We start from the raw sequence: 224,668 nt of genomic DNA on the forward strand, positions 1-224,668 counted from the left end.
ATTGCGAACCAGCACGCGTCCTCCGTCTTCCTGGACCAACGTACGCCAATCCCCGATTTCGGGCACCACTTTCTGGTGGCCGACGTATTGCGAGGATTGCTTGAAAATGAGTTCTTGCTCGCGGGCAAAGAGGGCTTCGTCAAAATACGCGCTGACGGGTAGCTGGGTGCGAGCTGGCACTACATGTGCCATCCGACCGATGTCGGTCATGATTCCCCCCGCTCGGATAAAAAAGCCAGGACGGAGAGGCTTTTGCCTGGCGGCTTTGAAATCCGCAGGATGCGTTCCGTGCTGGCGCGAAGAAAAATCGGTGTCTGGCCGATCAAATAAGCCGTGAATTGTACCCCAAGCCCTTACCCCGCGCCCGTGAAGATCTGCGAAGCTTCGTGAAGTTATGCCGTAGCCGTCGTGCACGCGCTACGCGCGGCATAACCCCTTGAAGATGTAGGCCTTTCAGACGAAGCGCCGGGTCGCCGGATGACGCCTCAGCAGCCAGCTGCTGGCGGCCGACAACATGAACACGGCCACCGCCAGCACGGGCAGCGTCCAGGCCTCGTTGCGCGCGCCCGTCAGGGCGCCGGCGCGATGCGCCACATCGAGGAACAGCGGATGGATCAGGTAGACGCCGAAGGTCAGCGGCGCCAGCGAGGCCAGCCGCGGCAGCCGCGGCGACGAGACGATCCACTGGAACGCGGCCAGCGACATGAACGGCACCGTCAGGCTGAAGTAATCGTAGAAGTAGGTATCCAGCGCGCGGTTGCTCGACATCGAATACACGCCCAGCGCGGTCGCGGCCACGCTGGCCGCCAGCATCAGGCCGGGGCGCGGGATGCGCATCTGGCCGTCGAAGATCAGGCGGCCCGCCACGAAGTAGCCCAGATAGGGCAGGAACCAGGTCAGGAAGAAGCCCGCGGGCGCGCCGAGCGCGCGGCGATACAACGCGTCCAGGATCGCCACGCCCAGGATGCCGACCACCCACAAGGCGCGGGCGCGCGGCGTGCTGCGCGCATACAGGATGCGCACCAGCGGCGCGAACAGGTACAGGCCCACGATCATGTACAGGTACCACAGGTGGTAGTACGGCTCGCCCTGCACCAGCTTGCGCGGCCAGAACGAAAAATCGATGCGGCCGTCGTCCCACCAATCCAGCGCCGTGCGCCAGGCCAGATAGAAAAACGTCCAGAACAAGAGCGGCGCGCAGATCCGCGCCATGCGCCGGCTGTAGAACTGGCGCGCGTCCTGCGGCTTGTCGGGGTCCAGCAACAGGGCGCCGCTGACCATGACGAACACGGGCACGCACCAGCGCGCCGCCGAGTCGTACAGATTGGCGGCCAGCCACGCTCCGCCGCCGTACACCGCGGGGTTGCTTACCACCATGGCTGCGCTGTGCAGCAGCACCACGGCCACCGCCGCCAGCCAGCGGGCGGCATCCAGGCGCGCATATTTCTCTTCGGCGTACGGCATCGGGCTCCCATGGCGGTGTCTACTTTTTCACCATAGCAGCGGGCAGCGTCCTGGTTCTGTATCCAGGGGTTAGAGGGCATATCGACGCGCATGAAAAACCGGCAGGGGCGCTGGAGCCCTCTGCCGGCGGATGCCGCGCGGCGCGGCGCATTCACGGGCGGGCGCGGACCCGCCTACGTTTTGTCACGAAACCAGCCGTGCCATCATTGCAGGACGATATTGGCCTGCTTGATCAGCTGCGCCACGATGGGCTGTTCAGTCTTGATCTGCTTGTCCAGTTCCGCGGCCGTGCCCGAGCGCGGGTCGATGCCCATGTCCAGCATGCGCTTCTTGATGGTCTCGTCCTGCAGGGTCTCGGTCAGGGCCTGCTGCAGCTTTTCCATCACGGGGGCGGGCGTGCCCTTGGGCGCCACGAAGCTGAACCAGGCGGTCATGTCGAACGCGGGATAGCCTTGCTCGGCCAGCGTCGCCAGCTTGGGCTGCGTCGCCAGGCGGCCGGGGCTGGTGATGGCGAAGACCTTGACCTTGCCGGCATCGGCCTGCGGCATGCCGGTGGCCACCATGTCGAAGAAAAGGTCCACGTCGCCGCTGACCAGCGCGGGCAGGGCCTGGGTCGCGCCCTTGAAGGGCACGTGCAGGATGTCGATGCCTGCGCGTTCCTTGAACAGTTCGCCCGCCAGGTGAGAGGACGTGCCAGGGCCGAAGGTGGCGAAGGTCAGCTTGCCCGGATTCTGCTTGGCGTAGGCCACTACATCCTGGGTGCTGTTGAACGGCCGCTTGGGGCTGGACAGCAGGACCAGCGGCCCCACGCCGACCATGCCGATGCGGGCGAAGCCATCGGGATCGTAGGGCAGCTCCTTGTACAGATAGCGGTTGGTGACCAGCGTGGAGTTGGTCGCCATCAGGATGGTGTAGCCGTCCGGCGCTTCGCGCGAAACAAAGGCCGCCCCGATCGAGGTGCCGGCGCCTGCCTTGTTCTCGACGATCATGGGCTGGCCCAGCGTCTTGGCCATGCGCTCGGCCAGGATGCGGGTCAGCACGTCGGTGGCGCCGCCTGCGGGGAAGGGCGAGACCACCTTGATCGGCCGGGCCGGATAGGTTTCGGCCTGGGCGCCCAGCGCTGCGGCGCTGAGCAGCAGGGTGGCCAGCAGTTTGAAGCTAGTGCGAATCATGTTTTCCCCTTGAAATCGCGTGCATGAGTGGAGGTTCGGGCCTGGCTTGGCGCTGCGGACAGCGCTTGCCAAGTCTCCTTGGGTGCATTAAATTCCGTAAAATGGAATTTAATTTTGTTATTCGAAATAAACTATAAAAACGAAGCGAATAGAAATGCAATCTTTTTCTGACGCCAAGCGCATCGCCCATCCCGCCGCCAAGCCGGACGGCAAGGTCGAACTCAGCCTGCCCGCGCGCCGCAAGCGCGCTCCCGGCGCGGGCGAGGGCGCCAATTCGCCCGATTTCATTACCGCCCTGGCGCGCGGGCTGGACGTGCTGCGCTGCTTTCGCCATGGCGTGACGGCCTTGGGCAATCTGGACCTGGCGCGTCTGACCGGTCTGCCCAAGCCCACCATCAGCCGCATCACCTACACCCTTACTGAATTGGGTTATCTGCGCTATCACCCGGACACCGGCAAATATTCGCCGGGCTATGGCGTGCTGGCGCTGGGCTTCGGCCTGCTGGCCGGACTGGAGGTGCGCGAACTGGCCAAGGCCTCGATGACCGAGCTGGCCCGCGCCACGGGTGGCGCGGTGGCCCTGGGCGCCTTCGATGGCGACGCCATGACCTACGTCGAAGCCATCCACGGCTCTTCGGCGCTTTACCTGCGCCTGCCGGTCGGCTATCGCGCCAGCCTGGACAGCGCCATGGGGCGGGCCTACCTGGCCAGCCTGCCGCCCCAGGCCTGCGCCGACGCGCTGGCCCGGCTGGGCGAGACGGCGCCGGACGCGGCCGCCGTCGAGCGCGCGCGCGTCGAACTGCGCGATACGGGCTGCTGCTACGCCATCGGCGAATGGCAGTCGGGGATCAATGCGGTCGCGGTGCCGTTCTCGTCCATCACGGGCGAGGGCGTCTTCGTCATGAGCTGCGGCGGACCCGCCAGCCTCTTGCCGGAGGCGGACCTGCGTACGCGCGTGGCGCCCCTGCTGCAGGCCTCCATAGCGGGGCTGGCGGGCGCCGCGGCCTGAGACGCGCCGCGCGCGGCGGCAAGCCCGACGGCCTTGCGGGTATCTCGTACAATTCACGGATTGATCCACCCCTAGCGCCCTCGGAGACCCGTTTGGCCAAATCTTCACAAGCCGATCCGCAGATCGATGACCGTCCCTTGCCCCAGGATTTCGAAACGGCGCTGGCCGAACTCGAATCGCTGGTAGCGGCCATGGAAGACGGCTCGTTGCCGCTGGAGCAGTCGCTTGCCGCCTACCGGCGCGGCGTGGCGCTCACGCGGGTCTGCCAGGAACGCTTGGCGCAGGCCGAACAGCAGGTCAAGGTCCTGGAGGGCGACCTGCTGCGTCCGCTGGACCCGGCGGCGCTGGATGACGAATAAGAGCCCGATGAAGCAAATTCAACTCGCCTTCCCGGAATGGTTGCAAGGCCGTGTCCAGCACGTCGAAGACGTCCTGGACGATCTGCTCCCCCCGGCTGACGCGTTGCCCGCCCGGCTGCACGAAGCCATGCGCTACGCCGTGCTCGGCGGCGGCAAGCGGGTGCGCGCCGCGCTGGTCTACGCGGCGGGGCAGGCTTGCCCCGTCAGCGGCAGCGTGCTGGCCGTGCAGGCCTCGCTGGACCGCGCCGCCGCGGCGGTGGAACTGATCCACGCCTATTCGCTGGTGCACGACGACCTGCCCTGCATGGACGACGACACGCTGCGCCGCGGCCGTCCCACCACCCATGTGCAGTTCGACGAAGCCACCGCCATGCTGGCGGGCGATGCGCTGCAGCCGCTGGCCTTCGATCTGTTGGCCTCCATGCCGATCGCGCCCGCGCTGATCGTGCAGGCCACCCAGTCGCTGGCGCGCGCTGCCGGCAGCCAGGGCATGGCGGGCGGCCAGGCCATCGATCTGTTCAGCGTCGGCCGCGCGCTGTCGCGCGACGAACTGCAAACCATGCACAGCATGAAGACGGGCGCCATGCTGGCTTGCAGCGTGGCCCTGGGCGGCATCGTGGCGGGCGCCAGCTCGGCTTCGCGCCAGGCGCTGGACGCCTACGCGCAGGCGGTGGGGCTGGCCTTCCAGGTGGTCGACGACATCCTGGACGTGACCGCGGACAGCGCCAGCCTGGGCAAGACGCCGGGCAAGGACGCCGCCGAGAACAAGCCCACCTATGTATCGCTTCTGGGCCTGGACGGCGCGCGCGCGTTTGCCCAGGAACTGCGTGAGGACGCGCTGGCGGCCCTGGCTCCGCTGGGCGAGGCCGGATCGCGCCTGGCTGAACTGGCCGACTTCATCGTCCTACGAGACCGCTGAGCCGGGACCAGCCCGGGCTGGAGGCAGGCCGGGCCAACGAACCACATAAAAGCATGACGACAGATTTACTGGACCGCATTCAATCCCCGGCTGACCTCAAGCGCCTGGATCGCCGCGAGCTGAAGAAGCTGGCCGACGAACTGCGCGGCTTCGTGCTGGAATCGGTGTCCAAAACGGGCGGGCACCTGTCGTCCAACCTGGGCACGGTCGAACTCACCCTGGCCCTGCACCAGGTGTTCGACACGCCGCATGACCGCATCGTCTGGGACGTGGGCCACCAGTCCTACCCGCACAAGATCCTGACCGGGCGCCGCGCCGGCATGGCCAAGCTGCGCCAGCAGGGCGGGATTTCGGGCTTCCCGAAACGCAGCGAATCCGAATACGACGCCTTCGGCACCGCGCATTCGTCCACTTCCATCTCGGCGGCGCTGGGCATGGCGGTGGCCTCGCGCAATGCCGGCGTGCAGCGCCAGCACATCGCCATCATCGGCGACGGCGCGATGTCCGCGGGCATGGCCTTCGAAGCCATGAACAACGCCGGCGTCACGCCCAACATCAACCTGCTGGTGATCCTGAACGACAACGACATGTCGATCTCGCCGCCGGTGGGGGCGCTGAACCGTTACCTGGCGCGCCTGATGTCGGGCCGCTTCTATGCGGCTGCCAAGAACGTCGGCCGAGCGGTGCTGCAGCACGTGCCGCCGGTGCTGGAACTGGCGCGCCGCTTCGAAGAACATGCCAAAGGCATGGTCACCCCGGCCACGCTGTTCGAGGAATTCGGCTTCAACTACGTCGGCCCGATCGACGGGCACGACCTGGACGCGCTGGTGCCCACGCTGCAGAACCTCAAGGCCCTGGAAGGCCTGCAGTTCCTGCACGTGGTCACCAAGAAGGGCCAGGGCTACAAGCTGGCCGAGGCCGACCCGGTGCTGTACCACGGCCCGGGCAAGTTCGATCCGGCCGTCGGCATCCAGCAATCGAAGGCGCCGGGCAAGCGCAGCTTCACGCAGGTGTTCGGCCAGTGGCTGTGCGACATGGCCGAACAGGATTCGCGCCTGGTCGCCATCACGCCCGCCATGCGCGAGGGCAGCGGGCTGGTCGAATTCGAAAAGCGCTTTCCGCAGCGCTACTTCGACGTGGGCATCGCCGAGCAGCACGCCGTGACGTTCGCCGCGGGCATCGCCTGCGAAGGCCAGAAGCCGGTGGTCGCGATCTACTCCACCTTCATGCAGCGCGGCTACGACCAGTTCATCCACGACGTGGCCCTGCAGAACCTGGACGTGACCTTCGCGCTGGACCGCGCCGGCCTGGTGGGCGCGGACGGCGCCACGCATGCGGGCAATTACGACATCGCCTTCCTGCGCTGCGTGCCCAACATGGTCGTGGCCACGCCTTCGGACGAAAACGAAACGCGGCTGCTGCTGTCGACCTGTTATCAGTATCCCGGCCCGGCGTCGGTGCGCTATCCGCGCGGCGCGGGCTGTGGCGCGGCCGAGGCGCCCGGCCTGGACACGGTCGAACTCGGTCGCGGCGTGGTGCGCCGCGAGGGCCGCAAGATCGCCATCCTGGGTTTTGGCATGCTGCTCCAGGCCGCGTTGGGCGCGGCCGAAAAGCTCGACGCCACCGTGGCCGACATGCGCTTCGTCAAGCCTATCGACCGCGAACTGATCCTCGACCTGGCCAGCCGCCACGACGCCCTGGTTACGCTGGAAGACGCGTCCATCATGGGCGGCGCGGGCAGCGCGGTGCTGGAAACGCTGAGCGCGGCCGGCGTTGCGATTCCGGTCCTGCAGCTGGGCCTGCCCGACGAGTTCATCGACCACGGCGAGCAATCGGCGCTGTGGGCCGGCATCGGCCTGGACGCGGCGGGCATCGAAAGCGCGATCCGCGCTCGTTACGCCGACCTGCTGGGCTGAATCCGGCCCGATTCCGCGGACAGGGGCGAGGCCACTGTCCTCGGTAATGAAACACACTGTTCCGGCCCCGCCAACCTACGAATAAAAGGGTTTTCCCTGGCGATCGGCGGACTATGGGCGATAATGGCCCCCTTCTCAAAGATTCCTAGGCCCGTGCGTTTTCACGACTGACTGCCTAGACAGGTAAGCCGAAATGAATTCTCCGATCGACCCCGCCATCGTGATGCCCGACGTCCAGAGTTCGGCGGACACCCGGCACATCCCGATTCAGCGCGTGGGCATCCGTGGCGTGCGCCACCCCATGTTGATTGAAAGCGGCGACGGCTCGCCCCAGGGCACCGTGGCCAACTGGACGCTGACCGTGGCGCTGCCGCCCGAAGAAAAGGGGACGCACATGTCCCGCTTCGTGGCCCTGCTGGAAAAGTACCGCAGCATCCCCATGACGCCGACCCTGTTCCGCGCCATGGCGGCCGACATGCTGCCGCTGCTGCATGCCGAACGCGGCGACATCACCGCCGCCTTCCCGTACTTCATCAACAAGTCCGCCCCGATCTCCGGCGTGCAAAGCCTGCTGGACTACGAAGTGCAGTGGATCGCGCGCGCCCAGGGCGACGAGGTCGAGTTCGAACTGATCGTGCAGGTGCCCGTCACCAGCCTCTGTCCCTGCTCCAAGGCCATCTCCGAGTACGGCGCGCACAACCAGCGCTCGCACGTCACGGTGTCGGCCATCCTGAACGCCGATATCGGCATGGACGGCGTCATCCGCCTGATCGAAGAAGAAGGCTCGTGCGAACTCTGGGGCCTGCTCAAGCGCCCCGACGAGAAGTACGTCACCGAGCGCGCCTACGACAACCCCAAGTTCGTCGAGGACCTGGTGCGCGACGTGGCCGCCCGCCTGAACGCGCATCCCGGCATCGCCCGCTACCGCGTGGAAGCCGAGAACTTCGAATCCATCCACAACCACTCGGCCTACGCCGTCGTGGAAGGCTGAGCTTTCCGTGAGCCATCCGGCGGCCAATGACTGGCCGCTCATCGCGGGGCTGCAGGAGTGGGAATCGCGGCTGGCCAGCAATCTGGCCGGCCGCGGCCGTTTTGGCGTCGCGCTCTACGAGTTTTTCCGCTTCGGCGTGAAGCAGGCCTGGGCCTGCCTTTTCGGCGGCCTGATGTGCGCGCTGCTGCTCGGCACGCATTGGTGGTATCCGAAGGATGCCGCGCTGGCCCGCTACGACTTCCTGACCCTGGCCGCGCTGGGCATCCAGGCGCTGCTGCTGGCGCTGCGCATGGAAACCTGGAGCGAAGCCCGCGTGATCCTGCTGTTCCATGTGGTGGGCACGGGCATGGAAGTCTTCAAGACCGCCGCGGGTTCGTGGATCTATCCCGAGGCCAGCGTGCTGCGCATCGGCGGCGTGCCCCTGTTCACGGGCTTCATGTATGCGGCGGTGGGCAGCTACCTGGCCCGCGTCTGGCGCCTGTTCGACTTCCGCTTCCGCGCGCATCCGCCGCTGGCGGCCTGCGTGGCGTTGTCGGTGCTGATCTACCTGAACTTCTTTGCGCACCACTACATCATGGATATCCGGTGGGCGCTGTTTGCGCTGACCGCCATCCTGTTCGCCCGCACCTGGGTGTATTTCCGTATCTGGCAGGTCTACCGCCGCATGCCGCTATTGCTGGGTTTCGTGCTGGTGGCCCTGTTCATCTGGTTCGCCGAGAACATCGGCACCTTTGCCAACGCCTGGCGCTATCCGAACCAGTCGCAGGGCTGGCAACTCGTGTCCATCGCCAAGCTGGGTTCATGGTTCCTGCTGATGATCATCAGCTACGTGATGGTCAGCGTGGTCAACCGTCCCCAGGAAATCGATGTTGCCGATTTGCCTCGACAGGCGGGGCAGGGCGATGGAAATAGTCCGTCCCTTATTTCCTGATGGGCCTCTAGCTTGCGCCTGAGCGCTCAATCGGTGATAATCGAGAGCTTTCTTGCTCGACCGCCCATGGTTTTTGGGTAGCGGGCTGCCCCTTGCGGGCCACTGTTCAAGATGCATATTGCGATCCGCCCCTGATGGAAAGCGGGGGCGCAGGACGGTCGGCCAGCGAGACATCCTCAAGGAGTTTTACTCATGCGTCACTACGAAGTGGTGTTTATCGTTCACCCCGACCAAAGCGAGCAAGTGCCCGCCATGGTCGAGCGTTACCAAGCGCTGGTCACGGGCCAAGGCGGCTCGGTTCACCGCCTGGAAGACTGGGGTCGCCGTCAACTGGCCTACCCGATCCAGAAGCTCGTCAAGGCTCACTACGTCTGCCTGAACATCGAGTGCGGCCAAGCCACGCTGGATGAGCTGGAACACTCGTTCCGCTACAACGACGCCGTTCTGCGCCACCTGGTCATCAAGACCAAGAAGGCTCAAGCCACGCCCTCGATCATGATGAAGTCGGTCGAACGCGAAGAAGCCCGCAAGGCTTCGGCTGAAGCAGCAGCGCCGGCTCAGGCCGAGTAAGCAGGGCTCACGCAGAGCTCATCCCATGAAGTCCCCTCGGTGCCTGGCAGGATGAACAAGCTGGAACTCAGCGCCCGCGTTCTCGAATGCGAGCCTTTGCGCCACACTCCCGCCGGTTTGCCCGCACTGGAAATGGTGCTGGCGCACGAGTCGGAAGTCATCGAAGCTGGCCACCCGCGCCGCGTCGAACTGACTATCGCGGCCGTGGCACTGGGCGATCTGGCGTTGCTGCTGAAGGACACCGCGCTAGGGTCCGAATTGCTGGTGCAGGGGTTTCTTGCTCCCACCCGCAAGGACTCGGTGAAGGTCAAGCTGCATTTGCAGCAGGCACGCAGGATCAGCGGCAGCGCAGGGCGCGATCCGCTGGTGGCTTGAAGGGAATTGGGCAAGAGGCGCGATGAGCGCCTTCTGATTACGGATAGGTTATGGGGGTTTGGGCCCGTTTTGGGTAGAACCCGGCCCCCTCAAACAAAGAGGCACATATCATGGCTTTCTTCGGAAAACGCAAGGAAAAACGCAAATTCACGCAGCAGAACCCGCTCTTCAAGCGTCGTAAGTTCTGCCGCTTCACCGCTGCCGGCGTGGAAGAGATCGACTACAAGGATCTGGACACCCTGCGCGACTTCGTGCAAGAAAACGGCAAGATCATCCCGGCTCGCCTGACCGGCACCAAGGCAATCTACCAGCGTCAGCTGGACACCGCCATCAAGCGCGCGCGCTTCCTGGCCCTGTTGCCTTACACCGACAACCACAACTAATCCGGGGCACTGAAATGCAAGTTATTCTGCTCGAAAAAGTCGTCAACCTGGGTAACCTCGGCGAAGTCGTCCGCGTGCGTGATGGCTACGCCCGCAACTTCCTGATCCCCCAGCGCAAGGCCCGTCGCGCAACCGACGCCGCCCTGAAGGAATTCGAAGCGCGCCGCGCCGAACTGGAAAAGGCCCAGGCTGAAAAGCTGGCCGCTGCCCAAGCTCTGGGCGAGCGCGTCGCCGGCTTCCAGCTGAAGATCGTCCAGAAGGCTGGCGTCGACGGCCGTCTGTTCGGCTCGGTCACCAACGCCGACATCGCTGAAGGCCTGCGCAAGGCTGGCTTCGAAGCCGTGGAAAAGGCGCAAATCCGCCTGCCCAACGGCCAGCTGAAGTCGATCGGCGAGTTCCCGGCCCAGGTCGCCCTGCACGCCGACGTTCTGGTCGACGTGACGATCCTGGTCGAAGGCGAACTGTCCTAAGCCGGTACCCGCAGTAAAAAAGAAGCCGGCCCGCGCGCCGGCTTTTTTTCTTTTTGCCCATCGCCGTATTGCGTGTAGTCTTCGGACTCCACGATCCAGGCCCCGCGCCGCATTCCTCAGAGGACGTCTTGACTCAGCCCCCCGTGCACCACAACGCGCCCCCAGGCCTGCGAGCCTGGCTGGACAGCGTGGATGCGTCGCGTGAACCTTCGGTGAGGGATGTGACGATAGATGGCGTGCGCTGCATCATCAAGCGCCGCCGTTCCAGCATCGGCCAGGGCGTGAGCTACGCGCTGCGCTATGTGCGCGCCCTGTTCCTGGGCGTGGGGTGCAAGATTTTCCTGGGTGAGTTTCCACGTCCGGGCGTGTTGCTGCGCAACGGCCTGACGCACGAGTCGCAGCGCCTTGCCCAACTTCTGAAGGCCGGTTGCCGCGTGCCCGAGGTCTGGTGGCAGGAGCAGGGTCTGCTGGTGCTGGAATACGTGGGCGAAGACCTGGCCGACCTGATCCGCAACGAGGACACGACGTCCCGCTTGTGGCTGGCGCGCGCCGCCGCGGCCGACCTGGCCGCTTTCCATGCCCGCGGCCTGTGGCATGGCGGCGCCCAGATCCGCAACATCACCTTGCAGGACGGCGAGCTCTGGCGCATCGATTTCGAAGAGAACATCGGTTCGACGCTGTCGCGGCCGCTGGCCCAGGCCTATGACCTGTTCCAGATGCTGGCCTCTCTGGTGTCTTTGCGTAAATTGCCGGACGATGTGGCCCGTACGCTGGGTAAACTGGCGTTCGAGGTCTATTTCGAGAGCAACCCAGACCCTGAGGTCCGATCCCGCCTGACGCGCCTGGCGCGCGTGCTCTGCGGCATTGCCGCGCCCTTGCGCGTGGTGCTGGGCCGATTGCCCTCGCGCGATATCCAGGGATTCTTCCGCGTCGCGGACATCCTGCAGCCGTTACTATTGAAGTCATGAATACACCTGCCGACTCCCAGCTCGAATACCTGCGCGTTCCCCCCCATTCCATCGAGGCGGAGCAGTCGGTGCTGGGCGGCCTGCTGCTGGACAATGCGGCCTGGGACCGCATCGCCGACGTGCTGGTCGAAGAGGATTTCTACCGGCATGACCACCGGCTGATTTGGCACCATATCGCCCGCCTGATCGGGCTGGCGCGCCCGGCCGACGTCATCACCGTCCACGAATCGCTGGTCAGCGCAGGCAAGGCCGAGGATGCCGGCGGCCTGGCCTATCTGAACGCGCTGGCCCACAACACGCCATCGGCCGCCAACATCCGCCGTTACGGCGAGATCGTGCGCGAGCGCGCCATGCTGCGCAAGCTGGTCGCGATCGCCGACGAGATCTCCGCGGCCGCCATGAGCCCGCAGGGCAAGGAAGCGCGCCAGTTGCTGGACGAGGCCGAGTCCAAAGTGTTCCAGATTGCCCAGGAAGGCGCACGCGGCGCCGCGGGCTTCCAGGAAATCCAGCCGCTGCTGACGCAGGTGGTGGAACGCATCGACGAGCTCTATCACCGCGAAAGCACCTCCGACGTGACCGGCGTGCCCACGGGCTTCACCGATCTGGACAAGATGACCTCGGGCATGCAGGGCGGCGACCTGATCATCGTGGCCGGCCGCCCGTCCATGGGCAAGACCTCGTTCTCGATGAACATCGGCGAGCACGTCGCCATCGAGGAAGGGCTGCCGGTGGCGGTGTTCTCCATGGAAATGGGCGCGGTGCAACTGGCCATGCGTATGCTGGGCTCCGTGGGCCTGCTGGACCAGCATCGCATGCGGACCGGCAAGCTGATCGCCGAGGACTGGCCGCGCGTGACCCACGCGGTCCAGCTGATGCAGGACGCGCAGGTCTACATCGATGAATCGCCGGCGCTCAGCCCGATGGAAGTGCGGGCGCGCGCGCGCCGCCTGGCGCGCCAATGCGGCCAGCTTGGCCTGATCATCATCGACTACCTGCAGCTCATGTCGGGCAACGGCTCGGGTGAAAACCGGGCCACCGAAGTGTCGGAAATCAGCCGCTCGCTCAAGGGGCTGGCCAAGGAACTGAACTGCCCGCTGATCGCGCTGTCGCAGCTGAACCGAAGCCTGGAACAGCGCCCCAACAAGCGTCCCGTGATGAGCGACCTGCGCGAATCCGGCGCTATCGAACAGGACGCGGACGTGATCCTGTTCATTTACCGCGACGAGGTCTACAACCCTGATTCGCCGGACAAGGGCACCGCCGAGATCATCATCGGCAAGCAGCGTAACGGTCCCATCGGCTCGGTGCGTCTGACCTTCCAGGGCTCCAGCACGCGCTTCCTGAACTTCTCGGGTGCGCAGCCGCGCGACATGTACTGAGCCTTTTGGCCCCAAGAAAAAACCGCGCTTCGGCGCGGTTTTTCGTTGTGGCTGCGAACTCGCCTCAGGCTTGCGCCTCGGGGCGTTTGCCGAAGCGCGCGGCCAGCACGCCGCACACCATCAGCTGGATTTGGTGGAACAACATCAATGGCAGCACGATTGCGCCCACGGCATGGCCGGCGAACAGCACCTGCGCCATCGGAATGCCGCTGGCCAGGCTTTTCTTCGAACCACAGAACAACAGCGTGATGCGGTCTTCGACATTGAAGCCGAACACGCGGCCGGCCAGGGCCGACAGGCCCAGTGCGAGTGCCAGGATGACGGCGCAAGCCACCACCAGGCCGGCCAGCGCGGGGATCGGGGTCGAACTCCACAGGCCTTCGTTGATGGCTTCAGAGAAAGCCGTGTAGACCACCAGCAGGATGGAGCCCTGGTCGACGAACTTCAGCATGGCCTTGCGCTTGTGCACCCAGGCGCCGATCCAGCGGCGGGCGAACTGGCCCAGCACGAAGGGCAGCAGCAGCTGCAGCATGATCTTGCCGACGGCGTCGAACGAGATCGGCGCGCTGCCCGCGTTGGCGACCACCGTGCCCACCAGCAGCGGAGTGATGAAGATGCCGAGCAGGCTTGAGGCGGAGGCGCTGCACACGGCGGCCGGCACGTTGCCGCGCGCCATCGAGGTGAAGGCGATGGCCGATTGCACCGTGGCGGGCAGGCAGCACAGGAACAGGATGCCCAGATAGAGCTCCGGCGTGACCAGCGGCTCCAGCACCGGCTTGAGCGCCAGGCCCAGCAGCGGGAACATCAGGAAGGTCGCGGAGAAGATCGTGAGGTGCAGCTTCCAGTGCGTCAGGCCGGCGATGATGGCTTCGCGCGACAGGCGCGCGCCGTGCAGGAAGAACAGCAGGCCGACCGCGATGTTGGTGATCCAGCCGAACACGACCACGCCTTGCCCGTGGGCGGGCACGATGCTGGCGATGATGACGGTGCAGATCAGGTAGAGGGTGAAGCGGTCGGGAAGAAGGCGGGCAAGGCGTGACATGAGGGATGGAAGGGGGAGGGCGGACGGAAAGCGCCGCTGGCGCCGTAAACGGGCCGTATTGTAGTCCCGGGGACGCCTTGCTTCCTGACAGCCAGTTGTCAGCGCTGCTGGGCCACGGCAGGGCCGTGGCGCCGCGCTCAGGGCGTCATGGCCAGCGCCAGGTCGAACGCCGCGACCAGCGAGGCATGGTCGGCCAGGCCCTTGCCCGCGATGTCGAAGGCGGTGCCATGGTCCACGCTGGTGCGCACGAAAGGCAGGCCCACGGTCACGTTCACGCCATGGTCCAGGCCCAGGTACTTGACCGGAATGAGTCCCTGGTCGTGGTACTGCGCCACCACGATATCGAACTCGCCGCGCCGGGCGCGCATGAAGATCGTGTCGCCAGGCCAGGGACCGCTCGCGTCTATGCCTTGCGCGCGGGCGGCGGCGATTGCGGGTTCGATGATGTCGATGTCTTCGCGGCCGAACTTGCCGCCTTCACCCGCGTGCGGATTCAGGCCCGCGACCGCGACGCGCGGCTGGGCAATGCCCATCTGGCGGCAGGCCTGGTCGGCCAGGCGCATGGCGGTCAGTTCCGCTTGCGGCGTGATGCGCGCGATCACGTCGGCCAGCGCCACGTGTATGGTCACCAGCAGCACGCGCAGCTCGTCGTTGGCCAGCATCATCGCGAAGTCGCGCGTGTCCGAGCGCTCCGCCAGGATCTCGGTGTGGCCGGGGTAGTCGATGCCGCCGGCATGCATGGATTTCTTGTTCAGCGGGGCGGTGACGATGGCGCGGATGCGGCCGGCCCGCGCATCGTCGATGGCGGCGCAGACGTAATCGTAAGCGCCGCGTCCGGCGGCCGCGCTGATCTGTCCCAAGGGCAGGTCGGCGGGCAGGGCGGGGCTGCAGGCGATGACGTTGATGTGGTCCGCGCCCGGCGCTGCCTGGCTGACATCGGCGACCTCGACGATCTCCAGCCTGGCGCCCAGCTGGGCGGCTGCGCGGCGCAGCGCGCCGGCGTCGCCATAGACCACGCAAGGCGCGTTCAGGCCTTGCGCGTAGGCCTTGACGACGATTTCGGGGCCGATGCCGGCGGCATCGCCCATGGTGATGCCTACGGGCAGGGAGGTGTTCACGATGCGGGGACTGAGGTTGTGTTGCGGATCAGGGCGGGCCGCCGTCTCACTTCGATGAATTCTTGGGCGGCTCGATGACGCCGCATTCGAAGGTCACGGTGGCGCGCTTGGGCCCCAGGCCGGTCGCGTGGTTGGACGTGATCTTGGGCTTGACCAGCTTGCGGTCGATCGACTGGCAATACTGTTCGGCCCGCAGCAGGGCCTGGTTCTTGATTTCCACCCAGGTCATCATCTGCGAGCCGGAGCTGTGGGTGACGCTGTAGGTGTCCTTGCCGACGGGCGTCACCTCGCTCATGCTGGAACAGGCGGTCAGCAGGGCAAGCAATATGGCGGCGGGGGCAAGGCGTGCAAACATGGGGTGTCCTGAAATGGCGGTTGCCCTCATTACACCATCATTTCATGGCGCGGCCACGGCGCTGCGGCGGTCGAGCTTGCGGCTCAGGACGATGGAAGTCTGGGTCTGCTTGACCCCGTCGATCAGGCCGATGCGATCCAGCAGTTCGTCCAGCTGTTCATGGGTTTCGCAGCGCAGGAAGATGAGGTAATCGTAGGGGCCGCTGACCGAGGAGACCTCTTCGACCTCGGGCATCTTCTCCAGTTCGCGGATCACCGCGGCGGGGGTCTTGGGCAGCACGCTGATGAAGCAATAGGCGCGCACCGCCGCTTCTTCCAGCAAGCGCCCCAGGCGTACGCCATAGCCCGCCACGATGTGCTCGCGTTCGAGCCGCGCAATGCGCGCAACCACCGTGGTGCGGGCCAGGCCGAGCTTGCGCGCCAGGATGGCCGCGGGTTCGCGCGCATTGGCTTGCAGCAGGCTGAGCAGTTGCCGGTCGATGGCGTCGAGTCGTTCGTTCATACGGGGATGGGCGGCATGGAGCGAGAGGGCGCGAGTGCCGACGGTACAGGCCCGGGCCTGCCCGCGTCAATGCGCGGCAGCCCGCGCACGCCAGCATGGCGCCGCGCGCTAGCCGTCGGATTCGGGCGGAATGCCGCCCTGATAGATGCGCCCGTCGAACTCGAAACGGGTGATGGTCTTGCGCGCGGCATCGAAGATGCGGTCGCGGCTGGCGTCGTCCAGGCCATCGTGGTCGGCGAAGCTGAAGCGGCACAGATCGATGTCGCTATCGTAGAAGGCCGAATGCACATAGCGGCTGACGTCGGCCTCGTGCGCGAAATGCGCGAACTCGCGCAACTGCTCCATTTCGTGGAAGGAGCCGTTGCGGCTGACCAGCAGCATGCCGAACTTGCGCTCTTCGTCGGCGACGGGTTCCGGCGCGGGCAGGGCGTCGGGATGCCGTGTGTCCTGGTAATCGAAGCGTGCGCCCAGATCGTGCATGGCCGCCAGCACGCGCTGCCATTGCGCTTCGTCCAGCGTGAGACGGGCCGCCACGTAGAACAGGCGCTGGCGGCCCAGCGAGCGCGGCTCGGCGCCGCCGATAAAACTGTGCCAGGGGATGGCTGCGTCCAGTCCGGCCAGCTCCGCCATGCGCGCGTCGCTGTACCCCAGCCGGTCCTGCAGGCGCCGCATGGACTGGGCGTCCGGCGCAACGTAGTTCTGGATCGTCTTCATCGGAAGCCTCCGGTTGCACCGGATGCTCGCGGGCGCGCAGCCCTGGAAACGGAGCCGGTGACGTGCGCCGCCGTGCCTCTGCGGCTACGCTTCATGCTAGCGCGGCGCGCAGGGCTTGCCTAGCATGGGCGGGCGTGGCGCCATGCTAGGATTTGCGCCGACTTCAATGCCAGGAGGCTTACACATGGACATCCAGGAACAAATCGCCGTCATCGTGCACACCATTTCGCATCAGGGCGGCCGCATCGATGCGCTGAACTCGACCGTGCTGTCGATGCTGCATCTGGCCAAGGCCTCGCCCGGCCTGCGCGAGGCCATCGAAGCCCAGCTCGAACAGAACTATTCCAGTCTGCTGGCCCGCTCCGAGAATCCGCAATACGTGGCCGGTTTCGAGAGCGTGCGCGACATGATTCTGGGCGCCCTGAAATAGACTGCCGTGCCGGTCCAGGCTTGCAAGAGTTACCCACAACTTCTGTGGACAAGCCTTGGGATAGTGCGGGCATAGATGTTCATTTTCCTTTAATTACAAAGGCTTGCATGGGGCGGTCAAACCTGGCTCCAATTGCTCGTTGTGGCAGCGCGCAGCAAGCGCTGCCGCAGGTCATGCAAGCCGGGTAATATGCGGCCCCATGCGGAATCAGTATTCATTGGAATGCCGGGGCGGATCGATCGCGATGCGCGTCTCGGAAGCAGCAAAGCTGGCGGCGTTCGACCCCGGCAAACTTTCCCCCGAGGCGCGCCAGAGCTGGGAGCGCATGGGGCATGGCTTCAAGGCCTGGCACGACTTCGACCAGCGCCATCCCATCCTGCGCCGCCTGGCGCGCTTGCCCCTGGTGGGCCGCTGGTACCGCAACGCGCGGCGCCGTTATGTGCTGCGCGCCAGCGGCAAGCTGGTGGTCTGAGCGCCGTTATTTGCGGCGCTTGCCCAGCAGGTGATACGCCAGCCAGATGAGCGCGCCGATCGCGACGGCCACGGCCAGTTTGGTCTCGACGCCGTGCAGGCGTCCCAGCATGGATTCGATCGTCTGGCCGAACAGATAGCCCAGGGCGCTGAAGCACACCGCCCAGATGGCGGCGGCAATGGCGTTGAGCGCCAGGAAGCGCAGCGGCGGCACGCTCGATACGCCCAGGGCCACCGGCCCCACCGTGCGCAGGCCATATAGAAAGCGCAGGCTGAGAATGAAGCCGTGCGGATAGCGGTCCACCGCCGCCAAGGCCTTTTCGAATGCCGGCTTCTGGCGGACCTTCCGGACGTAGCGATGATCGCGATAGCGGCGGCCCAGCAGGAACAAGACCTGGTCCGCAAGGAATGAGCCGGCGAACGCGCACAGCATTACATAGGGCAGGTGCAGCAGGTGCTGGTGCGCCAGGAATCCGGCGAACACGACCACGCTTTCGCCTTCCAGCAGGGTGCCGCCGAACACTGCCCACAGGCCGTAGTCGACGATGAACTGGTGCAGGGCGGGATTCATCTGGGACGCTCGCCCACGATGCGCGCGAGCGTCTGCAGGGCAGCGGTGATCTCGGGCGTGGTGCGCTGCCCGCAGCTGATGCGCAGGAAGTGGTTGTAGCGTATGCCGTTGGAAAACATGGCGCCCGGCGCAACCCGGATGCCCTGGCGCAGCGCGGCTTCGAACACGTCCGTGCCGGAACGTCCATCGGGCATTTCCACCCACAGCAGCATGCCGCCCTGTGGCACGCTCAGGCGGGTGCCGGGAGGGAAGTGCGCGGCGATGGTCTCCGCCGTCTGGTCGCGCTGCATCTTCAGGTGCCGGCGCAGGCGCGACAGATGGCGGTCGTAGGCGCGCGAACCCATGAACTCGGCCACGGCGATCTGCGCCAATGGTTCGTTGGGGCGGCTCTGGGCGAACTTCAGCATGGCGATGCGGGCCTTCCAGCGCCCGCCCAGCAGCCAGCCCAGGCGCATGCCCGGCGCGAGCGTCTTGTGCATGGACGAGCAATAGATGACATTGCCGGTCGCGTCCCAGGACTTGGCGGCGGCCAGCGGGGTGTCGTCGTCGGTCAGCGCGCCGTAGGTGTCGTCTTCGATCAGGGGCACCTGCTGGCGTTCGCACAGGGCGACCAGCCGCGCTTTTTCCGCATCGGGCATGACGCAGCCCAGCGGGTTCTGGAAGTTGGGCACCACCACTACGGCACGGATGTTGCCGTGGGTCTGGAACGCCAGGTCCAGCGCTTCGATCGACAGGCCGTGCTGCGGGCTGGTGGGGATTTCCAGCGCCCGCATGCCCAGGCTTTCCAGAATCTGCAGCAGGCCGAAGTAGGCGGGCGATTCGACCGCGATCGTGTCGCCGGGACGCGCCACCGCGCGCAGCGCCAGGTTCAGCGCCTCGATGCAGCCGTGCGTGACGATGACGTCGTCCGGCGTGGCGTTGATGCCGTTGGCCAGCGCGCGGCGGGCGAGCACGGTGCGCAGGTCCGGATGGCCCTGGGGCGGAACCGGGCTGACCAGCACCTGTGGCGACTGGCGCAGCGCCCGCGTCATGGCCTGCTTCAGTTCTTCCAGCGGATAGGCCTCGGGCACCGCCGCGGCCAGGGCGAAGTTGGCGCTGACCGGGTGCGCTTCGCACTTGGCCACGAAGTCCGAGACCCGGTCGTGGATGCCCACGTATTGCGCGGCGCCCAGCGTTTGGCGGATGTCCGGCTCGTCCACGGGCGGAATCGTGTTGCGCCGCGGCTTGAGCACGAAGTAGCCCGAGCGCGGCCGCGCTTCGATCAGGCCGTCATCTTCCAGCTGGCGGCAGGCCTGCAAGGCCGTGGACAGGCTGACGTGATGGGTGCGCACCAGGGTGCGGACGGAGGGCATGCGCTGGGCGGGCGCCAGCACGCCCGTCTGGATGGCGCGCCGGTAATGGTTGGCCAGGCGTAGATAAAGCGGTTGCGGATCCATGCGCCGATCATGCTCCCCGAGGTTGGTGTGAGACTAGGCACAGATTCAGGCAAAGTACACCATAACAGCGCATAAATCGAGGATCTGCATCGGTACAGAAACCTTGAGAGTGTGACTGTTGCGCATAGCAGGGCGCGCGTAGTCTGTGGTTGTCCGACAGGAGACGACGATGATTGCGACGTACACCCCCGATGCCCAGGCCCGCCGCCTGGAACTTGCCGCCGGCGCCAGCCGGAAACTGGTCCTGCGCGCCGGCGCCACCCTGGTATGCGTCAGCGGCAGCGTGCGGATCGAGGAACCGGTGAACGGCCCGGAAGCCGCGGGCGGACTGCCTCGCGCGGTTTCGGTGCGCATCAACGCGGGGGAGGGGCATGGCCTGGGCTACGGCGGCGTGGCGCAGGTCACGGCCATCGGCCCGGCCGAGGTGATATGCATGGACATGCCGGGCTATGCACAGCGTTTTTTTCAGGCGGCTGCCGCATTTTTTCAGCTGAATTTGGCCAAAAACCGAAAAAATTCCCTCGGTGCGCTGCACAAGATTTCAAAATGATGTATGATTCACACATCAGACGCGGGGTGGAGCAGTCTGGCAGCTCGTCGGGCTCATAACCCGAAGGTCGTAGGTTCAAATCCTGCCCCCGCAACCAGTTTCAAGCAGAAGAAAGCCGCGATATTCATCGCGGCTTTTTTTTCGCCTCGCGGCTGGATTTTTGGCGCTGCTTGCTCTGCGTCAAACCTTTGTTCCAGTCCGGACTTTCCCTGGTATGCGCGGCCGCACAGGTCCGCAGCCCTGCGCTACCATGGGTCACGCGCGCTACGTTGCCGCACTCGAGGAGGGTCCATGGGAACAGCAAAATACGATCATCCCGGCTATGTCGCCGATACGGGCGCTGACGGCAAGTACCACGTGGGCATCTGGTGCCCCCACGGCTATCCCGCCCATATTCATATCGGCAGGCCCGCCGAACGCGGCGATCCCCAGGCGCTGCTGCGCCTGCGCATACCGGACGGGGTGTTCCAGTCCTTGCCCGACGATCCTGAAACCCTGTGCCGCCGCGCGCTGGGCCAGGCCCTGGGTGCGGGCCTGCTGCCTTCCGTCTCGGTGGACGGGGAATACCAGGAATTGCGCTTCCAGATCGACGCCGAACCCTGGTCCGGCCCGATGCAGTCTGCCGCCCACGCCTGAATCCCGGCGCAAAAAGCCGACTGAATTACCCACAGCAACTGTGGACAAGCCTTGGGATAGCCTCTGCGCATTTCGGGTTTTCCCTGTGATAACAATGACTTGCTAACGCCGGTCAATAAACGCCCCACTGGGGCGTTTATTGCTTCCGTCCTGCCCGACGGTCCGGCTATGCGACAATCTTTTCCCTTCCTGGCGTTCCCGCGCCTGTCTTGCCATTCCCACCCGGTTCGTTCCCCATGCTTAGTGCTACGCGTATCCATTCCTGCGGCCTGAAGGCGCCGTCGCCATGAGTCCGGCTGTCGCGCGCGTCGCCGTCATCGGCGGCGGTCCTGCCGGCCTGATGGCCGCCGAGCGCCTGAGCGCGCAAGGCGTGCAGGTGGATGTGTTCGATGCGATGCCATCGGTCGGCCGCAAGTTCCTGATGGCGGGGCGGGGCGGCTTGAACCTGACCCACAGCGAGCCGGCCGAACCGTTTCTGGCACGCTACGGCGACCGCGCGTCCCATGTCGCGCCCTGGCTGCAGGCGCTGGACGCGGGCGGTTTGCGCGAATGGACCCATGGCCTGGGCATCCAGACCTTCGTGGGCTCGTCCGGCCGGGTGTTTCCCCAGGAGATGAAGGCGGCACCCCTGTTGCGGGCCTGGCTGGCCAGGCTGCGCGCCAGCGGCGTGCGCTTGCATATGCGGCACCGCTGGCTGGGATGGCCAGCGGGTTCCCGGCCTGGCGCGGGCGCGCTGCGCTTCGACTCGCCCGAGGGGGAGCAGCGCTATGCGGCAGACGCCGTGGTGCTGGCGCTGGGCGGAGGCAGCTGGGCCAAATTGGGGTCGGACGGCGCCTGGGTCGACGGCCTGCAATTGCACGGCGTTGCCGTCGCGCCGCTGCGGCCGGCCAATTGCGGATTCGATGTGGCGTGGTCGGACCATTTCCGCGAACGCTATGCGGGACAGCCCGTGAAATCCGTGGCCATGGCCTGCGAAACCGCAGCCGGCGTGACGCCCGCCCGTCAGGGAGAGTTCGTCGTGTCGGAAACCGGCATAGAAGGCAGCCTGGTCTACGCCCTGTCCGCGCCGCTGCGCGACCGGATCGACGCCCAGGGCCATGCCATCGCCATGCTGGACCTGGCTCCGGACTGGTCGCAGGAAAAGGTGATGGCCGCGGTGACGCACCCGCGCGGCTCGCGGTCGATGTCCAGCCATCTGCAGAGCCGGCTGGGGCTGACCGGGGTCAAGGCGGGATTGCTGCGCGAATGCGCCTCGGCGGAAGACTTCCGCGACCCCGAGCGCCTGGGCCTGCGCATCAAGGCCTTGCCGCTGCGTCTGCTGCGGGCGCGGCCCACGGACGAAGCGATCAGCACCGCAGGCGGCGTGTCGTTCGCCGCGCTGGATTCCGGCCTGATGCTGCGCGAAATCCCTGGCGTGTTCTGCGCAGGGGAAATGCTGGATTGGGAGGCGCCGACAGGCGGCTATCTGCTGACGGCCTGCATGGCGAGCGGCGTGGTCGCCGCGGCCGGCGTCATGGCGTTTCTGCGGTCTGGCGGGCAGGCGTTGCCAGGGGCCTGAGGCCGCAAGGGCTCAGGAGCCCGAGGAGTAGGGCGCCAGGCCCAGCGGCGCGCGCGGCGCCAGATCGCCGACGACGTGGCCCACCACGGGCTCGCCGCCTTCCGGTTGCGTGACGATGCCGATGACGCGGGTAATCGCGCTGGCAGGAATGTCCGTGCCGTGCGCGGGATCCTGCACCAGCTGCCAGATGGTGGCTTCTTCGGGGATGGCGTTCTGCTCGGTCAGGTCGGAGCTGTCCAGGCAGCTGCGGGCAAAGGCCGACCAGTCCGAGGCATTGCAAGGCAAGCCGTGAGCGGTGGCCAGGCGGGCCAGGGCCAGCGGCGCGTCCGCCTGGCTGGCTGCATGCTGGGCGGCGGCTCCCAGGGAGACATCCAGCGACAGCAGGCGCAGGAACTCTACGACGTTGTCGGTATTCTTCATTGTGCGGTCTCCTGCGGTGACTGTTCTGGTTATGGCCCTGAGCCTGCTGGCAAGCCGGGCGGCGTTTCAGGCCGGGCCTTGGCCCAGCATCGATACCAATGACTGTTTCAGGCGCGCCGAAAAAATCGGTACCGTATGGGATACCCCATCGCGGTCGACGCCCTCTTTGAGTTCGACCGATTGGCCGAGGAAAATATCCGGTGCGGCGCCAATTTCGTTGTAGCGAGCCAGCAATTCGTTCACGTTCTGCTGCGCGTCGGCCAGCGTGCTGCTTTCAGCCAGCTTGCCGGCGGCATGCGCCTGCAAAATGCGATGGAGGTCGTCGATGAAGAGCGCCAAAGCCGCCTGCCCGCGGCATTGCGGCTGTTCCCAGCCCCAGCTCTGGTGAGCCGAACCGGCGCTTTGCGATGTGTGTTTCTTGGTCATGTCCGCATCCTAATCGATTGGCGCTAATTGCGCGACAGGCGAACGCAAGCCTTTCCAACGGCGTTTGGTCCTGGGTCTGGCGCTCATGGCGGCAGCCGCGGCGTCCGGTCTGGCCGGTGCGCAAATGAGGGTCTTTGGGGTATGCTGACTTCACTTTCCAAGCCCAGACAGGAGATGTCCATGAAGAACAAAGTCTTTCTCGTCATGTTGCTTTCGATCGCCGCGCTCTCGGCCGGTTGCAACACCGTAGCGGGGGCAGGCAAGGACATCCAGCGGGGCGGCGAGAAGATAGAGGGCGCTGCCACCAAGTAGGCCTTCGCTCCCTGCGCCGCAATCCGGCCCGCAAGCCGCGAGACATGCCTTGGCATCCCTCTCGCGGCTTTTTTGTTGACGCCCGGCTTCGGGGGAAGGGCAGCAGGCGGGGGCGTCGCGAGGACTCTTCCCCCTGGCATAATTCGAGGAGTTGAATTCGATCGTGGGAAGTGTCATGCGCAAGTCTTTGTGGTTGGGAATGGCGTTTGCGGCCTTGTTGGCCGGCTGCGCGAGCAAAGGGGTCTACGAATCCGATGCCGTGCTGACGGAGACCTTCACTGTCAATACCAACTACGAAGCGGCTTTCCGCCGGGCCGGCGAGTACGTGCGCACCTGCCACGTGCAAGTGCAGCATGCGTATAACGTCGCCTATGCCTGGCGCCACGTGAAGGGTGAAAAGGGGGCGCCGGACGAGGTGCAGCTCTATAAGGTGACGGAGCCCGCCAAGGTGCTGGAACTGATCGCCGCCGAAACCGCCACGCCGTCGACGTCCAAGGTGACCATCACGGTGCTGGGCGAGGGGCGTTGGGACGCTGCTGAAATCGCCGCTGCCCGCGCCTCGATCCAGAGCGCCACGCCGGTCTGCCGCAAGGGCGGGGAAGGCTGATCCGTGGACGCCCGCGCCCAGCAGATACGCGCCAGCGGCCTGTCATTCTCGCTACTGGCGGGGGCGTTTCGCTTCCTGGGCTGGCTCAATGGCGGCGCGGCGCTGATCCTGACGGGCTTTTCGCTGGGTGTAGTGGGCGGCGACATCGCCGCGCCGGATCTGCAGCTGCCGCTGGCGCTGTTGCTGGGCGGCCTGCTGGCCGCCTGCCTGGGAATCCTGTTTGCTTACCTGGCGCAGGTCAGCCTGTTGCGCCAGGGCTACACGGGACATCTGACGCGCGCCCACTGGCCCGCGCAGCTTCTGGCCATGGTTTGCTATCTGATCAGCGCGCTCGCCTTCTGCGCCGCCTGCTGGCTGGCGGCGGGACAAGCGATCACGGATGCGCCCCAGACGACTACCGCCTACGTGAGACGTTAGTTGCGGGTAAACCCGTGTGCGCAAAAGTGTTGGACTTGAATTTGTGTTGAGAATAATATGCGCAGTGCGTATATAAATCTCCTGTTCGGGGCCCGTCATGACCATTTCCCAGCAAGCCTTCCTGCGCGACGCTATGCGACGCCTGAATCTCACCCGCGACGTGTTCGCAACCCGCATCGGCGTCAAACGCCGCGCGTTGGATACCTGGCTGTTGCCCGAGGGCTCGCAGGAATTCCGCGCCATGCCGGAAGTGGTGCAGCGCTTCGTCAGCGAAATCGTCCAGAACGGTGTCTTGCTGGAAAAATATACGCAAAGCGTACAAGAAGGCCCGCTGCGTGACCGCATCGCGGTGGAAGGCAAGCACCAGCTGCTGTCGGTGGACCAGTTCACCCGCGAATCGGTCGAGGACCTGTTCCGCGTGGCCGACATGATGCAGCCCATCGCCCGCCGCCAGAAGGTGTCCCGCGTGCTGGAAGGCGCGGTGCTGGGCAACCTGTTCTTCGAGGCCAGCACCCGTACCCGCGTGAGCTTCGGTTCCGCGTTCTGCCGCCTGGGCGGCTCGGTCTGCGACACCACCGGCTTCACGTTCTCGTCCATGGCCAAGGGCGAGTCGATCTACGACACCAGCCGCGTCATGAGCGGCTACGTCGACGCCATGGTCATCCGCCATCCGGACCAGGGTTCGGTTGCCGAATTCGCGCGCGCCACCAACATTCCCGTGGTCAACGGCGGCGACGGCCCCGGCGAGCATCCCAGCCAGGCCCTGCTGGACCTGTACACGATCCTGACCGAGTTCTCGCGCCTGGGCAAACTGCTGGACGGCGCCCACATCGCCATGGTCGGCGACCTGAAGTACGGCCGCACCGTGCACTCGCTCATCAAGTTGATGGCGCTGTACAAGAATGTGAAGTTTTCGCTGGTGTCGCCCAAGGGCCTGGAAATGCCGGCCTACATCATCGAGCAGGCCAGCCGCAACGGCAACATCATCGAGCAGAAGAGCACGCTGGCCGAAGGCCTGGCCGGCGCCGACGTGATCTACGCGACGCGCGTGCAGAAAGAGCGCTTCGCCAACGAGGAGAACGAAGGCTACACGCCGGACTTCCAGATCAGCCGCGCCATCATCGACGCCTACTGCGGCCCCGATACCATCGTGATGCACCCGCTGCCGCGCGACAGCCGTCCCGGCGCCAATGACCTGAGCGTGGACCTGAACCACGATCCGCGCCTGGCCATCTTCCGCCAGACCGACAACGGCATCCCCATCCGCATGGCGATCTTCGCGGTGCTGCTGGGCGTGGAAGGCTTGGTGCAGCATTCCTTGCGCGACGTGACCTGGCAGCATCCCTCCCACGTCGGTCCGGACGATTCCGCCTTTCACGGACTCGAATAAGCGCGCGGCTCCGGGCCGAATTCCCCTCTGAACCAGGCCCCTGCGCGGCCTGGTCGCGGGGTTTTCAAGCATAATCCGCGCTGGCTTTTTTTCTGTCGCGTGTCGTTTCCGGACACGCCGTGGGGCCTGCGGACGGATTATCTATGTCTACAAGCAGTATTGGCGTTCCGCCAACTTCCGATCGTCACGCCGGCTCATCCGGCCAGGCGTGCTACCTGAGCGCGTCCGACGAGCAGGCCTGGATAGCGGTCTACCAGTCGGTTGACGCCTATACGCGCGGGCAGGTCGCCGCGGTGGTGGGCGACAGCCTGTCCGCCCTGGTCGACGCCTTCTATTCCACGTTGCTGGCCGATGCCGAGGCCGGCCCCCGCCTGTCCCACGACATCGTGTCCAGCCGCCTGCATGCCGGCATGACCCGCTGGCTCAAGGGGTTGCTGTGCGTGCGCGACCAGGGCGATATCGCCGCCCTGATGGCCACGCAGAAAAAAGTGGGCGAGGTGCACGCCCGCGTCCACATCCCGATCCATCTGGTGATGGCTGGCGCCCGCATCCTCAAGAACGAGATCGCGTTGCGCCTGCGCGCCAGCGACCTGGACGGCATGGCCGCGTCGGTCGCCACCCAGTACGTGTGCAACTTGTTCGACCTGGCGGTCGAGCAGATGAGCCGCGCCTTCATGCGCGACATCAGCCGCGGCGCCCGCAACGACGAGGCCTACCGTCTCTTCGCCCTGGGGCAGAACATTTCCACGGAACGCGAACGCCAGCGCGCCGCCTTGCTGGAGTGGAGCCAGTCGGTGCTGATCGGCTTGCATTACCGCGCGCCGGGGCAAAGCCTGCCGCGGCTGGCGGCCTCGGAATTCGGATTGTGGCTGCAGCACAAGGGCGGGGCGATGTTCGAAAGCGCCCCGGGCCTGCAGCAGATCACGGACGCCGTCGCGCAGCTGGACGGGGTAGTGCTGCCGCAATTGATGCGCGGCGAAGAACAGGGTCTCGCCGCTTCGATGCCGGACCACGTGCGCGAGTTGCAGGAGCTGGTGGCGCGCATCAAGCACCTGCTCAACGGCCTGTTCGACATGGTGGCCGAGATCGAGAGCGGCAGCGATCCGCTGACCAATGTGCTGAATCGGCGCTTCCTGCCCTCGGTGGTCGGGCGCGAAATCTCGATCGCGCGGCGCCAGCGCAGCTCGTTCTCCGTTCTGCTGCTGGACATCGATCATTTCAAGGCCATCAACGACCAGCACGGCCATTCCGGCGGCGACCAGGTGTTGCGCCAGTTTGCGGAAGTGCTGCATCAATCGTGCCGCTCCAGCGATTTCGTGTTCCGCTACGGCGGCGAGGAATTCCTCGTGGTGCTGGTGGATGCGCAACAGGAGGCCGCGCTGGCGACGGCCGAGAAGCTCGGCGCGGAGATCCGCCGCCATGTCTTCACCATTCCCGAGGCAGCGCCGCTGCACATCACGGCCAGCATCGGCGTGGCGACCTTCGACGGCCATCCGGACTATGCCTATCTGATCGACCGCGCGGACCAGGCGCTGTACCAGGCCAAGCAGGCCGGCCGCGACCGGGCCGTGGCGGCCTGAGGCCCAGCTCGCGCGCATGAAAAAGGCCGCCCGGTCAAGGGCGGCCCGCGGTTTGCCTGGCGCCAGGGCGCCTGAGGCTTACACCTTCTTTTCGCCGCCCAGCGCGTCGACCAGCTCGGCCATCATCTTGGCCAGTTCGCCCGTCATCAGCATCATGTCGGAATCGAACTTCTCGTCGTCGTTGGCGGCCACGCCTTCGTTGCCTTCCTTCAGCACGTCCAGGGGCGCGACGCGCTTGACGTCCAGGCCTTCGGTGAGCACGAACGAAATGCGGTCGGCCCAGGTCATGGCCAGGCGGGTGCACTGCTTGCCCGACTGGATATGGCGGCGCACGTCATCGGCGTCGATCGAGTGCTTGACGTAGCGGATCGCCGCGCCGCTTTCGCCCGACGAACGCAGCTCGGTGTCCTGGTCGATCGAGAAGTTGGCCGGAGCCTCGTCCTCGGCCAGCCAGCCGGTCATGGCCGAGGCCGGCGACTGCGCCACGTACAGGTTTTCGAGCGGGAAGGGATCCACGCACTTGGCCAGGAGGCCGATGACTTCGTCGGCCTTGGCCGAAGCGGCCGCATCGATCACCAGCCAATGGTTCTGCGGATCGATCCAGACGCGGGTGTCGCGGTACACGCTGAAGGCGCGCGGCAGCAGCTCGTCGGTGACGCGCTCCTTGATTTCCTTCATCTGCTTGCGGCCCGGCTTGTAGCCTTGCTGCTCTTCGATTTCCTGGGCGCGGGCCTTGGCGACCTGGTTCACCACGGTGCCCGGCAGCAGCTTCTTTTCGGCGCGCAGGCTCAGCAGGATCTGGCCGTTGACCACATGCGCCAGGCCGCCGTTCTCGCGCGGAGGAACCCAGCCCAGGCTTTGCATTTCGAGGTTGTTGCCGCTTTGGTAGGCATGCCGCGCGAGCGTTTCTTCAAGCTGGTCGCCGACCAGCGTCCACGGCGAGGAGAGGCGATAAATCTTGAGATTCTTGAACCACATGAGCGTCGGCCAAAAGGGTTGATTCTATACGACGCGGCCGCTTTGCCGAAGTGCGGCAATACCGCAGCGTGATGCGACACCTTCTGTCACTGACAGCGGCGAGCCGATGCGCTACTGTCCGCGCAGCAAGTCGAACTGGAGATAAAAAATGAAGATCATCGGCGCCATTCTGATCGTCCTGGGCATCGCCGCCCTGGCCTACAAGGGCTTCAACTACAAGTCCGAGGAGACCGTGCTGCAGATCGGTTCGGTGAAGGCCACCGCCGAGACCGAGAAGTCGGTGGCGATTCCGGCCTGGGCCGGCATTGCGGCCATCGTGGCCGGCGTGGTGGCAATCGGCGTGGGCATGCGCCGCTGATTGCGGGCGGCCGCGACCGCTGTCGGCAGGATCCGATCATGGCGACCGAGAGGTCGCCATTTTCACGTGCGCGGCATAAAAAAAAGCGGCCCGGCTCATTGAGGGCCGGGCCGGTACGGGAGCACGCAATACCGCGTCATAAAAGGCTCGCGGGGAACGCGGTATCGGTGTCAGAACACTGGCCCTGCAATCGTCCGACAGGGGGATCAATCGTCGGTCGATCTGGCGCAAGGCCGTAATCTGAGCAGCCAGTCTAATGGGGCGGGTCTGACATGGTCCTGAAAGTGCGGGCCTCTTTTTAGCCAGCTCGCTCCCTGGGGGGCCGATCCTGCCTGATTGCGCGCAAAAAAAAAAAGCTCCATAAGGAGCTTTTGAAAGGCCGGGCGGGCGCAGCAGTTCCGTCCGGCGGGGGATGGCCTTTTAAGCGTTGATGTCGTTGTCCTTGGATTCGCGCACGAACAGCGTGCCGATGACCAGGGTCATGACTGCAATGATGATCGGGTACCACAGGCCGTCGTAGATGTTGCCGGTGGCCGCGACCACGGCGAAGGCGACCGGGGGCAGGAAGCCGCCGAACCAGCCGTTGCCGATGTGATACGGCAAGCTCATCGACGTGTAGCGGATGCGCGTCGGGAACATTTCCACCAGCATGGCTGCGATCGGGCCGTACACCATGGTCACGTAGATCACCAGGATGGTCAGCAGCACCACGACCATGACGTTGTTGCTCTGGGCCGGATCAGCCTTGGCGGGGTAGCCGTGGCTGCGGATCGCGGTGGTCAGGGCCTTGTCCAGTTCGGCGGCCTTGGCCTTGAAGTCGGCGGGGGCCATGGTCTTGCCGTCGAACGAGGCGAACTCGTCGTTGCCGATCTTGACCTTGGCGACCGAGCCGGCCGGCGCCGCTTCGTTCTTGTAGTTCACCGAGTTGCGGGCCATGAACGACTTGACCACGTCGCAAGAACTGGTGAAGGACGAAGTGCCTACCGGGTTGAACTGGAACGAGCAGGTGGCGGGGTCCGCGATCACGGTGACCGGGGCCGTGGCCTGGGCCTTTTCCAGCGCCGGGTTGGCGAAGTGCGTGATGCCCTGGAAGATCGGGAAGTACGTCGCCGCGGCGATCAGGCAGCCGGCCATGATGATGGGCTTGCGGCCGATCTTGTCCGAAAGCGCGCCGAAGATCACGAAGAAAGGCGTGCCGATCAGGAGCGCGATCGCGATCATGATGTTGGCGGTGTTGGCGTCGACCTTCAGCGTCTGCGTCAGGAAGAACAGGGCGTAGAACTGGCCCGTGTACCAGACCACGGCCTGGCCGGCGGTCAGGCCCAGCAGCGCCAGGATCACGACCTTCAGGTTCTTCCACTGGCCGAACGATTCGGCGATCGGCGCCTTGGAACCCTTGCCTTCTTCCTTCATGCGCTGGAAGGTCGGCGATTCGCTCAGTTGCAGGCGGATCCACACCGAGATGCCCAGCAGGACGACCGAGATCAGGAACGGAATGCGCCAGCCCCAGGCTTTGAAGTCGTCTTCGCCCATGAACGTGCGGATGCCGAGGATGACCAGCAGCGACAGGAACAGGCCCAGGGTCGCGGTGGTCTGGATCCAGGACGTGTAGAAGCCGCGGCGGCCATGCGGCGCGTGCTCGGCCACATAGGTCGCGGCGCCGCCGTACTCGCCGCCCAGCGCCAGGCCTTGCAGCAGGCGCAGGACGATCAGGATGGCGGGAGCGGCCAGGCCGATGCTGGCGTAGCTGGGCAGCACGCCGACCAGGAACGTGGACAGGCCCATGATCACGATCGTGACCAGGAAGGTGTATTTACGTCCGACCAGGTCGCCCAGGCGGCCGAAAACCAGGGCGCCGAACGGGCGCACGGCGAAACCGGCCGCAAACGCCAGCAGGGCGAAAATGAAGCCCGCGGTGGGGTTCACACCCGAGAAGAAGTGTTGCGCGATGATGGCGGCTAGCGAGCCGTACAGATAGAAGTCGTACCACTCGAAAACCGTGCCCAGCGACGACGCAAAGATGACGCGGCGTTCATCCTTGGTCATCGGGCGCGGATCCGCGGATGGACCGCGGCCTGCCATGGTTGTTGTGCTCATGATGTCTCCTCGGTTTTATGGCCGGCGGTGGTCCGCCGTGCTGCGCCCGCCGCCGGCGAGCCGACATTGAGCTATATGCAACATTGGGGGGTGAGGCTGACGAGGTTCTGACGGGATACTTACTTGAGTCTTAAAATTGAAACTGAAAGTAACGTCTCCCTGGGAGGCTAGGGATAGTCCTAGGAGACGTCGGAGAGGTCTGACAACTCAGCGTAGAGCGGAAAGATCACGCGGATCCGCATGCCGGGCAGGTTCGAATACGTCGTGGGGTGATCGCTGATTTCGACGCTGGCCTGGTGCTTCTGGGCGATCTCGCGCACGATGGCCAGCCCCAGGCCGCTGCCGTCGGACTGGGTGCCCAGCACGCGGTAGAAGCGGTCGAACACGCGTTCGCGTTCCTCGGGCGGAATGCCTGGCCCGGAATCCTCCACCTCCAGCACCGCGTGTCCGTCCTGGACCTGCGCACGGACCGTGATGTGGCCGCCGCGCGGCGTGTAGCGCAGCGCGTTGTCCACCAGGTTGTTGAGCAGTTCGGCCAGCAGCAGGGGGTTGCCGTTGATCTCCACCGGCTGGTCCGAGCCTTCGAAGCCCAGGTCGGTACTCAGCGAGAGCGCCTGCGGCACCCAGTGCATGGCCTGTTCGTAGGCGATGGCGTTGATGTCCGTGCGCGTCATGCCGATGGCGCTGGGGTTCTCGGCCCGGGCCAGCAGCAGCAGCTGGTTCACCAGGCGCGTGGCGCGTTCGGAGCCGGTCACGAGCTGGCGCAGGCTGGACTGCATTTCCTCGGGGCTGGCGTCGCGCAGGGCCAGTTCGGCCTGCGTGCGCAGGCCGGCCAGCGGGGTCTTCAATTGGTGCGCGGCGTCCGCGACGAAGCGGCGCTGCGCCTGCACGTTGGACGAAAGCCGATCCAGCAGGTCGTTCATTGCGGCCACCAGGGGCGCGATCTCGGTGGGGGCGGCGCGCTCGTCGATGGGCGACAGGTCGTCGGGCCGGCGGGCCCGCAGGCGCTGTTGCAGCGCATTCAAAGGCGCCACTCCGCGCGACAGCCCGAACCACACCAGCAGCACGGCGACAGGCAGCACCACGAACTGCGGAATGATCACGCCCTTGATGATGTCGTTGGCCAGTTGCGTGCGCTTTTCGACGGTTTCGGCGGCGATCAGCAGCGCCGGCTGGGTATCGGGCAGATGCAGGTCCACCCAGGTGAATGCCAGCCGGACCCCGAAGCCGCGCAAGGTCGCGTCTTCGTACTGGACTTCGCCGGGGCGGGGCTGGCCCACGGTGGAAGGCAGGGGCAGGGCGCGGTCGCCGCCCAGGTATTCGCCGCGGCTGCCCAGCGCCAGCCAGAACACGCTATCGGTCTCGTCGGCGTGCAGCACCTCGCGCGCGGTGTTGGTCATCTTCAGCACGGCCCGGCCGTCCTGCGCGTGCACCTGCAAGGTCAGTACATGGAGGTTGTTGGCCAGCGCGCGGTCGTAGGGCACGTTGGCGATGTTCTGGGCCACCACATAGGTGATGGCCACGCTCATCGGCCACAGGAGGAACAGCGGCGCCAGCATCCAGTCGAGGATTTCGCCCAGCAGGGAGCGCTGCGGCGGCGCGAAGCTCGGGCCCTTGGCCCCCGCCCGCATGACATCCAGTGCTTCCTGGTTCAGCGCTTCCGGCGGCGCCGCTTCAGCTTGCGAGGTACGCCGCACCCTGGTCCCGCTCAAGACAGTAGCCCAGGCCGCGCACGGTCACGATCTTCACGCCGCTGGGTTCCAGCTTCTTGCGCAGGCGATGGACGTAGACCTCGATGGCGTTGGTGCTGACCTCTTCGCCCCATTCGCACAGGTGGTCGACCAGCTGCGTCTTGCTGACCATGCGGCCGCTGCGGGTCAGGAGGATCTCGAGCAGGCTGACTTCGCGCGCCGACAGGTCCAGGGTCTGGTCGTCGACCATGGCGACGCGGCCGGTCTGGTCGAACAGCAGGCGGCCGTGCTTGATCATGGTGGCGCCGCCGCCCGCGCCGCGCCGGGTCAGGGCCCGTACGCGGGCCTCGAGCTCGGACAGCGCGAAAGGCTTGGCCATGTAGTCGTCGGCGCCCAGGTCCAGGCCTTTGACGCGCTGTTCGATGCTGTCGGCCGCCGTCAGGATGAGTACCGGCAGGGCGGAATTGCGGGCGCGCAGGCGGCGCAGCACTTCCAGCCCGGCCAGTTGCGGCAGGCCGAGGTCGAGGATGAGCAGGTCGAATGCCTGGGCCGCCAGCGCCGAATCGGCCGCCAGTCCGTCGCGCACCGCATCCACGGCATAGCCGTTGTGGCGCAACGAGCGGGACAGGCCGTCGGCCAGGATGCTGTCGTCTTCGGCGATCAGGATACGCATGGGCTACAGTGAGAAAAGGCCCCGCGGCGCAAAGGGGACAAAACGCCGGGTTCGTCTGGCATTCTGGCATAGGGCGCCAAGCTTGCCACTCAGGGTATACGTGCAAAACACTGGCACACTGGTTTTATGTACAGTATAATCCGATGCCATAATCTGACCCGTTGCTCAAAGCACCCGCCTAACCCTGCGGCACTTCCCTAGACACCAGATACGTTACAGACAGGACTCTACATGGACGACAAAACCACCAAGGCCGCCGCATCGGAAAAGGCCAAGGCGCTTGCCGCCGCGCTTTCGCAGATCGAAAAGCAGTTCGGCAAGGGCTCGATCATGCGCTACGGCGACAACGATGTTTCGCATGACATCCAGGTGGTTTCCACGGGCTCGCTCGGTCTGGACATCGCGCTGGGCGTCGGCGGCCTGCCGCGAGGCCGCGTGGTTGAAATCTACGGTCCGGAATCCTCGGGCAAGACCACGCTGACGCTGCAAGTGGTCGCTGAAATGCAAAAGCTGGGCGGCACCTGCGCCTTCGTCGACGCCGAACACGCGCTCGACGTGCAATACGCCTCCAAGCTGGGCGTGAACCTGGCCGACCTGCTGATCTCGCAGCCGGACACGGGCGAGCAGGCCCTGGAAATCACCGATGCGCTGGTGCGCTCCGGTTCGGTCGACCTGATCGTCATCGACTCGGTGGCCGCGCTGGTGCCCAAGGCCGAAATCGAAGGCGAAATGGGTGATTCCCTGCCCGGCCTGCAAGCCCGCCTGATGAGCCAGGCGCTGCGCAAGCTCACCGCCACCATCAAGAAGACCAATTGCATGGTCATCTTCATCAACCAGATCCGCATGAAGATCGGCGTGATGTTCGGCAACCCCGAAACCACCACCGGCGGCAACGCGCTCAAGTTCTACGCCTCCGTGCGCCTGGACATCCGCCGCATCGGTTCCATCAAGAAGGGCGACGAAGTCGTCGGCAACGAAACCCGCGTCAAGGTCGTGAAGAACAAGGTCGCGCCGCCGTTCAAGCAGGCCGAATTCGACATCATGTACGGCGCCGGCATCTCGCGCGAAGGCGAAATCATCGACCTGGGCGTGGCCGCCAATGTGGTGGACAAGTCCGGCGCCTGGTACAGCTACAACGGCAATCGCATCGGCCAGGGCAAGGACAATGTCCGCGAGTACCTGAAAGAACACAAGGAACTGGCCATCGAAATCGAGAACCGCGTTCGCGAGAACCAAGGCATCGTCAGCCGCGCGGCAGAATTCGTGCCGACCGCGGAAGATGCCTCCGAAGAGTAATCGGATCGGTGGCGGGCCTGGCGCGGCGCAATTCAGCTTCGCCGCAAACGGCCGGCCTATCGCGTCGGGGCAGCCCGAACAGTTGCGGCAGGCGCCAGGACGGGCCTGCCGTTATGCATAGCAAGCAGGAAACGCATGAGCTGGAAACCGCCGCCCGCTTCAGCCGAACGCCTACGCGCCAAGCTGGACGATGAATTCGAAACCGTGGCCAAGCCCCAGGGCTTGCGCCGCACTTCGGATGCGCGCCGCGATCAGGAAGCGGAATCCAGCGATGCGCCAGATCAGTGGAGCCGCAGCTCGGAAGCCGGCAATGCGCGCCGCGGCCGCCGTGCCGCCGCTGGGGCCGAGGACGGCCCGGATGCGGACGGCCAATCCGCCCGCAAGGGGCCGTCGCTGAAGATGCGGGCCGTGGGCTATCTGTCGCGGCGCGAGCATGCGCGCGAAGAGTTGGCGCGCAAGCTTGCCGCCTACGCCGAGGACCCGGGCGAGGTCGAGGCCGTGCTGGATGCCCTGGAAAAAGAAGGCTGGCTGTCCACCGAACGTTTTGCGCAAAGCCTGGTGCACCGCCGCGCATCGCGCCAGGGGGCGGCGCGCATCGTGCAGGAATTGCGCCAGCATGGGGTGGACGACAACCAGGTCGCCGAATTGCGCGAACAGCTGCGGGCCACCGAGTACGACCGCGCGCTGGAGGTCTGGAAGAAGCGCTTCAGCGCCAAGCCGGAAGACCGCGCGGCCTACGCCAAGCAGGCGCGCTTTCTGGCCAGCCGCGGCTTTGCGCATGACGTGATCCGCCGGATACTGGGCGAGGGCGACGAGGATTGAGCAGCCCTGTGCGGGGCTTGTCCGTACGCTCATGAAAATCCGCCGTGGCGGATTTCCCAAAAAGCGAGGCGACGGGCCTTATTCCTGGATGGCAGACAGGAAATCCGGGTCCTTGGCCAAAGCTTCGGTGCTGAGCCGTATCGAATCGTTTAGCGAAGTGAAGAAATTGGCGAACTTGTTCGTGCGTCGCTTGGTTTCCTTGGTTTGCGTGTACACGGGCTTCTGCGTGGCCTTGTCGGTCACGACATAGGCGATACGCAATGTCCAATCCACCGAATACCCCAGGTCGTCCGCCAGGAATTCCTCGACTTCGGCGGTCAATAGACGGCGCTGTTGGTTGCCATTGACCTTGACGCCGATGAAGCGCAGTTCGGCAAAGGTGGCATCCCGGACAAAGTCCTTGACGTCCTTTTCGAGCAATATGCTGCCGATTGCGGTGTTGCGGATCTGATTCGGAGCGATTTGCGGGGCGCGGTAGCTGCCAGTGGAGTTCGGTGAGCTGGCCTGCTGCGAGGTCGACAGGCCGGCGTTGGCGTAGCGCTGGGGTTTGGGCTGTTCTGCCGCCTCTTTCTTGTTGGGTTCGTAGGTGAAATCGCCGACTTCGACAGCCCCTTCAGCGCTGATTACCGAGGAAGGCGAGTACTGCACCGGGAGCGTGTTCGGAACGTTGCCGCAACCCGCCAGCAAGGCGATGGAAGCAAGAATGGCCGAACGGCCGATAACGCGCGCTGAGAACAACGATGGCAAGAGCATATTTTTGCTGCTGGCTCGAAGGTTTGAGGGAGCAGCATTCTAAGCCTTATGTACTAAATTGAATCTTATTATTTTTTAATGTATCGCGAGTCGGCGACATACGGCAGGGGCGCTATTTTGCCGACTTGATCCCCGACAAGGTCTTGAAGCACACATCCCGGGTGATGGTCAGGAACTCATCGATGTACGAGGCCTCCGTGTCCTCGCTGCGCACCGTCGCATACAGCGTGCGCCACACGCCTTGCGGGCCCAGCCGGCACAGCCGCAGCCAACCCTGATTCATGTATTCCGTCAGCGCCCAGTTGGGCAGCGCGGCCACGCCGCGGTTGCTGGCCACCAGTTGCGCAATGATGGGGGTGAGTTCCGCGCGGCGGATGGCGGCCGGCTCCACGTCGGCGGGGTCGAGGAAGGCCGTGAAAATGTCCAGGCGCTGCTTGTCCACCGGATAGGTGATGAGCGTCTGGTCGGCCAATTGGTCCGGCATGACGAACTTGCTGCCGGCCAGCGGATTGGATTCCGACACGGCCAGCACCAGCTCGTACTTGAACAGCGGCAGGTATTCCACTGCGTCCAGCGGCTGGGGATCGGAGGTGATAACCAGGTCCAGGTCGCCCCGCACCAGGGCGGGCAGGGGAGCGAAGGAAAACGCCGCCGACAGATCCAGCGCCACGTCCGGCCATTGCACGCGGAAGGCATCCAGGGCCGGCATCAGCCACTGGAAGCAGGAATGGCAGTCGATGGCCAGGTGCAGCCGGCCGGTGCGGCCCGCGGCCAGCCGCTGCAGGTCCCGTTCCGTGGCGCGGATGCGCGGCAGCACTTCATCCGCCAGCGCCAGCACCCGCAGTCCCGCCGTCGTCAGCCGTGCCGGTCGCGTGCGGCGGTTCAATAACGGCGTGCCCAGCCGGGTTTCCAGGTCGCGCAACTGGTGCGACAGGGCCGATTGGGTCAGATGCAGGCGCTCGGCGGCTTCCTGCAGGCTGCCGCCGTCGCGGATGGCGGTAAGCGTTTCGAGATGGCGGACTTCAAGCATGGGTGCCTGCAGGGATGGGAAATAAGCTCATATTCTATGAGATTTTCTCATTCTATAAATGTATACATTGATTTTGATTCATTTTGATTTGGCCTCAGAATGGCTGTCACTTGAACAAATTTTGTCTAACGGTGGTGATCCATGACTACGATTCATAATTTGGGGTTCCCCCGCATCGGCGCGCAGCGTGAACTGAAGCGCGCGGTCGAAGCCTATTGGGCCGGCCGGCAGACCGCCGGGGATCTTGAGCAGACGGGCCGCGAGCTGCGCGCCAGGCACTGGAAGCTGCAGGCCGCCGCCGGCCTGAAGTTCGTGCCGGTGGGCGACTTCGCCTGGTACGACCAGATCCTGGAATGGACCACGCTGCTGGGCGCCGTGCCTGCCCGCTTCGGCCAGAAAGACAGCGAACCCGTCACGCTGGACACGCTGTTCCGCATGGGCCGCGGCCGCGCGCCGTCGGGCAAGCCCGCCGCCGCCTGCGAAATGACCAAGTGGTTCGACACCAACTACCACTACATCGTGCCGGAACTGGCGCCGGGCCAGACCTTCCGCATCGCCCGCGAATCGCTGTTCGAACAGGTCCGGGAAGCGCAGGCCCAGGGTTGCGCGGTGAAGCCCGTGATCCCCGGGCCGTTGACCTGGCTGTATCTGGGCAAGGGCGACGCCTTTGCCGCCGGCGCCGCCGATGAGGGCAAGCTGCAACTGCTGGCCGCGCTGCTGCCGGTCTACCAGGAAGTGCTGGCGCGCTTCGCCAAGCTGGGCGTGCAGTGGGTGCAGATCGACGAGCCCATTCTGGCGCTGGACCTGCCGCAAGCCTGGCGCGGCGCGTTCAAGCAGACCTATGAGCAGCTCTCTGCCAGTCCGGTCAAGCTGCTGGTGGCCACGTACTTCGACGGCCTGAAGGACAATCTGCCGACCGCTCTGGGCCTGCCCGTGGCCGGCTTGCATGTGGACCTGGTCCGTGCGCCCGAGCAACTGGCGGAAGTGGCCGCCGGCCTGGGCGCCGAGCAGGTGCTGTCCGCTGGCATCATCAACGGGCGCAACATCTGGCGCACCGACCTGGACGCGGCCATCGCCACGTTGACCCCCATCAAGCAGCAATTGGGCGACCGCCTGTGGCTGGCGCCGTCGTGCTCGCTGCTGCACGTGCCGGTGGACCTGACGCATGAAACCGAGCTGGACACGGAACTCAAGAGCTGGCTCTCCTTTGCCGCGCAGAAGCTGGAAGAACTGAGCCTGCTGGGCCGCGCCCTGGACCGCGCCACGCAAGCCGCCGCGCAGGACGGCCTGGCCAAGCAGCGCGCCGCGCTCGCCGTCCGCCGCGCTTCGACGCGCATCCACAATCCGGCCGTCGCCCAGCGCATGGCTGGCGCTGCCGCGGTGTCGCGCGACCGCGCGCCGTTCGCCGGCCGCATCGCCCGCCAGCAGGAACAGCTGGGCCTGCCCGCCTACCCGACCACGACGATTGGTTCTTTCCCGCAGACCGCGGAAATCCGCGCCTTGCGCCGCGACTGGAAGTCGGGCGCATTGACGGACTCGGGCTACGAGGCCGCCATCCGCAAGGAGATCGAGGAAGTCATCCGCTTCCAGGAAAAGGTGGGCCTGGACGTGCTGGTGCACGGCGAACCCGAGCGCAACGACATGGTGGAGTACTTCGGCGAGCTGCTGGCCGGCTTCGCCTTCACTAAGAACGGCTGGGTTCAGAGCTATGGCTCGCGCTGCGTCAAGCCGCCTGTCATTTTTGGCGACGTTGCGCGTCCGGCGCCGATGACGGTGGGCTGGTCGTCGTACGCGCAGTCGCTGACCGACAAGCCGGTCAAGGGCATGCTGACCGGCCCGGTCACCATCCTGCAGTGGTCGTTCGTGCGCGACGACCAGCCGCGCGAGAAGACTTGCCGCCAACTGGCGCTGGCGCTGCGCGACGAAGTGGTGGACCTGGAAGCCGCCGGCATCAGCGTCATCCAGATCGACGAGCCCGCCATCCGCGAAGGCCTGCCGCTGCGCCGCGCCGATTGGCAGGCCTACCTGGATTGGGCCGTGGATTGCTTCCGCCTGTCGACCGCCGGCGTGCGCGACGAAACGCAGATCCACACCCATATGTGCTATTCGGAGTTCAACGACATCATCGAGTCCATCGCCGCCATGGACGCGGACGTGATCACGATCGAAACCTCGCGCTCCAATATGGAGCTGCTCAAGGCGTTCGAGGACTTCCGGTATCCGAACGATATCGGTCCCGGCGTGTACGACATCCATACGCCGAACGTGCCTGAAGTGGATTGGATGGTCGGCCTGATGCAGAAGGCCTCGGCCCGTCTGCCCAAGGAGCGTCTGTGGGTGAATCCTGACTGCGGACTGAAGACGCGCGCCTGGCCTGAAACGGAAGCCGCGCTGATCGGCATGGTGCAGGCGGCCCGAGCCTTGCGCCAGGCGGCCTGAGCAGACAGCTTGCCGCAACGCCGCCGGATCCCCTGGGGCCGGCGCCAGCCCTGATCCGCGCATGCCGCGCGCGGATCAGGGCTTTTTCTTTGCGGCCGCAAGATCCCGGTGATGGCTGCAAGCCACAGCTGGGGCGTGGCGCCGATTTTTTTTTCAATCTTGCTTGAACGAATTTCCGCGGCGTGGGTCAATACGCAAAAATCCCATTGCTGGATCCTTGCCGTTCCTATGATTCTCCAAGGCCCCTGTCGGCCCGACCTGCTGCTCGCAGAGACGCTGCCCGACATTCTGGAAGCCACGATCCGCCGGCATCCCGCCGCCGTCGCCATTCATTGGCTGGATCACACTCTCACCTACGACATACTCGGCCAACGCGCCGATCTGGCCGCGCATCATCTGATCGAGGCTGGCGTGCGGCCCGGCGATATCGTGGGCCTGTGCCTGCCGCGCGGCGCCGACCTGCTGGTGATGCAGGCGGCCATCGCCAAGGCGGGCGCGGCCTGGCTGCCGTTTGAATCCGACACGCCGGCGGACCGCATGTTGGTCTGCCTGCAGGACGCGGGCGCTCGCGGACTGGTCGCGGGCGCCGAGGTCCGGCTGGACGGCATGGTCACCTGGACCATCTGGGCGCTGTCGGAGCCGGTCGAGGGCGCTTTGCGCAGGCGGGAAGGGCTGCTGCCCGAGCATCCCGCCTACGTCATCTACACCTCGGGCTCCACCGGCAAGCCCAAGGGCGTGCCCATCAATCACGCCAGTATCTGCCACTTCCTGCGCAGCGAAAACGCGGTGCTGGGCGTGCGCCACGAAGACAAGGTCTACCAGGGTTTCTCGGTCGCCTTCGACATGTCGTTCGAAGAGATCTGGATCAGCTATCTGGTCGGCGCGTCGCTGTGGGTGGCCCCCAAGATGCTGACCACGGACCCGGAAGGCCTGCCGGACGCGCTGGTACGGGAAGGCATTACCGTGCTGCACGCGGTGCCGACCTTGCTGGCGCTGTTCGCGCGCGACGTACCCGGTTTGCGCATCGTCAACCTGGGCGGCGAGGTCTGCCCGGACTTCCTGGTGCCGCGCTGGGCCACGCCCGGGCGGCGCCTGTTCAATACCTACGGCCCCACCGAGACCACGGTGTCCGCCAGCCTGGCCGAACTCCTGCCGGGGGAGCCCGTGACCATAGGCACGCCGCTGCCCAACTACGGCATGCTGGTGCGCGGCGAGGACGGCGCGGTGCTGCCGCAAGGGCAGGTGGGCGAGCTGTGCATCACCGGTCCCGGCGTGGCCGGCGGCTATCTGGGCCGGCCCGAGCTGACGGCCGAGAAGTTCCTGGCCAATCCGCGCCCGGCTGGCGATTACGACACCCGCATGTACCGCAGCGGCGACCTGGCGCGCATCGATGAACACGGGCAGATCCACTGCCTGGGCCGCAGCGACGATCAGGTCAAGGTGCGGGGTTTCCGGGTCGAACTCGGGGAAATCGAAGCCGCGCTTTACCGCCTGCCGGGCGTGGGCGCCGCCGCCGTGGTGCTGCGCGATCTCGCGGGCATCGAGCAACTGGTGGCCTTCCTCAAGCCCGAGGGCGAGGAGCGGCTGGACCCGCACGCGATGCGCGCCGCGCTGGGCGCGGACCTGCCCGCTTACATGATTCCGGCGCGCTTCGAGCTGGTGGCCGACGTTCCCCGCCTGACCTCGGGCAAGATCGACCGCAAGGCGCTGAAGGCGCGCGAACTGGAGGCCGTGTCCGAGCCCAGCGGCGAAGACGACGTGCCCGTCACGGCGGGCGAGCAGGCCTTGTTCGACGCCTTGCGTCCACTGTTCCCAGGGCAGCCGCTGCGGCTGGCCAGCGACTTCTTCCGCGATCTGGGCGGCCACTCGCTGCTGGCCGCGCGTCTGGTGTCGTCGCTGCGCAAGCATCCGCATTTTTCCGCGCTGACCATGCACGAGCTTTACCAGCACCCTGTGCTGGGGACGCTTGCGGCCCGGCTGGACGCGCTGGCCTTGGCCGAAAATGCCGCGGCCCAACCGGCGGGCGTCACTGGGACTGGCGCCGATCCGGCGCCCGCGCCTGAGTGGCGCCGCTGGACTTGCGGCCTGGCGCAGTTGGCGGCCTTACCGCTGCTGATCGGCGTACGCATGCTGATCTGGCTGACGCCGTTCTTCACTTACCACTACTTTACGGGTGACGAGGGCGACTCCGTGTTGCGCGCGGTGGCCCTGTCCATCGCCAGCTACCTGGCCTGCAATCTGTTGAGCTTCGGCGTGGCCGTGGCCTGCAAGTGGGGAATTCTAGGGCGGCTCAAACCCGGCAGTTATCCGATGTACGGCTGGCTGTTCTACCGCTGGTGGCTGGTGGACCGGGTGATGGACATTCCGCCCGCGCATCTGCTTGCCGGATCTCCGCTGCAGGTCTGGTATCTGCGGGCGCTGGGAGCGCGCGTCGGCCGCGATGCGGCCATCAGCCGCATCTCCGTGCGCGCGCCCGACCTGCTGTCGGTGGGCAACGGCGTGAGCATCGGCGCGGCGGTCAACCTGGAGAATTTCTCGGTGCGCGGCGGCGAGTGGACGGTTGCGCCGATCACGCTGGCGGATAACGCCTACATCGGTTCCTATTCGGTGCTGCAAGGCGACGTGGCGATGGGCGAGGGCGCGCGGCTGGACGGGCTGTCTTCGCTGGCGCAGGGGGACCGCGTGCCTGCGGGCCAGATCTGGAGCGGGGCGCCTGCGCGCCACGATCCGCAGGCCCGCGCTCCCGAATTGCCGCCGCGGCCGCAGCGCCAGGGCATCTGGAGCCGGCTCGACTGCATGGCCTATGCGGCCGGCGGCACGCTGATCGCCGCGCTGTTCTTCATGCCGGTGTTCCCGAGCTTCGTGCTGATCGACTGGATCGACGCGCGCTGGCTGGACCTGATGGGCGCGCGCGTACCCTGGCCGCAAGCCTTCCTGAGCTATCTGCTGCTGGCTTTGCCTGCCAGCGCCTTGCTGCTGATGCTGACGGTGCTGGTATCGGCGCTGCTGCGTTGGACGCTGTTGCCCCGTCTGGCCGGCGGCCGCTGGCCGGTGTATGGCCAGATCTACCTGCGGCGCTGGTTGACCAACCAGATCCAGGAATCGAGCCTCAGCGTGCTGCACGGCCTGTACGCTTCGATCTACGCGGGCAACTGGTACCGCCTGCTGGGCGCGAAGGTCGGGCGCGGCACGGAGATTTCCACCGCCATGGGCGTGGTGCCCGACATGCTGACCCTGGGCCGCGACAGCTTCATCGCCGACGGCGTCATGCTGGGCGACGAGGAAATCGACGGCGGCTGGATGACCATGCGGCCCACCGTCATCGGCAACCGCAGTTTCGTTGGCAACGGCGCCTACGTGCCGGACGGCTCGGTGCTGCCCGATGACGTGCTGATCGGCGTGCAGAGCCGTGCGCCGGCCAACGCCCGCATGGCCAGCGGCCAGACCTGGCTGGGCAATCCGCCGCTGGCGCTGCCGGCGCGCGAGCAGATGGCGGGCTTTCCCGCGCACCTGACGTTCCGGCCCAGCCTGGGCCGCAAAGTGCTGCGGGGCGGTGTCGAGGGCATGCGGATGATCCTGCCGCTGGCCGTGGTGATCGCGGTGGGCTATCTGACCGTGATGAAGGTCATCCCCATGGCCGCGCGCGAAGGCTTCGTCGCCGCGTTCGACGAGCTGATGCTGGCCGGCGTGCTGTATGGCGTGGGCGCCTTCCTGTTCCTGGTGGCGCTGAAATGGGCGCTGATCGGCCGCTACAAACCGCGCGCCGAGCCCATGTGGACGCCGTTCGTCTGGAAGAGCGAAGCGGTCACCAGCCTGTATGAGTCCATCGCCGTCCCGAACTTCTTCAACTTCCTGCGGGCCACGCCCTGGCTGCCGTTGGCCTTGCGCTGCATGGGCGCCCGCATCGGCAAGCGCGTCTTCATGGATACCACCGACATCACCGAATACGACTGCGTGTCGATCGGCGACGACGCGGTGCTGCACGCCTGGTCCGGGCCGCAGACCCATCTGTTCGAAGACCGCGTGATGAAGATCGGCATGGTCCGCATCGGCGATGCCGTCAACGTCGGGCCCCGCAGCACCATCCTGTACGACACCCGGGTCGAAGCGGCGGCGCGCCTGGGGCCGCTGACGCTGGTGCTCAAGGGCGAGGCCATTCCGGCGGGCCAGGCCTGGATCGGCAGTCCCGCCACGCCTTGGACGCAGCGGTGACCGGACCGCTGAGGCTGACCGGGGAGGGCGCCCCGGTGGAATTGTGGCTGCTGCACCTGCCAGCGTCCCGGCCAAGGCAGCGCCAGGCCGCCCGGGATTGGCTGGCCGCGGAACTGGCGCGGCGCGACCCGCTAGCCGCGCCCGGTTGGACCGAAACGCCCAAGGGGCCGAGGATGCCCGCGGGCGCGCGCTGGAACAGTTCCTTCTCTTACTATGGCCCCTATATCCTCTGCGGCCTGTCCCGGCTGGGCCTGCCGGGCGTGGATCTGACCGGCGCGCAGTCGTGGACGGGCGATGCGGACGTTATCAGCCTCTATTGCGGTCCGCGGGCTGCCGCCGAGCTGGCCGCCAGTCGGCCGGCGGCGCGGGCGGACGCCTTCGCGCGCGCCTGGAGCGCGCTGGAGGCGCGCCTGAAAGCCTGCCGGCGGGGACTGGAGGAATACTCCCCGGAGCGAGAGCGCCATCTGGCCGCCGCCCGCATCACCTGCCAGCTGCAGCACCAGGGCCTGTGGGTGGCCGCCGCGCTCTGCGGCGGTGCGTCAGGCGCCAGTCAGGGGGCTTGATCGCAGGCCGCCTGCGCTATACTTTGAAGGTTTTGTTGCCGCGCACCATGCGCAGGCATCTCGCCCCGCAGGCCCCCAGCATGCCCTTGCCACCGCCGGACTATCCTCGCCAACCATTGCACACGCGTTCCATACGCGTGCAGTCGTATGCGCGCGAAGACGGGCTCTGGGACCTGGAAGCCGAGCTGATCGACGTCAAGGCGTACGATTTCCCCAAGCGCGACGGCGAGATGTTCAAGGCCGGACAACCCATCCACCATATGCATCTGCGCATCACCATCGACGAGAATTTCGCGATCGTAGCGGCGCAGGCCGTCTATGACGCCGCTCCCTACGGCGAGCATTGCATGGCCATCGAACCGGCTTACACTGATCTGATCGGCATGAACCTGCTCAAAGGGTTCCGCCGGCAGGTCAAGGAGCGGTTCGGGCACGTGGAGGGCTGTACGCACATGACCGAGCTGTCGCAGGTGCTACCCACCGCGGCAGTTCAGACCATGGCCAACCGCCGGCGGCAGGAAAACAACCCGAACCGGCGTCCATTCCAACTGGACGGCTGCCACGCGCTAAGCACCCGCGGCCCGGTGGTGGCTGAGCACTATCCCAAGTGGTACACCGGGGGTAGCGCTGAGGCATCGGCCGATTCGTCCTCCGATTCACCTTCTTTTTCTCATACGTCCTGACAGGTAACACATGAAAATCCACGAGTATCAAGGCAAGGAACTGCTGAAGCAATTTGGCGTCCCCGTGCCGCGCGGGATTCCCGCTCTTTCCGTCGACGAGGCCGTGGCTGCCGCTGAAAAGCTGGGTGGACCGGTGTGGGTCGTCAAGGCACAAATTCACGCGGGCGGCCGCGGCAAGGGCGGCGGCGTGAAGCTGGCGCGCTCGCTGGACGACGTCCGCAAGCTGGCCTCGGAAATCCTGGGCATGCAGCTGGTCACGCACCAGACCGGCCCGGAAGGCCAGAAGGTCCGCCGCCTGTACATCGAAGACGGCGCCGACATCCAGAAGGAATACTACGTGTCGCTGGTCACCGACCGCGCCACCCAGAAGGTCGCCTTCATCGCTTCCAGCGAAGGCGGCATGGACATCGAGGAAGTGGCCCACTCCACTCCCGAGAAGATCATCACCGAATACATCGACCCGCTGACCGGCCTGTCGGCCGAGCAAGCCACCAAGATCGCCAACGCGATCGGCCTGCCCGCTGACTCCACCGCCCAGGCCGTGGACGTGTTCCAGAAGCTCTACAAGTGCTACATGGACACCGACGCCTCCCTGGTCGAAATCAACCCGCTGAACCGCGACAGCAAGGGCAACATCATCGCCCTGGACGCCAAGTTCAACTTCGATCCCAACGCCCTGTTCCGCCACCCGGAAATCGTCGCCTACCGCGACCTGGACGAAGAAGATCCGGCTGAAATCGAAGCCAGCAAGTTCGACCTGGCCTACATCCAGCTCGACGGCAACATCGGCTGCCTGGTGAACGGCGCCGGCCTGGCCATGGCCACCATGGACACCATCAAGCTGTTCGGCGGCGAGCCGGCCAACTTCCTGGACGTCGGCGGCGGCGCCACGGCCGAGAAGGTCACGGAAGCCTTCAAGATCATGCTCAAGAACAAGAGCGTGAAGGCCATCCTGGTCAACATCTTCGGCGGCATCATGCGCTGCGACGTCATCGCCGAAGGCGTGATCGCTGCTTGCAAGGCCGTCAACCTGAACGTGCCGCTGGTCGTCCGCATGAAGGGCACCAACGAAGAACTCGGCAAGAAGATGCTGGCCGACTCCGGTCTGCCGATCATCAGCGCCGACACGATGGCTGAAGCCGCCACCCGCGTCGTAGCCGCCGTCAAGTAAAGAAAAATCCAAGGATTCACAAATGTCGATTCTGATCAACAAGGACACCAAGGTCATCACCCAGGGCATCACGGGCAAGACGGGCCAGTTCCACACCCGCATGTGCCGTGAGTACGCCAATGGCAAGGCCGCTTTCGTGGCCGGCGTGAACCCCAAGAAGGCGGGTGAAGACTTCGAAGGCGTGCCGATCTTCGCTTCGGTGAAGGACGCCAAGGCTGACACCGGCGCCACCGTGTCCGTCATCTACGTGCCGCCCGCGGGCGCCGCTGCCGCCATCTGGGAAGCCGTCGAGGCCGAACTGGATCTGGTGATCTGCATCACCGAAGGCATCCCGGTCCGCGACATGCTGGAAGTCAAGAACCGCATGAAGGCCAAGGGCAGCAAGACCCTGCTGCTGGGCCCGAACTGCCCGGGTCTGATCACCCCCGACGAAATCAAGATCGGCATCATGCCCGGTCACATCCACCGCAAGGGCCGCATCGGCATCGTCAGCCGTTCGGGCACCCTGACGTACGAAGCCGTGGCGCAAGTCACCGAGCTGGGCCTGGGTCAATCCAGCGCCGTCGGCATCGGTGGCGATCCCATCAACGGCCTGAAGCACGTCGACGTGCTGAAGATGTTCAATGACGATCCCGACACCGACGCCGTCATCATGATCGGCGAAATCGGCGGCCCGGACGAAGTCAACGCTGCCGAGTGGGCCAAGGACAACATGAAGAAGCCGGTCGTCGGCTTCATCGCTGGTGTCACCGCTCCTCCCGGAAAGCGCATGGGCCACGCCGGCGCGCTGATCTCCGGCGGCGCCGACACTGCCGACGCCAAGCTGGAAGTCATGGAAGCCTGCGGCATCCGCACCACGCGCAACCCGTCCGAAATGGGCAAGCTGCTCAAGTCGGTGCTGTAAAGAGCGCCTGGCCGCTCGTCTGGACGCTGCTTGCGTCCGGCGTGCGGCCTGCTGGCGGAAGTCCCGCTCCCGGCGTCAAACCCCTGGCTCCCGGCGGCTGGCATCCGCCAACCCAAGCCCGCTATGGCGGGCTTTTTTTCGTTTTTTTTCCGCAATCCTAGGGAAATCCCGCGTCCATGGCGCGGCCTGGCAAACATACGGAAAGCTGAACGAAACTATAATGAAAGAAATTCCACGCGTACCAAGCAAGAATGCCGCCGGGCTCGCACCAAGGCGGTCAGTACGATTTTTTTATCTTTTTTCACCCATTCATTTGGTTCGTCCTAGGGGGATCACACCTAGGAAAGAGAGGCATGGAACTCAGTTCAGCGGCATTCTGGATAGCGTTGCTCCAGATCATTTGGGTCAACATTCTGCTATCGGGCGACAACGCCGTGGTTATTGCGCTGGCGGCGCGTTCGCTGCCTCCGGCCCAACAGAAAAAAGCGATCGTGGTCGGCTCCGCCGCGGCGATCATCATGCGTATCGTGCTGACGCTGGTAGCGGCCAAGCTGCTCCTGCTGCCGTGGCTCAAGCTGATCGGCGCGCTGCTCCTGGTCTACATCGGCGTGACGCTGCTGTTGCCCGAAGGCGAGGAAGATGGCGGCGGCAAGACGCAAGGCAATCTGCTGACCGCAATCCGCACTATCATGATTGCCGACCTGGTCATGAGCCTGGACAACGTGGTGGCCGTTGCCGCCGCCGCCATGGGCGACACGACCTTGCTGGTGTTGGGCCTGGCCATCAGTATTCCGCTGGTCATCTTCGGCAGCACGCTGCTCCTGAAGGTCATCGAGCGCTTCCCGGTCATCGTCTGGGTGGGCGCGGCGCTCCTGGGTTTCATTGCTGGCGAACTGCTGGTGGGCGATCCGGCCCTGGAAGAACCCGTGGCGCGCATCGATGCGGCCCTGGGAATCACGCAGCATAGCTTTGCGTTGATGACGGGCGTGCTGGGCGCGGTGCTGGTGCTGGCTATCGGTAAAGTTTTGCTGATGCGCCAGAAAGCTGACTGAAAGCTGAATTATACTAATAAGTTGTACTGAATAAGCTCGCCGCGCCATGCGCGGCGAGCCTTGCCGGACCGGGACCGGCCACTCTTTTCATAATGCCTTCGGGGGTTCATAGTGCTTGAGTTTTTCCAGACGCTGAGTTGGACAGCGGTATTCCAGATCATCCTCATCGACATCCTGCTCGGCGGCGACAACGCCGTCGTGATCGCGCTGGCTTGCCGCAATCTGGCGCCCAAGCAGCGCATGCAAGGCATTCTGTGGGGTACCGCGGGCGCCATCATCCTGCGCGTGGTCCTGATCGCCTTCGCCCTGACGCTGTTGTCGATTCCCTTCCTGAAGGTCGTGGGCGGCCTGCTGCTGGTCTGGATCGGCGTCAAGCTGCTGATTCCCGAGGATGATGCCCATGGCAACATCAAGGGCGGCACATCCATCGCCGCCGCGATCAAGACCATCATCATCGCCGACTTCGTGATGAGCCTGGACAACGTGATCGCCATCGCCGGCGCCGCCCAGAACGCCCACGCCGACCATCAGATCGGCCTGGTCGCCTTCGGCCTGATCGTCAGCGTGCCCATCATCATCTGGGGCAGCACCCTGGTGCTCAAGCTCATCGACCGCTATCCGCTGGTGGTTACGCTGGGCGCGGCACTGCTGGGCTGGATCGCCGGCGGCATGCTGATCACCGACGTGGTTGTCGAACGTCAATTCGGCGTACAGCCCACTGCGGTTAAAATCGGCGCAGAAATCATTGGCGCCTTGCTCGTTGTTGTCCTTGGACGGTGGCTGGCAAGCCGCAAAACCGCTTCCAAGGAATCAGCACATGAGTCTGCGTAGATCCACCGATCCCCAGCAATCCGAATCGGGCCTGAGCCTCCTTCAGGGCCTTTTCGTGCTGGCCATCCTCGGGGTGGTCGCGACGGTCATCGTCTCCAATTTTGTTTGATGCCGTCTCGTGTCTCTACCGCAACGCCTGGTCATCGCGACCCGCGCCAGCCGGCTTGCCCTGTGGCAAGCCGAGCATGTGCGCGACCGGCTGCGCACGCTGTACCCGGCGTGCGCGGTTGAGCTGCTCACCCTGACGACCCGAGGCGATCAGATCCTCGACCGCACGCTCTCCAAGGTGGGCGGCAAGGGTCTCTTCGTCAAGGAACTCGAAAACGCGCTGCTCGACGGGCGCGCCGATCTGGCCGTGCACTCCTTGAAGGACGTGCCGGTCGATCTGCAAGCCCCGTTCGAGCTTTGCGCCGTCCTCGATCGCGCGGATCCGCGCGATGCCTTCGTCTCCAATACCCATGACTCGCTGGCCGACTTGCCGGCGGGCGCCGTCGTAGGCACGTCCAGCCTGCGCCGCGAATCGCAGATCCGCGCGCGCTATCCCGAGCTGGTGGTCAAGCCTTTGCGCGGCAATCTCGACACCCGCCTGGGCAAGCTCGACAAAGGCGAATACGACGCCATCGTGCTGGCTGCGGCTGGCCTGGAGCGTCTGGGTCTGGGATCGCGCATCCGCAGCCTGCTCGAACCGGAAGACAGCCTGCCTGCCGCCGGGCAGGGGGCCCTGGGCATCGAGATCCGCGACGACCGCGACGACATGCGTGCCTGGCTGGCCCCCTTGATCAGCGCCGGCACCACCTCCTGTGTGGTGGCTGAGCGCGCGGTGTCCCGCAAGTTGGGCGGATCTTGCCAGGTACCCCTGGCGGCGTATGCCGAGATCGCCGGCGGCACTTTGTCGCTGCGCGCGCTGGTGGCGTCGCCCGACGGCGTGCGCATGGTCCATGCGGCCCGCAGCGGCCCGGTGGCCGAGGCCCAGGCGATCGGCGAGGCCGCGGCGCAGGCGCTGCTGGACGCGGGCGCGCAGGACATCCTGCGCGAACTGCTGCAAGACCCGCCCAAAGCCGACTGATGGCCATGGCGTCCGCTGCCGCCGAACCGCCGCGGGTCGCCATCCTGACGCGGCCCGAAGGTCGCAACGAGGCGCTGGCCGACCGCCTGGCCGGCGCCGGCTGGACGTCCTGCATTCTTCCCGCCCTGGAAATCCAGGCCTTGCCCGCCGCCGCAGGCGGGCCGCCGCGCCCTGCCGACTTCGACATGGTCGTGTTCGTCAGCGGCAACGCGGCCAAGTTGTACTTGGAACAGTGGGCACAGGCCGACGGGGCGGCTCCCTGGCCGGCTGGCGTCATCGCCGCAACGGTCGGGCCGGCCAGTGCCCAGGCCTTGCGCCTATCCCCCTGTTTTGGCGTGAATACAACAGTTTTGCATCCCCCCGAAAGTGCGCCCAGTCACGACTCCGAGGCGCTCTGGGAGGTTTTGCAGGGGCTGCCGCAAATGCCCGCCCGCGTGCTGCTGGTGCGCGGCACGCAGGGCAGGGACTGGCTGGGCGACAAGCTCGAGGCGCACGGCGCTGCCGTGACGCGCCATGCGGCCTACCTGCGGCGCCCCGCGAGCTGGGGCGCGGACCAGGTCGCCAGCCTGCGGCGCTGGGCTGACGCGGGCATTCCAGCCACCTGGCTGATCACCAGCGGCGAGGGCGCTGAGGCGCTGCGGGCCGGCCTGGACGCGGCCGGGCTGGCGGACTGGTGGGCGCGGTGCCGCTTCGTACTGACGCATCCCTCCTTGGAACGCCGTCTGCCACAGGCCTGTCATGAAGGCGGGGCGCGGCCGATGGTAAAAATCTGCTTGCCCAACGACGAGTCGATATTCCAGGCTTTTGTTGCTGCTTGATTCGTTGCATCGGACTGACACCGAATACAATCGCGTCATGACAGACAAGACTCCCGCTACCGATCCGGTCGTTCCGACGGCCGCCCCGGGTGCAAGCGCGCCCGCATCGGCCCCGGCCGATTCCGTCAAGGCCCGTCCGGCCAAGCGCGGCAGTGGCCCGTTGGTCCCCGCCCTCATCATCCTCATCCTGCTGGCAGCCGGCCTGGGTTACGCCCTCTGGATGCAGCGCACCCAGTTCGTGTCCGCCGGCCGCGAAGTCGCCACGCGCCTCGAAACGCTGACCGCCGACCTGGCGCAGGCCCGCAAGGACACCCGCGAGGCCCTGGCCCTGGCGCAAGCCCAGGCCGGCCGTGTCGGTGAACTCGAAGACACCGTGCGCGAAACGCAAAGCCAGTACAGCGCCCTGCAACTGGCCTGGCAGAACTTCAACGACAGCGCCAGCGACGAACTGCTCGCCAACGACGTCGAACGCCTGCTGACCATCGCCAACCAGCAACTGCGCCTGGCGGGCAATGTCTCCAATGCGATCGTGGCGCTGGAAACGGCGCAATCGCGCCTGGCGCGCGCCGACCGCCCGCGTTTCTCCAGTCTGCAGCAATCCATCAACGGCGACCTGGACCGCCTGCGCGCCGTGTCCACCGTGGATATCCCCGCCCTGTCGGCCCGCATCGACCGCCTGGTGGCGCTGATTGGCAAGGCGCCCCTGCTGGTGCCGGACGCCGCGGCCCCGGGCGTGGCGCCCGCCGGCGAAAGCGCTCCGGCTGCCGCGCCGGCCCCCGCGGTCGATCCGCTGGCCGGCCTGCCGGCCGACGCGCCCTGGTGGCAGCGCTGGCGCGCCGAAATGGCCTCCTGGCCCGGCCGCGCCGGCTCCGCGCTGGCGCATGAACTGGGCGGCCTGATCACGATCCAGCGCGTGGACGAGCCCGCTGCCTTGCTGCTGTCGCCCGAACAGGCCGACCAGGTGCGCGGCACGCTGCGCCAGCGCCTGCTGACCGCGCAACTGGCCATGCTGATGCGCCAGCCCGCCGTCTGGAAGAGCGAACTCGACAACGTTGGCGTCACGCTCGCCAAGTATTTCGACGGCCGATCCCCCGACACCGTCGCGGCCCAGACCCTGGCGCGCGAACTGGCGCAGACCGACATTGCCGTGCGCATGCCGGAAGTGGCCGACAGCCTCAACGCCGTGGCCGCGCTGCGCGCCGCAGGCTTCAAGACCAGCGGACAGGACTGAGGCTTATGCGTACCTGGTTCTGGACTCTGCTGCTCGCCGTCATCGCCGTCGCCTTGGCGGTGGTGCTGCGTTCGCACTCCGGCAACGTGCTGTTGCTGGTCTGGCCGTGGCGCATCAGCATGTCGCTGACGCTGGCGGTCCTGCTGATCGTCGCGGCCTTCATCGTGTTGTACGTGGGCCTGCGCCTGCTGGCATGGCTGCTGGCCATTCCCGACCGCGTGCGGGCCTGGCGCGGCAAGCGCGCCCAGGCGCGCGACCACGAACTGCTGGAACGCGGCTGGATCGGCCTGCTGGAAGGGCGCTACACCACCGCCGAAAAAGATCTGACCAAGCTGCTGGACCAGACCAAGGTCCAGACGCGCCGTGTGCTGGCGGCCTTGTCCGCCGCCCGCGCCACGCATGGCCTGGGCGAGTTCGACCGCCGCGACCGCCTGCTGGCGATCGCGCAGGAACAAGCCGGCACGGACGCCGGCCTGATCGAAGCCACTGCCACCGTGTCGGCCGACATGCTGCTGGACCAGGGCCGCGCCGAGCGCGCGCTGGCCGTGCTGGAGCCGCTGGCCGACGGCGGCGCGCGCCATCTGCACACCATGCGCCTGCTGCTGCGTGCGCACACCGCCTTGCATCACGACGAACATGTCTTCACGCTGGCGCGCGGCCTGGTACGTCGCAATGCGCTGGCCCGTTCCGAAGCCGATCAGTTGATCGACGCCTCGGGCGCGGCGCGTTTGCGCGCCGCCGCCGCGGGCGGCAGCGATGCCTGGCGCGCCATCTGGAAGGATCTGAAGGCCGAGGAGCGCCTCCTGCCGGAAATCGCGCTGGCGGGCGCGGCGGCGTTCGAGGCCGCCGGCGAAGCCAGCGAGGCCGCGCGCGTGCTGGAAGCCGCGGTCGCCGTGAAGTTCAATCCGGCCCTGGTGGCCGCCTACGCGCGCTGCGAAGCCGAACAAGTCTCGCGCCGGCTGGCCCGCGCCGAGACCTGGCTGCAACAGCGTCCCACCGATCCGGACCTGCTCACCGCGCTGGGCATGCTGTGCCTGAACGGCCAGCTCTGGGGCCAGGCCGAACGCTATCTGCTGCGCAGCCTCAGCCGCCGCAGCGATGCGCAGACGCATGCGCTGCTGGGCAGCCTGTATGACCGCCTGGATCGTCCCGCCGACGCGGTGCGCCACTGGCGTCTGGCAACGGCGGCCAGCATGGCGCTGCCGGTGCTGGCGGCGGATGCCGCCTTGCCGGCCGCGGATACCGGTTCGGATCCTTATCGCGTGGACGCCGAAGGCGGCTATGCGGTGGGCCTGTCCGACGTCGACAGCGACGACACCGAACTCGGCGGCGATTACCCCGCGTTGCCGCCGGCCGTGGCGGCCTCGGCCTCCGACTACGTGCTGGATCCGGACGCCCGCGTGAACAAAGAACAGCGCGAGCGCGCGCTGGCTCCCGAGGACGCTCCGCTGGCCGGCGGCAGTACCTCCGACATCGACGAGTACTTCGACAGCGCCCCCATCCCGGCGGCGGCTTTCGATGATCCCGTGCCCACGTACGCGCCGGCTACGCCCGCAGGGTCCAAGCCCGCGCCGGCCGCCGCGCCCGTGCCGGCTACCAAGCCGCCGTTCAAGGACGACGGCTCGATTTGAACAATCCTTCAGACACACAACAAGGTTGAATCATGAGTCTTGATCGCGTCTCCCCTGGCAAGAAGCTGCCGGAAGACTTCAACGTCATCATCGAAATCCCCATGAACGCCGACCCGGTGAAGTACGAGGTCGACAAGGACACGGGCGCGATTTTCGTTGACCGCTTCATGCTGACCGCCATGCACTACCCGTGCAACTACGGCTACATCCCGCAAACCCTGTCCGAAGACGGCGACCCCGCCGACGTGCTGGTGCTGACCCCGTTCCCGATCCAGATCGGCGCGGTGGTGCGCTGCCGCGCCATCGGCGTGCTGGAAATGGACGACGAGTCGGGCGGCGACGCCAAGCTGTTGGCCGTGCCGATCGAAAAGCTGTACCCCCCGTACCGCAACATCAAGTCCTACGAAGATCTGCCGGCGGAAGACATCTCCCGCATCCAGCATTTCTTCGAGCACTACAAGGACCTGGAAAAGGGCAAGTGGGTCAAGGTCAAGGGCTGGAAGGGCCTGGACGCCGCGCACGAGGAAATCGTTCGCAGCGCCGAGCGCTACAACAAGGCCTGATCTCAGGTCTGGACCTGGCCGGCTTTTTTTTTGCCGCCGGGCCGTCCCAAGGCAAAAACGCCCCCTCGGGGGGCGGCAAGCCGAAGGCGCGGCGTGGGGTTATTTTGACCTGGCTGGGGTCTTGATGCGGCGCGGCCGCGACGGCATGATGCCGATCGCCGCCGCGCCGTTGCTTTGCGGGGCCTGCAGATTGCGCGATACCTGCGCGGCCGCGATCTGGATGCGCGCCTGCAGTACCTCCAGCCGCTCGGCCGAGGTGCGCGCTTCCGCGGCGATGAATACCAGGCTGCCCACGACCTTCTGTTCGGCGCTGAAGATGGCCGAGCCTATGCCTATCAACCCCGGGTCTACCTCGCCGTGCGACACGTACACACCGGCCGCGCGCAGGCGCTTGAGGTTGGCGCGGAACTCGTCCCAGTCCTCTCCCAGCCCGGCCTCGCGGATTTCCGCGGCGTGCCACAGCATCAGGTTGCGCAGCTGATACGGCGGCAGGTTGGCCAGGATGGGCTTGGCGGTGGCGCCATGGAACATGGTGTAGGGACGGCCGCGCGCATAGCTCGATTCGATGGAATCGTCGGTCCAGTAGCGGTCCACGCACATGACCTTGTCGCCGTAGTAGTTGCACAGCATCAGGTTGGCGTGCAGCTCGTCGCCGGTGGCGCGCATGACGTCACGCGCTGCGCGCATCAGCGGATCGTGCTGGCGCAGGTGGCGGTCCAGCTCGATGATGCGCGAACCCAGCACATAGGCGCCGCCCGAGGTCGGCGCCAGCAGCCCGCTTTCGGTCAGCGACTTGAGGTAGCGGTAAGCCGTGGCGCGCGAGCAGTCCAGATGCGCCATGACGTCTTCCTGGAACGCGGCGGTGGTGTCGTCGCGAAAGAGGTCGAGGATGGACAACATGCGGTCTGGAGTGCTCATTGCGGGAGGGCGCGCCTAGTGAATGTGGAAGCCGCCATTGACGTCGACCACGATGCCGGTTGAGTAGGAGGACAGGTCCGAAGCCAGGAAAAGTATGGCCTGGGCGACTTCGGCGGGCGAGCCGAAGCGCTGCAGCGGAATGCCCTGTTTGAGTTCTTGTTCCCAATTTTCGCCGAATTTTCCCAGCGTCATGTCCGTTTCGATGATGCCGGGCGCCACGCAATTGGCACGCACCCCGCGCGGCCCCAGCTCGCGGGCCAGCGCCTTGGTGAAACTGATGACGCCGCCTTTGGACGCCGCATAGTGCGCACCGCCCAGGAGACCGCCGCCGCGCAGGGCGGCGGTGGAACCCAGGTTGACGATGGCCGGGCGCCGCGGGCTTTGCAGCAATTCGGGCAGCGCCGCATGCGTGACGTTGTAGGTGCCGGTCAGGTTCACTTCCACCATGCGGCGGAACTCGTCCTCGGGCAAATCCCAGATGCGCGTGGCCGCGACGATGCCGGCGTTGTTGACCAGCACGTCGATGCCGCCGAGCGCTTCCCGGGCGCGCGCGACCGCCGCCTCGCAGGAGGCCGAGCGGGACACGTCGCAGTGCAGGTCGATGCGGCCCGCGGCCAGTGCCGCGTTGGCCCCCTCCGGATAAGCCTGGTCCAGCACCGCGACCGTGGCGCCCTGGGCGATGAAGAGCTCGACGATGGCGGCGCCTATGCCACGGGGGTTGGCGCCCCCCGTGACAATGGCGCGCTTGCCGGCCAGCAGTCCAAGCGCGCCGTCCATCACGATTTCACCAGCGGGCAGGCGCCGTCCTTGAGCGGACGGAAGGCCTGTTCGGCCGGAATCTTGCGCACCAGGTTGTAGTAGTCCCAGTCGCGCTTGGATTCCGAGGGCTTCTTGACCTGGAACAGGTAGAGGTCGCGCATGATGCGGCCGTCCTCGCGGATGCGGCCGTTCTCGGTCATGAAGTCGTTGATGGGCGTCTCATGCATCTTCTTCAGCACCGGTTCGGAAGCGTCCGTGCCTGCGGCCTTGACGGCATTCAGATAGTGCATGGTGGCGCTGTAGTTGCTGGCCTGGACCATGGACGGCATGCGGCCGGTGCGCTTGAAGTAGCGCTCGGACCATTGCCGCGACTTGTCGTCCAGGTCCCAGTAGAAGGGTTCCACCAGGTTCAGGCCCTGCGCGTATTCCAGTCCCACGCTGCGCACGTCCACGATGCTCATGAAGAGGGCGGCCACGCGCTGCTTGCTGCCCATGATGCCGAATTCGAACGCCTGCTTGATGCTGTTGATGGTGTCGCCGCTGCCGTTGGCCAGGCCGATCACCTGGGCCTTCGACGCCTGCGCCTGCAACAGGAACGAGGAGAAGTCCGCGCTGGCGATGGGGTGGCGCACGCTGCCCACGACTTGGCCGCCCTTGGCCTTGACCACTGCCATGGCATCGCGTTCCAGCGAATGTCCGAAGGCGTAGTCGGACGTGATGAAGTACCAGCTCTTGCCGCCGTCTTCCATGACGCCGTTGGCCACGCCGGTGGCGTAGGCGTAGGTGTCGTAGGTCCAGTGCATGCCGTTGGGCGAGCAGGCCTTGCCGGTCAGGTCGGCGGAGCCTGCGCTGGTGAAGATGACCACGCGCTTCATCTGGCGGGTCAGGTCCTGCACCGCCAGCGCGATGGCGGAGTTGGGCACGTCCAGGATCAGGTCCACCTTGTCGTTCTCGTACCAGCGGCGCGCGGTCGCCACGCCGATGTCGACCTTGTTCTGGTGGTCGGCCGAGATCACTTCGATGGGCTTGCCCAGCACGGTGCCGCCGAAATCCTCGACGGCCATCTTCACGGCTTCCACGCCGAACTTGCCGGACAGGTCGGCCATCATGCCGGACTGGTCGCCCAGCACGCCGATCTTCACGACGTCATCGGACACCTGGGCCTGGGCGGATACGGACAGGGCGCCCAGCACGCAGGCGGCCAGGCTGTTCTTCAAACGGGTCTTCATGGGTATGTCTCCTCGGGGGCTAGTTTCTGTGCGCGCCATCCTGTGCCGGACGGTCGCGCCGGGGCCGCTTACTCCAGCGTCTGGCCGGCGTAGGCGTCGATGAACATATTGGGTTTCAGGAAGAAGCTCAGCACCAGGGCGCCGTTGGGCGCGCGCGCCACGTGCCGGTTGCCGCGAGGGCGCCACACGTAGTCGCCGGCGCAGACCTCGCCTTCGGCGTCGACGATCGAGCCTTCCAGCACGAAGGTCTGTTCGACTTCCACGTGCTCATGCAGCGGCAGTTCGGTGCCGGGCTGCCAGCGGAACAGGGCGGTCAGCAAGCCGGTCTCCTTGTCCTGCATCAGCACCTTCATGTCTATGCCTTCCACTTGCGTCGGTTTCCATGGCAGATCGGCAACCTTGAGGAAGCGTGAAGCCAGGGGCGGCAAGGCGTTGGCTGCGGGGCAGCCGGGAGTTTCCAGGGCCATGATGTCTCCTACCAGAACTCTTTATGAGAGATAAAGAAAAAATCTTGTTATTGAGTGTTTAAAAATAGTCGCGTATATTGAGATTTATGTCAATCATGTTTTCGCCGGACGGAAGCATGCAGCGACACAGCCGGGCCAAGAAATCCGGCATATATAAAACCAAGGAGACAAGCTTGAAACACGACTATCTGGACCGCACGTTCGGTCTGGCGGGGCGCGTCGCGCTGGTGACGGGCGCGGCAAGGGGACTGGGCTACGCCATCGCGCGGGCATTGGGGCAGGCAGGCGCCCAGGTGGTAATCAACGATCTGTCCGGCGAAGCCTGCGCCGCCGCCTGCGAGCGCCTGGCGGCCGAAGGCATCAAGGCCCATGGGGCGCCTTTCGACGTCGCCGACGAACAAGCCGTGGCCGATGCCGTTGCGCAACTGGAGAGCGCCGGGCTGGAAATTGATGTGCTGGTCAGCAATGCCGGCAACCAGAACCGCAAGCCCGTGGTGGAGATGAGCTCCGCCGAATGGCAGGCCTTGCAGAACGTGCACGTCAACGGCGCCTTCCATTGCGCGCGGGCCGTGCTGCCCGGCATGGGCAAGCGCGGCTTCGGCCGCATCGTGCTGATGTCGTCCGTGGCGGGGCAGGCCACCATGCCCAATATCGCCGCCTACGCCACCGCCAAGGGCGCCATCGCTGCCTTCACCCGCGCGCTGGCGGTCGAATACGGCGCCAGCGGCATCACCTGCAATGCGCTGGCGCCCGGCTTCGTGCGCACCGATTTCACGCAGGGGCTGCAGGACAATCCGCAGTTCCAGTCCTTCCTGGCCACGGCGGTGCCGACTGGCCGCTGGGCCGCGCCGGAAGATATCGCGCCTGCCGTGGTCTACCTGGCCTCGCCGGGCGCTTCGTTCGTCAACGGACACGTCCTGGCGATCGACGGCGGCCTGCTGGCCCGCATGTAGGAGCGCGCCCATGAACACCCCAGCGGTCCTGTCCGCGCAGGGATTGGTCAAGCGGTTCGGCGGCTTCAATGCCGTCGACGGCGTGTCCTTGTCCCTGCGCGAAGGCTCCATCCATGCCTTGATCGGCCCCAATGGCGCAGGCAAAACCACCTGCTTCAACCTGCTGACCAAGTTCCTCACGCCCGACGCGGGCGTCATCCATTACCGCGGCCGCGACATCACGGCGCTGGCGCCCGAGCAGATCGCGCGCCTGGGCATCGTCCGCTCGTTCCAGATATCCGCCGTGTTCCTGGGCCTGACGGCGCTGCAGAACATGCGCGTGGCGCTGATGCGCCAGCACGGCGACGGCTGGCGCTTCTGGCGCAGCCGCAGCAGCATCGACCGCCTGAACGGCCGCGCCATGGAACTGCTGGACGCGGTTGGCCTCTCCGGCCTGGCGCACACCACGGCGGCGCTGCTGCCTTACGGCCGCAAGCGCGCGCTGGAAATCGCGATGACCCTGGCGCTGGAACCGGAAATCATGCTGCTGGACGAGCCCATGGCGGGCCTGGGCCAGGAGGACGTGACCCGCATCGCCGCGCTGATCCGGCGCGCGTCCGCCAACCGCAGCATCCTGATGGTCGAACACAACCTGTCGGTGGTGGCGGATCTGTCCGACACCATCACGGTGCTGGCGCGCGGCGCGGTGCTGGCCGAGGGCGACTACGCCACCGTGTCCAGCGACGAGCGCGTCATCACGGCCTACATGGGCTCCGACGAGGAGGCGCACTGAGATGCTGGTTATCAAGGACCTCAACGCCTGGTACGGCGAATCCCACGTGCTGCACGGCGTGGACATGGAAGTCAGGCGCGGCGAGCTTGTCACCATCCTGGGCCGCAACGGCGCGGGCAAGACCACCACGCTGCGCGCCATCATGGGCATCATGGACAAGCGCCGCGGCTCCATCCGCCTGAACGGCCAGGAGACCGTGGGCATGGCGGCACACCGCATTCCGCGGTTGGGCGTGGTGTATTGCCCCGAAGAACGGGCCGTGTTCCGCAGCCTGGACGTGACCGAAAACCTGATGCTGCCGCCGCGCCTGGCCGATGGCGGCATGTCGCTGGACGAGATCTACACGCTGTTTCCCAACTTGCGTGAACGCAGCGCCAGTTCCGGCGGCAACCTGTCCGGCGGCGAACAGCAGATGCTGGCGATCGCGCGCATCCTGCGCACCGGCGCCCAGCTCATCCTGCTGGACGAGCCCACCGAAGGCCTGGCGCCCGTCATCGTGCAGCAGATCGGGCATGCCATCCGCACCTTGAAGGAGCGGGGCTTCACCATCGTGCTGGTCGAGCAGAACTTCCGTTTCGCGACCAAGGTGGCCGACCGCCACTACGTCATGGAGCACGGTTGCGTCGTCGACCAGCTGTCGGCAGAAGAAGCGCGCAACGATCCCGAGCGGATCAAGCGCCGCCTGGGCGTCTGAGGGGAGAATCCACGTGTTCGAAATATTCGGCGTGCCGTCCACGGCACTATTCGGCCAATTGCTGCTCGGCCTGATCAACGGTTCGTTCTACGCGCTGCTGTCGATCGGGCTGGCGGTGATCTTCGGCCTGTTGAACATCATCAACTTCGCCCACGGCGCGCAATACACGGCGGGCGCGTTCCTGGCCTGGATGCTGCTGAACTACCTGGGCGTGAACTACTGGGCCGCCCTGGTGCTGGTGCCGCTCATCATGGCCGTGTTCGCCATCGTGGTCGAGCGCCTGCTGATCTCGCGCACCTACCGCATGGACCATCTGTACGGCCTGCTGCTGACCTTCGGCATCGCGCTGCTGATCGAAGGCGGCCTGCGCCAGGCCTATGGCGTATCGGGGCTGCCTTACACGATACCCAAGGCGCTGTCCGGCGGCGTCAACCTGGGCTTCATGTTCCTGCCCTGGTACCGCGGCTGGGCGGTGGCGGTATCGCTGGTGCTGTGTCTGGCCGTCTGGGTGCTGATCGAGAAGACCCGCGTGGGCGCCATGCTGCGCGCGGCCACCGAGAATCCGACGGTGGTGCGTTCCTTCGGCATCAACGTGCCGCTGCTCATCACGCTGACCTACGCGCTGGGTGTGGCGTTGGCGTCGGTGGCGGGCGTGATCGCCGCGCCGATATACCAGGTCAGTCCGATGATGGGCTCCAACCTGGTGGTGGTGGTGTTCGCGGTGGTGGTGATCGGCGGCATGGGTTCCATCATGGGCGCCATCATCAGCGGCTTCGGCCTGGGCATCATCGAAGGCCTGACCAAGGTGTTCTATCCCGAGGCCGCCAACCTGGCGATCTTCATCATCATGGTGCTGGTGCTGCTGTGCAAGCCCGCGGGCCTGTTCGGCAAGCCCCTGCAGGTGCAGAACGTGCTGGCAGCCGAAGCGACGCGCGAGCCGGTGCAGCTGAGTCGCCGCGGCATGCGCGTGGCAATGGCGGCGCTGGCCGTGGCCGCCCTGGCCGCGCCCTGGTTCATCTATCCGACCTTTCTGATGAAGGTGCTGTGCTTCGCGCTGTTTGCCGCGGCCTTCAACCTGCTGGTGGGCTACGTGGGCCTGCTGTCGTTCGGCCATGCCGCGTTCTTCGGCGCGGCTGCCTACGCGACCGGCATCGTGATGAAGCTGCTGAGCGCCACGCCCGAGCTCGGCCTGCTGGCGGGGGTGCTGACGGGCGGCCTGCTGGGCCTGACCTTTGGCGCAGTCGCGATCCGGCGCCAGGGCATCTACTTCGCGATGATCACGCTGGCGTTGTCGCAACTGGTCTACTTCATCGCGGTCCAGGCGGGCTTCACCGGCGGCGAGGACGGCCTGCAAAGCGTGCCGCGCGGCAAGCTGTTCGGCATCTTCGATCTTGAAGGCGTGATGCCCATGTATTACTTCACGCTGGCCGTGTTCGCGCTGGGCTACGCCTTCGTGCTGCGCGTGTTGAACTCACCCTTCGGCGAGGTAATCCGCTCGGTGCGCGACAACGAGCAGCGCGCCCGCTCGCTGGGCTACTCCACTTCGCGCTACAAGCTGATGGCGTTCACGCTGTCGGCCTCGGTGGCGGGGCTGGCCGGCGGCCTGAAGGTGCTGGTGTTCGGTGTCGCTTCGCTGACGGACGTGCACTGGCATGCCAACGGCGAAGTAGTGCTGATGGCGCTCCTGGGCGGCATCGGCACGGTGTTCGGGCCGCTGGCCGGCGCCTTCACCTTCGTGTCGCTGCAAAACTACCTGGCGCCGCTGGGCTCCTGGGTGCTCATCGTCCAGGGCGCGATCTTCGTCCTCTGCGTCCTCCTGTTCCGCGACGGCATCATGGGACTGGTCTCGCGGGCCTGGCTGGCGCTTACCCGCAAGAAAAAGGAATCCTGATGTACTTGCATGTCGTAATGCTGCAGCTGTCGGAGGCCGCCGACGGCCGTTTCCATGACCGCGTCCAGGGCTATTGCCAGCGCATCCTGGCCGAGTGCGATGGCGTGGCGGGCTACTCTTTCCGGCCCAACGAGGCCAGCCGCTCTGATGGCCTGACCCATGCCGTGGTGGCGGCTTTCGCGGACAGCCCCGCGCATGACCGCTACCAGGTCTCGCCCGCGCACCAGGAGATGAAGGCCTACATGGCCGGCTTCATCGAGCGCCTGGTGGTGTATGACGGGGAAATTCCTACGTTCAGCTGAATAGCCCGAACCGCGCCCAGCCCCCCGGAAAGGGATAAACTCGCGGATGACTTTTCATCGTCTGGCCGCCCGCAGGGAAGGCCGCCCGCGGTAGCGGGCGCCTCGCGGGGCTGGCTGTTTTCTATTGCCGGATTCCGGCCACGTATTCTTCATAGGTCGAGTGAACATGGACTACGTATTGCCCCCTCAGCCGCCCGTCGCGGTTCCCGTTGCCGGCAGCGCCGCGCTGTTTCCGGTGCGCCGCGTCTATTGCGTCGGCCGCAATTACGCCGAACACGCCAAGGAAATGGGCTTCACCGGCCGCGAGGATCCGTTCTTCTTCTGCAAGCCGGCCGACGCCGTGCTGAGCGTGGCCGACGGCGAAACCGGCAAGATGCCGTATCCGCCCAAGACCTCCAACCTGCACTACGAAATGGAACTGGTCGTGGTGCTGGGCAAGGGCGGCCGCGACATCCCGGTCGAACAGGCCAATGATTGCGTGTGGGGCTATGCGCTGGGCCTGGACATGACCCGCCGCGACCTGCAGGGCGAAATGAAGAAGCAGGGCCGTCCCTGGGAAATCGGCAAGGCCTTCGATCTGTCCGCGCCGCTGGGCCCGATCCATCCGCGCAGCGTCGTCGGCACCCTGGAAAAGGGCGCCATCTGGCTGGACGTGAACGGCCAGCGCAAGCAGTCCAGCGACATCTCGCAGATGCTCTGGAACATTCCGGAAAGCATTTCCTACCTGTCCGGCCTGTTCGAGCTGCAACCCGGCGACATCATCTTCACCGGCACGCCTGAAGGCGTCGGCGCCGTGCTGCAAGGCGACGTGATCACCGGCGGCGTCGAAGGCCTGGGTGAACTGCGCGTCCAGATCGTTTAAAGTACGCCCCGGATCCGTTTTCACCACTTCAGGAGCGCCAGCATGCGCAGCAAGATCGTGCTGACCGCCTTTGTCGTGTTCGGCTTCGTGCTCGCCGGTTGCAACACCGTCGCGGGCATGGGCAAGGACATGTCGAAGGCAGGCAACGCCATTACCAACGCCGCCGACAAGTAATTGCCGGGGGCGGGTTCGAGAAGGCCTGAGCCGGGGATCGCGCCCCGCTCAGGCCTTTGTACGTTCAGGCGCTAAGAAGCAAGGTGTGCTTCGGCGCCCGCTATAAAAACCCTGAGTGAGAAATCGAGTTGCTCAGGCCCGTAGGTGTCGATTCCCAGCGCGACGGCCTGGCGTAGCCGTGAATAAGACTTTCCATCGACCGAGTCCAGCCATTTCTGCAACTGGCGAGGTCTGGTGCGCTCAACCGCCGACCTGGCTTGCCAAATATCCTTCACATGGCCAACGCAGAGGGCGGCAAGCAGCACGGCCAAGCGCACCGAGGCGGCTTCGCTGAAGCCCGCCCGATTCAGCTGTTCGAGCAATTCCTCGGTCGGCAGCAGGTTCCAGCTCATCAACTCGGAATCGTCAAAGCGTAGGTGTTCCGCCAAGCTTCCCATGGCGACGGCTGCGTCGACCAGGTGGGTCGCGTAGGTCCTGCATGCGTCTTGCCATGTGGGCGCGCGCGCGATGTCGGCGCTGCTGAAGCTCGCAGTCAGTGTGTCCTTCGCGACGAGCGCCAGCAGAGTCTGGCGATCTTTCACATGGTAGTTGAGCGCCTTCCGGTCCACATTGAGCGCGTCCGCAAGCGCCTGCATCGACAATTTGTCGTGACCGATGCGCCTTGCCGCCTGCAAGATCCGGGCCAGATCAAGGCCGGCACGTTCTCCTCTTCCGCGCTCAACTTCCCCTAAAACATCTTTTTTCATCGTCTTTTCGGCGTGATGTTTGGTCAACAAGCAGGCCGCCTCAAGCCCCGCTTGTGCGCGGAAAACATGACGCGTCCTGAGGAAAACCCTGCTTGACTGGGGTTCATCGTAACACTAACTTCAACGCCATATTCCCGGCCGGGAATATGGCGTTGAAGAGGCGAGACACCGATCAGCAGGGTGCATCGAACGCTGCCAACAACGTCGTGACCAGCAGAGACTGCACGGAATGGAGGTGGTTCGCCCAGTGATCAACTTTCGAAACCGGTCGGCATGAAATATCTCAATTGGCCCCGGGCTATTGAGACGGCTGCGGACGCTCTATCGGGATGCCTCCTCTCCCCGAATTCTTGCATCGACCATGACCAATTCGTACATGCCCGATTGTTATGTCTAAACAATCCGGATTTTGCGGAGTACGAGCGAGAAATCCAGGATTGAAGGAGGCCGCATGCCAAACCAGATCATCAGTTCGCGCCAGGTCAAAGTGCCGGCGCACTCGCTTGTGTCGATCTTTACCGCCATGGGGGCGATTGCATGGGACTGCAATGCCGCTGAATCTCGAACGGGGCTCGAGCGCGGAACGGTCGCTCAGCTACGGCCATCATCCGAGTCCTCTGCGGTGGACGCCGCGCCGCAGCCTGCGTCTGATTTTGCGTCTCTTGAGCGCCTGATGGAGCAGGGCGCGCTGGTTCGGATTCCATCGATTCGGGACACGGTGCTGCGTGACGCCGGCGGATTCCGTTCCGATCTGGCGCGGCACGGGATCGGCTTTCAGATCGTCAGCTTGAACTCCGCGGCTTACGACCTCAGGGGCGAAAACCCGAGGACGCATCGCAAGCAGTCGTACAACGGCCAGGTTCCCACGTTCGCGGAGACCCAGCAGCTAGTCCTGACTTATGACCTGGGGCAGCACGGAAACGATCAAAGCCAATTGATTTTCAGCGCCGTGACGGGTCACGCGAGCTGGGCGCCGAAGGGGCCTTCGGCGGACATCGCGCTGAGCCGGCTGGCGTACTTCACCACCTTCAACAACCGTCAATGGGAGTTGAAGGCAGGCTATCTCAGCAATGCCCTGGAGTTCGTGGGCTTGTACGTTGGCGGTTCCTTGGCGGTCGGGGCGCAAGGGATGAATTCCATCATTCCCTTTCAGGTCGGCCTGTCACGCCTGCCTTTTGCCACCCCGGGCGTGAATCTGACCTACAATGGATCTGGCGGCTTCTACAACAAGACCGGAATTCAGCGCAGCACCAGCCCCTACGGCGCGGAGGCGGAAGAGTCAGAACACCAGCATGGGCTGAAGTGGAAAACCCCAGGTAGCGGATGGCTGGCCATCAACGAAATCGGAGTAAAGCAACAAGCGAGTCCCGATAATCCCTCGAGATGGTTCCGGATTGGGGGAATATTCAATACGTCCGACTATGCCAGGTTCGATTCCCGCGAGCGTAGTTCGAACAACTACGCGCTTTATGTCGCGGGAGACCAGCAGATTTCGCGGCTGACGCCCAACTCATCTTCCGCGCAGGGGTGGTACGCCGGCCTTTCCTTGCACCTGGCTCCCCCGGATCAGAATCTGTACACCAAATTCGTGGAAGCCAGGCTATATACGATAGGCACGTTTCCATCGCGACCCTATGACATGTTGTCGGCCACGGTCACCTGGTCGGATTTCAGCGATACCGCGAAGGACGCCTACGGGAAAAGGGGCGTGGATACGGCGAATTCGAGCAGTGCGGCCATGCTGTCCTACATGGCGCGTCTCTATCCCGGCGTCTATCTGAGCACGGGGCTCAGCTTCATTCGATCCCCGTCATTCGTGCCCGTGGACAAGAACGCCTTGAATTTTCTGGTGGGGCTCAACATGTTCATGTAGGGGCATTCGCGCTTCCTGTGCGAACGCAATCGTGAACAACTCATGAGCCTCTGCAAAAAAAACGCCCGATGAAGGTTCATCGGGCGTTCGTTCATGGGCAAAGCCTATGCTGGCATGGAGTGTAGGGGCTGGGCCTACAGCACATCTCCGGCATAGTCGGCCAGGCGCGAACGTTCGCCCCGCTGCAGCGTGACGTGCCCGGAATGCGGCCAGCCCTTGAAGCGGTCGACCACGAAGGTCAGGCCGGAACTGCCTTCGGTCAGGTAGGGCGTATCGATCTGGGCGATGTTGCCCAGGCAGATCACCTTGGTGCCGGGACCCGCGCGCGTGACCAGCGTCTTCATCTGCTTGGGCGTCAGGTTCTGCGCCTCGTCGATGATCAGGTACTTGTTCAGGAAGGTGCGGCCGCGCATGAAGTTCAGCGACTTGACCTTGATGCGCGAACGGATCAGGTCCATGGTGGCGGCGCGGCCCCAGTCCCCGTTGCCTTCGCCTTCACCCATGTTAAGGACGTCCAGGTTGTCTTCCAGGGCGCCCATCCAGGGCAGCATCTTCTCTTCTTCCGTACCCGGCAGGAAACCGATGTCTTCGCCGACCGGCACCGTGACGCGGGTCATGATGATTTCGGTGTAGCGCTTGGTTTCCAGTACCTGGGTGATGCCCGCGGCCAGCGCCAGCAGCGTCTTGCCGGTGCCCGCCTGGCCCAGCAGCGACACGAAGTCGCATTCCGGATTCATCAGCAGGTTCATGGCGAAGTTCTGCTCGCGGTTGCGCGCGGTGATGCCCCAGACGTTGTTCTTGCCGTGGGTGTAGTCGCGCAGCGTGGCCAGCACCGCCATCTTGCCGCTGACCTCGCGCACCTGCGCATACAGCGGCATCTGGCCTTCGAAGTAGACGAACTGGTTGACCACGAACTGCGAGCACAGCGGGCCATGGATGCGGTAGAAGGTGGTGCCGCCCTGTTGCCAGGATTCGACATCCTTGCCGTGCTTGTTCCAGAAGTCCTCGGGCAGCTGCATCACGCCCGAATACATCAGGTCCGAGTCCTCCATGACCTGGTCGTTGTAGTAGTCTTCCGCGGCCATGCCCAGCGCGCGCGCCTTCAGGCGCATGTTGATGTCCTTGGACACCAGCACGACTTCGCGTTGCGGGTACTTTTCCTGCAGGGCGCGGACCACGCCCAGGATCTGGTTGTCGGCCTTGCCCATGGGCAGGTCGGAGGGCAGCGTGCTGTGGATCGCGGTCGTCTGGAACATCAGCCGGCCGGTGGCGTCCTTGTTGCCCAGCTTGGTCAGCTCAAGTCCTTCGTCCAGCTGGGTCGCGTCCTGCACCAGCGCGTCCAGCGAACGGCTGACCTGGCGCGCGTTGCGCGCCACTTCGGACATGCCCTTTTTCTGGTGATCCAGCTCTTCGAGCGTCATCATCGGCAAGAAGATGTCGTGCTCTTCGAAGCGGAACAGCGAACTGGGGTCGTGCAGCAGCACGTTGGTGTCCAGCACGAACAGCTTGCGCGGCTCGTTCTGGGCGCGCGCCTTGGCGCGTTTGGTTGGAGCCGGAGCGGTCTTGGCGCGGCGCGTCTCGGCGCGCGGGGCGGGGGCCGCGGGCGCCGGCGGCGGCACCTGGCGGGCGGGCGCCGGGATCTGCGCCTTGCGGGCCGGGGCTGCCAGGCCCTCGAGTTCGGGCTGGACGAGCAACTCGTTGTCGTCGTCCCCTGCGAGGACTGCCTGGGTACTGGACCGCGCAGCGGCGGTCTTGGTGCTGCGGGCCTGCGCCCGGGCGGATTCGCCCGAGGGGAAGGTCAGGATGGCTGCGGGACGGGTGGGCAACTTCGGAAGCGGCATATTTGTCACTCTCCAGTGTGGGCCGGCTATAGCGCCTGACGGGTAAAACCTGTGCTGACGGCTAACCGATGCTCTTCGCTGCTTGCAGGACTTCCTTGGCGTGGCCCGGGACCTTCACCCCGCGCCACTCCTGCACCAGCACGCCATAGGCATCGATCAGGAAGGTGCTGCGCTCGATGCCGCGCACCTGCTTGCCGTACATGTTCTTCTGCTTGATGACGCCGAACAGATTGCAGACGGTTTCGTCGGCGTCGGAAATGAGGGGGAAGGGAAGCTCGTACTTGGCCTTGAAGTTCTCGTGCGACTTCAACGAATCGCGCGAGATGCCGATGACCACCGCGCTGGCCGCCAGGAATTCGGCGTGCAGATCGCGGAAATCCTGGCTTTCGGTGGTGCAGCCAGGCGTGTTGTCCTTGGGATAGAAATACAGGATCACGGCGCGGCCCTGGCATTGCTCCAGGCTGATCGGACCTATGGTGCTTTCGGCGGTGAACAGCGGGGCGGGTTTGCCTATGGTCGGCGTCATTTCTGGGATTCTCCGTTGGGGGGGATGAGGGCCACGACCACGCGCCGGCCCTCCGCCATCAGGATGTTGTAGGTGCGCGAGGCGGCGTGCGTGTCCATGATCTCGACGCCGATGCCGATCGCCAGCAGCGGACGCAGCACGTCGGGACGCAGGAACTGCTGGCGCGCGCCCGTGCCCACCAGCAGCACTTCCGGCGCATTCGCGGGGCGGCTGGGGCTGGCTTCCGGTTCGTCCAGAAAGGCCATGGGGTCGCGGACGGGCTCGGACAATCCGGCCGCCTGGCGCAAGAGGGTGGGGGTGATGTCGGCCGGCGACTCAACGGGCCAGTGGGTCACTTCGCCTTCGGGGCCGAACGCGACCGAGGAGGAAAAACGTACCTGGTTGACCTCGATATAGCCATCACCATAGGCGGTGACGGTATTCAGAGCGGCCGTCGCAGGATCGGTATGCAGCTTCAATAAAAACTCCGGCTATATGGCCCGATAATAGCGCATCGGGATGACGCCATGTTGCAGGGTATCCACGAGAGGAGCCCCCACGCCGCACTCGCTGCGCTCGCTTGCTGCCCCCCGAGGGGGCGCGTTTTGCCTTGGGGCGGCCCAGCGGAAAAACGGACCCCCACGCCGCACTCGCTGCGCTCGCTTGCTGCCCCCGCGGGGGCGCGTTTTGCCTTGGGGCGGCCCAGCGGCAAAACGGGGCTTCCTTGTCACGCGATTTCCCTCGAGAGGCCGTGAAATCGGCCCCTTTTTTTCGCCATTTGCCGCACGGGCGTCCTTGCGCTAGATTACAGGGTTTTGCTGCACTGCAATCGCATGCCGGTGCGGCGTTTCGGACCCTTTTCCCCTTCGCGCATTCGCGCCCTGGTTTTTTCGCCCTTTTTATCGCCCCTAAGGATTCCCATCATGAGGAAGTTCTCTCGCATCGAGCGTCTGCCCCCGTACGTTTTCAACATTACCGGCGAGCTCAAGATGGCGGCGCGTAGGCGTGGCGAAGACATCATCGACATGTCGATGGGCAATCCGGACGGCGCGACTCCCAAGCACATCGTCGACAAGATGGTGGAAGCGACGACGCGTCCGACCACGCACGGCTATTCCGTGTCCAAGGGCATCCCGCGCCTGCGCAAGGCGATCTGTGACTGGTACCAGCGCCGCTACGCGGTCGAGTTCGATCCGGATTCCGAAGCCATCGTCACCATTGGTTCCAAGGAAGGCCTGGCGCACCTGATGCTGGCCACGCTGGACCGCGGCGACACCGTGCTGGTGCCGAACCCCAGCTATCCGATCCATATCTACGGCGCGGTCATCGCCGGCGCCAACATCCGTTCCGTGCGCATGACGCCGGGCGTGGACTTCTTCGAGGAACTGGAACGCGCCGTGCGCGAGTCCATTCCCAAACCCAAGATGATGGTGCTGGGCTTTCCCAGCAACCCGACCGCGCAATGCGTGGACCTGTCGTTCTTCGAACGCGTGGTGGCGCTGGCCAAGGAACACGACATCCTGGTGGTGCACGACCTGGCCTATGCCGACATCACCTTCGACGGCTATGTGGCGCCGTCCATCATGCAGGTGCCTGGCGCGCGCGATGTCGCCGTCGAGTTCTTCACGATGAGCAAGAGCTACAACATGGCCGGCTGGCGCATCGGCTACATGGTCGGCAACCGCGAGCTGGTCAACGCGCTGGCGCGCATCAAGAGCTATCACGACTACGGCACGTTCACGCCGATCCAGGTGGCGTCCATCGCCGCCCTGGACGGTCCGCAAGACTGCGTGAACGAAATCGTGGCGCAGTACCAAAGCCGCCGCGACGTGCTCGTGCGCGGCTTGCATGAAGCAGGTTGGAATGTGGAAATTCCCAAGGCGTCCATGTACATCTGGGCGCAGATCCCCGAACCCTACAGGGCGATGGGCTCTTTGGAATTTGCCAAGCGTGTCCTGTCGGATGCGAAGGTGGCCGTGTCCCCCGGGATCGGCTTCGGCGAGTATGGCGACGAATACGTGCGCTTCGCCCTGATCGAAAACGAGCAGCGCACCCGGCAAGCGGTGCGAGGCATTAAAGACATGTTCCGCAAGGACGGATTGCTGCGGTAGGACCACCCCCGAAGCGCTGCGCGCTTCCCCCTCAAGGGGGCGCCGCAGCGGACCGGCAAAGCCGGCTCCGCGCGGCCCCGCGTGGCGCTGCCAAGTGTGGAGTCGCTCGTACAGCAGTTATGGAGAACTGAAATGAATTCCCCCCAACGGCCGCCCGCAGAAGGCGCCGCGATGAAACCCATGAAAGTCGGCCTGCTTGGCCTGGGCGTGGTTGGCGGAGGCACCTGGGCGGTGCTGTCGCGCAACGCCGAAGAGATTGCACGCCGCGCCGGCCGCCGCATCGAAGTGACCCGCGCCGCGGTGCGCGACGTGGCCAAGGCGCGTGCGCGCGTGGGCGACGCGATCCAGGTCGACACCGATGTGCGCGCGCTGGTGCGCGATCCTGAAATCGACATCGTGGTCGAACTGATCGGCGGCGACACGCTGGCGCGCGAGCTGGTGCTGGAAGCCATCGCCAACGGCAAGCACGTCGTGACCGCCAACAAGGCGCTGCTGGCCAAGCACGGCAACGAGATCTTCGCCGCGGCCCATGAGCGCGGCGTGATGGTGACCTTCGAAGCGGCCGTCGCCGGCGGCATCCCCATCATCAAGGCGATCCGCGAAGGCCTGACCGCCAACCGCATCCAGTGGGTGGCCGGCATCATCAACGGCACCACCAACTTCATCCTGTCGGAAATGCGTACGCGCGGCCTGCCGTTCGCCGACGTGCTGGCCGAGGCGCAGCGCCTGGGCTACGCCGAAGCCGATCCCACGTTCGACGTGGAAGGCGTGGACGCGGCCCACAAGCTGACCCTGCTGGCCTCGCTGGCTTTCGGCGTGCCGGTCCAGTTCGACCGCGCCTACATCGAAGGCATTTCGCAACTGGCCGCCGAGGACATCGAGCATGCCGAACGCCTGGGCTATCGCATCAAGCTGCTGGGCGTCACCAAGCGCCGCCCGGACGGCATCGAGCTGCGCGTGCATCCGGCGCTGGTGCCGGCCGAACGCCTGCTGGCCAACGTCGAAGGCGCGATGAACGCCGTGCTGGTCAAGGGCGACGCCGTCGGTCCCACGCTGTACTACGGCCAGGGCGCGGGCGAAGAGCCCACCGCCTCGGCCGTGGTGGCCGACCTGGTCGACGTGACCCGCCTGCACACCGCGGATCCGGGCAACCGCGTGCCGCACCTGGCCTTCCAGCCGGACGCCATGTCCGACACGCCGATCCTGCCTATCGAAGAGGTCAGCACCTCGTACTACCTGCGCCTGCGCGTGGACGACCAGCCGGGCGTGCTGGCCGACATCGCCCGCATCCTGGCCGACCGCTCCATCTCCATCGGTTCGATGATCCAGCAGCCGTCGCACATCGGCGGCGCCGACATCATCTTCCTGACGCATGAGGCAGTCGAAGGCAACGTCAATCAGGCGATCGAGCGCATCGAAGCCCTGCCGTTCGTGCGCTCGAAAGTGACGCGCCTGCGCGTGGAAAATTTGCTATGAAATACATCTCCACCCGCGGCGGCATGACGCCGCTGCAATTCTCGGACATCCTGCTGGAAGGCCTGGCGCCGGACGGCGGCCTGGCCGTGCCGGAGCAACTGCCCCAGGTTTCTGCGGAAACGCTGGAGTCCTGGCGCGGCCTGCCGTATGCCGACCTGGCGTTCGAAGTGCTGTCGCTGTTCGCCACCGACATTCCGGCTGATGATCTGCGCCGCCTGACGCGCGCGGCCTACAACCAGCAGACCTTCAACAGCGAGGACATCGTCCCGCTGCGTCCGCTGGACGGCGGCCTGTCGCTGCTGGGCCTGTCCGAAGGGCCGACGCTGGCCTTCAAGGACATGGCCATGCAGTTCCTGGGCCAGGTCTTCGAATACGTGCTGGCCAAGCGCGGCACCACCCTGAACATCGTGGGCGCCACCTCCGGCGACACGGGGTCGGCGGCGGAGTACGCCTTGCGCGGCAAGAAGGGCGTGGCGGTGTTCATGCTGTCGCCCCATGGCCGCATGAGCGCCTTCCAGCGCGCGCAGATGTATTCGCTGCAGGACGAGAACATCCACAACGTCGCCGTGCGCGGCGTGTTCGACGAGGCCCAGGACATCGTCAAGGCCCTGGCCGGCGATCTGGAGTTCAAGAGCAAGTACCGTCTGGGCGCGGTCAACTCCATCAACTGGGCGCGCATCGCCGCCCAGGTGGTGTACTACTTCCATGGCTGGCTGCGCGCCACCAGCAAGGCTGGCGAGCAGGTGTCGTTCGCGGTGCCTTCGGGCAATTTCGGCAACATCCTGTCCGGCCACATCGCGCGCAGCATGGGCCTGCCCATTCGCCGCCTGGTGCTGGCCACGAACGAGAACAACGTGCTGGAAGAGTTCTTCCGCACGGGCGTCTATCGTCCGCGTCCCGCCGAGCAGACCTACGCCACCTCCAGCCCGTCCATGGACATTTCGCGCGCTTCGAACTTCGAGCGCTTCGTGTTCGACCTGGTCGGCCGCGACGCGGCCCGCGTCAAGGAACTGTGGGCCGGCATGGCGCGCGACGGCTCTTTCGACCTGTCCGCCCTGAAGCCGCAGTTCGAGGAGCGCTATGGCTTCGTGTCGGGCGCAAGCACGCACGAAGACCGCCTGGCGACGATCCGTTCGGTCTACGATGAAACCGGCGTGCTGATCGATCCGCACACCGCCGATGGCGTCAAGGTCGCGCGCGAGTTCGTCGAGCCCGGCGTGCCCATGCTGGTCCTGGAAACCGCCTTGCCGGCGAAGTTCTCGGAAACCATCGAAGAGGCCCTGGGCCGTCCGGCCACGCCCCCGGGCAATCTGGCGGACCTGGAATCCCTGCCGCAACGCGTCGAAATCATGGATTGCGACGCGGCCGCCGTGCGCCGCTTCATCGAGGCGAACGCCAAGGTGTAAAGGCCGCTTGCGTCTTGTATGCGTGTGCAACCCCTCGCAGGCTTGGCCTGCGAGGGGTTTTTTTCATTTTGGCGGGTCAGCAGCTTTACCTTCGCATGCATTTTGACCACAACCCGTCACGAATGCGGGGACAGTGTCAGATACAGTGAATTCACGATTCACTTTCGGAGAACACGCCCATGAAACTGAAGACCATGACGCTCGCCCTGGCCGTGACCGGATTCGGAGTACTGGCGGGATGCTCGTCTCCGTCGGTCATTCAGCAGCGGGACGGCAGCTCGACCGTGACGCCGGATAAGCCCCAGTACGACAAGGATTCGGGCATGTACGAATACGACAAGGACGGCAAGAAGGTCCAGATCAACAAGGACGACGTGAAGTCCATCGAACAGGTGAAGTGATCGCCGTTCCGATATGGCTTGCCCATGAAAAAAGCCCCGGCCGCTCAAGGCGCCGGGGCTTTTTCGTTGGCGCGGGGCGCCTGCAGCGTTACTGTTTGGCTGCTTCTTCGGCGTGGTAGCGGCCGACGCGGTCGACTTCGTTCTTCGAGCCCAGGATCACGCTGACGCGCTGATGCAGCTTGTCGGGCTGGATCTCCATGATGCGCTGCGTGCCGTTGATCGCGGCGCCGCCGGCCTGTTCGACCAGGAAGCTCATGGGATTGGCTTCGTACATCAGGCGCAGTTTGCCGGCCTTGCCGGGTTCGCGGGCGTCCCAGGGATACATGAAGATGCCGCCGCGGGTCAGGATGCGATGCACATCGGCCACCATGGAGGCGATCCAGCGCATGTTGTAGTCCTTGCCCAGCGGGCCGGTCGTGCCGGCCAGGCAGTCGTCGACGTAGCGCTTGACCGGGGCAGCCCAGTGGCGCATGTTCGACATGTTGATGGCGAACTCCTTGGTGTTTTCCGGCACGCGGATGTTCTCGTGCGTCAGCACCCACGAGCCCATTTCGCGGTCCAGCGTGAAGCCCACCACGCCATTGCCGATGGTCAGCACCAGCATGGTCTGCGGACCGTAGACGGCATAGCCGGCCACGACCTGCTTGTCGCCCGGCTGCAGGAAGTCCTGCTCGCACACGGGCGCGCCCGACACGTCATGCGGCGCGTGCAGCACGGAGAAGATGGTGCCGATGGAGACGTTGACGTCGATGTTCGAGGAGCCATCGAGCGGATCGAACAGCAGCAGGTATTCGCCCTTGGGGTAGCGGTTCGGGATCAGATGGATGGTCTCCATTTCTTCCGAGGCCATGGCCGCCAGGTGGCCGCCCCATTCATTGGCTTCGAGCAGGATTTCGTTGGACAGCACGTCCAGCTTCTTCTGCACTTCGCCCTGGACGTTCTCGCTTTCCAGGCTACCGAGAACGCCGCCGAGCGCGCCCTTGCTTACCGCATGGCTGATGGCCTTGCAGGCGCGCGCGACCACCTCGATGAGCAGCCGCACTTCCGGTGCGAGGGCTTGGGCGGAGCGCTGCTGCTCCACCAGGTATTGGGTCAGTGTTTTACGTTTCAAAGGAACCTCCTATGCTGCGAATTCTAAAGCCTTGGATACGATTTCCTGCACATTGCGCGACAGGCCTTCCTGGGCGCGCACCCGCTGCAGGGCGGCCTGCATGGGCGTGCGCAGGGCGGGCACGAAGCGTGCCCAGTTGTCCAGCGCGCGCGCCAGGCGGGCGGCGATCTCGGGGTTGAGGGCGTCCAGCGCCAGCACCTGCTCGGCCCAGAAGGCGTAGCCGGTGCCGTCGGGGTGATGCATGCCGCGGGCGTTGTTCAGGCAGAACTGGAAGATCAGCGAGCGCGCGCGGTTCGGGTTGCGCAGGGTGAATGCGGGGTGCTGCATCAGCTCGCGCGCGGTCTGCACGGTGGTCGAGCGGGCCGCGGCCTGCAGGGCGAACCACTTGTCCACCACCAGGGCGTTGTCGCGCCATTTGTCGTAGAAAGCGGCAAGCGCCTTATGCGGGAAGTCGCCCTGGCCGAAATTGATCAGCGCGGATAGCGCCGCCATGCTGTCGGTCATGTTGCCGGCCTTCTCGTACTGCTGCTCGGCCAGGCGCTGGGCATCGAGTTCGCCCGCCGCCATCAGGTGGCTGAGCGCCAGGTTCTTCAAGGCGCGCTTGCCGGCCGGAACCGGCGCCGGGCTGTATTCGCCCGGCGTCTGGTTGTCGTCGAATGCCAGGCGGAACTCGGCGGCCAACTGGCGTCCCAGTTCGGCACGCAGGAAGTCGCGTGCGACCGCCAGGGCAGGCGGGTCCACCTGCTGCATGCGTTCGGCCAGGGTCTTTTCGGACGGCAGGGCCAGGGCGCGGGCGCGGTAGGCGGCGTCCAGAGCCGGATCGGTCAGCAGCGCGCGCCAGGTCTCGATGAAGGCGGCGTCGGCATGCAGGGTCTTGCCGGCCTGGCGGGCCTCGGCCAGCGCCAGGATCTGGCGGGTGGCGAATTCCTGGCCGGCTTCCCAACGGGCGAAGGGATTGCCGTCGTGCGCCGACAGCAGGGCCAGTTCTTCGTTGGTCCAGCCGTAGTCGACGATGACCGGGGCCGAGAAGTCGCGCAATAGCGACGGCACAGGACGCTCGTCGATATCCTCGAATATCCATTGCTGGCTTTGCTGCGTCAGTTCCAGCAGCGCGGTGTCCAGGACCGCGCCGGCTTGGCGCAGCGGCAGTGCGCGGCCGTCGCGGTCCAGCAAGCCGATGGCGAACGGGATGTGGAAGGGGGCCTTCACGTAATCGGCGCCGGCCTTCTTTTCCACGCCGACCGGCGGGCATTCCTGGGTGAGCGTCACGGTGCAACGGCGCGTTGCGGCGTCGTGGTCGAGCTTGACGGTCACGCGCGGCGTGCCGGCCTGGCGGTACCAGCGGCGGAACACGGACAGGTCGCGGTCCGGATGCTGGCGCACGTAGACGGATTCCATGGCGGCCACGAAGTCGTCGCAGGTCACGGCCTGGCCGTCATGGCGGCGGAAGTACTCGTCCATGCCGGCGCGAAAGCCCGCCTCGCCCAGCAGGGTGTGCTGCATGCGGATGACTTCGGCGCCTTTCTCGTACACGGTCGCCGTGTAGAAGTTGCCGATCTCCTGGTAGCTTTCAGGCCGGATCGGATGGGCCATGGGGCCGGCGTCTTCCGGAAACTGGGCGGCGCGCAGCGCCACTACGTCGTCGATGCGCTTGACCGCGCGCGCGCTCGCGGCCTCGGCGGCATCCATGCCGTGGGCCATCATGTCGGCGCTGAATTCCTGGTCGCGGAAGACGGTCAGGCCTTCCTTCAGGCTCAGCTGGAACCAGTCGCGGCAGGTGACGCGGTTGCCGGTCCAGTTGTGGAAGTACTCGTGTCCGATGACGGATTCGATGCCTTCATAGTTGGCGTCCGTGGCCGTATCCGCATCCGCCAGCACGTAGGCGGCGTTGAAGATGTTCAAGCCCTTGTTTTCCATCGCGCCCATGTTGAAGTCATGGACAGCCACGATCATGAAGCGGTCCAGGTCCAACTCCAGGCCGAAGCGGCTTTCGTCCCAGCGCAGCGCGCGCACCAGCGAATCCAGCGCCCATTCGGTCTTGGATTCCGAACCTGGATCGCTGTAGACCTGCAGCAGCACGTCGCGGCCGCTGGACGTCTTGACGGTGGTTTCGCGGTGCGTGAGCTTGCCGGCCACCAGCGCGAACAGGTAGCAGGGCTTGGGGAAGGGATCTTCCCATTCGACCTCGTTGCGGCCGTCGGGCAGTTGGCGCGTGGCCAGCAGGTTGCCGTTGGAAAGCAGCACCGGATACTCCGGCTGGGCGCGCAGGGTCACGCGGTAGCGCGACATCACGTCGGGCCGGTCCGCGAACCACGTGATGCGGCGAAAGCCCTCGGCCTCGCATTGGGTGAAGAAGTTGCCGCCCGAGACGTACAGGCCCATCAGCGTGGAATTGGCCGACGGTTTGCAGCGGCTGACGATTTCCACCGTGGCGCTGGGCGGCAGGCCGTAAAGGGCCAGGCTGTGTTCGGACAGGCGATAGCGGTCGGCGGGCAGGGGCGCGCCATTCACGCCTACCGAGACGAGCTCCAGGTCTTCGCCGTCCAGGATCAGGGCGGCGTCGGCGCTGGCCCCGGCCTTGCGCTGCACTTGCATCGTGCAGCGCACTTCGGTCGCGTCCGGCGCGAGATCGAAGGCGAGGGCGACTTCGGGAATGTCGTAGGGGTAGGGCTGGTAATCCTTGCGATATACGGTTACGGGCATGTCTGTGCGCATGGGATTGCAGTCCTGTATGAACGAAGGCTCTATTGTAGTGGCTGGGCATGACGCACCGCCCTGGGCCGTTTGGCGTACCGTAAACTTTTTGTAGCGGTCTGAGTCAAAGTCAGTATCATGGCGCCGTCGCGCGCCGCAGAGGTGTCAAATGTCGAGGTTGTCCATGTTCAATATGCGCCGCTGGGCCGGTCTGCTGGCCGTGGCGGGGGCGTTTGCCCTGACGGGTTGTGCCGCTCCCACGGTTTCCGCGAGGGTCACTTCCTTTCAGCAATGGCCCGCGGGCGTGGAGGGGCAGACCTACCAGTTCATCGCTGCCGATGCTTCGCAAAACAACAATCTTGAATATCAGTCCTATCAGGACATGGTGCGGGCCGGCATAGGCGCGACCGGCCTGGTCGAGGCCAAGTCCGGCGCAAAGGGTCGTTTCGACGTGTCGTTCAACTACAGCACCACGCAGACCCAGATAATGGTGCAGCGTCCATACGATCCATATTTCTATGGCGGCTACGGCTATGGCGGTTTCTACGGCCCGCGGCCGTGGGGAGCGGGGTATGGCTACTGGGGGCCGGAATGGGTCGACGTACCCATGGCCGTGCAACGCAATACCCTCACCCTGCATATCTATGACACGCAGCGCGGCGGCGCCGAGGTATACCGTTCCAGCGCTTTCATACTGAGCGAGCGCGACGATTTCCTGCGCACCATGCCGTACCTGGTACGCGCAATATTTGATAATTTTCCCGGGAATAATGGCGCGGAGCGCGAAATCCGCTTCCCCGTGCAATGAAATCGGGCGGCCTTTTGGGGCCTGTCTTTAAATAAAATCGGCGCACCAATATGGTGCGCCGATTTTTTTCTTACTGGCGGATAGGTTTTTATTCTTTGATAAGAAAACTGTCGCGGGTTGCGCCTGCGGCTTCTTCCGCGGCGAGCCAGCGGGGGGCCTTGCCACGGCCGCTCCACGTTTCCCCTGTTTGAGGATGGCGGTACTTGGGCGCAACGGCGCGTTTGGCGGCGTTGGCCGGACGGGCAGCGGGGCCAGCCTTGCGGCGGCCACCGGCGGCGGCGCGGGCGGGCTTGCCGGCGCCATAGGCTGCGACGATCTCTTCAGGCGTGATGTCGTACTCGCGCATCGACGTGATGATCTGCGTGATCACGGGCTTGCGACGCTTGGTTTGCAGGACTTCAGCCTTCTTTTGTAGCTTGTTGATTTCCTTTTCGATCTTTGCTTGCAGTGCTGCGTAGGATTCTCGGGCCATGGTTTATTCCTGATTATGGAACTGCTGTAATCGCCGGCGAAGTTATTGTGTAATTGTTGTGCTTCGCATAATACAGAAGTTACGGCTTGACTTCCTGGTTTCTGATGCAATTACTTTGTATCAAAAGAGTCCGATACCGTTTTTCGGTCTGGGAGTGCCTGCAACGAGCCAAGTATTGGGAAGGATATTCTCGAATTTGGGACAACTTGAAACAATAGGGGTATTGGTTCACGAGGCGGACGAATAGCCGCGCATGCCCTTGCATCTGTCCGGTTTGTCTCGCAAAGCGCGCAAATACGGGGCTCCAGGCCTGACGTCCCGCATCGGACCTGCCGCGGGTGCGGCGTTTGCGGAAGTCTGATGACGCAACGGCGGGAACAAATGAATAGTCTTGCGGTCTGATATTCGCCAGGCATGGTCCGACAGGATTCTGTGCTATGCGCCCAGCGGTCTCATTGGCGTATTTCCTTTTCATGTCAAGTTGTATGACGAGTTTGGTGCGCGCCTCGGGAATACCTTTGCCTGTATGCCTGCTGGTCGAAAAAGTCCTATGAGCACCCGAAAAAAGGGGCGCATCGAACATTGTTTGAGCTTGTCGGTGCAGCCCGGTATGTAATATTCCGACCCCGCCCGCACGCGTAAATAATGCCCGTGGTATTTTTCGCTCCAGCGTGTTTCCCGGCGGGGCGCGCGGCCCGACGGCCAGGCCGCGCCAGCGTTACGATATGATCTCGAGTATCACCGCGAGCGCGCGCCAGCGCGCCGCCGCCTCCTGTACAGAGCCCCATGAAAATCATCGATCCCGCCATTGCTTCCCTCGCCACCGCCAAATCCCTGCTGCTAGACCCCTGGGGCCTGACCGAGGCGGACATGGCGCGCGCGCTGGGTGAGATCTTCACTCACAAGGTCGACTACGCCGACCTGTATTTCCAGTACACGCGCAGCGAGGGCTGGAGCCTGGAAGAGGGCATCGTCAAGACCGGCAGTTTCTCGATCAGCCAGGGCGTCGGGGTACGTGCCGTGAGCGGCGAGAAAACCGCCTTTGCCTATTCGGATTCGCTGTCGCCCGAAGCGCTGTTGTCGTCTGCGCACGCGGTGCGCGGCATCGCGCGCCGCGGCGCCGGCAAGGTAAAGGTGGCGGCGCAGGTCGAAGCCGAGATCGGCCGCAGCCTGTATGCCGATATCGATCCGGTTGCCACCTTGAGCGCTCCCGAGAAGGTCGCGCTGCTGGAACGCGTGGAGCGCATGGCGCGCGCCCGCGATCCGCATGTGATTCAGGTCATGGCGGGCCTGGGCGCCGAATATGACGTGGTGTTGGTGGCCGGCAGCGACGGCCGCCTGGCCGCCGACGTGCGCCCGCTGGTGCGCTTGTCGCTGACCGTCATCGCCGAGCGCAATGGCCGCCGCGAAATGGGTCACGCGGGCGGCGGCGGCCGCCTGGGCCTGGCCTATTTCACGGACGAAATGCTGCAGGGCTACGTCGAGCGCGCGGTGCACGAGGCCATGGTGAACCTGGAAGCGCGCCCCGCGCCGGCCGGTGAAATGACTGTCGTGCTGGGTTCGGGCTGGCCCGGCATCCTGTTGCACGAGGCTGTCGGCCACGGGCTGGAAGGCGACTTCAACCGCAAGGGGTCCAGCGTGTTCTCGGGCCGCATCGGCGAGCGCGTCGCCTCCAAGGGCGTGACGGTGGTCGACGACGGCACCATCCCCGATCGCCGCGGCTCGCTCAACATCGACGACGAAGGCAATGCCACCCAGCGCAACGTGCTGATCGAGGACGGCATCCTGCGCGGCTATATGCAGGACACGCTGAACGCGCGCCTCATGAAGACCGCCGCCACCGGCAACGGCCGCCGTGAATCGTTCGCGCACCTGCCGATGCCGCGCATGACCAACACCTACATGCTGGCGGGCGACAAGCCGGCCGAGGAAATCGTGTCGTCCGTCAAGCGTGGGCTGTACGCGGTCAATTTCGGCGGTGGCCAGGTCGACATCACCAACGGCAAGTTCGTGTTTTCGGCGTCCGAAGCCTACATGATCGAAAACGGCAAGGTGACCTATCCGGTCAAGGGCGCCACCCTGATCGGCAACGGTCCGGACGCCATGAACCGCGTCACCATGATAGGCAACGACCTGCAGCTGGATTCCGGCGTGGGCACGTGCGGCAAGGATGGCCAGAGCGTCCCCGTGGGCGTGGGCATGCCCACGGTCCGCATGGAAGGCCTGACCGTCGGCGGCACCGCCTGATTCAAAAACACGGATGACGGCTCGAAAAAATTGTGCTAGAGTCAATCCCCATGAAATTCGCGTCCCCCGCCTTTTATTTTTATTTTTATGGTTTTCTGAAGCCGCTGGCGGAGGAAGGGACGCGCTCAATCTGAAGTTTGGAAAGAATCCCCCCAAAAAAGCCGCCAGCGAACTGGCGGCTTTTTTTGCGCCGCCAGTTGAGGAAACCATCTCGGGAACATCCCCGCGGCGGGCAACCCAGGAGCAGTACCGTGTCACACAATACCGACGACCTTCGCATTCGAGAAATCAAAGAGCTGAACCCGCCCGCGCACGTCATGCGCGAGTTCGCCTGCACCAAGGAGGCGTCCGACACCGTGTTCGCCGCCCGCCAGGGGATGCACCGCATCCTGCACGGCATGGATGACCGGATGATCGTCGTGATCGGTCCTTGCTCCATCCACGACACCCGCGCGGCCATCGAATATGCGAAGCGTCTGAAGCCTGTGCGCGACCGGCTGAGCGCCGACCTGGAAATCGTGATGCGCGTGTACTTCGAGAAGCCGCGCACCACCGTGGGCTGGAAGGGTTTGATCAACGATCCGGATCTGGACGGCAGCTTCGACATCAACAAGGGCGTGCGCGTCGCCCGCGAGCTGCTGCTGGACATCAACAGCATGGGACTGCCGGCGGGTTGCGAGTTCCTGGACATGATTACGCCGCAGTACATCGCGGATCTGGTCTCCTGGGGGGCGATCGGGGCTCGGACGACGGAAAGCCAGGTGCATCGCGAGCTGGCATCGGGACTGTCGTGTCCGGTGGGGTTCAAGAACGGCACCGACGGCAATGTGAAGATCGCGGTCGATGCGATCAAGGCGGCCTCCCAGCCGCACCATTTCCTGTCGGTGACCAAGGGCGGGCATTCCGCAATTGTGTCGACGGCCGGCAACGAGGACTGTCACGTCATCCTGCGCGGCGGCAAGACGCCGAACTACGACGCGGCCAGCATCGAAGCGGCCTGCCAGGACATGTCCAAGGCTGGTCTGGCGCAGCGCATCATGATCGACGCCAGCCACGCCAACAGCAGCAAGAAGCCCGAGAACCAGCCCTTGGTCATCGAAGACGTGGCGCGCCAGATGGAAGCGGGCGACAGCCGCCTGGTGGGCGTCATGGTTGAAAGCCACCTGCTGGGCGGCCGCCAGGACATGGTGCCTGGCACGCCGCTGGTCTACGGCCAGAGCATCACCGACGGCTGCATCGACTGGGACGCCTCGGTCGCCGTGCTCGAGCGTTTGGCTCATGCGGTGCGCGAACGCCGCCGGGTCGCCCTTACGACCGGCAAGTAAGTCCCTGGTAAAACTGAGGGCCGCTAGCGCCTGGCGGTTTGCGGCGCGGCGCGCGCGGCGGCGTAGAATAATCGGATCAACCAATCTAACCCAGGATCACGCTGATCATGAATGCCCCCATGCATGCCGAAACGCTGCGCCGTCCGGTGCCGGCCGCTTGTCTGGATGCTTTGCGCGCGCGCTTTGGCGACCGCCTGTCCGAATCTGCCGCGATGCGCGACCATCATGGCCGCGATGAATCTCCCTATCCCGCCATGCCGCCGGACGCCGTGGTCTTCGCGCACACGACCGAGGAAGTGGCCGAGATCGCCAAGCTGTGCAACGAGCATCGCGTTCCTTTGATCCCTTATGGCGCGGGTTCTTCGCTCGAAGGCCACATCCTCGCGATCCAGGGCGGCATCAGTCTCGACCTGTCGCAGATGAACAAGATTCTTGCGATCAACGCCGAGGACCTGACCGCCACCGTGCAGGCTGGCGTGCTGCGCAAGCAGCTCAACGACGAAATCCGCGATACCGGCCTGTTCTTTCCGATAGATCCGGGCGCCGACGCCAGCCTGGGGGGCATGGCGGCCACGCGCGCTTCCGGCACCAATGCCGTGCGCTACGGCACCATGCGCGAGAACGTCATGTCGCTGACCGTGGTGACTGCGGATGGACGCATCGTCCGCACCGCGGGCCGCGCCCGCAAGTCCTCGGCCGGCTACGACCTGACGCGCATCTTCGTCGGCAGCGAAGGCACCCTGGGCATCATCACCGAAGTGACGGTGCGCCTGTATCCCCAGCCTGAAGCCGTGTCGGCCGCGGTCTGCAACTTCCCGACGCTGGATTCGGCGGTGCAGAGCGTGATCGAAATCATCCAGATGGGCGTGCAGATCGCCCGCGTTGAATTCATGGACGCCGCCAGCGTGCGCGCGGTGAACCTGCACAGCAAGCTGACGCTGCGCGAAACGCCGCTGCTGGTGTTCGAGTTCCACGGCAGCCCGGCCGGCGTGCAGGAGCAGGCCGAGATCGTACAGGCGATCACGGCCGATCACGGCGGCATGGATTTCGAATGGGCCGAACGTCCCGAAGACCGCAGCCGCCTGTGGACCGCCCGCCACAATGCCTATTTCGCGGGCCTGCAACTGCGCCCCGGCTGCCGCGCCAGCACCACCGACGTCTGCGTGCCGATCTCGCGCCTGGCCGATTGCGTGAGCGAGACGGTCGAGGAACTGGACCGCGCCAGCTTCCCCTACACGATCGTGGGCCACGTGGGCGACGGCAACTTCCATGTGCTGATGCTGCTCGATCCGGACAGCGCCAAGGAATGGGAAGAATCCGAAACCATCAACCACAATCTGGTGCGCCGCGCGATCGCCGCCGACGGCACCTGCACGGGCGAGCACGGCGTGGGCCTGCACAAGATGCAGTTCATGGCTGAAGAGCATGGCGAGGACGCCCTGGATCTGATGCGCAGCCTGAAGCACGCGTTTGATCCGAACAACATCCTCAATCCTGGCAAGATCGTGTCCTGGTAAGCCTGCTTCGGCAGCGCAGCCGACTTCCGAAGCCGACGGCGCGCCGTCGGCTTTTTTCTTGCCATCCTCAGGCGTGAACGAGCGGGGCGGCCACGCTGCGCGGCGAGAGATTACGGCTGGTTACTTATCTGGCATGCCATAGGTGCACGGATGCGGGTAAATCCCGGTCTGCTAGTGGCGGGCGCTCGCGCTATTGTTGCGCTCATGAATTCATTGGTCGAAACCGGCCTGGCACAAGTGCAGGCGCCTTATTCTTTGCAGCAGCTCATCGAGGCGTTGTCGGCCGTGTTGCCCGCGCACTGCGTGTTGTTCCGCGAAGAAGATACGCGCCCCTACGAGTGCGATGGCCTATCCCTATATCGCGCGCTGCCTGCGGTCGTCGCCCTGCCCGAAACGGAAGAGCAGGTACAGGCTGTCATGCGCGTCTGCAAACGCCTGAATGCGCCGATCGTCGCGCGCGGCGCCGGCACCGGCTTGTCCGGTGGCGCCATGCCGCACAGCCGCGGCGTGTTGCTCGGCTTGTCCAAATTCAATCGCATCAAGCACATCGACCTGGCCAGCGCCACGGCCATCGTGCAGCCCGGCGTGCGCAACCTGGCGATCTCGGAGGCGGCCGCGCCCTACGGGCTGTATTACGCGCCTGATCCTTCCAGCCAGATCGCCTGTTCCATCGGCGGCAACGTGGCGGAGAACTCCGGCGGCGTGCATTGCCTGAAGTACGGGCTGACCGTGCACAACGTGCTGCGCGTGCGGGTCGTGACGATCGATGGCGATGTGGTTGAACTGGGCTCCGAAGCGCCCGATGCGCCGGGCCTGGATTTGCTGTCCGTCTTCATCGGTTCGGAAGGCATGCTGGGCGTGGTCACGGAGGTGACGGTCAAGCTCATTCCCAAGCCGGCCTGCGCGCAGGTCGTCATGGCCAGCTTTTCCAGCGTGGAAGCGGCGGGCAATGCGGTCACTCAGGTGATCGCGGCCGGCATGATACCCGCGGGTCTGGAGATGATGGACCGTCGTGCGACGCACATGGTCGAACCCTTTGTGCGCGCCGGCTACGACATGGACGCGCAAGCCATCCTGCTGTGCGAATCCGACGGCACGCCCGAAGAGGTCGAGCACGAGATTGCGCGCATGGAGGCCGTGTTCCACGAGGCCGGAGCCACGCGCTGCCAGGTCTCGTCGTCAGAGGCCGAGCGCCTGAAGTTCTGGGCCGGCCGCAAGAATGCCTTCCCGGCCGCGGGGCGCGTATCGCCCGATTACTATTGCATGGACGGCACGATACCGCGCCGCCATCTGGCGCGCGTGCTGGGCGCCATCGAGCAGATGGAAGACGAATTCAGCCTGCGCTGCGCCAACGTCTTTCACGCAGGCGACGGCAACCTGCATCCGTTGATCCTGTTCGATTCAAACAAGCCGGACGAGGTGGAGCGCGCCGAGAAATTCGGTGCCGCCATACTCGAGCTGTGCGTGCAGGTAGGAGGGACCGTGACTGGAGAGCACGGTGTGGGTATGGAGAAAATAAATCAAATGTGCGTGCAATTCTCTCGCGAAGAACTCGACGCGTTCCTGGCGGTCAAGCGGGCCTTCGATCCGCCCTGCCTGCTCAATCCTGAAAAAGTCATCCCTACGCTGGCCCGCTGCGCCGAATACGGCAAGATGCACGTCCACGCGGGAGAGTTGCGCTTCCCCGATCTCGCCCGTTTCTAGGACCTGTCCTTATGGATTTCGTCCTGTCGGAATTGTGCGACCAGGTCATGACGGCCCGTGCCGGCCACAAACCCCTGTTCGTGATGGGCGGGGGCAGCAAGGCGTTCTATGGCAATTACCGCCCGGTGACGCCGCAGGACGGCCACTGCCTGCTGGACATGACACCCTATCGCGGCATCGTCAGCTACCACCCGTCGGAGCTGGTGGTGACGGTGCGCGCGGGTACGCCGCTGGCCGAACTCGAAGCCGCGCTGGCCGAGAACGGGCAGATGCTGGCCTTCGAGCCACCGCATTTCTCGGCGTCCGCCACGGTCGGCGGATGCGTCGCGACGGGGCTGTCAGGCCCGCGCCGCATGAGTGCCGGCGCGCTCAAGGATTTTGTCCTGGGCGCGCAACTGCTGGATTCGGAAGGCCGCATCCTCTCGTTCGGCGGCGAGGTCATGAAGAACGTGGCGGGCTATGACGTGTCGCGCCTGTTGGCCGGTTCGCACGGCATCTTCGGCGCCATACTCGAAGTGTCCTTGAAGGTCGTGCCGCGGCCGATGGAAGAGATCACCCTGGCGCTGCCGGCGACGCAGGCTCAGGCCTTGGCCAGCTTCGCCCTGTGGCGCGGCAAGCCCCTGCCGATCTCGGCCACCAGCTGGAGCGGCGGCGATGAGGGCGCCGAAGGCCAGATGGCCGTGCGCCTGTCGGGCGCGCCGCCCGCGATCGCCAGCGCCCGCCAGCTAATAGGCGGCGCGCCAATGGCGCCCGAGGCTGCGCAGGCCTGGTGGCGGTCGCTGCGCGAGCAGACGCATTCCTTCTTCACGCCGGGCCGGCCCTTGTGGCGCCTGGCGTTGCCGCCCACCGCCGCCGCGTTGGGACTGGGGCCGACCTTATTGGAATGGGGGGGAGGCCAGCGCTGGCTGTCGGGTGAGCAAGACGCCGCCACGCTGCGCGAGACCGCCGAGCGGCTGGGCGGCCACGCCACGCTGTTCCGCGCCGGGCAGGGCAAGCCGCCTGCCGACGGCGTATTCCATCCTCTGGCGCCCGGGATCGCTTCGATCACGCGCCGCCTCAAACAAGAGCTCGATCCGGCCGGCCTGTTCAACCCCGGCCGCCTGGTCCTGGATCTATAGGGCATCATGCAAACCAATCTGGCATCCTGGGCACGCGATACCGATCTGGGCAAGGAGGCCGACGCCATCCTGCGGCGTTGCGTGCACTGCGGCTTCTGCACCGCGACCTGTCCGACGTATCAGGTGCTGGGCGACGAGCTGGACAGCCCGCGCGGACGCATCTATCTGATCAAGCAGGTGCTGGAGGGCGCCGAGCCCACGCAGTCCACGCAGCAGCACCTGGACCGGTGCCTGACTTGCCGCAATTGCGAGACCACTTGCCCGTCCGGCGTCCAGTACGGCCATCTGGTGGATATCGGCCGCAAGATCGTCGAAGAGCGCGTGCCGCGCAGTTGGGCCGACAAGACCAAACGCACCTTGTTGCGCAAGACCATGCTGTCGCCGCTGTTCGCGCCCGCGATGCGGCTGGGGCAGGCGGTGCGCGGCATGCTGCCGGAGGCGCTCAAGCGCAAGGTGCCGGAGCGCCGCGCGGCGGGGCCGCTGCCGCAGGTGGCGGGCCATGCGCGCCAGGTGCTGATGCTGGCGGGCTGCGTGCAGCCCGCCATGATGCCGACCATCGATGCGGCCACCATCCGCGTGCTGGACGCGGTGGGCATAGGCGCGCGCATCGCACCCGGCGCCGGCTGCTGCGGCGCGGCCAGTTTCCACCTGGACGCGCAGGACGATGCGCTGGCGCAGATGCGCGCCAACGTCGATGCCTGGTGGCCGCTGCTGCAGGATGGCAAGGTCGAGGCTATTGTGATGAACGCGTCCGGCTGCGGTGCCATGGTCAAGGAGTATGCGCATCACCTGCGGCACGATCCGGCCTACGCGCAAAAGGCTGCGGACATCGTGGCGCTGGTGAAGGACGTGGCCGAGATCGTCGCGCCGCATGCGGCGCAACTGCGTTCGCGGCTGCCGGCGGGCACGCGCGCGGCCTTCCATCCGCCATGCACGCTGCAGCATTGGCAAGGCCTGCGGCCGCTGTCGGAACAATTGCTGGCGGATCTGGGTTTTGCATTGCAGCCATTTGCCGACAAGCACTTGTGCTGCGGTTCGGCGGGCGCCTATTCGGTGTTGAATCCGGAGATCGCGCTGGAACTGCGCGACCGCAAGCTGGGCGCGATCGCCGCGGGCGGACCGGACGTGATCCTGTCCGCCAACATCGGCTGCATCGGCCACCTGCAAAGCGGCACCGACACGCCGGTGCGGCATTGGATCGAAGTGGTTGACGAACAGTTGCGCCAGCCTGCGGGCCAGCGCGGCGCGTAGGCGCCGGACGCCAGGCGGCATCCGGCGCCGGGCGTTTTACTCCACGGCCTTGACCATGTCTTCAAGCACCTTCTTGGCGTCGCCGAAAACCATCATCGTGCGGTCCATGTAGAAGAGCTCGTTGTCCAGGCCCGCGTAGCCCGAAGCCATGGACCGCTTGTTCACGATCACGGTGCGGGCCTTGTAGGCTTCCAGGATGGGCATGCCGGCAATGGGCGACTTCGGGTCGTTCTTGGCGGCCGGATTCACCACGTCGTTCGCGCCCAGCACCAGCACCACGTCGGTCTGGCCGAACTCGCTGTTGATGTCTTCCATTTCGAAGACCTGGTCGTAAGGCACTTCGGCCTCGGCCAGCAGCACGTTCATGTGGCCGGGCATGCGTCCCGCCACCGGGTGGATGGCGTACTTGACGGTCACGCCGCGCTCGGTGAGCTTTTCCGCCAGTTCCTTCAGCGCGTGCTGCGCGCGCGCCACCGCCAGGCCGTAGCCGGGAACGATGGTCACGCTTTCCGCGTTGGTCATCAGGAAGGCGGCGTCGTCGGGGCTGCCCGACTTGACGCTGCGCTGCTGCGCATCGCCCGCCGCGGCGCCCGCGCCGGCCTGGCCGCCGAAGCCGCCCAGGATGACGTTGAAGAACGAGCGGTTCATCGCCTTGCACATGATGTAGGACAGGATCGCGCCCGAAGAACCCACCAGCGAACCGGCGATGATCAGCATGGGGTTGTTCAGCGAGAAGCCGATGCCGGCTGCCGCCCAGCCCGAGTAGCTGTTCAGCATGGACACCACCACCGGCATGTCGGCGCCGCCGATCGGGATGATGATCAGGACGCCCAGCACGAAGGCGATGAGCGTCATGATGACGAACGGCGTCCATTCCTGTGTGAGCATGAACCAGATGCCGCATGCCAGCATCAGCAGCGCGAGCGCCAGGTTCAGCATGTGCTGGCCCGAGAACACCACCGGCGCGCCCTGGAACAGGCGGAACTTGTACTTGCCCGACAGCTTGCCGAAGGCGATGACCGAACCCGAGAACGTGATGGCGCCGACGAAGGTGCCGATGAACAGCTCGAAGCGGTTGCCGGTGGGAATCGGCACGCCGACGGGCACGATGCCGAAGGCATGCGGTTCGGCCACCACGGCCACCGCAATCGCGACCGCCGCCAGGCCGATCATGCTGTGCATGAAGGCGACCAGCTCGGGCATCTTGGTCATCTCGACGCGCTTGGCCATCAGCGTGCCGATGGAGCCGCCCACCAAGAGGCCCAACACGACCCAGCCCAGGCCGATGGTGGCGGCGCCGTCGCGCGCCAGCCCGACGATGAGCGCGGCCGTGGTCAGCACGGCGATCGCCATGCCGGCCATGCCGAACGCATTGCCCAGCCGCGACGTGGTCGGATGCGACAGGCCCTTGAGCGCCTGGATGAAGCAGACCGAGGCGATCAGGTACAGCAGGGTGACGAGGTTCAGCGAGATCATTTCGCTTCCTCCTTGCCTGCCTTGCGGTCCTTCTTCTTGAACATTTCCAGCATGCGCCGGGTCACGAGAAAACCGCCGAACACGTTGACCGCGGCCAGCGCCACGGCGAACACGCCCATGCCGCGCGCCAGCCCGCCTTCGGTCAGCGCGGCCGCCAGCATGGCGCCCACGATGATGATGGCGGAAATGGCGTTGGTGACGGCCATCAAGGGCGTGTGCAGGGCGGGGGTGACGTTCCACACGACGTGGTAGCCGACATAGATGGCCAGCACGAAGATGATGAGATTCATCAGGGTGGGGTTGATCGCTTCCATGCTGTTAGTTCCTCCGCGCCACGTTGCCGCCTTCGCACACCAGGCAGGCCGCGACGATTTCATCGTCGCGCTGGATCGCCAGCGCGCCGTCCGCATTGATGATGAGCTTCAGGAAATCCTGGATGTTGCGCGCATACAGCGCCGAAGCGTCGGTAGCGACCAGGCCGGGCAGGTTGGTCAGCCCGATGATCGTCACGCCGTGCTTTTCCACCACCAGGCCTTTCTCGGACAGCGGGCAATTGCCGCCGCGTTCGACCGCCAGGTCCACCAGCACCGAACCCGGCTTCATGGCCGCGACGGTTTCCGCGGACACTAGCGTGGGGGCGGGGCGGCCGGGAATCAGCGCCGTGGTGATGACGATGTCGGCCTGCTTGCAGCGCTCGGACACGAGCGCGGCCTGCCGCGCCATCCAGGCGGGCGGCATGGGCCGGGCGTAGCCGCCCGTGCCTTGCGCGATCTCGCGTTCTTCGTCCGTCTCGAAAGGCACGTCGATGAACTTGGCGCCCAGCGATTCCACCTGTTCGCGCGCGGCGGGGCGCACGTCCGAGGCTTCGACCACCGCGCCCAGCCGCTTGGCGGTGGCGATGGCCTGCAGCCCGGCCACGCCAGTGCCTAGCACGACGGCGCGGGCGGCCTTCAGCGTGCCCGCGGCAGTCATCATCATGGGTATGAGGCGGCCGTAGTGGTGCGCCGCCAGCAGCACGGCCTTGTAGCCGGCCAGGTTGGCCTGGGAGGACAGCACGTCCAGGCTCTGGGCCCGCGTGATGCGGGGCGCGGCTTCCAGCGCGAATCCGGTGAGTCCGGCGGCGGCGATCTGCTGGATGCCTTCGGCGTCGAAGGGATCCAGCATGCCGACCACGACGGCCCCGGATTTCATCTGGGGCAGTTCCGCGGCAGAAGGCGCGCGCACCTTCATGACGAGTTCTGCCCCCAGCGCATCCTGGGCGGTGCCGAGCGTGGCGCCCGCTGCCTCATAGGCTTCGTCGAGATAGCGGGCGGCAGTGCCTGCCCCGCGCTCTACTATGACGGTGTGTTTCCCGCCTACGTACTTCTTGACGGTCTCCGGTGTTGCTGCGACACGAGTTTCCCCGTCTCGGGTTTCTTTTGGTATCCCGATGTGCATCTACGCCTCTCCTCATTAGTTGGCATCAGTTATACACGGGAAAGTGCAAGGAAAGGTGTCTCGCCCCTGGGAAGCGAGGGGGAAGAGTACGGGGGGGAGCAGGACCGTCAATGCCCGGCGGCAAGCCAAAAAAAACCCCATGGCGAACCATGGGGCTGGGGTCTTGCAACCCAATTGCTCCGGCCGGTCTAACGTTGATGCCGGCCGGCACCTGCGCGCAAACGTCCGGCGTCAAGCCGTTTGCGCGCGAGTCCAGGTGATCAGCGCGGCGGTGAGTTCGCGCAGATCGGCCTTCAGGCGGCCGTAGTTTTCGGAAGGACGCAGCGAGACTTCGTCCATGTAGAGCTTGCGGTTGATCTCGATCTGCAGGCTGTGGCGGCCTTCTTCGGGGCGGCCGAAGGCGCGCACCAGTTCCACGCCCTTGTAGGGATCGTTGACGGTGACGTTGTAGCCGCGTTCGCGCAGCCAGGCGGCGATGAATTCGCGGAAGGCCGGGTCGCTGGTGCTGCCGTCGCGGTCGCCCAGCACGAAGTCGGGGTGCACCAGGCCCGGGCGGTCGGTGGCGTAGGCGCCGGCGATGCTGGGCATGGAGTGGCAGTTGATGTGCCAGACCTTGCCGAACTTCTTGTGGGCGGCGTCCAGCACCTGGCCCAGCGCGGCGTGGTAGGGCTTCCAGCAGGCGTCGATGCGGTGGCGCACTTCCGCGACCGTCAGCTTGCGGTTGTAGAGCGGCGTGCCGTCGTCCAGCATGCGCCAGATCAGGCCCTTGCCCAGCTTGACCTTGGGCGAGGCGTTGATGGCGTCGGGCCAGGCGGCGTCCAGCAGCAATTCGTCGATTTCGTCGGGCGAGCGGTTGGCGTCGATGTAGGCGCGCGGGAACGCGGCGGCAATCATCGGTACGCCCATTTCGATGGCGTCGCCCCACAGGTCGTCAACCCAGGTGTCCTCGGCGGTGCGCAATGCGCCAAAGTCCACCGCAGCCGCGAAATCGGGGGGGTAGGCGGTGCCGCTGTGCGGGGAGTCCAGCACGAGGGGAGCCGAGGAGTCCGAATCAGGATATTGCTGCGGGAGGTCGAGCCGGTAAGACAGGGGTTGGGTAATTCGCATAAGGGGGTGTTGCGTTCGTTAATCGGAGGTCCTCGCGCACCGGGCGGCGCGCGAGGACCGAAGACCGCTTAGTCGATCTTCACGTTGGCTTCTTTGGCGATGCGCTTGTTCTTGGCGATTTCAGCCGAGATCTGCGCCGCGAATTCGGCCGGAGTGTTGGCGGCCGGCGCCGCGCCCAGGGCTTCCAGGCGGCTCTTGACGTCGGCTTCGGCGCTGACCTTCTGCACGGCGGCGTTCAGCTTGTCCAGCACGGGCTGGGGCAGCTTGGCGGGAGCCACCAGGCCGAACCAGGACGCGTCGTTCACGGCCGGCAGGCCGGCTTCGGCGAACGTGGGCACGTCGGGCAGGGCGGCCACGCGCTTGGGCGAGGCCACGGCCATGGCGATCAGGCGGCCGGACTGCACGTGCGGCAGCGAGGAGGGCAGGTTGTCATACATGACGTCGACCTGGCCGGCCAGCGCGTCGTTCAGCGCCGGACCCACGCCGCGGTACGGCACGTGCATCAGGTTGGTGCCCGAAGCCATCTTGAACAGCTCGCCCATCATGTGCGAAACCGAACCGTTGCCGGCCGACGCGTAGGTCAGCTTGCCCGGCTCGCTTTTGGCCAGCTTGATGAAGTCGGCGATGTTCTTGGCCTGGACCTTCGGGTTGATGGTCATGATGTTGGGCACGGCCGCCAGGTTCGAGACGGGCGTGAAGTCCTTCTCGCCATCGAACGGCAGGTTCGGGTAGATGGCCGGGTTGATGCCGTGGGTGCTCACGGTGGCGATGCCCAAGGTGTAGCCGTCCGGCGCGCTGCTGGCGACGAAGGCGCTGCCGATCGAACCGCCGGCGCCGCCGCGGTTTTCCACCACGACGGTCTGGCCCAGTTCCTTGCCGAGCTTGTCGGCGAACAGGCGGCCGACGATATCGGTGGTGCCACCGGGCGGGAAGGGAACGATCAGGCGGATGGGCTTGGTCGGATACGCGTCTTCAGCGTGCGCGATACCCGAGGTCAGCGGCGCGGCGAGGGTCGCGGCGGCGACGCACAGGCCCAGTACTACTTTACGGCGTTGCATGGATTCCCCTAATGAATTGGAAAGCGGATGCGCAAAGGCAGACGCAAACGCAACGATTCTTTCCTGGCGGTCCGGTTTGCGCAAACGAAAGTTTCTCCGTAAGCTATGACTTTTTTTCATGCCTCTTTCTGCGGCGGCCCGGAGCCGGGCTGTTTTTGCTGCGCGGCCTGAAATAATTTGCGTACCTCATCCATGCGGCGATTCTGTCCCTCACTCACGGATCTCCAGGCGTTCGAAGTCGCCGCGAGACATAGCAGCTTCACGCGCGCGGCCCAGGAATTGTGTGTCACGCAGGGCGCGGTCAGTAAGCAGGTGAAACATCTGGAGGAGTTCGTCGGCATCGAACTATTCCTGCGGATCAGGCAAGGCCTGGTCCTGACCGAGGCCGGACGCAGCTACCTGACCAAGATCCAGGCCGGGCTGGGGCAGATCGAAGCCGCCACCGTGGAACTGATCGCGCACCAGGGGCAGGGCGGCACGCTCAACCTGACCTGTATGCCGACCTTCGGCGCGCGCTGGCTGATCCCGCGCCTGACCGCCTTCATGCGCCTGCGGCCGGACATCCACGTCGAATTCCTGCCTCACCGCCAGGGCTATGACTTCTCCACCCCTGAACTGGACGCCGCCGTGCGCTTCGGCGAAGGCATCTGGCCGGGCAGCGGGGCGGACTACATCGTCGGCCGCGAAATTCTGCCGGTCTGCAGCCCGCGCCTGATCCCGGGCGGCTGTGCGGCGCCCGCGGACCTGCTGGCCTATCCGCTGCTGCACCACACCTCGGCGCTGGAAGGCTGGCGCGACTGGTTCGAGCAGGCCGGCTGCGATACCCGGCGCAGCCTGGAAGGCGCGCGCTTTGACCAGTATGCGCTGCTGTCGCAGGCCGCCGCGGCTGGCTTCGGCGTGGCGCTGATTCCGCGCTGCCTGATCGAAGACGAGCTGCGCGACGGCAAGCTGGCCGTCGCCATCCAGCTGCCGATCCGGGCGCGCATGGGGTACTACCTGTGCTACCCGGAGCAGAAGGCCAATCTTCCGACCCTGCAGGCTTTCCGCACCTGGTTGATGGAAGTGTCGCGGGCCGCCGAGCCGCAGCCGCGGGAAGATGCGCGGACCGATCTAAAATAGTCCCATCATGAGTCAAAAACTTACCAAGAAAGGCCGCGTTGTCGTCGGCATGTCCGGCGGGGTCGATTCTTCGGTCACCGCCTGGCTGCTCAAGCAGCAAGGCTACGAGGTCGTCGGCCTGTTCATGAAGAACTGGGAAGACGACGACGATTCCGAATACTGCTCCACCCGCCAAGACCTGCTGGACGCCGCCAGCGTCGCGGATCTGGTCGGGGTCGAGTTCGAGTTCGTCAATTTCGCCGCCGAATACAAGGACCGCGTGTTCGCGGAGTTCCTGCGCGAGTACTCCGCGGGCCGCACGCCGAACCCGGACGTGCTGTGCAATGCCGAGATCAAGTTCAAGGCCTTTCTGGACCACGCCATGGCGCTGGGCGCCGAGCACATCGCCACCGGCCACTACGCCCGAGTGCGCGAGGTGCCGGCCGAGGGGGGCGGCACGCAGTTTCAACTGCTCAAGGCGCTGGACGCGTCCAAGGACCAGAGCTACTTCCTGCACCGGCTGAACCAGGCGCAGTTGTCGCGCACCATGTTCCCGCTGGGTGAGATCCACAAGACCGAGGTGCGGCGCATTGCGCACGAGATCGGCCTGCATAACGCCGCCAAGAAGGATTCCACTGGCATCTGCTTCATCGGCGAGCGGCCGTTCCGCGAGTTCCTGAACCGCTATCTGCCGACCGAGCCTGGCCCGATCATGACGCCGGAAGGGCAGAAGGTCGGCCGCCACGAAGGGCTGTCGTTCTATACGCTGGGCCAGCGCAAGGGCCTGGGCGTGGGCGGGGTGAAGGGGCGCCAGCGCGAGGACGGTACGGCCGAAGCCTGGTACGTGGCGCGCAAGGATCTGGAGCGCAATGTGCTCTACGTGGTGCAGGGGCATGACCACCCCTGGCTGTTGTCGGGCGAGCTGCGGGCGCAGGACGCGAGCTGGGTCGCCGGCCACGCGCCGGCCGCGGGCGCCTATGGCGCCAAGACGCGCTACCGCCAGGCCGATGCCGCGTGCAGCCTGGAAGGCGCTGCCGGCGGCACCTTCAGCCTGAGCTTTATCGAACCGCAGTGGGCGGTCACGCCCGGACAGTCCGCCGTGCTTTACGATGGCGAGGTTTGCCTGGGCGGCGGCATCATCCTGTAGGTGTAGGCGCCGCGCCGGCATCCGCCGCGCGGCGTGCGTGGATTTCAATCAAAGCCCCTGGGGCGCGGCCCCTGGGGCTTTGTTCATTACCAAGAAGAAAGAGGAGAGAGTTGTGGATGTAACGATGGTGATTTGCCTGCTGGTGCTGGGGGGCGTGGTGGGTTTCGCCGCGGGCCTGCTGGGCATAGGCGGGGGCATGTTGCTGGTGCCTTTCCTGACGATGCTGTTCGCGTGGAAGGGCATGCCTGCCGACCTGGTGGTGCACGCCGCCATCGCTACGTCGATGACCTCGATCCTGTTCACCTCCATTTCCAGCGTGCGGGCGCACCAGCAGCGCGGCACGATCAAATGGAACATCGTCTGGGCGATGGCCCCGGGCATCATCATCGGCGGTCTGCTTTCGGGCGGCGCGGTCTTCGCCGCGCTGAGCACGCTGTGGCTGTCGCTGTTCTTTGCGCTGTTCGTCGGCTATTCCGGCTGGAGCATGCTGCAGAACAAGAAGCCCAAGCCCAGCCGCCAGATGCCGGGCGTGGTGGGCACCAGCGCGGCCGGGGCGGGCATCGGCTTTTTGTCCGGCCTGGTGGGCGCGGGCGGCGGCTTCCTGTCGGTGCCTTTCATGGTCTGGTGCAACGTGGCCCTGCACAACGCGGTGTCGACCTCGGCCGCGCTGGGCTTTCCCATTGCGCTGGCCAATAGCGTCGGTTATGTGGTGTCGGGCCTGAACTCGGGCGAAACGCGTCCGGGCATGCTGGGCTACATCTACTGGCCGGCCCTGATCGCGCTGGTGTGCACCAGCGTGCTGACGGCGCCCTTGGGCGCGCGCATGGCGCACCGCCTGCCGGTGCAGACGCTCAAGCGCGTGTTCGCCTGCCTGCTGTTCGCGCTGGCCGCGTACATGCTGTTCAAGGCCTGGCAGACGTTCAACGCCTGAGCCGGACAGGGCTGCGCCGATGGAAAAGCGCAGCCCACGTAGAAGCGCCGCCGATGCGGAAGCAAAGGCAAAACAGAAGCGCAGGCGAAGCAGCAGCGCAGGCGAAGCAGAAGCCGGGCCGCACGGATCCGGCTCCGCCGGTCCGTAGCGGCGCCCCCTGGGGGGAGGCGCGCAGCGCCTCGGGGGGGGGGCTACACCACCGGAACGGTATCGATGAAGGACTGCCGCTGCGACAGCTTGTCGTACAGGCGGGCCAGGTTCTGGTGGTCGGCGCGCCAGTCGAGCGCGGCGAAGCGCAGGTCCAGGTAGCCCAGCGCGCAGCCGACGGCGATGTCGGCCAGGCTGTAGTTGATGCCCATGCAGTGGGCGTTGTCGCCCAGGCTCTTGTTCATCGCGTCCAGGCTGGCGTGGATCTTGGAATACTGGCGCTCGATCCATTCGGGGCTGCGCTGAGCCTCGGGGCGCTGGTTTTCCTTGACGATGGTCACGCAGGCGTCCAGGAGGCCATCGGCGATGGCTTCCCAGCACTTGACCGCCGCGCGATCACGCCCCGGCTGAGGAATCAGGCGGGCAACAGGGGACAGGGTGTCGACGTATTCGACGATGACGCGCGAATCGAAGAGGGCGCCGCCATCTTCCATGACCAGGCAAGGCACCTTGCCCAGCGGGTTGTACGTTTGGATCTGCGTGTCGGCGGACCAGACGTTTTCGAGTTCAAGCCGGTAGTCCAGCTTTTTCTCGGCCATGACGATACGCACTTTGCGCACGTAAGGACTGGTAAGCGAGCCGATCAGTTTCATGGAGTCACAAGCGGAGTCGGAAAGCGGCCGAAGTATAGCAGGCCGCATGACGGCAAGACGGCCAAGAGGCCGGAATCTTCGTCAGTTTGCCACAATGTTGCATGCTTCCGGATGATAAAATCGCCCGATTCGCTCATTCCCCGCTTTTTCTCTTCCAGACCATGCAAATCGCCGAACAGCTCAGCCAACTCAACGCCCTTTCGCCATTGGATGGCCGGTACGCTTCCCGGGGCGACGCGCTGCGCGGCCTGCTCTCCGAAGCTGGTTTCATGGCGCACCGCGTCGAGGTCGAAGTGGCCTGGCTGGTCGCGCTGTCCGACGCCGGCCTGCCGGAGCTGCCCGCCTTCTCCGAAGCCGCCCGCGCCCGCCTGCAACAATTGGTGCGCGACTTCTCGGAAGCGGATGCCGCCCGCATCAAGGACATCGAACGCGTCACCAACCATGACGTCAAGGCCGTCGAGTACTGGCTGAAGGAAAAAGTGGCCGATGACGCCGAGCTGGCCCGCGCCGCCGAGTTCATCCACTTCGCCTGCACCTCCGAGGACATCAACAACACCTCGCACGCGCTGATGCTGACGCGCGCCCGCAACGAGGTCGTGGTGCCGCGCCTGCGCGAACTGGCCGCCAAGCTGAACGACATGGCCGTGGCCCAGGCCGACCAACCCATGCTGTCGCGCACCCACGGCCAGCCCGCCAGCCCGACGACCCTGGGCAAGGAATTCGCCAACGTGGCCGCGCGCCTGAATCGCGCCATCGCCGCGGTCGAGGCCGTCGAGCCGCTGGCCAAGCTGAACGGCGCCACCGGCAACTACAACGCCCACCTGTCGGCCTATCCTGAAATCGACTGGCCCGCCTTCAGCCAGCGCGTGCTGGCCGGGCTGGGCCTGACCCAGAACCGCCACACCATCCAGATCGAGCCGCATGACTGGATGTCGGCCTTGTTCGACGCCATCACGCGCGCCAACATCATCGTGCTGGACCTGGACCGCGACATCTGGGGCTACGTGGCGCTGGGCTACTTCAAGCAACGCCTGAAGGAAGGCGAGGTCGGTTCCTCCACCATGCCGCACAAGGTCAACCCGATCGACTTCGAAAACTCCGAAGGCAACCTGGGCCTGGCCAACGCCGTGCTGCGCCACCTCTCGGACAAGCTGCCGATCTCCCGCTGGCAGCGCGACCTGACCGACTCCACCGTGCTGCGCAATCTGGGCGTGGGCCTGGGCTACTGCCTGGTGGCTTGGGATGCCTGCATGCGCGGCCTGGGCAAGCTTGAGGTCAACACTGCCGCCATCGACGCCGACATCGACGCTTGCTGGGAAGTGCTGGCCGAGCCGGTGCAGACCGTCATGCGCCGCTATGGCCTGCCGCAGCCGTACGAGCAACTCAAGGCTTTGACGCGCGGCAAGGGCATCACCGAGGAAGGCTTGCGAGAATTCATCCAGGGCCTGGCCCTGCCCGAAGAGCCCAAGGCGCGCCTGTTGGCGATGACCCCGCGCTCCTACATCGGGCTGGCCGCAGACTTGGCCCGGGCGGTATAGTCGCCTTGCCGCGCGCCCGGGGCGCGCGGCCTCTGTTGACCTTACGGGAGATTGCAATGAAGAAGTTGTCCACGCTTGCCGCGTTGGCCTGTATGACGGTTGGGCCCCTGCTGGCGACGAGCGCGTCCGCGCAGTTCGCCAAGCCGGAGGACGCGGTCAAGTACCGCCAATCGGCGCTGACGCTGATGGCTTCCCACTTTGGCCGCATGGCGCCAGTGGTCAAGGGCCAGCAGCCCTATGACGCCGCGCAGATCAAGGCCAACGTGGAAGTGCTGAAGACCTTGTCGGCCTTGCCGTGGACGGCTTTTGGCGCGGGCACCGAAGGCGGTGATGCGCGTCCGGAAATCTGGAGTGACGCTGCGGGCTTCAAGCAGAAGCAACAGGCCTTCCAGGACAATATCGTCAAGCTGTCGGCCGCTGCCGATGCCGGCGACCTGGACAAGCTGCGCGCTGCGTTTGGCGACGTCGGCGCAAGCTGCAAGGCCTGCCACGACTCGTACCGCAAGAAGAAATAAGGCGCCTGCCGTCCGCGGGCGGCATGTGGGCAAAGAGGCGCCAGCGTAACGGTTGGCGCTTTTTTTATGGCTTTGCCGGGCGTGACCTCGCGGGACTGCGCGTCGGTCTTGCACAGGAGGGAAGCGATGAAATCCTTTGATGAGCTGGTGGCAGAGGCCGAAGCCGCCGATGTCGGCGGGTGGGGCTTCGGCTGGCTGGCGGGGCGCGCTTCCGAGCAGCGTCCGCCGTGGGGCTATGCCAGGCTGCTTGCGCAGCGCCTGGCCAGTGTGCAGTCGGCGCTGGACCTGGATACGGGCGGCGGCGAAGTGTTGGGCGAGGCGCCCCGCTTTCCGCCGGTGATGTGCGCGACCGAAGCCTGGCCGCCCAATGCCAGGAAAGCGCATGAACGCCTGGCCGCTCGTGGCTTGCGGCTAGTGCAGACAGCGCCGGGCGCGGGCTTGCCGTTTGCCGATGCGGCGTTTGAACTCGTGACGTCCAGGCACCCTGTGAACGCGGACTGGGCGGAAATCCACCGCGTCCTCAAGCCGGGCGGGCATTACTTCGCCCAGCATGTGGGGCCGGCTTCGGCCTTTGAACTGATCGAGCATTTCCTGGGGCCTTTGCCAGCGCAGCGGCGCCTGCGGGATCCGCAGGATGAGGCGGCCGCCGCGGCGGCTGCTGGACTTGCCGTGACGGACTTGCGCGCGGCCCGTTGCCAGATGGTGTTCCATGACGTGGGCGCCGTGGTCTGGATCCTGCGCAAGTGCGTGTGGTGGGTGCCCGATTTTTCGGTGGCGAGGTATCGCGATGCCCTGCTGGCGCTGGATGAGCGGATGCGTCGGGGAGAGCCGTTCGTGGCTCATTCGACGCGGCACTTGATCGAGGCGCGGCGTTGAGCGGGCCGCAGCGCTGTCTTCGCGCTGCGTGAACCGTCAGGAAAAAGACATGTCGGCCGCGACTTCCAGCGACCGGATCCACAGTACCAGGACCGTGACGCCGGCGCCCAGCACCAGCGCACGCAGCCAGACGGCGAAACCGTCCTGCGTGGGGGCCGTGCCGGCGGGCACGTCCTTGGCATCGACCTTGCCGGTGATGATGGCGCGCACCAGGCGCTTGCGGCGCACCAGCGCGTACCAGAGCACCGCTGCAATATGAAGGGCGACCAGGGCCAGGATGACCCATTCATTGAGCTTGTGCCAGGACGTCATGGCGGCGGAAACGGTTTCGCTGACGTGGCCGAACAAGGGGCCCTGCGTCATGATGTCGTCGGTGGTGAACAGGCCGCTGAGCGCCTGGAATCCGATGACCAGCAGCAGCGCCAGCACCGATAGCGCGCCCAGCGGGTTGTGGCCTGCGGGCGCCGCGGCGCCTTTCAGATAGCGGGCCACGGCCGCCGGGCCGCGCACGAAGTGCGTGAAGCGGGCGTAGCGCGGGCCGATGAATCCCCAGAGCAGGCGGAAGAGGATCAGACCCAACGCCGTACAGCCGAAGCGCACGTGCCAATCCATGTACAGGCCGCCCAGCTTCACGCTGACGAACGCGCCGACGATGCAGACGACGAGCGCCCAATGGAAGAGGCGGGTGGGAAGGTCCCAAATGTGGACCGCGAGACGGTTGTTCTGCATGGTGGGATCGCCAGGGCTGTATTGCCGGGGACTTTATCACGCACAAATTGCCCCGTTGCTTGCGCAAACGGGGCGGGATACCGCTTTAGTGAGTGGTGCTGCGCACCGGTTCGATGCGATGCACGTGCTCATGGCGGAAGCGGATGCGCTGGCCCGGGGCCTTTTGCGCGGGTGCGCCGCAGGGCACGACTTCGGTCGTGTAGGTGGTCGTGCCATCGATGGGCGCGTTGTAGATGACCGTGGCGCGGATTTCCGGGCCATTCGCGGGCTTCAGGTAAACGATGTCGCCGATATGGATCGGCATGTTGTCCAGCGTGGTGTGCGCCGGGCGTCGGATCAGGTCCGAGGTCGTGAAACGAGTATTCATGGTGTTTGTTCTCTTGGTTTCTAGTTATGGGAAAAGCCGCGTCTGGCCACGTGGCGCGCAGCGTTCCTGCCGCATGCCGCTGCCAGCCGTACTGAATCGGGCAGGCGTGTGTCGTGACACTAACGCATATATGCCGCCGTCCTTTTGCGCATTCTCATGTTTTGCGCGCTCGGCCTGGCGGCGCGACGCTGTCCATCAGTCCGGGACAGCGTCGTTTCGGGTTGCGCGATGCGCGAACAAGCGCAAAGCATGCATGCGGACATGCGCGGCCCGAGAAGTCATGCAGGACGGACAGGCCCTGCTGGTTGCGGCGCGGTTATCGGTATTCGTCGCTTGCGCGTGTTGTAGGCGCCGCTGATTGTCTTGTTGCTTCTTGCCAAGCCGGACTGGCGGTTGGGTGAAGGCGTTTTGTTCCAGGCCGCAATCCGGATTTGCGGTTTTCGCAAATGGGACGGGATGCTTGGGCTTGGGTATTTTCGAGGATCTGCTTCGGCGTCTGGGGAGGGGCTGATGTACAGGCCTCAGTGCCAGCGCCGTCGTTTATCACCGCGTTTTTTCGTATGGAATTTGGCGAAAACGGCAGAACTCAACTAGCAATAGTACAGGCAGTTGATGTTTTTGGCAAGCGTTTTGTGGTGGGGGGAGACTCCTCCCCCGTTCCAGGCCTTTAATGGGTCGCTGGGCGAGCCTGGCGCTGGGCCTCGATGATGAGGCCTTCCAGGCGTGGCGACATGCGTAGCGCCACTTGCGCGCTGGTCTGGCCGTCAGGCTGGTTGTCGGTTTCCAGGGCGAGTTCGATGCGCTCGTTGTCGAAGGCTTCGGGGGCGGCCTGAATGTCCACGTAGCGGGCCAGCAAGGCATCGACCGCCTTTTGCGCATCGGCCAGCGCTTCGTTGGACAGCTGTCCCGGGCTCAGGTATTGGTTGACCACCCGCGCCAGGTCGTTCATGAAGAACAGCAGGGCGGCCGCGCCGCGGCAATCGGGATGGGCAAAGCCCCAGGTATCGGAGGTGGCGTTTTGAGTCATGTCTTGGGGCTGGGCCTGTATTGCGGGGCCGTGATGGCCGAAAACGCCATTTTATGGGATCGGACGCCGGGCCCGCATCAGGCATACTGCCATGCCTATGATCAGACTCGCACGACCTACAGACCTGGCCAGCCTGGCCGATATCGAACGCTCCGCCGCGCGGCGCTTCCTGGGCACGCATATGGCGTGGGCCGCTGGCGACGATACGGCGCCGCAGGCCGAGCTGGCGCAGGCGCAGGCGGCCGGCCTGCTGTGGGTCGCGGAAGGCGAGGGCCAGTGCGCGGGCTTTGCGCTGACGCGGCCCATGGACGGCGATCTCTACCTGGCCGAAATGGCGGTAGCGTTGCCGTGGCAGGGGCGCGGCCTGGGGCGGGCGCTCCTGGCCGCCGTATGCACGCATGCCCGCAGTGCCGGTCGCTACCGGTTCGTGCTGCTGACCACCGACCGCGAACTGCCTTGGAACAGGCCGTTTTACCTGCGGCAAGGTTTCGTCGATATCGCGGCAGGGGAGCTCCCGCCCGGGTTGCGCGAGCGCTTGAGCCATGAGGCGGCCATGGGTTTTGACCCCGCGCGCCGTTGCGCCATGGCGTACCCCCTGGAGCCATGATGCGGGCGGCGCACCCTGTGTCAACACGCTTCGATAGCAACAAAATCCGCCCGCCGGCAGCGTCGGAAAGCGCCTTCGGGATAATCTGCCGGAGGGCGGCCGCCCAGTTCGCGGGCGGCGCCGGTTTTGCGAACCCGCATGCAAGGAGGATGCGCATGGCATTGCTGCGAGCTTGCCTGCTGGGCCTGGCGATGGCGTCGATGTTGTTTCTGTCGGCCTGCGTCAACAAAGAGCCCCAGGAGCGGGCCGCGTTCATCCAGCTGCTGCAAAGCCGGATGAACAGCGCGTCGCTGCTGCCCATAGGCGTCCTGAGCGAGCAGGAAAAGGAGGCCGTCGGCGGCTATGCCGATGCCTACGAGGTCATCGCCGATTTTCAGGAAATCCTGACGCAGGCGGCGGCGTCCATGCGTGACGCGTCGGAAGTCGAGACCCTGCGTTCGGTGGCCGAGATCGTGGAGCGGCGGGACCGCCTCGAGGCCGCGCGCAAGACGCTGGCCGAGCAGGCTGCCGAGGTCCAGCGGGCTCAGGTCAGGGCGGACAAGGCGCGTGCGGCGCTGACGCTGCCGGCCGATCTGGCGCCCGTCTACGACGGTGTCTATGACGAGGCAGTGACGGCGCCCGCGGCCGAGGTGCTCGATGCCGCGGCCGCCATGGACGCGGTGGCGCGCGATGCGCTGGGCGTGGCGGATTTCGTCGCCGCCCATGCGCAGGACATCCTGCTAGCGGATGGGCAGGCGCGCGTCGCCACGCCCACGCTGCAGCAGGAGTTGAACCTGCGCCTGCAGCGGTTGAACGCGCAGTCGGAGGTTCTGGAGCATGCGCGCGCCGCATTGCGTCAGGCCGCCGGACAGCCGCAGGACGCCCGCTGAACGGCGCTTTGTACAATGCGGGTCTCGCGGCGCAAGCCGAGCCTGGGACGTAATATGAGCCAATCTTCCAGCGTGCACTACAGAACCTTTCTGCTCCTGCTGGTGGTGGTCACCATCGCATTCGGCTGGTTGTTGTGGCCGTTCTACGGCGCTGTTTTCTGGGGCGCCGTCCTTGCCATCATCTTTGCGCCGCTGCAGCGCCGGCTGGTGGCGCGCATCGGCGGACGGCGCAACCTGGCCGCGCTGATCACTTTGCTGCTGGTGCTGCTGCTGGTGATCCTGCCGCTCATCGTCATCAGCGGATCGCTGGTGCGCGAAGGCGCGAACCTCTATCAGAGCGTCAAGTCGGGGCAGATCAACTTCGGCGACTATTTCCAGCAGGCCATGGCGGCGCTGCCGCCGTCGGTGCATGATCTGCTGGCGCGCTTCGACCTGGCCGACATACCGAGCCTGCAGGAAAAGCTCAGCGCGGGCGCCATGCAGGCCAGCCAGTTCTTGGCGACGCAGGCCTTGAACATCGGGCAGGACACGTTCCAGTTCGTGATCAGCTTCGGCATCATGCTGTACCTGCTGTTCTTCCTGTTGCGCGACGGCCCGCAGCTATCGGCGCGGCTCAAGCGCGCCATGCCGCTGAGCGACACGCACAAGCAGCATCTGCTGCGCAAGTTCACCACCGTGGTGCGCGCCACCGTCAAGGGCAACGTCGCGGTGGCCGCGGCGCAGGGCGCGCTGGGCGGCATCATCTTCTCGATCCTGTCTATCCAGGGCGCGCTGCTGTGGGGCGTGATCATGGGCTTTCTGTCCTTGCTGCCCGCGATCGGCGCGGGGTTGATCTGGGCGCCGGTCGCGATCTACTTCCTGTTGACCGGCGCCACGATCAAGGGCGTCGTGCTGATCGCTTTCGGCGTGCTGGTCATCGGCATGGTGGACAACGTGCTGCGCCCCATTCTGGTCGGCAAGGACACCAAGATGCCGGACTATGTGGTGCTGATCTCCACGCTGGGGGGCATGGCTTTGTTCGGCCTGAACGGCTTCGTGATCGGCCCGCTGATCGCCGCGCTGTTCATGGCCAGCTGGGACTTGTTTGCGCCGCCGGTGGAGGGATACGCGGACGCCGCCGCAGACAAGCCGAGCGCCCGAAAGTAGGCGCGGCGGATCGGCCGTCAGTCCGTCCGTCCCAAGACGGGTGTATGGTGTAGCAGGCCGGCTTCCATCGGGGCCGGCCTGTCGTATCAACCTCGACTATTCGGGAGCGCGTCGGATATGGAATGGAAACTGCATCGATCGGGCTGGATCGAAGAACGCAACTTCGACATCGAATTCGCCGAGACGCCCGACGGCTATCACGCCCGGGTGCGGGTCTTCGGATTCCCGGTGCTGGAAGACACCAAGCATGTGTTTCCCAATGAGGCGCTGGCCGAAAAAGGGGCGCTGACGCTGCTCAAGACCCAGTTCACCGGCACCCCGGACCTGGAAGACCAGTAGACGAACCAGGCGCCGCGTCTCCGGAATAAATTGGGGACGCGCCCTTTAAGCCACATCCGTCTCGACGCGGCGAGGGGATTCCCATGGCGCGGATTGTGCGATTGCGAACTTCTGCAATAATTTCTGGCGTTCGTTCGTCCTCTGCTCGTGGGCCGGGCGGAGCGTATCGGGAGGCGCATGGGTCCAGAGGTGTGGTTTCGGTCGGCAGGGCGACGTTTGCGGACGTCGCAAGGCGAGGTTCCCGTGGCTGACGGCGAGAGCCTGGCCGTCGCGCGGGCGCGTCGGCCGCGCCGTTATTCCATGCGCACGGGCCTGCTCACGCTTGTGTTCGCCTGTATTACGCCCGCGCTGGTCATGGCGTCCGTGGCGGTCTACGAAAGCTACGTCATCCAGAAAGAGCGGATCTTCCGCGACACGATATTCCTGGCGCGCAATCTCACCGCGATTCTCGACCGCGAACTCACCGGCGTCGAGGCTGGCTTGCAGATGCTGGCGTCGTCGCCGGATCTCGTCGCCGGCGACCTGGCCGGTTTTCATAGGCGGGCGCGCGAGTCCGTGCGCTTCCAGATCATCGACAGCTATGTCCTGACCGACAAGGATGGCCGTCAATTGATCAACACGTCCGTTCCGTTCGGCAACGCCTTGCCGCCGACGGGTGCGTCCGCCGAGCTGGCCCACGTTTTCCAGACACGGACTGCGGTGTTGACGGGGCTGTTCACCAGCAGGGTCAATCAAGCTCCGCTGATTGCGCTGGGCGTGCCGGTGCTGCGCAACGGCGAGGTCGCCTACAGCCTGAACGTCGGCATCTTGCCTGAGCGCATCGGCAATCTGCTGGGCAGGCGCGCCTTGCCGGACGGCTGGGTGGCCGCCGTGCTGGACGACAGCGGCACGATACTGGCGCGCACGCGCGACACCTCGAAATTCGTGGGCCAGAAGGCCGTTCCCGAACTGGCGCGGGCGGTGCAGCAGGAAAGCGAGGGCTCGCTGGAAACCATTACCAAGGAAGGCACGCCGGTCTACACCGCCTTCAGCCGCTCGTCGTTATCTGGCTGGACGGTCGCCGCCGGCGCGCCGATGAGCCTGCTGACCACGGACCTCTATCGCTCCATCGCCTGGATCGCCCTGGGCACCTTGCTGGCCTTCGGGCTGGGCTTGCTGCTGGCCTTGCGGCTGGCCCAGCGCCTGACCTCGTCCGTGCAGAGCCTGGTCGCGCCGGCGCTGGCGCTGGGCAAAGGGCATGCGGTGATGGTGCCGGGCACGCGCGTCAAGGAGGTTGCGGAAGTGGGCGGCGCCCTGGTGCAGGCCTCGCGCATGCTGACGCATGCCCAGCACCTGGCGCACTACGATCCGCTTACCGGGCTGTGCAACCGCGTGCTGTTCAACGAATTGGTGCTGCGCGAGGTGGCGGTGGCGCAGCGCAGCGGCGAATCCTTCGCCATCCTGGCGATCGATCTGGACGGCTTCAAGGCGGTCAACGACCTGCATGGCCATGCGGCCGGCGATGCGGTGCTGCAGGAAGCGGCGGAGCGCATGGCCGATGCGATCCGCGTGTCCGACGTGGCGGCGCGGCTTGGAGGCGACGAATTCGCGGTGTTGCTGCTGGGCGCGGACAAGGAAAACGCCGGGCATGTCGCGCAGGCGCTGGTCGAAAACCTGTCCCTGCCGTATCCCGACGTCAGTGTCGCCGTATCCGCCAGCGTGGGCATAGCCGTGTATCCGCAATCCGGCGTCACCGTGCGCGAATTGCTGGAGCGCGCGGACAGGGCGCTCTACAAGGCCAAGGGCCAGGGCAAGCGGCGGGTGGAGGCGGATCAGTAGCTCCGCCAGCCTCAGAGGTCGGAGAGCGGCGGCGCCAGGGCGGTCAGGACTTCGCCCGATTTCAGCCTGTACCGGTTCCGGTCCAGCGGCAACACCAACTCCCCCTCGGTGGTGCGGTGTATGTAGCGGGCCGCGTTAGGCCGGGCCGCGTCAGGCCGGGCCGCGTCAGCCTGCAACGCAGCCGCTCCCGGCTCTTCCGCCCGCAAGAACACCTCAATCCGGTAGAGCCGGCCCGATTCCGTGCTGGCCAGCACGTCGCTCAATCTGCGTGTGGATATGGTCATGCGACGCTTGCTCCTTCTTCTGCATTGTTCTGGCGGTCATTCCGGGCTCGGGAGGCCGGCTCCGCCGTAAGGCGGGGGCCGCCCGCGGAGCGTTTGGGTTTTCGCTAAACTGCCCGGCTTGACGCCCCAAGACGGGCAATCGGAATCGGTAATGCAACTCTCCCTGAGCCGGAACACGGCGACTTCACTGGGCTTGCTGGCGGTGCTGCTGTGGGGCACCGTGGTTGGCCTGATCCGCAGTGTCAGCGAAAGCTTTGGGCCGGTCGGCGGCGCCGCGCTCATTTACACGGCGGGTTCGGCGTTCCTCGTGCTGCTGCTGGGCTTTCCGAAGCTGCGGACCTTTCCGCGTTCCTATCTCATCGTCGGCAGCCTGCTGTTCGTTGCCTACGAGATCTGCCTGTCGCTTTCCCTGGGATTCGCTGCCAACCGTGGCCAGGCGATCGAGCTGGGCATCGTCAACTATCTCTGGCCTTGCTTTACCGTGATTCTGGCCATGCTCATCAATGGCCAGCGCGCCAACGCGTGGGTGGTGCCCGGCATACTGCTGTCGCTTGCCGGCATCGTCTGGGTCCTGGGCGGATCCGGCGGGCTTTCCTGGGAGCGCACCCTCGCCAACGTGTCCAGCAATCCCCTCAGTTATGGGCTGGCCTTCAGCGGCGCCGTGATCTGGGCCGTCTATTGCAACGTCACGACGCGATTCGCCGATGGCAAGAATGGCGTTGCCTTGTTCTTCATGCTGACCGCGCTTGCCCTGTGGATCAAGTACCTGTCGGGCGCCGAGCCTGCGCTGGCCTTCTCCTGGCCCGCCACGCTGGAGCTGCTGGTGACCGGCGGCGCCATGGCGGCGGGCTACGCGCTGTGGAACGTAGGGATACTCAAAGGCAACCTGACCTTGCTGGCCACGGCGTCCTACTTCACGCCGGTGTTTTCGACGTTCTTTGCTGCCGTGTGGCTGTCGACCCGTCTGAACGCATCATTCTGGCAGGGCGTGGCCATGGTGACCGCCGGGTCGCTGCTGTGCTGGGCCGCAACGCGCGGCAAAGCCGCCCGGGGCGCGTAGCCCCAGGCGCATGCGTTGCAATGATGGAATTATTCGATCAGCACGGTCTGCGCGACCGCGTATCCGAGCGGAATCAACAAGAGTGAAGCGAACAAGGAACTGGTGATCGCCGCCGAGATTCTCAGCCAGGGTTCGGACCCTGCGCTTTGAACCGTTTGAATCACCAACGCGACGATACCCACAACCATCAAACAGCTGATAACCACTGCTACATAAGTCATGTTGTCTCCGTCCTCGCCTGATTAAAGGGATGCGGCTGCCGCTGAGCGGTCTAGATGTTTGTATTGATTGTGCGCCTGTATTGGCGCAACAGGCCCTAGGGTTTTCCTGACGCGACGCGCGGTTTGTGGCGTTTTTGCTGCGGGGTCTGCAGCATGAATTCATGTGCGGTCGCAGCATTCATGGCCGTGTCGCCAGCACCGGGGTTGCGCCGGCGCGTCTTGCGCTACGATGGCGGCGTCGAGTCACGTTAAAGGCCGTCCCATGCCGCAACTGCGCCCAGGCACGCGCGCCACGTTGCAAGTCAGGCAACTGATGCCGGGAGAATTCGCCTGGATCATCACCTTGTTCGATCCCGAAACCGGCAATGTGCGCAGCACCAATTATTCGCCGAGGCGTTATGCCAGCCAGGACGAAGCCTCCGCCGCGGGCAAGGCTGCTGTCGTCGAATTTCTTGGCGGCGGCGGCCAGAAAGCCGCCGAACCGGCCAGGGACGGCAAGAGCAAATCCTGACCCTGCTGGCTGCGCATGCATGAAAGCCCTCGCGAAGAGGGCTTTTTTCGTTCAGGGGCCACAAGCCGGGAATGCGGTTTGCTGATGGGGCTGGGCGGCGCGCCAGGCGCCGCTTCAGGAGAACGCCATGTCCCAATCCATGCATCGCGAACCCGGTGGGGGCGACCCGCCCGCGCCCGACGATCCCGCCTTTCCCAATAATCCGCCGCCGGACGACCCGCCGCTCGATCCGACGCGGCCACGCAGCGATCCCGACGTCATCGATCCCGTGCAGCCGCCGCCGAATCCGCGCGCGCCCGGCACCATCGACCTGGCCTGAGCGTTGCGAGCAACGCGCAGGACATCATCCAAGGAGGCTTTATGCGTTCCATCTTGCTTTGGCTATTGGGCGTGCCCATTCCCATCATCATCCTGCTGGCGCTTTTCTGGCATTGACCCGCGAGGCTTTCCGCCGCGGCAGCGCGTATCCGCGCCGCCGCGATGAACCGTGAACAAGGAACAGATCCATGGAAAACGCAACTTCATTGAGCCAGCCCTATCCCGGAGGCGTGCCGCCGAGGGAATCTGCCATCTCCGCCGTCTCCTGGGCCGCGGTGATCGCGGGGGCGGTCATCGCCGCGGCCCTTTCGCTGGCGTTGTTCGCTGGCGGCACCGGGCTGGGCTTTCTTTCGGTTTCGCCCTGGAGCGGCGAGGGCGCGACCGCGCCCGCGATAGGCATCGGCCTCATCGTGTGGATGTTGGCCACGCAGATCGTCGCCTATGGCATCGGCGGCTACGTCGCGGGGCGGCTGCGCACCAAATGGGTCGACGTGCACTCGGACGAGGTTTACTTCCGCGACACGGCGCACGGCTTTCTGGTGTGGGCGTTGAGCGCGGTCGTAAGCGCGGTGTTGCTGGGCGCTTCCATCGCGGCCTTGGCTTCAGGCGTGGCGAAGGCGGGCGCTTCTGTCGCGGCAGGGGCCGGCACGGCTGCGACGGCCGCGGCAGCCGCCGCGGGCGGCAGTGACGGAATGGCGCAGATGCAGGGCTACTTCTCGGACGCCTTGCTGCGCTCGGAGCGGCCCGATGCCGGCGCCGACCGTAACGGCGCGAGAGTGGAGGTGGGCCGCATCATGGCGATGAGCGCGGCGCGCGGCTCGATGACGGGCGAGGACCGCGACTATGTCGTGAAGGTCGTGGCGGCGCAGACCGGCATGGAGCCGGCGGCGGCGCAGCGCCGCGTCGAGCAGGCCGTGCAGAACATGAAGCAAGCCGCCGACGACGCCCGGCAAAAGGCCAAGGAGGCCGCAGACCAGGCGCGCAAGGCCGCGGCCGCATTCGCGCTGTGGGGCTTCGCCTCGATGCTGATCGGCGCCTTCGTGGCCAGTCTGGCGGCGACCTGGGGCGGCCGGCGGCGCGACGCGGTGCGGCTGCCTTGACTGGAAGGCAGGCGCCGGGCTGCTCCCGTCAGGCAGCGGCCCGCGCCGGATCCGGACGCTTCTCGCCGAAGATGAACACGTGCGCGTAGCTGTCGTTCATGGCATGGCGCGCCTGTGTGACTCCCGGGATGGCCGGCGTCATGGGGGCAAACAGATCCCGCCATGCGATGTCCACCTCGAAGGGGGCGTGTTCGGGCGTATCGTTGTAGCCCAGGATCAAAAGCCCGCCAGGCTTGAGCACGCGATGGCATTGCTCCATCAGGCGTTCGAAATCGGCTCGCTCGTTGAGGCCCCAGCCGATCAAGCCATTGGCCACCACGACGTCGAACGAGGCTTCGGGGTAGAACGCCGACATGTTGGTTGCGCTTCCGATGGTGTGCCTGCCGGCTGGGCCGTAGATGGCTTGTTCGGGATCCATGTCCAGCGAATGGAAATCCATCTTCAGCAAGCGAGGGTAGTGCCAGGTGTATTCATGCATGCCGACGAACAGGCACTGCATGGGGCTGCTGGCCTGGGCAGCCGATTGGTTCAGGTAGCCGAATATCTGCTGTTCCAGGAAACTGCGATTCGGCGCCTTCAGCCGGAAATCAAAACCGCAACGTGCGGCCAGTTCTGGCGACCAATGAAATAGCCTCTTTTTTGCTCTACGGATAAGTCGGCGCAAGGGAATTTGATCGCTCCTGGGAGGTTGCTCGGGGTGGCGGCTGTGCGATGGCAAGTGAGGCTGTATGGTCCCCATGCCGGCGGCGATACCGCGTCGTGAGACAGGCTTCCTGCGACTAGAGTTCCGATGCGAAAACAAAAAGGGCGCCCACTTGTGTGGGCGCCCTTTGAATTCCTGGTGGCGCATCCCTGATTCGAACAGGGGACCTGCGGATTATGATTCCGTCGCTCTAACCGGCTGAGCTAATGCGCCATTTCGATCAACCTCTGGGTTTGCGTCACATCCGTGTCGCAATCAGTGATCAACGAAGAACGAAATTCTAGCACGAAATTTTTGACGCGTGCAAGCGATCCTCGGTCAAATTTCAAAGAAAGGCTTCAGGTGTCCCGCGCCAGCCGGATGCCAGAGAACTGCCAGCGGGCCTCGGGCGGGAAAAAATTGCGGTAACTGGGGCGGATGTGGTCCCTGGGGGTGGCGCAGGAGCCGCCTCGCAAGACGTACTGGTTGCACATGAACTTGCCGTTGTATTCGCCCACCGCGCCGCTGTCGGGCTTGAAGCCGGGGTAGGCATCGTAGGCGCTGGAGGTCCATTCCCAGGCGTCGCCGAATAGTTGCACGGGGCCGCCCGTGCCGCTGCGCGCGGGCGCCGGTCGCGTGTCCAGGTGGCCGTTCTCCAGCATGTTGGCGCGCCCGGCCAGCGCGCCTTCGGGCTGTTGGCGGGCGGCATGTTCCCATTCGGCTTCGCGCGGCAGCCGTACGCGCGCCCAGCGGGCGTAGGCGTCGGCCTCGAAATAGCTGACGTGCGTGACCGGCGCCTGCAGTTCGAGTTCCTGCATGCCGCGCAGCGTGAAGATGCGCCAATCGTCGCGCTGTCCTTCCCAGTAAAGCGGCGCGCGCCAGCCTTCGGCGCAGGCTATGTCCCAGCCCAGCGACAGCCAGAGTTCGGGCCGCTTGTAGCCGCCGTCCCGGATGAAGGCCAGGTATTCGTGCTGGGTCACCAACCGGTCGGCCAGGTGGAACGGGGCCAGCAGCAAGTCATGGGCTGGCCCCTCGTTGTCGAAACCGAAGCCATTGCCGTCATGGCCGATGCGGGTGATGCCGCCGCCATAGCGGGTCCAGCCGGCCGGTGTGGAAGGTGGCAGCGCGGGCGGGCCGGGCGCGACGTAGGCGGGTTTGAGCGGATTGGCCGACAGCATGTGCTTCAGGTCGGTCAGGATCAGCTCCTGGTGTTGTTGTTCGTGATTCAGGCCCAGTTCCAGCAAAGCGTCGAAGGCGGGGTCGTTGCCGCCCAGGCGCGAGATCAGCTCGTGCATGGCGCCGTCCACATGCCGGCGGTAGTGCTGTACTTCCGCCAGCGCGGGACGCGACAGCAGGCCGCGGCGCGGACGCGGATGCTTGGCGCCGACGGCGTTGTAGTAGGAGTTGAACAGCATGCGGTACTGCGGATGGAACACCGCATAGGACGGGTGAAAGCGCGTCAGCAAAAAGGTCTCGAAGAACCAGGTGGTGTGGGCCAGATGCCATTTGACCGGGCTGCAGTCCGGCATGGATTGCACCTGGCAATCCTCGGGACTCAGCGGGGCGGCCAGGGCCGTGCTGGTGGAGCGCACCGCGTCGTAGCGGTCGTGCTGGCCCGCCTGGCCGGCAGCGTAAGGTCCGGTGGCAGGGTGAGTCAGCAGGCACGCAGGTTCCATGGCGATCCTCCAGTGGCGTTGAGGGCAGGCCCGCTTTACGCGCGGGCGCTGAAAATCGAGAACCAGCCGCGGGAATCCGACCAGTGCGCGACGTCGCGGTAGCCGGCGCTTTGCAGCAGGTCGGCGAAGGCTTGGGGAGTGAACTTGTAGGAGTTTTCAGTGTGGATGCGTTCGCCGGCGCTGAACGCGCGCGCGCCGCCCGGCCACGCCACGCGCACCGCGCGCAGCGCTTCCAGATGCATTTCGATGCGCGAGTCGGCGCTGTTGAACAGCGCCACGTGGCGCCAGTCGTCCACGTCGAAATCGGCGTCCAGCACGCTGTTCACGTGCCGCAGCAGGTTCAGGTTGAAGGCTGCGGTCAGGTGCAGCGCGTCGTCGTAGGCGGGCTCCAGTACTTGTTTGGGCTTGACGCGGTCCACCCCGACCAGCAAGCCGCCGCCCGCGCATTGCTCGCGGATGCGCCGCAGCATGGCGTGCGCGTCCGCGGGGCTGAGATTGCCGATGCTGGAACCGGGATAGAAGAACAGCCGCTGTTCGGCCGGAATGCTGGCGGGCAGGGCCAACGCGTGCGTAAAGTCCTGGCCGATAGCGGTGATCTGCAGGTCGGGGTAGGACAGCTGCAGGCGGCGCACCGCGGCTTGCAGGTAGTCGGCCGAAATGTCGATGGGCACGTAATGGCGCGGGCGCAGGCTGGGGAACAGGCGTTCGGCCTTGACGCAATCGCCCGCGCCCAGGTCGATCATGGAGAGCACCGGTCCGACGCGGCGCGCAATGTCGGCGCCGTGGCGCTGGAAGATCTCCGACTCGCAGCGCGTCGGGTAATACTCCGGGAGCTGTGTGATCGCGGTAAAGAGCGCCGAGCCCAGCGCGTCATAGAGGAACTTGGGATCGATGTGCGCGTGGCGCGCCAGCAAGCCTTCGTGCAGTTCAAGCTGCTCGGCGCTGGGAGGCTGCGGCGCTTGCGCGATGAATTTCGGCGCGGCGGGGGCAAACAGTGCGGAAGGCGAAACCATGCGTCCTGTTCCTTTTCTGTCGCCGGGACTGCCCGCCGTGGGTGCGCCCAGGATGGGGCGGCGGGCGGTCGGGAGGCGCGGCGTTGGGAGGCTCAGACCAGGCGGTTCTGGCGCATTGCAAAAGTCTATTGTGGCGGTCAGGGCGGGGCCGGTGTCAAGCGCCAAGCCGCTGAATGCAATGGATTTTTACGAATTTGAAAGACGGCATGCAAGCTCCGGCTCCGGCCTGCGGGGCGCGCGCTTCCGATACCTTTGCTTGCGTTGAAATATCGGTTTACGGCTGGTTGCCAAAGCTCTGGCGGCCGCGGCCGTTGATGGTCACAATGGGACTCTTCAATGCGCGGCGCGCTTCGGGTACCGAGCGTGCTGCATTGCGTCAGGCGGCCCGACTCCGCGAGGCCCAACAACTACAAAGGAGCGACCATGAACCGAAAGCACCAACGCGCCGAAATGGCCCTGCATCGTGAGCGCGTCAGCGACAGCTTCCACGAGCTGCTCGCCGGCACGGAAGACCTGTTGCGCTCGACGGCGTCGTACACCGGCTCCGAGATCGAGGCGGCGCGCGCCCGCCTGAGGCGCCAATTGGCCGACGCGCGCGAGTCCGCCGGCGATTGGGAGGGCGCGGCGCGGGAACGCGCGCGCCGCGCAACCGCCTATGCTGACGAGTACGTGCATGAACATGCCTGGAAGTCGGTGGGCGTGGCGGCGCTGGTGGGCGCCTTGCTAGGCTGCCTCCTGGCGTCGGGCGGCCGCCGCTAAGCCCTGACGCCATGAAGCCGCCCGGGGCTGCGCGCCGGTCGGGACTGCGGCGGGATTGGCGGGCGTGGATGGCCCGCGCACACCGGTTGCTGCTGCCGCTGGCGTGTGCGGTCTGGCTTGCGGCCTGCGCCAGCGTTCCTGATTCGCAGGAGCGCCGCGCGCGCGCATCGCAGGCCAGCCTGTCTTCCGACGCGGCCTCGGACAGCTATCGCCGCGGGCAGGGCATCGCCGCGGACCCGCGGACTCCCAAGGGCGACTTTCTCGCGCGTCACCTTGCCGTCGAGCGAGCAGTCAGCGGCGCGCCCCTGGTTGCCGGCAACCGTGTCCGGCTGCTGGCGGACGGCCCCAGCACCTACCGCGCCATGCTGCATTCCATCGCGCAGGCTCGCCGGTACGTGCACATGGAAACCTATATCTTCGATGACGATGCCGAAGGTTCGCGCTTTGCCGAAGCTCTGATCGCGGCGCGCAATCGCGGCGCCGAAGTGTCCTTGATGGTCGACGCGGTCGGCACGATCAAGACGCCCGATGCCTTGTTCCAGCGCCTGCGCGATGCGGGCGTACAGGTGGCGATCTTCAATCCGGTCAACCCGGCGAGCGGCCGCGCGGGCTGGTCGCCGAACCAGCGCAACCATCGCAAGGTGCTGGTCGTGGACGGCAAGGTCGGCTACCTGGGCGGCATCAACGTCAGCAGCGTCTACGAGTCTTCCCCGAGTTCGGGATCGGGTAGCGGAGGCAGTGCAGGCAAGGCGGACGCGCCAGCGGCCGCCGACGCCCGGGCGGCGCCCTGGCGCGACACGCATCTGCGCATCGAAGGGCCTGCCGTGGCCCAACTGGAGCAGGTCATCCGCGCGGGTTGGGAGTCCCAGTCCGAGGAGCCGATCAAGGGGGGCGATTCGCAGGTGGCGCCGCCCGTGGGTGCAACGACGGTGCGGATACTGGCCAATCAGCCGGACCGCAGCGATGGCTACACCGTCTACCTGACGCTGATGTCGGCGTTTGAAAGCGCACAGGAATACATCCATATCACCATGGCGTACTTCGTGCCGGATCCCGCCTTCATCGAAGTCCTGACGGACGCGGCCCGGCGTGGCGTCGACGTGGCGCTGGTGCTGCCCGGCTTCAGCGACTCGTCGCTAGTGTTCCATGCGGGACGTTCGCACTATACGGACCTGCTCAAGGCCGGCGTGAAAATCTACGAGCGGCGCGATGCGCTCTTGCATGCCAAGACCGCGGTGGTGGACGGCGTGTGGTCCACGGTGGGGTCCAGCAACCTGGATTGGCGCAGCTTTGCGCTGAACTACGAAATCAATGCCGTGGTGCTGGGGCCTGAATTCGCGGCCGAAATGGAGGCGCTGTTCCAGCGCGACGTCGCCGATTCGGTGCGGATCACGCCCGAGGCCTGGCAAGCCAGGGGCGTGGGTGACCGTTCGATGGAGTTCTTCTCGCGCATGTTCGAGCGCTGGCTGTAGCGCCCGGCGGCAGCCGGATCAGACTTGCGCGGCGGCCGGCGCAGCATGGGCGGCATGCTCTTGCGCCAATGCGGTGGTGATGTCGTGGGTCGGCTGGAACGAACTGGCCTGGGCCATGGCCCAGCCCGCGCGGAACACCTGATGGCGGAATTCGCCGCGCAGCAGTTCGCCCGGCGCGAGTTCCGGGAACAGCGCCGACAGCAGCCGGATTTCACTGGAGGAGATGCGGCGTGCGATATGGTGCGGGCGCAGTTGGCCGGGGTGGGTCAGGCCGGCCGCGGCCAGCAGTTCCGCCAGCGCATGCAGCGTATTGCGGTGGAAGTTGGCGACGCGCTGCGCCTTGTCCGGTACCACCAGCGCGCGCTGGCGCAGCGGGTCCTGCGTGGTGACGCCGGTGGGGCATTTGCCGGTGTGGCAGGCTTGCGCCTGGATGCAGCCGATGGCGAACATGAAGCCGCGCGCGGCGTTGCACCAGTCCGCGCCCATGGCCATGACACGGGCCATATCGAAAGCGGTGATGATCTTGCCGGATGCGCCCAGCTTGATGCGGTCGCGCAGGTTCACGCCGATCAGCGTGTTGTGGACCAGGCGCAGCGCTTCGCGCAGCGGCGTGCCGACGTGGTCGACGAACTCCACGGGCGCGGCGCCGGTGCCGCCTTCGGCCCCGTCCACCACGATGAAATCCGGCGTGATGCCGGTTTCCAGCATGGCCTTGACGATGGCGAACCACTCCCACGGGTGGCCCACGCAGAACTTGAAGCCCACCGGCTTGCCGCCGGACAGTTCGCGCAGGCGCGCCACGAACTTCATCAGGCCGATGGGCGTATCGAAGGCGGAATGGGTGGCCGGCGAATTGCAGTCCTGCCAGGCCACGACGCCGCGCGCTTCGGCGATCTCCGGCGTCACCTTGCCGGCGGGCAGGATGCCGCCATGGCCGGGCTTTGCGCCCTGCGACAGCTTGATCTCGATCATCTTGACCTGCGGCGTACAGGCATTCTTGACGAAAGCCTCTTCGGAGAACGCGCCGTGTTCGTCGCGGCAACCGAAGTAGCCCGAGCCGATGTTCCAGACCAGGCTGCCGCCCGGTTGGCGGTGGTAGCGGCTGATGCCGCCTTCACCGGTGTCGTGCGCGAAGTCGCCCTGGCGCGCGCCTTCGTTCAGGGCCAGGATGGCATTGGCCGACAAGGCGCCAAAGCTCATGGCCGACACGTTGAACGCGGACATGGAGTAGGGCTGCTTGCACTCGGGGCCGCCCACCGTGACGCGGAAGTCGGTGTCGGGGATTTGCGAGGGCGACATGGAATGGTTGATCCATTCGTAGCGGTCGCCGTAGACGTCTTCCTGGGTGCCAAAGGGACGCTTGTCGATCTCGCGCTTGGCGCGCTGGTAGACGATGGAGCGCTGCGCGCGCGAGAACGGCGCGGCCTGCGTGTCGTCTTCCAGGAAGTACTGGCGGATCTCGGGCCGGATGAATTCGAACAGGAAGCGCAGATTGCCCAGGACCGGATAGTTGCGGCGGATGGCGTGGCGCGTTTGCGCCAGGTCATAGACGCCCAGCGCGGCCAGCAGTGTCAGCGGCACGGCCAGCCAAAGCCACCCGGGCGAGCTGGCCGCGGCCAGGGCGGCGGTAACTGCGGCGCCGATCAGGGTCAGTAAAAAAGCCGTGTAGCGGCCGAAAATCCAGCTCATGTCCATCTCCGTATTTCGGGATGGAGCAACCATACACCAGGAGCTGTCCCGCCGTGCCAGCGGACAGCCCTGGAATACTGTTTCTCAGCAGCTGGACGCCGCCGGGGTCTTCTCGACGGCGAGGCCGAAGGCGGGGCGCAGGCGCACACCCAGGGCGCTGCCGGCGAAGGCGGCCGGCAGCCACAGCCAGGCATGCAGGCTGCCCGACAGGATGCCGCTGAAGTAGGCGCCGATATTGCAGCCGAAGGCCAGGCGCGAACCATAGCCCAGCAGCAGGCCGCCGATGACGGCGCCGGCCAGCGAGCGGGCCGGCACCTTCCAGATGGGCGCGAACTTGCCGGCGGCGCTGGCCGCGGCCAGCGCGCCCAGCATCAGGCCGATGTCCATGACGGTGGTGACGTCCTGGCGCAGCGGCGCGGCCAGCGAGGGCTGCTTGGCCCAGTAGGCCCAGGTGGCCACGTCGCCGCCCAAGGCGTCGAGGGTCTTGGCGCCCCACAGCGCGAAGGCGGACGTGATGCCCCAGGGGCGGCCAGCCAGCGCCAGCGTGGCGAAGTTCAGCACAACCAGCGCCACGCCGCCCCAGATCAGCGGCCAGGGGCCTTGCAGCAGGGAGGCCGGGCGCGCGGTGCGCGAGGCGAACGAGATCACATGGCCGTGGCGGCGCTTCTCCAGCGCCGTGGCCGCCCACGCGATCAGCGCGAACACGGCCAGGTTGATGGCCAGCGCGGGCGCCAGGCCCCAGGTCTTGATCAGCGAGGTCGGCGCCAGCGCCGGCAGGCTCGACCACCAGCCGAAGTTGGCGGTCGCAATGACCGAGCCGATGATGAAGAACAGCAGCGTGACCACCATGCGGGTGTTGCCGCCGCCGACCGCGAACAGCGTACCCGAGGCGCAGCCGCCGCCCAGCTGCATGCCGATGCCGAACAGGAAGGCGCCCAGCAGGACAGAGACTCCCGGGGGCGACACGAAGCCGCTGACGGGTTGGCCAAACAGCGTGCCGGCCGCCAGGAAGGGGAAGAACAGCAGCACGCCCGCGGCCAGCATCAGCATCTGCGCGCGCAGCCCCGCGCCGCGGCGGTCGGACACGAACACGCGCCAGGCCTGCGTGAAGCCGAAGGAGGCGTGGTACAGGGTCACGCCCAGCAGGGCGCCGACGATCCACAGCGCGCCCTGGCGCCAGCTGACGGTCTCGTGCAGGTACAGGGCGCCCGCCAGCACCAGCAGCAGGGCGATCCAGAGCGGCTTGCGGTTGATCTGGATGGGCGGCAGGGCCGAGGAAGGCAGGGGGAGAGTCGAGGCGTTGGTGCTCATGGGCGAGTCCCGGAACTTGATACGTAAGAAAGCAAAACGGGCGCGCGCAGGCACCCGTGTGATGGTTGGAAGTCTAAAGCGGTGGACGGCTGGATCAAAACACCAATTAATGCCTTTTATATAACTAAAAGCTATATGGAGTTTACTGCAGGCGCCAAGCCAGCGCGGCCAGCGTCAGCAGCAGCACTGGCAACGTCAGCACGATGCCGACCTTGAAGTAGTAGCCCCAGGTGATGCGCAGACCCTTGCGCGCCAGCACGTGCAGCCACAGCAGCGTGGCCAGGCTGCCGATAGGCGTGATCTTGGGCCCCAGATCGCTGCCGATGATGTTGGCGTAGATCATTGCGTCCTTCACGGCTCCCGTGGCGCTGGTGTCCGCGATCGACAGCGCGCCCACCAGCACGGTAGGCAGGTTGTTCATGATGGACGACAGGAAGGCGGTGATGAGGCCCGTGCCCATCGCCGCGCCCCAGACGCCGTATTCCGCGCAGCGGTCCAGCACTTGCGCCAGGTGCGCAGTCAGGCCGGCGTTGCGCAGGCCATACACCACCAGGTACATGCCCAGCGAGAACACCACGATGTGCCAGGGCGCCTCGCGCATGATGCGGCGCGTGCCGACGATGTGCTGCCGTCCCGCGATCAGCAGCAGGCCCAGCGCGCCGACGGCGGCGATGGCGCTGACCGGGATGCCCATGGGTTCCAGGATGAAAAAGCCCGCCAGCAGCAGGGTCAGCACGACCCAGCCGGCGCGGAAGGTGGTCAGGTCGCGGATGGCGGACGCGGGCGCGGGCAACTGGCTCACGTCGTAGCGCGGCGGAATGCTGCGGTGGAAAAACAGCAGCAGCACCCCCAGCGTGGACGCCACGGCCATCAGGTTCACCGGCAGCATTACCGATGCGTACTCGCCGAAGCCGATATTGAAGAAGTCGGCCGACACGATGTTGACCAGGTTGGATACGATCAGCGCGATGCTGCCCGTGTCCGCGATGAAGCCCGCGGCCATCACGAAGGCCAGCGATGCGCCGGGGCCGAAGCCCAGCGCCACCAGCATTTCCATGACGATGGGCGTAAGGATCAGCGCCGCGCCGTCGTTGGCGAACAGCGCGGACACGGCGGCGCCCAGCAGCACGATCAATACGAACAGCAGCCGGCCGCGGCCGCCGCCCCAGCGCGCCACGTGCAGCGCGGACCATTCGAAAAAGCCGGCCTCGTCCAGGATCAGGCTGGTGACGATGATGGCGATGAAGGTGGCGGTCGCGTTCCAGACAATGCGCCAGACATCCGCGATGTCGGCCAGATGGACCACGCCCGTGGCCAGGGCAAGCGCCGCGCCCAGCACGGCGCTCCAGCCGATCGACAGGCCCCTGGGCTGCCAGATGACCAGCGTGATGGTGAGTACGAAGATGGCGACGGCGAGCAACATGATGAAGAGCAATCAGGAGATCGGGTGTGCGCTGATCCAGGCGACCAGCAGGCTGACGGTCAGCACCGATGCGACGGTGGAAACCAGGATGGCGCGCGAGGTCACGCGGGCGTCGCGGCCGTACATCTGGGCCAGCATGAAAGGGCCGGTGCCGATGGGCAGCGCGCTCATCAGCACGGCGGTCCAGGCCCACACTGGCGGCATGGCGAAGACGTAGAACGCCAGCACTGCCGTGACGGCGGGCTGCAGCAGCAGCTTGCCGGCGACCAGGCGCATGACGCCGGGTCCCGAGCTGGACGTCTCCGTCTGCGCCAGGAACAGGCCGATCGTGACCAGGGCGCAGGGACTGGCGGACGCGCCCAGCAAGGCTACGTAGCGGTCCACGCCCTCCGGCAGCGCGAGGCCGGTGAAAGCCCAGGCCAGGCCCAGCAGCGGCGCCGCCAGCAGCGGGTTGCGTAGCAGCGCGCGGCCGACCTTGAACAGGGTCAAGGACAGGTTGGGCGTCTGCTGGCGGTCGAACTCGATCAAGGCGATGGCGAAGCCGAACAGCACGCTGGCGGTGAGCAGGGTGGTGAATGTGGCGGGCGCCATGCTGTCAGGGCCCAACAGCGCCAGGCACAGCGGAATGCCCATGTAGCCGGCGTTGGCATAGGACGCGGCCAGGCCCTGGATGCCACGGTCGGTCAGCGCGCGCTGCGTGCGGCGCGCGCCGAGAAACGAGGCCAGGAACGTGACGGCGATGCCACCCGCGAAGGCGCCCACGAAACCCCAGTGCGCCATGTGCGTCAGGTCCACCTGCGTCATGGCGCGGAACAGCAGCGCGGGCAGCGACAAATAGACGACATAGCGGTTCAGCGCGTCGGTGGCGCCGGCGCCCAGGATGCGCCAACGGGCGGCTAGCCAGCCGGTCAGGATCAGCGCGAAGACCGGCAGGGCGGAGGTAACGACAGCGTTCATGGGCAGGGATCTGGTGGGGCGCTCATTCTACTTGGCGGCGGTGCGTGCCGTGCGCGTCACCAGCAGGATGCCGAGCGCCGCCAACGCCATGCCCGGCCAGGCCAGCGCGGGAATGGCTTCGCCCAGGATGATCAGCGCAATGATGGCGGTGCAAGGCGGCACCAGGAAGAACAGCGCCGACACGCGCGAGGCCTCGCCGTAGCGGATCATGGTCAGCAGCAAGGTGATCGCGACCAGCGAATTGCCCACGACCAGGTAAGCCAGCGAACCCAGCAGGGGCCCGGTCCATTCGATGTGCATCGGCTCCAGCCAGAACGCCAGCGGCGCGGTGGCGATCAGGCCGACCGCGTACTGCACCATGTTCGAGGTGACGGGATGCGTCTGCACGCCAAAGCGCTTTTCATACAGCGTGCCGCCGGTGATGCAGAGCAGGGCGCTGATGGCGAACGCCAGGCCCAGCGGAGAGATCACGTCGATCGAGGCCTTGGCGATGATCACGAGCGCCGCGCCCGATACCCCCAGCCCCAAGCCTGCCCAACGGCGGGCATCGACCTTCTCGTGCGCAATCACCGGCGCCAGCAGGCCGATCAGGATGGGTTGCAGCGACGTGATCAGCGCCAGGGCGCCGGCCGACATCCCCTGTTTGAGCGAAAGGTAGGTAAAGCAGAAGTAGCCTGCCTGCAACAGCAGCCCGACCATCGCCAGGTGGCCCCAGGCACTGGTGCCGCGCGGCAGCGGCGGGCGCAGGAACAGCATGAAGGGCGCAAGTATCAGCACCACGCAGGCGTAGCGCAGCGCCAGGAACGTCATGGGGTCGGCATAGGCCAGGCCCACTTTGAGCACAACGAAACCGCTGGACCAGAGAAGCAGGAAGAGCGCGGGCGCGGCTTTCAACCAGGCGGGGGGAGCGGCAGGCGGCATGTGGGGGAACATGGACGACGTGGGCAAGCCGCGATCGTACCCCCTTTTGGCCATTGTTCATCCCTGCCAAAATGGGGTTTAGGATTCTTTTATTCATTTGCTGCACGCGAGGGATGGACATGTCGACCAACAAACAAGCAACGGTGCGTATCGCCCTGGGAACCTGGGACCGTTTGCGCGACGACGCGTATTCGGTGCGCCACGAAGTGTTCGTCGTCGAACAGAAAGTGCCGCCCGAGGTCGAGCTGGACGACGATGACGCCGTGTCGGTACACGCCGTGGCATACGGCCCGGACGGCACGCCGATGGGCACGGGCCGGCTTCTGCCCGATGGCCATATCGGCCGCATGGCGGTCCACAAGAAGGCCCGTGGCATGGGCGTCGGCAGTCAGTTGCTGGACGCGTTGATCGAACAGGGGCATGGCGACGGCCATCGCATGCTGGTGCTGCACGCGCAGACGCACGCGGCGGGCTTCTACCAAGCCCATGGCTTCAATGTGGAAGGCGAGGAATTCGTCGAGGCCGGTATTCCGCACGTGGTCATGACCCGCGTGCTGAAGTAAGGCGGGCCGCCCGGCTCAAAGCGTCTGCCTGTGAGCCGGGCCGGGCAATCAAACAGGCTGGATAAAGAAAAGGGCCGGACAAAGAAAAAACCCCGGACGCTTACGCGTTCGGGGTTTTTTTGGCGCATCACGCAGGTACCTCGTGATGTAATAATTGGTGCCCAGGAGAGGACTCGAACCTCCACACCTTGCGGCACATGGACCTGAACCATGCGCGTCTACCAATTCCGCCACCTGGGCGCTGATGCTTTACTTGTCGCTTCGCTTTCGCGTTGTTTCTTGTTCAGCAGCAGAGGAATGAGATTATGCACACTTTTTTTGAAGTGTGCAAGTCGTGTGGCTTTTTTTTCATATTTTTTTGCTGCCGGGCCGCTTTCGAACTTTCGATATAGTGTCGCCCCATGTCCCGTACCCTCTGCACGCGTTGTCTGCGTCCTCTATCGCACTGCCTGTGCGCGCTGATTCCCTCGCTTTCCTGCCGCACCCAAGTGGTGGTGCTGCAGCATCCGAGCGAGGCGCGCCACGCCTTGAACACCGCGAGGCTGGCTGTGCTGGGTCTGGATGGCGCGCGCCGCGTCGTTGGCGAATATTTTTCGGAAGACGATTGGGCGTTGCCGGGCTATCTGCCGCGCCTGCTGTTTCCGGGCGAAGGCGCTGAGGTACTGACGCCGGGCTATGGGCAGGAGCTTGGCGCGCCGATCAGATTGATCGTGCCCGACGGCACCTGGGGGCATGCGCGCAAGCTGCTGCATATCAATCCCGGGCTTGCCGCCTTGCCGCGCGTGATGCTGCCTGCGGGACTTTCCACGCGCTACCGGGTTCGCCACGCCGACGTGCCAGGTGCGCTGTCGACGATAGAGGCTGTGACGCATGCCTTGAATGCGCTTGAGGCGCCGATGAATTTCGATGCGTTGTTAAAGCCTTTCGAGGCCTTGATCGACGGTCAGATCGACGGCATGGGCGCCGACCTGTATGCGCGGCATCATTTGAATCGCAAGGTGCCGTGGCGTTGAAGCGACGAGGGTAGGGCGATGCAAAGCAAAAGCCCCGGAAATCTTGCGATTTCCGGGGCTTTTTAGCTTTTGCCATCAAGACCGGCTTGCATGGTCTTGATTGAAATTCCGTGGTGCCCAGGAGAGGACTCGAACCTCCACACCTTGCGGCACATGGACCTGAACCATGCGCGTCTACCAATTCCGCCACCTGGGCACTGAGAGATACTGTCAGAAGTATGTGATACGCTGCCGCTCTAGTTGCATCGCTTCAGTTAAAACACATTAACTAAAACATGCGTCCAAAGTGCAGTTGGTTCTACAATAAGGTTTTTAAGCAACTTGCTTTTCAAACCCCGGCTGGGTTTTAAACTTCCCGGCCCTTCTGACCATTTTCTGCTTCAGTGTTCAGCCTTGGGCGAACCACAGAAGCTGCGCATTATATACGGAAATTTTAGCTTTGGCAAAACGATCGAATAACGAATCGAATAACAACAGATCAACACCCTTGCCCGAAGCGCCGCCGGACTTCGATCCTGATGTCCCGTCCCGTGAAGCCATCCTGAAAGCGCTGCGCGCCGCAGGCTCGCCGCTGTCTCCGGTGGAACTGGCCGAACGCATGGGCGTCGAGCGCGCCGCGACGATGGTGGGATTTGAGCGCCGCCTGGGCGCCATGGAGCGCGACGGCCAATTGATGCCCAACCGCAAGGGCGTGTTGCTGCTGGCCACCAAACTGGACTTCGTTGCCGGCAAGGTGCTGGGGCATCGCGACGGCTTCGGCTTCCTGCTGCGTGATGACGGCGGCCCGGACCTGTTCCTGTCGCCGCGCGAAATGCTCAAGGTGCTGCATGGCGACCGCGTACTGGTAAAGCCCACTGGCGAATACCGCGGCAAGCCGGAAGGCACCATCGTCGAAGTCATTGAGCGCCGTACCAACAAGCTGGTGGGGCGCTTCCTGCACGAGCATGGCCTGTCCATCGTCGTGCCCGAGGACCAGCGCATCAAGCATGACATCCTGATTCCGCCCAGCGACACCAACGGCGCCCAACATGGGCAGGTGGTCGCGGTTGAAATCATGGAGCAGCCCACGCGCCATACGCAGCCGCTGGGCCGTGTGGCCGAGGTGCTGGGTGAGATCGACGATCCTGGCATGGAGATCGAGATCGCGGTGCGCAAGTTCGACGTGCCGGTCGATTTCTCCGAGGCCGCGCTCAAGCAGGCCGCCCGCCTGCCGGACGTGGTCAGGAAGACCGATCTCAAGGACCGCGTCGACCTGCGCGACGTGCCGCTCATCACCATCGACGGCGAGGACGCGCGCGACTTCGACGACGCGGTGTACTGTGAACCCGTGGAGCTGGGCACGGGTCAGCGCAAGCGTCCGGGCTGGCGCCTGCTGGTGGCCATCGCCGACGTCAGCCACTATGTGCGTCCGGGTGACGCCCTGGACGACGACGCGATCGAACGCGGCACCAGCGTGTACTTCCCGCGCCGGGTCATCCCGATGCTGCCGGAGTCCCTGTCCAACGGCTTGTGTTCGCTGAACCCGGACGTCGACCGCCTGGTGCTGGTTTGCGACATGGTCATTCCGGCCAGCGGCGCCAAGGCCGGCACCGTCACCGCCTACCAGTTCTATAACGCGGTCATGCACTCGCATGCGCGCACCACCTATACGAACATCTGGGCCGCCCTGCAGCAGCCCGGCGGTCCGGCCGCGCACGCCATGCGCAGCGTCATGCCCCAGGTCCAGCACCTGTACGAACTCTTTCAACTGCTGGCGCAAGGGCGCAAGAAGCGCGGCGCCATCGACTTCGACACGGTCGAAACCAAGATCGTCTGCAACGAGCTCGGCCGCATCGAACAGATCGTGCCGTCGGTGCGCAACGATGCCCACAAGCTGATTGAAGAATGCATGCTGGCCGCCAATACCTGCGCGGCCGACTTCATGGCCCGCAGCAAGCATCCCGGCCTGTACCGCATCCACGAAGGCCCCACGCCCGAGCGCCTGCAATCGCTGCGCGAGTTCCTGCGCACCATGGGCCTGTCGCTGGGCGGCGGCGAGACGCCCACGGCCAAGGATTACGGCGATTTCCTGGATTCGGTGCGCGGACGCCCCGACTACCAGCTATTGCAGACGATGTGCCTGCGCTCCATGCAGCAGGCGGTCTACAGCCCCGACAACATGGGCCACTTCGGCCTGTCCTATCCCGGCTACAGCCACTTCACCTCGCCCATCCGCCGCTATCCCGACCTGCTGACGCATCGTGTCATCAAGGCGTTGCTGGCTGGTCAGCGCTACGTGCCCAGCCTGGAAGACCAGCCCGTGGTGATCGGCCGCACGCAGCGCGAGCACGAACATGCCATCTGGGAAAAGATGGGCCTGGTGCTGTCTGCCAGCGAGCGCCGCGCCGACGAGGCGTCGCGCGACGTCGAGGCCTGGCTCAAGTGCTGGTTCGTCAAGGAACGCGTGGGCGAGGACTTCAGCGGCACCGTTACCGGCGTCGCCAGCTTCGGCATCTTCGTCACGCTGGATACCCTGCACGTCGAAGGGCTGGTGCATGTTTCCGAGCTGGGCGGCGAGTACTTCCAGTTCAACGACGCCCTGCACGAGTTGCGCGGCGAGCGTACCGGCATGCGTTACCGCCTGACCGACAAGGTGCAGGTGCAGGTGTCGCGCGTGGACCTCGAAGCCCGCCGCATCGAGTTCCGCCTGGTGCAGGGCACCAGCTTCGACGCCTTGCGCAAGGCCTCGGCCCGCAGTCCGGACGAGTCTTCCCGCCGCGTCAAGAAGGCAGCGTCGCCCAAGCCCGCCGCCCTGAAGGGCCAAACCGCCAAGGAGCGGCGCGCCGAGGCCAAGAAGGCCAGCAAGCCGCCGCGGGCGCCCAAGGCATCCAAGCGCGCCGCGCCGGCCAAGAAGGCCGCGCACAAGCGCCACTGACACTTCCTTATGGCGCGGCCGTCGTAGGGCGGCCGCGCCATAAGGGGTAACATTGCATCTATGGCCGGCTTGGTCCGGTGGCCCGCCCCGCTCTGGGGCGGGTATTCGTTTATCTAAAGGTATTGCATTTATGGCGTCGACCCAAGTCCTGGCCGGGTTTCACGCGGTTGTTGCGCGGCTGCGCCACGCGCCCGACTCGATCAAGGAAATCTATGTAGAGGCGTCGCGCCGCGACAAGCGGATGCAGACGTTCATCGAGCAAGCCGAAAAAGCGGGCTGCCGCCTGCATCCGGTCCCCATGGAGCGTCTGGACGGGCTATCCCGCGGCACCCGCCATCAGGGCGTGGTGGCGCTGGCCGAAGAGCGCCAGCTGGCGGTGGACGTCGATGAGGTGCTCGACGTCATCGACGGTCCGCCGCTGCTGTTGATCCTGGATGGCGTGACCGATCCCCACAACCTGGGCGCCTGCCTGCGCACCGCGGATGCCGCCGGCGTGCACGCCGTCATCGCGCCGCGCGACCGGGCCGTCGGCCTGAACGCGACCGTGCAGCGCGTGGCGTGCGGCGCGGCCGATACGGTGCCCTATCTGATGGTGACCAACCTGGCGCGCACCATGCGCAGCCTGAAGGACCGCGGCGTGTGGCTGGTGGGCACGGACGACCAGGCCACCGACAGCATGCACCAGATCGATGCGCGCCAGCCCATGGCCTGGGTCATGGGGGCGGAAGGCGAGGGCATGCGCCGCCTGACGCGGGAAACCTGCGATCAACTGGTGAACATTCCCATGCTGGGTTCGGTGGAAAGCCTGAACGTCAGCGTGGCCAGCGCCGTCTGCCTCTATGAAACCGTGCGCCAGCGCCGTTCCTGATTCATCCGTCTTGCCTATCTTGTAGACCACACCCTCTTCGCGTCAGCCCATCATGCACCAGAACGGCTTTACCACCACGATCCTCCATTCCGACCGCAAGCAATCCGTCGAGCACGGAGCGGTGCACAAGCCCATGCATCCGTCCTCGGAGTTCGCCTACGAAGACGCGCGCGAGCTGGCCGCGGTTTTCCAGGGCAAGGCCGGCTTCACCTACGCCCGCCAAGGCACGCCCACCACCACCGCGCTGGAGGCCAAGGTCAACCAGATGGAGGGCGGCAAGGGCACGGTCAGCTTCGCGACCGGCATGGCCGCGCTGGCTGCCATCTTCACCACGCTGCTGCGCCGCGGCGATCACCTGGTGTCCAGCCAGTTCGTGTTCGGCAACACCAACAGCCTGCTGGGCACGCTGCTGGAGCTGGGCGTGGAGATCACCTTCGTGGACGCAACCGATTCGGCGCAGGTGCGCGCGGCGATCCAGCCCAACACCCGCATGGTTTTCACCGAAACCATCGCCAACCCGGGCACGCAAGTTGCTGACCTGGCCGTGATCGGGGAAATCTGCCGCGAGAAGGGTCTGGTCTATGTCGTCGACAACACCTTGACCTCGCCCTGGATGTTCCGGCCGGTCTCGGTCGGGGCGTCCCTGGTGATGAACTCGCTGTCCAAATACATTGGCGGTCATGGCAATGCATTGGGTGGCGCCGTCACGGACACGGGGCTGTATGACTGGTCGAACTACTCGAACATCTACGAGGCCTATCGCAAGGGGCCGTCCACCAGTTGGGGGCTTACGCAGGTCAAGAAGAAGGGTCTGCGCGACATGGGAGGCACCTTGGCGGCCGAACCCGCGCACCGCATCGCGGTGGGTGCCGAGACCCTGGCCCTGCGCATGGCCAAGCACTGCGCCAACGCGCTGGCGCTGGCGCGCTTCCTGGAGGATCATCCGGGCGTGGCCAAGGTGCATTACCCCGGGCTTGCCAGCCACCCGCAGCATGCGCGCGCGGCGGCGCTGTTCGGCTCGCGCTTCGGCGGCCTGCTGGGCGTCGAGCTGGCGGACGGGGTGGACTGCTTCGATTTCCTGAACCGCCTGCGCATCGTGCTGATGGCGACCCACCTGGGCGATACGCGTAGCCTGGCGCTGCCTGCCGCCCACACCATCTATTACGAAATGGGCGCCGAGCGCCGTAAGCAAATGGGCATCGCGGACAGTCTCATCCGCGTGTCCGTGGGCATCGAAGACGAGGCCGATCTGCTGTTTGATTTCGATCAGGCGCTCAACGGTTGCCTGCAGGGATAATGCGGCACGCGCGCGGCCGGTGGCCGGGCGCGCTTGCAACGCAATCGGGATAGCGCCCATGCTCATACAGATCGCAGAAGTTTTCACGCCAGAAGAGGCGGCCGAGATCCGGCGCCGCCTGGATGCCGCCGATTGGGTCGACGGCAAAGTCACGGCCGGCTATCAGTCGGCCGAAGTCAAGCGCAACCGCCAACTGCCGGAGCAGCATCCTCTGGCGCAGGAGCTGGGCAATCTGATCCTGCAGCGCCTGGCGGCCAACAACCTGTTCATGTCGGCCGCGCTGCCGCGCAAGATCTTTCCGCCCTTGTTCAATCGCTACGAGGGCGGGGAAGCGTTCGGCTATCACGTGGACAACGCGGTGCGCGGCATCGCCGGCACGGCTGAGCGCGTGCGCACCGACCTGTCGGCAACGCTGTTCTTCTCCGACCCCGACTCCTACGACGGCGGCGAGCTGGTCATCGATGACACCTATGGTCCGCGCGCGGTGAAGCTGCCGGCAGGGCACATGGTGCTGTACCCAGGCACCAGCCTGCACAAGGTCAATCCGGTGACGCGCGGCGCGCGCGTGTCGTCGTTTTTCTGGATGCAAAGCCTGGTGCGCGAAGACAGTCAGCGCGCGCTGCTGCTGGACATGGACGTGGCCATACAGCGCTTGAATCAGGATGCCGCGGGGCATCTCTCGATCGTGCAACTCACCGGCATTTATCACAATTTGCTGCGTCGATGGGCCGATGTCTGACGCAAGTTAACGATCGTTTTCGAGGGTGTCGCGCAAACACCGAAATGCGTGTTTCTGTTTATTGCGAAACGGTCTAAAAGCTAGTATTGACGCGGGTTGTGGTGAGGTTTTCGCTTGACAGCCGCGCCACGCCAAGGCCTAATACACGTCTGCGTCGCTGGTGATTTGAAGGCAATTTGCCATTGAATCCAGGCGGCGCAGCAGTTTAAAAGTTGTGCTTCGCAGCGCAAGAAAAAAGTTTATCCACTGTCTGTTCGTCGTTTGTCGGTTTTGCGTCTTCAGCGGCGTCCATCATGACGGCCATGAACTGCACTCCGGCAGACTCAATACCTTGTGAGGGGTACACCTGAATGAACAAAACCGAACTCATCGATCACATCGCCAGCAAGGCCGACATCTCCAAGGCCGCCGCTGGTCGTTCGCTCGACGCCCTGATCGGTGCCGTCAAGACCACCCTGAAGAAGGGCGGTACGGTTACGTTGGTTGGCTTTGGCACGTTCGCTGTGTCGGCTCGCGCCGCTCGCACCGGCCGTAATCCGCGCACTGGCGAAACCATCAAGATCAAGAAGGCCAAGGTGCCGAAGTTCCGTCCGGGCAAGGCCCTGAAGGACGCCGTCAACTAATGGACGGCGGGCGGGTCGCAGGCATTCAGCCCTGGCGATTTGCCCACAATTGCGCGGTCCGGTATACTCCGGCCCGCGTATTGCTTTTGAGTGCCCCGGTTGGCAGTTGCTTGTACGGATTTTTCGCGAATTTCGTCTTGAGGCTGCATCAAAATGGGTGCTTAGCTCAGTTGGTAGAGCGGCGCCCTTACAAGGCGTAGGTCACAGGTTCGACCCCTGTAGCACCCACCAAAAGCTCCGATATGCGCTCCGCACAAAACCCGCACACGTCATGGTGGCGGGTTTTTTGTTTTGCGCGCGCCGTAACGCTCATGCCTGTTGATCCCGCCCGGAAATGTAAGACGGGGTCAGATGAAATAGGACTTGCGAATCATTCGCATTTAAGATATTGTTGTGGGCTTGTACCGGTCAGCCGGCGTCGCCATCGCGTGTGCGTCTTTCCTGGCTGGCCGGATAAGTCAATGCACCCTGGCTGATTCATGCCTAGTTTTCAACGCGGTTGGAATTCTTCTTCGCGCTCTTCATTCGGTATACGCGCAGGCGCTGGCCTGACGGTCCTGGCGCTGCATGCGGCAGTGATCGGCGCCATCTTCATGGCACCCGAGAATCGTCCTGAACTCGAGGAACCCGAAGCCATCATGGTGAGTGTGGTGGATGCGCCCATACCCCAGATCGCCAAGGCCGAACCCACTCCCGAGGAGCCGCAGCCGGTGACGGAAACTCCACCCGAGCCGCCGCAGCCCGAAGTCGAACCCGAGCCTGAACCCGAGCTCAAGCCCGAGCCGGAGCCTGAACCCGAACCGGAGCCAGTGGTCGAAAAGCCGCCGATGCCGGCGCCCAAACCCAAGCCCAAGCCGCCTCCCAAGCCTAAACCCAAGCCCGAGCCCAAGCAGGACGTCAAGGTCGAGCCCAAGCCGGAAGCGCCGAAGACGCCGCCCAGCGGCGCGCCCGAAGGCACGCAGGCGCCGCAAGGGCCGCAGCAGGGGCCGCCGCCGGATCAGCCGGTGCTGGTGTCCAGCATTGAATTCCAAGGCGCGCGCCCGATGCCCAACTATCCGATGGCGTCGCGCCGCATGCGGGAAGAGGGCCGGGTGGTGGTGCTGGTCGAGATCAACACCCAGGGGCTGGTAGAGCGGGCAACCATCGATGCGTCCTCGGGCTTTCCGCGCCTGGACGAATCGGCGCTGGCAGCCGCCCGCAAGGGCCGATTCAAACCGTATACCCGTAACGGCGTGGCCTATCCCGCCAAAGCCAAAATTCCGTTCGATTTCGTAATGAGGAACTGAGATGTCCAACGCACTGCATAGCGCCACCCTGGTGGCGCAGGCGACCACCAGCCCGGCAGCACCGGCTGCCGCCGCCGCTGCGCCCGCCGCGGCTGCGGCCGCGCCCGCAGCTCAACAAGCCGCCTCGACCGTCGGCGCCGTGGCTCAGCAATCGGCCGATGCGCTGCAAGGCGCTGCTGCCGCGCTGCCCTCGGCGCTGCCTGCCGCGCCGGCGCCCGCCGCGGTTCCCGACATGGGCTTCCTGCACTTCGTTGCGCAGAGCGACTTCGTCGGCAAGAGCCTCTTCATCATCCTGATCCTGATGTCGCTGGTGACCTGGTATCTGATCCTGGTCAAGGTCGCCAGCAACGTCAGCATGCGCAAGCGCTCGGCGGACTTTCTGAACAAGTTCTGGAACGCCAGCTCGCTCGAGCAGGTCGAAAACGAAATCGTCACGCACGGCGCGCGCGACCCGTTCTCGCACCTGGCCAGCCACGCCATGCATGCGCAGGCGCATCACAACAAGTTCGGCGCGACCAAGCTTGAAGAGTCGGGCAGCAACTCCGATTTCGTCACGCGCACCATGCGCAAGGTCATCGACGAAGAAACCGCCAAGCTGGAAAACGGCCTGACCGTGTTGGCCTCGGTGGGTTCGACGGCGCCGTTCGTGGGCCTGTTCGGCACGGTCTGGGGCGTGTACCATGCCCTGGTCGGCATCGGCCTGTCCGACGGCGTGACCATCAACCGCATCGCCGGTCCGGTGGGCGAAGCGCTGATCATGACGGGCCTGGGCCTGGCGGTCGCCATTCCCGCGGTGCTGGCCTACAACACCTTCGTGCGCAACAACCGCGTGTTCCTGTCGCGCCTGGATGCCTTTGCGCATGATTTGTTCGCGTTCCTGACCACCGGCCAGCAGGTCGCTCTGTCCGATGGCAAGGTGCGCGCCCTGCGCCGCCAGAACGGTAACGGCGCTGCGGCTCAACGCGGGAGCGAATAATGGCCTTTGGCAGCTTCGAGGGCAAAGGATCCGGAAGCAGTACGGTTTCCGAGATCAACATGGTGCCCCTGATCGACGTGATGCTGGTGCTGCTGGTGATCTTCATCATCACCGCGCCGCTGCTGGCGCATTCGATCAAGATCAACATGCCCCAGGTGGCGGCCGAGCAGATCGAGGAAGAACCCAAGACCGTCGACCTGGCCATCGATGCCAGCGGGGCGCTGTTCTGGGACGAGAAGCCGGTCAATATCGATGACCTGCCCAACCGCTTCAAGTCGATTGCCGGCACCAAGCCGCAACCCGAGATCCGCATCCGTGCGGACCAGAATACCCGCTACGAGACCCTGGCCAAGGTCATGGCTTCGGCGCGCCGTTCGGGCATGACGCGCATCGGGTTCGTCACCACGCCTCCTTCGGGCGGCGTCGCCGGCTCCGCCGCGCCCGCGGCAGCCGTGGCCGCCCCGGCTCCGTCCGCACCTTGAACGCTTCCCGGCCCCGGGGCGCATTTCGCGCCCCGTTCCGGCCGGGATCGCGCTAGAATCGCCGCATGCGAGTTCTGGTAATCGAAGACGACACCACCCTGGGCCACGCGCTCCAGGAATTTCTGGCCGACCAAGGCTATGCGGTCGACTGGCTGACCGAGGGCGACCGGGTTCTGGGCGCCTTGGCGGGGCAGCCTTACGACCTCATGCTGCTCGACCTCAACCTTCCTGGCATGAGCGGGCTGGACGTGCTGCGGCAATTGCGGCAGGACGGCAACCAGGTCCCTGTGTTGATCCTCACCGCCCGCGATGGCATCGAGGACCGCGTCGCCGGCCTGGACGCCGGGGCGGACGATTACGTCACCAAGCCTTTTGAACTGCCCGAGCTGGCGGCGCGCGTGCGCGCCTTCGGCCGGCGCCGCGCCGGTCAGGCGCAGCCCTTGATTGAAGTCGGCCCGCTGGTGTTCGACACCGTCGGCCGCGAAGTCCGCGCCAATGGCCAACGCCTGTCGCTGTCGGTGCGCGAGCTCTCCGTGCTGGAAATGCTGATGGCCCGCGTCGGCCGCGTCGTGACCAAGCGCCAGATCGTGAACTCGCTGTCGGCCTGGGATGCCGATTTCAGCGAAAACGCCGTCGAAGTCTATGTGTACCGCCTGCGCAAGCGCCTGGAAGGCACGGGCGCCAGCATTCAAACGGTGCGCGGCTTTGGCTACATGCTGGATGTGGAAACGGCCTGACGGGCCGGCTGCGGCCGCGTCGCGCCGGCCGCGCGCATCCATACGCCTAGGCGAGGGCATTGCGTCATGATGCAGGAACGCACTCCTACCGCTACTCCGGTTTCCCGTCCCTTGCTTCCCTCCCGTTCGCTGGCGCGGCATCTGGTCATTCGCCTGATGCCGCCGATCCTGCTGCTGGTCCTCTTGGACTTGGCGGCCACCTGGGTCATCACGCACAAGATCGACATGTCGCTCTGGATGCTGGAAGATTTCTTCTGGCTGATGGTGGTGGGGCAGGTCGCGCTGATCGCGCTGTTCACGTGGGTGGTGGTGCAGGGCGTGCGCTCGGGGCTGCGCTCGGTCAATCATCTGTCCGAAGAGATCCGGCAACGCTCCATCGACGACATGCAGCCGCTGGAAGTGGCAGGCGTGCCGGTCGAAATCGAGCCCTTGGTCACGCACACCAATGATTTGCTGCTGCGCCTGGATGCCTCGCTGGCGGCGCAGCGCCGCTTTATCGGCCATGCCGCGCACCAGCTGCGCACGCCCTTGTCGGGCCTGCGCCTGGAGTCGGAGCTGATGCTGGCGCGCCCCTTGCCCGACGACGTGCGCGCGCGGGCCGAGCGCATCAAGGCAGTGAGCGACCGCATGATCCGTCTGGGGCAGCAGCTGCTGGTCCTGGCGCGGGCCGATCCCAACGCCCGGCCGCAGGACAGCTTCGTGCGCATCGACCTCTGCGAATGGGTGCGGGCGAACGGCGCCGAATGGTTTCCGCGGGTGCGCGAGGCGCACTACGAGCTGGATCTGGTGGCGCCGGACGCGCCCATCTGGATCGACGCCGACCCCTTGCTGCTGGCCGAGCTGCTGGGCAACCTCATCGACAACGCGCTGCGCTACGGCAACAAGACCGGCCGCATCACGCTGATCGTCGGCGCCAATCCGCCTTCGCTGACCGTGGAGGACGATGGGCCGGGGATTTCCCCCGATGAGCGCGAACGCGTGTTCGAGGCCTTCTACCGTTCTCCCACCGCGACCGCGGGCGGGTCGGGCCTGGGGCTGGCCATCGTGCGTGAAATCGCGCACGCGCACGGCGCCTGGTGGAAGCTCACCAGCCGTCCGGACTTTTCAGGAACACGGCTGTCCGTCGTGTTTCCCGGCCCTCGCAAGGGGGCCCAACTTACTCGTCAAGAACCTACATCATGAGCCAAGGTTCGGTCAGCGTTCCTTCATCGTCCAACGGGCAGGCACTCGGCGGGCACGCGCCATCGTCGCGGGCCGCCCTCATCATGGGGGCGCTGGGCGTGGTGTACGGCGACATCGGCACCAGCCCCCTGTATACCCTGCGCGCCTGTCTGACGGGCCTGAGCGTGCACACCGACCTGGAGCCTGCCCACCTGCTGGGCGTACTGTCCATCCTGTTCTGGATGCTGATGGTGGTGGTGTCGTTCAAGTATGTGACGCTGGTGCTGCGCGCCGACAACCGTGGCGAGGGCGGCACGCTGGCCTTGCTGGAGCTGGCGGTGCGCGGGCGGGAAGGCAAGCTGCGCTGGGTGCTGATCGTGCTGGGCATTTTCGGCGCGGCGCTGTTCTATGGCGATAGCATGATCACGCCGGCCATTTCAGTGCTGTCGGCGCTGGAGGGGATAGGCATCGTGTCGCATCAGCTGGACGCCTGGGTCGTGCCACTGTCGCTGGTGGTGCTGATCGCGCTGTTTGCGATCCAGTCGCACGGCACGGGGGCCATGGGCAAGCTGTTCGGTCCGGTGATGCTGTTGTGGTTCGGCACGCTGGCCGCGCTGGGCGGCTGGCAGATCTGGCAGACGCCGGAAGTGCTGCGGGCCTTGAATCCGATGTGGGGCCTGCGTTTCATCGTCGAGTTTCCGTGGATCAGTTTCGTGCTGCTGGGGGCGGTGGTGCTGGCCCTGACTGGCGCCGAAGCGTTGTATGCCGACATGGGCCACTTCGGCCGTCCGGCGATCCGCCGCGCCTGGTTCAGCATGGTGCTGCCGGCCCTGACGCTGTGCTATTTCGGCCAGGGCGCGCTGCTGTTGCGCGATCCGACCGCGATCCGTAATCCGTTCTTCATGATGGCGCCGGAATGGGGGCTGGCCCCGCTGGTGGCGCTGGCCACCATTGCGACCATCGTGGCGTCGCAGGCGGTGATTTCCGGCGCCTACTCGGTCACGCGCCAGGCGGTGCAGCTGGGTTTCTGGCCGCGCATGCAGATCCTGCACACCTCGGCCATCGAGAAGGGCCAGATCTATCTGCCGCAGGTCAATGCGCTGCTGTTGTGCGCGGTGCTGGTCCTGGTGCTGCTGTTCCGCAATTCGGACAACCTGGCTGCCGCCTATGGGTTCGCGGTCACGGGAACGATGTTGACGACGTCGGTGCTGGCGTTCGCGGTGCTGCCGCGCGGTTCGACCGGCATCAAGCGCGTGCTGTGGCTGGTGGCGCTGGGCCTGTTGCTGCTGTTCGATGTGCTGCTGTTCTCGGCCAACGTGTTCAAGATCCACGAGGGCGGCTGGTTGCCGCTGCTGGTGGCGATCGTGGTGTTCACGCTGATGATGACGTGGCGTCGCGGCCGCAGGCTGCTGTCGGAGATGCAGAAGCGGGACCGCCAGCCGCTCAAGGAATTCATGGCGCAGCTCGAAGAGTACCCGCCGTCGCGGGTGCCGGGCACGGCCATCTTCATGACGATGAACTCGGGCAATGTGCCGCCGGCGTTGCTGCATAACCTGAAGCACAACAAGGTGCTGCACGACCATGTGCTGTTCCTGACGATTCTGGTGGCGGACGTGCCCTATGTCTCGCCCGAGGAGCGCTTCTCCGTGACCAAGCTGTCGGCGTCGAGCTGGCAGGCGACGATCAATTACGGCTTCAAGGAAGATCCGGACGTGCCGGAGGCGCTGCGGCTGGTGGCGGAGGCGTATCCGGAGATCGATCTGGAACCGATGCGGACTTCCTACTTCCTGTCGCGGCAGACCGTGGTGGCGGCGAAGAAGCCGGCGTTGTGGCGCTGGCGGCGGGCGGTGTTTTCGTTCATGGCGCGGAACTCTACGCGGAGTACGAAGTTCTTCAAGATTCCGGCTAATCGGGTGGTGGAGATGGGGATGCAGGTGGAGCTTTAGGCTCTGGGGTTCTTGCGCCGGGGTGATGAGTTCTTATGACGCCTGTGGCGAGGGGGCCTGGGACGCGCGGGGCAACGATTGCGGCCCGGAGCCTTCGCTCCGGGCTTCCCCGTCGTCATCGTCGTCCTCGCCTTCGGCGACTCCTACCGATTCCCTCGGGCTTATCGACGCCCCGCGCGTCCCAGGCCCCCTCGCCACAGGCTGCGTCAGCTGAATTTGTCCGGTCGCAGGGGAGGGCGGTGTGCTTGGCGTTCTCGCCTAGGGTGGGGGTATGGCGATGGATCTTGCGGGGCTCGCCCCCGGCCGGCCGCGCGGGCGGCCTTTGGGGGCTTACGCGGTGTCTTGCGATTGATGATGGCGCTGCGCGGCGGTGGTGACTGCTTCTGGTGGTGACGCGCCTCTTTGACTTTGGCGCCCGATTCATGCGCTCCAAACAAAAAGCCCTTCGGCATGCCGAAGGGCTTTTTGGTTTTTGGCTTTGAAGAATTACTTCTTCTTGCCTTCGTCGCTCAGCTGCGGCAGCGAGCTGCCGGAGGAGGCGAGCAGGCCGGTCTTCACGTAGGTGAAGAGCTTGCCGCGGGTGTCGACGATGTCGAGGTTGCGCATGGTGAGCTGGCCGATGCGGTCCGCGGGCGTGAACGGGGCGTTTTCGACCTTTTCCATGGACAGGCGCTCGGGTGCGTAGGTCAGGTTGGGCGATTCGGTGTTCAGCAGCGAGTAGTCGTTGCCGCGGCGCAGTTCGATGGTGACTTCGCCGGTGACGGCGCGGGCGACCCAGCGTTGGGCGGCTTCGCGCAGCATGATGGCTTGCGGGTCGAACCAGCGGCCCTGGTACAGCAGGCGGCCCAGCTTGCGGCCGCTTTCGCGGTACTGCTCGATGGTGTCTTCGTTGTGGATGCCGGTGACCAGGCGCTCGTAGGCGATGAACAGCAGGGCCAGGCCCGGGGCTTCGTAGATGCCGCGGCTCTTGGCTTCGATGATGCGGTTTTCGATCTGGTCGCTCATGCCCAGGCCGTGGCGGCCGCCGATGCGGTTGGCTTCGAGCATCAGCTCGACCGGGTCGCTGTATTCCACGCCGTTCAGGGCGACCGGATGGCCTTCCTCGAAGCGGACGGTGACTTCCTCGGCCTTGACGGCGACGTCGTCGCGCCAGAAGGCGACGCCCATGATGGGCTTGACGATGCGGATGCCGGAGTTCAGGTGCTCCAGGTCCTTGGCTTCGTGGGTGGCGCCCAGCAGGTTGGAGTCGGTGGAGTAGGCCTTTTCAGCCGACATCTTGTAGTCGAAGCCGGCCTGGCGCATGTACTCGGACATTTCCGAACGGCCGCCGAGTTCGTCGATGAAGCGCTGGTCCAGCCAGGGCTTGTAGATCTTCAGGTCCGGATTGGTCAGCAGACCGTAGCGGTAGAAGCGCTCGATGTCGTTGCCCTTGAAGGTGCTGCCGTCGCCCCAGATGTTGACGTCGTCTTCCTTCATGGCCGCCACCAGCATCGTGCCGGTCACTGCGCGGCCGATGGGGGTGGTGTTGAAGTAGGTGATGCCGGCGGTCGAGATGTGGAACGCGCCCGATTGCAGGGCGGCGATGCCTTCGGCCACCATCTGCGCGCGGCAGTCGATCAGGCGGGCCTTTTCAGCGCCGTAGGCCATGGCCTTGCGCGGGATCTCGTCGTAGTCGGACTCGTCGGGCTGGCCCAGGTTCGCGGTGTAGGCGTAGGGGATGGCGCCGTTGTTGCGCATCCACAGGAGCGCTGCGCTGGTGTCGAGGCCGCCGGAGAAGGCGATGCCGACCTTCTGGCCGGTGGGAAGGTTCGGGAGGATAGTGGTCATTGTTTGAAGTGAGACGCCAACAGGACTTGGACAGCAGACTTTGACAGCTGCTAGCCGCCAAACAAGAGAAACGGACGCTATTTTAACTCTTTTGCCGCGGTCGGGCCGGCGGGGCGAACAGGGCCGGCAGCTCCAGCCGGCGGATCAGGAGCGCGGTGGCGGCAGCCAGCCGGGTGGCCGGGCGGTGGCGGGCGCTGGCCAGCACCAGATCATTGGTGATGGTCGGGTCGACGATGTCGCACAGCGACAGCTCATGCTCGGCGGCGGGGCCGCGCGCGGCCGAGCGCGGCAGGATGGCGTAGGCGTCGCCCTGGGCGGCCAGTTCGACGATGGTCTGGACCGCGTCGACCTCGACGGCGATGGTCAGGCGCACGCCCTGGGCGCGGCACACGCTTTCGACCAGGGTGCGGATGGCGTTGGGCAGGCTGGGCACCACCAGCGGGTAGTCGCCCAGTTGCGCCACGGCGATGCGCGGGGGCAGGGCGGGCCGGTGGCCGGCCGCGGCCACCAGCACCAGGTCTTCGCGGAACAGCGATTCGTAGGCCAGCTGGGGCGAGGGCGCGGGATCGTAGAGCAGGGCCAGGTCGACGCGGCCGGCCAGCAGCCATTCGCGCACCTGGGCGCTGAGGCCCTCGGCCACGGCGATGGAAGCCTCGGGGAAACTGCGGCGGAAGGCCTGGACCAGCGGCGGCGTGAGTACACGCGCGATGCGGGGCGGCAGGCCCACCACGACCTTGCCGGTGGGCGTCTCGCGCAGGCTTTGCAGGTCTTCCTTGGCGCGTTCGGCCAGGGTCAGCAGGGCGCGGGCGTGCTCCAGGAAGCGCAACCCGGCTTCGGTGGGTTCGGCGCCGCGCCCGTTGCGGTAGAGCAGATGCTGGCCAAGCTCCAGTTCCAGCAGGCGGACCTGGCGGCTGAGCGTGGGCTGCGCCACGTCCAGCATTTCGGCCGCGCGCGAGAAGCTGCGCCGCTCCGCCACGCGCAGGAAGTATTCGATCTGCTTGAGGTCCATCGGATATTCGAAAAATCTATATCTGAAATCAAAGATATAGCATTGTTGGGCGGCGGGCAATCCGGGACCATGGCGTTTTCAACGCAGGAACTCGCCCGTGCCCGATTGCCGTCCTCCACTAGCCGCGCCGTCCCGTCCCCGCCACGCCTTGCCGCCGGGCGCCTGCGATGCGCATTGCCACGTGTTCGGGCCGGCCGACGTGTTTCCGTACGCCGAGGGCCGCTCGTACACGCCGCCGGATGCGCCTTACCAGGCCATGGCGGCGCTGCACAACCGCCTGGGCGTGGAGCGCGCGGTGGTGGTGCAGGCCAATTGCCATGGCTCGGATCATCGCGCCCTGCTGGATGCGCTGGCCCAAAGCGGCGGCCGCTATCGCGGCGTCGCTCTGCTGGGAGCGGACGCGACCGAGGCCGGCGTCAAGCAACTGCATGAGGGCGGCGTGCGCGCCGCCCGTTTCAACTTCGTGCCGCATTTGGGCGGCGCGCCCGATCCGGCGGTCTTTGACCGCGTCGTGGCGCTGATCGCGCCGCTGGGCTGGCACCTGTGCCTGCACCTGGACGGCGCGATGCTGCCGGAGCTGCTGCCGCGCCTGGCCGCGCTGCCGCTGCCCTTCGTGGTCGACCACATGGGACGGCTGAAGGCGAGCGATGGCTTGGCGTCGCCGGCGATGCGGGCGCTGCTGGGCCTGGCGCAGGTGCCGCAGGCCTGGGTCAAGGTATCGGGCATCGACCGCATCGCGTCGGGCAAGCGTCCATACGCCGAGGGCCTGCCCTTCGTGCGCGCGCTGGCCGAGGCCTTGCCCGAACGCTGCCTGTGGGGCACGGACTGGCCGCATCCGAACGTGGCGGGCGACATGCCGGATGACGGCGAGCTGGTCGACCTGTTTTTCGAAGCTTGCCCCGATGCGGCCCTGCGCCAGCGCATCCTGGTGGACAACCCGGCGCGGCTGTACGGATTCGAGTAGGCGCGGCAAACGCCGCCGCCATCTGGCGGCGTGCGAACGACAAGAAAATTCCATTCAATCAGGAGACACCATGTTCAAGAAAATACTGTCCGCCGGCCTGCTGAGCCTGGCCGCCCTGGGATCCGCCCATGCCGATGGGCCGGTGCGCCTCATCATCGCCTTCCCGCCTGGCGGGCCGGTGGATCTGGTCGGCCGGGTCTTGGCCGAGCAATTGGGCAAGGAGCTCAAGCAGCAGGTCATCGTGGAGAACAAGGCCGGCGCCAACGGCAACATCGCCGCAGCCTACGTTGCCAAGGCGCCCGCTGACGGCTCGGTGCTGTTCCTGACCAGCGTGGGCGCGGTCGCGATCAGCCCGGCGCTGTACAAGGACTTGCCGTATGACCCCGTGCGCGATTTCGCGCCGGTGTCCAAGGTGGTCAACAACGCCACGGTGTTCGTGGTCAATCCGTCCAATCCGGCGGCCGACGCGGCTGACTTCGTCAAGAAGTCCCAGGCTGCCTCGCAGTCGGTGGCGATCGGCTCGTCGGGCATCGGCAGCATTCCCCACCTGACTCTGGAAATGTTCGCCGATTCCAGCAAGGCGAACGTGATGCACGTGCCTTACAAGGGCGCGGCGCCGGTCATCAATGACGTGATGGGCAACCAGGTGTCGGGCTTCTTCGGCGACGTGCCGGGCCTGATCGGCCATATCCAGGGCGGCAAGCTGAAGCCCCTGGGCATCGCCGCGCCTACCCGCCATCCGCTGCTGCCCGAGGTCAAGACCCTGGCCGAGCAGGGCATTGCCGGCGTGGAGTCCAACAATTGGTACGGCATCGTGGCGCCGGCCGCCACGCCGCCTGCCACGATCGACAAGCTCAACCAGGCCGTGCGCGCCGCGCTGAACACGGAGAGCGTGCGCGCCCGGCTGGAGAAGTTCGGGGCGCAGGCCGCGCCCGGCAGCCCGCAGGAACTGGCTGCCCTGATCGCATCCGACCGCGAGAAGTGGACCTCGCTGATCCAGCGCAAGAACATCCGTCCGGAGTGAAGATGAACGCATGCAGAGTAGGGCTGGTGACGCCGGGCAGCCGCCCGGAACTGGCCGCGATCGAGGCGCGGATATCGGCTGCACGGGGGCGCATCTCGCCGCTGTACCAGGTGTTGCTGAACAGCCCGGCCGTGGTTCAGGGCTGGGAGGCCATGCTGACCGCGATCCGCCTGAACACGGCGGTGCCGCCGCGCCTGCGCGAACTGATCATCCTGCGCGTGGCGACCTTGAACAATGCGCCGTACGAGTTCGAGGCGCATGTGCCGCACGCGCTGGCCGCTGGCATGCCGCAGGCGCTGGTGGACGCATTGCGCGGCGGTCCGGCGCCGTCGGCGCTGCAGGGCCTGGAAGCCGGCGAGGCCGAAGTGCTGGCGCTGACGGACGCCATGACGCGCGACATCGAGGTGCCGGACGCCGTGTTCGCGCCGCTGCGCGCGCGCTACGATGACACGCAGCTGGTGGAACTGGCGGCGACCGTGGGCGCGTACAACATGGTGTCGCGCTTCCTGGTGGCCTTGCGCGTCGGACATTGAAGGAGACTGGAGTGCAGGAAACCGTATTGCTGGTATCGCTGGGCGAGCGCTTCGACACGCCGCGCGCACTTGAACTTGAACAGACCCTGACCCAAGGATTGGCAGGCTTGCGCGCCGCCGCTTATGCCGCCCTGGAAGAGGACGAAACCTACGTCTATCTGCGCGGATCGGCAGCGGCCTTGCCGGAAGCGCAGGCCCGCCTGGCCGAGAGCTTCCCGGGCGCGCGCAGCCGCGTGCTGCATCAGACGCTGGACCTGGCGGGCGCCTCGGCGGGGCAGGACGCGCCGTGGCATTACATCGTCGAGACCGACGTGTTGCCCGAGGCGGAAGCCGACCTGAACGCCTGGTACGACCAGGAGCATCTGCCGGGCCTGGCCTCGGTGCCTGGCACGGTGCGCGCCATGCGCTATGAATGCCGCGACGAGTCGCCGCGCTATCTGGCCTGCTACGACCTGCACACGCGCGAAACCTTCGGCAGCCCGCCCTGGCTGGCCGTGCGCGCCAGCGACTGGAGCAGCCGCGTGCGGCCATCCTTCCGCAATACGCGCCGGACCATGTTCAAACGGATTCTGTAATTGCGCGGCGTCCGCCGCATCGGATTTGAATTCGGGTTTGTCGTGCCCATGAAAAAAGCCTGCGCATCGCGAGATGCACAGGCTTTTCCATATGGGGGTGGTCTTACTTGATCTGGCCCAGCAGCAGGAACTCCATCAGCGCCTTCTGCACGTGCAGGCGGTTTTCGGCTTCGTCCCAGACCACGCTTTGCGGGCCGTCGATGACTTCGCCGGTGACTTCCTCGCCGCGATGGGCGGGCAGGCAGTGCATGAACACGGCCTGGGAATCGGCGGCGGCCATCATTTCGGCGTCCACGCACCAGTCGGCGAAAGCGGCGCGGCGCTCTTCGTTTTCGGCTTCATAGCCCATGCTGGTCCAGACGTCGGTGGTGACCAGGTGCGCGCCCTTGCAGGCTTCCATGGGGTCCTTGAATTGGCGCAGCACCGTGGCCGGCGGCGTGCCGATGCGCGAGGCTTCGAGTTCGTAGCCGGCCGGGGTCGACACGTGCAGCGTGAAACCCAGCATTTCCGCGGCTTGCAGCCAGGTATAGGCCATGTTGTTGGCATCGCCCACCCAGGCCACCGTCTTGCCGGCGATGGGGCCGCGGTGCTCGATGTAGGTGAAGATGTCCGCCAGGATCTGGCAGGGGTGGAATTCGTTGGTCAGGCCGTTGATCACCGGCACGCGCGAGTGCGAGGCGAAGCGCTCGATGCGGGTCTGCTCGAACGTGCGGATCATGACGATGTCGACCATGCGCGAGATGACGCGCGCGGTGTCTTCGATGGGCTCGGAGCGACCCAGCTGCGAATCGTTGGAGGTCAGGTTGATGACCGAACCGCCCATCTGGTACATGCCGGCCTCGAACGACACTCGGGTGCGCGTGCTGGCCTTTTCGAACACCATCGCCAGCGTGCGGTCATGCAGCGGCATGTGGGGTTCGTAGCGTTTGAACTTGTCCTTGATCAGGCGCGCGCGGTCCAGCACGTAGGCGATCTCGGCGGACGAGAAGTCCTTGAACTGCAGGAAGTGCCGCAGCGGGCCGTTTTGAGTCGTGGGAGGTGTCATGGTGATGTCGCAGGTCATGGGGCCCGGCCAGGCTCATGGCCCGGGCGGGACGTTGATTTTATGGTGTTTCGGCCAGGAATTCCTGGATGAGCGGAACCAGGATGGCGACGATGCGGTCGGCTTCGTCGCGGTTGAGGATGAGCGGCGGCAACATGCGGATCACGCGGTCGCGCGTGACGTTGATAAGCAGGCCGGCCTGCATGGCGCGCAGGGCCAGCACGCCGCAGGGGCGGGCCAGCTCGATGCCCAGCATCAGGCCGCGGCCGCGGATGTCGGTGACGCCCGCGACGCCGGTCAGCGCATCGGCCAGGGCGGTTTTCAGGTGATTGCCCACGTCGTGGGCGTTGGCGAGCAGGTTTTCGGATTCCAGCGCATCCAGCACGGCCAGCCCGGCCGCACAGACCAGCGGGCCGCCGCCGAACGTGGTGCCGTGGCTGCCGGGGGTTAATACGCCCGCGGCGGGGCCGGCGGCCAGCATGGCGCCGATGGGCACGCCGCCCGCCAGGCCCTTGGCCAGGGTCATGACGTCGGGCACGATGTCGGCCCACTGGTGGGCGAACCACTTGCCGGTGCGGCCGATGCCGGACTGGACTTCGTCGATCATGAGCAGCCAGCCGCGCTCGGTGCACAGCCGCCGCACTTCCTGCAGATAGGCGATGTCGGAGGGGCGGATGCCGCCTTCGCCCTGCAGCACTTCCAGCAGCACCGCAGCCACGCGCGGCTCGGCGTCGCCGGCGGCGCGCACCGCGTCCACGCTGTTGTAAGGCACCTGAATGAAGCCCGAGGGCAGGGGCTCGAAGCCCTTGCGCGCCTTTTCGCTGCCCGTGGCCGCCAGCGTGGCCAGCGTGCGGCCATGCCAGGACGAATCCATGGTGATGATGTGGGCGTGCTTGTTGCCGCGCTGGTAGGCGTAGTAGCGCGCCAGCTTGATCGCGGCTTCGTTGGCCTCGGAGCCGCTGTTGTTGAACGCGACTTCCCGCATGCCGGACAGCTGCGTCAGGCGAGCGGCCAGCGCGGTCTGCTGCGGCACTTCGTAGATGTTCGAGGTATGGATGACGCGGGCGGCCTGCTCGCTGATGGCGGCCACCAGTTTCGGATGGGCGTGGCCCAGGCAGGACACCCCGATGCCGGCCAGCGCGTCCAGGTACTTGCGGCCTTCGGCGTCCCACAGCCAGACGCCCTGGCCGTGCGTGAACGATACCGGCAGCCGGGCGTAGATATTGGCCAGAGGCGAAGTCATCGAGGATCCTCCTGTGGATGAAGCGGATTGCGCCGGGACTCAGCCGGAGTTCCCGTGGGATGCCGCCGGGGTTGGCAGTCCGGACAGCTCGTTTTCCCAGGCGAATCGCTTTTTGAAAGAGGGCAAAGGATCAATCATATACAATTCGCGGCGCAGGGCGCATGTTTGATCACGCCGAAGATCCGGCTTTCGTGAAGGGCGCGCTGTAGTGAAGAACTCATGGCAACTCGCGTCAGACAATTCGTAATTCATGGCGTTACCGAAAGCGGTAGCCGCTTTCGCCCCAGCGATTGGGCGGAACGGCTCGCCGGCGTAATGGCACAATTCCGGCCCGCCGGCTGTGCCGGTAACCACCTCACCTATTCGCCCTATGTGCTGCCCGTCGTGATCGACGGCGTGCGCGGGATCGTGGTCGATCTGCGTTTGCGCGATCTGGAACCGCTGGCGTACAAGTTCGTGGTGGATTTCGCTCGCGACAACAACCTCAAGACGGAAGAGCGCGAAATCTAGGCTCTCCAACCAAAAAAGCGCCCTCACCGGGCGCTTTTTCGTTGGGGGGCTTCGTGCGTCCCTACGTGCCGTAGCGGTCCAGGATCTTGCGGATATCGCGCACGCCCTGGCCGTCCGCGGTCAGCAGCGCGCGCGCGGTCACCGATTCCAGGTGATGCTCCAGCAGGTGCAGCACGTGCTTCTCGTCGCGCGCGCGCAGGCCCGCCACGATCTCCATGTGTTCACTGACGGCGCATTCGCTCGAATGCGGCCGGCCATAGAGGGCCAGGATCAGCGAGCAGCGCGACACGATCTCGTTCACGTAGCGCGCATACACCGCATTGCCCGACAGCTCCGCCATCAGGATATGGAATTCGCCTGACAGCCGGATGGATTCGTTGGTGCTGCTGCGCTTGCGGGCTTCCTCTTCCTGCGCCACGTGCTGTTCCAGCCTGGTCAGTCCGGCTTCGGTGATGTGCTGCAGCAGCCGGCGCGTGACGTCGCGCTCCAGGCAGCGGCGCGCCTCGAAGATGTCGTGCGCCTCTTCCAGGCTGGGGCGGGCCACCGCGGCGCCGCGGTTCGGCCGCAAATCCACCAGCCCTTCGCTGAACAAGCGTGTCAGCACGCTGCGGACGATGGTCCGGCTGACGCCAAAACGCTCGCCGATGATGTCCTCGGGCAGCTTGTCGCCGGGCAACAGGGCCTGCTCGATGATGGCTCTGCGCAAATTTTTGTATACGATTTCGTTGCGACTGATGTCTTTCTTGGCGGGCTCGTCGGCCGGCGGCGCGAGGGACTTCATCTTCTTGTTGGCTCCTATGCCTGCGCGCTTTTTAGGGTGTTGGAATGGTCCGGCAGGCGCTGCCGGCGCGCGTTTTTCTCTGTGCTGGGAAGCATACTACACCCGGGCCTAAGGGTTAGCGATAGCTTGCCGTCGAGATTCTGCGGAGTACATTGGCGACATAAATCGTATACAAATTTTTATACAAAACAAGCGTGATCGTTCTTTAATGATCATATTGTTTGTATACAAGTTCACAAAGGCTGATCCATGTCCGCTGTACCCCAGGCCGTCGCACCCGAGCTGTCCCTTTCCTCGCCTTACCGCCTGCTGGTGGTCAACGGCAACACCACCTCCGAGCTGACGGCCAGCCTCGCCAGCCAGGCCGAGGCCTTTTACGGGGACAGGGTCCGCATCCATGCGGTTACCGCCGGGTTCGGCCCCGCCTACATCGCCAGCCGCGCGGAGGCGGCTGTTGCCGCCCACGCCGTGCTGGACATCGTGGAGCGGGCGGCGGGCGAGGGGCCGGACGGCGGATTCGACGCCTGCCTGCTGGCCTGCTTTGGCGAACCCGGCATCGGCGCCGTGCGCGAACGCCTGGACGTACCCGTGGTGGGCATGGCCGAGGCCTCCATCCTGAGCGCCCTGCAGCGCGGCGACCGCTACGCCATCGTGACGGTGGGACAGCGCTGGCCCGGCATGCTGCGCGAGCAGATCCGGCAGCTGGGACTGGAGTCCCGCTGCGCCGGCATCCTGGCCCTGCCGGGCAATGCCCTGGACTACGTGTCGCGTTCGGCCGAGTCGGCCTTGCAGGTCAGTCGGGCGCTGGACGCCGCGGTGGCGCAGGGTGCGGACGTGGTGATCGTGGCGGGCGCGGCGCTGGCCGGCTACCTGCCCAGCCTGCCGCGCCTGCCGGCCGTGCCCATCATCGATTCCTACCGCGCCGCCCTGGCCCAGGTGCTGGCGCTGGCGTCCCTGGAGCGCGCGCAGCGGCTGTCGCTCGTCCGCCCGGGCGCGCATTCCTAGCCATTTCGTCTTACCCACCGCGCCGGGCTCGACCCCGGCGAGTTCAGACCGATACACAAGGGAGAGTTGCAGCCATGAAGACTTTGCTCAAGTGGACCGCGGGCGCCGTGATCGCGCTGTCGGCCATCACGGGGGCCAACGCCGCCAACACGCTGAAGTGGGGCGCGGCCCGGGACCTGGATTCGCTGGATCCGTATTCCTACGGCAGCACCTTCAACCTGGCGTTCCTGAACCATGTGTACGAAGCGCTGATCCGCTATGACGACAAGTTCAACATCACGCCCGCGCTGGCGGAGTCCTGGGAGACGCCGTCGCCCACGGTGCTGCGCTTTCATTTGCGCAAAGGGGTGAAGTTCCACAATGGCGCGCCGTTCTCGGCGGACGACGTGGTGGCGTCGATGACGCGGGTCTCGGACGAAGCTTCTCCCCTGAAGGGCAATCTGCCGGCCTTCAAGGCGGTGCGCAAGGTCGATGACTACACGGTCGACATCGAAATGACGCATCCGTATCCGTTGATGCTCAACGACCTGACCAACATCTTCATCTTCAACCGCCAGTGGCTGGTGGACAACAACAGCCTGAAGCCGACGGACGCCGCCAAGAAGATCGAAGGCTATGCCACGCATAACGCCAACGGCACCGGCCCCTTCAAGGTGGAGTCGTACCGTCCGGATACGCGCACCGTGCTGGTGGTCAACCCCGGCTGGTGGGACAAGCCGCGCCACAACCTGGACCGCATCGAATTCACGCCCATCGCTTCCGCGCCCACGCGGGTGGCGGCGTTGCTGTCGGGCGATATCAATTTCACCGAGAACGCGCCGCTGCAGGACCTGGACCGGCTGCGCGCGGCGTCCAACGTCAAGGTGCTGGCCTCGACCGAGCTGCGCACGCTCTATTTCGGTTTCAACCTGGGCGACAAGCTGGTCGGCTCCAACATCACCGACAAGAATCCGCTGAAGGATCTGAAGGTGCGCCAGGCGCTGTACATGGCGCTGTCGCCGGAGCTGATCCAGAAGCGCGTGATGCGCGGCCTGTCGCGCACCACGGGCGCGCTGGTGGCGCCGTCCATCCCGGGCTACGAGGCCAGGCAGGAAGAGCGCCTGCCGTTCGACGCCGCGCGTGCCAAGAAGCTGCTGGCCGAGGCGGGCTATCCGGATGGCTTCACGGTGTCGCTGCTCTGCTCGAACGACATGTTCGTCAACGAGGAGGAAATCTGCCAGGCCGCCGCCTCCATGTGGGCGCGCATTGGCGTGAAGGCCTCGCTGGCCAGCGGTCCGCGTTCGCTGCAGAACCCCAAGCGTTCGCGCGGCGAGTTCGACATCACCATCCACGGCTGGGCCAACGAGCCGCAGATCGACGCGCTGTCCATCCTGCTGCAGGTGATGCACAGCCGCAGCGGCCCGGCTGGGGTCTTCAACTGGGGCCAATGGGGCGATCCGGCGCTGGACGCCAGGATCGACGCCGCCGCGGCTGAAATGGACCGTCCCAAGCGGGTGCAGATGATGGCCGACGTGCTGCAGACGCTGCATGACGACGTGCGCTTCCTGCCGCTGCATCAGCAGCCGATGGCCTGGGCCGTGGGCAAGAGCGTGGGCGAGGTGCTGCAGATGCCGGACAACAAGGCGCGCCTGTGGACCGTACGCATGCAGTGACACCGCGGACCGCCGTCTGCCGGCGGTCCTGCGTATGACTAGGGTCTGAAGGGGAGCCGCACATGCTGGCATTCATAGTGAGACGGGTCTTCAACGCGGTCGGCGTCATGCTGGCGGTGGCGCTGATGGCCTTCGTGATTTTCCGGTTCGTCGGCGACCCCGTCGACATGATGCTCAACGAGCAGGCCTCGCAAACGCAGCGCGATGAACTGCGCGAACGCCTGGGGCTGAACGCGTCGGTGGGCATGCAGTTCGTGCACTTCGTGACCAACGCGGCGCAGGGCGAGTTCGGCATTTCCTACCGCAACCAGCAGGACGTGTTCGCGCTGGTGGCCGAACGTTTTCCGGCCACGTTTGAACTGGTGCTGATGGCGACGCTGCTGTCGCTGGTCATCGGCGTGCCGCTGGGCGTGCTGACCGCCATCTACCGCAAGTCGCGCCTGGCGCAGGCGCTGCAGTTCGTGTCCATCCTGGGCATATCGCTGCCCAGCTTCGTGGTCGGGATCATGCTGATCCTGATCTTTTCGGTGCAGCTGGGCTGGCTGCCGGGCTTCGGGCGCGGCGACACGGTGAAGATTGGCTGGTGGACCACCGGCCTGCTCACGCCCTCGGGCCGCGCCGCGCTGGTGCTGCCGTCCATCACGCTGGCGCTGTTCCAGATCACGCTCATCATGCGCCTGGTGCGGGCCGAAATGCTGGAGACGCTGCGCACCGAGTTCATCAAGTTCGCCCGCGCGCGCGGCCTGCCGGATCGCATCGTGCATTTCCGGCTGGCCCTGCGCAACTGCCTGATGCCGGTGATTACCGTGACTGGCATGCAGATCGGCAACCTGATTGCCTTCGCGCTGATTACTGAAACAGTCTTCCAGTGGCCCGGCATGGGGCTGCTGTTCATCCAATCGGTCATGTTCGTGGACATCCCCGTCATGGCCGCTTATCTGGTGATCGTGTCCTTCATCTTCGTGGCGCTGAACACGCTGGTGGACATGATGTACGGCGTGGTCGACCCGCGCCTGCGCAGCCAGCACGTCAAGGGAGGCGCCAATGCTCACTAAGCCATTTTCCGCAACGGGGCAGGGCCGGCTTGCCCGCTTCCTGCGCAGCGATCTCTGGTGGAACCTGAGGCAGGACTACGTAGCCATGGGCGCGGGCATCGTGCTGCTGGCGGTGGTGCTGCTGGCCGTATTCGCGCCCTGGATCGCGCCGCAGAACCCGTACGACCTGGCGCAGCTGGACCTGTTGAACGCGGAGCTGCCGCCCGTCTGGGAGGCAGGCTCGGATCCGCAGTTCCTGTTGGGCACGGACACGCAGGGCCGCGACGTCTGGTCCGCCATCCTGTACGGCTCGCGCATGTCGCTGGTGATCGGACTGGCCACGGTGGTGCTGTCGCTGGCCATCGGCCTGCTGGTGGGGCTGGCGGCGGGCTATTTCGGCGGCTGGGTCGACAACGCGCTGATGCGCCTGGGCGATACGTTGCTGAGCATCCCGACGATCCTGGTCGCGATCCTGGTGACGGCGGTGTTCCGCCAGCTGTTGCCGCCCGGCATGCGCGAAACCCTGTCGGCCGTGATCCTGATCCTGGCCATCTCCATGACCAACTGGGTGCAGTACGCCCGCACGGTGCGGGCTTCGGCCCTGGTGGAGCGCGGCAAGGAGTACGTGCAGGCGGCGCGCCTGATCCGCGTGAGTTCGCTGCGCATCATGCTGACCCACATCCTGCCCAACACGCTGACGCCGGTCATGGTGACGGCCACCTTGAACCTGGGCCTGGCGATCCTGATCGAGGCCACGCTCAGCTTCCTGGGCGTGGGCATGCCGCCCACCGAACCGTCGCTGGGCACGCTGATCCGCCTGGGCAACCAGTTCCTGTTTTCGGGGCAGTGGTGGGTGGTGGTGTTTCCCGCGCTGTACCTGAGCCTGATCGTGCTGGTGGTGAACCTGCTGGGCGACTGGCTGCGCGACGCCCTGAACCCCCGCCTGCGCTGAACGCAAACCGACAAGAGTAGAACGATGGAAAACGCAACGCTGTATACCCAAGTCCGCCCGGCAGGCGGCGAGATGACTTCGGTGCTGGTGCGCGACGGCCGCATCCAGGCGCTGGGCGGACCGGCTCCCGCCGGCGTGCCGGTGGTGGAGGGGGGCGGCGCGCTGATGCTGCCGGGCCTGATCGACGCCCACGCGCACCTGGACAAGACCATGTACGGCATGCCCTGGTATCGCAATGAAGTCGGCCCGCGCCTGATCGACAAGATCGAGAACGAGCGCGCCGAGAAGAGGCGCCTGGGCATCGATCCGTACCGCCAGTCGGCGCGCCAGCTGGTGATGTCGATCGGCGACGGCACCAGCCATATCCGCAGCCATGTGGACGTGGACACGGACATCGGTCTGGCAGCGATCGAAGGCGTGATGCGCGCGCGCGAGCAGTACCGCGACCAGATCGACGTGGAGATCGTCGCCTTCCCGCAGAGCGGGCTGCTGATCCGCCCCGGCACGCTGGAACTGATGGACGAGGCCCTGCGCATGGGCGCGGAAGTCGTGGGCGGGCTGGATCCGGCCGGCATGGACCGTGATCCCAAGGGCCATCTGGACGCCATCTTCGGGCTGGCCCAACGGCACGGCAAGCCCATCGACATCCATCTGCACGAAGCGGGCGAACTCGGCGCGTTCTCGATGCAGATGACCATAGACCGGGTGCTGGCGCTGGGCATGCAGGGCAAGGTCACCTTGTCGCATTCATTCTGCCTGGGGATGCCCGACACTTACGCAGTGCAGGCATTGACCGAAGGCTTGCTGAAGGCCGGCGTGCACATCATGACCACGGGCTCGGCCTCGCGGCCGGTGCCCAACGTGGCGAAGCTGCACGCGGCCGGCGTCACGGTCTGTACCGGCAACGACGGCATGCGCGACACCTGGGGCCCCTACGGCAAGCCCGACATGCTGGAGCGGACCATGCTGGTGGGCCTGCGCAACAACTTCCGCCGCGACGACGAACTGGATCTGGCGCTGCACGTGGCCACCTACGGCAATGCGCAGGTCATGGGCTTGTCCGACTACGGTCTGGCGCCAGGCTGCCACGCCGACTTCGTGCTGGTGGACGCCGAGACGGTGGCCGAAGCCATCGTCTCGCGCCCGCCGCGCAAGCTGGTCGTCAAGGGCGGGCGCGTGGTCGCGCGCGACGGCCGGGCGCTGGCGGAGGCGCCGTGATGAGCGCGCCGCAAGGTCCCGTCCTGCTGACCGCCCGTTGGGTGGTGGGCCACGAGAACGGCCGCCATTGCCTGTACGAGAACGGCGAGGTGGTGTTCGAGGGCGACCGCATCGTCTACGTCGGCCACCGCTATCCGGGGCAGGTCGCGCAGCGCCGCGATTACGGCCGGGCGTTGATCGGCCCGGGCTTCGTGGACCTGGACGCGCTGTCCGACCTGGACACGACCATCCTGGGCTTCGACAATTCGCCCGCCTGGAAAAAGGGCCGCATCTGGCCCGAGAGCTGCATGAAGCGCGGGCCGTACGAGATGTACACGGCCTCCGAGCTGGCGTTCCAGAAGCGCTATGCCTTCGCCCAGCTGATACGCAACGGCATCACGACGGCGCTGCCGATCGCGTCGCTGTTTTACCGGGTGTGGGGCGAGACCCGCGACGAATTCCTGTCGGCGGCCAACGCGGCCGGCGAACTGGGTCTGCGCGTCTACCTGGGGCCGGCCTATCGAAGCGGCCACACCTATGTGGACGCTGCGGGCAAGATCCGCTGCCACTACGACGAGGCGCGCGGCATGGCGGGGCTGGCCGAGGCCCTGGCTTTCTGCGACGAGATCGAAGGCCGCCACAACGGCCGGGTGCGCGCCATGCTGTCGCCCGACCGCATCGAAACCTGCACGCCTGCGCTGTTGCGCGCTTCGGCCGCCGCGGCGCGCGAGCGGAACATTCCGATCCGGCTGCATTGCTGCCAATCGCGCCTGGAGTACGACCTGGTGCTGGAGCAGCACGGCATGAGTCCGCCGGAATGGCTGCAAAGCCTGGACTTCCTGTCCGAGCGCGCCTTGCTGCCGCATGGCACCTACGTGTCGGGTTCGCGCCATATCGAGCGGCCCGGGCGCGACCTGGAAATCATCCGCGACGCCGGCGCCAGCATCGTGCATTGCCCGTTGGTATCGGGACGCCACGGCGCCACGCTTGAATCGTTCGCGCGCTACCGCAAGCTGGGCGTGAACATCGGCATGGGCACGGACACCTGGCCGCCCGACATGGTGCTGAACATGCAGGTGGGCATGATGCTGTGCCGAGTGGCCGATGGCTCGACCGAGGCGGTCCGCTCCGAGGACTACTACGACGCGGCCACGGTGGGCGGGGCTGACGCGCTGGGCCGCCCGGACCTGGGCCGGCTGGCCGTGGGCGCCAAGGCCGACATCGTGGTGTTCGATTTTTCGCACGACCGCAACGGCCAACTGATCGATCCCGTCCAGACGCTGATGGTGAGCGGCAGCGGGCGCGACGTGTCGCAGGTGGTGATCGACGGCCGCTTCGTGATGGTGGACGGGCGCATCCCCGGTTTCGATGCGCGCCTGGCGCAAGAGCAGGCGCAGACGCAGTTCGACGGGCTGGTGGCCCGCTACCCCGACCGCACCTGGGGCCATCCGCCGGCCGAGCAGATTTTCTCCTCCAGCTATCCGCGTCCCGCAAGGAGTCCGTCATGATGGCCATCGTTCCCAACACCACGCAGCCGCCGGCCGCGGCCAACGTCGCGCCGACCCTGTCCGTGCGCGGCCTGTCGGTCGAATTCCCCACGCGCCACGGCGTCCTGGTCGCCACGCGCGACATCAGCTTCGATATCCAGCCCGGCGAGATCCTGGGCATGGTCGGCGAATCCGGCGCCGGCAAGTCGCTGACCGGCATGGCGGTGATCGGCTTGCTGGAGCCGCCCGGACGGCTGGGCGGCGGCGAGATCCATCTGGCGGGCAGGCGCATCGACACCCTGCCGCCCAAGGCGCGCCAACGCTTGCGCGGCAAGGAAATCGGCGCGATCTTCCAGGATCCGCTGACCAGCCTGCATCCGCTGTTCACGGTGGGCGACCAGCTGGTCGAGACAATCCGCCATCATGACAAGGTGAGCGCTCAGGCGGCGCGCCAGCGGGCGCTGGAGCTGCTGCTGGCCGTGGGCATTCCGGCGGCGGACAAGCGCATTGACCACTATCCGCACCAGTTCTCCGGCGGCATGCGCCAGCGCGTGGTGATCGCGCTGGCCCTGGCGGCGCGGCCGGCGCTCATCATCGCCGATGAACCCACCACGGCGCTGGACGTATCGGTGCAGGCGCAGATCACGGCGCTGTTGCGCCGCCTGTGCCGCGAGCAGGGCACCTCGGTGCTGCTGGTGACGCACGACATGGGCGTGATCGCCGAGACCACCGACCGCGTGGCGGTGATGTACGCGGGCCGCATCGTCGAGATCGGACCGGTGCTGGACGTGCTGCGCCGGCCAGGCCACCCCTACACGCAAGGCCTGATGAATGCGATTCCCGGCCTGCGCCAGCGCGCGGCCCGGCTGAACCAGATTGACGGCGCCATGCCGCGCCTGCACGCCATGCCCGACGGCTGTGCTTTCCACCCGCGCTGTGCGATGGCGGGGCCGCGCTGCAGTCAGCAGCGCCCGCCGCTGGGGGCGTCCCCGGCCGGCGCCACCGTCAGCGCCTGCTGGCTGCATCAAGGAGGAGTCGCCCATGCCGCATAACGATGATGTGTTGTTGCGGGCCGAAGACCTGGCCTGCTGGTTCGACGTGTCGCCGCCCTGGCTGGAACGCACGTTGTCGCGCCAGCCCGAGCAGACCTTGAAGGCGGTGGACGGGGTGTCGTTATCCGTGCCGCGGGGAACGACGTTGAGCATCGTGGGCGAATCGGGCTGCGGCAAGTCCACGCTGGCGAAGTTGCTGGTGGGGCTGGTGGCGCCGACGCGCGGAACGCTGCGCTACGGGCGCAACCGCAAGGGCGGCGTGCTGCATCCGCAGATGATCTTCCAGGATCCGTATGCCAGCCTGAATCCGCGCTGGCGGGTGGGCAATATCGTGGCCGAACCAATCACGACGCTGGGCTTGCGGGCCACGCCGGCCGAGACGCGGCGCAGGGTCGACGAGCTGCTGGAGCTGGTGGGCCTGTCCGCCAGCGACGCCGGCCGTTTCCCGCACGAGTTCTCCGGTGGCCAACGGCAGCGCATCTCGATCGCGCGGGCGCTGGCGACGGAGGCGGAATTCCTGGTGTGCGACGAGCCGACCTCGGCGCTGGACGTGTCGGTGCAGGCGCAGATCCTGAACCTGATGGGCGATCTGCAGAAGGAGTTCGGGCTGACGTACGTGTTCATCAGCCACAACCTGTCGGTGGTGCGGCATGTGTCCGACAGCGTGGCGGTGATGTACCTGGGCCGCATCGTGGAGCAGGCGCCTGCGGATCAGCTGTTTGATTCGCCACAGCATCCGTATACGCGGATGCTGCTGGATACGATTCCGGATCTGGATGATCCGCGGCGGGATCGGGAGCCGATGGGGGGCGAGGTGCCGAATCCTATATTGCCGCCGTCAGGGTGTACGTTTCATCCACGGTGTCCGATGGCGCGGGAGCAGTGCAAGGTGGAGGCGCCGGCGGTTGTCGGGGTCGGCGGGCGGCAGTTGCGGTGTCACGCGGTGGCTTGGGATGCAGTGCGCGCCGCGTGATCTTGTCGAGGATCGGCTCCTAGGGCGCCAACCGCGCCGTGGATGAGCCGGTTTCAGTCGGATCTGAGCGCTTCAATCGGACTCAATTTCGAGGCTACAAAGGCGGGATAGATACCGAAGAACAATCCGGTCAAAAGCGACATGCCGAACCCGAGTAGTGCCGCCAGAGCCGATAGCGTCGGCTCCCAGCCCGTGAACCACGCGTAGAGCACGGAGGCGAGCATGCCGAGCAGGGTGCCTGCTCCGCCTCCCACGAACGAGAGGCTGACCGCCTCCGTGACGATCATTGTCATGATGCCCCACTGGTCGGCGCCGATGGCCATGCGCAGCCCGATCTCGCGGCGTCGTTCGGCGATACCGGCCAGCATGACGTTCATGATGCCAATGCCGCCAACAAGCAGCGAGATGGAGGCCACTCCACCCAACATCCATTTGAACATCTGCCCTTGCTGCCGCATGCCGTCGAGCAGCAGCAGCGCTCCCTGCGCCTGGGCGTTGCTGCCCTTGCGCTGAAGAAACGAGGAGACCTCGGTGAGCGCATGCAGAGGGTCGTGGCCCTCGGCAACGCGAAGCAGGATGTTGGATAGCGCTCCGGTCGCGGAGTTCGCGCGGCGATCCGCCTTGATCGGCAGAATCAGGGCGTTGTCGAGATCGAACGGCAGTAGTGGGTTGCGTGGCGCACTACGCAGGACTCCCACGACCGTATAGCGGTAGTTGTCCATGCGGATCTCATCGCCCAGCGCCAGCTCTGTGCCGCCGCCGACGAGTTGTGTAGCCAGATTCCCTCCGACCACCACCACGGTGTTCAATCCATCCCGGTGGGAAATGAATCGGCCGCGGGCGAGTTCCAGCCGAGCTGCGGTCATCAGGTGTTCCGTGGTGCCAATGGCCGTCGCGTCGAGCAACTTTCCTCCTGTGCCGGTCTTGACTGGCGTCGTCGATAGCGGAGCGGCCAGGGAAACCCCAGCGATACTGTTTGCCATTTCTTGCGCGTCTTCGCTCCTGAGTGGGGGGGCTTTGCGCTGTCCGCCGAGGGCGGGGCTGTCCTGAACGATGATGAGGTCCGTCCCCATCGACTTAAATTGGCGCGCAGCCTCGTCCGAGGTGTTCTCTCCGATGTTCAAGAGCGCCACGACGGCCGCAGCGCCGATGGCTATGCCGACCAGGGACAGAAGGGTGCGCTGCCGAACCGCGACCATATTGTCGATGGCATCCTCGACAATGGCGCGCAAGGAGCCGGTCGCGCGCGGGAGATTCATCCACGCCATGGCGCACTCTCGCGAACGAAGGCCCGCCCGTGACTGACGGCGATTTCCCGCTGACACTTGACGCTGATGGCTGGGTCGTGGGTCACGATGACGACGGCGACGCCGGATTCCCGGCTCAGTTCGCCGAGTAGGCTGAGAATGTCCTGCGCCGCCTTCGGATCAAGGTTGCCGGTGGGTTCATCGGCGAGCACGAGCTGTGGCGCTCCGACTAGGGCCCGCGCGATGGCGACTCGCTGCTTCTGTCCGCCGGATAGCGAGTCCGGCAGGTACTCTGCGCGATCGGCCAACCCGACGCGCTCCAGCCAGCGCTGCGCCCGTCGGCGGCGCTCGGACTTGCCGATGCCGCGGTAGAGCAGGGGAAGGCCGACGTTGTCGAGTGCGCTCATGCGCGGCAGCAGATTGAAGGCTTGGAATACGAATCCGATGTGGCGATTGCGCAGGTCAGCTCGCGTCTTCAAGTCCGCATCATGCACGGGCTTGCCCCGGTAGAGCACGGCGCCGCTATCCGGCGCGTCGAGCAACCCCATGATGTTGAGCAACGTGCTCTTGCCCGACCCCGATGCTCCGACGATGGCGCACATTTCGCCAGCGCCGACCTCGAGGCATACGTCTTGCAGCACAGGCACTGCACCGCTGCCATTGTGGTAGGCCTTGCTGATCCGGTCCAGTTTCAGCATTTCAGTTTCTTGTCTGCACAGGCGACCTGCCGATACGCGCTGGGCCGCCTGGCTCGGGATTCGCGGCGCCTCGGGTTTTTATGCGAAGGTTGCAGGACATTCCGACGCGCAGCCTCCTGCGCTGCTCCTTGCTCAATGCCGGCAGATCGACGCTCACGTCGAACAGGGCGCTGCGGACGCCGTTGCCGCTTTGGATGGCCTGTGCCGAGATACTGGCAAGGTTTCCTAGGAGGGGGGCGATCTCCTGTGAATCGATCCACACTTCCACAGGCATGCCTGTGGCGAGGCCGACGACGTCCGCTTCGTCGACCCGGGCCGACACGCGCAGCTTGCCGGTAAGCGCGACGTTGAACAGCAGCTGACCCTTCGTGATCCGGCTTCCCGCATCAAGTGTTGCCGGCGCTTGTCCAGAGGATGCTGGCGCCTTCGACAGAATGCCGGCACGCGGCGCGGCGATGCGTGCCAGCAGCGCGCTCCTGGCCAAGTCCTCGTGCTTCGCCCTGGCCTGCTCATACTCGATTTTGGCGATCTCCAGGTTGCTCTTGTCGGCTTTGTCCTGGGTGGCTTTCAGGTCATCCGCTGCCGCCGCCAACTGGGCCTTGAAACCGTTGAGCTGTTCCGCCACGATGTCGTACTCGTTCCGGGCGAGAATGCCCTTCTTGACCAGCCCGTCGGTTTCCCGCACTTTGCGCTCAGTTTGCTCGACCTGCTGGCGGGCCACCACGAACGTGCGTCTCGCCCGCGAGACTTCGGCGCCTCTGTCCCAGCGCTCAAGTTCCTGCATGGTCTTGGCGGCCTTGAGCATCGCCACCCTGGCTTCTTGGACGCGTTGGTTCAAGTCGTTTGGGTCCAGTATCAGCAGCAACTGATCTTGCTTGACTTCCGTGTCGAACGAGAAGTGCCTTTCTTTGATGACGCCATCGAAAGGGGCCGAAACGCCGAGCGTTTCGTTGGCCTCGATGGTGCCGATGACGGAAATGTAGGCCGGGGTGGTGGGTGCCATGATTGGCGTCATCGAAGCCGACGCGGCTGCACTCGCTCCAGATGAGGCCGTCGGCGGAGCCGCGCCGGGGCCAAACGTTTTCCCAAGCAGCACAGCGACCAAGAGGGCCGCCGAGCTACCGGCGGCCAGCCTGGGAATTTTGGTGCGCCCCGCGCGCCGCGCTGCGGCTGCGGGTGCGACCGAGGGGAGTGGGGTATCGAGCAGAATCAACCAACGGCCATCAGCTTCGGGGCCGGGAAGCCGTTCGCATTGCACGTACAGCCGTGTGGCGTGATGGTGTCTTTCTCGAGCACTGCCGCCGCGCGGCGGTGTGCCGAACCGTGAGATCAACGTGCTCGCGGACGTTTCGTCAGCGATATCGAGCAATGCCGTAACGGCCGGCTGGCCGATGAGCGATACACTCGGTAGCCGCAGAAGCACCTCCGCCTCGGTGTTGAGTGATTCGATGATGCCGACGGCGCTCACGACTACGAGGCCGACTTGCCGGGCTGACGGCATGGACTCTTCAGTTCTCATAACCATTGGTCTGGATGATGGGGATGCTCCAGACGTCGAGGGTCTTGCCCATGCGTTCGTCCAGTTCGGTGAGCGTGTTCAGGTACGTGATCTGCGCATTGAGGCGGGCGCTCTCGGCATTGCGCAGGTCGTTCTCGAAGGACAGCACCTGGAAGTTCGACGATTGGCCGACCTGTAGCTTTTCCTTCTCCGCCTCAAGCTTCTGCCGGGACAAGTTGCGGGCCTTGATCGAGAGTTCCAGCTGGCGCCATCGGGTTTGGACATTGCGCGTGGCATCGCGGATGCGGTGCTCCACCGTTTGACGCGTTTCAAGCAACTTGAGTTCTTGGGTGTGCAGATCCACGGAGGCGCGCACCTCGGATTGCTTGATGGAGCGGTCCCCTAAGGGGATGGTGAGCTGCAGGCCCGCGTAGCTGCCGTCGGTCCGGGCGCCGGACGCCTGAATGTCCATGGCTCCCAACGACGCGCCGCTGCTCCGGGCCTGGGTTCTGGTGGCCACCAGCGACAAATCCCACAGCTGCTGGTTCTTGGCATAGTCCAGACTGATCTTGGCCCGTTCGACCAGGATTTTCATGGAGAGGTAGTCGGGCTGAAGCGTGAGCGCCGTTTCCAGGGCGCGCGTCGGGTCGGTAGGACGCCAGTCCACGCTGGTTGGAGCGGTCGCGTATAGAGGTGTGCGCGGCTCCAGAGCAAGCAACGCTACAAGGGCCAGCCGGGCCGTGTCGATCTGGTTCTCCGCTTCTTCCAGCGCTACTTCTCGATTCGCGACTTCGGCCTGCGTTTGCAGGATCTCCACCTTGGCCATGCGTCCTGCCGCAATCAGCGCGCGGTTGACCTCGTACAGGTCTTTGTTGCGTGCCAGGGCTGCTTCGGCGATCACCTTCTGTTCCTGGGCGCGCAGGAGCTCGCGGTAGGCGTAGATCACCTGCGCGACGGTTTGGGAGAGCGTTGCCTTGAGTGCTAGTCGGCTGATTTCATCATCGAGGCGCGCGATGCGGACTGATGCCGTGTTCGCATCGATTCCTGCGTTTTTCAGCAGGGGCTGGCTCAGCGTGACCGATGTAGACGAAGGTGTGCCCGCGGTGCTCCTGCCCTGGACATTGGCGATAGATACGGTCGCCCCGGTCGGCAAGGTGAGCGATGCGTTGGTGTTCAGGTCTTTCGCGTTGCTGGAGGTACCGTTGACTTTGCTCGTCAATGCGGACGTGGTGAGCAGCAGTTTTGGGTAGAACTTCCCTTCGCTGACGTAGAGGTCGAATTTCTGGCTGATGCGCTGGACGTAGGCGCTTTTCACCAACCTGTTGTCCCTCACCGCCAGCGCGATGGCTTCTTCCAGCGGAAACGCGAACGCACTTTGCCGCTGTTTGGCTTGGTACTCGGAATAAAGAACATCCGCACCGAACGCGGCGTCGCACGTCAAAAGAAGCAATCCGGTCAGCGCGGCCGTGAGGTAACGCCGAGGGTTCAGTGGCTTGCTCTGAGAACGCGTGTGCGTAGGATGGAAAAAGTCAGAAAAGTCCCATTTTTCGCTCACTTTTTGGACTAAAGGCTCGCGATCCTTCAATCTAGCATCAGGCGATAAGTTAAGACGCTGTTCTATCAACGTAGCTTTCCGTGGCGTAGGCGCCAAGAAGATTAGGAAAAAATACTTCAAGGCTCGCCACTTTCTGTATTGATTGGAGATGTGAATGAATATTCAGTCTGGCTTTAGCGTTCTTTCGTTCCAAGGCGCAGATCGAGTGGGCTTTTCGAAGCTGAGTTCCACTACGACGAAATCAACGCCGGTGGACGTGGCGGGGTTTCAGGGACTCTTTCAGGGATTCAATTCTTCGACCACACAAGTGGGCATTTCCGATGCGGCTCGAAAGCGCTCGAGCCAGGAGGGAGCCGCGACGCAGGGCCGCACGGCGATTCAGGAAAAGTGGTTGAATTCCGCAGCTTCCGACCCGCAATACGCTGAACAGTTCGCGTATGACATGGTGAACATACCCAGCACGATCTGGTACGACATACGCGACCAGCTTGCACCGGGAAGAGGGGGGGAGCCGCTGAATAAGCTCTCTTCCGGGCGCATCATTGACGAAACCTTCAAGGAGAATTTTTCCAAGGAGGCTGCCGTGATCGACGCGCAGCGCAAGGCGATATACGACTCCGAGAAGGCAAAGGGTACTCCTGCGGCTCAGATTCTTGCCAAGCTCTTTGACCATACGAACTCGCAATCCGAAGACTACCTTGAGGCTAGTGGCTGGCTCACACCGGCGGGCCGAAAGGCCGCGTAGTTGCAGATTCATCATTCACGGCGAGCCGGGGTGAGACCCATTGCCCGCTCGCCGATTACCGGATCAGTCGTCGTACATCACCGACACGTTGGCGGTGCCATCACCCATCAGGGGTGACATCGTGCCATTGCCACCGACGCGTGCATGGAAGCGGACCGGCGTGTTGGCCTTGACGCCTTTGCCTTTGAAGCTGACCGAGCCCGAGCCCCTGGAGGTCACGTCAGTGCAGTTGGTGCCGTTGTTGTCGCACAGCAGCACTTGAAAGCCGGTCGGGCGCGGAAAGCGATAGCCGTAGCTGTAGTACACCGTGGTGATGGTTGCAGTGCTCGGAGGGCTCCCGACCACGGGCGGTGCCACGGTGTACCAGTGGTTCTTGCTGTAGATGGTCGGCATGACCGCGGAACTCGAGTAGGCGCCCGCGGCCATGGCGTTCTGGGCGAGCGCCGCGAGTGTCAGGGAGGCGACAGCCAGCAGTGCTGGCGCAGCACGTTTCTTGAATCTCATAAGACGACTCCAGTGCTTGATACTGAGTTGATGGAACAGGTGTGAGCAGATCTGGACGAATCTCTCCCGCAACCCGGCCATGTCAATTCGTGAACTCTTTCTCGTGCGAAAGATGACTTGGCGAATGCAGGCTATCTGATAGACATCAGCTGCACATCTCCAAAAAAGACTAGGTGCATGACCGGCGACGCCGTGAGTCGGGGTTTCAGAGCGGCTAACACGGGCTTCGTCAGAGCTTTCTGCAGAACAGTTTTGCTTACTGCCCAATGGCACGACGACCCGCCAGTTAGCAAAGAGCTTTGGTGACAGCTACGCGAGCTGACGACTGAGAGCGCAAGCTCCGGCCGGAATGCACTTTGTCGCGTTGGTCCGAGCAGACCTGGAAGGCGTTGGACGGGGCGTCGCTCTCAGTGCCACGCGGGCAATATCGTCGCCGAATCGATCACGAGGCTGGGTCTGAGGGCCACTCCGGCCAAGGCGCGGCGCTGAGTCGACGAGCTGCTGGAACTGGTGAGCCTGTCCACCAACGACGGCGCATCTCGGTCTTCAAGCGCCAAGACGGAGTTGGCCAAGAATCGTCATTTCAACTTCGCCGCCGGATGGGTGGCGCGCGCGAACGGATCTTGATGCGTAAACGGCTGCTCGCCGCGCGCCACCCATCACCGCCCACCCACCAGATGCCGGTGCCATTAGCAAACAGCTCTCCGCATTCGCGCAAGCGCAGACAGCCCCGACGCCCACCAACACGTGTGCTGCTTGCGGCCGCCCGCGCGGCCGCAAGCAGCGGGCGACGCAAGACTCGCCACCAACCACAGCTCTAGCAGCGCAACAGGCCAAGAATCCGGTAGCTCGCCGGCGCGGGCGCCATGGGGGTGAGCAACCTCGATGCGCCCGAGGGAATCTGAAGGGAAGGCCGAAGGCCTGGACGAAGATGACGACGGGGCAGTCCGGAGCGAAGGCTCCGGACCGCAATCGTGGGCGCTCGCCCCCATGGCGCCCGCGCCGGCGAGCGGCCTACGAAGAGCCTCTGACGCCCGCCACCACTACAGAACCTGCAAACAGACTTACTTCGCGTAGACCAGATCCCGCAATCCCAGCGACAACCCCGGCCAATAAGTAATGATCATCAGGCAAACAATCACCACCCCCACAAACGGAATCAACGGCTTGATCAACCTCTCCAACGGCAACTTCGCCACCGCGCAAGCCGCGAAGAGATTCACCCCGAATGGCGGCGTAATCATCCCGAGCGCCAGGTTCACCACCATGATGATCCCGAAGTGCACCGGCTCCACGCCGAACTTCAGCGCCACCGGCAGCAGCAAGGGCGCCAGTACCACGATGGAGGCCGAGGTTTCGATGAACATGCCGATTATGAACAGCGCCGCGTTCACGCCCATCAGGAAGGTGAACTTGGTGTCGAAGATCTGCGCCAGCCACACGCCCAGCGCGTCCGGAATGCCCGCGCGATTGAGCAGGAAGCTGAAGATGCCGGCGTTGGCGATCACGAACATGATCACCGCCGTCGATACCACCGACTTGTGCAGCGTGGCGGACAGCTGCTTGAAGCTCAGGCGGCGGTAGATGAACTTGCCCACCACCACGGCGTACATTACGGCCACCACCGACGCTTCGGTCGGCGTGAAGATGCCGCCGTAGATGCCGCCCAGGATGATGACCGGCATCATCAGCGCCAGCCAGGCGTTCTTGAACGCGGGCCACAGCGGCAGGCGGCCTTCGCCGTCGCGCTTGCCCAGGTTGTTGCGCTTGGCGTAGAACCAGACGTAGAACATCAGCGCCACGCCGATCAGGATGCCAGGCATGACGCCGGCGATGAACAGTTCGCCGGTCGAGGTGTCGGTGGACACCGCGAACAGGATCATCGGGATGGACGGCGGGATGATCACGCCCAGTTCCGCCGCGCTGGCCTGCAATGAGGCGGCGAAGGGCGCCGGGTAACCGTGCCGGATCATGGCGGGAATCAGGATCGCGCCCACCGCGAAGGTGGTGGCCACGCTGGAGCCGGCCACGGCGGCGAAGATCATGCAGGTCAACACGCAGGTGCAGGCCAGGCCGCCCTGGATGCCGCCCACCACGCTCTTGGCGAACTCCACCATGCGTTCGGAGATGCCGCCCGCTTCCATCAGGTTGCCGGCCAGGATGAAGAAGGGAATGGCGACCAGCGGGTACTTGTCCAGCGCGGCGAAGAGTTGCTGCGCCACCACCACCCAGGGCAGGCCGGCAGCGCCGACTCCCGCCAGGCTGGCCAGGCCGATCGACACGGCGACCGGCACGGACAGCCCGAAGAAAATCAGCATCGAGACAATCATTAATTGGGACATGGCGATATCTGCTGCGTATGTTCGATGGGGGGGCTCAGCCTTGCGCGTCGTTGCGCACCGGCACCTCGTCTTCCTCGCCGGCGCACCAGCGGGCCAGCACGGCGATGGCGGCGAGGGTGGCGCCCACGGGGATGGCCAGGTAGATCCAGGAAATCGAAATGTCCAGGCTCGGCACGGTCTGGAAGCGCACGCGGTAGGTCATGTTGCCGCCGATCCAGGCCAGAAAGCCGAGGAATCCGGCGCAGATCAGGCCGATCACCGCTTCGAGCACGCGGCGGCGCGTGCCGCCCAGCAGGTTGCGCAGCAGCTCCACGCTGATCATGGCGCCGTGACGGAAGGCCAGGGCCACGCCCAGCAGCACGGTCCAGATCAGGAGGGCGCGGGTCAGCACCTCGCTCCAGTCGGCGGGGGAGTGCAGCACGAAGCGTGCGATGACTTGGTAGAAGGCGGCGGCTGCGGCGGCCACCAGCAGCAATTGGGCAAGGACCGAGACCAGTTTGAACAGGCCGCGGTCGAAGGCGCAGAGCAAACGCATGATGAATCCCGTTGGCGTTGTACGCAAAGGATGGGAACGAAAGCGGCGGGACCGGGATCCCGCCGCCAGGGGCGATTCGCCCCGGATCGGGGCGGGGGCCCGCTTACTTGGTGTCGCGGATCGCGTCGATCAGCTTCTTGTCGAACTTCTTGTAGTACTCGGGGTAGGCGGGCTCGACGGCGGCGGCGAAGGCAGCGCGGTCCACTTCGGACACCTGCATGCCTTCCTTCTTCAGCTGTTCGACACCCGTCTTCTCGATGTTGTCCACGTAGGCGCGCATGGCCTGGGCGGATTCCTTGCCGGCCTTGTCGAAGTTGGCCTTGTCCGCGGCCGACAGGCCCTCGTACACGTTGGCCGACATCAGCACCAGGGCCGGGCCATAGACGTGGCCGGTCAAGGACAGGTACTTCTGCATCTGCGACAGCTTGGCGGAGGTGATCACCGACAGCGGGTTTTCCTGGCCGTCGATGGTGCCTTGCTGCAGGGCGGTGGCGACTTCAGGCCAGGCCATGGGGGTCGGCAGGATGCCGATCTGGCGGAAGGCGGTGATGTGGATCGGGTTTTCCGTGGTGCGGATCTTCAGGCCCTTGGCGTCGGCCGGAGTCTTGACCGGGCGGACGTTGTTGGTCAGGTGGCGAAAGCCCTGTTCGCCCCAGGCCAGGGCGATGATGCCGCGGCTGGGGAACTTTGCCAGCATATCTTGTCCGATCTTGCTGTCGAGCACGTTGCGGGCGTGCGGCAAGTCGCGCAGCAGGAAGGGGATGTCGAAGACACCCGTTTCAGGCACGAAGTTCAGCGTGGCGCCGGTGGACACGATGGCCAGGTCGATGGTGCCGATCTGCAGGCCTTCGATCACTTCGCGTTCGCCGCCCAGCGCGCTGTTGGCGAATTGCTGTACTTTGTATTTCCCGCCGGTGGACGCTTCGATGGACTTGGCCAGCGCGTCGGCGCCAGCGCCGTAGTGCGAGGACGTGGACAGCGCGTAGGCCATCTTCAGAGTGTTCTGCGCCACGGCGGGCAGGGCGGTTGCGGCCGTGCAGGCGGCCAGAATCGTGGCGGCAAGCCAGGATTTACGCATCGTCTTCTCCAGGTTTTGAGTATCTTTATGGGTGGCTTCGCCTCCCGCCCCGGGATGATATCGGGATTCGGCCCCGATCTAGGCCGTTGGTTAACATTGTGGAATGATGGATTTCCCTGATACGTCACGGGCCAGGCGCCCAGGTTTTTGGTCCACCTTGCGCCAGGGCGCCAGGATGATGATGCGCGACGCCCGCGCCGGGGAACTGCGGCTGCTGGTGCTGGCGCTGGTCGTGGCGGTGGCCGCGGTGACCAGCGTCGGCTTCCTGGCGGACCGGGTCGGCCGGGCGCTGGAGCGCGACGCCGGGCAGATGCTGGGCGCCGACCTGGTGCTGGACGCCGACGAGCCGGTGCCTGCCGCCTTCATGGACCAGGCCCGCGAACGCGGGCTGGCCGTGTCCAGCACCTGGCAGTTCCCGTCCATGGTCGGGGCCGGCGACGGCGCCCAGCTGGCCGCGCTGAAAGCGGTGGAGCCGGGCTATCCGCTGCGCGGCGCCCTGCGCGTGGCGGGCGCGCCGTTCGAACCCGACGCCCCGACGCGCGACATTCCGCCCGAAGGGGCGGTCTGGGTGGACGCCCAATTGCTGTCCCTGCTGAACCTGAAGGTGGGCGGTACGCTCAACGTGGGCGACGCCCATCTGCGGGTGGACCGCGTCATCACCTATGAGCCGGACCGCGGCATGCAATTCGTCAACGTGGCGCCGCGGGTGCTGCTGCGCGCCAGCGATCTGCCCGCCACCGGCCTGATCGCGCCGGGCAGCCGCATCGGCTACGCCATGCTCGTTGCGGGCCAGCCCGACGCCGTGGCCGGCTACGCGACGTGGCTCAAGCAGAACCTGAAGCGCGGCCAGAAGGTTGCCACCCTGGAGTCCGGCCGGCCCGAAGTGCGCCGCACGCTGGACCGGGCGCAGCGCTTCCTGTCCCTGGTCGCGCTGCTGGCGGTGCTGATATCGGCCGTGGCAGTGGCCCTGGCCGCCGGCCGCTACATGACGCGCCACCGTGACGGCATCGCCGTCATGCGCTGCCTGGGGGCGGTGCAGTCGCAAGTGTCGCGCATGCTGACGCTGGAATTCACCCTGGTCGGCCTGTTCTCGTCGGCCGCGGGCTGCCTGCTGGGTTATGCGGTGCACCAGGTGCTGGTGATGCTGCTGGGTTCGCTGATCGATACCAGCCTGCCCGCGCCTTCGGCCATCCCGGCCTTGCAGGGGCTGCTGACCGGCCTCTTGCTGTTGCTGGGTTTCGCCCTGCCGGCGCTGGCCCAGCTGCGCCATGTGCCGCCGGCCCGGGTGCTGCGCCGCGACGCCGACGCGCTCAGCGCGCGCAGCGCCCTGGGCTATGTGCTGGGGGCCGCGGGCTTCGCGCTGCTGATCTGGTGGTTTGCCGGCGACGCCAAGCTGGGCGGCGTGGTGGCGGGCGGCTTTTTAGGAGCCTTCGCCGTATTCGCGCTGGTGGCCTGGCTCTGCATCCTGGGCCTGGCGAGGGTGCGCCGGCTGGCTGCCGGCCTGCCGGCGCTGCGTTTCGCGCTGGCTGGCGTGGTGCGCCGGCGCGCCGCCACCATCACCCAGGTGTGCGCCCTGGCGGTGGGCCTGATGGCGCTGCTGTTGCTGACCATGACGCGCACCGATCTGATCCAGGGTTGGCAGCGGACCCTGCCGCCGGATGCGCCCAACCGTTTCCTCATCAACGTGCAGCCGGACCAGCGCCAGGCCGTGACCGACGCGCTTACCCGCGAAGGCCTGGGCCGCGTCACGCTGGCGCCGATGGTGCGCGGGCGGCTGATTGCCATCAACGGCAAGCCCGTGGGGCCGGACGACTACGAGGAGCCCCGCGCCAAGCGACTGGTGGACCGCGAGTTCAACCTGTCCTATGGCGATGAATTGCCGTCCTCCAACCGCATCGAGCAGGGCCGCTGGCTGGAACCCGACGCGGCCGAGGTGTCGCTGGAGTCGGGCCTGGCCAAGACGCTGGGCCTGGCGCTGGGCGACAAGATGACCTTCGACGTGGCGGGCCAGCAGGTCGAAGTGGCCGTCACCAGCACCCGCCGGGTCGATTGGGATACGATGCGCGTCAATTTTTTCGCCATCCTGACGCCCGCCGCGTTGGCCGACATGCCCCAGAGCTGGATCACTTCGTTCTATCTGCCGCCCGAAAAGGCCTCGGTCCTGCCCGCGCTGGTGCGCGAGTTCCCGAACCTGACGGTGTTCGACGTGGGCGCCATCCTGCAGCAGCTGCAGTCCGTGCTGAACGAGGTGGGCAAGGCCGTGCAGCTACTGTTCCTGTTCACCCTGGCCGCCGGCGTGCTGGTGCTGTCCGCGGCGCTGACGGCCACACGCGACGAGCGCATGCGCGAAGCCGCGGTGCTGCGTGCGCTGGGCGCAACCCGCAGCCAGCTTGCGCGCTCCCAGCGCATCGAGCTGTGGGCCGTGGGCGGCCTGGCGGGCTTGCTGGCGGCGGCGGGCGCCACCGCGATCGCTTGGGCTTTGTCAACGCAGGTATTTGATTTCACGATTACTCTCAGCCTCTGGCCCTGGCTGGCGGGCATCGCCGCGGGCATGCTGGGCGCATGGGCCGGCGGCGCCCTGGCCCTGCGCGGCGTGTTGCGCACCCCGCCCCTGGTCACCCTACGAGAAACCTGATGCCGACGCGCGTCCATACGATTACCGAACCCGTGGAAAACTCCAGCAGCATTTTTGACCTACTTGGCGGCGAGCCGGGCGTGCGCGCCCTGGTGGACCGCTTTTATGACCTCATGGACATGGAGCCCGACCTGAAGGAGCTGCGGGCCGCCCATGGCCCCAGCCTGGACCAGGCGCGCGACAAGCTGTTCTGGTTTCTTTGCGGCTACTTCGGCGGTCCGGACCACTATATAGAACGTTTCGGCCATCCGCGGCTGCGCGCCAGGCACCTGCCGTTCTCGATCGGCGAGGTCGAGCGCGACCAGTGGGTCATCTGCATCGGCCGGGCCATGGAAGACCAGGGGATCGAACCGGCCCTGGTCGAACGCCTGCTGCAGTCCTTCTACGGCGTGGCCGACTGGATGCGCAACCGTGAAGGCTGAAGGCGATTCCCGATCCGGCGAACGGCGCCTGGCCTGGTCCGGCCCCCTGGGCGGCGCCATGCTGAGCGATCCCTCGCGGCTGGCCGAGGCCGGCCCGGACCTGTTCAACCCGGCGCACTACGGCGACCGGGCGCGGCCGGTGGATGCCGGCGGGCGCCAGGCGGCGTGGTTCGTGCAGGGGGCGGGCTGGCAGGGCGTGCTGCGCCGCTACCGCCGCGGCGGAATGATCGCGCGCATCAGCCGCGACGCCTATCTCTGGAATGGCGAGGCCCGCACCCGCAGCTTCCGCGAATACCGCCTGCTGGCCGCCATGCGCGCCCAAGGCCTGGCGGTGCCTGCACCGCTGGCCGCCGCCTACTGGCGGCAAGGCCCGATCTACCGCGCCGCCATCGTGGTCGAGCGCATCCCCGGCGTGCGGCCGCTGGCCCACATGCTGGCCGAGCCGGTCTGGCAGGCGGCGGCCGAGGCCATCGTGCGCATGCACCGGGCCGGCGTCTGGCATGCCGACCTCAATGCCTTCAACATCCTGGTGGGGGGCGACGGCCGCGTCTGGCTGATCGATTTCGATCGCGGCACGCAAGGTTCCCTGTCGGACCGCCAGCGCGAGGCCAACCTGGAACGCCTGCGCCGTTCGCTGCGCAAGGTGGCTGGGGAAGAGGGCGAGCGCTTCTGGCTGCGCCTGCGCGACAGCTACTGGACGGCCTGGGGCGTGGGAATCCAGCCCTGATCCGGGCGGCGGCGGCCAATTGCCTCCATCGGGCCCAAATCGCGCCAATTACCCGGCAAAGTTGGGCAGGTGATCGCTAAAAAGCTTTATCATTTCGCCTTTTGGTACTCCTGTCACATACGGCATAACGCAAGGGGGCTGGTGATGAAACTACGGGCGGGTATGCGCTTGGCGCTTGGAACGATGCTGGTCATGGCGGCCTCGTCGGCGGCGGTGGCGCAGAACAAGGTCGTCAACGTCTACAACTGGGCTGAATACACGGCTCCGGACACGATTCCCGGTTTTGAAAAGGAAACCGGCATCAAGGTCCGCTATGACGTCTACGACAGCAACGACACCCTGCAGGCCAAGCTGTTGGCCGGCAAGTCGGGTTACGACGTCGTTGTCCCGTCCACGCATTACGCCTCGCGCCAGATCGAAGCCGGCCTGTTCCAGAAGCTGGACAAGTCCAAGATCCCGAACTGGAAGTACCTGGATCCCGAAATCATGGCGCTGGTCGCCACCGTCGATCCCGGCAACGAATACGCCATTCCCTGGGGCTACGGCACCAACGGCCTGGGCTACAACGTCACCAAGGTCAAGCAGATCATGGGCGACGGCGTGGATCTGGCCAACTGGGACATGATCTTCAAGCCCGAGAACGCCGCCAAGCTGAAAGAGTGCGGCATCTCCATGCTGGACGAAGCCGCCCAGGTGTTCCCTGCCGTGCTCAAGTACCTGGGCAAGGACCCCAACAGCACCAACGCGGACGACTACAAGGCCGCGCTGGACGTGCTGATGAAGATCCGCCCGTACATCCGCCAGTTCAGCTCGTCGGGCTATATCGACGAGCTGGCCGTGGGCGACCTGTGCATGGTCTACGGCTTTTCCGGCGACGTGATGATCGCCCGCAAGCGCGCCCAGGACGCCAAGAAGTCCTATGAAGTGAACTACTTCATTCCGAAGGGCGGCGCGCCCGCGTGGTTCGACCTGATGGTCATCCCCAAGGATGCGCCGCATCCCGAAGAGGCGCTGGCCTTCATCAACTACATCGAAACGCCCAAGGTGCACGCGGCCATCACCAACACCATGTTCTACCCCAACGCCAACAAAGAGGCGCGGCAGTACGTGGTCAAGGACGTGGCCGACAACCCCATGATCTACCCGCCGGCGGACGTCTCCAAGACCCTGTATGTGATCAAGGCGCTGCCCTTGAACATCCAACGCCTGCAAAACCGGATGTGGTCCGAGCTGAAGTCTGGAAGATAAGTCATCATGAGCGATAGCCGTTACTCGGCGCAGCATTCGGCCGATCCGGACGAGTTCGTCCGGATCTCCGATGTCGTAAAGATCTTCGGCGATGTGGTCGCCGTCCGTTCCGTCAATCTCTCGGTCAAGCGCAACGAGATCTTCGCCCTGCTCGGCAGTTCGGGCAGCGGCAAGTCCACCTTGCTGCGCATGCTGGCGGGCTTCGAGGAAGCCACCTCGGGCCAGATCTTCCTGGATGGCGAGGACATCACGCACGTGCCGCCGTACCGCCGGCCCGTGAACATGATGTTCCAGTCCTACGCGCTGTTCCCGCACATGACGGTCGAGGCCAACGTGGCCTTCGGCCTGAAGCAGGAAGGCGTGGATCGGGCCGAGATCCACGACCGCGTGTTCGAAGCCCTGGACCTGGTCCAGATGGCCGGCTATTCGCGCCGCAAGCCCAACCAGCTGTCGGGCGGCCAGCAGCAGCGCGTGGCGCTGGCGCGCAGCCTGGTCAAGCGGCCCAAGCTGCTGCTGCTGGACGAGCCCATGTCCGCGTTGGACAAGCAGATCCGCCAGAAGACCCAGATCGAACTCGTGAAGATCCTGGAGCAGGTCGGCGTGACCTGCATCATGGTCACGCACGACCAGGAAGAAGCCATGACCATGGCCCATCGCCTGGCCGTCATGACCGAAGGCCAGATCGTCCAATGCGGCACGCCGCAGGACGTCTACGCCTTCCCGAATTCCCGCTTCGTCGCCAGCTTCATCGGTTCGACCAACATGTTCACCGGCACCATCGTGGTCGATGAACCCGACCATGTCGCCATCGAGTGCGGCGAGCTGACCCGTCCGCTCTTCGTCAACCACGGCGTGAGCGAACCGCTCGGCATGGAAGTGCACGTCTCCATCCGCCCTGAACGGTTGGTGGTGTCGCGCGAGCAGCCCGAAGCCGAGTACAACTGGGCCCACGGCATGGTCAGCCACATGGCCTGGATGGGCAGCTACGCGCTCTATCAGATCCGCCTGGATTCCGGCAAGACGGTCGAGGCCAGCGTGCCCAGCCAGCTGCTGGCCGCGATGGACGCGCCCGGCATCGACGAAGAGATCTTCGTCAGCTGGGACGCCGACAGCGCCACGGTGCTGGCGTCATGATCCGCTTTTCGCCCCGCGACTGGTTGCCGTCGGGCCGGGCGTTGGCGGTGGTGCCGCCGTTCGCCTGGCTGGTGCTGTTCCTGCTGGTGCCGTTCCTGCTGGTCCTGAAGATCAGTTTCGCCGAGCTGAAGTTCGGCATTCCGCCGTATACGTCGCTGGCGGAATTCAAGGACGAGGCGGTGCAGTTCAGCCTGCATCTGCGCGGCTACATCCTGCTGTTCACGGACAGCCTGTACTTCGCCACGTATCTGAATTCGGTGAAGATTGCCGCCATCACCACGCTCTTCTGCGTGCTGATCGGCTATCCCATCGCCTACTACATCGCGCGTTCGTCGCCGGCGGTGCGCAACCTGCTGCTCCTGGGCGTGATCCTGCCGTTCTGGACCTCGCTGCTGCTGCGCGTATACGCCTGGGTCGGCATCCTGCGCAACGACGGGTTGCTCAACAACCTGCTGCAGAGCCTGGGCATCATTTCCAGTCCGCTGGAAATCTACCGCACCGACGTCGCCGTCTACATCGGCATGGTTTACGCCTACCTGCCGTTCTTCATCCTGCCGCTGTATGCCACGCTGGTGAAGATGGACCTGCGCCTGCTCGAAGCCGCCTACGACCTGGGCGCCAAGCCCTGGCAGGCGTTCTGGCAGATCACCGTGCCGCTGTCGCGCCAGGGCGTGATCGCGGGCGCCATGCTGGTGTTCATCCCGGCGGTGGGCGAGTACGTGATCCCCGAAATGCTGGGCGGCGCCAACACGCTCATGATGGGCCGCGTGATGTGGAATGAATTCTTCAACAACGCCGACTGGCCCATGGCCTCGGCCGTGACCTGCGTGATGGTGCTGTTGCTGCTGGTGCCCCTGGTGTATTTCCAATACAACCAGGTCAAGCAGCAGGAACAGGCGAGCGGAGGCCGCAAATGAACGGGCCCAACAAGACTTTGCGCGCCGTCGTGCTGGGGCTGGGGTACTTCTTCCTGTACGTGCCCATCATCAGCCTGATGGTGTTCTCGTTCAACGAGTCGCCCACCGTCACGTCCTGGACCGGCTTCTCGTTCCGCTGGTATCACTCGCTGTTCAACGACGACGCGCTGCTGCGCGCGGCCTGGCTGTCGTTCCGCATCGCCGCCATGACCGCCACCGCCGCCGTCATCATCGGCACCTGGGCCGGCTATGTGCTGGGCCGCATGGGGCGCTTCCGCGGCTTCGCCCTGTATGTGGGCATGCTGAGCGCGCCGCTGGTCATCCCCGAAGTGGTGCTGGGCATCTCGCTCCTGCTGATGTTCGTGGAACTGCGCGGCAGCCTGGGCTGGCCCGCCGAAAACGGCATCTTCACGATCTGGGTCGGCCACGTGACCCTGTGCATGGCCTTCGTCGCGGTCGTCATCCAGACCCGCATCCGCGACCTGGACCGCTCGCTGGAAGAGGCCGCACTGGACCTGGGCGCCACGCCCATGACCGTGTTCTTCAAGATCACGCTGCCGCTGATCGCGCCGGCGCTGGCCTCGGCCTGGCTGCTGTCCTTCACCCTGTCGCTGGACGACGTGGTGCTGGCTTCGTTCCTGTCCGGCCCCAGCTCCAGCACGCTGCCCATGGAAGTTTTCTCGCGCGTGCGCCTGGGCTTGAAACCCGAAATCAATGCGCTGGCGACGCTCTTCATCCTGGCGGTCGGCACTTGCGTGATCCTGGCCAACCGCATGCAATGGCGCAAGGAGTCCGAACCCAAATGAAGCAAACCACCCTGTACGGCCTGACGAAGTGCAGCACCTGCGTCAAGGCGCGCGACTGGCTGACCGCGCATGGCGTTGCCCATGCGTTCGTGGACTACCGCGACAATCCGGTGCCGGCCGCCACGCTGAAGTCCTGGGCTGACCAGGTCGGCGGCTGGGAAAAGCTGGTCAACCGCACGTCCATGACCTGGCGCAACCTGCCGGAAGAGCGCAAGACGGCGCACACCGATGCGCAGTGGAGCCAGTTGATCGCCGAGTATCCGGCGCTGGTGCGCCGCCCGGTTACGGTCACGCCCGATGGCGAGGTGAGCGTTGGCTTCAGCGAAAAGCGCTACGGCGAACGTTTCGCCTGAGGTCCAGGCCGGCCTGGCGCCGGGCGCGCCCGGCCGGGCCTTGCCCGACGCCTTCTTCGACCGCGACGCCGCGCAGCTGGCGCGCGAGTTGCCGGGCAAGGTGATCCGCCACCGCGTGGGCGACCTGTGGCTGTCGGCCCGCATCATCGAGACCGAGGCCTATTACCTGGAAGAGAAGGGCAGCCATGCGTCGCTGGGCTACACCCACAAGCGGCGCGCCCTGTTCATGGACGGCGGCACGGTCTACATGTATTACGCCCGCGGCGGGGATTCGCTGAACTTCAGCGCCGGCGGGCCGGGCAACGCCGTGCTGATCAAATCCGCCTATCCCTGGACGGACGCGCTGTCCGGTCCGCAGGCGCTGGCCCGCATGCTGCAGTTGAACCCGGATGCACAGGGGCGGCCGCGGCCGGTCTCGGGCCTGTGCGCCGGCCAGACGCTGCTGTGCCGGGCGTTGGGCCTGAAGGTGCCGGACTGGGATGCACGCGGTTTCGACCCGCAGGCGCTGTACGTGGAGGATGTGGGCGAGTCGCCCGAGGCCCTGATCTGCACCACGCGCCTGGGCATTCCGCTAGGGCGGGACGAACACCTGCACTACCGTTTTGTGGATCCTGCTTATGCGGCCTTCTGCACGCGCAATCCCTTGCGCCGCGGACAGCGCGCCGGCCACGACTACGTATGGGTAGACCGCCAGGGCGTGGTGTTGCCGCAGGCGCCGCAGGCGTAGCCGACCAGCCCGCGCCCCGGCCGCGCTTGCGTAAGGCGCCTCAGAACCCGCCAATGGCGATGCGTTCGGCCAGGGCCGCGCGCATGCGCGTGTACTTGCGGTGGATGCGCCGGCTGTTCAGGCGCTTGCTCCAGGCATAGATCGGAATCAGGGGCAGCCCGCCGAAGCCGTCGATCAGGTACAGGCCTTGCTTGCCGTCGGCATTCAGGCCACAGGCGATGTTGCTGGCGGAGATGTCGTGCAGGACCACGTGGGCATCGGCCAAGTCCTGGAAGAATTCGTCCAGCTGCGCGCTGAGGGCGTCGTCCAGCTTGCCCTGCTTGGCCAGATCCGTCACGGTGGGAGCAATATTGCCGTTGGTATCGCAGATTTTCTCGACGACCAGCCCCAAGCCCAGCGTGGTTTGGGCCACGCCGAGTATGCGCGCCATGGGTACCTGCCAGACGCCCGAGGGGCGGGTGGTGGTGGTGACGTACTCGGAAATTTCGGCCAGGTAGACGCGGTACGCGCTTTCACGCTGGTACTGCTTGTACCAGCGCTTGAACGGGCGCGATTCCAGGTACACCGCGCGGGCGCGCATATCCATGACCTTGACGAGCAAGGACGGCATGTTGGGGTGCTGGAATATGTGCCTGTCGTGCCCCGAGGCGAGCGGCGTGGCGGCGTTCAGGTCCAGCGGGCCGAAGACGGACTGGAATGAAGCCGCGGCGAGACAGGGGATGGGATCTGGGGGGGTCAAGGGGGAGCAAACCTGTTTGAATGCCCCAAAGTTTAATCCCTTGTTTCCGTTTTACTTGCCCGGCAGCGGTCGATCCTAGCGGGATTCACCCTGAACGACGGGGGCCGCATCCTACAATCCCGGCTTTGGAGATGCATCTTTTGAACGACATACATCTGCTTTGGATCGCCGCAGGCGGCGCCGTTCTGGCCTTTCTGGCGGCGTTGCTGGCCTGGCTGCGCCCGCCCGCGCAGGACGCCCGGCTCGATGCGCTGCTGGAAAGCCTGGAACGCACCGAGCGCGCGCTGCGCTCCGACATCGCTGAAGGCCAGCGCGGCCTGCGCAGCGAATTCGCGGACTCCACGCGCGCCCTGCGGGTGGAGCTGTCGCAGTCGCATGGCGACCTGCGCGCCGGCTTGTCGCGCGATGCCCAGGCCGCGCGCGCCGAGTCGGCGGAATCCCTGACGCGCTTTGCAGCGGGCTTCTCCGAGCAACTGCAAGGCCTCATCCAGATCAACGAGCGGCGCCTGATGGAAGTGCGCGCCACGGTGGATCAGCGGCTGCAATCGTTGCAAACCGACAACAGCGCCAAGCTCGACGAAATGCGCCGCACCGTGGATGAAAAACTCCACGCCACGCTGGAGCAGCGCCTGGGCGAGTCCTTCAAGCTGGTGTCGGACCGCCTGGAGGCCGTGCACAAGGGCCTGGGGGAAATGCAGGCGCTGGCGGCGGGCGTGGGCGACCTGAAGCGGGTGCTGACCAACGTGAAGTCGCGCGGCACCTGGGGCGAGGTGCAGCTGGCCAGGCTGATCGAGGACAACATGACGCCGGACCAGTACGCCAGCAACATCAAGCCCGTGCCGGGCAGCGATGCGGTGGTGGAGTTCGCCATCCGCCTGCCGGGGCGCGGCGATGGCGGCGAACCCGTCTGGCTGCCGATCGACGCCAAGTTCCCCAAGGAAGAGTACGAGCGCCTCATGGACGCGCAGGAAGCCGCCGACATCGAAGGCGTGAAGAACGCCGGTGCCGCGCTGGGCCGGGCCGTCGAGCTGCAGGCGCGCCTGATCGCAGGCAAGTACGTCGCGCCGCCGCACACCACCGACTTCGCCATCATGTTCCTGCCCACCGAAAGCCTGTACGCCGAGGTGCTGCGCCGCCCGGGCCTGCTGGACAAGCTGCATGACCTGCGCGTCAACGTGGCCGGTCCCAGCAACCTGGCGGCGCTGCTGAACAGCCTGCAGATGGGGTTCCGCACGCTGGCGATCGAACAGCGCTCGTCCGAGGTCTGGCAGGTGCTGCGCGCGGTCAAGACGGAGTTCGGCAAGTTCGGCGAATCCCTGGCCAGCGTCAAGAGGACGCTGGACACCGCCAGCAACAAGATCGGGCAGACGGAAGTGCGCACCCGCGCCATGCTCAAGAACCTGAAGGCCGTCGAGGCGCTCCCCGAAGCCGACGCCCGGCTGCTGCTGGGCGCGGCGGACGAGGGCGGCCCCGGGGATGACGACGAAGACCAGGCTGCGGGCCAGAACTGATCCGGCCGCGGCGGCATCGCAGGGGCGTGAGCTTGTTGCCCGCTGCGACTGCCGATATCCTGGCGCTAGCGGCAATCCGCCGTCAGATACCTGGAGCATTGCAAGCATGAGCACCGCTGAACGCCATGATTCCTCCACCCCGGACGCGACGGCGCAGGGCGCCGATATCGCACAAGGGGCCACCACTGCGCTTGCTGCGATGCAGCAGGCGGTGGATCGGGTGGCGGCCCGCAATCCCTCGATCAACGCGGCCTGCGGCATGCAGGCGGAAATCGGCCTGCGCCTGGCGCAGTCGCTGGACGAGGAACTGGGCGGCCTGTCGCAGGAACAGCGCTTGGCGCAATTGCAGAAGCGGCCGTTCCTGGGCGTGCCCACCTTGCTCAAGGATCTGGGCACCGCGGCGTTGGGCCTGCCCAGCGCCATGGGGTCGGTGCTGTATGGCCAGGTGGAATGGAACGTCGACGCCGAGATCGTCAAGCGCTACCGTCGTGCCGGCCTGATTCCGTTCGGCCGCACGACCAGCGCGGAACTGGGCCTGAGCCCCACCACCGAATCGCCGGTCTACGGACCGGCCACGCAGAATCCCTGGAAGGCGGGCCATAGCGCGGGCGGGTCCAGCGGCGGAGCGGGCGCCGCGCTGGCCAGCGGCATGGTGCGCATCGCCCATGGCAGCGACGGCGGCGGGTCCATCCGCATTCCCTCGTCCTGCTGCGGCGTGCTGGGCCTGAAACCTTCGCGCGGCCTGATGCCGCTGGGTCCGCTGAAGGGCGAAGGCTGGGGCGGCCTGGCCACCGAACACATGATGACCCTGTCGGTGCGCGACTGCGCCGCGTCGCTGGACATCAGCGCCGGCGCCGACGTGGGCGCGCCATATGCCGCACCGGCGCTGCCGACGGATTCCTATCGCGCCGTGGTGGCGCGCGTGGCCGCCGATCCGCAATCGGCTGCGCGGCGCCGCATCGCCTTCGTCAACACCACCTACGAGGGCGAGGCCATCCATCCTGAAGTGGCGGCCGTCGTGGACGAGGCCGCGCGCCTCTTCGCCTCGCTGGGCCATGAATTGGCGCCTGCCGCGCCGCCGGTGGGATCCGAGGAGGTGCTGTCGCCCATGCTGCCGCTGATCGCGAGCGCGGCGGCCAACGCCATCGATGCCTTCGTGGCCGCGCGCGGCCGCCGCCTGGCCGCCGACGAACTGCAGCCGACCACGCTGGGCGCGCGCGAGTACGCCCGCGCCATCTCCGGCGCGCAGTACGTGGCCTGCGTCGATACCTGCCACGAGATCACGCGCCGGGTCGGCCGCTTCCTGGAACGCGACGGCACGCAAGGCTACGACCTGTTCCTCAGCCCTGTGCTGGCGCAGCCGCCGGCGGCCATTGGCCGCTACGCCATGGACAACGCCGACTACCTGGCCTACCGTTTGGGCAAGAAGGGCGTCATCGGTTATTCGCCTTTCGCGCCTTTGGCCAATCTGACGGGCATGCCCGCCATCTCCATCCCCTTCGGCATGTCGTCCGATGGCCTGCCCATCGGCATCCAGCTGATGGGGCCGCTGGGCAGCGAGGCGCTGTTGCTGGAACTGGCAGCGCAGGTCGAAGCGCTGCGGCCCTGGGCCCTGGTGGCGCCAATGGCCAGATAGGGCGGAAGGGGCAGACCGCGCCGCGGGCGGGCGGCGCATCAGTGGACCGATCCAGGGAGCAGCCATGTCATCGTTCGCGACGCATACCGTATCCAACCAGGTGCCGCCCCTGGAGGACTACTCCTTGTACGAGACCGATCCGGCCTTGCGCGAGGCGGTGCGGCGCGAAGGCGCGCAAGCCTGGGAGCCGGAACTGGCGGCGCACGGCGCCTGGCTGGGCCGCGCGCAGACGCTGGACGCCGGCGCGCAGGCCAACCGCTGCACGCCGCGCCTGGTCAGCTACGACCGCGGCGGCCATCGCATCGACCGCGTCGAGTTCCATCCGTCCTGGAATCTGCTGATGGGCGGCATCATGGCGCGCGGCCTGCACAGCCGCGCCTGGGCCCAACCCGAGCCGGGTGCGCAGGTGGCGCGGGCCGCGGCCTATGTCATGCAGGGGCAGGTCGAGGCGGGCAGCTTGTGTCCCACCACCATGACTTTTGCCGCCGTGCCGCTGTTGCAGCGCGAGCCTGCGGGCGTCGTGGACTTTGGCGGGCAGTGGCTGAACGCCTTGTATTCCCGCGAGTTCGACGGCGCCGACGCGCCGCTGGCCGCCAAGCGCTCGGCCCTGATAGGCATGGGCCTGACCGAAAAACAAGGTGGTTCTGACCTGCGCGCCGTCACCACGCGCGCCACGCCGCTGGGCGCGCCCGGCCGCGGCCGCGCCTATTTACTGGTCGGCCATAAATGGTTTTTCTCGGTGCCGCAGGCCGACGCGCATCTGGTGCTGGCGCAGACCGACGAAGGGCTCAGCTGCTTTTTCGTGCCGCGCTGGATACCGGACGGGCCGCGCAATGCCGTGCGCGTGCGCCGGCTGAAGGACAAGCTCGGCAATCGCAGCAACGCCAGCGCCGAGGTCGAATTCGAGGATGCCTGGGGCGTCATGGTGGGCGAACCGGGCCGCGGCCTGGCCGTGTTGCTGGAGATGGCCGCCACCACCCGGCTGGATTGCGTGCTGGGCAGCGCGGCGCTGCTGCGGCAGGCGCTGGTGCAGTCGGCGCATCATGCGCGCCATCGCCACGCCTTCGGCAAGCCCCTGATCGGGCAGCCGCTGATGCGCAACGTGCTGGCCGACCTGGCGCTTGAAAGCGAGGCGGCCATGATGCTGGGGCTGCGGCTGGCGCGCGCCGTGGACGAGCGCGCCGACGCCGAGGCGCGCGCCCTGGTCCGCGTGGGTACTCCCGCCGCCAAGCTTTGGGTCTGCAAGCGCGCCATCGCCGCGGTGGCCGAATGCATGGAGGTCTGGGGCGGCAACGGCTACGTGGACGACGGCCCCATGCCCCGGCTTTACCGCGAAACGCCGGTCAACTCCATCTGGGAGGGATCCGGCAACGTCATGGCGCTGGACGTGTTGCGCGCCTTGCAGCGCGAGGCCGGGGCGCTGCCCGCGCTGGAGCGCGAGTTCGCGCAGGCGGCGGGCCAGTACCAGGATTTCGACGACGCGCTGGCGCGCTGGCGGACCTTGTTGGCCGACGGCGCCCAGGCCGAGTTCCAGGCGCGCCGCATCGCCGCCGGCCTGGCGCGGCTGTGGCAGGCTGCCTTGCTGATCCAGCATGCGCCCGCGCCGGTGGCGCAGGCTTTCGTCGCCAGCCGCCTGATCGCGGGTGGCGGCGTGTTCGGCGAACTGGCCGCGGGCGCGGATGCGCAGGCCATCCTGGCGCGGGCGTGGCCCGCCGCCGCGTGCTAAATTTCCTGGCTCGACAAACCTTCCCGCATTTTTCGCCATGCTTTCCCAGCAAGAACTCAAGCAGCAAGCCGCAGACGCGGCCCTGGAATTCGTTGAACAGGTCGCAGGACCCGACGCCATCATCGGCGTAGGCACGGGCTCCACGGCTGATCTTTTCATCGACGGCCTGGCCCGTTTCAAGGGCCGGATCGGCGGCACGGTGGCCAGTTCCGAGCGCAGCGCCGCCCGGCTTGCCGGACACGGGCTGAAGGTGCTGGACCTGAACGACATCACCAGCATGCCGATCTATGTGGACGGCGCCGACGAGATCGACGCCAACCTGCACATGATCAAGGGCGGCGGCGGCGCGCTGACGCGCGAGAAGATCGTGGCCTCGGTGGCCGAGCGCTTCATCTGCATCGCCGACGAGTCCAAGCTGGTGCAGACCATGGGCAAGTTCCCGCTGCCTGTCGAAGTCATCCCGATGGCGCGCGCATCCGTGGCGCGCGCCCTGGCGGCGCTGGGCGGCCAGCCCAAGCTGCGCGAGGGATTCGTCACCGATAACGGTAACGTCATCCTGGACGTGTCCGGCCTGTCCATCACCGACGCGCCGGGCCTGGAAGCCCGGGTCAACAATCTGGCGGGCGTGGTGACCTGCGGCCTGTTCGCGATCGCGGGCGCCGACGTGGCCCTGCTGGCCACGCAAAACGGCATCCGCCGCCTGGACCGCCGCGCCTGAGTCCGCTGCCGACGCTTCCCGGCGTCGCCCCGGCCGGCCCGCCTTGTGGCGGCCGGGGTCCGTGTTCATAATCCTGTCACACTTGGGTCATAACCTTGCGGGTTGTGCAGGCCCAACTCGTAATATCCTTTTTTCAGGGCAGTGCAATGAGACCAAACACGCAGGGAGCCCGGATGTCGGAGCATACAAACAAGCAGTTCGATGCGGACCTGGAAAGTGTCCGTTCGCAGTTCCTGCAAATGGGCGGCCTGGTGGAAGCCATGATCCAGGAGGCCATCGACGCGCTCGCCAGCGGCGACATTTCGCTGGTCGAGAAAGTCCGTGAGCGGGAAAAGGAAGTCAACCGCCACGAAGTCGAAATCGACGAGAGCATCAGCCGCATCCTGGCGCGCCACCAGCCTACCGCCATCGACCTGCGCATGCTGATGGCCGTGTCCAAGATGCTGACCGACATGGAGCGTTCGGGCGATGAGGCCGAGAAGGTCGCCACCGTCGCGCGTCGCATCCACGAAGCCGAACTGCGCCATATCCCGGTGATCGAACTGCGCCACATGGCCGCCAATGTGCGCACCATGCTGCATCAGGCGCTGGACGCGTTCGCCCGCCTTGACCCCATCCAGGCCGCCGCCGTGGTGCGCAGCGACAAGGAAGTGGACAAGGAATGGAAGGGCGCGCTGCGCCACCTGATCACTTACATGATCGAAGATCCGCGCACCATTTCGCGCGCCATCGACATGATCTTCATCGCCCGCGCGCTGGAGCGCATCGGCGACCATGCCAAGAACATGTCCGAGCGCGTGATCTACATGGTCAAGGGCGCCGACGTGCGCCACACCGGCGTGAAGAACACCGAGCGCCTGGCGCGCGGCGAAGAAGAAGACACGGAAGAGTAACTACCGGATGCCCGGCGGCCCCTCGGTCGCCAGGCATCATTCCAGGGGCAGCGACGCCCCTGCTTCCAGCCGCGGGTCCGGCAGGCCGGCTTTGCCGGCGTCGATGCGGCCCGCCAGCCTGCGGCTGAAGGCCGGCATGGCGGGCGCGCTGATCTCCAGGTCGTACCATCCCTGGCAACCGCCATAGGCAAGCTCCAGCGAGCCGTCCGCCTGCACGTGCGCCATGGCGCACCAGCCGTCGCCCATGCGCGACTCCACTTTCACTGGCTGCGGTATTTCCGCGCGATTGACGAGGCGCAGGCTCAGGCCCGTCGCCGTCGCCGCCACTTGCGCTTCCAGCGTTCCGGCATCGCGCGCATCGCCGCGGAACTGCCGGTGCAGACCGTCGGGGCCCAACAGCCACAAGTCATAGGCGCCGCCTGCGTGCAGGCGCCAGCCGTCGTCCAGCCGCGCGCCCGCGCTCACGGTGTAGCGGCGCGGCGCGTGTTCCAGCGCGTGGCGGTCGTAGACATGCAGCACCGCGGCCGCGGCGCCGGGGTTGCGCAGGGTAAGCCGGTAATGCCCGCCGTCGGCGGCCATGCGCCCCTGCACGTCCAGCGCATAGGGCAGGGCGCAAGCCTGGCGCCGGCCTTCGGCGTGCGCACCGCGGGCGGCAGTGAAGTCGAAGGCCGAAGTCAGGTCGCCGGCGATCTCGCGCCGCCATGCGCTGATGTTGGGTTCAAGCACGCCGAAGCGCGCTTCCAGGAAGCGGATCACCGAAGTGTGGTCGAACACCTGGGAATTGACCCAGCCGCCGCGGCTCCAGGGCGATACCACCAACATCGGCACGCGCGGCCCCAAGCCGAACCCGCGGCCGTGCAGGCCGGCAGGGTCGTCAGGCGTGGCGGCGCTGGGGCCGTGGCGGGTATCGTGGTATTCGCCGTCCAGCTCGACCGTGGACAGGCCGCCCGACTGGCCGTCGGGCGCGCGGGCGGGCGGCGCGGGCGGCGGCATGTGGTCGAAAAAGCAGTCGTTCTCGTCGTACGTGACGAAGAACACGCAGCGGCTCCATACCTCCGGATTGCGCGTCAGGATCTCCAGCACGCGTTCCGTGTAGGCGCCGCCCCGCACGGGGGAGGAGACCTCGGGATGCTCGGAGTCGGCCGTGGGCGCGATGATCCACGACACCTGCGGTAGCGTGCCGCGGGCGACGTCGCGCGCCAGCTCGTCCAGCGTGCAGGTCGACAGGCCGCGGTCGCGCAAGGGCGCGTCGCCGGCGGCGTCGGCATGCTGCCGGCGGTATTGCTGGAAGCCGGCCAGCGGATTGTCGTGGTAGTTGTCCGCCATGTCCTGGTAGATGCGCCAGTCCACGCCGGCATCCTGCAGGCGTTCGGGGTAGGTGGTCCAGGCGTAGCCTTCGCCGGCCGGTCCCAGGCGGTCGTAGGTGTTGACCAGGGCCGGGCCGCCGGCCTGGCCTTGCGGATCATTGGTGCCGGTCCACAGGAACAGGCGGTTGGGATTGGTGCCTGCGTGGATCGAGCAGTGATACGCGTCGCACAGGGTGAAGGCGTTTGCCAGCGCGGTCTGGAACGGTATTTCCGCGCCGCGATAGGCGCCCATGCCGAGCCGGCTCTTGGCGGACAGCCATTGATCCATGCGGCCGTCGTTCCAGGCGCGCTGCGCGTCGTCCCAGGTATGCGGCGTGATGTAGCCCACCCGCGCATCGCTGGCGTATTCCGCTTGCAGCGCATAGGGACGGACCCGGGCCGCGCCGTCGGCCTGAGTCAGCACGTCGCCCGCCAGCGTGGGCGCGGGATGCGGATCGGCGAACCCGCGCACGCCCGGCAAGGTGCCGAAATAATGGTCGAAGGACCGGTTTTCCTGCATCAGGATCACCACGTGCTGCACGTCCTGCAGCGTACCCGTGCGGCGGTCGGGCGCGATGCCGAGCGCGCGTTCGATGGGCGAGGAGGGGGACAGGCGCGATTCTTCTTTCATGACAGCGATGATACGGCCAGCAATACTTGAATCTTAAGGCCGGCGCCAAGGCGGACGCTGGCGCCGGAAATGAACAGCCCCTCGCGGGCGAGGGGCTGTATCGGGTCGGCCGCCATCTGGTGGCGGCCGGAAAGGGCGCGACCGGATCAGGCCGAGGGCGGAACGTAACCCTGGGCTTCGACGGCGCCGTCTTCGAACAGGAAGCGCTCCATCTGTTCTTTCAGGTACTTGCGCGCACGGGCGTCCGCCAGGTTCAGGCGGTTTTCATTGACCAGGCGCGTTTGGATGCCCTTCCATTCTTCCCAAGCTTCCTTGGAAATGCTCTGCCAGATCTTGGTGCCGAGTTCGCCGGGGTAGGGGGGGAAATCCAGCCCTTCGGCTTCACGCTTCAGTTTTACACAGTTGACGATACGGGCCATGGTTCGCTGCCGGAAGAAATGAGTAATCCCGCATTTTAACGGGCTTGGCGCCGTGACGGCGACTAAGCCCTGCGGACCCTGCGGGTAGCCCGGTTGTTACAGCTTCTTGATGAAGACCAGGCTGTTGCGTGAACGGTTGTAATTGTGCTGCTTTTCGCGCGGCAGGTCGGCGATGCCGCCCTGCACGAAACCGCGCTTCATGAACCAGTGCGAGGTCCGCGTCGTCAGCACGAACAGGCGCTTGGCGCCGACGGCGCGTGCGCGCGATTCCATGTGGCGCAGCAGGATCTCGCCTTCGCCCGAACCTTGCCATTCCGGATGCACGATCAGGCAGGCCATTTCGGCCATCTGTTCTTCGGGGAAACTGTGCAGGGCCGCGCAGCCGTAGATGACGCCGTCGTGCTCCAGCACGGTGAAGTTTTCCACGTCGCGCTCGACCACGCTGCGCGGGCGCGGCACCAGGGTGCCGTCCGCTTCCAGCGGTTCGATCAGGCTGAGGATGGCGCCCACGTCGTCGATGGTGGCGGCGCGCAGATCGTCCAGCGTGTCTTCCACCACCATGGTGCCCACGCCGTCGTGGGTGAAGATTTCCAGCAGCACGCTGCCGTCCAGGGCGAACGGCAGCAGGTGGGCGCGGGCCACGCCGCGTTTGACCGCCAGCGAGGCGTACTGCAGGAAGGCGTGGGTCTCTTCGTCGAGTTCGCCGCCGGCCAGCAGCGCGTCGGCATCCACGCGGGCCAGTTCGGTGTCCAGCGTGCCGTCGTCGTTCAGCACGCCCTGCGAGCTGGACAGGAAGATCAGTTTTTCAGCGCGCAGCGCCACGGCGACGCTGGTGGCCAGGTCTTCCATGGCCAGGTTGAAGGCGTCGCCGGTGGGCGAGAAGCCGAGCGGCGACAGCAGCACCACGGACGAGCCCTTCTCGATGGCGAACTTGAGCGCGTCGATGTCGATCTTGCGCACCTGGCCGGTGTGCTTGTAGTCCACCCCGTCCAGCACGCCGGTCGGGCGGGCGGTGACGAAGTTGCCGGAGATCACGCGGATATGGGCGTGCGACATGGGCGTGTTGGGCAGCCCCTGGCTGAAGGCGGCCTCGATGTCCAGGCGGATCTCGCCGGCGGCTTCCTTGGCGCATTCCAGCGCGGCGGCGTCGGTGGGCGACAGGCCGCGGTCGAATTGCTGGGTAAAGCCCTTCAGGCGCAGCTGCTCATTGACCTGCGGACGCGAGCCGTGCACCAGCACCAGGCGGATGCCCAGCGAGGACAGCAGCGACAGGTCTTGCACCAGCGCGTTCAGCGCGCCGGCCTGCACCAGTTCACCGCCGAACGCCACCACGAACGTCTTGCCTCGGAACGCATGCACATAAGGCGCCACTTCTCGGAACCATCGGACGAACTGGGCGGGTGCGAATTCTGGGGCTTCGAGGGCGGAGACGGTGTCTGGTTCCAGGTCGGGCATGATGGGTGGAAGGATTCCTGAGAGTAAGCAAAAACGCGGCGCAGTGCCGCGCCATAGCGCCGTCGGGCGACGGCGTGGCGAAATTATATGACCGTCGCGCCCCGGCGCAGGCGGAAAAGAGTGCCAATTTGGTGCCGGATTTTCCGGTTTGCGCCCGCGGCGCCAGCAGGAGAGCCGCGGAAATTTATAATGCCGGGCTAACCGGACTAATCGTACATGCCTGAATCCTCCAGCCCGCGTGCGCCCAAGGCCGCGGACGCGGCGGCTCCAGCGGCAGCGGCGGACGCGCAGAACGCGCGCCGCGCGCCGCGTCCCGAGCGGCCCATACCCGTGGTCACCTACCCCGAAGACCTGCCCGTCAGTGCGCGGCGCCAGGAGATCGCGCGCGCCATCGCCAGCCACCAGGTGGTGATCGTCAGCGGCGAAACCGGCTCGGGCAAGACCACCCAGCTGCCCAAGATCTGCCTGGAACTGGGCCGCGGCCGCCAGAAGATGATCGGCCACACCCAGCCGCGCCGCCTGGCCGCGACCTCGGTGGCCAAGCGCATCGCGGAAGAGCTGAACACGCCCATGGGCGAGGTGGTGGGCTACCAGGTGCGCTTCAACGACCGCACCGGCCCCAACGCGTCCATCAAGCTGATGACGGACGGCATCCTGCTGGCCGAGTCGCAGCGCGATCCGCTCTTGCGCCGCTACGACACCATCATCATCGACGAGGCGCACGAGCGCAGCCTGAACATCGATTTCCTGCTGGGCTACCTGAAGCAGCTGCTGCCGCGCCGCCCGGATCTGAAAATCATCATCACCTCGGCCACCATCGACGCCGAGCGCTTCGCCCGGCACTTTGCCGCGTCCGAGGACAAGCTGGCGCCCGTCATCGAGGTGTCCGGCCGGCTGTATCCCGTCGAGGTCCGCTACCGCCCCGTGCGCGAGGAACTGGCGGAAGACGAAGCCGCGCCGGCCAAGCCCGGCCGCGACCGCGAACGCATGTCCGGCGACGAAGAGCGCGACCTGATCGACGCCATCGTGGACGCCGTGGACGAATGCGCGCGGCACGGCCCCGGTGATGTGCTGGTGTTCCTGCCCGGCGAGCGCGAGATCCGCGAATCCGCCGAGGCGCTGCGCAAGCGCCATCCGGCCGGCACCGAGGTCTTGCCGCTGTACGCGCGCCTGTCGCAGGCCGAGCAGGAGCAGATCTTTCATCCGCGCACCAATGCGCGGCGCATCGTGCTGGCCACCAACGTGGCGGAAACCTCGCTGACCGTGCCGGGCATCCGCTTCGTGGTCGACAGCGGGCTGGCGCGCATCAAGCGCTATTCCTGGCGCAACAAGGTCGAGCAGCTGCGCATCGAGCCGATCAGCCGCGCCTCGGCCAACCAGCGCGCCGGCCGTTGCGGCCGGGTGGGGCCGGGCGTCTGCATCCGGCTCTACGACGAGCTGGACTTCAACAACCGCGCGCCGTTCACGGATCCGGAAGTGCTGCGCTCGTCGCTGGCCTCGGTCATCCTGCGGATGAAGTCGCTGAAGCTGGACGACATCGAGCAGTTCCCCTTCGTCGAGGCGCCGCCGGGCCGCGCGGTGGCCGACGGCTACCACCTGCTGCAGGAGCTGGGCGCGATCGAACTGGCGTCGGCCTCGGACGACGACACGGATGCTTCGCGCACCGGCTCGTCCTTCGTGCTGACGCGCACGGGCCACGAACTGGCCAAGCTGCCGGTGGACCCGCGCATCGGCCGCATGATCCTGGCCGCGCGTGAACACCAGTGCCTGGCCGAGATGCTGATCATTGCCTCGGCCCTGTCGGTGCAGGACGCGCGCGACCGGCCCATGCAGGAGCGCGAGGCCGCCGAGGCGGCGCACGCCAAGTTCGCCGACGACAAGTCCGAGTTCATCTCCTTCCTGAAGCTGTGGCGCTGGTATGGCGAGCAGGTGCAGCACAAGGCCTCGCAGCGCAAGCTGGTGGCCCTGCTGCGCCAGAATTTCCTGTCGCCGATCCGGCTGCGCGAATGGCACGACGTGCACACCCAGCTGGCCGCGCTGGTCGGTGAGCAGGGCTGGCGCCTGAACCAGACCGAGGCCACCTACGAGCAGCTGCACATGGCGCTGCTGTCGGGCCTGTTGGGCAATATCGGCTTCAAGAGCGACGAAGGCGGCCACTACCAGGGCGCGCGCGAGATCCGTTTCCATATCCACCCGGGTTCGCGGCTGGTGAAAAAGGCGGGGCGCTGGATCATGGCGGCCGAACTGGTCGAGACCACCCGCCTGTACGCGCGCTGCGTGGCGCGCATCGATCCGGTGTGGCTGGAAAAGGTCGGCGCGCATCTGATCCGCAAGAACTGGTCCGATCCGCGATGGGAAAAGAAGGCCGGGCAAGTGGTGGCCAATGAACGGGCCACGCTGTACGGGCTGACCATTTACACCGGCCGGCGCATTCAGTACGGCCGGGTCAATCCGACCCAGGCGCGCGAGCTGTTCATCCGCCAGGCTTTGGTGCCGGGCGAGATCGACACGCGGCTGGCTTTCGTGGCGCACAACCGCAAGCTGATCGCGGGCATCGAAAAGCTGGAACATCAGACCCGCCGCCCGGACATCCTGGTCGACGACGAGCTGATCCACGCCTTCTACGACCGCCAGCTGCCGGCCGACATTTCGCAGACGGCGACGCTGGAAAAGTGGGTGTCGGGGCTGGACAAGGCGGCCGCCGCCAAGCTGCTGCTGACGCGCGACGAGCTGATGCGCCACGAAGCCGCGGGCGTCACGACCGACGTCTTCCCCAAGAAGGTGGAATGGCAGGGCGTGTCGATGGCGCTGGATTACCACTTCGAACCGGGTTCGCCGCGCGACGGCGTGACCCTGTCGGTGCCGCTGTTCGCGCTCAATCAGATCGATCCGGCGCGCTGCGAATGGCTGGTGCCTGGCATGCTCAAGGAAAAGGTGCACCTGCTCTTGAAGTCGCTGCCGCAGAAGCTGCGCCGCCATTGCGTGCCGCTGCCGGATTACGCCGCGGGCTTCTACGACCGCTGGTTCGAACGCCAGGCCGATCCCCAGCAGGGGCTGGTGGAGGCGATCATCGCCGACATGTGGGACCAGGTGCAGATCCGCCCCGCCGCGGCGGACTTCAAGCTGGAGACCCTGCCAGCCCACCTGTTCATGAATTTCCGGGTGGTGGACGAACACGGCCGCATGCTGGCGGCGGGACGCAACCTGGCGCAGCTGCGCGCCGAATTCGGCAAGCAGGCGCAGGCCACGTTCCAGCAGTTGGCGGCCAGCGACACCCAGGTGGCCCAGGCGCTGGCGCACGAGAACCTGACTGCCTGGTCTTTCGGCCCCTTGCCGGAGATCATGGAGATCAAGCGGCGCGGGCAGTCGGTGATCGGCTATCCGGCGCTGGTGGACCGCGGCGCGCATTGCGACCTGGACGTGTTCGACGATCCGGACGAAGCGCGCAAGCACCATCGCGCGGGCTTGCTCAGGCTGTTCCGGCTGGGGCTGCGCGAACAGGTGAAATTCCTGGAAAAGAACCTGGTGGACCTGACCAAGATCAGCATGCTCTACATGACGCTGGGGACGCAGGAAGAGCTGCGCGACCAGATCATCGATTGCGCGCTGGGGCAGGCCTGCCTGGCCGACCCCTGGCCGGTCAACGAGCAGCAGTTCGAAGCCCGGCGGGCCGAGGGCAAGGGCCGGCTGGGCCTCCTGGCGCAGGAAGTGGCGCGCTTGGCGGGGGCGGTGCTGACGGAGTGGGCCGCGGTGCAGCGCAAGCTGCCGCAGGCCAAGCCGCACGCTTCGGCCTATGCGGACCTGCAGGCCCAGTTGGGGGCGCTGATGCCGAAGTGGTTCATCCGCGACACCCCGTACGCCCAGCTGGCGCATTTCCCGCGCTATCTGAAGGCGGTGCTGGCGCGCATCGACAAGCTGCGCGCCGATCCGGCGCGCGACGCCAAGCTGGTGGCAGAGATGGCACCGCTGCTGACGCAGTACCAGCGGGCCAGATCCGCGCTGAAGGGGGCGCCCGACCCCCGCCTGGACGAGTTCCGCTGGCTGCTGGAGGAACTGCGCGTGGCGCTGTTCGCGCAGGAGCTGCGCACGCCCATGCCGGTCTCGGTGAAGCGGCTGATGAAAAGCTGGGAATCCCTGAAGCGTTGACTGCGGCGGGACGGCGCGAGCCGTCCCGTATTACTGCAGGATTTCAGGTCGTTTTCCGTTCAGAGACGCGTCATCTGGTTATGCTTCAATGCGCGGGCCTTCCCTCGCCGCTCCCAGGAGCATAGCCGCCATGTTCGAGCTCTTCAGCACGCGTACCCGCCCGGGCGCGTCGTCCCGGTCGACCCCGAACCGCTGGGACTGGGCTTTGCTGCCCCTGGTACTGGCCGTGCTGGCGCTGATGGCCTATGGCGCCTCCCAGATGAGCCGCCCCTTCGCCGTCGGGGAAGATCTCCCGATCTCGCTGGACCCGGTCTACCTGCCGTATTACCTGTTGCGCACCATCCTGCGGATGTTCACGGCGCTGGCCTTCTCGCTGCTGTTCAGCTTCGTCTTCGCCGCCATCGCCGCCAAGTACCGGGCGGCGGAGAAGGCGATGATTCCGATGCTGGACATACTGCAATCCGTCCCCATCCTGGGCTTCCAGGCCATCGCGATCGCCCCGTTCATCGCCCTGTTCCCGGGCAATCTGCTTGGGGTGGAATGCGCGGCCATCTTTGCCATCTTCACCTCCCAGGCCTGGAACATGGCGTTCAGCCTGTACCAATCCATGCGCACGGTGCCCTCCGAGCTGAGCGAGGCGGCGCGCATTTTCCGCTTGTCCGGCTGGCAGCGGTTCTGGCGGCTGGAGCTGCCATACGCCACGCCCGGCCTGCTTTGGAACATGATGATGTCGATGTCCGGCGGCTGGTTCTTCCTGGTTGCCGCCGAGGCCATTTCGGTGGCGGGGCAGGACATCAAGCTGCCCGGTATCGGCTCCTATATCGCGGTGGCGATCGACGCGGAAAACGGCCGCGCCATCGCCTGGGCCATCGGCGCCATGATGGCGGGCATCCTGCTGTACGACCAGCTGTTCTTCCGGCCGCTGCTGGCCTGGGCCGACAAGTTCCGCTTCGAGGAGTCGCAGGGCGATGCCGCCCAGCAGTCCTGGCTGCTGGACTGGACCCGCCGCAGCCGCTGGATGAAGGCGCTGTCCAACGCCTTCTGGGCGCGCATGCGGCGCGCGCTGGGCTGGTTCAGCGTGCCGTACGACGGCACCTCGATCCGCGCCCGCGCCAAGACGCCCGATCCGCGCTGGACGCGGGCCTGGGATGCGCTGCTGGCGGCCGGCGCGCTGCTGGCCACCTACAAATTGGTGCGCTTCGTCCACGAGGACGTGGGTTGGGGCGAAGTGCTGCACGTGCTCGGGCTGGGAGGCATCACCCTGGTGCGCGTCATGCTGCTGATCACGCTGGCCTCGGCGGTCTGGGTGCCGATCGCCGTCTGGATCGGGCTGCGGCCCAAATACTCGCAGCGGGTCCAGGCGGTGGCGCAGTTCCTGGCCGCCTTTCCGGTGAACCTGCTGTTTCCGGCGGTGGTGTTCGTGATGGTGGCGTTGAAGCTCAACCCCAACATCTGGCTGAGTCCGCTGATCATCTTCGGCACCCAGTGGTACATCCTGTTCAATGTGGTGGCGGGGGCCTCGACCATCCCCAACGAACTGCGGTTGGCGGCGGGCAACCTGGGGCTCAAGGGCTGGCTGCTGTGGCGCCGGGTCTACCTGCCCGCGGTCTTTCCCAGCTTCATCACGGGAGCCATCACCGCCAGCGGCGGCTCCTGGAACGCCAGCATCGTGGCCGAGTACGTGACCTGGGGCAATACCTCGCTGGTCGCGGATGGCCTGGGCAGCTACATCAAACAGATGACGGAGCTGGGCGATTTCCACCGCATCGCGCTGGGCATCGGCGTCATGAGCATTTTCGTGATGCTGTTGAACCGCTTTTTCTGGCGCAAACTGTATTTGCTGGCCGAAGACCGCGGCCGCTAGGAGTCTCTCGTCATGGATCCCATTTCCCTGATCGATCTGCATGACGTCGGCAAGTCCTTCCGGGCCGCCGACGGCACCCAGCGGCATGTGCTGGAACACGTGGACTTCACGCTGAAAGAGGGCGAAATCGTCGCCCTGCTGGGCAAGTCCGGTTCGGGCAAGTCCACCCTGCTGCGCATCATGGCGGGCCTGGTCAACGCCGACCAGGGCACGGTCACCTACCGCGGCCAGCCGGTGTACGGCCCGGCCTCGGGCATCGCCATGGTGTTCCAGTCGTTCGCGCTGTTTCCCTGGCTGACCGCGCAGCAGAACGTCGAGCTGGGCCTGGAGGCGCAGGGCGTGGCGCCGGCCGAGCGCGCCAGGCGCGCGGACGCGGTACTGGACCTGATGGGCCTGGGCGGTTTCGGCGGCGCCCTGCCGCGCGAGCTTTCCGGCGGCATGCGGCAGCGGGTCGGCATCGCCCGCGCCCTGGTCATGAATCCCGACGTGCTGCTGATGGACGAGGCATTCTCGGCGCTGGACGTCCTGACCGGCGAGACGCTGCGCGACGACATGCTGGAGTTGTGGGAGGAAAGCCGCATTTCCACCAAGGGCATCCTGATCGTGTCGCACAACATCGAGGAAGCCGTGATGATGGCCGACCGCATCATCGTGTTTTCCAGCGACCCGGGACGTATCCGCAGCCAGGTCATGGTGGGCCTGCCGCGGCCGCGCGACGTGGATTCGGCGCCGGTGCGCGCGCTGATCGACGAGGTCTATGCGCTGATGACCATGCGGCCCGCGCACGACGTGCCGACGCCCTTGCAGCAAGGTCTGGGCTACCGTTTCCCGCAAACCGAAGTCGAGCGCATGGAAGGCGTGCTGGACGTGTTGGCGGAAGCGCCGTTCAACGGCCGGGCCGACCTGCCCAAGCTGGCCGAGGAGGCCGAGATCTCGGACGACGACCTGCTGCCGGCCTGCGAAGCGCTGGGCCTGTTCGGTTTAGCCCGGATCGACCGCGGCGACATCTTCCTGACGCCGCTGGGCCAGCGCTACGTGCTGGCCGAGCAGGCCCAGAAGCAAGCGATTTTCGGGCGCCAGCTGCTGGCGCACGTGCCGTTGGCCGCGCATATCCGCCACAGCCTGGAACAGGAGCCCACCGGCGCGCTGCCCGAAAAAGACTTCCTGGACTCGCTGGAAGAATTCCTCAAGCCCGACGAGGCGGAACGGGTGCTGAAGATCGCGGTGGAGTGGGGGCGCTACGGCGAGATCTATGGCTATGACTACCATACCGGGCTGCTGACGCTGCCCGCGCCCGACCCCGTCTGAGGGGCCGCCGCGCAAGAAAGCAGGGCGCCCGGGCCTGCCGGGCGCCGTTGGCTACAGGGCCAGGAATCCCGCGACGACCAGAATGATCAGGCCGTACTTGGTGGCCTTGTAGACCTTGCGGTTCCAGGCCTTGAAGGCCTTGCGCTTCTGGTCGATGACCCAGTGGGCGTGGGTCAGCTTGTTGATCGCGCCGGTCTGGTCGCCGCCGTCGTTGGGCGAACTGGCGGCGGACATCACGACGCGGCCGAACCAGCGGTTGAAGGCTTCGGCCCAGCGCCACTTCAGCGGGCGCTCCACGTCGCAGAACAGGATGATGCGGTTCTGGTCGGTGTGGTTGTAGGCTTCGTGCACGTAGGTTTCGTCGAACACCACGCTTTCGCCGTCGCGCCAGCTGTAGTGTTCGCCGTCGACGATGATGTGGCAGCCGTCATCGTTGGGGGTGACCAGGCCCAGGTGGTAGCGCAGCGACCCGGCGAACGGGTCGCGGTGGGGGTTCAGCTGGCCGCCGGGCGGGAGTTCGGCGAACATCGCGGCCTTGACCTTGGGCAGGGTCTTCAGGATGGCGACGGTCTTGGGGCAGAGTTCCTCGGCGGACGGGTGGCGCGCGTCATACCACTTCAGGTAGAAACGCTTCCAGCCGTACTTGAAGAAGGAATTGAAGCCGATGTCGTTATGGGTGTCGGCGGCCTTGATGCGGCGCAGCTCGGCCATCTGCATCGCCTCTTCGCGGATCGTCTCCCAGTTGTCGTCCAGCACCTTGAGTTCGGCGATTTCGCTGGTCGTCAGGTAGGGCGTGGTCGGAACCCGCGAGGTCAGCACCATGAAGGCGTTGACGGGGGCGAGCAGCACTGAATGGTCCAGCAATTGGCGGCCCAGCGGCAGCTTGACGCGGCCGCGGAAGTGCGCAAACAGGATGGCGCTCAGCCAGATCCCGGGAATTAGCCATTTCATAGGTGAATCTCGTGCGTAAATCTCATGTCAACAATGGAGGATGACGTGCAACGTGTATTGTTACACAGGCGCCCGCGTAGTCCTTTGCGCAACCGCATGGGCCTCGGCTTGGACCGCGTTGACTAGGTACAATTCCCTTTATGTCCGAAGAAGCCGTAACAACCCCGTCCCCATTTGTTCACCTGCGCGTACACTCCGAATTTTCGGTCGTGGACGGCATCGTGCGCATCCCTGACCTCATCAAGCGCGTGGCCAAGCTGGGCCAGCCCGCCGTCGCCTTGACGGATCTGTCGAACCTGTTCGGCCTGATCAAGTTCTACAAGGGCGCGCGCGGCGCCGGCATCAAGCCGATTGCCGGCTGCGATGTCTGGCTGTCCAACGACGACGACCCCGCCAAGCCTTTCCGCCTGCTGCTGCTGGTGCGCAACCACCAGGGCTACCTCAATCTCTGCGAACTGCTGACCAAAGCCTTCCTGACGAACCAGGGCAAGGGCCGCGCCGAGATCCGCCGCGAATGGCTGCAGGGGCAGGAGGGCCTGATCGCCCTGTCGGGCGGGCGCGGCGGCGATGTGGGCCAGGCGCTGGACGCGGGCAACGCCGTGTCGGCGCTGGCGCTGGCGCGCCAGTGGGCGCACCTGTTCCCGGGCAGCTACTACATCGAGTTGCAGCGCGCCGGCATGGACGGCGACGAAGCCTACACCCAGGCCGCCATGCGCCTGGCCAGCGAGGCCGGCTTGCCGGTGGTGGCGACGCATCCGGTGCAGTTCCTGGACGAGTTCGAATTCCAGGCGCACGAGGCCCGCGTCTGCATCGCCGAAGGCGAAATCCTGGCCAACCCGCGCCGCGTGCGCCGGTTCAGCAAGGAGCAATACCTGCTCAGCTCCGAGGAAATGGCCCGGCGCTTCGCCGACGTGCCCTCGGCGCTGGCCAACACGGTGGAAATCGCCAAGCGCTGCAACCTCAGCCTGGTGCTGGGCAAGCCGCGCCTGCCCAACTTCCCCACGCCGGACGGCGTGAGCCTGGACGACTACCTGGTCCAGCTGTCGGAAGAGGGCCTGGAAAAGCGCATGGAGTTCCTGTTCCCGGACGAGGCCGAACGCGCCTCCAAGCGCGAGCAGTACTACGAACGCCTGCGCTGGGAATGCAAGACCATCATCCAGATGGGCTTCCCCGGCTACTTCCTGATCGTGCAGGACTTCATCAACTGGGGCAAGAACAACGGCGTGCCGGTGGGGCCGGGCCGGGGTTCCGGCGCGGGCTCGCTGGTGGCCTATGCCCTGGGCATTACCGACCTGGATCCGATCCGCTACGACTTGCTGTTCGAGCGCTTCCTGAATCCCGAGCGGGTTTCCATGCCCGACTTCGATATCGACTTCTGCCAGGACAACCGCGAACGGGTCATCGACTACGTCAAGGAAAAGTACGGCCGCGCCGCCGTGAGCCAGATCGCCACCTTCGGCACGCTGGGCGCCAAGGCCGTGGTGCGCGACGCCGGCCGCGTGCTGGACATGCCCTATATGTTCTGCGACGGCCTGTCCAAGCTGATCCCGTTCAATCCGATGGATCCCTGGTCGCTCGAACGCACCCTGAAGGACGAGCCTGCCTTCAAGGACCGCTACGAACAGGAAGAGGAAGTGCGCGCGCTGGTGGACCTGGCGCAGCCGCTGGAAGGCCTGACCCGCAACATCGGCATGCACGCCGGCGGCGTGCTGATTGCGCCTGGCAAGCTGACGGACTTCTGCCCGCTGTATTGCCAACCCGGCCAGGAAAACAGCGCGGTCTCGCAGTTCGACAAGGACGACGTCGAGGCCGCCGGCCTGGTGAAGTTCGACTTCCTGGGCCTGCGCAACCTGACGATCCTGGACTGGGCCGTGCGCTACGTGCGCCAGTTCAACGAGGACAAGCGCGACTTCGACGTCATGGCCCTGGCGCTGGACGATCCGGCCGCCTACAAGATCCTGTGCGACGCCAACACGACCGCCGTGTTCCAGCTGGAATCGCGCGGCATGAAGGAACTGCTGAAGAAGCTGCGGCCCAACACCTTCGAAGACATCATCGCCATGCTGGCCCTGTACCGTCCGGGGCCGCTGGAATCGGGCATGGTGGACGACTTCGTCAACCGCAAGCACGGCCGCGCCGCGGTGGATTATTTCCACGACGACCTGGAGAACACCCTCAAGAGCACCTACGGGGTCATCGTCTACCAGGAACAGGTGATGCTGATCTCGCAGATCATCGGCGGCTATTCGCTGGGCGGCGCCGACCTGCTGCGGCGCGCCATGGGCAAGAAAAAGCCCGAGGAAATGGCCAAGCACCGGGAACTGTTCGAGCAGGGCGCCAAGGAAAAGGGCCACGATCCGGACCTGGCGGTCAAGCTGTTCGACCTGATGGAGAAGTTCGCGGGCTACGGCTTCAACAAGTCGCACTCGGCCGCGTACGCGCTGATCTCTTACCAGACGGCATGGCTCAAGGCCTACCATCCGACCGAGTTCCTGGCCGCGACCATGTCCTCGGACATGGACGACACCGATAAGGTCCAGATCTTCTGCCGCGACGCCCAGGATAACGGCGTCGAGGTGCTGCCGCCCGACGTCAATTTCTCGGGCTACCGCTTCGAGCCGGTCGCCGACAAGCACACCAAGAACGGCAAGCCGCCGCGCACCATGCGCTACGGCCTGGGGGCGGTCAAGGGCACGGGGCAGGGCGCGGTCGAGGACATCCTGCGCGCGCGCAAGGAAGGCGGCCCGTTCCAGAACCTGTTCGACTTCTGCCGCCGCGTCAGCAAGCAGGCGGTCAACCGCCGCACCATCGAAGCCCTGATCAAGGCCGGCGCCTTCGACACCATCGAGCCCAACCGGGCGGCGATGCTGGCTTCGGTGCCCACCGCCATGGAAGCCGCCGAGCAGGCGGCCCGCAGCGCCAACCAGGCCTCGCTGTTCGGCGACGACAGCGGTGACGTGGTGGCCGGCGAACTGGCCAAGGTCGCACCCTGGGATCTGCACAAGAAGCTGACCGAAGAAAAGTCCGCGCTGGGCTATTACTACAGCGGTCACCTGTTCGACGCCTGGCGCGACGAAGTGCGCCGTATCGTGCCCATGCAGCTGGTGCGGGTCGAACCGCAGCGCGACCTGCAATGGATGTGCGGCGTGCTGGCCAGCGTGCGCGTCATGATGACCCGCCGCGGCAAGATGGTCTTCGCGGTGCTGGACGACGGCACCGCGCAGGTCGAAATCTCGGTCTTCAACGAGCTCTACGAAAAGCACCGCAACCGCCTGCGCGAAGACCAGCTGGTGATCGTCCAGGGCAAGGTCAGCAATGACGACTACTCCGGCGGCATGCGCATCGTGGCCGAGCAGCTCTACGACCTGCAGCTGGCGCGCGAAGCCCGCGCCAAGTCCCTGCGCGTCAAGCTCAACGGCAGCGCCGACGCGGCGCGCCTGCGGCAGATGCTGAATCCGTTCCGGGCCGAGCCCGAGAACGGCATTCCAGGAGTGCCGGTCGATATCGTATATACCAAGAACAATTTCCTGTGCACCGTCCGCCTGGGCGAAGAGTGGCGCGTCCGCATGGCCGACACGCTGCTCGCCAACTTGAATGAATGGACCAAACCCGATGGCGTGGAGGTCACGTATTGATGCCTAGCCTGCGTATCGTTCACTCGGAAGCCGCAACCAGCTTCGGCGGCCAGGAAGGCCGGATCTTCAAAGAGATGACCGCCATGCGCGCGCGCGGCCATCACATGGAAGCCATCTGCCAACCCAAGGCGCAATTGGCCGAACGTCTGTCGGACGCCGGTTTTCCCGTGCACACCCTGGAAATGGATGGCGCGGTGAATTACCTGAAGGGCATCGCCACCATCCGCGGCATCCTGCGCGAAGGCCGCTTCGACGTGCTCAATACCCACAGCCGGCGCGATACGGTCATTGCCGCCGCCGCCGGCCGGCTGGCGGGGACGCCGCTCATCGTGCGGACCCGGCACCTGTCGAACAAGGTGGGATCGCTATGGTCCTACACCTGTCTGCCGCACAGGGTCACGACGGTCAGTGATCATGTGCGACAACACCTCATCGACCGTGGCGTGCCTGCTGGCAAGGTAGCCACCGTCTATTCCCCCATCGTGCTGCCGCCGCCCGTGGAACGCTCCACGCTGCGGGCAGAACTCGGCCTGGCCGATGACGACATCGTGGTCGGCTGCGTGGCCGTCATGCGCGCCACCAAGGGCCACAAGGACCTGATCGACGCGATCGCGCCGCTGATGGCCAGCCGGCCCAAGCTGCATCTGGTGTTCGTCGGCGGCGGTTCGCCGGTGTTCGAGCAGACCCAGGCCTATGTGGCCGAACTGGGGCTGCAGGACCGCATCCACCTGATGGGCATGCGGCGCGACGTGCCCAATCTGCTGGCGGGTTTCGATCTGTTCGCCCTGGCCACGCAGCAGGAAGCGTCCGGCACCGTCTACGTCGAGGCGCAGGCCAGCGGCCTGCCCGTGGTTGGCACGGACGTCGGCGGCGTGTCCGAAATGTTCCGCGACGGCGAAACCGGCATCCTGGTGCCGCCCAAGGACCCCGAGGCGCTCACCGCCGCGCTGGTGCGCTTGATCGACGACGCCGATCTGCGGCGGCGCATGGGCGAGGCCGGCCGCAAGATGGTCTGGGACGAGGGCGTGTTCTCGCCCGCCCGCCTGGCGGAAACCACCGAAGCCGTCTATGCCAAATGGCTGGCGGAGCGCGCGGGATGAACGCGCCCAACGTTCCGGTGCTGATGTATCACCACGTTACGCCGGCTGGCGGCATGATCGCCGCCACGCCCGACGTGTTCGAGGCGCAGATCTCGCGCCTGGCCCGCGCCGGCTACCAGTCCTTGTCCGCCGATCAGTTCGCGGCCTACCTGGCCGGCGGCGCCGCGCCCGAGCGCTCGGTGCTGATCACCTTCGACGATGGCTACCTGAACAACTGGGTGCATGCGCACCCGGTGCTGGCGCGCCACGGCATGCGCGCGGTGCTGTTCACCATCACCGGCTGGATCGGCGACGGGCCGGTGCGCCCGCATGCGGGCCAGGCCGGTCCCTTGCCCGCCACGCCCGACCACGACGCCTGCAAGCAGCTGGTGGCCGCGGGCCGGACCGACGAGGCCATGCTGCGCTGGAGCGAGATCGAGGCGATGCAGGCGGCGGGCACCTTTGAGTTCCATTCCCACACGCACTCCCATACCCGCTGGGACAAGGTCTGCGGCGCCGATGTCGACGCCAAGCGCGGCCATATTGCCCAGGAATTGCAGGAGTCCCGCGACACGCTGACGCGCCGCCTCGGCTCCGTCAGCGACCACCTCTGCTGGCCGCAAGGCTATTTCGACGCGGACTACGTGGCCGCGGCGCGGGCCGCCGGATTCCGGCACTTGTACACTACCGACCCTTTCGGCCAGAACACCCCCGGCGCGGATCCCGAACACATCTATCGTTTCGCGGTGCGCAACCAGGGCGGATCCTGGCTGAACCGGCGCATCTGGCTGTCGCGCGATCCCTTCTGGGGGCCGCGCTTTCATGCCTGGAAGGCCTGGAAAAAGCGTCTCAGGAATCGCGGATGAAGCTATCTGTCATCATCATTACCAAGAACGAGGTGGAGAACATCGCCGCCTGCATCAAGTCCGTGGCCTTCGCCGATGAATTCATCGTGGTGGACTCGGGCAGCACCGACGGCACCGTCGAAGTCGCGCGCGCCCTGGGCGCCCGGGTGGAAGTGACCCCGGACTGGCCCGGCTTCGGACCGCAAAAGAACCGCGCGCTGGACCTGGCGACGGGCGACTGGGTGCTGTCGATCGATGCCGACGAGCGCGTCACGCCGGAACTGGCCCAGGAAATCCAGGAAGCGCTGCGCGCGCCGCGCGCCGACGCCTACGAAATCGCGCGCCTGTCGAATTTCTGCGGCCGCGACATTCGCCACAGCGGCTGGTGGCCCGATTACGTGCTGCGCCTGTTCAAGCGCGGCACGGCGCGGTTCAACGACGTGGCCGTGCATGAGCGCGTGGTGCCGGCCAATGGCAAGCCGCTGCAGATGCGCGGCTACTTCCACCACTATCCCTACGACAACCTGGACGCGCTGATCACCAAGGTCAACCGCTACTCGTCCGACGCGGCCGCCATGATGTACGCCAAGGGCCGGCGCACCTCGATCTTCGGCGCGCTGGGCCACGGCTTCTGGACCTTTGTGCGGATCTACCTGATCCGGCGCGGCTTCCTGGACGGCAAGCACGGCCTGGTGCTGGCCGTGGTCGCCTCGGCCGGCAGCTTCTTCCGCTATTCGAAGCTGATGTTCCTGGCCGAGAAGAAGAAGTGAAGATCCTCTACACCAACTTCCACGCCGGCAACGGCGGCGGGCACGTCACCTACATCATCAATCTGGCCAAGGCCCTGTCCAAGGACCACCAGATCACGATCGCGGCGCCGGCCACCAGCCGCCTGTACCGTTACGCCAAGGCGATTCCGGGCGTGGCGGTGGAGGACATGCAGTACACGACGCGGCCCTCGTCCTGGTTCAAGGACCGTGCGCAACTGCGCCGCCTGATCAAGGCCGGCGGCTTCGACATCATCCACGCCAACGGCTCGGCCGACCACAAGCAGGTCATGCTGGCGACGCTGGGCATGCGCCACCGCCCGCGCATCGTTTTCACCAAGCACAACGACCATCCGCTGGCGAGCTTCGGCCACAAGTTGCGGGTGGCGCTGGCCACCGACCATGCCATCGCGGTCAGCGACTACGTCCATGGCCTGATGCAGCAGTCGCCCTACGGCAAGCGTCCCATCACCACCATCCGTCACGGCATCGACACCAATTTCTTCGCGCCGCCGCCGCCGGAAAGCCTGGACAAGCTGCGCGCCATCTTCTTCGGACCCGACTGGCACGGCAAGCTGCTGCTGGGCAGCGCCGGCGGCACAGACTACGACAAGGGCTGGCTGGACCTGGTGGCCGCGGTCGCCGCGTTGCCGCCGGAAGACCGCAAGCGCGTGCTGCTGATGGTGGCGGGCGACCCGCCCAACGAGGCCAAGCTCGCCCGGGTGCGCGAGTTGGGCATGATCGACCAGGTCCGCTTCCCAGGCTTGCTCGATGACGTGCGGGCGGCGCTGGCGTCCTGCCATGCGGGTTTCGTGCTGTCCTACCGCGAAGCCCTGTCGTTCGCCTGCCGCGAGATCATGGGGTTGGGGCTGCCCGCCTTGGTCAGCGACGCGGGCGGGCTGCCGGAGAATGTCACCGATGGGGTCGATGGCTGGATCGTGCCCGCGCGCGACGTGCCCGCCATCACGGCCAAGCTGCGTTTCATGCTGGACCATCCCGACGCCGTGCGCGCCATGGGCGTCCAGGCACGGGCAACCAGCCTGCGGGACTTCAATCTGGAACGTTTCGCCGCCGCCACACTGGACGTATACCGACGCACGCTGGGATAGGGCCGGGCTTTATAATCTGTCCCTATGTCTATCCCCATACTCATGTACCACCAGATCGGCGAGCCCAATCCCAAGGGCACGCCGTTCCGCGGGCTGACGGTGCACCCCGACAGCTTTGCCCGGCAGATGCGCTGGATGCGCAGGCTGGGCTATCGCGGCTTGTCCATGCGCGACGTCATGCCCTATGTGCGCGGAGAGCGCCAGGGCAAGGTGTTCGGTCTCACGTTCGACGACGGCTACCGCAATGTGCACCATAACGCCATGCCGGTGCTGAGCGAACTGGGCTTCACCGCCACCAACTATTTCGTGGCGCACCAGTTCGATGGCGGCAATGTGTGGGACCTGGAAAAAGGCATACCCTTCTCGGCCCTGATGACCGTGAACGAGATGCGGGAATGGGCGCAGGCTGGCAACGAGGTCGGCTCGCACACGCTGGACCACGTTCATCTGCCGGAAATGACGCCCGACGAAGCCCGCCGCCAGATCGTCCAATCCAAGGACGAACTGGAGCAGGCGCTGGGCGCGCCGGTCACGGCCTTCTGCTATCCCTATGGCGACCACGGCCCGGAGCATCGGGTCATGGCGCGCGAGGCTGGCTACGACAACGCCACGCTGACCCAGCGCGGCTTGGCGGCGGCCTCCGACGATCCCTTCGGACTGCCGCGGGTGACGGTGTCGCGTTCCACCAACATCATCCGTTTCCTGCAGAAGTGCCTGACCCGGTATGAAGACTCCCGCCGGCGCGCTTGAGCGGCGCCTGCGCATCGCGCTGCTGGTCGATCGCTTCGGCAATCGTTTCGGCGGCGCTGAAGCTTATGGCGTGGAGTTGATGCGGGTGCTGGGGCAGCGCCACGACGTCTCCGTGGTGGCGCGCGATTTCGACAGCGACCTGCCGTTCCCCTTCTTGCCCGTGCGCTTTCCAGGCTGGCTGCCCAGCTGGATGCGCGTGCTGTATTTCGCCTGGCGCGCCGACCGCCTGACCCGCGGCCGCTACGACATCGTGCATTCGCACATGAACGGCTGGGCGGGCGAGATCCAGGTCATGCACGTGACGCCGGTGCGCTACAACCGGCTGACCCGCGTCAAGCCGCTGCAACGCCTGACGGCCTGGCTCAGCCCGCGCCTGGTCACGTATCTGCTGCTGGAAAAGCTGCGCGTGCGCCCGGCGCCCGCGCGACGCGTGGTGGCGGTGTCCGGCCTCATCATGGACCAGTTGCACCGCAGCTACGGTCCGCAACTGCCGGTGGACATCATCGCGCCCGGGGTCAAGCTGCCGACCGCGGCGCAAATGGAAGGCCGCGAGGCCACGCGCGCCAGCCTGGGGTGGGACGCCGACACCATCGGCTGCCTGCTGGTCGCTCGCAATCCCTTGCGCAAGGGATTGCCGGCGCTATTGGATGCGCTGGCGCAATTGCCGCCGCAATACCGGCTGTTGGTCGTGGGCGCGGACGAGCCGACTCGTGAACGCGTGCGCGCGGCGGGCGCCATCGCCAGCCGCGTCACGCTGATCGACCCCACGCCCGACGTCGCCCGCTACTTCAGCGCCGCCGACATCTACGCGCATCCGACGCTGAACGACAGCTACGGCATGGCGCCGCTGGAAGCCATGTCGCACGGACTGCCGGTCGTGGTGAGTTCGCCCGCTTACTGCGGCTTCGCGCAATACCTGGCGGCGGGCAAGGACGCGCTCATCCTGCAGGATCCGCGCGACGGCGCCCAACTGGCGCAGGCGCTGGAGCGGTTGGGCTCCGAACCCGCGTTGCGGGCGGCCCTGGCCGAACGGGGTCTTGAGATCGCGCGTGAGCAAAGCTGGGAAACGGTGGCGGCGCGCTACGAGGCGCTGTACGACCAGGTGCTGCAAGAACGCCGCTGAGGCAGGTCCAGGCGGCGTTGCGGCGTGGCGTCAATGGCCGGGCGCCGTCGCCCGTTCCAGTTCGCCCAGCCAGCGGATCGCATGTTCGCGGTCGGCGCCGCACATCTCGGCCTGAGGCTGCAGTCCGCCGCAGAAATCCGGGCGCGACGGCTGGCCGAAAATCGCGCAGCGCATGTCAGGCAGCAGCTGGATACAGGGCACGCCGGCGGGTTTGCCTTGCGGCATGCCGGGTATCGGCCGGGTGATCGACGGCGCGATGCAACAGGCGCCGCAGCCGGGCCGGCATTCCAGCGCGGCGGGCGCCTGCAGGTTCAGACCCATCCGCGCAGCCAGTAGATGAACAGGCCCGCGTATTCCTTGAGAATGGAGCGGCTGGCGTCATAGGCGCGCTGATTCGGGAGCCACAGGGGTACGGAGCCATCGGCGGGTTCCACGATCTGCGGCGGCGCGGGGGCGGCGATCGCCTCCACGCCCTGCTTGGAAAAGGCCGCCATCGCACGCGGCATATGCAACGCGGAAGTCACCAGCAGCACCTTGCCGATGCCGCGCGCCTTGAGCTGATCCTCGGTCAAGGCCGCGTTTTCATATGTGGTGCGGCTGGAGTTTTCCAGGATGAGCGCCGTGTCTGGCACGCCCTGCTGGCGGATGGCGTGCGCCATGCCGCGGGCTTCGCTCACGTCGCCTTCCAGCGCGCCGCCCGACAGCAGCACCTTGGGCGCGCGTCCGGCCAGATAAAGTTGCGCTGCCGTGTCGATCCGGACCACGGCGGTTTCCTTGTCATACGGCAGGAACCAGTTGGCGCGCCCGTTGGCGGTGTTGCCGCCCAGCACCACGATGGCGTCGGCGGTCGGGGATTGCGCTGGCGGCAGATGCGGATAGCGGTGTTCCAACGCGCCGCCGGCCCAGATCGACGTCGCGGGCAGAGACCAGGCCAGCGACCACAAAAGGCCGGCGACGATGAGCGAACCGCCGGTCTTGCGGAGCCGGAACAGACCCAGCACCAGTCCGACGGCAACCAGGGTCAGGCTCAAGTTGTAAGGAATGATCAGATTTGTGAGATAGCTGGACAAGGGCATCTTGAAAAAAATCCTGATTACTACGTCTCGTCCAGCAGAAGGTTGGCTTGCTGTTCAACCTCTTCGCCAGACGGCCATGCATGCTCCGAGCCTACGCAGACGGCGCGCGGCGACCACGGACCGGTGCGTCCCGGACGCGTGACGCCGAACAGCGTCAGTTCGCTGGCGTTGGCGGCTGCGGCGACGTGCGAGACACCAGAATCGTTACAAATCACCAGCGCCGCCCGTGCCGTCAACGCTGCAAATGCGCCCAGGGACAGGGGAGGCAGCAGCATCGCCGTAGGGGCATTGCGCCGCGCTTCCTCGGTTTCGGCCGGAGGAGGGCACATTACCACGGTATGACCGCGGGCCTGCAAGGCCCTGGTAAGTGTATCGAATCCCGGCCAGACCTTGATCTTGCCCTTGTGCAGACCCGTGGCCGTGGGCGCGATCAGCACGAAACTCTGGCCTGCCAGCCCGGCGGCTTCCAGCGCCAGATCGGCGGCGCTCTGGTGGGCGGACGTCAGCGGCAGGTCCAGGGTCGGACCGGGTTCGGCCGGGCCGCTGGGCAGGCCCCAGCGGGTCAGGGCCTCGCGGGTCAGGTGATGCCAGGACTGGACCGCGTGCAGCGAGTCGCCGGGTTTGGCAACGGGCCAGCGCAACAGGAAGCTGCGGCCGTCGTCGCGATAGCCGGCCGAGGGCAGTCCCGCCAGCCGGAACACCAGCGCGCTGGACAGCGAGTCCGGCAGCAGCAGTCCGCGGGCGCGGCGCCCCTGGGCGCCCAGGCTGCGGCGGTGGGCGCTGACCGCTGCCCGGTCCGGGCCGACCTTGCCGCGCATGGGGATGAAATCCTGCTTGGCCACGCCGTCCAGCAGGTCGCGGGCCCAGGGGCGGGCGCAGATCACCAGGGGCAGGCCGCTGGCGTGCAGGGCGCGCAGGCTGGGCAGGCTCATGCAAACATCGCCCACCCAATTGGGCAAGCGGACGTACAGGCAGCTGATATCGGACATGGAAGGGCGCTGGGCGCGTTAAGGCTGAAGGGGATATGGCCCGGGCGGCGACTTGTCGCGCAGCCGGTACAATTCTGGCCACAATTGTATAAAAGCGAGTGATTCCTTTGAATTCTGCCGCACGCAACGCGCCCGCGAGTTCCCAACCTGTCAAAGCCGAACTCTGGAGTCGGATCTACAGCCGCGTGGGCTCCTACTGGAAGGGATTGTTGCTTGCCGTCCTGCTGATGGCCGGCGCGGCCGCCACGCAGCCCGTCCTGGCAGTCATCATGAAGCCCTTGCTGGACGGCGGCTTTTCGGGCGCCAAGCCGTACTACGTCTGGGCGCTGCCGCTGGCGGTGGTTGGCCTGATCCTGCTGCGCGGCATCTGCAACTTCTTCAGCGATTACCTGCTGGCCTGGGTGGCCAACAACGTGCTGCTGGGCATGCGCAAGGATATGTTCGAGCGCCTCCTGGGCCTGCCCGACGCCGACTTCAAGCAGGGCGATACCGGCCGCCTGCTCAACCGCTTCACCATCGATGCCGGCAACGTCACGGGCTACGCCACCGACGTCATCACGGTGCTGGTGCGCGAAACCCTGGTCGTCGTCGCGCTGATCTGCGTGCTGCTGTACATGTCCTGGGTGCTGACGCTGATCATCCTGATCATGTTGCCGGTGTCGGTGCTGATCTCGCGCTTCTTCATCAAGCGCCTGCGCCGCATCAACCGCGAAACCGTCAACATGAACGCCGAACTGACCCGCGTGGTCGGCGAAGGCATCGACGGCCAGCGCGTCATCAAGCTGTTCGACGGCTATGAAGTCGAACGCGGCCGCTTCGATTTCGTCAGCCGCCGCCTGCGCCGCTTCGCCATGCGCACGGCCACGGCCGATGCCGCCCTGACGCCGCTGACCCAGGTCTGCATTTCCATCTCGGTCGGCGCGGTCATCGCCGTGGCGCTCAGCCAGGCCAACCACGGCGCCCTGACCGTGGGCAGCTTCGCCTCCTTCATGGCGGCGCTGGCTCAGATTTTCGACCCCATCAAGCGCCTGACCAACGTCGCCGCCCGCATGCAGAAGATGCTGGTGTCGGCCGAAAGCGTGTTCACGCTGATCGACCAGGTACCCGAAAAGGATACCGGCACCAAGGAGCTGGCCGAGCCCGTGCGCGGCAAGGTCGAATTCCGCAGTGTCTCCCATCGTTTCCCCGATGCCGACCGCGATACCGTCAACGGCATTTCCTTCACTGTGGAGCCCGGCCAGACCGTGGCCCTGGTAGGACGTTCGGGCAGCGGCAAGACCACCCTGGTCAACATGCTGCCGCGCTTTGTGCTGGCCGATAGCGGTTCCATCCTGGTGGACGACACGCCGATCGACGAGCTGACGCTGCGCAGCCTGCGCTCGCATCTGTCGCTGGTGAGCCAGGACGTGGTGCTGTTCGACGACACCATCGCAGCCAACGTCGGCTACGGCGCGTTGGGCAAGTCGAGCGAGCAGAAGGTGCGCGATGCGCTGGCGGCCGCCAATCTGCTGGAATTCGTCGAGGGTCTGCCGCAGGGACTCAATACGCCGGTGGGCGAGAACGCCGCCCGCCTGTCCGGCGGCCAGCGCCAGCGCCTGGCGATCGCCCGCGCGCTGATCAAGAACGCGCCCATCCTGATCCTGGACGAAGCCACTTCCGCGCTCGATAACGAATCCGAGCGCCAGGTCCAGGCCTCGCTGGAGCGCCTGATGAAGGGCCGGACCACGCTGGTCATCGCCCACCGCCTGTCCACCGTGCAGAATGCCGACCGCATCATCGTGCTGGATGCCGGCAAGATCGTCGAGCAAGGCCCGCACGCCGAGCTGCTGGCCGCCAACGGCCTGTACGCCTCGCTCTACAAGATGCAATTCCGCGACGACTGATCGGCCAGCCGCCTGGCCTGGCGGTTGTTCGTTCCTGTCGCATTTCCGGATTGCCAAGCGTCCGGATTGCCGGAAAATGGAGCCGGGCCTGCCGGCAGGCCCGGCCCCCGTCCGCTGCGGGCGGGGCGGCGCCCCGAGGCGCTTTGGTCCGCCGTGCATCTGGAGCGCCCCATGTCCCTGCCTGCCGAAGGCAATCAGCTAGTCAATGTCGTCGTCCTGCTGGGGGCTGCGGTCGTCGCGGTTCCCCTGTTCAAGCGCCTGGGATTGGGATCCGTCCTGGGATACCTGGCCGCCGGCCTGGTGATCGGCCCCTTCGGCCTGGGTCTGTTCTCCGATCCCAAATCCATCCTGCACGTGGCCGAACTGGGCGTGGTGATGTTCCTGTTCATCATCGGCCTGGAAATGCAGCCCTCCCGGCTGTGGAAGCTGCGCGGCGAGATCTTCGGGCTGGGCGTCGCACAGGTGCTGGCCTGCGGCGGACTGCTGACGGTGGTCGGCCTGCTGGCGGGGCTGTCGGGTCCGGCGGCTTTCATGGCCGCGATGGGGTTCGTGCTGTCGTCCACCGCCATCGTCATGCAGATACTGGGCGAACGCGGCGACACCGCCAGCGCGCAGGGCCAGCGCATCGTCTCGATCCTGCTGCTGGAAGACCTGGCCATCGTGCCGCTGCTGGCCCTGGCGACCCTGCTGGCGCCGGCTGGCAATTCCAGCCATGGCGATCCGTGGATACAGTCGGCCATCGCGGTGGCGTGCATCCTGGCATTGCTGGCCGCCGGCCGCTGGCTGCTCAACCCGCTGTTTCGCCTGCTGGCCGCCGCGCATGCGCGCGAGGTCATGACGGCAGCCGCCTTGCTGGTGGTGCTGGGCGCGGCGCTGCTGATGGAATTGGGCGGCCTGTCGATGGCGATGGGCGCCTTCCTGGCAGGCGTGCTGCTGTCCGAATCCACCTTCCGCCATCAGCTGGAGGCCGAAGTCGAGCCGTTCCGCGGCATATTGCTGGGCCTGTTCTTCCTGGGCGTGGGCATGTCGCTGGACCTGTCGGCGGTGGCCCGCGAATGGCCGCTGATCCTGGCCGCGGTGGCGGTGTTCATGCTGGTGAAATCGGTGGGCGTGTACGTGGTGGCGCGGGTGCTGCGCGCGACCCACGCCGAGGCCATGACCCGCGCGGCCCTGCTGGCGCAGGGCGGTGAATTCGCTTTCGTGCTGTACGGGGCGGCAGCCGCCGCCGGCATCTTCGATGCCCACACCGGCGCCGTGCTGACTGCAGTCGTTATCATTTCCATGGCGCTCACGCCGCTGTGCGTGCTGGCGTTGCGCTGGCTTCTGCCCAAGCCGCAGCCTTCGATGGAAGACGTGGATGTGGCCAAGGATCTGGAGGGCTGCGCCCTCATCGTGGGCTTCGGGCGTTTTGGCCAGATCGTGACCCAGGCGATGCTGGCTCGCGACCTGACGGTCTCCATCCTGGATACCGACACCGACGCGATCCGGGCAGCGGCCAAATGGGGCGTCAAGGTCTATTACGGCGACGGCACGCGCATCGACATGCTGCGCACCGCCGGCGCGGAAAATGCCTGCGCCATCCTGATCTGCATCGACGACCCCAAGGCGGTCAACCACATGGTCAAGCTGATCAAGGCCGAATTCCCGCTGATACGGGTGGTGGTGCGCGCATACGACCGTATCCATTCGTTGGCGCTGGCCAAGGAAGGGGTCGACTACCAGGTGCGCGAAACCCTGGAATCGGCGCTGGCCTTTGGCGAGGCCGCGCTGCGCGTGATCGGCGTGCCTCCCGATGAAGCCGCCGAGGTGGTGCAGGATGTGCGCAGGCGCGACACCGAGCGTTTCGACCTGGAGGTGGCCGGCGGGCTGTTCGCCGGCCGCTCGCTGCTTTACGGCAATATGACCAGCGCCCCGGACGGCCGCAACGACCAGCCCGACCGGGAAACCGAGAGCGCCGCGCCCAGCCCGTCGGTGTAATAGACTATTTCCTGATCGTTGCATTACTTTTCGCATCATTTCACGCGCAGGCGCTGGTGGCTGAGGTAGATTTATCCGCACTGACTCGTCATCCATGATGAGCATTTGCCAGGGGGCTGCCATGCTGCAATCGGATCGGATTTCCACGACACCGCACGCTGTTGGAGTAGAACTGGCCCGGCGGCAGGCCCGGGCCTTGCGATGCGGATTTTCGGCGGGCTCCATGCGCCAATTGGTGTCGCACACGGGCGGAACCGGCCCGGCATGGTCGATCGGCGCGCACCGCGAAACTGACAGGGCCAAGGGCGCCAAGGCCTTTCCCTTCCGCATCGCGGCGGTCGCGGCGACCTGAGGAAGCTGCGGCGCGGAAAGCGCCGCGCGGGCGGCGCTGGGGTTTTTTAGGGGCGGATCTTGCGCGGCTTGTCCGGCGGCGGCATCATCTGCGGCGTAAATCTCTGCCGGAATGATCCGCGTCCCCCGGACGTCCCCGGCGTAGGAGCGCCGTATTGAAGTCTCGCGGGTTTGTGCAACGCGCCCTGTATGCGTTGGCGGTGCTCGTCGCAATCGGCATCTGCGCGGCCGCGGTCGCGCTGCTCTGGATCGACCGCCGCGCCACCTGGGACGCCGCCCACGCTTCGGCGCGCAACATCACCGGCGTGCTGTCCGCGGACATCAGCCGCACCCTGCATGTCTACGACCTGTCGCTGCAGGGCATGGCCGAACGCCTGCGCGAACCGGGCCTGGCTCAGCTGGCGCCTGAAACCCAGCACCGCTTCCTGTTCGACCGGCCATCCACCGCCGAATACCTGGGCGCCGTCGTGGTGCTGGATAAGGACGGCAATATCCGTTACCACTCCGGGGATCTGGATGCGCCGGATGTGAGTTTTGCCGACCGGGATTTCTTCCAGGTGCATCGCGATGCCGACGACGTCGGCATGTATGTCAGCAAACCCTACCGCAGCCGCCTGCGCGGTGGCGACGAGAGCATCGCCATCAGCCGGCGCCTGTCCAATCCGGACGGCAGCTTCGCCGGCGTGGTGGGCGGTTCGCTGCGCCTGGCCTATTTCCGCGACCGCTTTGCCGCGCTGTCGATCGGCGAGCGCGACGAAATAAGTGTCTTCCGCAACGATGGCCTGGTGTTGTTGCGCGCCCCATATTCCCTGAACGACCTGGGCAGCGACATCGGCATGGCGCTGGATTTCCAGCAATTCCTGATCCGCCGCGAAGGCTCGTTCGTCGGCGCGCTGTCTCCAGACGGCGTGAACCGCTACTACACCTTCGCCAGCATCGAGGACACGCCGCTCATCATCGACGTGGCCATGGACGTGGACGAGCTGATGGAGCCCTGGGACCGCCGCGCGCTCTTCATCATCCTGGTCACTACGGCGCTGCTGCTGTCGGTCGTGGCGCTGATCGTGCTGTTCAGGCGCGAGATGATCCTGCGCAAGGCGGTCGAGACGCAGCTGGCGATACAGGCGCGCACGGACGGGCTCACCGGCCTGGCCAACCGGCGCGCGTTCGACGAAACGCTGGAGCGCGAATGGCAGAATGCGCGCCGCGAGCGCGTGCCGCTATCGCTGCTGTTCCTGGATGCCGACCATTTCAAGCGCTACAACGATCGCTACGGCCACCAGCAGGGAGACCAACTGTTGGCGACGCTGGCGCGCGTGCTCAAGAAAAAGGCCCGGCGTCCGCGCGACCTGGCGGCGCGCTATGGCGGCGAGGAGTTCGTCGTGCTGCTGCCCAATACCAGCCGCCAGCGCGCCGCGGAGATCGCGGAGAGCATCCGGCGGGCGGTTGCCGGCCTGAAGGTGCCGCACGCGGACGCCGCCGCCGGCATCGTCACCATCAGCGTCGGGGTCGCGACCGCTGTGCCGCAGGGCGACGATACGGTCGCCGGCCTGGTGGAGGCGGCCGATGCGGCCGTCTACCAGGCCAAGGAGTCAGGCCGCAATCGCGTGGCAATGGCCGGGTCTTGATCCGGCGCTGAATGAAAAAGCCCCGCCGCGCTCATCGCGCGGCGGGGCTTTTTCGATCCTGCGTGGCTTAGCGGCCGACCATGACGGCCTGCATGCGCGTTTGCGCCTGTTGCACGTTCTTGGCTTGCGCGTTCAGGTCCTGCAGCAGCTTGTTCAGCTCGGCTTGCACGGCCGGATCCTGTACCTTGACGATGGGACCGGAAATGTCGATCTGCGCGGCATGCGCGGCAACGTAGTCGGCGATCTTCAGGCTGCTGTCGAAGGTTGCGTTCAGCTGCGGCAGCACGTCGCGGAAGGTGTCGGCCGGCAGGCTCACGGTCTTCTCGTAGGCCTTGTCGTACACCGCCTTCAGGTCTTCCGGCTGCTTGAGCTGAGCGCGCGCGGCGTCAGCCTTGGCCTGCTGTTCCTTCAACGCCGCGCCCATTTCATTGAGCGAGGCTTGCACGGTCTTGAGGTCGTCGCGACGCGTCACGATATCGTTCAGCGAACGCATGGAGCCTTTCTGCATGATGCCCGACAAGGGCTTCACCGAAGCATCCATGCCCGCATTGAAGTCGGTGATCACCGCATATTGCGCGGCGTAGTCGCCGAAGGACTTCTTCTCTTCATCCGTCAACTGCGGGACGCGCACGCCGGGCTTGTCGACGATGCGGGTCTGCAGGAACTGCGTGAACGCGGCACGCTGTTCGGGTTCCTTGTTGCCGCAAGCGGCCAGCATCAACGGCAGCGCTGCGGCCAAGACGAGGAACGGACGGAATAGGGACTTCATCGCATCGAACTCCTAAAAGCGAAAGAAAGAAATTTTCAGGGTATACCCTGAAGGCGCCCGCAGCTTATCGGGTCGCCTTCCTTGCCGCCATCGCTTTCAGAATTGTTTGCAATCGAATCTTTAAGACACAAAATCCACACATAATGAAGTGAAGTCGCGCCCGCTACCTGTTACGCGTGCGCGCGTGTTCCAGTTATTCCTGGACGGCGATTTCCCGCAATGCCGCGGTCAGCAGTTCCGCCGACCGCGACAGCGAGCGGCCCGCGCGCCGCAGGATGCCGATGTGCCGATATAACGGCGGACTGCTGATGGAAACGCAACGCAGGCGGTTGGTATCGCCTTCGCGGGCAGCCAATTCAGAAAGAATGGCGACGCCCAATCCTTGCGCCGCCATCGCCAGCACGGTCGAGTTGTAGACGACCTCATAGGCCGCCGGCAGCGAGATTTTCAATTTGTCGGCCGCCGCCTCGATATGCGTGCGGATGCTGCTTTCCCGCACCGGCAATATCAACGGATGCTCGGCCAGATCCTTGAGCGTCACGGTGTCCGGCGCGGCCCAGGGATAGTCATGCGCCATGTAAGCGCAAAAGCGGTCGGTCACCAGTTGCTCCCAGACCAGCTCCTGATCGCGCTTGATCGGACTGCCGATACCAAAATCGACCTCGCCGCTGCGCGTCATGTCGTTGACGCGGGAGGCCACGGTGTCCCGCACGCAGACGGTGATCCGCGGGTAGTCGCGGTTCAGCCTGTGGATCGCTTGCGGCAAGAGGCCGGCGGCCAGGGAGGGCAGCACGGCAACGGTCACCGTGCCGCGTTCCCGGTCGCTGGTGTCGCGGGCCTGGGTCACCAGGTCTTCGATTTCAGCCACCAGTTTTTCGATCCGCGGATAGAGCTCCTGGCCCCGCGGCGTCAGGCTGACGCTGCGGTGGTTGCGGTCGAACAGCCGCGTGCGCAGATGGGACTCGAGCTGCTGGATCTGTATGGTCAGCGCCGACTGGGAAATATTCAGTTCGTGAGCCGTCCTGGTGAAGTTGCCTAAACGCGCGATCGTGAGGAAAGCGCGTAACTGCTTGAGATCACTCAACATTATCGAAACTCCGAATCAAGACGCGAGGGCGCTGCGATCGTTTTTTTTGAAAAGAATGTTCCGTTATTTGAATTTTACGAATCGCATGCCGCTGAGTATATTTCCTATCGAACGCCTGGCTCAAAAAGGCGGCGAATAAATAAATGAGACAAAGAGGGAGGGCTCAGCATGGCCGGGTATTGTGCCTCACACCAGAGGCTTCAAACGCTGCAGCGAATAATGGATTCGATAAATGCCGCGGCTGAAAAGTGCGCCGGACTGTTTCTTATAGGAATGGTCCTGGCGATTTCAATTTCTGTATTTGTACGGCTGCTTTACACCTATACCGGCATTCCATTTTCCACGCCCTGGGCGGAAGAATTGGGCCGTTTCATGATGGTCGGCAGCGTCTTCATTGGCGGCGCGGTCGCCACCTACCGCCTGCGCCTGATCGGCGTCGATGCCTTCATCGGCATGGTGCCTGAGTCGGTCGCGCGCTGGCTGCGCGTTGTCGCCCATATCCTGACCTTGATGCTGGCCGTGCTGCTGGCCTGGAAGTCGATCAGATTGATCGAGCTTGGCATGAGGCAGACGTCGCCCGCGATGGAAATGCCCATGGCGTACATCTATGTGTTCATGTTCATCGGTTGTGTGCTGATGAGCCTGAATACCTTCGCGCATGTCATCAAGGAATTGATGAGTGTCGAAGCATCGCAGCCGGTCGGAGAGACGGAAAGAGCCGCCGCCGCCATGCAAAATAGTGAAGGAGGGGCGCTGTGATCCCGGTTCTGTTCTTATCGTTTACGGCGATCCTGATAATCGGCGCGCCCATCGTCACCGCCTTGGGCATGTCCGCCGCGTTTGCCCTGCAGGCGGGCGACCGCTCGCTGCTGATCGTCGCGCAGATGGCGTTTCAGTCGCTCGATTCGTTCAGCCTGATGGCCGTGCCATTCTTCATCCTGGCCGGGCATCTGATGTCCTCGGGCGGTGTCGCTGCCCGGCTGGTGCAACTGGCCAATGCCTTCGTCGGCTGGATCCGCGGCGGGCTGGGTGCGGTCGCGGTGCTGACCTCGCTGCTGTTTGCGACGGTTTCGGGTTCCTCGTCCGCAACTACCGCCGCGATCGGCTCCGTGCTGATTCCGGAAATGGAAAAGAAGGGCTACCCCAGGTCGTTCGCGGCTTCCATTGCCGCATCCTCCGGCGAGCTGGGGGCGATCATCCCGCCCTCGATCCCCATGATCGTGTATGCGCTGACGGCGAACGTGTCGGTCGGCTCGCTATTTCTCGCGGGCATCCTGCCGGGTCTGCTGATCACCGTGTCGCTGATCCTTACGGTCTGCCTGGTTGCCCGTTTCCAGGGCTTTGACGCAGTCACCGCGGTGAGCTTCACCGGATGGCTCAAGGGTGTCCTGGTCGCCCTGAAGGATGCGACGCTGGCGTTGATGATGCCGGTCATCATCCTGGGAGGGATCTACGGCGGGTTGTTTACCGCGACGGAAGCCTCCTGCATCGCCGTGTTGTACGGCCTCGCGCTTGGGCTGTTCGTCTACAAGGAAATAACGGTCAAGGATCTGCTCGGTATTTTCGCGCGCTCCGCGGTGATGTCCTCCATCATCCTGCTGATCGTGGCGTTCGCGGCCGTGTTCGCCTACCTGCTGACGATCAATCAGGTGCCGCAGCAGGTCGCTGCGATGCTCGGGTCGGTGACGACCAATCCGATCGTGTTCCTGCTGCTGGTGAACGTCATGCTGTTCCTGGTCGGCATGTTCATCGAGGCACTGGCGGCGATCCTCATCATCGTGCCCATCCTGGCGCCCATCAGCATCACCTTCGGCATCGATCCCATCCACTTCGGCATGATCGTCATCACCAACCTGGCGGTCGGCATGGTGACGCCTCCGGTCGGCGTGAACCTGTTCGTGGTGTGCGAAGTCGCCCAGTTGAAAATGCACCAGTTGGCGAAGTATCTGGTCATTTTCCTCGCCGTCCTGGTGCTCGATGTCCTGATTATTTCTTACGTGCCCGCCATTAGTACCTTTTTCTTATAAAAACTAGATCGGCTGCCCGAGGACAGCGTCCTTTGGGCGGCTGGAAAACCGAGGAGATGGAAGTGAAGCTATTCAAGAAGATGTTTGGCGCCGGCGTCCTGAGCGCACTCATGTTTGCCACGCCGTCGCATGCGCTGAACATGGACGTCGGGCACACGCTCACGACGGACAGCCCGTTTCACGTAGGCGCGCAGAAATTCGCCGAAGTGCTGAAGGCGAAGTCGAACGGGAAAATCACGATTTCCGTGTTTCCGCACTCCCAGCTGGGCGGCGAACTGACCATGATCCAGGGCGCGGTGGCCGGGGCCACCGACCTGGTCATCACGGGTCAACCGACCTTGAACGGTATCGTCAAGGAATTCCTGGTCTTTGACTCGCCGTTCCTGTTCGACAGCGTCGACCAGGCCAACCAGATCCTCAACGGGCCGGCTGGCGACAAATTCATGGAAGTCCTGCCCAAGTACGGCCTGGTTGGCCTGGGCTGGTTTTCGGCGATCGAACGCAACGTTTTCGGCAACCGGCCCGTCAATTCGGCCGAAGACCTGAAAGGCATGAAGATCCGCGTCATCCAGTCGCCGGGCTATGTCGAAAGCTACAAGGCCCTGGGGGCGCAAGCCACTCCCATGGCCTATTCGGAACTGTATCTTGCCCTGCAGCAGAAGGTGCTCGATGGCGGCGAGACGACGCCGGACCAGTTCGTCTCGGATAAATTCATCGAAGTCTCCAAGTACTTCAACATGACGCACGTCAATATCCATCCAGCGCTGCTGCTCATGTCCAAGGACCGCTGGGACCGCTTCTCGCCCGCGGAACAGAAAATGATCAAGGAGTCGGCGGACGAGGCCATGGCCTATGCGCGCGACTATTACAAGAAGGTCTACGACGAGGGTATGAAAACGATGGAGCAAAAGGGCGTGTCCATCGTCTATCCCAGCAATCTCGATTCCATGGTGCAGGCCACGCGGCCGGTCGTGAAAAAGCTCGTCGGCGAAGCGCCCAATGGCCAGGCGCTTTATGACGCGCTGATCGCCGCCAAGCAGAAGCAGTAACCGGCGCAAACGGCATCGGCCCCGGCGCTTTCCTATTCCCGAGAAACTGGACAGATTGATGACACCCTTCAACCAACCCGAAAACCTGCGCGTGTTGATTACCGGAGCGGCCGGAAACATAGGCCTTTGCCTGCGCACGCATCTGCGCGGCCGCTACGCCTTGCTGCGCCTGGCGGACATCGCGCCGCAGGAACCGGCGCAGGCCGGCGAGGAAATCTGCGCGATGGACGTCCGGGACATCGAGTCCCTGGAGCGCTGCATGGAGGGTATTGACTGCGTCATCCATCTGGCCGGTATCCCCGGCGCCGATGTCTGGGAAAAAATCCTGCCCATGAATATCGAGGGTTGCTACAACGTATTCGAGGCGGCCCGGCGTCAGAACGTGCGCCGGGTGGTCTTTGCCAGCTCGAATCACGCTATCGGCTATCACCGCCGGGAAAAATTCCTCGATGACACCGTGCAGCCCCGGCCCGACTCGCTGTATGGCGTCTCGAAGGTGTTCGGCGAGGCCCTGGGCCGGATGTACGCCGACAAGTACGGCATGTCAGTCGCCTGCCTGCGGATCGGGACGTTCCGTACGCCCGACCGCCCGAGCGAGGCCCGCCAGCTGTTGACCTGGATCAGCCACCGCGACATGGCGCAACTGGCGGCGCGCTGCGTCGAACACGCGTCCTACCATTTCACGGTGGTCTACGGGGTGTCGAACAACCTGCGCAACCGCTGGGACAATTCCAACGCGAAATTCCTGGGCTATGCGCCGCAGGACGATTCCGAGGTGTTCGCCCCGGAAATCCTGGCTCAGAACATCCCCGAGGATCCCATCGCCGCCCAGTTCCATGGGGGCTTTTATTGCCCCTTGGAATTCGTCGGAACCACGGACAGGATTTCCTGAAATCAGACCAGGATGATGTCGTACTGTTCTTGAGAGTACGCGCCTTCCACTTCCAGCGAAATGCGCTTGCCCACGAAGTCGCCCAGCATCGCCAGATGCTGGCTTTCTTCTTCGAGGAACAGGTCGACCACCTCTTGCGAGGCGAGGATGCGGAATTCCTTGGGATTGAATTGCCGCGCCTCGCGCAGGATTTCGCGCAGGATTTCATAGCAGACGGTGCGCGGCGTGCGCACGTTGCCCCGCGCCTCGCACATGGGGCAGGGCTCGCACAACTGATGCGCCAGCGAGTCGCGGGTGCGCTTGCGCGTCATTTCCACCAGGCCCAGCTGCGTAAAGCCGTTGACGGTCATGCGGGTGCGGTCGCGCGACAGCGCCTTCTTCAGTTCGGCCAGCACCGTTTCGCGGTGTTCCTGTTCCTCCATGTCGATGAAGTCCAGGATGACGATGCCGCCCAGGTTGCGCAGCCGCAGCTGGCGCGCGATGGCCTGGGCTGCTTCCAGGTTGGTCTTGAAGATGGTGTCGTCGAAATTGCGGCCGCCCACGAAACCGCCGGTATTGACGTCGACCGTGGTCAGCGCCTCGGTCTGGTCGATGATCAGATAGCCGCCCGACTTCAGGTCCACCCGTCGAGATAGCGCCCGGGCAATCTCATCGTCCACGTTGGCGGTGTCGAACAGGGGGCGCTCCCCGCTGTAGTGCTGGATGCGGCCCACGACCGAGGGCGTATAGATGCGCGCCCATTCCAGCATCGCGGCGCTGGTCGTGCGGGAATCCACAAGAATGGTGCCGGTGTTCGGGCCCACCATGTCGCGCAGCACGCGCTGCGCCAGGGTCAGATCCTGGTGCAGCAGGGCGGGGGCGGGCTGGGTGCGAGCCGCCGCCTGGACGCTGGTCCACAGTTTGCGCAGATACTCCAGGTCGGCAGTCAGTTCCTCGTCATTGGCGCCTTCGGCCTGTGTGCGGACGATGAAGCCGCCTTTTTCCTCTGCCGGCATCAAGGCCTGCAGGCGTTCGCGCAGCTGGATGCGCTCGGATTCGTCGTCGATCTTCTGTGAAATGCCGATATGCGGATCGTGGGGCAGGTAAACCAGCATCCGGCCGGCCATGCTGATCTGGGTGGAAAGCCGTGCGCCCTTGGTGCCCAGGGGATCCTTGACCACCTGAACCATGATGGTCTGTCCCTCGAATAACAGCTTTTCGATCGGAGTGGGAGTCAGTCCCTGGCTTCTTTCACCGCGGTTCTCGCGCAGGTCGGCAATGTGAATGAAAGCAGCACGCTCCAGTCCGATATCGATGAAGGCGCTCTGCATGCCCGGCAGTACGCGGACCACCCGCCCCAGATAAATATTACCGACATGGCCCCGCTGGATGCTGCGTTCCACGTGCAGCTCCTGTACCGAACCTTGTTCCACCAGCGCAACGCGGGTTTCGAAGGGGGTGACATTGATCAGGATATCTTCGCTCAGGGCGATGGCTGGGGGCATAGCGTGTTCGTCTCCAGTAAGGTGCGGCGTACAGGCGAATAGTAAACGTAGGGCAAGGTGGACGAGACAACTATCTATATGGGGCAACCGCGGGAATCACCACTATATATAGGGGAGAGGCGGTGATGGCAGCGGTACAGGTCCACGGGTTCGCCGTTTTGCGCCACGCGAAAAAACTGTGCTATAGTCTCGCTCCTTCGCAGTTCGGAGAGTTCTGAAGCGCGAAGCCAAGCAAGCACAACAGGTCGGGCAAGAAGATTCGAGCCAGGGTCTGCCGCAAAGCAGTCAGAAATGAACGCCGCGCGGTTATTGCAAGGATTGCAGCAAGTTAGGCAAAAGCCAGTTGCACAATCTGCAAAAATCGTGTTATAGTCTTGGGCTTGGCAGTTGCCGAAAACTTAGGGTTAACCCTGATATTTCGATAGCTGCTAAGAGAAGCGGACCTGAAGAGGTCGCAAGCAAGAAAGCGAAACGCAGTATGTGACGCTGACTTGACAAGCGGAAAAAACTTCTTCATAATCTCGCTTCTCTGCTGCAAACAGCGCGGCGCCAGCGAAAGCGGCGAAGCGAGCAGGCAGTAAGCAGTACAGAATTTAGCAGTGCCGCTCTTTAACAATTAAACAACCGATAAGTGTGGGCGCTTGATGCGAGTGCAGTGTGACTTCGGTCACAAGCACAATGAAATCAAGTGCTCACTAGAAGTGAAGTACCTTAGACGTCAAGTTTAAGAACATACCTCACTTCCTTTGAGTAGCGACGTATGACTCGACCCTTTCGGGGGTTAAGAAATACGAAACAAATACAGAGATTAAACTGAAGAGTTTGATCCTGGCTCAGATTGAACGCTAGCGGGATGCCTTACACATGCAAGTCGAACGGCAGCACGGACTTCGGTCTGGTGGCGAGTGGCGAACGGGTGAGTAATGTATCGGAACGTGCCCAGTAGCGGGGGATAACTACGCGAAAGCGTAGCTAATACCGCATACGCCCTACGGGGGAAAGCAGGGGATCGCAAGACCTTGCACTATTGGAGCGGCCGATATCGGATTAGCTAGTTGGTGGGGTAACGGCTCACCAAGGCGACGATCCGTAGCTGGTTTGAGAGGACGACCAGCCACACTGGGACTGAGACACGGCCCAGACTCCTACGGGAGGCAGCAGTGGGGAATTTTGGACAATGGGGGAAACCCTGATCCAGCCATCCCGCGTGTGCGATGAAGGCCTTCGGGTTGTAAAGCACTTTTGGCAGGAAAGAAACGTCATGGGTTAATACCCCGTGAAACTGACGGTACCTGCAGAATAAGCACCGGCTAACTACGTGCCAGCAGCCGCGGTAATACGTAGGGTGCAAGCGTTAATCGGAATTACTGGGCGTAAAGCGTGCGCAGGCGGTTCGGAAAGAAAGATGTGAAATCCCAGAGCTTAACTTTGGAACTGCATTTTTAACTACCGGGCTAGAGTGTGTCAGAGGGAGGTGGAATTCCGCGTGTAGCAGTGAAATGCGTAGATATGCGGAGGAACACCGATGGCGAAGGCAGCCTCCTGGGATAACACTGACGCTCATGCACGAAAGCGTGGGGAGCAAACAGGATTAGATACCCTGGTAGTCCACGCCCTAAACGATGTCAACTAGCTGTTGGGGTCTTCGGACCTTGGTAGCGCAGCTAACGCGTGAAGTTGACCGCCTGGGGAGTACGGTCGCAAGATTAAAACTCAAAGGAATTGACGGGGACCCGCACAAGCGGTGGATGATGTGGATTAATTCGATGCAACGCGAAAAACCTTACCTACCCTTGACATGTCTGGAATTCCGAAGAGATTTGGAAGTGCTCGCAAGAGAACCGGAACACAGGTGCTGCATGGCTGTCGTCAGCTCGTGTCGTGAGATGTTGGGTTAAGTCCCGCAACGAGCGCAACCCTTGTCATTAGTTGCTACGAAAGGGCACTCTAATGAGACTGCCGGTGACAAACCGGAGGAAGGTGGGGATGACGTCAAGTCCTCATGGCCCTTATGGGTAGGGCTTCACACGTCATACAATGGTCGGGACAGAGGGTCGCCAACCCGCGAGGGGGAGCCAATCCCAGAAACCCGATCGTAGTCCGGATCGCAGTCTGCAACTCGACTGCGTGAAGTCGGAATCGCTAGTAATCGCGGATCAGCATGTCGCGGTGAATACGTTCCCGGGTCTTGTACACACCGCCCGTCACACCATGGGAGTGGGTTTTACCAGAAGTAGTTAGCCTAACCGTAAGGGGGGCGATTACCACGGTAGGATTCATGACTGGGGTGAAGTCGTAACAAGGTAGCCGTATCGGAAGGTGCGGCTGGATCACCTCCTTTCAGAGCTTAGTGCTCGTGTTAAGCGTCCACTCTTATCGGTTGTTTGATATAGCTGGGATCAGTTGCAGGCTTGGGTCGAGGGAATCTTCCCTGGGTCTACAGCTTTCCTGACTGCTGATCCGAAAAGGTTTTTGGGTCTGTAGCTCAGTCGGTTAGAGCACCGTCTTGATAAGGCGGGGGTCGTTGGTTCGAATCCAACCAGACCCACCAAGTATTCTGCGCATGCGGGATATGGGGGTGTAGCTCAGCTGGGAGAGCGCCTGCTTTGCAAGCAGGATGTCATCGGTTCGATCCCGTTCACCTCCACCAAGTACTTGATGCCTGGTGATGTAGAGGCTAACTCATAGCGTCGTTGAAACGGCCTTATGAGTTAGGTTTTACCTGACAGCTATATTCGTTCTTTAACAATCTGGAAGAAGCACAACGAAAATGTACTTATCAAGTACTCGGCGCAAGTCGATGAAGATAAGTACGGGTTGTGATTGCATTAATTTTGTTCCAAGTTCTCAAGACTGGGGTGAATAACCTCAGACTGCTTTGAAACTTATGAACGGCACAAACGCTAATACTCAGGTCCTATAGCCTACAGCGTTATAGGATCAAGCGACTAAGTGCATATGGTGGATGCCTTGGCGATCACAGGCGATGAAGGACGTAGTAGCCTGCGAAAAGCTACGGGGAGCTGGCAAACAAGCTTTGATCCGTAGATGTCCGAATGGGGAAACCCACCGCAGCAATGCGGTATCCCTGGCTGAATACATAGGCCAGTGGAAGCGAACCGGGTGAACTGAAACATCTCAGTAGCTCGAGGAAAAGAAATCAACCGAGATTCCGAAAGTAGTGGCGAGCGAAATCGGAAGAGCCTTTACGTTTTAGCACGCAAGATAGTCGAACGGAATGGAAAGTCCGGCCGTAGCAGGTGATAGCCCTGTAGGCGAAATCTTGTGTGTGGAACTAAGCGTAAGAAAAGTAGGGCGGGACACGTGAAATCCTGTTTGAAGATGGGGGGACCATCCTCCAAGGCTAAATACTCGTGATCGACCGATAGTGAACCAGTACCGTGAGGGAAAGGCGAAAAGAACCCCGGAAGGGGAGTGAAATAGATCCTGAAACCGTATGCATACAAACAGTAGGAGCCTCCTTGTGGGGTGACTGCGTACCTTTTGTATAATGGGTCAGCGACTTACATTCAGTGGCAAGGTTAACCGAATAGGGAAGCCGTAGCGAAAGCGAGTCCGAATAGGGCGATTCAGTCGCTGGGTGTAGACCCGAAACCAGATGATCTATCCATGGCCAGGTTGAAGGCACGGTAACACGTGCTGGAGGACCGAACCCACTAATGTTGAAAAATTAGGGGATGAGCTGTGGATAGGGGTGAAAGGCTAAACAAATCTGGAAATAGCTGGTTCTCTCCGAAAACTATTTAGGTAGTGCCTCAAGTATTACTGCGGGGGGTAGAGCACTGTTATAGCTAGGGGGTCATGGCGACTTACCAAACTATGGCAAACTCCGAATACCCGCAAGTACAGCTTGGGAGACAGAGCACCGGGTGCTAACGTCCGGACTCAAGAGGGAAACAACCCAGACCGCCAGCTAAGGTCCCAAATTATCGCTAAGTGGGAAACGAAGTGGGAAGGCATAGACAGTCAGGAGGTTGGCTTAGAAGCAGCCATCCTTTAAAGAAAGCGTAATAGCTCACTGATCGAGTCGTCCTGCGCGGAAGATGTAACGGGGCTAAGCGATAAACCGAAGCTGCGGGTGTGCACTTTTAGTGCACGCGGTAGGAGAGCGTTCTGTAAGCCTGCGAAGGTGGCTTGTAAAGGCTGCTGGAGGTATCAGAAGTGCGAATGCTGACATGAGTAGCGATAAAGGGGGTGAAAAGCCCCCTCGCCGTAAGTCCAAGGTTTCCTGCGCAACGTTCATCGGCGCAGGGTGAGTCGGCCCCTAAGGCGAGGCAGAGATGCGTAGCTGATGGGAAGCTGGTTAATATTCCAGCACCGTCGTACAGTGCGATGGGGGGACGGATCGCGGAAGATCATCAGGGTGTTGGATGTCCCTGTTGCTGTATCGAAGATGGCGCTTAGGCAAATCCGGGCGCGTAAATCAAGGGTATGGCACGAGCGAGCATTGCTTGCGAAGTGATTGGAAGTGGTTCCAAGAAAAGCCTCTAAGCTTCAGCTGTACGAGACCGTACCGCAAACCGACACAGGTGGACGGGATGAATATTCCAAGGCGCTTGAGAGAACTCAGGAGAAGGAACTCGGCAAATTGATACCGTAACTTCGGGAGAAGGTATACCCCGGTAGTGTGAAGCGCCTGCGCGCTTAGCATGATGGGGTCGCAGAGAATCGGTGGCTGCGACTGTTTATTAAAAACACAGCACTCTGCAAAGACGAAAGTCGACGTATAGGGTGTGACGCCTGCCCGGTGCCGGAAGGTTAAGTGATGGGGTGCAAGCTCTTGATCGAAGCCCCGGTAAACGGCGGCCGTAACTATAACGGTCCTAAGGTAGCGAAATTCCTTGTCGGGTAAGTTCCGACCTGCACGAATGGCGTAACGATGGCCACACTGTCTCCTCCTGAGACTCAGCGAAGTTGAAGTGTTTGTGATGATGCAATCTACCCGCGGCTAGACGGAAAGACCCCATGAACCTTTACTGTAGCTTTGCATTGATCTGTGAACCGGCCTGTGTAGGATAGGTGGGAGGCTTTGAAGCGTGGTCGCTAGATCACGTGGAGCCATCCTTGAAATACCACCCTGGTTTGTTTGCGGTTCTAACCTTGGTCCGTTATCCGGATCGGGGACAGTGCATGGTGGGCAGTTTGACTGGGGCGGTCTCCTCCCAAAGTGTAACGGAGGAGTTCGAAGGTACGCTAGGTACGGTCGGAAATCGTGCTGATAGTGCAATGGCATAAGCGTGCTTGACTGTGAGACTGACAAGTCGAACAGGTGCGAAAGCAGGACATAGTGATCCGGTGGTTCTGAATGGAAGGGCCATCGCTCAACGGATAAAAGGTACTCTGGGGATAACAGGCTGATACCGCCCAAGAGTTCATATCGACGGCGGTGTTTGGCACCTCGATGTCGGCTCATCTCATCCTGGGGCTGTAGCCGGTCCCAAGGGTATGGCTGTTCGCCATTTAAAGAGGTACGTGAGCTGGGTTTAAAACGTCGTGAGACAGTTTGGTCCCTATCTGCCGTGGGCGTTGGATACTTGACGGAGCCTGCTCCTAGTACGAGAGGACCGGAGTGGACGTACCTCTGGTGTACCGGTTGTCATGCCAATGGCATTGCCGGGTAGCTAAGTACGGAAGAGATAACCGCTGAAGGCATCTAAGCGGGAAACTCGTCTGAAGATAAGGTATCCCGGGGACTTGATCCCCCTGAAGGGTCGTTCGAGACCAGGACGTTGATAGGTCGGGTGTGGAAGCGCAGTAATGCGTTAAGCTAACCGATACTAATTGCCCGTGAGGCTTGATCCTATAACACTGATGGTTATGACCTGGTGATGTAGCGTTCCAAGTGTCGTTCAATACAAAATCTGGCTGCACCGTCGGCAGCCAGCCAACACCAATTACACCCCACCGTGCGTGATCATCGAGTCTGACTCTGATCGC

General features: G+C 65.3%; 206 protein-coding genes, 7 tRNA genes and 2 rRNA genes (1 of these 215 running past the window's edge). 140 read left to right on the forward strand and 75 right to left on the reverse strand.

The annotated features are described in order from the left end of the window. From ACM1PE_RS04910 to ACM1PE_RS04920, 3 genes are all read right to left on the reverse strand, one after another. On the reverse strand, positions 1-210 hold the 5' portion of the coding sequence (locus ACM1PE_RS04910) for an aromatic ring-hydroxylating oxygenase subunit alpha (protein WP_054451018.1). It extends 939 nt beyond the left edge of the window; only the first 210 of its 1,149 coding nucleotides appear in the window; the start codon lies at positions 208-210; its stop codon lies off the left edge, out of view. Between the two features lie 243 nt (positions 211-453). Next, on the reverse strand, positions 454-1,464 hold the full coding sequence (locus ACM1PE_RS04915; RefSeq protein WP_419342628.1) for an acyltransferase: 1,011 nt from the start codon (positions 1,462-1,464) through the stop codon (positions 454-456). A 203-nt stretch (positions 1,465-1,667) separates the two neighbouring features. Then, the gene (locus ACM1PE_RS04920) at positions 1,668-2,636 is read right to left on the reverse strand and encodes a Bug family tripartite tricarboxylate transporter substrate binding protein (RefSeq protein ID WP_059379253.1); all 969 of its coding nucleotides are present in this window, start codon (positions 2,634-2,636) and stop codon (positions 1,668-1,670) included. 154 nt (positions 2,637-2,790) lie between these two features. On the opposite strand from ACM1PE_RS04920, the gene ACM1PE_RS04925 reads away from it, so the two are divergent. The 12 genes from ACM1PE_RS04925 to ACM1PE_RS04980 all read left to right on the forward strand — a co-directional run bounded on the left by ACM1PE_RS04925 (position 2,791) and on the right by ACM1PE_RS04980 (position 12,906). After that, on the forward strand, positions 2,791-3,645 hold the full coding sequence (locus ACM1PE_RS04925) for an IclR family transcriptional regulator (protein ID WP_280014703.1): 855 nt from the start codon (positions 2,791-2,793) through the stop codon (positions 3,643-3,645). Between the two features lie 92 nt (positions 3,646-3,737). Beyond that, positions 3,738-4,004 carry an exodeoxyribonuclease VII small subunit gene (locus ACM1PE_RS04930; protein ID WP_054451022.1) on the forward strand — a complete coding sequence of 89 codons (267 nt, stop codon included), beginning with the start codon at positions 3,738-3,740 and terminating at the stop codon, positions 4,002-4,004. A 7-nt stretch (positions 4,005-4,011) separates the two neighbouring features. Next, positions 4,012-4,923 carry a polyprenyl synthetase family protein gene (locus tag ACM1PE_RS04935; protein WP_059379251.1) on the forward strand — a complete coding sequence of 304 codons (912 nt, stop codon included), beginning with the start codon at positions 4,012-4,014 and terminating at the stop codon, positions 4,921-4,923. A gap of 53 nt (positions 4,924-4,976) precedes the next feature. After that, the gene (gene dxs, locus ACM1PE_RS04940; protein ID WP_059379250.1) at positions 4,977-6,839 is read left to right on the forward strand and encodes a 1-deoxy-D-xylulose-5-phosphate synthase; all 1,863 of its coding nucleotides are present in this window, start codon (positions 4,977-4,979) and stop codon (positions 6,837-6,839) included. A 193-nt stretch (positions 6,840-7,032) separates the two neighbouring features. Then, on the forward strand, positions 7,033-7,830 hold the full coding sequence (folE2, locus tag ACM1PE_RS04945) for a GTP cyclohydrolase FolE2 (protein WP_054451025.1): 798 nt from the start codon (positions 7,033-7,035) through the stop codon (positions 7,828-7,830). 7 nt (positions 7,831-7,837) lie between these two features. Continuing rightward, entirely contained in the window at positions 7,838-8,761 is a 924-nt protein-coding gene (locus ACM1PE_RS04950) for a DUF817 domain-containing protein (RefSeq protein ID WP_059379249.1), read from the forward strand. 192 nt (positions 8,762-8,953) lie between these two features. After that, positions 8,954-9,331 carry a 30S ribosomal protein S6 gene (gene rpsF, locus ACM1PE_RS04955; RefSeq protein WP_013392507.1) on the forward strand — a complete coding sequence of 126 codons (378 nt, stop codon included), beginning with the start codon at positions 8,954-8,956 and terminating at the stop codon, positions 9,329-9,331. 51 nt (positions 9,332-9,382) lie between these two features. Next, a complete protein-coding gene (gene priB, locus ACM1PE_RS04960) occupies positions 9,383-9,706 on the forward strand; it encodes a primosomal replication protein N (protein WP_054451027.1) in 324 nt (107 codons plus the stop codon). A 110-nt stretch (positions 9,707-9,816) separates the two neighbouring features. After that, positions 9,817-10,089, forward strand: coding sequence for a 30S ribosomal protein S18 (rpsR, locus tag ACM1PE_RS04965; protein WP_006218308.1), 273 nt, complete (start codon positions 9,817-9,819; stop codon positions 10,087-10,089). Between the two features lie 14 nt (positions 10,090-10,103). Further along, a complete protein-coding gene (rplI, locus tag ACM1PE_RS04970) occupies positions 10,104-10,559 on the forward strand; it encodes a 50S ribosomal protein L9 (RefSeq protein ID WP_054451028.1) in 456 nt (151 codons plus the stop codon). Positions 10,560-10,687: 128 nt separating this feature from the next. Continuing rightward, positions 10,688-11,527 (forward strand): RIO1 family regulatory kinase/ATPase, encoded by an 840-nt coding sequence (locus ACM1PE_RS04975; RefSeq protein ID WP_059379247.1) that lies wholly within the window; start codon positions 10,688-10,690, stop codon positions 11,525-11,527. Beyond that, complete coding sequence (locus tag ACM1PE_RS04980) at positions 11,524-12,906, forward strand: replicative DNA helicase (RefSeq protein ID WP_054451030.1); 1,383 nt, start codon at positions 11,524-11,526, stop codon at positions 12,904-12,906. The genes ACM1PE_RS04975 and ACM1PE_RS04980 overlap by 4 nt, the downstream gene beginning before the upstream one ends. A 64-nt stretch (positions 12,907-12,970) precedes the next feature. On the opposite strand, the gene ACM1PE_RS04985 is transcribed toward ACM1PE_RS04980, so the two are convergent. From ACM1PE_RS04985 to ACM1PE_RS05005, 5 genes are all read right to left on the reverse strand, one after another. After that, positions 12,971-13,948, reverse strand: coding sequence for a bile acid:sodium symporter family protein (locus ACM1PE_RS04985; RefSeq protein WP_054451031.1), 978 nt, complete (start codon positions 13,946-13,948; stop codon positions 12,971-12,973). 137 nt (positions 13,949-14,085) lie between these two features. Continuing rightward, a complete protein-coding gene (gene pdxA / locus ACM1PE_RS04990) occupies positions 14,086-15,066 on the reverse strand; it encodes a 4-hydroxythreonine-4-phosphate dehydrogenase PdxA (RefSeq protein WP_251877196.1) in 981 nt (326 codons plus the stop codon). 46 nt (positions 15,067-15,112) lie between these two features. After that, a complete protein-coding gene (locus ACM1PE_RS04995; protein WP_059379243.1) occupies positions 15,113-15,421 on the reverse strand; it encodes a hypothetical protein in 309 nt (102 codons plus the stop codon). A 42-nt stretch (positions 15,422-15,463) separates the two neighbouring features. Beyond that, the gene (locus ACM1PE_RS05000; protein ID WP_054451034.1) at positions 15,464-15,922 is read right to left on the reverse strand and encodes an Lrp/AsnC family transcriptional regulator; all 459 of its coding nucleotides are present in this window, start codon (positions 15,920-15,922) and stop codon (positions 15,464-15,466) included. 108 nt (positions 15,923-16,030) lie between these two features. Then, positions 16,031-16,636, reverse strand: coding sequence for a hypothetical protein (locus tag ACM1PE_RS05005; protein WP_059379242.1), 606 nt, complete (start codon positions 16,634-16,636; stop codon positions 16,031-16,033). A gap of 184 nt (positions 16,637-16,820) precedes the next feature. On the opposite strand from ACM1PE_RS05005, the gene ACM1PE_RS05010 reads away from it, so the two are divergent. Both ACM1PE_RS05010 and ACM1PE_RS05015 read left to right on the forward strand, forming a co-directional pair. Continuing rightward, positions 16,821-17,066, forward strand: coding sequence for a hypothetical protein (locus tag ACM1PE_RS05010; RefSeq protein WP_054451036.1), 246 nt, complete (start codon positions 16,821-16,823; stop codon positions 17,064-17,066). A 244-nt stretch (positions 17,067-17,310) separates the two neighbouring features. Then, positions 17,311-17,538, forward strand: coding sequence for a hypothetical protein (locus tag ACM1PE_RS05015; RefSeq protein ID WP_223283424.1), 228 nt, complete (start codon positions 17,311-17,313; stop codon positions 17,536-17,538). A gap of 6 nt (positions 17,539-17,544) precedes the next feature. On the opposite strand, the gene ACM1PE_RS05020 is transcribed toward ACM1PE_RS05015, so the two are convergent. Further along, positions 17,545-18,108, reverse strand: coding sequence for a DedA family protein (locus ACM1PE_RS05020; protein WP_059379241.1), 564 nt, complete (start codon positions 18,106-18,108; stop codon positions 17,545-17,547). Continuing rightward, on the reverse strand, positions 18,105-19,544 hold the full coding sequence (locus ACM1PE_RS05025; protein WP_059379240.1) for a PLP-dependent aminotransferase family protein: 1,440 nt from the start codon (positions 19,542-19,544) through the stop codon (positions 18,105-18,107). The genes ACM1PE_RS05020 and ACM1PE_RS05025 overlap by 4 nt, the downstream gene beginning before the upstream one ends. Positions 19,545-19,713: 169 nt before the next feature. Here ACM1PE_RS05025 and ACM1PE_RS05030 point away from each other — a divergent pair, with 169 nt between their 5' ends. The 4 genes from ACM1PE_RS05030 (at position 19,714) to ACM1PE_RS05045 (ending at position 22,288) form a co-directional block, all read left to right on the forward strand. Beyond that, positions 19,714-20,094, forward strand: a complete 381-nt coding sequence (locus ACM1PE_RS05030; protein WP_059379239.1) for a hypothetical protein — start codon at positions 19,714-19,716, stop codon at positions 20,092-20,094. Positions 20,095-20,114: 20 nt separating this feature from the next. Then, positions 20,115-20,191 (forward strand) — tRNA-Met (locus ACM1PE_RS05035). Positions 20,192-20,385: 194 nt separating this feature from the next. Continuing rightward, a complete protein-coding gene (locus ACM1PE_RS05040; protein WP_118933347.1) occupies positions 20,386-20,730 on the forward strand; it encodes a hypothetical protein in 345 nt (114 codons plus the stop codon). A 286-nt stretch (positions 20,731-21,016) separates the two neighbouring features. Then, complete coding sequence (locus ACM1PE_RS05045) at positions 21,017-22,288, forward strand: TIGR03862 family flavoprotein (protein WP_419342629.1); 1,272 nt, start codon at positions 21,017-21,019, stop codon at positions 22,286-22,288. A gap of 12 nt (positions 22,289-22,300) precedes the next feature. On the opposite strand, the gene ACM1PE_RS05050 is transcribed toward ACM1PE_RS05045, so the two are convergent. After that, the gene (locus tag ACM1PE_RS05050) at positions 22,301-22,708 is read right to left on the reverse strand and encodes a hypothetical protein (RefSeq protein WP_118933345.1); all 408 of its coding nucleotides are present in this window, start codon (positions 22,706-22,708) and stop codon (positions 22,301-22,303) included. Positions 22,709-22,774: 66 nt separating this feature from the next. Continuing rightward, positions 22,775-23,134 (reverse strand): hypothetical protein, encoded by a 360-nt coding sequence (locus ACM1PE_RS05055; protein ID WP_059379234.1) that lies wholly within the window; start codon positions 23,132-23,134, stop codon positions 22,775-22,777. Positions 23,135-23,314: 180 nt separating this feature from the next. Here ACM1PE_RS05055 and ACM1PE_RS05060 point away from each other — a divergent pair, with 180 nt between their 5' ends. From ACM1PE_RS05060 to ACM1PE_RS05080, 5 genes are all read left to right on the forward strand, one after another. Beyond that, the gene (locus ACM1PE_RS05060) at positions 23,315-23,446 is read left to right on the forward strand and encodes an entericidin A/B family lipoprotein (protein WP_042792633.1); all 132 of its coding nucleotides are present in this window, start codon (positions 23,315-23,317) and stop codon (positions 23,444-23,446) included. 175 nt (positions 23,447-23,621) lie between these two features. Then, positions 23,622-24,053 carry a BPTD_2524 family lipoprotein gene (locus ACM1PE_RS05065; protein WP_059379232.1) on the forward strand — a complete coding sequence of 144 codons (432 nt, stop codon included), beginning with the start codon at positions 23,622-23,624 and terminating at the stop codon, positions 24,051-24,053. Between the two features lie 3 nt (positions 24,054-24,056). Continuing rightward, positions 24,057-24,470, forward strand: coding sequence for a hypothetical protein (locus tag ACM1PE_RS05070; protein WP_059379231.1), 414 nt, complete (start codon positions 24,057-24,059; stop codon positions 24,468-24,470). Between the two features lie 97 nt (positions 24,471-24,567). After that, a complete protein-coding gene (locus ACM1PE_RS05075) occupies positions 24,568-25,860 on the forward strand; it encodes an aspartate carbamoyltransferase (RefSeq protein WP_054451047.1) in 1,293 nt (430 codons plus the stop codon). 143 nt (positions 25,861-26,003) lie between these two features. Then, entirely contained in the window at positions 26,004-27,440 is a 1,437-nt protein-coding gene (locus tag ACM1PE_RS05080; protein WP_059379228.1) for a diguanylate cyclase, read from the forward strand. 78 nt (positions 27,441-27,518) lie between these two features. Here ACM1PE_RS05080 and ACM1PE_RS05085 read toward each other — a convergent pair whose 3' ends face one another. Beyond that, entirely contained in the window at positions 27,519-28,418 is a 900-nt protein-coding gene (locus ACM1PE_RS05085; RefSeq protein ID WP_054451049.1) for a recombination-associated protein RdgC, read from the reverse strand. A 148-nt stretch (positions 28,419-28,566) separates the two neighbouring features. Here ACM1PE_RS05085 and ACM1PE_RS05090 point away from each other — a divergent pair, with 148 nt between their 5' ends. Next, complete coding sequence (locus ACM1PE_RS05090) at positions 28,567-28,776, forward strand: hypothetical protein (protein WP_059379226.1); 210 nt, start codon at positions 28,567-28,569, stop codon at positions 28,774-28,776. 420 nt (positions 28,777-29,196) lie between these two features. Here the strand turns inward: ACM1PE_RS05090 and ACM1PE_RS05095 are convergent, their stop codons facing one another. The 3 genes from ACM1PE_RS05095 to ACM1PE_RS05105 all read right to left on the reverse strand — a co-directional run bounded on the left by ACM1PE_RS05095 (position 29,197) and on the right by ACM1PE_RS05105 (position 33,237). Beyond that, positions 29,197-30,858 (reverse strand): MFS transporter, encoded by a 1,662-nt coding sequence (locus ACM1PE_RS05095; RefSeq protein ID WP_059379225.1) that lies wholly within the window; start codon positions 30,856-30,858, stop codon positions 29,197-29,199. A gap of 194 nt (positions 30,859-31,052) precedes the next feature. Next, complete coding sequence (locus tag ACM1PE_RS05100; RefSeq protein ID WP_118933365.1) at positions 31,053-32,432, reverse strand: sensor histidine kinase; 1,380 nt, start codon at positions 32,430-32,432, stop codon at positions 31,053-31,055. A gap of 115 nt (positions 32,433-32,547) precedes the next feature. Continuing rightward, on the reverse strand, positions 32,548-33,237 hold the full coding sequence (locus ACM1PE_RS05105; RefSeq protein WP_013392535.1) for a response regulator transcription factor: 690 nt from the start codon (positions 33,235-33,237) through the stop codon (positions 32,548-32,550). Positions 33,238-33,468: 231 nt separating this feature from the next. On the opposite strand from ACM1PE_RS05105, the gene recA reads away from it, so the two are divergent. Both recA and recX read left to right on the forward strand, forming a co-directional pair. Beyond that, positions 33,469-34,533 (forward strand): recombinase RecA, encoded by a 1,065-nt coding sequence (recA, locus tag ACM1PE_RS05110; RefSeq protein WP_419342630.1) that lies wholly within the window; start codon positions 33,469-33,471, stop codon positions 34,531-34,533. Positions 34,534-34,668: 135 nt separating this feature from the next. Further along, positions 34,669-35,355 (forward strand): recombination regulator RecX, encoded by a 687-nt coding sequence (recX, locus tag ACM1PE_RS05115; RefSeq protein ID WP_419342631.1) that lies wholly within the window; start codon positions 34,669-34,671, stop codon positions 35,353-35,355. 78 nt (positions 35,356-35,433) lie between these two features. Here the strand turns inward: recX and ACM1PE_RS05120 are convergent, their stop codons facing one another. Together ACM1PE_RS05120 and ACM1PE_RS05125 are read right to left on the reverse strand one after the other, a co-directional pair. Next, positions 35,434-36,108, reverse strand: a complete 675-nt coding sequence (locus ACM1PE_RS05120) for a hypothetical protein (RefSeq protein ID WP_223283423.1) — start codon at positions 36,106-36,108, stop codon at positions 35,434-35,436. 112 nt (positions 36,109-36,220) lie between these two features. Further along, the gene (locus tag ACM1PE_RS05125; RefSeq protein ID WP_059379209.1) at positions 36,221-37,138 is read right to left on the reverse strand and encodes a LysR family transcriptional regulator; all 918 of its coding nucleotides are present in this window, start codon (positions 37,136-37,138) and stop codon (positions 36,221-36,223) included. 141 nt (positions 37,139-37,279) lie between these two features. Between ACM1PE_RS05125 and metE the strand changes: the two genes are divergently transcribed. The 14 genes from metE (at position 37,280) to ppa (ending at position 54,302) form a co-directional block, all read left to right on the forward strand. Beyond that, positions 37,280-39,577 carry a 5-methyltetrahydropteroyltriglutamate--homocysteine S-methyltransferase gene (metE, locus tag ACM1PE_RS05130; protein ID WP_419342632.1) on the forward strand — a complete coding sequence of 766 codons (2,298 nt, stop codon included), beginning with the start codon at positions 37,280-37,282 and terminating at the stop codon, positions 39,575-39,577. A gap of 228 nt (positions 39,578-39,805) precedes the next feature. Then, entirely contained in the window at positions 39,806-43,789 is a 3,984-nt protein-coding gene (locus ACM1PE_RS05135) for a Pls/PosA family non-ribosomal peptide synthetase (RefSeq protein ID WP_419342633.1), read from the forward strand. A 35-nt stretch (positions 43,790-43,824) separates the two neighbouring features. Next, complete coding sequence (locus ACM1PE_RS05140; protein WP_419342634.1) at positions 43,825-44,352, forward strand: 4'-phosphopantetheinyl transferase superfamily protein; 528 nt, start codon at positions 43,825-43,827, stop codon at positions 44,350-44,352. 80 nt (positions 44,353-44,432) lie between these two features. Next, positions 44,433-45,035: a DUF2889 domain-containing protein gene (locus tag ACM1PE_RS05145; protein ID WP_059379336.1), complete on the forward strand. Its 603-nt coding sequence runs from the start codon at positions 44,433-44,435 to the stop codon at positions 45,033-45,035. A gap of 10 nt (positions 45,036-45,045) precedes the next feature. Further along, positions 45,046-46,206: an ADP-forming succinate--CoA ligase subunit beta gene (gene sucC / locus ACM1PE_RS05150; RefSeq protein ID WP_059379204.1), complete on the forward strand. Its 1,161-nt coding sequence runs from the start codon at positions 45,046-45,048 to the stop codon at positions 46,204-46,206. Between the two features lie 22 nt (positions 46,207-46,228). Beyond that, entirely contained in the window at positions 46,229-47,110 is an 882-nt protein-coding gene (gene sucD, locus ACM1PE_RS05155) for a succinate--CoA ligase subunit alpha (RefSeq protein ID WP_013392545.1), read from the forward strand. 353 nt (positions 47,111-47,463) lie between these two features. After that, positions 47,464-48,162 (forward strand): TerC family protein, encoded by a 699-nt coding sequence (locus ACM1PE_RS05160; protein WP_118933340.1) that lies wholly within the window; start codon positions 47,464-47,466, stop codon positions 48,160-48,162. 111 nt (positions 48,163-48,273) lie between these two features. Further along, positions 48,274-48,993, forward strand: coding sequence for a TerC family protein (locus tag ACM1PE_RS05165; protein ID WP_059379201.1), 720 nt, complete (start codon positions 48,274-48,276; stop codon positions 48,991-48,993). After that, on the forward strand, positions 48,980-49,102 hold the full coding sequence (locus ACM1PE_RS05170) for a hypothetical protein (protein ID WP_042792647.1): 123 nt from the start codon (positions 48,980-48,982) through the stop codon (positions 49,100-49,102). Before ACM1PE_RS05165 ends, ACM1PE_RS05170 begins: the two co-directional genes overlap by 14 nt. Positions 49,103-49,111: 9 nt before the next feature. Then, a complete protein-coding gene (gene hemC, locus ACM1PE_RS05175) occupies positions 49,112-50,059 on the forward strand; it encodes a hydroxymethylbilane synthase (protein WP_419342635.1) in 948 nt (315 codons plus the stop codon). Beyond that, positions 50,059-50,877, forward strand: coding sequence for a uroporphyrinogen-III synthase (locus ACM1PE_RS05180; protein ID WP_419342636.1), 819 nt, complete (start codon positions 50,059-50,061; stop codon positions 50,875-50,877). Before hemC ends, ACM1PE_RS05180 begins: the two co-directional genes overlap by 1 nt. 37 nt (positions 50,878-50,914) lie before the next feature. Further along, complete coding sequence (locus ACM1PE_RS05185; RefSeq protein WP_059379198.1) at positions 50,915-52,108, forward strand: uroporphyrinogen-III C-methyltransferase; 1,194 nt, start codon at positions 50,915-50,917, stop codon at positions 52,106-52,108. Between the two features lie 5 nt (positions 52,109-52,113). Further along, positions 52,114-53,739 (forward strand): heme biosynthesis HemY N-terminal domain-containing protein, encoded by a 1,626-nt coding sequence (locus ACM1PE_RS05190; protein WP_419342637.1) that lies wholly within the window; start codon positions 52,114-52,116, stop codon positions 53,737-53,739. Positions 53,740-53,771: 32 nt separating this feature from the next. After that, positions 53,772-54,302 carry an inorganic diphosphatase gene (gene ppa / locus ACM1PE_RS05195; RefSeq protein WP_013392552.1) on the forward strand — a complete coding sequence of 177 codons (531 nt, stop codon included), beginning with the start codon at positions 53,772-53,774 and terminating at the stop codon, positions 54,300-54,302. 99 nt (positions 54,303-54,401) lie between these two features. Here the strand turns inward: ppa and ACM1PE_RS05200 are convergent, their stop codons facing one another. The 4 genes from ACM1PE_RS05200 to ACM1PE_RS05215 all read right to left on the reverse strand — a co-directional run bounded on the left by ACM1PE_RS05200 (position 54,402) and on the right by ACM1PE_RS05215 (position 57,675). Then, positions 54,402-55,220: an IclR family transcriptional regulator gene (locus tag ACM1PE_RS05200; RefSeq protein ID WP_059379194.1), complete on the reverse strand. Its 819-nt coding sequence runs from the start codon at positions 55,218-55,220 to the stop codon at positions 54,402-54,404. 15 nt (positions 55,221-55,235) lie between these two features. Next, positions 55,236-55,997 (reverse strand): SDR family oxidoreductase, encoded by a 762-nt coding sequence (locus ACM1PE_RS05205; RefSeq protein ID WP_059379192.1) that lies wholly within the window; start codon positions 55,995-55,997, stop codon positions 55,236-55,238. Next, positions 55,997-57,208 (reverse strand): ABC transporter substrate-binding protein, encoded by a 1,212-nt coding sequence (locus ACM1PE_RS05210; RefSeq protein ID WP_059379190.1) that lies wholly within the window; start codon positions 57,206-57,208, stop codon positions 55,997-55,999. The genes ACM1PE_RS05205 and ACM1PE_RS05210 overlap by 1 nt, the downstream gene beginning before the upstream one ends. A 68-nt stretch (positions 57,209-57,276) precedes the next feature. Further along, positions 57,277-57,675 (reverse strand): cupin domain-containing protein, encoded by a 399-nt coding sequence (locus ACM1PE_RS05215; protein WP_054451069.1) that lies wholly within the window; start codon positions 57,673-57,675, stop codon positions 57,277-57,279. Positions 57,676-57,848: 173 nt separating this feature from the next. Between ACM1PE_RS05215 and ACM1PE_RS05220 the strand changes: the two genes are divergently transcribed. The 7 genes from ACM1PE_RS05220 to ACM1PE_RS05250 all read left to right on the forward strand — a co-directional run bounded on the left by ACM1PE_RS05220 (position 57,849) and on the right by ACM1PE_RS05250 (position 63,323). Beyond that, on the forward strand, positions 57,849-58,628 hold the full coding sequence (locus tag ACM1PE_RS05220) for an SDR family NAD(P)-dependent oxidoreductase (protein ID WP_059379187.1): 780 nt from the start codon (positions 57,849-57,851) through the stop codon (positions 58,626-58,628). A gap of 10 nt (positions 58,629-58,638) precedes the next feature. Continuing rightward, complete coding sequence (locus ACM1PE_RS05225; protein ID WP_054451071.1) at positions 58,639-59,400, forward strand: ABC transporter ATP-binding protein; 762 nt, start codon at positions 58,639-58,641, stop codon at positions 59,398-59,400. A gap of 1 nt (position 59,401) precedes the next feature. Continuing rightward, positions 59,402-60,094, forward strand: a complete 693-nt coding sequence (locus tag ACM1PE_RS05230) for an ABC transporter ATP-binding protein (RefSeq protein ID WP_054451072.1) — start codon at positions 59,402-59,404, stop codon at positions 60,092-60,094. A gap of 13 nt (positions 60,095-60,107) precedes the next feature. Then, positions 60,108-61,985 carry an ABC transporter permease gene (locus ACM1PE_RS05235; RefSeq protein WP_419342638.1) on the forward strand — a complete coding sequence of 626 codons (1,878 nt, stop codon included), beginning with the start codon at positions 60,108-60,110 and terminating at the stop codon, positions 61,983-61,985. After that, positions 61,985-62,287, forward strand: coding sequence for a Dabb family protein (locus ACM1PE_RS05240; RefSeq protein ID WP_059379184.1), 303 nt, complete (start codon positions 61,985-61,987; stop codon positions 62,285-62,287). The genes ACM1PE_RS05235 and ACM1PE_RS05240 overlap by 1 nt, the downstream gene beginning before the upstream one ends. Positions 62,288-62,453: 166 nt before the next feature. After that, on the forward strand, positions 62,454-63,149 hold the full coding sequence (locus ACM1PE_RS05245) for a fumarylacetoacetate hydrolase family protein (RefSeq protein ID WP_042792659.1): 696 nt from the start codon (positions 62,454-62,456) through the stop codon (positions 63,147-63,149). A 42-nt stretch (positions 63,150-63,191) separates the two neighbouring features. Further along, positions 63,192-63,323, forward strand: a complete 132-nt coding sequence (locus tag ACM1PE_RS05250) for an entericidin A/B family lipoprotein (RefSeq protein WP_042792660.1) — start codon at positions 63,192-63,194, stop codon at positions 63,321-63,323. 71 nt (positions 63,324-63,394) lie between these two features. Here ACM1PE_RS05250 and ACM1PE_RS05255 read toward each other — a convergent pair whose 3' ends face one another. Beyond that, complete coding sequence (locus ACM1PE_RS05255; RefSeq protein WP_118934936.1) at positions 63,395-64,099, reverse strand: TetR/AcrR family transcriptional regulator C-terminal domain-containing protein; 705 nt, start codon at positions 64,097-64,099, stop codon at positions 63,395-63,397. Positions 64,100-64,520: 421 nt separating this feature from the next. On the opposite strand from ACM1PE_RS05255, the gene ACM1PE_RS05260 reads away from it, so the two are divergent. Beyond that, complete coding sequence (locus ACM1PE_RS05260) at positions 64,521-65,942, forward strand: carbohydrate porin (RefSeq protein ID WP_419342639.1); 1,422 nt, start codon at positions 64,521-64,523, stop codon at positions 65,940-65,942. A gap of 134 nt (positions 65,943-66,076) precedes the next feature. On the opposite strand, the gene ACM1PE_RS05265 is transcribed toward ACM1PE_RS05260, so the two are convergent. The 3 genes from ACM1PE_RS05265 to ACM1PE_RS05275 form a co-directional block, all read right to left on the reverse strand. Beyond that, positions 66,077-67,783 carry a PhoH family protein gene (locus ACM1PE_RS05265; RefSeq protein WP_059379178.1) on the reverse strand — a complete coding sequence of 569 codons (1,707 nt, stop codon included), beginning with the start codon at positions 67,781-67,783 and terminating at the stop codon, positions 66,077-66,079. A gap of 61 nt (positions 67,784-67,844) precedes the next feature. Further along, entirely contained in the window at positions 67,845-68,309 is a 465-nt protein-coding gene (locus ACM1PE_RS05270) for a peroxiredoxin (RefSeq protein WP_054451079.1), read from the reverse strand. After that, positions 68,306-68,767 carry an Mth938-like domain-containing protein gene (locus ACM1PE_RS05275; protein WP_059379176.1) on the reverse strand — a complete coding sequence of 154 codons (462 nt, stop codon included), beginning with the start codon at positions 68,765-68,767 and terminating at the stop codon, positions 68,306-68,308. The genes ACM1PE_RS05270 and ACM1PE_RS05275 overlap by 4 nt, the downstream gene beginning before the upstream one ends. A gap of 444 nt (positions 68,768-69,211) precedes the next feature. Here ACM1PE_RS05275 and alaC point away from each other — a divergent pair, with 444 nt between their 5' ends. The 4 genes from alaC to ACM1PE_RS05295 all read left to right on the forward strand — a co-directional run bounded on the left by alaC (position 69,212) and on the right by ACM1PE_RS05295 (position 73,682). Continuing rightward, the gene (gene alaC / locus ACM1PE_RS05280; protein ID WP_054451081.1) at positions 69,212-70,399 is read left to right on the forward strand and encodes an alanine transaminase; all 1,188 of its coding nucleotides are present in this window, start codon (positions 69,212-69,214) and stop codon (positions 70,397-70,399) included. A 171-nt stretch (positions 70,400-70,570) separates the two neighbouring features. Then, a complete protein-coding gene (locus ACM1PE_RS05285) occupies positions 70,571-71,875 on the forward strand; it encodes a homoserine dehydrogenase (protein ID WP_280014759.1) in 1,305 nt (434 codons plus the stop codon). Beyond that, on the forward strand, positions 71,872-73,281 hold the full coding sequence (gene thrC, locus ACM1PE_RS05290; protein ID WP_419342640.1) for a threonine synthase: 1,410 nt from the start codon (positions 71,872-71,874) through the stop codon (positions 73,279-73,281). Before ACM1PE_RS05285 ends, thrC begins: the two co-directional genes overlap by 4 nt. A gap of 179 nt (positions 73,282-73,460) precedes the next feature. Further along, on the forward strand, positions 73,461-73,682 hold the full coding sequence (locus ACM1PE_RS05295) for a YgdI/YgdR family lipoprotein (protein ID WP_059379174.1): 222 nt from the start codon (positions 73,461-73,463) through the stop codon (positions 73,680-73,682). Between the two features lie 88 nt (positions 73,683-73,770). Here the strand turns inward: ACM1PE_RS05295 and ACM1PE_RS05300 are convergent, their stop codons facing one another. Both ACM1PE_RS05300 and pepN read right to left on the reverse strand, forming a co-directional pair. Continuing rightward, positions 73,771-74,793: a class 1 fructose-bisphosphatase gene (locus ACM1PE_RS05300; protein WP_419342641.1), complete on the reverse strand. Its 1,023-nt coding sequence runs from the start codon at positions 74,791-74,793 to the stop codon at positions 73,771-73,773. Between the two features lie 9 nt (positions 74,794-74,802). Beyond that, positions 74,803-77,508, reverse strand: coding sequence for an aminopeptidase N (pepN, locus tag ACM1PE_RS05305; protein ID WP_419342642.1), 2,706 nt, complete (start codon positions 77,506-77,508; stop codon positions 74,803-74,805). A 148-nt stretch (positions 77,509-77,656) separates the two neighbouring features. Here pepN and ACM1PE_RS05310 point away from each other — a divergent pair, with 148 nt between their 5' ends. Continuing rightward, the gene (locus ACM1PE_RS05310) at positions 77,657-78,295 is read left to right on the forward strand and encodes a DUF4136 domain-containing protein (RefSeq protein WP_419342643.1); all 639 of its coding nucleotides are present in this window, start codon (positions 77,657-77,659) and stop codon (positions 78,293-78,295) included. Between the two features lie 88 nt (positions 78,296-78,383). On the opposite strand, the gene ACM1PE_RS05315 is transcribed toward ACM1PE_RS05310, so the two are convergent. Continuing rightward, positions 78,384-78,767, reverse strand: a complete 384-nt coding sequence (locus tag ACM1PE_RS05315) for an H-NS family nucleoid-associated regulatory protein (RefSeq protein WP_059379169.1) — start codon at positions 78,765-78,767, stop codon at positions 78,384-78,386. 786 nt (positions 78,768-79,553) lie between these two features. Here ACM1PE_RS05315 and tldD point away from each other — a divergent pair. The 6 genes from tldD to glcF all read left to right on the forward strand — a co-directional run bounded on the left by tldD (position 79,554) and on the right by glcF (position 87,929). After that, positions 79,554-81,014 (forward strand): metalloprotease TldD, encoded by a 1,461-nt coding sequence (tldD, locus tag ACM1PE_RS05320; protein WP_013392574.1) that lies wholly within the window; start codon positions 79,554-79,556, stop codon positions 81,012-81,014. Between the two features lie 251 nt (positions 81,015-81,265). Beyond that, positions 81,266-82,339 carry a 3-deoxy-7-phosphoheptulonate synthase AroG gene (gene aroG, locus ACM1PE_RS05325; RefSeq protein WP_059379168.1) on the forward strand — a complete coding sequence of 358 codons (1,074 nt, stop codon included), beginning with the start codon at positions 81,266-81,268 and terminating at the stop codon, positions 82,337-82,339. Positions 82,340-82,446: 107 nt separating this feature from the next. Continuing rightward, positions 82,447-83,856: an FAD-binding oxidoreductase gene (locus ACM1PE_RS05330; RefSeq protein ID WP_059379166.1), complete on the forward strand. Its 1,410-nt coding sequence runs from the start codon at positions 82,447-82,449 to the stop codon at positions 83,854-83,856. A gap of 204 nt (positions 83,857-84,060) precedes the next feature. Then, on the forward strand, positions 84,061-85,560 hold the full coding sequence (locus ACM1PE_RS05335) for an FAD-linked oxidase C-terminal domain-containing protein (protein WP_419342644.1): 1,500 nt from the start codon (positions 84,061-84,063) through the stop codon (positions 85,558-85,560). Between the two features lie 11 nt (positions 85,561-85,571). Then, positions 85,572-86,678 carry a glycolate oxidase subunit GlcE gene (gene glcE / locus ACM1PE_RS05340; protein ID WP_118932200.1) on the forward strand — a complete coding sequence of 369 codons (1,107 nt, stop codon included), beginning with the start codon at positions 85,572-85,574 and terminating at the stop codon, positions 86,676-86,678. Positions 86,679-86,684: 6 nt separating this feature from the next. Next, positions 86,685-87,929 (forward strand): glycolate oxidase subunit GlcF, encoded by a 1,245-nt coding sequence (gene glcF / locus ACM1PE_RS05345; RefSeq protein WP_059379160.1) that lies wholly within the window; start codon positions 86,685-86,687, stop codon positions 87,927-87,929. 36 nt (positions 87,930-87,965) lie between these two features. Here glcF and ACM1PE_RS05350 read toward each other — a convergent pair whose 3' ends face one another. From ACM1PE_RS05350 to ACM1PE_RS05370, 5 genes are all read right to left on the reverse strand, one after another. Next, the gene (locus ACM1PE_RS05350) at positions 87,966-89,405 is read right to left on the reverse strand and encodes an NAD(P)(+) transhydrogenase (Re/Si-specific) subunit beta (protein ID WP_059379158.1); all 1,440 of its coding nucleotides are present in this window, start codon (positions 89,403-89,405) and stop codon (positions 87,966-87,968) included. Then, the gene (locus tag ACM1PE_RS05355) at positions 89,402-89,719 is read right to left on the reverse strand and encodes an NAD(P) transhydrogenase subunit alpha (RefSeq protein WP_013392581.1); all 318 of its coding nucleotides are present in this window, start codon (positions 89,717-89,719) and stop codon (positions 89,402-89,404) included. Before ACM1PE_RS05355 ends, ACM1PE_RS05350 begins: the two co-directional genes overlap by 4 nt. A gap of 4 nt (positions 89,720-89,723) precedes the next feature. Further along, positions 89,724-90,842 (reverse strand): Re/Si-specific NAD(P)(+) transhydrogenase subunit alpha, encoded by a 1,119-nt coding sequence (locus ACM1PE_RS05360; RefSeq protein WP_059379156.1) that lies wholly within the window; start codon positions 90,840-90,842, stop codon positions 89,724-89,726. A gap of 231 nt (positions 90,843-91,073) precedes the next feature. Beyond that, the gene (locus tag ACM1PE_RS05365; RefSeq protein WP_118932202.1) at positions 91,074-91,949 is read right to left on the reverse strand and encodes an N-formylglutamate amidohydrolase; all 876 of its coding nucleotides are present in this window, start codon (positions 91,947-91,949) and stop codon (positions 91,074-91,076) included. A gap of 68 nt (positions 91,950-92,017) precedes the next feature. Beyond that, positions 92,018-93,007, reverse strand: a complete 990-nt coding sequence (locus ACM1PE_RS05370; protein WP_059379151.1) for a Bug family tripartite tricarboxylate transporter substrate binding protein — start codon at positions 93,005-93,007, stop codon at positions 92,018-92,020. 192 nt (positions 93,008-93,199) lie between these two features. Between ACM1PE_RS05370 and gcvA the strand changes: the two genes are divergently transcribed. From gcvA to ACM1PE_RS05385, 3 genes are all read left to right on the forward strand, one after another. Beyond that, the gene (gene gcvA, locus ACM1PE_RS05375) at positions 93,200-94,126 is read left to right on the forward strand and encodes a transcriptional regulator GcvA (protein WP_059379149.1); all 927 of its coding nucleotides are present in this window, start codon (positions 93,200-93,202) and stop codon (positions 94,124-94,126) included. A 7-nt stretch (positions 94,127-94,133) separates the two neighbouring features. Beyond that, positions 94,134-95,252, forward strand: a complete 1,119-nt coding sequence (gene mnmA, locus ACM1PE_RS05380; RefSeq protein WP_419342645.1) for a tRNA 2-thiouridine(34) synthase MnmA — start codon at positions 94,134-94,136, stop codon at positions 95,250-95,252. 112 nt (positions 95,253-95,364) lie between these two features. Continuing rightward, a complete protein-coding gene (locus ACM1PE_RS05385; RefSeq protein WP_054451099.1) occupies positions 95,365-96,183 on the forward strand; it encodes a sulfite exporter TauE/SafE family protein in 819 nt (272 codons plus the stop codon). 191 nt (positions 96,184-96,374) lie between these two features. On the opposite strand, the gene ACM1PE_RS05390 is transcribed toward ACM1PE_RS05385, so the two are convergent. Beyond that, positions 96,375-96,983, reverse strand: coding sequence for a glutathione S-transferase (locus ACM1PE_RS05390; RefSeq protein ID WP_118932204.1), 609 nt, complete (start codon positions 96,981-96,983; stop codon positions 96,375-96,377). 161 nt (positions 96,984-97,144) lie between these two features. Between ACM1PE_RS05390 and purB the strand changes: the two genes are divergently transcribed. The 3 genes from purB (at position 97,145) to ACM1PE_RS05405 (ending at position 99,912) form a co-directional block, all read left to right on the forward strand. Beyond that, entirely contained in the window at positions 97,145-98,521 is a 1,377-nt protein-coding gene (gene purB / locus ACM1PE_RS05395; RefSeq protein ID WP_059378553.1) for an adenylosuccinate lyase, read from the forward strand. Positions 98,522-98,577: 56 nt separating this feature from the next. Then, entirely contained in the window at positions 98,578-99,036 is a 459-nt protein-coding gene (locus ACM1PE_RS05400) for a c-type cytochrome (protein WP_059378551.1), read from the forward strand. Between the two features lie 126 nt (positions 99,037-99,162). Beyond that, positions 99,163-99,912, forward strand: coding sequence for a methyltransferase domain-containing protein (locus ACM1PE_RS05405; RefSeq protein WP_419342646.1), 750 nt, complete (start codon positions 99,163-99,165; stop codon positions 99,910-99,912). Positions 99,913-99,948: 36 nt separating this feature from the next. On the opposite strand, the gene ACM1PE_RS05410 is transcribed toward ACM1PE_RS05405, so the two are convergent. The 3 genes from ACM1PE_RS05410 to ACM1PE_RS05420 all read right to left on the reverse strand — a co-directional run bounded on the left by ACM1PE_RS05410 (position 99,949) and on the right by ACM1PE_RS05420 (position 102,035). After that, a complete protein-coding gene (locus ACM1PE_RS05410; protein WP_419342647.1) occupies positions 99,949-100,641 on the reverse strand; it encodes a cytochrome b/b6 domain-containing protein in 693 nt (230 codons plus the stop codon). 85 nt (positions 100,642-100,726) lie between these two features. Further along, positions 100,727-101,008: a hypothetical protein gene (locus ACM1PE_RS05415; RefSeq protein WP_059378546.1), complete on the reverse strand. Its 282-nt coding sequence runs from the start codon at positions 101,006-101,008 to the stop codon at positions 100,727-100,729. A 667-nt stretch (positions 101,009-101,675) separates the two neighbouring features. Further along, entirely contained in the window at positions 101,676-102,035 is a 360-nt protein-coding gene (locus ACM1PE_RS05420) for a hypothetical protein (RefSeq protein WP_419342648.1), read from the reverse strand. Between the two features lie 91 nt (positions 102,036-102,126). Here ACM1PE_RS05420 and ACM1PE_RS05425 point away from each other — a divergent pair, with 91 nt between their 5' ends. The 5 genes from ACM1PE_RS05425 to ACM1PE_RS05445 all read left to right on the forward strand — a co-directional run bounded on the left by ACM1PE_RS05425 (position 102,127) and on the right by ACM1PE_RS05445 (position 106,814). Then, positions 102,127-102,642, forward strand: coding sequence for a GNAT family N-acetyltransferase (locus ACM1PE_RS05425; RefSeq protein WP_118932208.1), 516 nt, complete (start codon positions 102,127-102,129; stop codon positions 102,640-102,642). Positions 102,643-102,797: 155 nt separating this feature from the next. Beyond that, complete coding sequence (locus tag ACM1PE_RS05430; RefSeq protein ID WP_419342649.1) at positions 102,798-103,511, forward strand: DUF3053 family protein; 714 nt, start codon at positions 102,798-102,800, stop codon at positions 103,509-103,511. A 54-nt stretch (positions 103,512-103,565) separates the two neighbouring features. Further along, entirely contained in the window at positions 103,566-104,657 is a 1,092-nt protein-coding gene (locus ACM1PE_RS05435) for an AI-2E family transporter (RefSeq protein WP_059378542.1), read from the forward strand. 117 nt (positions 104,658-104,774) lie between these two features. Continuing rightward, positions 104,775-104,996 (forward strand): hypothetical protein, encoded by a 222-nt coding sequence (locus tag ACM1PE_RS05440; RefSeq protein WP_118932210.1) that lies wholly within the window; start codon positions 104,775-104,777, stop codon positions 104,994-104,996. 243 nt (positions 104,997-105,239) lie between these two features. Beyond that, a complete protein-coding gene (locus tag ACM1PE_RS05445) occupies positions 105,240-106,814 on the forward strand; it encodes a sensor domain-containing diguanylate cyclase (protein ID WP_059378540.1) in 1,575 nt (524 codons plus the stop codon). Between the two features lie 11 nt (positions 106,815-106,825). Here ACM1PE_RS05445 and ACM1PE_RS05450 read toward each other — a convergent pair whose 3' ends face one another. Then, positions 106,826-107,098, reverse strand: a complete 273-nt coding sequence (locus tag ACM1PE_RS05450) for a 6-phosphofructokinase (protein ID WP_118932211.1) — start codon at positions 107,096-107,098, stop codon at positions 106,826-106,828. Positions 107,099-107,249: 151 nt separating this feature from the next. Between ACM1PE_RS05450 and yddG the strand changes: the two genes are divergently transcribed. After that, positions 107,250-108,158 carry an aromatic amino acid DMT transporter YddG gene (yddG, locus tag ACM1PE_RS05455; RefSeq protein WP_059378536.1) on the forward strand — a complete coding sequence of 303 codons (909 nt, stop codon included), beginning with the start codon at positions 107,250-107,252 and terminating at the stop codon, positions 108,156-108,158. Between the two features lie 29 nt (positions 108,159-108,187). Here yddG and ACM1PE_RS05460 read toward each other — a convergent pair whose 3' ends face one another. After that, positions 108,188-108,379, reverse strand: coding sequence for a hypothetical protein (locus ACM1PE_RS05460; protein ID WP_054451113.1), 192 nt, complete (start codon positions 108,377-108,379; stop codon positions 108,188-108,190). A gap of 262 nt (positions 108,380-108,641) precedes the next feature. Between ACM1PE_RS05460 and ACM1PE_RS05465 the strand changes: the two genes are divergently transcribed. The 3 genes from ACM1PE_RS05465 (at position 108,642) to ACM1PE_RS05475 (ending at position 110,308) form a co-directional block, all read left to right on the forward strand. Continuing rightward, entirely contained in the window at positions 108,642-108,890 is a 249-nt protein-coding gene (locus ACM1PE_RS05465) for a hypothetical protein (RefSeq protein ID WP_059378534.1), read from the forward strand. 127 nt (positions 108,891-109,017) lie between these two features. Beyond that, the gene (locus ACM1PE_RS05470; protein WP_118932212.1) at positions 109,018-109,209 is read left to right on the forward strand and encodes a hypothetical protein; all 192 of its coding nucleotides are present in this window, start codon (positions 109,018-109,020) and stop codon (positions 109,207-109,209) included. A gap of 187 nt (positions 109,210-109,396) precedes the next feature. After that, positions 109,397-110,308 carry a hypothetical protein gene (locus tag ACM1PE_RS05475; RefSeq protein ID WP_251877160.1) on the forward strand — a complete coding sequence of 304 codons (912 nt, stop codon included), beginning with the start codon at positions 109,397-109,399 and terminating at the stop codon, positions 110,306-110,308. A gap of 28 nt (positions 110,309-110,336) precedes the next feature. Here ACM1PE_RS05475 and ACM1PE_RS05480 read toward each other — a convergent pair whose 3' ends face one another. The 4 genes from ACM1PE_RS05480 to egtD form a co-directional block, all read right to left on the reverse strand. Beyond that, positions 110,337-110,807, reverse strand: a complete 471-nt coding sequence (locus tag ACM1PE_RS05480) for a class I SAM-dependent methyltransferase (protein ID WP_419342650.1) — start codon at positions 110,805-110,807, stop codon at positions 110,337-110,339. 340 nt (positions 110,808-111,147) lie between these two features. Further along, positions 111,148-111,224 (reverse strand) — tRNA-Met (locus ACM1PE_RS05485). A 125-nt stretch (positions 111,225-111,349) separates the two neighbouring features. Further along, positions 111,350-112,666: an ergothioneine biosynthesis protein EgtB gene (gene egtB, locus ACM1PE_RS05490; RefSeq protein WP_419342651.1), complete on the reverse strand. Its 1,317-nt coding sequence runs from the start codon at positions 112,664-112,666 to the stop codon at positions 111,350-111,352. A 35-nt stretch (positions 112,667-112,701) separates the two neighbouring features. Further along, the gene (gene egtD, locus ACM1PE_RS05495; protein ID WP_419342652.1) at positions 112,702-113,679 is read right to left on the reverse strand and encodes an L-histidine N(alpha)-methyltransferase; all 978 of its coding nucleotides are present in this window, start codon (positions 113,677-113,679) and stop codon (positions 112,702-112,704) included. A gap of 423 nt (positions 113,680-114,102) precedes the next feature. On the opposite strand from egtD, the gene ACM1PE_RS05500 reads away from it, so the two are divergent. Beyond that, on the forward strand, positions 114,103-114,438 hold the full coding sequence (locus ACM1PE_RS05500; protein WP_419342653.1) for a DUF883 family protein: 336 nt from the start codon (positions 114,103-114,105) through the stop codon (positions 114,436-114,438). Positions 114,439-114,506: 68 nt separating this feature from the next. Next, positions 114,507-115,910, forward strand: coding sequence for a phospholipase D-like domain-containing protein (locus ACM1PE_RS05505; protein WP_419342654.1), 1,404 nt, complete (start codon positions 114,507-114,509; stop codon positions 115,908-115,910). 18 nt (positions 115,911-115,928) lie between these two features. On the opposite strand, the gene ACM1PE_RS05510 is transcribed toward ACM1PE_RS05505, so the two are convergent. The 5 genes from ACM1PE_RS05510 to ACM1PE_RS05530 form a co-directional block, all read right to left on the reverse strand. After that, positions 115,929-117,599: an FMN-binding glutamate synthase family protein gene (locus ACM1PE_RS05510; protein ID WP_419342655.1), complete on the reverse strand. Its 1,671-nt coding sequence runs from the start codon at positions 117,597-117,599 to the stop codon at positions 115,929-115,931. Between the two features lie 84 nt (positions 117,600-117,683). Then, on the reverse strand, positions 117,684-118,910 hold the full coding sequence (locus ACM1PE_RS05515) for a YeeE/YedE family protein (RefSeq protein ID WP_059378521.1): 1,227 nt from the start codon (positions 118,908-118,910) through the stop codon (positions 117,684-117,686). A gap of 142 nt (positions 118,911-119,052) precedes the next feature. Next, positions 119,053-120,333: an arsenic transporter gene (locus ACM1PE_RS05520; RefSeq protein WP_059378560.1), complete on the reverse strand. Its 1,281-nt coding sequence runs from the start codon at positions 120,331-120,333 to the stop codon at positions 119,053-119,055. A 12-nt stretch (positions 120,334-120,345) separates the two neighbouring features. Next, complete coding sequence (locus ACM1PE_RS05525; RefSeq protein WP_059378520.1) at positions 120,346-121,290, reverse strand: AEC family transporter; 945 nt, start codon at positions 121,288-121,290, stop codon at positions 120,346-120,348. A 27-nt stretch (positions 121,291-121,317) separates the two neighbouring features. Further along, complete coding sequence (locus ACM1PE_RS05530; protein WP_419343815.1) at positions 121,318-122,211, reverse strand: DMT family transporter; 894 nt, start codon at positions 122,209-122,211, stop codon at positions 121,318-121,320. Between the two features lie 113 nt (positions 122,212-122,324). Here ACM1PE_RS05530 and ACM1PE_RS05535 point away from each other — a divergent pair, with 113 nt between their 5' ends. After that, a complete protein-coding gene (locus ACM1PE_RS05535) occupies positions 122,325-122,774 on the forward strand; it encodes a GNAT family N-acetyltransferase (protein ID WP_373428999.1) in 450 nt (149 codons plus the stop codon). A 155-nt stretch (positions 122,775-122,929) separates the two neighbouring features. Here ACM1PE_RS05535 and ACM1PE_RS05540 read toward each other — a convergent pair. Beyond that, positions 122,930-123,014: transfer RNA gene (locus ACM1PE_RS05540), tRNA-Leu, on the reverse strand. A gap of 161 nt (positions 123,015-123,175) precedes the next feature. Between ACM1PE_RS05540 and ACM1PE_RS05545 the strand changes: the two genes are divergently transcribed. Beyond that, entirely contained in the window at positions 123,176-123,787 is a 612-nt protein-coding gene (locus ACM1PE_RS05545) for a tRNA-uridine aminocarboxypropyltransferase (protein ID WP_059378518.1), read from the forward strand. A 111-nt stretch (positions 123,788-123,898) separates the two neighbouring features. Here ACM1PE_RS05545 and ACM1PE_RS05550 read toward each other — a convergent pair. Further along, positions 123,899-123,983 (reverse strand) — tRNA-Leu (locus ACM1PE_RS05550). 243 nt (positions 123,984-124,226) lie between these two features. Here ACM1PE_RS05550 and rnr point away from each other — a divergent pair. The 12 genes from rnr (at position 124,227) to ACM1PE_RS05610 (ending at position 136,816) form a co-directional block, all read left to right on the forward strand. Then, positions 124,227-126,701 carry a ribonuclease R gene (gene rnr, locus ACM1PE_RS05555; protein ID WP_059378517.1) on the forward strand — a complete coding sequence of 825 codons (2,475 nt, stop codon included), beginning with the start codon at positions 124,227-124,229 and terminating at the stop codon, positions 126,699-126,701. Between the two features lie 130 nt (positions 126,702-126,831). Further along, positions 126,832-127,569 (forward strand): 23S rRNA (guanosine(2251)-2'-O)-methyltransferase RlmB, encoded by a 738-nt coding sequence (rlmB, locus tag ACM1PE_RS05560; RefSeq protein ID WP_059378515.1) that lies wholly within the window; start codon positions 126,832-126,834, stop codon positions 127,567-127,569. Between the two features lie 52 nt (positions 127,570-127,621). Continuing rightward, positions 127,622-128,866, forward strand: a complete 1,245-nt coding sequence (locus ACM1PE_RS05565) for a cystathionine gamma-synthase family protein (RefSeq protein ID WP_118932219.1) — start codon at positions 127,622-127,624, stop codon at positions 128,864-128,866. A 58-nt stretch (positions 128,867-128,924) separates the two neighbouring features. Beyond that, positions 128,925-129,605: a Fe2+-dependent dioxygenase gene (locus ACM1PE_RS05570; protein WP_059378512.1), complete on the forward strand. Its 681-nt coding sequence runs from the start codon at positions 128,925-128,927 to the stop codon at positions 129,603-129,605. A gap of 350 nt (positions 129,606-129,955) precedes the next feature. Then, on the forward strand, positions 129,956-130,228 hold the full coding sequence (locus ACM1PE_RS05575) for an HU family DNA-binding protein (RefSeq protein ID WP_003812968.1): 273 nt from the start codon (positions 129,956-129,958) through the stop codon (positions 130,226-130,228). Positions 130,229-130,383: 155 nt separating this feature from the next. Further along, a tRNA-Val gene (locus tag ACM1PE_RS05580) sits at positions 130,384-130,459 on the forward strand. A 248-nt stretch (positions 130,460-130,707) separates the two neighbouring features. Continuing rightward, on the forward strand, positions 130,708-131,514 hold the full coding sequence (locus tag ACM1PE_RS05585; protein WP_059380458.1) for an energy transducer TonB: 807 nt from the start codon (positions 130,708-130,710) through the stop codon (positions 131,512-131,514). 1 nt (position 131,515) lies between these two features. Then, positions 131,516-132,490: a MotA/TolQ/ExbB proton channel family protein gene (locus ACM1PE_RS05590; RefSeq protein WP_118932221.1), complete on the forward strand. Its 975-nt coding sequence runs from the start codon at positions 131,516-131,518 to the stop codon at positions 132,488-132,490. Further along, positions 132,490-132,972 (forward strand): ExbD/TolR family protein, encoded by a 483-nt coding sequence (locus ACM1PE_RS05595; protein ID WP_419342656.1) that lies wholly within the window; start codon positions 132,490-132,492, stop codon positions 132,970-132,972. The genes ACM1PE_RS05590 and ACM1PE_RS05595 overlap by 1 nt, the downstream gene beginning before the upstream one ends. Positions 132,973-133,037: 65 nt before the next feature. Further along, positions 133,038-133,709, forward strand: a complete 672-nt coding sequence (locus tag ACM1PE_RS05600; RefSeq protein ID WP_006218435.1) for a response regulator transcription factor — start codon at positions 133,038-133,040, stop codon at positions 133,707-133,709. 66 nt (positions 133,710-133,775) lie between these two features. After that, positions 133,776-134,891 (forward strand): sensor histidine kinase, encoded by a 1,116-nt coding sequence (locus tag ACM1PE_RS05605; RefSeq protein WP_223283347.1) that lies wholly within the window; start codon positions 133,776-133,778, stop codon positions 134,889-134,891. Next, positions 134,888-136,816 carry a potassium transporter Kup gene (locus tag ACM1PE_RS05610; protein WP_419342657.1) on the forward strand — a complete coding sequence of 643 codons (1,929 nt, stop codon included), beginning with the start codon at positions 134,888-134,890 and terminating at the stop codon, positions 136,814-136,816. The genes ACM1PE_RS05605 and ACM1PE_RS05610 overlap by 4 nt, the downstream gene beginning before the upstream one ends. Positions 136,817-137,302: 486 nt before the next feature. Here the strand turns inward: ACM1PE_RS05610 and argG are convergent, their stop codons facing one another. Continuing rightward, positions 137,303-138,643, reverse strand: a complete 1,341-nt coding sequence (gene argG / locus ACM1PE_RS05615; RefSeq protein ID WP_013392627.1) for an argininosuccinate synthase — start codon at positions 138,641-138,643, stop codon at positions 137,303-137,305. An 82-nt stretch (positions 138,644-138,725) separates the two neighbouring features. Beyond that, a complete protein-coding gene (locus tag ACM1PE_RS05620; RefSeq protein WP_118932224.1) occupies positions 138,726-139,652 on the reverse strand; it encodes a LysR family transcriptional regulator in 927 nt (308 codons plus the stop codon). Positions 139,653-139,749: 97 nt separating this feature from the next. Here ACM1PE_RS05620 and ACM1PE_RS05625 point away from each other — a divergent pair, with 97 nt between their 5' ends. The 4 genes from ACM1PE_RS05625 (at position 139,750) to ACM1PE_RS05640 (ending at position 142,748) form a co-directional block, all read left to right on the forward strand. Further along, positions 139,750-140,616 (forward strand): amidohydrolase family protein, encoded by an 867-nt coding sequence (locus tag ACM1PE_RS05625; RefSeq protein WP_419342658.1) that lies wholly within the window; start codon positions 139,750-139,752, stop codon positions 140,614-140,616. Positions 140,617-140,686: 70 nt separating this feature from the next. After that, entirely contained in the window at positions 140,687-141,640 is a 954-nt protein-coding gene (locus ACM1PE_RS05630; protein WP_059380453.1) for a Bug family tripartite tricarboxylate transporter substrate binding protein, read from the forward strand. A 2-nt stretch (positions 141,641-141,642) separates the two neighbouring features. Beyond that, on the forward strand, positions 141,643-142,173 hold the full coding sequence (locus ACM1PE_RS05635) for a carboxymuconolactone decarboxylase family protein (protein WP_251877129.1): 531 nt from the start codon (positions 141,643-141,645) through the stop codon (positions 142,171-142,173). Between the two features lie 11 nt (positions 142,174-142,184). Continuing rightward, complete coding sequence (locus tag ACM1PE_RS05640) at positions 142,185-142,748, forward strand: hypothetical protein (RefSeq protein ID WP_419342659.1); 564 nt, start codon at positions 142,185-142,187, stop codon at positions 142,746-142,748. A gap of 103 nt (positions 142,749-142,851) precedes the next feature. On the opposite strand, the gene argF is transcribed toward ACM1PE_RS05640, so the two are convergent. Beyond that, the gene (argF, locus tag ACM1PE_RS05645) at positions 142,852-143,793 is read right to left on the reverse strand and encodes an ornithine carbamoyltransferase (protein ID WP_059380465.1); all 942 of its coding nucleotides are present in this window, start codon (positions 143,791-143,793) and stop codon (positions 142,852-142,854) included. A 58-nt stretch (positions 143,794-143,851) separates the two neighbouring features. Further along, positions 143,852-145,033, reverse strand: a complete 1,182-nt coding sequence (locus ACM1PE_RS05650; protein WP_059380450.1) for an aspartate aminotransferase family protein — start codon at positions 145,031-145,033, stop codon at positions 143,852-143,854. 219 nt (positions 145,034-145,252) lie between these two features. Between ACM1PE_RS05650 and ACM1PE_RS05655 the strand changes: the two genes are divergently transcribed. Beyond that, positions 145,253-145,543, forward strand: a complete 291-nt coding sequence (locus ACM1PE_RS05655; RefSeq protein ID WP_013392635.1) for a DUF3579 domain-containing protein — start codon at positions 145,253-145,255, stop codon at positions 145,541-145,543. Positions 145,544-145,604: 61 nt separating this feature from the next. On the opposite strand, the gene ACM1PE_RS05660 is transcribed toward ACM1PE_RS05655, so the two are convergent. Next, positions 145,605-146,324, reverse strand: a complete 720-nt coding sequence (locus ACM1PE_RS05660) for a GntR family transcriptional regulator (protein ID WP_419342660.1) — start codon at positions 146,322-146,324, stop codon at positions 145,605-145,607. A 249-nt stretch (positions 146,325-146,573) separates the two neighbouring features. Here ACM1PE_RS05660 and ACM1PE_RS05665 point away from each other — a divergent pair, with 249 nt between their 5' ends. From ACM1PE_RS05665 to ACM1PE_RS05700, 8 genes are all read left to right on the forward strand, one after another. Continuing rightward, positions 146,574-147,329, forward strand: a complete 756-nt coding sequence (locus tag ACM1PE_RS05665; RefSeq protein WP_251877125.1) for an aspartate/glutamate racemase family protein — start codon at positions 146,574-146,576, stop codon at positions 147,327-147,329. A 74-nt stretch (positions 147,330-147,403) separates the two neighbouring features. Next, positions 147,404-148,981, forward strand: a complete 1,578-nt coding sequence (locus ACM1PE_RS05670; protein WP_419342661.1) for an ABC transporter substrate-binding protein — start codon at positions 147,404-147,406, stop codon at positions 148,979-148,981. Between the two features lie 62 nt (positions 148,982-149,043). Next, positions 149,044-150,036: an ABC transporter permease gene (locus tag ACM1PE_RS05675; protein ID WP_054451141.1), complete on the forward strand. Its 993-nt coding sequence runs from the start codon at positions 149,044-149,046 to the stop codon at positions 150,034-150,036. Then, positions 150,026-150,967: an ABC transporter permease gene (locus ACM1PE_RS05680; protein ID WP_059380446.1), complete on the forward strand. Its 942-nt coding sequence runs from the start codon at positions 150,026-150,028 to the stop codon at positions 150,965-150,967. Before ACM1PE_RS05675 ends, ACM1PE_RS05680 begins: the two co-directional genes overlap by 11 nt. 24 nt (positions 150,968-150,991) lie before the next feature. Beyond that, positions 150,992-152,185 (forward strand): amidohydrolase family protein, encoded by a 1,194-nt coding sequence (locus ACM1PE_RS05685; RefSeq protein ID WP_059380445.1) that lies wholly within the window; start codon positions 150,992-150,994, stop codon positions 152,183-152,185. Beyond that, positions 152,185-153,672, forward strand: a complete 1,488-nt coding sequence (locus tag ACM1PE_RS05690) for an amidohydrolase family protein (protein ID WP_419342662.1) — start codon at positions 152,185-152,187, stop codon at positions 153,670-153,672. The genes ACM1PE_RS05685 and ACM1PE_RS05690 overlap by 1 nt, the downstream gene beginning before the upstream one ends. Further along, positions 153,669-154,703, forward strand: coding sequence for an ABC transporter ATP-binding protein (locus tag ACM1PE_RS05695; RefSeq protein ID WP_419342663.1), 1,035 nt, complete (start codon positions 153,669-153,671; stop codon positions 154,701-154,703). Before ACM1PE_RS05690 ends, ACM1PE_RS05695 begins: the two co-directional genes overlap by 4 nt. Further along, positions 154,693-155,676 carry an ABC transporter ATP-binding protein gene (locus ACM1PE_RS05700; protein ID WP_059380442.1) on the forward strand — a complete coding sequence of 328 codons (984 nt, stop codon included), beginning with the start codon at positions 154,693-154,695 and terminating at the stop codon, positions 155,674-155,676. Before ACM1PE_RS05695 ends, ACM1PE_RS05700 begins: the two co-directional genes overlap by 11 nt. Positions 155,677-155,729: 53 nt before the next feature. Here ACM1PE_RS05700 and ACM1PE_RS05705 read toward each other — a convergent pair whose 3' ends face one another. From ACM1PE_RS05705 to ACM1PE_RS05720, 4 genes are read right to left on the reverse strand one after another with little or no spacing between them, the layout of a single operon-like run. Continuing rightward, positions 155,730-156,944 (reverse strand): ABC transporter permease, encoded by a 1,215-nt coding sequence (locus ACM1PE_RS05705; RefSeq protein WP_419342664.1) that lies wholly within the window; start codon positions 156,942-156,944, stop codon positions 155,730-155,732. Continuing rightward, the gene (locus ACM1PE_RS05710) at positions 156,932-157,621 is read right to left on the reverse strand and encodes an ABC transporter ATP-binding protein (protein WP_118932234.1); all 690 of its coding nucleotides are present in this window, start codon (positions 157,619-157,621) and stop codon (positions 156,932-156,934) included. Before ACM1PE_RS05710 ends, ACM1PE_RS05705 begins: the two co-directional genes overlap by 13 nt. Before the next feature lies 1 nt (position 157,622). After that, positions 157,623-159,089, reverse strand: coding sequence for an efflux RND transporter periplasmic adaptor subunit (locus ACM1PE_RS05715; protein WP_419342665.1), 1,467 nt, complete (start codon positions 159,087-159,089; stop codon positions 157,623-157,625). A gap of 40 nt (positions 159,090-159,129) precedes the next feature. Beyond that, positions 159,130-160,704 (reverse strand): TolC family protein, encoded by a 1,575-nt coding sequence (locus tag ACM1PE_RS05720; protein ID WP_419342666.1) that lies wholly within the window; start codon positions 160,702-160,704, stop codon positions 159,130-159,132. A gap of 124 nt (positions 160,705-160,828) precedes the next feature. Between ACM1PE_RS05720 and ACM1PE_RS05725 the strand changes: the two genes are divergently transcribed. Continuing rightward, positions 160,829-161,419, forward strand: coding sequence for a hypothetical protein (locus ACM1PE_RS05725; protein WP_419342667.1), 591 nt, complete (start codon positions 160,829-160,831; stop codon positions 161,417-161,419). A 63-nt stretch (positions 161,420-161,482) separates the two neighbouring features. On the opposite strand, the gene ACM1PE_RS05730 is transcribed toward ACM1PE_RS05725, so the two are convergent. The 4 genes from ACM1PE_RS05730 to ACM1PE_RS05745 form a co-directional block, all read right to left on the reverse strand. Then, a complete protein-coding gene (locus tag ACM1PE_RS05730; protein WP_419342668.1) occupies positions 161,483-161,923 on the reverse strand; it encodes a flagellar protein FlhE in 441 nt (146 codons plus the stop codon). Positions 161,924-162,987: 1,064 nt separating this feature from the next. Next, positions 162,988-164,265: a TRAP transporter large permease gene (locus tag ACM1PE_RS05735; protein WP_118932239.1), complete on the reverse strand. Its 1,278-nt coding sequence runs from the start codon at positions 164,263-164,265 to the stop codon at positions 162,988-162,990. Positions 164,266-164,299: 34 nt separating this feature from the next. Further along, on the reverse strand, positions 164,300-164,800 hold the full coding sequence (locus ACM1PE_RS05740) for a TRAP transporter small permease (protein ID WP_059380439.1): 501 nt from the start codon (positions 164,798-164,800) through the stop codon (positions 164,300-164,302). Between the two features lie 103 nt (positions 164,801-164,903). Then, the gene (locus tag ACM1PE_RS05745) at positions 164,904-165,878 is read right to left on the reverse strand and encodes a TRAP transporter substrate-binding protein (protein ID WP_059380438.1); all 975 of its coding nucleotides are present in this window, start codon (positions 165,876-165,878) and stop codon (positions 164,904-164,906) included. Between the two features lie 103 nt (positions 165,879-165,981). Here ACM1PE_RS05745 and ACM1PE_RS05750 point away from each other — a divergent pair, with 103 nt between their 5' ends. The 9 genes from ACM1PE_RS05750 to ACM1PE_RS05790 all read left to right on the forward strand — a co-directional run bounded on the left by ACM1PE_RS05750 (position 165,982) and on the right by ACM1PE_RS05790 (position 174,847). After that, positions 165,982-168,513, forward strand: coding sequence for an FtsX-like permease family protein (locus tag ACM1PE_RS05750; protein ID WP_059380437.1), 2,532 nt, complete (start codon positions 165,982-165,984; stop codon positions 168,511-168,513). Beyond that, entirely contained in the window at positions 168,513-168,935 is a 423-nt protein-coding gene (locus ACM1PE_RS05755; RefSeq protein ID WP_059380436.1) for a group II truncated hemoglobin, read from the forward strand. Before ACM1PE_RS05750 ends, ACM1PE_RS05755 begins: the two co-directional genes overlap by 1 nt. Next, positions 168,925-169,662, forward strand: a complete 738-nt coding sequence (locus tag ACM1PE_RS05760; protein ID WP_118932241.1) for a 3-deoxy-D-manno-octulosonic acid kinase — start codon at positions 168,925-168,927, stop codon at positions 169,660-169,662. The genes ACM1PE_RS05755 and ACM1PE_RS05760 overlap by 11 nt, the downstream gene beginning before the upstream one ends. A gap of 144 nt (positions 169,663-169,806) precedes the next feature. Next, positions 169,807-170,910 (forward strand): polyamine ABC transporter substrate-binding protein, encoded by a 1,104-nt coding sequence (locus ACM1PE_RS05765; protein WP_059380435.1) that lies wholly within the window; start codon positions 169,807-169,809, stop codon positions 170,908-170,910. A 6-nt stretch (positions 170,911-170,916) separates the two neighbouring features. Next, positions 170,917-172,044 (forward strand): ABC transporter ATP-binding protein, encoded by a 1,128-nt coding sequence (locus ACM1PE_RS05770; RefSeq protein ID WP_059380434.1) that lies wholly within the window; start codon positions 170,917-170,919, stop codon positions 172,042-172,044. Continuing rightward, positions 172,041-172,961, forward strand: coding sequence for an ABC transporter permease subunit (locus ACM1PE_RS05775; protein ID WP_059380433.1), 921 nt, complete (start codon positions 172,041-172,043; stop codon positions 172,959-172,961). The genes ACM1PE_RS05770 and ACM1PE_RS05775 overlap by 4 nt, the downstream gene beginning before the upstream one ends. Then, the gene (locus ACM1PE_RS05780) at positions 172,958-173,767 is read left to right on the forward strand and encodes an ABC transporter permease subunit (RefSeq protein ID WP_042792726.1); all 810 of its coding nucleotides are present in this window, start codon (positions 172,958-172,960) and stop codon (positions 173,765-173,767) included. Before ACM1PE_RS05775 ends, ACM1PE_RS05780 begins: the two co-directional genes overlap by 4 nt. Continuing rightward, entirely contained in the window at positions 173,764-174,120 is a 357-nt protein-coding gene (locus tag ACM1PE_RS05785) for an arsenate reductase (protein ID WP_059380432.1), read from the forward strand. Before ACM1PE_RS05780 ends, ACM1PE_RS05785 begins: the two co-directional genes overlap by 4 nt. A gap of 13 nt (positions 174,121-174,133) precedes the next feature. Continuing rightward, a complete protein-coding gene (locus ACM1PE_RS05790) occupies positions 174,134-174,847 on the forward strand; it encodes a DNA-3-methyladenine glycosylase (RefSeq protein ID WP_118932262.1) in 714 nt (237 codons plus the stop codon). Between the two features lie 40 nt (positions 174,848-174,887). Here the strand turns inward: ACM1PE_RS05790 and ACM1PE_RS05795 are convergent, their stop codons facing one another. Then, complete coding sequence (locus ACM1PE_RS05795) at positions 174,888-175,586, reverse strand: PhoP regulatory network YrbL family protein (protein ID WP_059380431.1); 699 nt, start codon at positions 175,584-175,586, stop codon at positions 174,888-174,890. A 131-nt stretch (positions 175,587-175,717) separates the two neighbouring features. Between ACM1PE_RS05795 and rmuC the strand changes: the two genes are divergently transcribed. The 5 genes from rmuC to phoU all read left to right on the forward strand — a co-directional run bounded on the left by rmuC (position 175,718) and on the right by phoU (position 182,070). After that, a complete protein-coding gene (rmuC, locus tag ACM1PE_RS05800) occupies positions 175,718-177,097 on the forward strand; it encodes a DNA recombination protein RmuC (protein ID WP_419342669.1) in 1,380 nt (459 codons plus the stop codon). A gap of 106 nt (positions 177,098-177,203) precedes the next feature. After that, the gene (locus ACM1PE_RS05805) at positions 177,204-178,733 is read left to right on the forward strand and encodes an amidase (protein ID WP_419342670.1); all 1,530 of its coding nucleotides are present in this window, start codon (positions 177,204-177,206) and stop codon (positions 178,731-178,733) included. Positions 178,734-178,797: 64 nt separating this feature from the next. Continuing rightward, positions 178,798-180,459, forward strand: coding sequence for an isovaleryl-CoA dehydrogenase (locus ACM1PE_RS05810; RefSeq protein ID WP_419342671.1), 1,662 nt, complete (start codon positions 178,798-178,800; stop codon positions 180,457-180,459). Between the two features lie 37 nt (positions 180,460-180,496). Next, positions 180,497-181,177: a ribose-5-phosphate isomerase RpiA gene (gene rpiA / locus ACM1PE_RS05815; RefSeq protein WP_059380427.1), complete on the forward strand. Its 681-nt coding sequence runs from the start codon at positions 180,497-180,499 to the stop codon at positions 181,175-181,177. Between the two features lie 173 nt (positions 181,178-181,350). Next, on the forward strand, positions 181,351-182,070 hold the full coding sequence (gene phoU / locus ACM1PE_RS05820) for a phosphate signaling complex protein PhoU (RefSeq protein ID WP_054451167.1): 720 nt from the start codon (positions 181,351-181,353) through the stop codon (positions 182,068-182,070). A gap of 36 nt (positions 182,071-182,106) precedes the next feature. Here the strand turns inward: phoU and ACM1PE_RS05825 are convergent, their stop codons facing one another. The 3 genes from ACM1PE_RS05825 to argA form a co-directional block, all read right to left on the reverse strand. Continuing rightward, positions 182,107-184,047: a phosphocholine-specific phospholipase C gene (locus ACM1PE_RS05825; RefSeq protein WP_419342672.1), complete on the reverse strand. Its 1,941-nt coding sequence runs from the start codon at positions 184,045-184,047 to the stop codon at positions 182,107-182,109. Between the two features lie 146 nt (positions 184,048-184,193). Continuing rightward, complete coding sequence (locus ACM1PE_RS05830) at positions 184,194-184,466, reverse strand: oxidative damage protection protein (RefSeq protein ID WP_059380425.1); 273 nt, start codon at positions 184,464-184,466, stop codon at positions 184,194-184,196. Positions 184,467-184,562: 96 nt separating this feature from the next. Then, entirely contained in the window at positions 184,563-185,921 is a 1,359-nt protein-coding gene (gene argA, locus ACM1PE_RS05835; RefSeq protein WP_054451170.1) for an amino-acid N-acetyltransferase, read from the reverse strand. 216 nt (positions 185,922-186,137) lie between these two features. Here argA and hrpA point away from each other — a divergent pair, with 216 nt between their 5' ends. The 3 genes from hrpA (at position 186,138) to ACM1PE_RS05850 (ending at position 193,239) form a co-directional block, all read left to right on the forward strand. Next, on the forward strand, positions 186,138-190,067 hold the full coding sequence (gene hrpA, locus ACM1PE_RS05840; RefSeq protein WP_419342673.1) for an ATP-dependent RNA helicase HrpA: 3,930 nt from the start codon (positions 186,138-186,140) through the stop codon (positions 190,065-190,067). 130 nt (positions 190,068-190,197) lie between these two features. Continuing rightward, a complete protein-coding gene (locus ACM1PE_RS05845; protein ID WP_059380423.1) occupies positions 190,198-191,931 on the forward strand; it encodes an ABC transporter permease in 1,734 nt (577 codons plus the stop codon). A 12-nt stretch (positions 191,932-191,943) separates the two neighbouring features. Beyond that, on the forward strand, positions 191,944-193,239 hold the full coding sequence (locus ACM1PE_RS05850) for an AAA-associated domain-containing protein (RefSeq protein WP_251877109.1): 1,296 nt from the start codon (positions 191,944-191,946) through the stop codon (positions 193,237-193,239). Between the two features lie 51 nt (positions 193,240-193,290). Here the strand turns inward: ACM1PE_RS05850 and lpxO are convergent, their stop codons facing one another. Then, the gene (gene lpxO / locus ACM1PE_RS05855) at positions 193,291-194,190 is read right to left on the reverse strand and encodes a lipid A hydroxylase LpxO (RefSeq protein ID WP_059380421.1); all 900 of its coding nucleotides are present in this window, start codon (positions 194,188-194,190) and stop codon (positions 193,291-193,293) included. Between the two features lie 140 nt (positions 194,191-194,330). Here lpxO and dnaE point away from each other — a divergent pair, with 140 nt between their 5' ends. The 7 genes from dnaE to ACM1PE_RS05890 are packed head-to-tail and all read left to right on the forward strand — an operon-like array spanning position 194,331 to position 203,498. Further along, positions 194,331-197,825 (forward strand): DNA polymerase III subunit alpha, encoded by a 3,495-nt coding sequence (gene dnaE, locus ACM1PE_RS05860; protein ID WP_059380420.1) that lies wholly within the window; start codon positions 194,331-194,333, stop codon positions 197,823-197,825. Further along, complete coding sequence (locus ACM1PE_RS05865; RefSeq protein WP_419342674.1) at positions 197,825-198,925, forward strand: glycosyltransferase family 4 protein; 1,101 nt, start codon at positions 197,825-197,827, stop codon at positions 198,923-198,925. Before dnaE ends, ACM1PE_RS05865 begins: the two co-directional genes overlap by 1 nt. Beyond that, a complete protein-coding gene (locus tag ACM1PE_RS05870; RefSeq protein WP_118932248.1) occupies positions 198,922-199,770 on the forward strand; it encodes a polysaccharide deacetylase family protein in 849 nt (282 codons plus the stop codon). Before ACM1PE_RS05865 ends, ACM1PE_RS05870 begins: the two co-directional genes overlap by 4 nt. Then, positions 199,767-200,519, forward strand: coding sequence for a glycosyltransferase family 2 protein (locus ACM1PE_RS05875; RefSeq protein ID WP_059380417.1), 753 nt, complete (start codon positions 199,767-199,769; stop codon positions 200,517-200,519). The genes ACM1PE_RS05870 and ACM1PE_RS05875 overlap by 4 nt, the downstream gene beginning before the upstream one ends. Then, a complete protein-coding gene (locus ACM1PE_RS05880) occupies positions 200,516-201,625 on the forward strand; it encodes a glycosyltransferase family 4 protein (protein ID WP_059380416.1) in 1,110 nt (369 codons plus the stop codon). Before ACM1PE_RS05875 ends, ACM1PE_RS05880 begins: the two co-directional genes overlap by 4 nt. A 24-nt stretch (positions 201,626-201,649) precedes the next feature. Further along, positions 201,650-202,375, forward strand: a complete 726-nt coding sequence (locus tag ACM1PE_RS05885) for a polysaccharide deacetylase family protein (protein WP_118932249.1) — start codon at positions 201,650-201,652, stop codon at positions 202,373-202,375. Beyond that, positions 202,350-203,498 (forward strand): glycosyltransferase family 4 protein, encoded by a 1,149-nt coding sequence (locus ACM1PE_RS05890; RefSeq protein ID WP_419342675.1) that lies wholly within the window; start codon positions 202,350-202,352, stop codon positions 203,496-203,498. The genes ACM1PE_RS05885 and ACM1PE_RS05890 overlap by 26 nt, the downstream gene beginning before the upstream one ends. Before the next feature lie 30 nt (positions 203,499-203,528). On the opposite strand, the gene ACM1PE_RS05895 is transcribed toward ACM1PE_RS05890, so the two are convergent. Genes ACM1PE_RS05895 through ACM1PE_RS05905 form a run of 3 tightly spaced genes read right to left on the reverse strand, consistent with a single transcriptional unit; the run spans position 203,529 to position 205,563 of the window. After that, on the reverse strand, positions 203,529-203,819 hold the full coding sequence (locus tag ACM1PE_RS05895) for a YkgJ family cysteine cluster protein (RefSeq protein WP_059380414.1): 291 nt from the start codon (positions 203,817-203,819) through the stop codon (positions 203,529-203,531). Then, a complete protein-coding gene (locus ACM1PE_RS05900; protein WP_059380413.1) occupies positions 203,810-204,574 on the reverse strand; it encodes a YdcF family protein in 765 nt (254 codons plus the stop codon). Before ACM1PE_RS05900 ends, ACM1PE_RS05895 begins: the two co-directional genes overlap by 10 nt. 20 nt (positions 204,575-204,594) lie before the next feature. Further along, positions 204,595-205,563 carry a glycosyltransferase family 9 protein gene (locus ACM1PE_RS05905; RefSeq protein ID WP_419342676.1) on the reverse strand — a complete coding sequence of 323 codons (969 nt, stop codon included), beginning with the start codon at positions 205,561-205,563 and terminating at the stop codon, positions 204,595-204,597. A gap of 107 nt (positions 205,564-205,670) precedes the next feature. On the opposite strand from ACM1PE_RS05905, the gene msbA reads away from it, so the two are divergent. From msbA to ACM1PE_RS05925, 4 genes are all read left to right on the forward strand, one after another. After that, a complete protein-coding gene (gene msbA / locus ACM1PE_RS05910; RefSeq protein WP_059380411.1) occupies positions 205,671-207,446 on the forward strand; it encodes a lipid A export permease/ATP-binding protein MsbA in 1,776 nt (591 codons plus the stop codon). A 171-nt stretch (positions 207,447-207,617) separates the two neighbouring features. Continuing rightward, positions 207,618-209,423, forward strand: coding sequence for a monovalent cation:proton antiporter-2 (CPA2) family protein (locus tag ACM1PE_RS05915; RefSeq protein ID WP_419342677.1), 1,806 nt, complete (start codon positions 207,618-207,620; stop codon positions 209,421-209,423). Positions 209,424-209,544: 121 nt separating this feature from the next. Then, complete coding sequence (locus ACM1PE_RS05920; RefSeq protein ID WP_059380461.1) at positions 209,545-209,775, forward strand: hypothetical protein; 231 nt, start codon at positions 209,545-209,547, stop codon at positions 209,773-209,775. Between the two features lie 154 nt (positions 209,776-209,929). Further along, positions 209,930-211,402 carry a diguanylate cyclase gene (locus ACM1PE_RS05925; protein ID WP_419342678.1) on the forward strand — a complete coding sequence of 491 codons (1,473 nt, stop codon included), beginning with the start codon at positions 209,930-209,932 and terminating at the stop codon, positions 211,400-211,402. Between the two features lie 67 nt (positions 211,403-211,469). On the opposite strand, the gene ACM1PE_RS05930 is transcribed toward ACM1PE_RS05925, so the two are convergent. Next, positions 211,470-212,171, reverse strand: coding sequence for a DUF3053 domain-containing protein (locus ACM1PE_RS05930; protein ID WP_013392682.1), 702 nt, complete (start codon positions 212,169-212,171; stop codon positions 211,470-211,472). 193 nt (positions 212,172-212,364) lie between these two features. Further along, positions 212,365-213,258 (reverse strand): LysR family transcriptional regulator, encoded by an 894-nt coding sequence (locus tag ACM1PE_RS05935; protein WP_054451187.1) that lies wholly within the window; start codon positions 213,256-213,258, stop codon positions 212,365-212,367. Between the two features lie 219 nt (positions 213,259-213,477). On the opposite strand from ACM1PE_RS05935, the gene ACM1PE_RS05940 reads away from it, so the two are divergent. From ACM1PE_RS05940 to ACM1PE_RS05955, 4 genes are read left to right on the forward strand one after another with little or no spacing between them, the layout of a single operon-like run. Continuing rightward, on the forward strand, positions 213,478-214,017 hold the full coding sequence (locus tag ACM1PE_RS05940) for a TRAP transporter small permease (RefSeq protein WP_251877101.1): 540 nt from the start codon (positions 213,478-213,480) through the stop codon (positions 214,015-214,017). Beyond that, positions 214,014-215,285 carry a TRAP transporter large permease gene (locus ACM1PE_RS05945; RefSeq protein WP_419342679.1) on the forward strand — a complete coding sequence of 424 codons (1,272 nt, stop codon included), beginning with the start codon at positions 214,014-214,016 and terminating at the stop codon, positions 215,283-215,285. The genes ACM1PE_RS05940 and ACM1PE_RS05945 overlap by 4 nt, the downstream gene beginning before the upstream one ends. Before the next feature lie 56 nt (positions 215,286-215,341). After that, entirely contained in the window at positions 215,342-216,334 is a 993-nt protein-coding gene (locus ACM1PE_RS05950; protein ID WP_059380407.1) for a TRAP transporter substrate-binding protein, read from the forward strand. Between the two features lie 58 nt (positions 216,335-216,392). Next, the gene (locus tag ACM1PE_RS05955; RefSeq protein WP_059380406.1) at positions 216,393-217,226 is read left to right on the forward strand and encodes an NAD-dependent epimerase/dehydratase family protein; all 834 of its coding nucleotides are present in this window, start codon (positions 216,393-216,395) and stop codon (positions 217,224-217,226) included. A 2-nt stretch (positions 217,227-217,228) separates the two neighbouring features. On the opposite strand, the gene rng is transcribed toward ACM1PE_RS05955, so the two are convergent. Next, a complete protein-coding gene (gene rng, locus ACM1PE_RS05960; protein ID WP_059378637.1) occupies positions 217,229-218,692 on the reverse strand; it encodes a ribonuclease G in 1,464 nt (487 codons plus the stop codon). 828 nt (positions 218,693-219,520) lie between these two features. Here rng and ACM1PE_RS05965 point away from each other — a divergent pair. From ACM1PE_RS05965 to ACM1PE_RS05980, 4 genes are all read left to right on the forward strand, one after another. After that, a 16S ribosomal RNA gene (locus ACM1PE_RS05965) occupies positions 219,521-221,051 on the forward strand. Positions 221,052-221,184: 133 nt separating this feature from the next. After that, positions 221,185-221,261 (forward strand) — tRNA-Ile (locus ACM1PE_RS05970). Positions 221,262-221,284: 23 nt separating this feature from the next. Further along, positions 221,285-221,360, forward strand: a tRNA-Ala gene (locus ACM1PE_RS05975). Positions 221,361-221,648: 288 nt separating this feature from the next. Then, positions 221,649-224,533 (forward strand): 23S ribosomal RNA (locus tag ACM1PE_RS05980). Together the 16S and 23S rRNA genes with 2 tRNA genes alongside form the textbook arrangement of a ribosomal RNA operon. The last annotated feature ends 135 nt before the right edge of the window (positions 224,534-224,668 follow it).

The sequence above is a fragment of the Achromobacter sp. PD1 genome (assembly GCF_048541815.1).
In the GTDB taxonomy this organism is placed as follows: Bacteria; Pseudomonadota; Gammaproteobacteria; order Burkholderiales; family Burkholderiaceae_B; genus Achromobacter; species Achromobacter bronchisepticus_A.

Coding starts and splice junctions, on each gene's coding strand:
- ACM1PE_RS05705 (WP_419342664.1), bottom strand. CDS start 156,944: ATGGCGTGGATGAATCTCCCGCGCGCGACCGGCTCCTTGCGCGCCATT.
- ACM1PE_RS05075 (WP_054451047.1), top strand. CDS start 24,568: ATGACCATTTCCCAGCAAGCCTTCCTGCGCGACGCTATGCGACGCCTG.
- ACM1PE_RS05480 (WP_419342650.1), bottom strand. CDS start 110,807: ATGCAGTGCCTGTTCGTCGGCATGCATGAATACACCTGGCACTACCCT.
- ACM1PE_RS05635 (WP_251877129.1), top strand. CDS start 141,643: ATGAACGCATGCAGAGTAGGGCTGGTGACGCCGGGCAGCCGCCCGGAA.
- ACM1PE_RS05865 (WP_419342674.1), top strand. CDS start 197,825: ATGCCTAGCCTGCGTATCGTTCACTCGGAAGCCGCAACCAGCTTCGGC.
- ACM1PE_RS05440 (WP_118932210.1), top strand. CDS start 104,775: ATGGAATGGAAACTGCATCGATCGGGCTGGATCGAAGAACGCAACTTC.
- dxs (WP_059379250.1), top strand. CDS start 4,977: ATGACGACAGATTTACTGGACCGCATTCAATCCCCGGCTGACCTCAAG.
- ACM1PE_RS05810 (WP_419342671.1), top strand. CDS start 178,798: ATGTCATCGTTCGCGACGCATACCGTATCCAACCAGGTGCCGCCCCTG.
- ACM1PE_RS05745 (WP_059380438.1), bottom strand. CDS start 165,878: ATGCGTAAATCCTGGCTTGCCGCCACGATTCTGGCCGCCTGCACGGCC.
- priB (WP_054451027.1), top strand. CDS start 9,383: ATGAACAAGCTGGAACTCAGCGCCCGCGTTCTCGAATGCGAGCCTTTG.
- rpsF (WP_013392507.1), top strand. CDS start 8,954: ATGCGTCACTACGAAGTGGTGTTTATCGTTCACCCCGACCAAAGCGAG.
- ACM1PE_RS05200 (WP_059379194.1), bottom strand. CDS start 55,220: ATGAGCACTCCAGACCGCATGTTGTCCATCCTCGACCTCTTTCGCGAC.
- ACM1PE_RS05410 (WP_419342647.1), bottom strand. CDS start 100,641: ATGCAGAACAACCGTCTCGCGGTCCACATTTGGGACCTTCCCACCCGC.
- metE (WP_419342632.1), top strand. CDS start 37,280: ATGACTACGATTCATAATTTGGGGTTCCCCCGCATCGGCGCGCAGCGT.
- ACM1PE_RS05950 (WP_059380407.1), top strand. CDS start 215,342: ATGGAAGTGAAGCTATTCAAGAAGATGTTTGGCGCCGGCGTCCTGAGC.
- ACM1PE_RS05530 (WP_419343815.1), bottom strand. CDS start 122,211: ATGCCGCCTGCCGCTCCCCCCGCCTGGTTGAAAGCCGCGCCCGCGCTC.
- ACM1PE_RS04985 (WP_054451031.1), bottom strand. CDS start 13,948: ATGTCACGCCTTGCCCGCCTTCTTCCCGACCGCTTCACCCTCTACCTG.
- ACM1PE_RS05100 (WP_118933365.1), bottom strand. CDS start 32,432: ATGCTGGCGCCGCTGTTCCTCCTGTGGCCGATGAGCGTGGCCATCACC.
- ACM1PE_RS05015 (WP_223283424.1), top strand. CDS start 17,311: ATGCGCGTCTCGGAAGCAGCAAAGCTGGCGGCGTTCGACCCCGGCAAA.
- glcE (WP_118932200.1), top strand. CDS start 85,572: ATGGATTTCGTCCTGTCGGAATTGTGCGACCAGGTCATGACGGCCCGT.
- ACM1PE_RS05060 (WP_042792633.1), top strand. CDS start 23,315: ATGAAGAACAAAGTCTTTCTCGTCATGTTGCTTTCGATCGCCGCGCTC.
- ACM1PE_RS05700 (WP_059380442.1), top strand. CDS start 154,693: ATGCCGCATAACGATGATGTGTTGTTGCGGGCCGAAGACCTGGCCTGC.
- ACM1PE_RS05670 (WP_419342661.1), top strand. CDS start 147,404: ATGAAGACTTTGCTCAAGTGGACCGCGGGCGCCGTGATCGCGCTGTCG.
- ACM1PE_RS05600 (WP_006218435.1), top strand. CDS start 133,038: ATGCGAGTTCTGGTAATCGAAGACGACACCACCCTGGGCCACGCGCTC.
- pepN (WP_419342642.1), bottom strand. CDS start 77,508: ATGCGCACAGACATGCCCGTAACCGTATATCGCAAGGATTACCAGCCC.
- rpiA (WP_059380427.1), top strand. CDS start 180,497: ATGCTTTCCCAGCAAGAACTCAAGCAGCAAGCCGCAGACGCGGCCCTG.
- ACM1PE_RS05425 (WP_118932208.1), top strand. CDS start 102,127: ATGCCTATGATCAGACTCGCACGACCTACAGACCTGGCCAGCCTGGCC.
- ACM1PE_RS05365 (WP_118932202.1), bottom strand. CDS start 91,949: ATGCGAATTACCCAACCCCTGTCTTACCGGCTCGACCTCCCGCAGCAA.
- ACM1PE_RS05135 (WP_419342633.1), top strand. CDS start 39,806: ATGATTCTCCAAGGCCCCTGTCGGCCCGACCTGCTGCTCGCAGAGACG.
- ACM1PE_RS05245 (WP_042792659.1), top strand. CDS start 62,454: ATGGACTACGTATTGCCCCCTCAGCCGCCCGTCGCGGTTCCCGTTGCC.
- ACM1PE_RS05940 (WP_251877101.1), top strand. CDS start 213,478: ATGGATTCGATAAATGCCGCGGCTGAAAAGTGCGCCGGACTGTTTCTT.
- rmuC (WP_419342669.1), top strand. CDS start 175,718: ATGCATCTTTTGAACGACATACATCTGCTTTGGATCGCCGCAGGCGGC.
- ACM1PE_RS05260 (WP_419342639.1), top strand. CDS start 64,521: ATGCCAAACCAGATCATCAGTTCGCGCCAGGTCAAAGTGCCGGCGCAC.
- thrC (WP_419342640.1), top strand. CDS start 71,872: ATGAAATACATCTCCACCCGCGGCGGCATGACGCCGCTGCAATTCTCG.
- ACM1PE_RS05450 (WP_118932211.1), bottom strand. CDS start 107,098: ATGACCATATCCACACGCAGATTGAGCGACGTGCTGGCCAGCACGGAA.
- ACM1PE_RS05780 (WP_042792726.1), top strand. CDS start 172,958: ATGAACGGGCCCAACAAGACTTTGCGCGCCGTCGTGCTGGGGCTGGGG.
- ACM1PE_RS05125 (WP_059379209.1), bottom strand. CDS start 37,138: ATGCTTGAAGTCCGCCATCTCGAAACGCTTACCGCCATCCGCGACGGC.
- ACM1PE_RS04935 (WP_059379251.1), top strand. CDS start 4,012: ATGAAGCAAATTCAACTCGCCTTCCCGGAATGGTTGCAAGGCCGTGTC.
- ACM1PE_RS05080 (WP_059379228.1), top strand. CDS start 26,004: ATGTCTACAAGCAGTATTGGCGTTCCGCCAACTTCCGATCGTCACGCC.
- ACM1PE_RS05270 (WP_054451079.1), bottom strand. CDS start 68,309: ATGACGCCGACCATAGGCAAACCCGCCCCGCTGTTCACCGCCGAAAGC.
- ACM1PE_RS05240 (WP_059379184.1), top strand. CDS start 61,985: ATGTACTTGCATGTCGTAATGCTGCAGCTGTCGGAGGCCGCCGACGGC.
- ACM1PE_RS05065 (WP_059379232.1), top strand. CDS start 23,622: ATGCGCAAGTCTTTGTGGTTGGGAATGGCGTTTGCGGCCTTGTTGGCC.
- ACM1PE_RS05055 (WP_059379234.1), bottom strand. CDS start 23,134: ATGACCAAGAAACACACATCGCAAAGCGCCGGTTCGGCTCACCAGAGC.
- ACM1PE_RS05030 (WP_059379239.1), top strand. CDS start 19,714: ATGATTGCGACGTACACCCCCGATGCCCAGGCCCGCCGCCTGGAACTT.
- ACM1PE_RS05535 (WP_373428999.1), top strand. CDS start 122,325: ATGGACATGTCGACCAACAAACAAGCAACGGTGCGTATCGCCCTGGGA.
- ACM1PE_RS05630 (WP_059380453.1), top strand. CDS start 140,687: ATGTTCAAGAAAATACTGTCCGCCGGCCTGCTGAGCCTGGCCGCCCTG.
- ACM1PE_RS05050 (WP_118933345.1), bottom strand. CDS start 22,708: ATGAAGAATACCGACAACGTCGTAGAGTTCCTGCGCCTGCTGTCGCTG.
- ACM1PE_RS05730 (WP_419342668.1), bottom strand. CDS start 161,923: ATGAGATTCAAGAAACGTGCTGCGCCAGCACTGCTGGCTGTCGCCTCC.
- ACM1PE_RS05515 (WP_059378521.1), bottom strand. CDS start 118,910: ATGAGCACCAACGCCTCGACTCTCCCCCTGCCTTCCTCGGCCCTGCCG.
- rpsR (WP_006218308.1), top strand. CDS start 9,817: ATGGCTTTCTTCGGAAAACGCAAGGAAAAACGCAAATTCACGCAGCAG.
- ACM1PE_RS05665 (WP_251877125.1), top strand. CDS start 146,574: ATGTCCGCTGTACCCCAGGCCGTCGCACCCGAGCTGTCCCTTTCCTCG.
- ACM1PE_RS05025 (WP_059379240.1), bottom strand. CDS start 19,544: ATGGATCCGCAACCGCTTTATCTACGCCTGGCCAACCATTACCGGCGC.
- ACM1PE_RS05010 (WP_054451036.1), top strand. CDS start 16,821: ATGGACATCCAGGAACAAATCGCCGTCATCGTGCACACCATTTCGCAT.
- ACM1PE_RS05465 (WP_059378534.1), top strand. CDS start 108,642: ATGCCGCAACTGCGCCCAGGCACGCGCGCCACGTTGCAAGTCAGGCAA.
- rlmB (WP_059378515.1), top strand. CDS start 126,832: ATGGCGTCGACCCAAGTCCTGGCCGGGTTTCACGCGGTTGTTGCGCGG.
- gcvA (WP_059379149.1), top strand. CDS start 93,200: ATGCGGCGATTCTGTCCCTCACTCACGGATCTCCAGGCGTTCGAAGTC.
- ACM1PE_RS05330 (WP_059379166.1), top strand. CDS start 82,447: ATGAATGCCCCCATGCATGCCGAAACGCTGCGCCGTCCGGTGCCGGCC.
- argF (WP_059380465.1), bottom strand. CDS start 143,793: ATGACACCTCCCACGACTCAAAACGGCCCGCTGCGGCACTTCCTGCAG.
- egtD (WP_419342652.1), bottom strand. CDS start 113,679: ATGGTTTCGCCTTCCGCACTGTTTGCCCCCGCCGCGCCGAAATTCATC.
- ACM1PE_RS04915 (WP_419342628.1), bottom strand. CDS start 1,464: ATGCCGTACGCCGAAGAGAAATATGCGCGCCTGGATGCCGCCCGCTGG.
- ACM1PE_RS05420 (WP_419342648.1), bottom strand. CDS start 102,035: ATGACTCAAAACGCCACCTCCGATACCTGGGGCTTTGCCCATCCCGAT.
- ACM1PE_RS05655 (WP_013392635.1), top strand. CDS start 145,253: ATGGCAACTCGCGTCAGACAATTCGTAATTCATGGCGTTACCGAAAGC.
- argG (WP_013392627.1), bottom strand. CDS start 138,643: ATGACCACTATCCTCCCGAACCTTCCCACCGGCCAGAAGGTCGGCATC.
- recA (WP_419342630.1), top strand. CDS start 33,469: ATGGACGACAAAACCACCAAGGCCGCCGCATCGGAAAAGGCCAAGGCG.
- ACM1PE_RS05460 (WP_054451113.1), bottom strand. CDS start 108,379: ATGACTTATGTAGCAGTGGTTATCAGCTGTTTGATGGTTGTGGGTATC.
- ACM1PE_RS05935 (WP_054451187.1), bottom strand. CDS start 213,258: ATGTTGAGTGATCTCAAGCAGTTACGCGCTTTCCTCACGATCGCGCGT.
- ACM1PE_RS05435 (WP_059378542.1), top strand. CDS start 103,566: ATGAGCCAATCTTCCAGCGTGCACTACAGAACCTTTCTGCTCCTGCTG.
- ACM1PE_RS05090 (WP_059379226.1), top strand. CDS start 28,567: ATGAAGATCATCGGCGCCATTCTGATCGTCCTGGGCATCGCCGCCCTG.
- ACM1PE_RS05710 (WP_118932234.1), bottom strand. CDS start 157,621: ATGCTGAAACTGGACCGGATCAGCAAGGCCTACCACAATGGCAGCGGT.
- ACM1PE_RS05085 (WP_054451049.1), bottom strand. CDS start 28,418: ATGTGGTTCAAGAATCTCAAGATTTATCGCCTCTCCTCGCCGTGGACG.
- ACM1PE_RS05725 (WP_419342667.1), top strand. CDS start 160,829: ATGAATATTCAGTCTGGCTTTAGCGTTCTTTCGTTCCAAGGCGCAGAT.
- ACM1PE_RS05755 (WP_059380436.1), top strand. CDS start 168,513: ATGCCGACGCGCGTCCATACGATTACCGAACCCGTGGAAAACTCCAGC.
- ACM1PE_RS05900 (WP_059380413.1), bottom strand. CDS start 204,574: ATGCCCTTGTCCAGCTATCTCACAAATCTGATCATTCCTTACAACTTG.
- ACM1PE_RS05590 (WP_118932221.1), top strand. CDS start 131,516: ATGTCCAACGCACTGCATAGCGCCACCCTGGTGGCGCAGGCGACCACC.
- ACM1PE_RS05105 (WP_013392535.1), bottom strand. CDS start 33,237: ATGCGTATCCTGATCGCCGAAGACGACAGCATCCTGGCCGACGGCCTG.
- ACM1PE_RS05915 (WP_419342677.1), top strand. CDS start 207,618: ATGTCCCTGCCTGCCGAAGGCAATCAGCTAGTCAATGTCGTCGTCCTG.
- ACM1PE_RS05360 (WP_059379156.1), bottom strand. CDS start 90,842: ATGCACATCGGGATACCAAAAGAAACCCGAGACGGGGAAACTCGTGTC.
- recX (WP_419342631.1), top strand. CDS start 34,669: ATGAGCTGGAAACCGCCGCCCGCTTCAGCCGAACGCCTACGCGCCAAG.
- ACM1PE_RS05215 (WP_054451069.1), bottom strand. CDS start 57,675: ATGGCCCTGGAAACTCCCGGCTGCCCCGCAGCCAACGCCTTGCCGCCC.
- ACM1PE_RS05265 (WP_059379178.1), bottom strand. CDS start 67,783: ATGCCGCTTCCGAAGTTGCCCACCCGTCCCGCAGCCATCCTGACCTTC.
- egtB (WP_419342651.1), bottom strand. CDS start 112,666: ATGGAACCTGCGTGCCTGCTGACTCACCCTGCCACCGGACCTTACGCT.
- ACM1PE_RS04920 (WP_059379253.1), bottom strand. CDS start 2,636: ATGATTCGCACTAGCTTCAAACTGCTGGCCACCCTGCTGCTCAGCGCC.
- ACM1PE_RS05520 (WP_059378560.1), bottom strand. CDS start 120,333: ATGTTGCTCGCCGTCGCCATCTTCGTACTCACCATCACGCTGGTCATC.
- ACM1PE_RS05400 (WP_059378551.1), top strand. CDS start 98,578: ATGAAGAAGTTGTCCACGCTTGCCGCGTTGGCCTGTATGACGGTTGGG.
- ACM1PE_RS05825 (WP_419342672.1), bottom strand. CDS start 184,047: ATGAAAGAAGAATCGCGCCTGTCCCCCTCCTCGCCCATCGAACGCGCG.
- ACM1PE_RS05850 (WP_251877109.1), top strand. CDS start 191,944: ATGGATCCCATTTCCCTGATCGATCTGCATGACGTCGGCAAGTCCTTC.
- alaC (WP_054451081.1), top strand. CDS start 69,212: ATGAGGAAGTTCTCTCGCATCGAGCGTCTGCCCCCGTACGTTTTCAAC.
- ACM1PE_RS05565 (WP_118932219.1), top strand. CDS start 127,622: ATGCACCAGAACGGCTTTACCACCACGATCCTCCATTCCGACCGCAAG.
- ACM1PE_RS05045 (WP_419342629.1), top strand. CDS start 21,017: ATGAGTCCGGCTGTCGCGCGCGTCGCCGTCATCGGCGGCGGTCCTGCC.
- ACM1PE_RS05000 (WP_054451034.1), bottom strand. CDS start 15,922: ATGAACGAACGACTCGACGCCATCGACCGGCAACTGCTCAGCCTGCTG.
- hrpA (WP_419342673.1), top strand. CDS start 186,138: ATGCCTGAATCCTCCAGCCCGCGTGCGCCCAAGGCCGCGGACGCGGCG.
- ACM1PE_RS05205 (WP_059379192.1), bottom strand. CDS start 55,997: ATGGACGGCGCGCTTGGACTGCTGGCCGGCAAGCGCGCCATTGTCACG.
- ACM1PE_RS05145 (WP_059379336.1), top strand. CDS start 44,433: ATGCCCTTGCCACCGCCGGACTATCCTCGCCAACCATTGCACACGCGT.
- ppa (WP_013392552.1), top strand. CDS start 53,772: ATGAGTCTTGATCGCGTCTCCCCTGGCAAGAAGCTGCCGGAAGACTTC.
- ACM1PE_RS05475 (WP_251877160.1), top strand. CDS start 109,397: ATGGAAAACGCAACTTCATTGAGCCAGCCCTATCCCGGAGGCGTGCCG.
- ACM1PE_RS05650 (WP_059380450.1), bottom strand. CDS start 145,033: ATGACTTCGCCTCTGGCCAATATCTACGCCCGGCTGCCGGTATCGTTC.
- ACM1PE_RS05750 (WP_059380437.1), top strand. CDS start 165,982: ATGATGGATTTCCCTGATACGTCACGGGCCAGGCGCCCAGGTTTTTGG.
- ACM1PE_RS05170 (WP_042792647.1), top strand. CDS start 48,980: ATGAGTCTGCGTAGATCCACCGATCCCCAGCAATCCGAATCGGGCCTG.
- ACM1PE_RS05570 (WP_059378512.1), top strand. CDS start 128,925: ATGCTCATACAGATCGCAGAAGTTTTCACGCCAGAAGAGGCGGCCGAG.
- ACM1PE_RS05890 (WP_419342675.1), top strand. CDS start 202,350: ATGAAGACTCCCGCCGGCGCGCTTGAGCGGCGCCTGCGCATCGCGCTG.
- ACM1PE_RS05595 (WP_419342656.1), top strand. CDS start 132,490: ATGGCCTTTGGCAGCTTCGAGGGCAAAGGATCCGGAAGCAGTACGGTT.
- ACM1PE_RS05735 (WP_118932239.1), bottom strand. CDS start 164,265: ATGTCCCAATTAATGATTGTCTCGATGCTGATTTTCTTCGGGCTGTCC.
- ACM1PE_RS05585 (WP_059380458.1), top strand. CDS start 130,708: ATGCCTAGTTTTCAACGCGGTTGGAATTCTTCTTCGCGCTCTTCATTC.
- ACM1PE_RS05905 (WP_419342676.1), bottom strand. CDS start 205,563: ATGTCCGATATCAGCTGCCTGTACGTCCGCTTGCCCAATTGGGTGGGC.
- ACM1PE_RS05545 (WP_059378518.1), top strand. CDS start 123,176: ATGTCCCGTACCCTCTGCACGCGTTGTCTGCGTCCTCTATCGCACTGC.
- ACM1PE_RS05690 (WP_419342662.1), top strand. CDS start 152,185: ATGAGCGCGCCGCAAGGTCCCGTCCTGCTGACCGCCCGTTGGGTGGTG.
- ACM1PE_RS05785 (WP_059380432.1), top strand. CDS start 173,764: ATGAAGCAAACCACCCTGTACGGCCTGACGAAGTGCAGCACCTGCGTC.
- ACM1PE_RS05310 (WP_419342643.1), top strand. CDS start 77,657: ATGTCGAGGTTGTCCATGTTCAATATGCGCCGCTGGGCCGGTCTGCTG.
- ACM1PE_RS05355 (WP_013392581.1), bottom strand. CDS start 89,719: ATGGAAGCGATCAACCCCACCCTGATGAATCTCATCATCTTCGTGCTG.
- ACM1PE_RS05765 (WP_059380435.1), top strand. CDS start 169,807: ATGAAACTACGGGCGGGTATGCGCTTGGCGCTTGGAACGATGCTGGTC.
- ACM1PE_RS05405 (WP_419342646.1), top strand. CDS start 99,163: ATGAAATCCTTTGATGAGCTGGTGGCAGAGGCCGAAGCCGCCGATGTC.
- ACM1PE_RS05005 (WP_059379242.1), bottom strand. CDS start 16,636: ATGAAGACGATCCAGAACTACGTTGCGCCGGACGCCCAGTCCATGCGG.
- ACM1PE_RS05350 (WP_059379158.1), bottom strand. CDS start 89,405: ATGATCTCGCTGAACCTCGTCACCCTGCTGTACCTGATCGCCTCGGTC.
- ACM1PE_RS05605 (WP_223283347.1), top strand. CDS start 133,776: ATGATGCAGGAACGCACTCCTACCGCTACTCCGGTTTCCCGTCCCTTG.
- ACM1PE_RS05920 (WP_059380461.1), top strand. CDS start 209,545: ATGCTGCAATCGGATCGGATTTCCACGACACCGCACGCTGTTGGAGTA.
- ACM1PE_RS05885 (WP_118932249.1), top strand. CDS start 201,650: ATGTCTATCCCCATACTCATGTACCACCAGATCGGCGAGCCCAATCCC.
- ACM1PE_RS05295 (WP_059379174.1), top strand. CDS start 73,461: ATGAAACTGAAGACCATGACGCTCGCCCTGGCCGTGACCGGATTCGGA.
- tldD (WP_013392574.1), top strand. CDS start 79,554: ATGAAAATCATCGATCCCGCCATTGCTTCCCTCGCCACCGCCAAATCC.
- ACM1PE_RS05845 (WP_059380423.1), top strand. CDS start 190,198: ATGTTCGAGCTCTTCAGCACGCGTACCCGCCCGGGCGCGTCGTCCCGG.
- ACM1PE_RS05680 (WP_059380446.1), top strand. CDS start 150,026: ATGCTCACTAAGCCATTTTCCGCAACGGGGCAGGGCCGGCTTGCCCGC.
- ACM1PE_RS05390 (WP_118932204.1), bottom strand. CDS start 96,983: ATGAAACTGATCGGCTCGCTTACCAGTCCTTACGTGCGCAAAGTGCGT.
- ACM1PE_RS05285 (WP_280014759.1), top strand. CDS start 70,571: ATGAAACCCATGAAAGTCGGCCTGCTTGGCCTGGGCGTGGTTGGCGGA.
- ACM1PE_RS05160 (WP_118933340.1), top strand. CDS start 47,464: ATGGAACTCAGTTCAGCGGCATTCTGGATAGCGTTGCTCCAGATCATT.
- ACM1PE_RS05505 (WP_419342654.1), top strand. CDS start 114,507: ATGGCCCGCGCACACCGGTTGCTGCTGCCGCTGGCGTGTGCGGTCTGG.
- ACM1PE_RS05775 (WP_059380433.1), top strand. CDS start 172,041: ATGATCCGCTTTTCGCCCCGCGACTGGTTGCCGTCGGGCCGGGCGTTG.
- phoU (WP_054451167.1), top strand. CDS start 181,351: ATGTCGGAGCATACAAACAAGCAGTTCGATGCGGACCTGGAAAGTGTC.
- ACM1PE_RS05095 (WP_059379225.1), bottom strand. CDS start 30,858: ATGGCAGGCCGCGGTCCATCCGCGGATCCGCGCCCGATGACCAAGGAT.
- lpxO (WP_059380421.1), bottom strand. CDS start 194,190: ATGAAATGGCTAATTCCCGGGATCTGGCTGAGCGCCATCCTGTTTGCG.
- sucD (WP_013392545.1), top strand. CDS start 46,229: ATGTCGATTCTGATCAACAAGGACACCAAGGTCATCACCCAGGGCATC.
- ACM1PE_RS05525 (WP_059378520.1), bottom strand. CDS start 121,290: ATGAACGCTGTCGTTACCTCCGCCCTGCCGGTCTTCGCGCTGATCCTG.
- ACM1PE_RS05770 (WP_059380434.1), top strand. CDS start 170,917: ATGAGCGATAGCCGTTACTCGGCGCAGCATTCGGCCGATCCGGACGAG.
- ACM1PE_RS05830 (WP_059380425.1), bottom strand. CDS start 184,466: ATGGCCCGTATCGTCAACTGTGTAAAACTGAAGCGTGAAGCCGAAGGG.
- folE2 (WP_054451025.1), top strand. CDS start 7,033: ATGAATTCTCCGATCGACCCCGCCATCGTGATGCCCGACGTCCAGAGT.
- ACM1PE_RS05620 (WP_118932224.1), bottom strand. CDS start 139,652: ATGGACCTCAAGCAGATCGAATACTTCCTGCGCGTGGCGGAGCGGCGC.
- argA (WP_054451170.1), bottom strand. CDS start 185,921: ATGCCCGACCTGGAACCAGACACCGTCTCCGCCCTCGAAGCCCCAGAA.
- ACM1PE_RS05040 (WP_118933347.1), top strand. CDS start 20,386: ATGGGAACAGCAAAATACGATCATCCCGGCTATGTCGCCGATACGGGC.
- ACM1PE_RS05805 (WP_419342670.1), top strand. CDS start 177,204: ATGAGCACCGCTGAACGCCATGATTCCTCCACCCCGGACGCGACGGCG.
- ACM1PE_RS05415 (WP_059378546.1), bottom strand. CDS start 101,008: ATGAATACTCGTTTCACGACCTCGGACCTGATCCGACGCCCGGCGCAC.
- ACM1PE_RS05930 (WP_013392682.1), bottom strand. CDS start 212,171: ATGAAGTCCCTATTCCGTCCGTTCCTCGTCTTGGCCGCAGCGCTGCCG.
- ACM1PE_RS05685 (WP_059380445.1), top strand. CDS start 150,992: ATGGAAAACGCAACGCTGTATACCCAAGTCCGCCCGGCAGGCGGCGAG.
- purB (WP_059378553.1), top strand. CDS start 97,145: ATGCAAATCGCCGAACAGCTCAGCCAACTCAACGCCCTTTCGCCATTG.
- ACM1PE_RS05210 (WP_059379190.1), bottom strand. CDS start 57,208: ATGAAGACCCGTTTGAAGAACAGCCTGGCCGCCTGCGTGCTGGGCGCC.
- ACM1PE_RS05895 (WP_059380414.1), bottom strand. CDS start 203,819: ATGGGTCTGAACCTGCAGGCGCCCGCCGCGCTGGAATGCCGGCCCGGC.
- dnaE (WP_059380420.1), top strand. CDS start 194,331: ATGTCCGAAGAAGCCGTAACAACCCCGTCCCCATTTGTTCACCTGCGC.
- ACM1PE_RS05510 (WP_419342655.1), bottom strand. CDS start 117,599: ATGAGCTGGATTTTCGGCCGCTACACGGCTTTTTTACTGACCCTGATC.
- ACM1PE_RS05610 (WP_419342657.1), top strand. CDS start 134,888: ATGAGCCAAGGTTCGGTCAGCGTTCCTTCATCGTCCAACGGGCAGGCA.
- ACM1PE_RS05370 (WP_059379151.1), bottom strand. CDS start 93,007: ATGCAACGCCGTAAAGTAGTACTGGGCCTGTGCGTCGCCGCCGCGACC.
- ACM1PE_RS05470 (WP_118932212.1), top strand. CDS start 109,018: ATGTCCCAATCCATGCATCGCGAACCCGGTGGGGGCGACCCGCCCGCG.
- ACM1PE_RS05230 (WP_054451072.1), top strand. CDS start 59,402: ATGCTGGTTATCAAGGACCTCAACGCCTGGTACGGCGAATCCCACGTG.
- ACM1PE_RS05250 (WP_042792660.1), top strand. CDS start 63,192: ATGCGCAGCAAGATCGTGCTGACCGCCTTTGTCGTGTTCGGCTTCGTG.
- ACM1PE_RS04995 (WP_059379243.1), bottom strand. CDS start 15,421: ATGTTTGCACGCCTTGCCCCCGCCGCCATATTGCTTGCCCTGCTGACC.
- ACM1PE_RS05660 (WP_419342660.1), bottom strand. CDS start 146,324: ATGAAGTCCCTCGCGCCGCCGGCCGACGAGCCCGCCAAGAAAGACATC.
- ACM1PE_RS05315 (WP_059379169.1), bottom strand. CDS start 78,767: ATGGCCCGAGAATCCTACGCAGCACTGCAAGCAAAGATCGAAAAGGAA.
- ACM1PE_RS05120 (WP_223283423.1), bottom strand. CDS start 36,108: ATGCTCTTGCCATCGTTGTTCTCAGCGCGCGTTATCGGCCGTTCGGCC.
- ACM1PE_RS05740 (WP_059380439.1), bottom strand. CDS start 164,800: ATGCGTTTGCTCTGCGCCTTCGACCGCGGCCTGTTCAAACTGGTCTCG.
- ACM1PE_RS04980 (WP_054451030.1), top strand. CDS start 11,524: ATGAATACACCTGCCGACTCCCAGCTCGAATACCTGCGCGTTCCCCCC.
- ACM1PE_RS05955 (WP_059380406.1), top strand. CDS start 216,393: ATGACACCCTTCAACCAACCCGAAAACCTGCGCGTGTTGATTACCGGA.
- ACM1PE_RS05695 (WP_419342663.1), top strand. CDS start 153,669: ATGATGGCCATCGTTCCCAACACCACGCAGCCGCCGGCCGCGGCCAAC.
- ACM1PE_RS05185 (WP_059379198.1), top strand. CDS start 50,915: ATGACAGACAAGACTCCCGCTACCGATCCGGTCGTTCCGACGGCCGCC.
- sucC (WP_059379204.1), top strand. CDS start 45,046: ATGAAAATCCACGAGTATCAAGGCAAGGAACTGCTGAAGCAATTTGGC.
- ACM1PE_RS05875 (WP_059380417.1), top strand. CDS start 199,767: ATGAAGCTATCTGTCATCATCATTACCAAGAACGAGGTGGAGAACATC.
- ACM1PE_RS05225 (WP_054451071.1), top strand. CDS start 58,639: ATGAACACCCCAGCGGTCCTGTCCGCGCAGGGATTGGTCAAGCGGTTC.
- ACM1PE_RS05575 (WP_003812968.1), top strand. CDS start 129,956: ATGAACAAAACCGAACTCATCGATCACATCGCCAGCAAGGCCGACATC.
- ACM1PE_RS04925 (WP_280014703.1), top strand. CDS start 2,791: ATGCAATCTTTTTCTGACGCCAAGCGCATCGCCCATCCCGCCGCCAAG.
- mnmA (WP_419342645.1), top strand. CDS start 94,134: ATGAGTCAAAAACTTACCAAGAAAGGCCGCGTTGTCGTCGGCATGTCC.
- ACM1PE_RS05180 (WP_419342636.1), top strand. CDS start 50,059: ATGGCCATGGCGTCCGCTGCCGCCGAACCGCCGCGGGTCGCCATCCTG.
- ACM1PE_RS05190 (WP_419342637.1), top strand. CDS start 52,114: ATGCGTACCTGGTTCTGGACTCTGCTGCTCGCCGTCATCGCCGTCGCC.
- ACM1PE_RS05335 (WP_419342644.1), top strand. CDS start 84,061: ATGAATTCATTGGTCGAAACCGGCCTGGCACAAGTGCAGGCGCCTTAT.
- ACM1PE_RS05675 (WP_054451141.1), top strand. CDS start 149,044: ATGCTGGCATTCATAGTGAGACGGGTCTTCAACGCGGTCGGCGTCATG.
- glcF (WP_059379160.1), top strand. CDS start 86,685: ATGCAAACCAATCTGGCATCCTGGGCACGCGATACCGATCTGGGCAAG.
- ACM1PE_RS05500 (WP_419342653.1), top strand. CDS start 114,103: ATGAACCGAAAGCACCAACGCGCCGAAATGGCCCTGCATCGTGAGCGC.
- ACM1PE_RS05870 (WP_118932248.1), top strand. CDS start 198,922: ATGAACGCGCCCAACGTTCCGGTGCTGATGTATCACCACGTTACGCCG.
- ACM1PE_RS05020 (WP_059379241.1), bottom strand. CDS start 18,108: ATGAATCCCGCCCTGCACCAGTTCATCGTCGACTACGGCCTGTGGGCA.
- rplI (WP_054451028.1), top strand. CDS start 10,104: ATGCAAGTTATTCTGCTCGAAAAAGTCGTCAACCTGGGTAACCTCGGC.
- ACM1PE_RS05430 (WP_419342649.1), top strand. CDS start 102,798: ATGGCATTGCTGCGAGCTTGCCTGCTGGGCCTGGCGATGGCGTCGATG.
- yddG (WP_059378536.1), top strand. CDS start 107,250: ATGCAACTCTCCCTGAGCCGGAACACGGCGACTTCACTGGGCTTGCTG.